General features: G+C 45.4%; 185 protein-coding genes, 1 tRNA gene and 2 pseudogenes (1 of these 188 cut by a window edge). 85 read left to right on the top strand and 103 right to left on the bottom strand.

What is annotated here, in order from left to right; all coding sequences use genetic code 11:
- A protein-coding gene (locus H8K33_RS09965) for a YdeI/OmpD-associated family protein (protein WP_186890861.1) crosses the window boundary here: on the top strand, positions 1 to 311 show its 3' portion. It extends 295 nt beyond the left edge of the window; only the last 311 of its 606 coding nucleotides appear in the window; its start codon lies beyond the left edge, outside the window; it ends in the stop codon at positions 309 to 311.
- A gap of 17 nt (positions 312 to 328) precedes the next feature.
- Here H8K33_RS09965 and H8K33_RS09960 read toward each other — a convergent pair whose 3' ends face one another.
- Positions 329 to 1,060, bottom strand: coding sequence for a hypothetical protein (locus tag H8K33_RS09960; protein ID WP_186890860.1), 732 nt, complete (start codon positions 1,058 to 1,060; stop codon positions 329 to 331).
- Positions 1,061 to 1,152: 92 nt separating this feature from the next.
- Between H8K33_RS09960 and H8K33_RS09955 the strand changes: the two genes are divergently transcribed.
- Positions 1,153 to 1,848 (top strand): GNAT family N-acetyltransferase, encoded by a 696-nt coding sequence (locus tag H8K33_RS09955; protein WP_186890859.1) that lies wholly within the window; start codon positions 1,153 to 1,155, stop codon positions 1,846 to 1,848.
- Between the two features lie 143 nt (positions 1,849 to 1,991).
- Positions 1,992 to 3,467 (top strand): aminoacyl-histidine dipeptidase, encoded by a 1,476-nt coding sequence (locus H8K33_RS09950; protein ID WP_186890858.1) that lies wholly within the window; start codon positions 1,992 to 1,994, stop codon positions 3,465 to 3,467.
- A 5-nt stretch (positions 3,468 to 3,472) separates the two neighbouring features.
- Here the strand turns inward: H8K33_RS09950 and H8K33_RS09945 are convergent.
- The 8 genes and pseudogenes from H8K33_RS09945 to H8K33_RS09915 form a co-directional block, all read right to left on the bottom strand.
- Positions 3,473 to 3,730: pseudogene (locus H8K33_RS09945) on the bottom strand (hypothetical protein); the annotation flags it as partial.
- A 31-nt stretch (positions 3,731 to 3,761) separates the two neighbouring features.
- A pseudogene (locus H8K33_RS19875) lies at positions 3,762 to 4,039 on the bottom strand (PHP domain-containing protein); the annotation flags it as partial.
- Between the two features lie 24 nt (positions 4,040 to 4,063).
- Positions 4,064 to 4,516, bottom strand: coding sequence for a hemerythrin domain-containing protein (locus H8K33_RS09940; protein WP_186890856.1), 453 nt, complete (start codon positions 4,514 to 4,516; stop codon positions 4,064 to 4,066).
- A 95-nt stretch (positions 4,517 to 4,611) separates the two neighbouring features.
- Complete coding sequence (locus tag H8K33_RS09935) at positions 4,612 to 5,355, bottom strand: peptidylprolyl isomerase (protein WP_186890855.1); 744 nt, start codon at positions 5,353 to 5,355, stop codon at positions 4,612 to 4,614.
- Positions 5,356 to 5,558: 203 nt separating this feature from the next.
- Positions 5,559 to 6,242: a respiratory nitrate reductase subunit gamma gene (gene narI, locus H8K33_RS09930; RefSeq protein WP_186890854.1), complete on the bottom strand. Its 684-nt coding sequence runs from the start codon at positions 6,240 to 6,242 to the stop codon at positions 5,559 to 5,561.
- Between the two features lie 223 nt (positions 6,243 to 6,465).
- On the bottom strand, positions 6,466 to 7,152 hold the full coding sequence (narJ, locus tag H8K33_RS09925; protein ID WP_186890853.1) for a nitrate reductase molybdenum cofactor assembly chaperone: 687 nt from the start codon (positions 7,150 to 7,152) through the stop codon (positions 6,466 to 6,468).
- Positions 7,153 to 7,344: 192 nt separating this feature from the next.
- Entirely contained in the window at positions 7,345 to 8,898 is a 1,554-nt protein-coding gene (gene narH, locus H8K33_RS09920) for a nitrate reductase subunit beta (protein WP_186890852.1), read from the bottom strand.
- Positions 8,895 to 12,629 (bottom strand): nitrate reductase subunit alpha, encoded by a 3,735-nt coding sequence (locus H8K33_RS09915; protein WP_186890851.1) that lies wholly within the window; start codon positions 12,627 to 12,629, stop codon positions 8,895 to 8,897. Before H8K33_RS09915 ends, narH begins: the two co-directional genes overlap by 4 nt.
- Positions 12,630 to 12,980: 351 nt before the next feature.
- On the opposite strand from H8K33_RS09915, the gene H8K33_RS09910 reads away from it, so the two are divergent.
- The 3 genes from H8K33_RS09910 (at position 12,981) to H8K33_RS09900 (ending at position 15,259) form a co-directional block, all read left to right on the top strand.
- Entirely contained in the window at positions 12,981 to 14,240 is a 1,260-nt protein-coding gene (locus H8K33_RS09910) for an STAS-like domain-containing protein (protein ID WP_186890850.1), read from the top strand.
- Positions 14,241 to 14,431: 191 nt separating this feature from the next.
- The gene (locus H8K33_RS09905; RefSeq protein ID WP_186890849.1) at positions 14,432 to 14,629 is read left to right on the top strand and encodes a hypothetical protein; all 198 of its coding nucleotides are present in this window, start codon (positions 14,432 to 14,434) and stop codon (positions 14,627 to 14,629) included.
- A 30-nt stretch (positions 14,630 to 14,659) separates the two neighbouring features.
- Entirely contained in the window at positions 14,660 to 15,259 is a 600-nt protein-coding gene (locus tag H8K33_RS09900) for a hypothetical protein (protein WP_222613367.1), read from the top strand.
- A gap of 56 nt (positions 15,260 to 15,315) precedes the next feature.
- On the opposite strand, the gene H8K33_RS09895 is transcribed toward H8K33_RS09900, so the two are convergent.
- Together H8K33_RS09895 and H8K33_RS09890 are read right to left on the bottom strand one after the other, a co-directional pair.
- A complete protein-coding gene (locus H8K33_RS09895; protein WP_186890848.1) occupies positions 15,316 to 15,849 on the bottom strand; it encodes a HipA domain-containing protein in 534 nt (177 codons plus the stop codon).
- Positions 15,850 to 16,151: 302 nt separating this feature from the next.
- Positions 16,152 to 17,837 (bottom strand): formate--tetrahydrofolate ligase, encoded by a 1,686-nt coding sequence (locus tag H8K33_RS09890; RefSeq protein ID WP_186890847.1) that lies wholly within the window; start codon positions 17,835 to 17,837, stop codon positions 16,152 to 16,154.
- Positions 17,838 to 18,042: 205 nt separating this feature from the next.
- Here H8K33_RS09890 and H8K33_RS09885 point away from each other — a divergent pair, with 205 nt between their 5' ends.
- Positions 18,043 to 19,209, top strand: coding sequence for a tetratricopeptide repeat protein (locus H8K33_RS09885; RefSeq protein WP_186890846.1), 1,167 nt, complete (start codon positions 18,043 to 18,045; stop codon positions 19,207 to 19,209).
- Between the two features lie 75 nt (positions 19,210 to 19,284).
- Here the strand turns inward: H8K33_RS09885 and H8K33_RS09880 are convergent, their stop codons facing one another.
- Both H8K33_RS09880 and H8K33_RS09875 read right to left on the bottom strand, forming a co-directional pair.
- A complete protein-coding gene (locus H8K33_RS09880) occupies positions 19,285 to 20,559 on the bottom strand; it encodes a metal-dependent hydrolase family protein (protein ID WP_186890845.1) in 1,275 nt (424 codons plus the stop codon).
- Between the two features lie 90 nt (positions 20,560 to 20,649).
- Entirely contained in the window at positions 20,650 to 21,027 is a 378-nt protein-coding gene (locus H8K33_RS09875; protein WP_186890844.1) for a GFA family protein, read from the bottom strand.
- A 237-nt stretch (positions 21,028 to 21,264) separates the two neighbouring features.
- Here H8K33_RS09875 and H8K33_RS09870 point away from each other — a divergent pair, with 237 nt between their 5' ends.
- Positions 21,265 to 22,845 carry a FimV C-terminal domain-containing protein gene (locus H8K33_RS09870; protein ID WP_186890843.1) on the top strand — a complete coding sequence of 527 codons (1,581 nt, stop codon included), beginning with the start codon at positions 21,265 to 21,267 and terminating at the stop codon, positions 22,843 to 22,845.
- Between the two features lie 80 nt (positions 22,846 to 22,925).
- On the opposite strand, the gene H8K33_RS09865 is transcribed toward H8K33_RS09870, so the two are convergent.
- The 6 genes from H8K33_RS09865 to H8K33_RS09840 all read right to left on the bottom strand — a co-directional run bounded on the left by H8K33_RS09865 (position 22,926) and on the right by H8K33_RS09840 (position 30,254).
- Complete coding sequence (locus H8K33_RS09865) at positions 22,926 to 24,230, bottom strand: serine hydrolase domain-containing protein (RefSeq protein ID WP_246443477.1); 1,305 nt, start codon at positions 24,228 to 24,230, stop codon at positions 22,926 to 22,928.
- A 133-nt stretch (positions 24,231 to 24,363) separates the two neighbouring features.
- Positions 24,364 to 24,807, bottom strand: a complete 444-nt coding sequence (locus H8K33_RS09860) for a hypothetical protein (protein WP_186890842.1) — start codon at positions 24,805 to 24,807, stop codon at positions 24,364 to 24,366.
- Entirely contained in the window at positions 24,785 to 25,294 is a 510-nt protein-coding gene (locus H8K33_RS09855) for a hypothetical protein (protein WP_186890841.1), read from the bottom strand. The genes H8K33_RS09860 and H8K33_RS09855 overlap by 23 nt, the downstream gene beginning before the upstream one ends.
- 49 nt (positions 25,295 to 25,343) lie before the next feature.
- The gene (locus H8K33_RS09850) at positions 25,344 to 28,475 is read right to left on the bottom strand and encodes an efflux RND transporter permease subunit (protein ID WP_186890840.1); all 3,132 of its coding nucleotides are present in this window, start codon (positions 28,473 to 28,475) and stop codon (positions 25,344 to 25,346) included.
- A 12-nt stretch (positions 28,476 to 28,487) separates the two neighbouring features.
- On the bottom strand, positions 28,488 to 29,693 hold the full coding sequence (locus H8K33_RS09845) for an efflux RND transporter periplasmic adaptor subunit (RefSeq protein ID WP_186890839.1): 1,206 nt from the start codon (positions 29,691 to 29,693) through the stop codon (positions 28,488 to 28,490).
- A 3-nt stretch (positions 29,694 to 29,696) separates the two neighbouring features.
- Positions 29,697 to 30,254, bottom strand: coding sequence for a hypothetical protein (locus H8K33_RS09840; protein ID WP_186890838.1), 558 nt, complete (start codon positions 30,252 to 30,254; stop codon positions 29,697 to 29,699).
- Positions 30,255 to 30,510: 256 nt separating this feature from the next.
- Between H8K33_RS09840 and H8K33_RS09835 the strand changes: the two genes are divergently transcribed.
- The gene (locus H8K33_RS09835; protein WP_186890837.1) at positions 30,511 to 31,191 is read left to right on the top strand and encodes a heavy metal response regulator transcription factor; all 681 of its coding nucleotides are present in this window, start codon (positions 30,511 to 30,513) and stop codon (positions 31,189 to 31,191) included.
- Positions 31,191 to 32,606, top strand: a complete 1,416-nt coding sequence (locus H8K33_RS09830) for a heavy metal sensor histidine kinase (protein ID WP_186890836.1) — start codon at positions 31,191 to 31,193, stop codon at positions 32,604 to 32,606. The genes H8K33_RS09835 and H8K33_RS09830 overlap by 1 nt, the downstream gene beginning before the upstream one ends.
- Positions 32,607 to 32,663: 57 nt before the next feature.
- On the opposite strand, the gene H8K33_RS09825 is transcribed toward H8K33_RS09830, so the two are convergent.
- From H8K33_RS09825 to H8K33_RS09815, 3 genes are all read right to left on the bottom strand, one after another.
- Positions 32,664 to 34,097: a M20/M25/M40 family metallo-hydrolase gene (locus H8K33_RS09825; RefSeq protein WP_186890835.1), complete on the bottom strand. Its 1,434-nt coding sequence runs from the start codon at positions 34,095 to 34,097 to the stop codon at positions 32,664 to 32,666.
- Between the two features lie 165 nt (positions 34,098 to 34,262).
- A complete protein-coding gene (locus H8K33_RS09820; protein ID WP_246443475.1) occupies positions 34,263 to 35,654 on the bottom strand; it encodes an ATP-binding protein in 1,392 nt (463 codons plus the stop codon).
- A 24-nt stretch (positions 35,655 to 35,678) separates the two neighbouring features.
- On the bottom strand, positions 35,679 to 36,338 hold the full coding sequence (locus H8K33_RS09815) for a response regulator (RefSeq protein WP_186890834.1): 660 nt from the start codon (positions 36,336 to 36,338) through the stop codon (positions 35,679 to 35,681).
- A gap of 165 nt (positions 36,339 to 36,503) precedes the next feature.
- Here H8K33_RS09815 and H8K33_RS09810 point away from each other — a divergent pair, with 165 nt between their 5' ends.
- Genes H8K33_RS09810 through H8K33_RS09795 form a run of 4 tightly spaced genes read left to right on the top strand, consistent with a single transcriptional unit; the run spans position 36,504 to position 42,478 of the window.
- A complete protein-coding gene (locus H8K33_RS09810) occupies positions 36,504 to 37,772 on the top strand; it encodes an efflux RND transporter periplasmic adaptor subunit (RefSeq protein ID WP_186890833.1) in 1,269 nt (422 codons plus the stop codon).
- Entirely contained in the window at positions 37,772 to 40,894 is a 3,123-nt protein-coding gene (locus tag H8K33_RS09805; protein WP_186890832.1) for an efflux RND transporter permease subunit, read from the top strand. Before H8K33_RS09810 ends, H8K33_RS09805 begins: the two co-directional genes overlap by 1 nt.
- Positions 40,887 to 41,213 carry a DUF3240 family protein gene (locus H8K33_RS09800; protein ID WP_186890831.1) on the top strand — a complete coding sequence of 109 codons (327 nt, stop codon included), beginning with the start codon at positions 40,887 to 40,889 and terminating at the stop codon, positions 41,211 to 41,213. Before H8K33_RS09805 ends, H8K33_RS09800 begins: the two co-directional genes overlap by 8 nt.
- Positions 41,213 to 42,478: a TolC family protein gene (locus tag H8K33_RS09795; RefSeq protein ID WP_186890830.1), complete on the top strand. Its 1,266-nt coding sequence runs from the start codon at positions 41,213 to 41,215 to the stop codon at positions 42,476 to 42,478. Before H8K33_RS09800 ends, H8K33_RS09795 begins: the two co-directional genes overlap by 1 nt.
- A 150-nt stretch (positions 42,479 to 42,628) precedes the next feature.
- Here the strand turns inward: H8K33_RS09795 and H8K33_RS09790 are convergent, their stop codons facing one another.
- Positions 42,629 to 43,903 (bottom strand): MFS transporter, encoded by a 1,275-nt coding sequence (locus tag H8K33_RS09790; protein ID WP_186890829.1) that lies wholly within the window; start codon positions 43,901 to 43,903, stop codon positions 42,629 to 42,631.
- Positions 43,904 to 44,427: 524 nt separating this feature from the next.
- On the opposite strand from H8K33_RS09790, the gene H8K33_RS09785 reads away from it, so the two are divergent.
- Positions 44,428 to 45,036 (top strand): NUDIX hydrolase, encoded by a 609-nt coding sequence (locus H8K33_RS09785; protein WP_186890828.1) that lies wholly within the window; start codon positions 44,428 to 44,430, stop codon positions 45,034 to 45,036.
- Positions 45,037 to 45,214: 178 nt separating this feature from the next.
- Entirely contained in the window at positions 45,215 to 45,595 is a 381-nt protein-coding gene (locus H8K33_RS09780; protein WP_186890827.1) for a hypothetical protein, read from the top strand.
- Here the strand turns inward: H8K33_RS09780 and lnt are convergent.
- Entirely contained in the window at positions 45,592 to 47,094 is a 1,503-nt protein-coding gene (gene lnt, locus H8K33_RS09775) for an apolipoprotein N-acyltransferase (RefSeq protein ID WP_343043806.1), read from the bottom strand. The two genes, H8K33_RS09780 and lnt, sit on opposite strands and share 4 nt — an antisense overlap.
- 60 nt (positions 47,095 to 47,154) lie before the next feature.
- On the bottom strand, positions 47,155 to 48,036 hold the full coding sequence (locus H8K33_RS09770; RefSeq protein ID WP_186890825.1) for an HlyC/CorC family transporter: 882 nt from the start codon (positions 48,034 to 48,036) through the stop codon (positions 47,155 to 47,157).
- Between the two features lie 331 nt (positions 48,037 to 48,367).
- Here H8K33_RS09770 and H8K33_RS09765 point away from each other — a divergent pair, with 331 nt between their 5' ends.
- Positions 48,368 to 48,658, top strand: a complete 291-nt coding sequence (locus tag H8K33_RS09765; RefSeq protein WP_186890824.1) for a DUF1294 domain-containing protein — start codon at positions 48,368 to 48,370, stop codon at positions 48,656 to 48,658.
- A gap of 50 nt (positions 48,659 to 48,708) precedes the next feature.
- On the opposite strand, the gene H8K33_RS09760 is transcribed toward H8K33_RS09765, so the two are convergent.
- The 3 genes from H8K33_RS09760 to H8K33_RS09750 all read right to left on the bottom strand — a co-directional run bounded on the left by H8K33_RS09760 (position 48,709) and on the right by H8K33_RS09750 (position 51,656).
- Entirely contained in the window at positions 48,709 to 49,191 is a 483-nt protein-coding gene (locus tag H8K33_RS09760) for a histidine phosphatase family protein (protein WP_186890823.1), read from the bottom strand.
- A 76-nt stretch (positions 49,192 to 49,267) separates the two neighbouring features.
- Entirely contained in the window at positions 49,268 to 49,912 is a 645-nt protein-coding gene (locus tag H8K33_RS09755; RefSeq protein WP_390319329.1) for a lytic transglycosylase domain-containing protein, read from the bottom strand.
- 7 nt (positions 49,913 to 49,919) lie between these two features.
- The gene (locus tag H8K33_RS09750; protein ID WP_186890996.1) at positions 49,920 to 51,656 is read right to left on the bottom strand and encodes a proline--tRNA ligase; all 1,737 of its coding nucleotides are present in this window, start codon (positions 51,654 to 51,656) and stop codon (positions 49,920 to 49,922) included.
- A gap of 501 nt (positions 51,657 to 52,157) precedes the next feature.
- On the opposite strand from H8K33_RS09750, the gene H8K33_RS09745 reads away from it, so the two are divergent.
- Positions 52,158 to 52,814 (top strand): RNA pyrophosphohydrolase, encoded by a 657-nt coding sequence (locus tag H8K33_RS09745; RefSeq protein ID WP_186890822.1) that lies wholly within the window; start codon positions 52,158 to 52,160, stop codon positions 52,812 to 52,814.
- Positions 52,815 to 52,816: 2 nt separating this feature from the next.
- Positions 52,817 to 53,374 carry a CNP1-like family protein gene (locus tag H8K33_RS09740; RefSeq protein ID WP_186890821.1) on the top strand — a complete coding sequence of 186 codons (558 nt, stop codon included), beginning with the start codon at positions 52,817 to 52,819 and terminating at the stop codon, positions 53,372 to 53,374.
- 95 nt (positions 53,375 to 53,469) lie between these two features.
- Here H8K33_RS09740 and H8K33_RS09735 read toward each other — a convergent pair whose 3' ends face one another.
- Complete coding sequence (locus H8K33_RS09735; protein ID WP_186890820.1) at positions 53,470 to 54,054, bottom strand: YceI family protein; 585 nt, start codon at positions 54,052 to 54,054, stop codon at positions 53,470 to 53,472.
- A gap of 209 nt (positions 54,055 to 54,263) precedes the next feature.
- Here H8K33_RS09735 and H8K33_RS09730 point away from each other — a divergent pair, with 209 nt between their 5' ends.
- Both H8K33_RS09730 and H8K33_RS09725 read left to right on the top strand, forming a co-directional pair.
- Positions 54,264 to 54,635 (top strand): DUF5329 family protein, encoded by a 372-nt coding sequence (locus H8K33_RS09730; protein ID WP_186890819.1) that lies wholly within the window; start codon positions 54,264 to 54,266, stop codon positions 54,633 to 54,635.
- An 89-nt stretch (positions 54,636 to 54,724) separates the two neighbouring features.
- The gene (locus H8K33_RS09725; RefSeq protein ID WP_186890818.1) at positions 54,725 to 55,048 is read left to right on the top strand and encodes a low molecular weight protein tyrosine phosphatase family protein; all 324 of its coding nucleotides are present in this window, start codon (positions 54,725 to 54,727) and stop codon (positions 55,046 to 55,048) included.
- Between the two features lie 118 nt (positions 55,049 to 55,166).
- Here H8K33_RS09725 and H8K33_RS09720 read toward each other — a convergent pair.
- From H8K33_RS09720 to H8K33_RS09705, 4 genes are all read right to left on the bottom strand, one after another.
- A protein-coding gene (locus H8K33_RS09720; protein WP_222613366.1) for an IS3 family transposase occupies positions 55,167 to 56,347 on the bottom strand; the annotation gives its coding sequence in 2 pieces (ribosomal slippage) (positions 55,167 to 56,080 and positions 56,080 to 56,347; 1,182 coding nt in all).
- Positions 56,348 to 56,602: 255 nt separating this feature from the next.
- Positions 56,603 to 59,104 (bottom strand): DEAD/DEAH box helicase, encoded by a 2,502-nt coding sequence (locus H8K33_RS09715; protein WP_186890817.1) that lies wholly within the window; start codon positions 59,102 to 59,104, stop codon positions 56,603 to 56,605.
- A 1,158-nt stretch (positions 59,105 to 60,262) separates the two neighbouring features.
- On the bottom strand, positions 60,263 to 62,275 hold the full coding sequence (locus tag H8K33_RS09710; RefSeq protein ID WP_186890816.1) for a flavin monoamine oxidase family protein: 2,013 nt from the start codon (positions 62,273 to 62,275) through the stop codon (positions 60,263 to 60,265).
- Between the two features lie 50 nt (positions 62,276 to 62,325).
- Positions 62,326 to 64,053, bottom strand: coding sequence for an alpha-keto acid decarboxylase family protein (locus H8K33_RS09705; protein ID WP_186890815.1), 1,728 nt, complete (start codon positions 64,051 to 64,053; stop codon positions 62,326 to 62,328).
- 520 nt (positions 64,054 to 64,573) lie between these two features.
- Here H8K33_RS09705 and H8K33_RS09700 point away from each other — a divergent pair.
- On the top strand, positions 64,574 to 65,566 hold the full coding sequence (locus H8K33_RS09700; RefSeq protein ID WP_186890814.1) for a hypothetical protein: 993 nt from the start codon (positions 64,574 to 64,576) through the stop codon (positions 65,564 to 65,566).
- 133 nt (positions 65,567 to 65,699) lie between these two features.
- Positions 65,700 to 67,142 (top strand): M28 family metallopeptidase, encoded by a 1,443-nt coding sequence (locus H8K33_RS09695; protein WP_186890813.1) that lies wholly within the window; start codon positions 65,700 to 65,702, stop codon positions 67,140 to 67,142.
- Positions 67,143 to 67,169: 27 nt separating this feature from the next.
- On the opposite strand, the gene H8K33_RS09690 is transcribed toward H8K33_RS09695, so the two are convergent.
- From H8K33_RS09690 to pepN, 3 genes are all read right to left on the bottom strand, one after another.
- Positions 67,170 to 67,499, bottom strand: coding sequence for a rhodanese-like domain-containing protein (locus H8K33_RS09690; protein ID WP_186890812.1), 330 nt, complete (start codon positions 67,497 to 67,499; stop codon positions 67,170 to 67,172).
- 30 nt (positions 67,500 to 67,529) lie between these two features.
- Complete coding sequence (locus H8K33_RS09685) at positions 67,530 to 68,534, bottom strand: class 1 fructose-bisphosphatase (RefSeq protein WP_186890811.1); 1,005 nt, start codon at positions 68,532 to 68,534, stop codon at positions 67,530 to 67,532.
- Between the two features lie 130 nt (positions 68,535 to 68,664).
- Complete coding sequence (pepN, locus tag H8K33_RS09680) at positions 68,665 to 71,334, bottom strand: aminopeptidase N (protein WP_186890995.1); 2,670 nt, start codon at positions 71,332 to 71,334, stop codon at positions 68,665 to 68,667.
- A gap of 395 nt (positions 71,335 to 71,729) precedes the next feature.
- Between pepN and H8K33_RS09675 the strand changes: the two genes are divergently transcribed.
- Positions 71,730 to 72,437: a DUF4136 domain-containing protein gene (locus H8K33_RS09675; protein WP_186890810.1), complete on the top strand. Its 708-nt coding sequence runs from the start codon at positions 71,730 to 71,732 to the stop codon at positions 72,435 to 72,437.
- 105 nt (positions 72,438 to 72,542) lie between these two features.
- Here the strand turns inward: H8K33_RS09675 and H8K33_RS09670 are convergent, their stop codons facing one another.
- From H8K33_RS09670 to H8K33_RS09655, 4 genes are all read right to left on the bottom strand, one after another.
- Entirely contained in the window at positions 72,543 to 74,765 is a 2,223-nt protein-coding gene (locus tag H8K33_RS09670) for a DUF1631 family protein (RefSeq protein ID WP_186890809.1), read from the bottom strand.
- 40 nt (positions 74,766 to 74,805) lie between these two features.
- Positions 74,806 to 74,955, bottom strand: a complete 150-nt coding sequence (locus tag H8K33_RS09665) for a hypothetical protein (RefSeq protein ID WP_186890808.1) — start codon at positions 74,953 to 74,955, stop codon at positions 74,806 to 74,808.
- A gap of 200 nt (positions 74,956 to 75,155) precedes the next feature.
- A complete protein-coding gene (locus H8K33_RS09660; protein ID WP_222613365.1) occupies positions 75,156 to 76,052 on the bottom strand; it encodes a DMT family transporter in 897 nt (298 codons plus the stop codon).
- A 122-nt stretch (positions 76,053 to 76,174) separates the two neighbouring features.
- On the bottom strand, positions 76,175 to 77,494 hold the full coding sequence (locus H8K33_RS09655) for an ATP-binding protein (protein ID WP_186890807.1): 1,320 nt from the start codon (positions 77,492 to 77,494) through the stop codon (positions 76,175 to 76,177).
- A gap of 288 nt (positions 77,495 to 77,782) precedes the next feature.
- Between H8K33_RS09655 and H8K33_RS09650 the strand changes: the two genes are divergently transcribed.
- The 3 genes from H8K33_RS09650 to H8K33_RS09640 all read left to right on the top strand — a co-directional run bounded on the left by H8K33_RS09650 (position 77,783) and on the right by H8K33_RS09640 (position 80,776).
- Positions 77,783 to 78,988, top strand: a complete 1,206-nt coding sequence (locus tag H8K33_RS09650) for a protease complex subunit PrcB family protein (RefSeq protein WP_186890806.1) — start codon at positions 77,783 to 77,785, stop codon at positions 78,986 to 78,988.
- A gap of 120 nt (positions 78,989 to 79,108) precedes the next feature.
- The gene (locus tag H8K33_RS09645) at positions 79,109 to 79,969 is read left to right on the top strand and encodes a MipA/OmpV family protein (protein ID WP_186890805.1); all 861 of its coding nucleotides are present in this window, start codon (positions 79,109 to 79,111) and stop codon (positions 79,967 to 79,969) included.
- 51 nt (positions 79,970 to 80,020) lie between these two features.
- Complete coding sequence (locus H8K33_RS09640; RefSeq protein WP_186890804.1) at positions 80,021 to 80,776, top strand: hypothetical protein; 756 nt, start codon at positions 80,021 to 80,023, stop codon at positions 80,774 to 80,776.
- A 23-nt stretch (positions 80,777 to 80,799) separates the two neighbouring features.
- On the opposite strand, the gene H8K33_RS09635 is transcribed toward H8K33_RS09640, so the two are convergent.
- From H8K33_RS09635 to pstS, 8 genes are all read right to left on the bottom strand, one after another.
- Positions 80,800 to 81,498, bottom strand: coding sequence for a response regulator (locus tag H8K33_RS09635; RefSeq protein ID WP_246443473.1), 699 nt, complete (start codon positions 81,496 to 81,498; stop codon positions 80,800 to 80,802).
- Between the two features lie 200 nt (positions 81,499 to 81,698).
- Positions 81,699 to 82,997 (bottom strand): phosphate regulon sensor histidine kinase PhoR, encoded by a 1,299-nt coding sequence (phoR, locus tag H8K33_RS09630; protein WP_186890803.1) that lies wholly within the window; start codon positions 82,995 to 82,997, stop codon positions 81,699 to 81,701.
- Between the two features lie 87 nt (positions 82,998 to 83,084).
- Positions 83,085 to 83,774: a phosphate regulon transcriptional regulator PhoB gene (gene phoB, locus H8K33_RS09625; RefSeq protein WP_186890802.1), complete on the bottom strand. Its 690-nt coding sequence runs from the start codon at positions 83,772 to 83,774 to the stop codon at positions 83,085 to 83,087.
- 134 nt (positions 83,775 to 83,908) lie between these two features.
- Positions 83,909 to 84,643, bottom strand: coding sequence for a phosphate signaling complex protein PhoU (gene phoU, locus H8K33_RS09620; RefSeq protein WP_186890801.1), 735 nt, complete (start codon positions 84,641 to 84,643; stop codon positions 83,909 to 83,911).
- 56 nt (positions 84,644 to 84,699) lie between these two features.
- Entirely contained in the window at positions 84,700 to 85,485 is a 786-nt protein-coding gene (pstB, locus tag H8K33_RS09615; RefSeq protein WP_186890800.1) for a phosphate ABC transporter ATP-binding protein PstB, read from the bottom strand.
- Between the two features lie 16 nt (positions 85,486 to 85,501).
- The gene (gene pstA, locus H8K33_RS09610) at positions 85,502 to 86,362 is read right to left on the bottom strand and encodes a phosphate ABC transporter permease PstA (protein WP_186890799.1); all 861 of its coding nucleotides are present in this window, start codon (positions 86,360 to 86,362) and stop codon (positions 85,502 to 85,504) included.
- A complete protein-coding gene (pstC, locus tag H8K33_RS09605; RefSeq protein WP_186890798.1) occupies positions 86,359 to 87,336 on the bottom strand; it encodes a phosphate ABC transporter permease subunit PstC in 978 nt (325 codons plus the stop codon). Before pstC ends, pstA begins: the two co-directional genes overlap by 4 nt.
- Positions 87,337 to 87,489: 153 nt before the next feature.
- On the bottom strand, positions 87,490 to 88,533 hold the full coding sequence (gene pstS, locus H8K33_RS09600) for a phosphate ABC transporter substrate-binding protein PstS (RefSeq protein ID WP_186890797.1): 1,044 nt from the start codon (positions 88,531 to 88,533) through the stop codon (positions 87,490 to 87,492).
- A gap of 413 nt (positions 88,534 to 88,946) precedes the next feature.
- Here pstS and ppk1 point away from each other — a divergent pair, with 413 nt between their 5' ends.
- Together ppk1 and H8K33_RS09590 are read left to right on the top strand one after the other, a co-directional pair.
- Positions 88,947 to 91,031, top strand: coding sequence for a polyphosphate kinase 1 (gene ppk1 / locus H8K33_RS09595; RefSeq protein ID WP_186890992.1), 2,085 nt, complete (start codon positions 88,947 to 88,949; stop codon positions 91,029 to 91,031).
- 40 nt (positions 91,032 to 91,071) lie between these two features.
- Complete coding sequence (locus tag H8K33_RS09590; RefSeq protein WP_186890796.1) at positions 91,072 to 91,551, top strand: SixA phosphatase family protein; 480 nt, start codon at positions 91,072 to 91,074, stop codon at positions 91,549 to 91,551.
- A gap of 62 nt (positions 91,552 to 91,613) precedes the next feature.
- Here H8K33_RS09590 and H8K33_RS09585 read toward each other — a convergent pair whose 3' ends face one another.
- Both H8K33_RS09585 and H8K33_RS09580 read right to left on the bottom strand, forming a co-directional pair.
- Positions 91,614 to 92,447, bottom strand: coding sequence for a UDP-2,3-diacylglucosamine diphosphatase (locus H8K33_RS09585; protein ID WP_246443472.1), 834 nt, complete (start codon positions 92,445 to 92,447; stop codon positions 91,614 to 91,616).
- Between the two features lie 29 nt (positions 92,448 to 92,476).
- Positions 92,477 to 93,244 carry a GNAT family N-acetyltransferase gene (locus H8K33_RS09580; protein WP_186890794.1) on the bottom strand — a complete coding sequence of 256 codons (768 nt, stop codon included), beginning with the start codon at positions 93,242 to 93,244 and terminating at the stop codon, positions 92,477 to 92,479.
- A gap of 211 nt (positions 93,245 to 93,455) precedes the next feature.
- Here H8K33_RS09580 and H8K33_RS09575 point away from each other — a divergent pair, with 211 nt between their 5' ends.
- The gene (locus H8K33_RS09575; RefSeq protein WP_186890793.1) at positions 93,456 to 94,139 is read left to right on the top strand and encodes a MarC family protein; all 684 of its coding nucleotides are present in this window, start codon (positions 93,456 to 93,458) and stop codon (positions 94,137 to 94,139) included.
- A gap of 112 nt (positions 94,140 to 94,251) precedes the next feature.
- On the opposite strand, the gene H8K33_RS09570 is transcribed toward H8K33_RS09575, so the two are convergent.
- Positions 94,252 to 94,566, bottom strand: coding sequence for a hypothetical protein (locus H8K33_RS09570; RefSeq protein ID WP_186890792.1), 315 nt, complete (start codon positions 94,564 to 94,566; stop codon positions 94,252 to 94,254).
- A gap of 234 nt (positions 94,567 to 94,800) precedes the next feature.
- Between H8K33_RS09570 and H8K33_RS09565 the strand changes: the two genes are divergently transcribed.
- Both H8K33_RS09565 and tsaD read left to right on the top strand, forming a co-directional pair.
- On the top strand, positions 94,801 to 96,930 hold the full coding sequence (locus H8K33_RS09565; protein WP_186890791.1) for an EAL domain-containing protein: 2,130 nt from the start codon (positions 94,801 to 94,803) through the stop codon (positions 96,928 to 96,930).
- 78 nt (positions 96,931 to 97,008) lie between these two features.
- Entirely contained in the window at positions 97,009 to 98,049 is a 1,041-nt protein-coding gene (gene tsaD, locus H8K33_RS09560; RefSeq protein ID WP_186890790.1) for a tRNA (adenosine(37)-N6)-threonylcarbamoyltransferase complex transferase subunit TsaD, read from the top strand.
- Positions 98,050 to 98,145: 96 nt separating this feature from the next.
- Here the strand turns inward: tsaD and plsY are convergent, their stop codons facing one another.
- From plsY to H8K33_RS09525, 7 genes are all read right to left on the bottom strand, one after another.
- Complete coding sequence (gene plsY / locus H8K33_RS09555) at positions 98,146 to 98,751, bottom strand: glycerol-3-phosphate 1-O-acyltransferase PlsY (protein WP_186890789.1); 606 nt, start codon at positions 98,749 to 98,751, stop codon at positions 98,146 to 98,148.
- 123 nt (positions 98,752 to 98,874) lie between these two features.
- Positions 98,875 to 99,363 carry a YbaK/EbsC family protein gene (locus tag H8K33_RS09550; RefSeq protein ID WP_186890991.1) on the bottom strand — a complete coding sequence of 163 codons (489 nt, stop codon included), beginning with the start codon at positions 99,361 to 99,363 and terminating at the stop codon, positions 98,875 to 98,877.
- A 32-nt stretch (positions 99,364 to 99,395) separates the two neighbouring features.
- Complete coding sequence (xerD, locus tag H8K33_RS09545) at positions 99,396 to 100,328, bottom strand: site-specific tyrosine recombinase XerD (protein WP_343043802.1); 933 nt, start codon at positions 100,326 to 100,328, stop codon at positions 99,396 to 99,398.
- Positions 100,322 to 100,867 carry a methylated-DNA--[protein]-cysteine S-methyltransferase gene (locus H8K33_RS09540; protein WP_186890788.1) on the bottom strand — a complete coding sequence of 182 codons (546 nt, stop codon included), beginning with the start codon at positions 100,865 to 100,867 and terminating at the stop codon, positions 100,322 to 100,324. The genes xerD and H8K33_RS09540 overlap by 7 nt, the downstream gene beginning before the upstream one ends.
- A gap of 574 nt (positions 100,868 to 101,441) precedes the next feature.
- On the bottom strand, positions 101,442 to 102,722 hold the full coding sequence (locus H8K33_RS09535) for a TRAP transporter large permease (RefSeq protein WP_186890787.1): 1,281 nt from the start codon (positions 102,720 to 102,722) through the stop codon (positions 101,442 to 101,444).
- On the bottom strand, positions 102,719 to 103,270 hold the full coding sequence (locus H8K33_RS09530; protein WP_186890786.1) for a TRAP transporter small permease: 552 nt from the start codon (positions 103,268 to 103,270) through the stop codon (positions 102,719 to 102,721). The genes H8K33_RS09535 and H8K33_RS09530 overlap by 4 nt, the downstream gene beginning before the upstream one ends.
- A 95-nt stretch (positions 103,271 to 103,365) precedes the next feature.
- Entirely contained in the window at positions 103,366 to 104,310 is a 945-nt protein-coding gene (locus H8K33_RS09525; RefSeq protein WP_246443507.1) for a TRAP transporter substrate-binding protein, read from the bottom strand.
- A 255-nt stretch (positions 104,311 to 104,565) separates the two neighbouring features.
- On the opposite strand from H8K33_RS09525, the gene H8K33_RS09520 reads away from it, so the two are divergent.
- Together H8K33_RS09520 and H8K33_RS09515 are read left to right on the top strand one after the other, a co-directional pair.
- Positions 104,566 to 106,584: a two-component system sensor histidine kinase NtrB gene (locus tag H8K33_RS09520; protein ID WP_186890784.1), complete on the top strand. Its 2,019-nt coding sequence runs from the start codon at positions 104,566 to 104,568 to the stop codon at positions 106,582 to 106,584.
- 3 nt (positions 106,585 to 106,587) lie between these two features.
- Positions 106,588 to 107,196 carry a response regulator transcription factor gene (locus H8K33_RS09515; protein ID WP_186890783.1) on the top strand — a complete coding sequence of 203 codons (609 nt, stop codon included), beginning with the start codon at positions 106,588 to 106,590 and terminating at the stop codon, positions 107,194 to 107,196.
- A gap of 1 nt (position 107,197) precedes the next feature.
- On the opposite strand, the gene queG is transcribed toward H8K33_RS09515, so the two are convergent.
- Positions 107,198 to 108,268 carry a tRNA epoxyqueuosine(34) reductase QueG gene (gene queG / locus H8K33_RS09510; RefSeq protein ID WP_186890782.1) on the bottom strand — a complete coding sequence of 357 codons (1,071 nt, stop codon included), beginning with the start codon at positions 108,266 to 108,268 and terminating at the stop codon, positions 107,198 to 107,200.
- A 44-nt stretch (positions 108,269 to 108,312) separates the two neighbouring features.
- On the opposite strand from queG, the gene tsaE reads away from it, so the two are divergent.
- The gene (tsaE, locus tag H8K33_RS09505; RefSeq protein ID WP_186890781.1) at positions 108,313 to 108,798 is read left to right on the top strand and encodes a tRNA (adenosine(37)-N6)-threonylcarbamoyltransferase complex ATPase subunit type 1 TsaE; all 486 of its coding nucleotides are present in this window, start codon (positions 108,313 to 108,315) and stop codon (positions 108,796 to 108,798) included.
- 13 nt (positions 108,799 to 108,811) lie between these two features.
- The gene (locus H8K33_RS09500; protein WP_186890780.1) at positions 108,812 to 110,125 is read left to right on the top strand and encodes an N-acetylmuramoyl-L-alanine amidase; all 1,314 of its coding nucleotides are present in this window, start codon (positions 108,812 to 108,814) and stop codon (positions 110,123 to 110,125) included.
- Positions 110,126 to 110,572: 447 nt separating this feature from the next.
- Here H8K33_RS09500 and H8K33_RS09495 read toward each other — a convergent pair whose 3' ends face one another.
- The 3 genes from H8K33_RS09495 to H8K33_RS09485 all read right to left on the bottom strand — a co-directional run bounded on the left by H8K33_RS09495 (position 110,573) and on the right by H8K33_RS09485 (position 113,344).
- Positions 110,573 to 111,379 carry a MetQ/NlpA family ABC transporter substrate-binding protein gene (locus H8K33_RS09495; RefSeq protein WP_186890779.1) on the bottom strand — a complete coding sequence of 269 codons (807 nt, stop codon included), beginning with the start codon at positions 111,377 to 111,379 and terminating at the stop codon, positions 110,573 to 110,575.
- A 227-nt stretch (positions 111,380 to 111,606) separates the two neighbouring features.
- Positions 111,607 to 112,266: a methionine ABC transporter permease gene (locus H8K33_RS09490; protein ID WP_186890778.1), complete on the bottom strand. Its 660-nt coding sequence runs from the start codon at positions 112,264 to 112,266 to the stop codon at positions 111,607 to 111,609.
- Between the two features lies 1 nt (position 112,267).
- Positions 112,268 to 113,344, bottom strand: a complete 1,077-nt coding sequence (locus H8K33_RS09485; RefSeq protein WP_186890777.1) for an ATP-binding cassette domain-containing protein — start codon at positions 113,342 to 113,344, stop codon at positions 112,268 to 112,270.
- Positions 113,345 to 113,606: 262 nt separating this feature from the next.
- Here H8K33_RS09485 and H8K33_RS19730 point away from each other — a divergent pair, with 262 nt between their 5' ends.
- Positions 113,607 to 113,774 (top strand): hypothetical protein, encoded by a 168-nt coding sequence (locus tag H8K33_RS19730; RefSeq protein WP_222613363.1) that lies wholly within the window; start codon positions 113,607 to 113,609, stop codon positions 113,772 to 113,774.
- A gap of 67 nt (positions 113,775 to 113,841) precedes the next feature.
- Here H8K33_RS19730 and H8K33_RS09475 read toward each other — a convergent pair whose 3' ends face one another.
- The gene (locus H8K33_RS09475) at positions 113,842 to 114,492 is read right to left on the bottom strand and encodes a VTT domain-containing protein (RefSeq protein ID WP_186890775.1); all 651 of its coding nucleotides are present in this window, start codon (positions 114,490 to 114,492) and stop codon (positions 113,842 to 113,844) included.
- A 113-nt stretch (positions 114,493 to 114,605) separates the two neighbouring features.
- On the opposite strand from H8K33_RS09475, the gene mutL reads away from it, so the two are divergent.
- The 10 genes from mutL to H8K33_RS09425 all read left to right on the top strand — a co-directional run bounded on the left by mutL (position 114,606) and on the right by H8K33_RS09425 (position 131,914).
- On the top strand, positions 114,606 to 116,501 hold the full coding sequence (gene mutL, locus H8K33_RS09470; RefSeq protein WP_186890774.1) for a DNA mismatch repair endonuclease MutL: 1,896 nt from the start codon (positions 114,606 to 114,608) through the stop codon (positions 116,499 to 116,501).
- A gap of 149 nt (positions 116,502 to 116,650) precedes the next feature.
- Positions 116,651 to 117,589: a tRNA (adenosine(37)-N6)-dimethylallyltransferase MiaA gene (miaA, locus tag H8K33_RS09465; protein ID WP_186890773.1), complete on the top strand. Its 939-nt coding sequence runs from the start codon at positions 116,651 to 116,653 to the stop codon at positions 117,587 to 117,589.
- Positions 117,590 to 117,691: 102 nt separating this feature from the next.
- A tRNA-Met gene (locus H8K33_RS09460) sits at positions 117,692 to 117,768 on the top strand.
- Between the two features lie 144 nt (positions 117,769 to 117,912).
- Positions 117,913 to 118,536, top strand: a complete 624-nt coding sequence (locus tag H8K33_RS09455) for a GIY-YIG nuclease family protein (RefSeq protein ID WP_186890772.1) — start codon at positions 117,913 to 117,915, stop codon at positions 118,534 to 118,536.
- Positions 118,537 to 118,603: 67 nt separating this feature from the next.
- Positions 118,604 to 120,310: a class I SAM-dependent DNA methyltransferase gene (locus H8K33_RS09450; RefSeq protein ID WP_186890771.1), complete on the top strand. Its 1,707-nt coding sequence runs from the start codon at positions 118,604 to 118,606 to the stop codon at positions 120,308 to 120,310.
- A complete protein-coding gene (locus tag H8K33_RS09445) occupies positions 120,300 to 121,682 on the top strand; it encodes a restriction endonuclease subunit S (RefSeq protein WP_186890770.1) in 1,383 nt (460 codons plus the stop codon). Before H8K33_RS09450 ends, H8K33_RS09445 begins: the two co-directional genes overlap by 11 nt.
- Positions 121,672 to 122,835, top strand: coding sequence for an SIR2 family protein (locus H8K33_RS09440; RefSeq protein ID WP_186890769.1), 1,164 nt, complete (start codon positions 121,672 to 121,674; stop codon positions 122,833 to 122,835). The genes H8K33_RS09445 and H8K33_RS09440 overlap by 11 nt, the downstream gene beginning before the upstream one ends.
- A 23-nt stretch (positions 122,836 to 122,858) precedes the next feature.
- Positions 122,859 to 124,778, top strand: coding sequence for an RNA-binding domain-containing protein (locus H8K33_RS09435; RefSeq protein ID WP_186890768.1), 1,920 nt, complete (start codon positions 122,859 to 122,861; stop codon positions 124,776 to 124,778).
- Positions 124,768 to 127,950, top strand: a complete 3,183-nt coding sequence (locus tag H8K33_RS09430; protein ID WP_186890767.1) for a type I restriction endonuclease subunit R — start codon at positions 124,768 to 124,770, stop codon at positions 127,948 to 127,950. The genes H8K33_RS09435 and H8K33_RS09430 overlap by 11 nt, the downstream gene beginning before the upstream one ends.
- Before the next feature lie 826 nt (positions 127,951 to 128,776).
- A complete protein-coding gene (locus H8K33_RS09425; protein WP_186890766.1) occupies positions 128,777 to 131,914 on the top strand; it encodes a bifunctional diguanylate cyclase/phosphodiesterase in 3,138 nt (1,045 codons plus the stop codon).
- 165 nt (positions 131,915 to 132,079) lie between these two features.
- Here the strand turns inward: H8K33_RS09425 and H8K33_RS20090 are convergent, their stop codons facing one another.
- From H8K33_RS20090 to H8K33_RS09405, 4 genes are all read right to left on the bottom strand, one after another.
- The gene (locus tag H8K33_RS20090) at positions 132,080 to 133,504 is read right to left on the bottom strand and encodes a methyl-accepting chemotaxis protein (RefSeq protein WP_186890765.1); all 1,425 of its coding nucleotides are present in this window, start codon (positions 133,502 to 133,504) and stop codon (positions 132,080 to 132,082) included.
- Positions 133,505 to 134,043: 539 nt separating this feature from the next.
- Positions 134,044 to 134,316: a hypothetical protein gene (locus H8K33_RS09415; RefSeq protein ID WP_186890764.1), complete on the bottom strand. Its 273-nt coding sequence runs from the start codon at positions 134,314 to 134,316 to the stop codon at positions 134,044 to 134,046.
- Positions 134,317 to 134,998: 682 nt separating this feature from the next.
- Positions 134,999 to 135,262 (bottom strand): hypothetical protein, encoded by a 264-nt coding sequence (locus H8K33_RS09410; protein ID WP_186890763.1) that lies wholly within the window; start codon positions 135,260 to 135,262, stop codon positions 134,999 to 135,001.
- Between the two features lie 335 nt (positions 135,263 to 135,597).
- The gene (locus H8K33_RS09405; protein ID WP_186890762.1) at positions 135,598 to 137,544 is read right to left on the bottom strand and encodes a glucokinase; all 1,947 of its coding nucleotides are present in this window, start codon (positions 137,542 to 137,544) and stop codon (positions 135,598 to 135,600) included.
- A gap of 627 nt (positions 137,545 to 138,171) precedes the next feature.
- Between H8K33_RS09405 and glk the strand changes: the two genes are divergently transcribed.
- From glk to H8K33_RS09385, 4 genes are all read left to right on the top strand, one after another.
- A complete protein-coding gene (gene glk / locus H8K33_RS09400) occupies positions 138,172 to 139,182 on the top strand; it encodes a glucokinase (RefSeq protein ID WP_186890761.1) in 1,011 nt (336 codons plus the stop codon).
- Between the two features lie 200 nt (positions 139,183 to 139,382).
- Positions 139,383 to 141,185, top strand: a complete 1,803-nt coding sequence (locus H8K33_RS09395) for a glycoside hydrolase family 13 protein (protein WP_186890760.1) — start codon at positions 139,383 to 139,385, stop codon at positions 141,183 to 141,185.
- A 48-nt stretch (positions 141,186 to 141,233) separates the two neighbouring features.
- Positions 141,234 to 142,580 (top strand): alpha-amylase family glycosyl hydrolase, encoded by a 1,347-nt coding sequence (locus H8K33_RS09390; protein WP_186890759.1) that lies wholly within the window; start codon positions 141,234 to 141,236, stop codon positions 142,578 to 142,580.
- A 479-nt stretch (positions 142,581 to 143,059) separates the two neighbouring features.
- Positions 143,060 to 143,671 (top strand): OmpW/AlkL family protein, encoded by a 612-nt coding sequence (locus H8K33_RS09385; protein WP_186890758.1) that lies wholly within the window; start codon positions 143,060 to 143,062, stop codon positions 143,669 to 143,671.
- 89 nt (positions 143,672 to 143,760) lie between these two features.
- On the opposite strand, the gene glcF is transcribed toward H8K33_RS09385, so the two are convergent.
- From glcF to rplM, 9 genes are all read right to left on the bottom strand, one after another.
- On the bottom strand, positions 143,761 to 145,242 hold the full coding sequence (gene glcF / locus H8K33_RS09380) for a glycolate oxidase subunit GlcF (protein WP_186890757.1): 1,482 nt from the start codon (positions 145,240 to 145,242) through the stop codon (positions 143,761 to 143,763).
- Between the two features lie 48 nt (positions 145,243 to 145,290).
- Positions 145,291 to 146,361 carry a glycolate oxidase subunit GlcE gene (gene glcE, locus H8K33_RS09375; RefSeq protein ID WP_343043801.1) on the bottom strand — a complete coding sequence of 357 codons (1,071 nt, stop codon included), beginning with the start codon at positions 146,359 to 146,361 and terminating at the stop codon, positions 145,291 to 145,293.
- A 24-nt stretch (positions 146,362 to 146,385) separates the two neighbouring features.
- On the bottom strand, positions 146,386 to 147,852 hold the full coding sequence (locus H8K33_RS09370) for an FAD-linked oxidase C-terminal domain-containing protein (RefSeq protein ID WP_186890755.1): 1,467 nt from the start codon (positions 147,850 to 147,852) through the stop codon (positions 146,386 to 146,388).
- A gap of 138 nt (positions 147,853 to 147,990) precedes the next feature.
- Positions 147,991 to 148,341, bottom strand: a complete 351-nt coding sequence (erpA, locus tag H8K33_RS09365) for an iron-sulfur cluster insertion protein ErpA (protein WP_186890754.1) — start codon at positions 148,339 to 148,341, stop codon at positions 147,991 to 147,993.
- Between the two features lie 78 nt (positions 148,342 to 148,419).
- Positions 148,420 to 148,806, bottom strand: a complete 387-nt coding sequence (locus tag H8K33_RS09360; RefSeq protein ID WP_186890753.1) for a bactofilin family protein — start codon at positions 148,804 to 148,806, stop codon at positions 148,420 to 148,422.
- Positions 148,807 to 148,889: 83 nt separating this feature from the next.
- Positions 148,890 to 149,615: a DUF6776 family protein gene (locus H8K33_RS09355; RefSeq protein ID WP_186890752.1), complete on the bottom strand. Its 726-nt coding sequence runs from the start codon at positions 149,613 to 149,615 to the stop codon at positions 148,890 to 148,892.
- A 20-nt stretch (positions 149,616 to 149,635) separates the two neighbouring features.
- A complete protein-coding gene (gene argC, locus H8K33_RS09350) occupies positions 149,636 to 150,673 on the bottom strand; it encodes an N-acetyl-gamma-glutamyl-phosphate reductase (RefSeq protein WP_186890751.1) in 1,038 nt (345 codons plus the stop codon).
- A gap of 378 nt (positions 150,674 to 151,051) precedes the next feature.
- Positions 151,052 to 151,444 carry a 30S ribosomal protein S9 gene (gene rpsI, locus H8K33_RS09345; protein ID WP_186890750.1) on the bottom strand — a complete coding sequence of 131 codons (393 nt, stop codon included), beginning with the start codon at positions 151,442 to 151,444 and terminating at the stop codon, positions 151,052 to 151,054.
- 9 nt (positions 151,445 to 151,453) lie between these two features.
- Positions 151,454 to 151,882: a 50S ribosomal protein L13 gene (rplM, locus tag H8K33_RS09340; RefSeq protein ID WP_186890749.1), complete on the bottom strand. Its 429-nt coding sequence runs from the start codon at positions 151,880 to 151,882 to the stop codon at positions 151,454 to 151,456.
- Positions 151,883 to 152,441: 559 nt separating this feature from the next.
- On the opposite strand from rplM, the gene H8K33_RS09335 reads away from it, so the two are divergent.
- Complete coding sequence (locus tag H8K33_RS09335) at positions 152,442 to 152,900, top strand: OsmC family protein (RefSeq protein ID WP_186890748.1); 459 nt, start codon at positions 152,442 to 152,444, stop codon at positions 152,898 to 152,900.
- A gap of 108 nt (positions 152,901 to 153,008) precedes the next feature.
- On the opposite strand, the gene H8K33_RS09330 is transcribed toward H8K33_RS09335, so the two are convergent.
- The 8 genes from H8K33_RS09330 to H8K33_RS09295 all read right to left on the bottom strand — a co-directional run bounded on the left by H8K33_RS09330 (position 153,009) and on the right by H8K33_RS09295 (position 159,886).
- The gene (locus H8K33_RS09330; protein ID WP_186890747.1) at positions 153,009 to 153,752 is read right to left on the bottom strand and encodes a BPSS1780 family membrane protein; all 744 of its coding nucleotides are present in this window, start codon (positions 153,750 to 153,752) and stop codon (positions 153,009 to 153,011) included.
- 54 nt (positions 153,753 to 153,806) lie between these two features.
- Positions 153,807 to 154,769 carry a homoserine kinase gene (locus H8K33_RS09325; RefSeq protein WP_186890746.1) on the bottom strand — a complete coding sequence of 321 codons (963 nt, stop codon included), beginning with the start codon at positions 154,767 to 154,769 and terminating at the stop codon, positions 153,807 to 153,809.
- A gap of 155 nt (positions 154,770 to 154,924) precedes the next feature.
- Complete coding sequence (locus tag H8K33_RS09320; RefSeq protein ID WP_186890745.1) at positions 154,925 to 155,443, bottom strand: hypothetical protein; 519 nt, start codon at positions 155,441 to 155,443, stop codon at positions 154,925 to 154,927.
- 169 nt (positions 155,444 to 155,612) lie between these two features.
- Entirely contained in the window at positions 155,613 to 156,428 is an 816-nt protein-coding gene (gene phnE, locus H8K33_RS09315) for a phosphonate ABC transporter, permease protein PhnE (RefSeq protein ID WP_390319269.1), read from the bottom strand.
- Positions 156,425 to 157,312 carry a PhnE/PtxC family ABC transporter permease gene (locus H8K33_RS09310; RefSeq protein WP_186890744.1) on the bottom strand — a complete coding sequence of 296 codons (888 nt, stop codon included), beginning with the start codon at positions 157,310 to 157,312 and terminating at the stop codon, positions 156,425 to 156,427. The genes phnE and H8K33_RS09310 overlap by 4 nt, the downstream gene beginning before the upstream one ends.
- Entirely contained in the window at positions 157,312 to 158,169 is an 858-nt protein-coding gene (locus H8K33_RS09305; protein ID WP_186890743.1) for a phosphonate ABC transporter ATP-binding protein, read from the bottom strand. Before H8K33_RS09305 ends, H8K33_RS09310 begins: the two co-directional genes overlap by 1 nt.
- Positions 158,169 to 159,035 carry a putative selenate ABC transporter substrate-binding protein gene (locus H8K33_RS09300; RefSeq protein ID WP_186890742.1) on the bottom strand — a complete coding sequence of 289 codons (867 nt, stop codon included), beginning with the start codon at positions 159,033 to 159,035 and terminating at the stop codon, positions 158,169 to 158,171. The genes H8K33_RS09305 and H8K33_RS09300 overlap by 1 nt, the downstream gene beginning before the upstream one ends.
- A 113-nt stretch (positions 159,036 to 159,148) precedes the next feature.
- Positions 159,149 to 159,886: an LOG family protein gene (locus H8K33_RS09295; protein WP_186890741.1), complete on the bottom strand. Its 738-nt coding sequence runs from the start codon at positions 159,884 to 159,886 to the stop codon at positions 159,149 to 159,151.
- 13 nt (positions 159,887 to 159,899) lie between these two features.
- On the opposite strand from H8K33_RS09295, the gene polA reads away from it, so the two are divergent.
- The 9 genes from polA to paeA all read left to right on the top strand — a co-directional run bounded on the left by polA (position 159,900) and on the right by paeA (position 173,552).
- Positions 159,900 to 162,686, top strand: a complete 2,787-nt coding sequence (gene polA / locus H8K33_RS09290; RefSeq protein ID WP_186890740.1) for a DNA polymerase I — start codon at positions 159,900 to 159,902, stop codon at positions 162,684 to 162,686.
- 264 nt (positions 162,687 to 162,950) lie between these two features.
- Positions 162,951 to 163,808, top strand: coding sequence for a DUF2971 domain-containing protein (locus H8K33_RS09285; RefSeq protein ID WP_186890739.1), 858 nt, complete (start codon positions 162,951 to 162,953; stop codon positions 163,806 to 163,808).
- Between the two features lie 995 nt (positions 163,809 to 164,803).
- Positions 164,804 to 165,862: a hypothetical protein gene (locus H8K33_RS09275; protein ID WP_186890737.1), complete on the top strand. Its 1,059-nt coding sequence runs from the start codon at positions 164,804 to 164,806 to the stop codon at positions 165,860 to 165,862.
- A 156-nt stretch (positions 165,863 to 166,018) separates the two neighbouring features.
- Entirely contained in the window at positions 166,019 to 166,840 is an 822-nt protein-coding gene (gene bla / locus H8K33_RS09270) for a subclass B3 metallo-beta-lactamase (protein WP_186890736.1), read from the top strand.
- 243 nt (positions 166,841 to 167,083) lie between these two features.
- On the top strand, positions 167,084 to 167,644 hold the full coding sequence (locus tag H8K33_RS09265; RefSeq protein WP_186890735.1) for a hypothetical protein: 561 nt from the start codon (positions 167,084 to 167,086) through the stop codon (positions 167,642 to 167,644).
- 478 nt (positions 167,645 to 168,122) lie between these two features.
- On the top strand, positions 168,123 to 169,778 hold the full coding sequence (locus H8K33_RS09260; protein WP_186890734.1) for a methyl-accepting chemotaxis protein: 1,656 nt from the start codon (positions 168,123 to 168,125) through the stop codon (positions 169,776 to 169,778).
- Positions 169,779 to 170,165: 387 nt separating this feature from the next.
- Entirely contained in the window at positions 170,166 to 171,488 is a 1,323-nt protein-coding gene (locus H8K33_RS09255) for a M28 family metallopeptidase (RefSeq protein WP_186890733.1), read from the top strand.
- 203 nt (positions 171,489 to 171,691) lie between these two features.
- On the top strand, positions 171,692 to 172,108 hold the full coding sequence (locus H8K33_RS09250) for a hypothetical protein (protein WP_186890732.1): 417 nt from the start codon (positions 171,692 to 171,694) through the stop codon (positions 172,106 to 172,108).
- A 139-nt stretch (positions 172,109 to 172,247) separates the two neighbouring features.
- A complete protein-coding gene (paeA, locus tag H8K33_RS09245; protein ID WP_186890731.1) occupies positions 172,248 to 173,552 on the top strand; it encodes a polyamine export protein PaeA in 1,305 nt (434 codons plus the stop codon).
- Between the two features lie 81 nt (positions 173,553 to 173,633).
- Here the strand turns inward: paeA and H8K33_RS09240 are convergent, their stop codons facing one another.
- Entirely contained in the window at positions 173,634 to 175,346 is a 1,713-nt protein-coding gene (locus tag H8K33_RS09240; RefSeq protein ID WP_246443469.1) for a serine hydrolase, read from the bottom strand.
- Between the two features lie 311 nt (positions 175,347 to 175,657).
- On the opposite strand from H8K33_RS09240, the gene H8K33_RS09235 reads away from it, so the two are divergent.
- Positions 175,658 to 176,356 (top strand): response regulator transcription factor, encoded by a 699-nt coding sequence (locus H8K33_RS09235; protein ID WP_186890730.1) that lies wholly within the window; start codon positions 175,658 to 175,660, stop codon positions 176,354 to 176,356.
- The gene (locus tag H8K33_RS09230; RefSeq protein ID WP_186890729.1) at positions 176,337 to 177,596 is read left to right on the top strand and encodes a sensor histidine kinase; all 1,260 of its coding nucleotides are present in this window, start codon (positions 176,337 to 176,339) and stop codon (positions 177,594 to 177,596) included. The genes H8K33_RS09235 and H8K33_RS09230 overlap by 20 nt, the downstream gene beginning before the upstream one ends.
- A 132-nt stretch (positions 177,597 to 177,728) precedes the next feature.
- Here the strand turns inward: H8K33_RS09230 and H8K33_RS09225 are convergent, their stop codons facing one another.
- On the bottom strand, positions 177,729 to 180,839 hold the full coding sequence (locus H8K33_RS09225; protein WP_186890728.1) for a COR domain-containing protein: 3,111 nt from the start codon (positions 180,837 to 180,839) through the stop codon (positions 177,729 to 177,731).
- A 343-nt stretch (positions 180,840 to 181,182) separates the two neighbouring features.
- Between H8K33_RS09225 and H8K33_RS09220 the strand changes: the two genes are divergently transcribed.
- On the top strand, positions 181,183 to 182,118 hold the full coding sequence (locus tag H8K33_RS09220; RefSeq protein ID WP_186890727.1) for a CE1 family esterase: 936 nt from the start codon (positions 181,183 to 181,185) through the stop codon (positions 182,116 to 182,118).
- 4 nt (positions 182,119 to 182,122) lie between these two features.
- Here H8K33_RS09220 and H8K33_RS09215 read toward each other — a convergent pair whose 3' ends face one another.
- From H8K33_RS09215 to H8K33_RS09205, 3 genes are read right to left on the bottom strand one after another with little or no spacing between them, the layout of a single operon-like run.
- Positions 182,123 to 182,947, bottom strand: coding sequence for a LytR/AlgR family response regulator transcription factor (locus tag H8K33_RS09215; protein ID WP_186890726.1), 825 nt, complete (start codon positions 182,945 to 182,947; stop codon positions 182,123 to 182,125).
- On the bottom strand, positions 182,944 to 184,059 hold the full coding sequence (locus H8K33_RS09210) for a sensor histidine kinase (RefSeq protein ID WP_186890725.1): 1,116 nt from the start codon (positions 184,057 to 184,059) through the stop codon (positions 182,944 to 182,946). The genes H8K33_RS09215 and H8K33_RS09210 overlap by 4 nt, the downstream gene beginning before the upstream one ends.
- Positions 184,060 to 184,083: 24 nt before the next feature.
- Positions 184,084 to 184,629, bottom strand: coding sequence for an ester cyclase (locus H8K33_RS09205; RefSeq protein WP_186890724.1), 546 nt, complete (start codon positions 184,627 to 184,629; stop codon positions 184,084 to 184,086).
- 299 nt (positions 184,630 to 184,928) lie between these two features.
- Between H8K33_RS09205 and H8K33_RS09200 the strand changes: the two genes are divergently transcribed.
- From H8K33_RS09200 to H8K33_RS09180, 5 genes are all read left to right on the top strand, one after another.
- A complete protein-coding gene (locus H8K33_RS09200; RefSeq protein ID WP_222613362.1) occupies positions 184,929 to 186,185 on the top strand; it encodes a metallophosphoesterase in 1,257 nt (418 codons plus the stop codon).
- A 234-nt stretch (positions 186,186 to 186,419) separates the two neighbouring features.
- On the top strand, positions 186,420 to 186,986 hold the full coding sequence (locus H8K33_RS09195) for a DUF3455 domain-containing protein (protein ID WP_186890722.1): 567 nt from the start codon (positions 186,420 to 186,422) through the stop codon (positions 186,984 to 186,986).
- Positions 186,987 to 187,233: 247 nt separating this feature from the next.
- Positions 187,234 to 187,887 (top strand): glutathione S-transferase family protein, encoded by a 654-nt coding sequence (locus H8K33_RS09190; RefSeq protein WP_186890721.1) that lies wholly within the window; start codon positions 187,234 to 187,236, stop codon positions 187,885 to 187,887.
- A 402-nt stretch (positions 187,888 to 188,289) separates the two neighbouring features.
- Positions 188,290 to 189,177 (top strand): hypothetical protein, encoded by an 888-nt coding sequence (locus tag H8K33_RS09185; protein ID WP_186890720.1) that lies wholly within the window; start codon positions 188,290 to 188,292, stop codon positions 189,175 to 189,177.
- Between the two features lie 134 nt (positions 189,178 to 189,311).
- Positions 189,312 to 190,652, top strand: a complete 1,341-nt coding sequence (locus tag H8K33_RS09180; RefSeq protein ID WP_186890719.1) for a choice-of-anchor X domain-containing protein — start codon at positions 189,312 to 189,314, stop codon at positions 190,650 to 190,652.
- Between the two features lie 47 nt (positions 190,653 to 190,699).
- On the opposite strand, the gene H8K33_RS09175 is transcribed toward H8K33_RS09180, so the two are convergent.
- The 11 genes from H8K33_RS09175 to H8K33_RS09125 all read right to left on the bottom strand — a co-directional run bounded on the left by H8K33_RS09175 (position 190,700) and on the right by H8K33_RS09125 (position 205,361).
- Positions 190,700 to 191,638, bottom strand: coding sequence for an exopolyphosphatase (locus H8K33_RS09175; protein ID WP_186890718.1), 939 nt, complete (start codon positions 191,636 to 191,638; stop codon positions 190,700 to 190,702).
- Positions 191,639 to 191,849: 211 nt separating this feature from the next.
- Positions 191,850 to 193,292: a DUF4139 domain-containing protein gene (locus H8K33_RS09170; RefSeq protein ID WP_222613361.1), complete on the bottom strand. Its 1,443-nt coding sequence runs from the start codon at positions 193,290 to 193,292 to the stop codon at positions 191,850 to 191,852.
- Positions 193,293 to 193,356: 64 nt separating this feature from the next.
- Positions 193,357 to 193,911 (bottom strand): YggT family protein, encoded by a 555-nt coding sequence (locus H8K33_RS09165; RefSeq protein WP_186890716.1) that lies wholly within the window; start codon positions 193,909 to 193,911, stop codon positions 193,357 to 193,359.
- 87 nt (positions 193,912 to 193,998) lie between these two features.
- Positions 193,999 to 194,844 (bottom strand): hypothetical protein, encoded by an 846-nt coding sequence (locus H8K33_RS09160; RefSeq protein ID WP_186890715.1) that lies wholly within the window; start codon positions 194,842 to 194,844, stop codon positions 193,999 to 194,001.
- Between the two features lie 518 nt (positions 194,845 to 195,362).
- On the bottom strand, positions 195,363 to 196,559 hold the full coding sequence (locus tag H8K33_RS09155) for a ribonucleotide-diphosphate reductase subunit beta (RefSeq protein WP_186890714.1): 1,197 nt from the start codon (positions 196,557 to 196,559) through the stop codon (positions 195,363 to 195,365).
- Between the two features lie 154 nt (positions 196,560 to 196,713).
- Positions 196,714 to 199,644, bottom strand: a complete 2,931-nt coding sequence (locus H8K33_RS09150; RefSeq protein ID WP_186890713.1) for a ribonucleoside-diphosphate reductase subunit alpha — start codon at positions 199,642 to 199,644, stop codon at positions 196,714 to 196,716.
- A 776-nt stretch (positions 199,645 to 200,420) separates the two neighbouring features.
- Entirely contained in the window at positions 200,421 to 201,029 is a 609-nt protein-coding gene (ampD, locus tag H8K33_RS09145) for a 1,6-anhydro-N-acetylmuramyl-L-alanine amidase AmpD (RefSeq protein WP_222613360.1), read from the bottom strand.
- Positions 201,010 to 202,497 carry a sigma-54-dependent transcriptional regulator gene (locus tag H8K33_RS09140; RefSeq protein ID WP_186890712.1) on the bottom strand — a complete coding sequence of 496 codons (1,488 nt, stop codon included), beginning with the start codon at positions 202,495 to 202,497 and terminating at the stop codon, positions 201,010 to 201,012. Before H8K33_RS09140 ends, ampD begins: the two co-directional genes overlap by 20 nt.
- Positions 202,484 to 204,232, bottom strand: coding sequence for a two-component system sensor histidine kinase NtrB (locus tag H8K33_RS09135; protein WP_186890711.1), 1,749 nt, complete (start codon positions 204,230 to 204,232; stop codon positions 202,484 to 202,486). The genes H8K33_RS09140 and H8K33_RS09135 overlap by 14 nt, the downstream gene beginning before the upstream one ends.
- A gap of 35 nt (positions 204,233 to 204,267) precedes the next feature.
- Entirely contained in the window at positions 204,268 to 204,555 is a 288-nt protein-coding gene (locus H8K33_RS09130) for a PP0621 family protein (RefSeq protein ID WP_186890710.1), read from the bottom strand.
- On the bottom strand, positions 204,552 to 205,361 hold the full coding sequence (locus H8K33_RS09125) for a cytochrome C assembly family protein (RefSeq protein ID WP_186890709.1): 810 nt from the start codon (positions 205,359 to 205,361) through the stop codon (positions 204,552 to 204,554). Before H8K33_RS09125 ends, H8K33_RS09130 begins: the two co-directional genes overlap by 4 nt.
- Before the next feature lie 445 nt (positions 205,362 to 205,806).
- On the opposite strand from H8K33_RS09125, the gene H8K33_RS09120 reads away from it, so the two are divergent.
- From H8K33_RS09120 to rlmF, 4 genes are all read left to right on the top strand, one after another.
- Positions 205,807 to 207,969 carry a S46 family peptidase gene (locus tag H8K33_RS09120; protein WP_186890708.1) on the top strand — a complete coding sequence of 721 codons (2,163 nt, stop codon included), beginning with the start codon at positions 205,807 to 205,809 and terminating at the stop codon, positions 207,967 to 207,969.
- A gap of 255 nt (positions 207,970 to 208,224) precedes the next feature.
- Positions 208,225 to 209,583 carry a signal recognition particle protein gene (ffh, locus tag H8K33_RS09115; RefSeq protein WP_186890707.1) on the top strand — a complete coding sequence of 453 codons (1,359 nt, stop codon included), beginning with the start codon at positions 208,225 to 208,227 and terminating at the stop codon, positions 209,581 to 209,583.
- An 821-nt stretch (positions 209,584 to 210,404) separates the two neighbouring features.
- The gene (locus tag H8K33_RS09110; protein WP_186890706.1) at positions 210,405 to 210,770 is read left to right on the top strand and encodes an SWIB/MDM2 domain-containing protein; all 366 of its coding nucleotides are present in this window, start codon (positions 210,405 to 210,407) and stop codon (positions 210,768 to 210,770) included.
- A gap of 150 nt (positions 210,771 to 210,920) precedes the next feature.
- Positions 210,921 to 211,943 carry a 23S rRNA (adenine(1618)-N(6))-methyltransferase RlmF gene (rlmF, locus tag H8K33_RS09105; protein ID WP_186890705.1) on the top strand — a complete coding sequence of 341 codons (1,023 nt, stop codon included), beginning with the start codon at positions 210,921 to 210,923 and terminating at the stop codon, positions 211,941 to 211,943.
- A gap of 104 nt (positions 211,944 to 212,047) precedes the next feature.
- Here rlmF and H8K33_RS09100 read toward each other — a convergent pair whose 3' ends face one another.
- Positions 212,048 to 212,788, bottom strand: coding sequence for a hypothetical protein (locus tag H8K33_RS09100; protein ID WP_186890704.1), 741 nt, complete (start codon positions 212,786 to 212,788; stop codon positions 212,048 to 212,050).
- Positions 212,789 to 213,176: 388 nt separating this feature from the next.
- On the opposite strand from H8K33_RS09100, the gene H8K33_RS09095 reads away from it, so the two are divergent.
- From H8K33_RS09095 to H8K33_RS09040, 12 genes are all read left to right on the top strand, one after another.
- Entirely contained in the window at positions 213,177 to 213,602 is a 426-nt protein-coding gene (locus tag H8K33_RS09095) for a c-type cytochrome (protein ID WP_186890703.1), read from the top strand.
- 36 nt (positions 213,603 to 213,638) lie between these two features.
- Positions 213,639 to 215,027 carry a cbb3-type cytochrome c oxidase subunit I gene (locus H8K33_RS09090; RefSeq protein ID WP_186890702.1) on the top strand — a complete coding sequence of 463 codons (1,389 nt, stop codon included), beginning with the start codon at positions 213,639 to 213,641 and terminating at the stop codon, positions 215,025 to 215,027.
- Between the two features lie 209 nt (positions 215,028 to 215,236).
- Positions 215,237 to 216,088 carry a CbbQ/NirQ/NorQ/GpvN family protein gene (locus H8K33_RS09085; RefSeq protein WP_186890701.1) on the top strand — a complete coding sequence of 284 codons (852 nt, stop codon included), beginning with the start codon at positions 215,237 to 215,239 and terminating at the stop codon, positions 216,086 to 216,088.
- The gene (locus H8K33_RS09080; RefSeq protein ID WP_186890700.1) at positions 216,085 to 216,492 is read left to right on the top strand and encodes a hypothetical protein; all 408 of its coding nucleotides are present in this window, start codon (positions 216,085 to 216,087) and stop codon (positions 216,490 to 216,492) included. The genes H8K33_RS09085 and H8K33_RS09080 overlap by 4 nt, the downstream gene beginning before the upstream one ends.
- A gap of 12 nt (positions 216,493 to 216,504) precedes the next feature.
- A complete protein-coding gene (locus H8K33_RS09075) occupies positions 216,505 to 217,530 on the top strand; it encodes a 4Fe-4S binding protein (RefSeq protein ID WP_186890699.1) in 1,026 nt (341 codons plus the stop codon).
- Positions 217,531 to 217,679: 149 nt separating this feature from the next.
- Positions 217,680 to 219,545, top strand: coding sequence for a nitric oxide reductase activation protein NorD (locus H8K33_RS09070; protein ID WP_186890698.1), 1,866 nt, complete (start codon positions 217,680 to 217,682; stop codon positions 219,543 to 219,545).
- 246 nt (positions 219,546 to 219,791) lie between these two features.
- The gene (locus H8K33_RS09065; protein WP_186890697.1) at positions 219,792 to 220,298 is read left to right on the top strand and encodes a hypothetical protein; all 507 of its coding nucleotides are present in this window, start codon (positions 219,792 to 219,794) and stop codon (positions 220,296 to 220,298) included.
- A 444-nt stretch (positions 220,299 to 220,742) separates the two neighbouring features.
- On the top strand, positions 220,743 to 222,464 hold the full coding sequence (locus tag H8K33_RS09060; protein WP_449364197.1) for a cytochrome D1 domain-containing protein: 1,722 nt from the start codon (positions 220,743 to 220,745) through the stop codon (positions 222,462 to 222,464).
- 10 nt (positions 222,465 to 222,474) lie between these two features.
- Positions 222,475 to 222,795: a c-type cytochrome gene (locus H8K33_RS09055; RefSeq protein WP_186890696.1), complete on the top strand. Its 321-nt coding sequence runs from the start codon at positions 222,475 to 222,477 to the stop codon at positions 222,793 to 222,795.
- Between the two features lie 230 nt (positions 222,796 to 223,025).
- Positions 223,026 to 223,694: a TetR/AcrR family transcriptional regulator gene (locus H8K33_RS09050; protein WP_186890695.1), complete on the top strand. Its 669-nt coding sequence runs from the start codon at positions 223,026 to 223,028 to the stop codon at positions 223,692 to 223,694.
- Positions 223,691 to 226,399, top strand: a complete 2,709-nt coding sequence (locus H8K33_RS09045; protein ID WP_186890694.1) for a PEP/pyruvate-binding domain-containing protein — start codon at positions 223,691 to 223,693, stop codon at positions 226,397 to 226,399. Before H8K33_RS09050 ends, H8K33_RS09045 begins: the two co-directional genes overlap by 4 nt.
- A 36-nt stretch (positions 226,400 to 226,435) precedes the next feature.
- Positions 226,436 to 227,125: a hypothetical protein gene (locus H8K33_RS09040; protein WP_222613359.1), complete on the top strand. Its 690-nt coding sequence runs from the start codon at positions 226,436 to 226,438 to the stop codon at positions 227,123 to 227,125.
- A gap of 153 nt (positions 227,126 to 227,278) precedes the next feature.
- Here H8K33_RS09040 and H8K33_RS09035 read toward each other — a convergent pair whose 3' ends face one another.
- Complete coding sequence (locus tag H8K33_RS09035; RefSeq protein ID WP_186890692.1) at positions 227,279 to 229,594, bottom strand: TonB-dependent hemoglobin/transferrin/lactoferrin family receptor; 2,316 nt, start codon at positions 229,592 to 229,594, stop codon at positions 227,279 to 227,281.
- Positions 229,595 to 229,970: 376 nt separating this feature from the next.
- Complete coding sequence (locus H8K33_RS09030) at positions 229,971 to 230,681, bottom strand: LytR/AlgR family response regulator transcription factor (RefSeq protein ID WP_186890691.1); 711 nt, start codon at positions 230,679 to 230,681, stop codon at positions 229,971 to 229,973.
- Between the last annotated feature and the right edge of the window lie 5 nt (positions 230,682 to 230,686).

Here is a 230,686-nt window from a genome sequence, read left to right as displayed (position 1 = left end):
ACGAAAAAGCCTTCGTTCAGCTTTTAAAAGAGGCGATGAAGTTACACGATGCGGGTGCCAAACTGCCTTCGCGCAACAAAGAAAAAAGTGAAAAGAAAGAGCTTCAAATTCCCTCTGATTTTTTAAACGAGTTAGAAAGAAATTCTGCGGCTTTGGCGACTTTTGAGGCTTTTCCTTATTCGCAGAAAAAAGAATATGTCGCGTGGTACACCGAAGCGAAAACCGAAGCCACTCGAACTAAACGATTACAGCAAGCGATAGCATGGATGGCGGAAGGAAAACGTCGTAATTGGAAATATGAAAAGTGTTAAGCCCTGCTGTATTCAGGCTAAGATGAAAATCGTTTTTTTGCGTAGAGTTCTATCATTTTCATAGAACGCCCATAATGAAATTGCATTTGTTCATCGGTGTAACGATGATCGCTGCCAACCGGACACGCGCGTCGAGCCAAACAAGTATTCTTGCATAGGGAATCTGCTTGCAGACGATACGCTAAGCAAGCTTCTAAATTAAACTGACCATCATCTAAAGCACGTGGTGGACAAGCACTGATGCATGGTGTGCTCTCGCAACTGATACATGGTGAAGCACTCTCTTTCATTGGTGTGACGGCTAAATCTGTATTTGCCAACACCAAAGCACGATAAGCAAACCATGATCCAAATTCTGTATTCACACCCACCATAAACGGTGATGCATGATGCCAGCCGGCGAGTTTGCCTAGTTCTTGCAGACTCACGGTATAAGCACCGGGATACACGACTTCATAGCTAGCCGATGGATGTTCTGACTGTAAATATTGCTGGACTACCGATACCGTGAAAGTATCAATCGGATGTGCCTGATTATCGACGTCTTTAACGCGTTCATTGAAGGATTGCCAAAATTGTGTGCCTGCATGACCGATCAAAATTAGTTGCTGATAATTTTTCGCCTGCGGACAACGTTCAAACAGAATTGCTTTGACATCCGCAGACAGATTCGCGATTGCAAATACGGCATGGCAATTTAAACCCGCGTCGTTCAACACGGCTGAATTTAGCGTCTGAAAAGGATTCATCTATTTTAATAAATACAAAAAAGTCGGAGTTGCGATTGTAACGAGCAATGCACGTCTATCTGCTAGACTTACAAAAAATAATTTCAAAATCAATGATGACACATCCTCTCGATAATATTTTTTGGCATAGTTTATCTGACGCGCAATCTTGTTTTGCCGCAGGTGAAGGTGATGCGCGTCGCTATGCAAAAGGCTTCTCTCCTATTCTCGGTTTTGCGAATGCGTTGCAGCCTGATTTTGATGCGATCAACGCGTATTGCGAACCTGGCGAACTGTTTTACTGTGCTGGTTGGATTGGCACGATACCTTCCGGCTGGACGCTTGAAGTCGAGAGCACGATGTATCGAATGCTGTGGGATGGTGTAATGCCGCCAGAAGATGCGACTTTTCAAGCTAGACGTTTAAATCCTGATAATGTAAAGGACACACAAGACGCGGTGAGCTTGGCGCAGTTAACTAATCCAGGTCCATTTGGTATGCGCACAATCGCCTTAGGCGAATATCTAGGATGCTTTGACAAGGATGATCGTTTAATCGCGATGGCAGGTGAGCGTAGTTATGCACCGCCCTATCGCGAGGTCAGCGGCGTTTGTACGCACCCAGATTTTCAAGGTAAGGGGTTAGCGAAACGCTTAATGCATCGTCTTATTCGACGCCAATTACTCGCTGATGAAATTCCTTTTTTACATGTCATGTATAGCAATAGTGCAGCACATGAGCTGTATTTACGCATGGGTTTTCGCGACTATTGTCAAACTGCGGTGCGTGTCATTCGTCGCATTGAATAAGGAGAGACGCTGCAATTACATGTTGACTCTCGTCAAACCACGGTGCTTGCTGGCATCAAGCAAGCGCAACACACTGGTATGGTAAACTCTCGGCTCTTCAATTTGATGCCGCATAGCTTTTATAGCAATGCCGAGATACCGAGATGACAACGCCAACTACCCAATCTGAACTCAATCAATTATTTCCTCAGCCACTCTGGCAATGGTTTGAACAAATCTGTGCTATCCCCCACCCTTCCAAGCATGAAGCCGCGTTAAGCGCGCATATCCAAGCTTGGGCGAAAGAGCGTGGCTTACCAGTGATTGTCGATCAAGTAGGTAACTTAATTATTCGCAAAGCAGCGACTGCCGGCATGGAAGACCGTAAAACCGTCGTCATTCAAGCACACCTCGACATGGTGCCGCAAAAAAATGCCGATAAAGTTCATGATTTTTTGACTGATCCAATTGAAGCTTGGGTCGATGGTGAATGGGTCAAAGCACGTGGTACCACTTTAGGGTCAGATAATGGCATAGGCATGTCATCAGCACTGGCTATTTTGGGGGCATCCGATATCAAACATGGTCCGCTAGAAGTGTTGCTCACTGTCGACGAAGAAGCAGGTATGTCAGGCGCATTTGGCTTACAGCCAGGTATTTTAGAAGCAGAAATTTTAATCAATACCGATTCTGAACAAGAAGGCGAAATCTATATGGGTTGCGCTGGTGGTGTCGATGCAAAAATCCAATTGCCTGTGCAATGGCAAGATGCTGATCTTGCGCACTTAGCTTATACCCTGAGTATCGCAGGCTTAAAAGGGGGTCATTCTGGCGTCAACATTCATCTAGGACGCGGCAATGCAAATAAATTATTAGCGCGTTTTTTTGCCGGACATGCGAGTGAATTAGGCATCGCGATTAGTCAAGCGCTAGGCGGATCGTTACGCAATGCCATTCCACGTGAAGCACAATTCAGCTTTACTTTACCAGTTGAAAAACTCGATTTATTGCAGCAACGTGTCGCGCAATATCAAGCGATCTTGCAATCAGAATTGGCTGCAACAGAACCGAACCTACGATTAAACATCAGCGACTGCACAGCTCCAGAAAAAGTATTACAAAGCAATTCGCAACAACAGTTAATTCATCTAATCAATGCCTGCCCAAATGGCGTGATGCGCATGAGCGATGAAGTTGCTGGCGTGGTAGAAAGTTCGCTGAATGTTGGTGTGGTAAGTACCGAAGCCAACCATATCAGCATTATTTGCATGGTGCGTTCTTTGATCGATAGCGGCCGCGCGTATATCGAAAGCCACCTGCAGTCTTTATGTGATCTGGCCGGTGCTAGTGTGCAATTTGAAGGACGCTATCCAGGCTGGAAGCCTGATAACAACTCCCCTGTGATGGCGATTGTCAAAGAGACTTACGAAAGCATCTATCACCGCGAACCTGAAATTATGGTGATCCACGCTGGTTTGGAATGTGGTTTATTCAAAAAACCCTACCCGCATTTGGACATGGTTTCTATCGGCCCGACTATACGCTTTCCGCATGGTCCAGATGAAATGGTGAACATCAAAACAGTGGGTCAATATTGGACTTTGCTATTGGCCGTTTTAGAGCGTATTCCAGCTAAATAAATGCGCTAACAAAAGTCACGACTCGCTGCAATAAAATTGCCCAGTAAGTGACTCATATCGACCAAGCGTTTGGCAACCAGATGGTGTACTTTTCCATCGGTCTGCCAAATGCCATAGACGCCCAATAATTTGGCTTCCCAATCGCTATGCGTAACATCAATGGGTTGTATCACAATTTTGTGACGCTTAGCATCTTGCGATAACTAGGATGGCGAATAAAATCCCATCAATTGAGAATTGAGTAATGCACATAAAAACACGGCGGATATTCGATTTTATTTTTGTCTCTGCGCTGATGCCGTGCGGATAACGCTGTTGCGCACCTGTGTACACCTCTTGACATAGAAATGAAGCCGGCGTTTGTCCTTGTAACACCAACTCATATCGATATTCATAGCGCAGCTCAATGCAAAGTTACATAAACTAGCAATGCGCAAAGTTTCTTGTATCTCTGACTCAGGATAAATATTACCTAATCGTAGACGTGAACGCAGATGTTGTTCTGCATTCGGTGCTAAATCGTAAGCACAATCAGCAATCGCCTTACCTAGACGTATAGCGCTGAAAGTATCTACGTCCACCACCAAAACAGTATCTTACGCCGCGCAAGAACATGCGCCACCACACCCGCCCATACCGAGCACGGACATCAGATTCGGTACACTGCCACCGCACATAGGGTAAAGAATATTTTCTTCTTTCACATTATGCTGTTGGATCAACACATTCAAGGTATCTATCGTCGCCAAGGCGGATTCAACTTGCCCTTGCTCGATCTCTTCCATCGCTTGATCACGTAATTGACGGATTTCTGCATGTTCACCACGCATCACCACTGTAGGGCCGTTGATCATGCCCGTAGCTTTTTCGAACGCAGGAAACAAGCGTTCTTCTTCCAGACGGAAATGGTGTTCTAACTGCTCGTCGAACAAGCGGAAATTTCTACCAGCTGAAGCCAGATCCGCTTTATGCAAAGCCGCTTCGACGCGATTTAACTGATCGTCACATTCTTGGTGCTGTTTCACCAAACTCATCATTGCTTGCGACATGATTAACCCTCAATTTTATTCAATAGGGTGCGCCATGCGCACCACTTTTTGATATGTTCCAACGGTGCGCACGGCGCACCCTACTTTATTGACATTTACTGCACCAAAGGCGTATCCGCGCCTTCGAGTTCTATGCCGCTGATCTTGGCTTGTCCAACCATCAATTGCAGATACTGACGCATCGCGTGATCGTGGCTAGCTCTTTGCATAGCATCAGCGATCTTGCTTTCTACCTGTTCGAACGGCAGCAATTTCCCTGCCAGTTTGCGACCAAGCTGCACGATATGCAGACCAAAACGGGTCTCAACTAAACGTGGCACGATCTTGTGTTCTTCGGCTGAGAAAATCACTTTTTCAAATTCGGGAACCGTGTCGCCGCGTGTCAGTTGCCCGAGATTGCCGCCGACTTCACTCGATGGGCAATTCGAATTCGCCTTCGCCATCGCGGCAAAATTCGCTGGATTATCCAACAAATCCTGCAACACTATTTCCGCATGTTTACGCAGATTATCTAAATCCAAGGCTGCGGTAACTTGAAACAAAATATGATTCGCTTCGACCAATTCACCCACCGTAAAACGCTGCGGATGCGCCTGATAATGACGCAGGCATTCTTCTGAACTTGGCTTAGGCACAAGCACTTCGCGTACCAACAAGGCTTCGATTTTGTCTTCATCCTCACCTTGTAAACCCAACTCGTTTGCCTTATCCAACAAAACACGACGCAAGACCAAAGCGGTCATCGCACTCTTCATCGGATCAGCTGCACCTTGATGCTCTGGCAGTTCTTTTTCCATCTCAGCATCGCTGAGTTCGTAACCATTAACTATGACGGGCATGATTGCCTCCTAAAAATTTATTGCTGGCAATTTGATTCATTGTCGCTCCTGCGCAGGCAGGAGCCCAGTGTCTTTCGTTGATCACCTGACGTCACGGGATTCCTGCTATCGCTATGGGAATCAACGCATGCATGCGTTGATCGTTCCGTAGGCGAGCAGCATGCTGCTCGTATTCCCTACTTCACCATTCGCAGGAATGACGATCAGCGTGGACGTACCAACTGCCACGCACGACTTAAATAACCAACCGATGCAAAACCGCTCCACACGTGAACCAAACGAGTGAATGGGAAGATCACGAACAAGCTCAAGCCCATAAACAAGTGTGCCTTGAACAAGAATGGTGCGGTCACGATGTAATTGGCAGCATCACCTTTAAAAGTCACGATGTGCTGTGCCCACGTCATCAACAAGACCATCATGTGGCCATCTCTATGATGCAAAGATTCAAAGATGGTAGACAAGCCTAAGCCCAAGGTGATGAAAATCCACAATAACAAGATTTTGTCGCCAGTTTTCGTCACTGCGGAGATACGCGCATCGGTAAAACGACGGTGCATCAAGATCAGCAAACCGACCATGCACAAAGTGCCAAATACGCCACCCATGACAATCGCGATCATTTGCTTAAAGCCGTGTGAAATTCCCAAGCTATCCCACACAATCACCGGCGTCAGCAAACCGACCATGTGACCGAAGAACAAACCGAGCACGCCGATGTGGAACAAGATATTGCCAACACGCAGATTACCGGCATGCAGCATTTGCGAAGAATCACTCTTCCACGTATATTGTTCGCGTTCAAATCGTGCCAAGCTGCCGAACAAGAAAATCGCCAGAGCGATGTAGGGATAGATCCCATAGATAAATTGATGTAAGTAGTCCATGATGTTTCCTCTTATTTACTTTGCATTCCAAAATTCACGCGTAGATGAAATTGACTTACTGTATTCCCTCCCCTTCCAAGGGGAGGGTTAGGGTGGGGATGGGTCTTGGTTGATTAATGAATGTATCCTTTTCCAACTACAACCCATCCCCATCCCGACCTTCCCCTTGAAGGGGAAGGAGCAACACATACAAATTAATCAGCGCCTCGTCCCCAATCGACAGTTAGCCCCGCAATTCAGAACCAGCAGCATTGGGTTGGCGTGGATAAAAATTAATCGCCTGCGCACCGCCAGATGCTCCGCTGGATGAGCAAGACAAACCCGGCTTCAATAATGGCTCAACACCATCCGCGCCCGGACCAAAGGTTTCCATCGCATCATCCATATCCCGCACTGGTGGCTCGCCTTGTTCTTGTGGTACCACATCGGTAAATGAAGTCAGTAATAAAAACGCATTCGCATACGGACTGTCTTTGCGTTGCAAGCGGATACCAATTGCCGCTAATACGTGGATGGCTTCACCCAAGAGTTTTTCTGCGGTTTCTGCATCAACTAGGCTCAAGAACTCCAAGAACAGTGGCACATAATCCGGTAATTCGCTCGCTTCTGGCTCAAAACCATAACGACGATATTCCGAAATCAAATCCACCATCGCCTGACCACGATCACGGCTTTCACCATGGATGTGTTCAAACAAATGCAAGGCAACTGATGGCGTACGATCAAAGGTACCCACATAGTTTTCTTGCACGCTGATCAAATTGTTTTCTTGCAAATAATTGAGCAATGGCTGCACTGCTTCCAGAGTTTCTGGATCGGCGGCTAACTCCGCACGAATTTCTGGCAAAGCAGCGATCAGGTCGGGCTGCGGGTAACTGAGTAGTGCGGATAAAATGCGATAAATTTGCATACGATTTCCTTTATTATTTGTGACATTTATGGTGTCGTTTCATGCTTGAACATTCCCTCTCCCGCAAGCGGGAGAGGGTTAGGGTGAGGGGCGTTGAGTCATTCGAAATGCTTGATGTATCCCGACAAATCATTTCACTCGCGACCAACCGCCCTCATCCCCCGCCCTTCTCCCGCTTGCGGGAGAAGGGAGCTATTCCGTTGTCGACAACTTTTTCCGCGACTTAGGCATATCCACAAAAATCACACTACCCTGCGGTTTCTTGCCAAACAAGGCACCATCAGAAGTACCACCCGAGCAACCATTACCAAAAGTAAATCCACAACTACCTTTTTCGTTGAAGCTGTCTTCCACCATTTCTTTGTGTGAAGATGGAATCACGAAACGGTCTTCGTAGTTCGCGATCGCCATGGTTTGATACATGTCTTCGACTTGCGCTGCCGTCAAATCAACTTGTTTCAAGACCTCATGATCGAGTTCACCATGCACGACTTCCGAACGCTTGTAAGCACGCATGGCTAACATACGCTCTAAAGCTTTCAAGACTGGCTCTTCTTTACCAGCGGTCAGCAAGTTCGCCAAGTAACGCACAGGAATTCGCAAAGATTTCACATCAGGAATAATGCCGTTCATGCCCATGTGGCCTGCTTCTGCCGCTTTTTGAATTGGTGACAGAGGTGGTACATACCACACCATAGGCAGCGTGCGATATTCTGGATGCAGTGGGAACGCAATCTTCCATTCCATCGCCATTTTGTAGACTGGCGACTTCTTCGCAGACTCAATCCAGCTTTCTGGAATGCCATGTTTGCGCGCTTCGGCGATCACTTCTGGATCATGCGGATCTAAGAAGCAATCTAACTGCGCTTGATACAAATCTTGCTCGTTCGGAGTCGATGCCGCTGCTTCGATTTTATCGGCGTCATACAGCAACACGCCGAGGTAACGGATACGGCCTACGCAAGTTTCGGAACAAACGGTTGGCTGACCTGCTTCGATACGTGGATAGCAGAATGTGCATTTCTCTGCTTTGCCTGAACTCCAGTTGTAGTAAATCTTTTTGTAAGGGCAACCAGAGATACACATACGCCAGCCGCGGCACTTGTCTTGATCAACTAAAACGATACCGTCATCTTCACGTTTGTAGATCGAGCCAGATGGGCAAGAAGCTACGCAGGCTGGATTCAAGCAGTGTTCGCACAGGCGTGGCAAGTACATCATGAAGGTCGATTCGAAAGTGCTGTACATTTCTTTCTGCACGCCTTCAAATAACTGATCACGACTACGTGAGCTAAATTCACCACCTAAGTCATCTTCCCAGTTCGGGCCCCAAACGATCTTGTCCATTTTTTTGCCAGTGATGACTGAAATAGGACGTGCGGTTGGTGGCGTCTGTGACAATGGCGCATTTTGCAAGCGCTCATAGTCAAAGGTAAATGGCTCATAGTAATCGTCGATCGATGGCAAATTGGGATTCGCAAAAATATTCGCCAAGATGCGCAATTTTCCACCTTGTTTTGGCTCTAATTTGCCTGCCTCATTACGATGCCAGCCGCCCTTCCACTTCGCCTGATTTTCCCATTCTTTAGGATAACCAATACCAGGCTTGGTTTCGACGTTATTGAACCAGGCATACTCAACACCATCACGACTAGTCCAGACGTTTTTACAGGTCACGGAACAGGTGTGGCAACCGATACATTTATCCAGGTTCAACACCATGCCTACTTGTGCGCGAATTTTCATGACGTTGCTCCTTCTGATTCTTCCAACTTACCTTCCAACCAATCCACTTTTTTCATCTTACGCAAGACGATAAATTCATCACGGTTACTACCAACCGTGCCGTAATAATTGAAGCCATACGCCAACTGCGCATAACCACCAATCATGTGTGTCGGTTTCAATACCGCACGCGTCACCGAGTTATGAATACCGCCGCGCTTACCAGAGAGTTCTGCGCCCGGTGTATTGATAATTTTTTCCTGTGCGTGATACATCAAGCACATACCTTTTGGCACACGTTGGCTAACCACCACACGCGCTGTCAAAGTACCGTTACTGTTAAACACTTCGACCCAATCGTTATCCACCAAGCCCGCTTCTTTGGCTTCGATTTCCGACACCCACACATGCGGGCCACCACGGCTCAACGTCAACATACGCAAATTGTCAGAATAGGTTGAGTGAATACCCCATTTCTGATGTGGCGTGATGAAATTGAGGACGATTTCTTTTTCACCATTCGGTGATTTGTTCAACATCGGCGCAACGGTCTTGGTATCAATCGCTGGTTTATAGACGCACAAACCTTCACCGAAATCGAGCATCCAGCGGTGATCCTGGTAGAACTGTTGACGACCAGTCAGTGTGCGCCATGGGATCAGTTCATGCACATTGGTGTAACCGGCGTTGTAGCTGACTTCTTCCGATTCCAAACCAGACCAGGTCGGTGCAGAAATAATCTTGCGTGGTTGTGCCTGTACATCACGGAAACGGATCTTGTCATGTTCACGACCGACTGCCAGATGCGTATGATCGCGGCCAGTAATTTTGCCGAGGGCTTCCCATGCTTTGACTGAGACGTGACCATTGGTTTCTGGTGCAAATGTCAAAATCATTTCGCAAGCATCAATCGCCGTTTCCAGGCGTGGGCGACCTTTTGATACGCCCTCTTCTGTCACCACTTTGGTAATGCCACCGATTTCATGCACTTCATGTTCGGTGTTCCAGTTAATACCTTTACCGCCGTTACCAAGCTTGTCTAACAAAGGTCCAATCGATGTGAACTTTTTGTAGATTTCTTTGTAGTTACGTTCTACGACAATAAAGCTAGGTGCAGTCTTACCTGGGACCAAATCGCACTCGCCTTTTTTCCAGTCTTTAGGCTCGAAGGCTTGACCGAGTTCACCCGGTGTATCGTGCATCAATGGTTGCAAGACGATGTCTTTGCGTGTACCCAGATACTCGCCACCGATTTCGGTAAATTTCTTGGCGATACCTTTGTAGATTTCCCAGTCGGTTTTGCTTTCCCACAAAGGCTGCACAGCTTCACTCAATGGGTGAATGAAGGGATGCATATCAGAGGTATTCAAATCGTCTTTTTCATACCAAGTTGCAGTTGGCAACACAATGTCGCCGTACAAGCAAGTCGTACTCATACGGAAATCAAGTACGGTCAATAAATCTAATTTTCCTTCGGCGGCTTCTTCACGGAACTTCACTTCCGATGGCTTCACCGCTTCATCTGGATCATCGAACAAGGCATTTTGTGTGCCGAGTAAATACTTCAAGAAGTACTCATGACCTTTACCTGAGCTACCGAGAATATTCGAACGCCATACAAACATATTGCGTGGGAAATTCTTAGGATTATCTGGATCATCGCAGCTCATATTCACGGCGCCAGATTTCAAGCTTTGTTTCAGATATTCTGCTGGTTCCAAACCTGCTGCTGCCGCTGCATCACAGACGTCGAGTGGATTGGTTTCTAACTGCGGTGCCGATGGCAACCAACCGAGACGTTCCGACTTGGCATTCATATCAATCATGCTCATGTGACTGACTTTGGATTTATCCGCAGTCGGCGCGAGGATTTCATCGATATGCAATTTCTCATGACGCCACTGGCTCGTGTGCGCATAGAAGAAGCTGGTACCATTCATTTGACGTGGTGGACGGGTCCAATCAGACGCAAACGCGAGTGGAGCCCAACCGAATTGTGGACGCAGTTTTTCTTGACCAACGTAATGCGCCCAACCGCCACCAGATTGACCTACGCAACCGCACATCATCAACATATTGATAATGCCGCGATAAATCATATCGTTGTGGTACCAGTGATTCAAAGCCGCACCAACGATGACCATGCTCTTACCATGTGTATCGTGTGCATTCTGCGCAAATTCACGGGCAACTTGAATGACCAAGTCACGTTTCACGCTCGTGTGTTTTTCTTGCCATGCTGGTGTATAAGGTACGTCGTCATCATACGATGTCGCAACCGCGCCACCCAAACCTTGATCCACGCCGTAGTTGGCCATCGAGAGGTCATATACTGTCGCGACTAAAATCTCAGAGCCATCTGCCAATTGCACTTTACGCGCTGGCACATTGCGCAAGACCATATCGTTGGCATCGGCACCACCGAAGTAGTTAAAGCCTACGCTGACCACTTCGTCATGTTTCGCTACCAAACTCAATTGTGGATCAATCTCACGACCTGAGCCGCCATCTTTTGGTTCCAAATTCCAGCGACCAACTTTTTCGCCGTCATTGACTTTACCTTCGCCCCAACGATAACCGATGGAGCCATTTGGAGAAACGATCTCGCCTGTGCTTTCATCAATCGCGAGTGTCTTCCAATCACCATTATTGGCTTCATCCAAACCGCCTGGCAATTGCGATGCGCGCAGCATTTGATCTGGTACGAAGCAGCCATTGCGCTCTACCAAACGTACCAACATCGGCATGTCGGTATATTGTTTAACATAACTACGGAAATAATCAGATTTACCTTCGAGATGGAATTCTTTGAGAATCACATGACCCATCGCCATCGCCAAAGCCGCATCCGTACCTTGCTTAGGTGCCATCCAGATATCACCAAATTTCACCATCTCACCGAAGTCAGATGAGACAGCAACGGTCTTCGTACCTTTGTAACGCACTTCTGTGTAGAAGTGGGCATCTGGTGTACGTGTTTGCGGTACGTTAGAGCCCCATACCATCAGGTACGTCGAGTTATACCAATCGGCAGATTCTGGTACGTCAGTCTGTTCACCCCATACTTGCGGGCTGGCTGGTGGCAAATCGCAGTACCAGTCGTAGAAAGACAAACAAGCGCCACCGATCAAAGACAGGTAACGTGCACCAGCAGCGTAAGACACCATGGACATCGCAGGAATTGGTGAGAAACCAATCACGCGGTCTGGACCGAATTTTTTCACTGTGAAGGCATTCGCCGCAGCAATGATTTCTTGTGCCGTATCCCAATCAGCACGTACAAAGCCACCGAGGCCACGTACCGATTTATAACGCTTGGCTTTGACTGGATCTTGGCTAATGGATTCCCATGCTGCAATCGGGCCCATGGTCTTACGCGCCTCTTGCCACATTTCCATCAAGCGACCGCGGATCATAGGGTATTTCACCCGCTGCGCAGAGTACACATACCAGCTATACGAAGCACCACGTGGGCAACCACGCGGCTCATGATTTGGCAAATCAGGACGGGTACGTGGGTAATCGGTTTGTTGGGTTTCCCAAGTAATCAAACCGTTCTTGACATACACCTTCCACGAACAAGAACCGGTACAGTTCACACCATGGGTAGAACGCACGATCTTGTCATGCTGCCAGCGGCTGCGATACGCATTCTCCCACTGTCTATCCTCATCCACCACCGCACCATGTCCGTCAGAATAGGTGGATTTCACCTTAGACATGAACTTCAATCTATCCAGAAAATGACTCATCTCACACTCCTTGTTGTTTGAGATGAAGTGAACCTGATGTTCACTCCACTTTGACATGATCAAATTTTAGAGAGTTGGGACAGAGTCGCCCATTCTTCAGAGCGGTGTCTGAGGGCAAGCATTGGCACTAGGGTGGGATAGTTCTTTGGAACTAGAAAGATGAGGAGTTATCGACTGCCTGTAGATTATTTTTTACACTTTCATGCTAAGGTACAATCTAAAAATAATAATTCACAAGTGCAATTTACCTACACAAAAATCAAGAAATAGATGAAGTACAAATTTTCGTTCGCAATTTTCTATATTGTTACATTAGCAAAATCCCATCCCTTTCAATTCGAGTGAGAAAAAATGACTATCGCACAACAATTTGCGTTACAGCGCACTGAGAATAAAATAGCTTTTTTAGGTTCACTTGGGATAAAAGATTTTCGAAAAGTACTGGCTTCAATTCACAAAATAGTAAACGATCTTAAATACCAAGAATTAATACTCGATTTTACTAGCTGCACTGCGGCATTTTCCGGAGCAATGCTTCCAATTTGTAGTTATGTAATGTCACTTAGAGAATCAAGAATTGAAGTGTCAATTATTTTGCCAGAAGCGGAAAAACTTAGCCGTTTATTTGTTAATACTAATTGGGCACATTATATTGAACCTCGTAGATTTGAACTATCAAAAAGACTAAGCACTACACAAGTTCCGGTTTTATCTTTCAAATCTAGTGAAGAGCAAAATGAATGTGTAAATCGCTTGATTGATTGCATGTTGAAATCTGTCGCTGGTTTAAGCCGAACGGATTTTGCCGCAGTCGAGTGGGCACTGAACGAAATCACAGATAATGTGTTAAATCACGCTGACTCTAAAATAGGTGGATTAGTGCAGATGTCCGTTTTTGAAAGAACAAAACGTGGTGTTGAATTCACAGTCTGCGATGCTGGAATTGGAATTCCAAAGAGTTTACGATCTGCGAAACCTGAACTACTAACTGATATGGAAGCACTTGAAGCAGCAATTAAAGAAGGTGTCACGCGAAATACTAGTACGAATCAAGGTAATGGTCTTTACGGTTCATATGAAATTTCACGTATATGCGATGGAACATTTGACATTCATTCTGGGAATGCGTTGCTCAGTTTATATAAAAAAGAACTCTCTCTAAAATCCGAGAAAATACCCTTTGACGGAACTTTGGTTGATGCACGTATTGACTTTTCAAACCCTGGCTTACTACAAGAAGCACTCAAATTCGGAGGAAAGAAACATCGCCCCCTCGATTTTATTGAAAGTCGCTATGAGCAAGACAATTTACAAAAGATAGATTTTGTCATGTCGCAAGAATCGCGTTCATTTGGTTCGAGACTAGCAGCTCGCCCTGTAAAAGTTAAAATCGCTAACTTAATTGAAATGTGCGAAGGTCAAAAAATAAAAATTGACTTTAGTGGAGTTCCTGTCATTTCTAGTAGTTTCGCAGATGAAGTATTTGGGCATCTTTTCGTTGAACTTGGGCCAATGCGTTTCATGAACGCACTTGATTTTGTGCACTCATCGGAAACGATCATAAGTCTAATCGACCGTGCAATTAAACAAAGAGCCGCGTTAAGAAATTAGTCAACTTCGTGTCTTACCTAAACTTGTTTCAACTAGCTCAAGGTTAGCTGATTCCATATTCAAAACACATAAAACGTAAAATCATATTACCATCTGTAGGTAGGTATCAAAATCAACACAATTTGATCGGCATTTCATGCACGGTTTTGCGCTATAATCGCTCACATAGCTATCAATTAATGAGGTCATTTATGTCTAAGCTAAGCACCACACCTCGCTCTTCAATTTCAGGAAAATATTTAAGCAAACCTTCTGCCAGCGCAGAGCTTGAGGTTTTTCGCAGCGTTGTATCTGGATTAAAAAAAGATCATGATCGCTTGCGTAGAATTACCATTAATGCTGGCATCTCTACTTCAACCGGAAAACTCAAAAAAGCGTACGCGGGGTAGAAAATTAATACCGGCTCAAGATATGAACTGTTGCCAAGCTTTCTTCTTTGCTTCCATGGCACAGATGTAAAAACTGCAGAAGCAATTTTTGCAGGAAAAGCTCATCTTAAACCAAGTGAAAATGACTATGATTGGCTAGGTCACGGGATTTATTTTTGGGAATATAGTCCTCAACGAGCCTATCAATTTGCACAAGAAAAATTTAAATGGCAGAAGAAAAAAGATAAAGTTGCAGTTGTTGGTGCCATTATTGATCCCGGCCTTTGCTTTAATCTATTAGATGCCTCATCTCTTGGTTTTTTAGAATATGGGTATGAGGCACTATTAGAAGATAGAGGTAGTATTGACCTTCTTCCGAAAAATGGAGATGGGAAAGAACTCTGGAAAAGACAGCTCGATTGTGCTGTCATTAATATGGTTCATCAGATTCGAACCGAAACTCAAAGTGAAGACTGGGTTAAGAAAAACCCAAGAAAACCCTCACTCGCGTCCTACGATACAGTTCGCGGTGCATTCTGGGAAGGTGGTCCGATTTACAATGGCGCGCGGATAGAAAAGAAAAATCACGTTCAAATCTGCGTAAGAAATCTAGACGCAATCAAGGGTTATTTCAGACCAATTGAAGACTAATTCGATTGTTGTCGCGAATTAGTCCTACTCTACTTTTATCACACTTCCGTTTCAATTCAACGACCCTGTCCAATCACCAAACGGTCGCTCAATTCAGCATTCCCTTTAGCAATCTGCCGAAACGCGGAACTAATACGTTCATCACCTTCAACACGACGCAAGAATACAACAGCCGCCTTGGCAGCACGCATCCAACTTTCGCGTTCATTTGGCAAAGGCAAAGCAGGATTCAATTTCCGTTCAATCAATTCCGCCCCACGCTGCGGCGCATACATCATCGGCAGCATGTCATAGGCTGGCGCCAAGCGCATATCGAGTAAGAAAGCTAGATTACCGTCGTGCATATCTGTGTTGCTTATCATGCGACCAAAATGCGCCAACAGTTTTATTTGTGGTGCAGTTTCTTCTGAAATGTAATTCACATGCGAGGGCGCATCTGCGCCGTCTGACCAATTGCCTGTTCCACCAAATAGCGCCGCATTCAATTCATGCAAACTGCAAACACAAAAGCGTCCAAATTCACCATGCCGATCAATACGATCGACCTCATAGAATGTACGTCCTGCAAATTGGTAGCTGCGGCTAGTCATGTAACGATTATTAAATCATTGATAAATGAAATTTTCATACATAAAAACATCTCATTTTACATTTTAGATGTAACGATTTATGTAACGATTCATATAACGATTTAAATGTGTAATTTGACTGACATCGTAGCCACTCAAATGGAACGCCGTAAAAATAGCGTTTGGCCTAGATTAAATCCCTCTTGGCCTTATCCCGGCAGAAACAGGAATCCAGTGACTTTGTGCTTTTACGCCACTGGATTCCCGCATTCGCGGGAATGACGATACCTAGTGCAAGGTTTAACTGAACAGATTATTTCTAATCAGGACAGACCGCTAATCACGCCATTATCATCAATATCAATATGCAGTGCGGCAGGCACAGCAGGCAAGCCCGGCAAGCGCATAATTGCGCCCGTTATTGGCACTACGAAGCCCGCGCCTGCCGCGATTTCAAATTCACGTACCGTCAGTTCAAAGCCGCTTGGTCGTCCTATCAATGCTTCGTTATCCGAAAAAGACTTTTGTGTCTTGGCGATACAAATCGGTAAATGACCTAGGCCTAAACCTTCTATGTGTTTAATATCCGCCAAGGCCTTAGCTTGGAATACGACGGAACCTGCGCCGTAGATTTTTTTCGCGACGGTTTCCACCTTGGTTTTGATGTCGCTATTCCAATCGTAGAGCGGGGTATAGCGACCGTTGAAGCTTTCTACTGTCTCAACGACTGCGCGAGCGAGTTGTGTGGTGCCTTCTCCGCCTAGTGCCCAGCCCTCGGATAAGGCAACGCGCGCGCCTAGTTCTTTGCAGCGCGTTTTTAAGAATGCTAGTTCTTCATCGCTATCGCTGCTGAAGCGGTTAATCGACACCACCGCTGGCAAACCAAATTGGGCGATGTTTTCTAAGTGTTTTTCGAGGTTCGCAAAACCGACTTTGAGCGCATCGAGATTGGGTGTGGTCAAGGTTTTTAGATCTTGTCCGCCGTGATATTTCAAGGCACGCACGGTGGCGACGATCACCACTGCGGATGGACTTAAACCCGAGTAGCCGCATTTGATATCGAGGAATTTTTCTGCACCCAGATCCGCACCAAAGCCCGCTTCTGTGACCACGTAATCCGATAAAGACAAGCCTAGTTTGGTTGCCAATACTGAGTTGGTTCCCTGCGCGATATTCGCGAATGGGCCGCCGTGGATAATGGCTGGATTACCCTCTAAGGTTTGCACTAAATTCGGTTTAATCGCATCTTTTAACAAAGCCGCCATCGCGCCTTGTGCTTTCAGGTCTCGGCAATAAATTGGTTTATTGTCGTAAGTGTCGCCCAAGTAAATATTACCTAACTTGGTCTTTAAATCTTGAAAGGATTCTGCCAAACAAAGAATCGCCATGATCTCGGATGCCGCGGTGATATTAAAGCCAGCTTCACGTGGATTGCCACCCGGACGACCGCCTAAACCCGTAATAATGCTGCGCAGGGATCGATCATTCATATCCATCACGCGCTTCCATTTCACCGTGCGCGGATCGATGCCCAAGCTCTCTTTTTGGAAATAGATATTATTGTCGATCAAAGCTGCCAATAAATTATTCGCTTTTTCAATCGCAGAAAAGTCGCCAGTGAAATGGAGGTTGATATCTTCCATCGGCACGACCTGTGAATAGCCACCACCTGCCGCTCCGCCTTTGATGCCAAACACAGGTCCAAGTGAAGGCTCACGCAGCACGACGGTGGTCTTTTTACCGATGCGATTGAGGCCTTCAGTGAGGCCAATAGAAGTAGTGGTCTTTCCTTCGCCCGGTGGTGTAGGCGTGATCGCTGTGACCAAGATCAATTTATTCTTTTTGATTTTTTCTGGATCGATCAAGCTCAAAGGCAACTTCGCTTTGTATTTGCCGTAATGTTCTAGGTCATCAACATCCACGCCTAATACTTTGGCAATCTCGTTGATATGCTTAAGTTGTGCACTCTGGGCGATTTCTAAATCGCTTTTGACTTCTTGGTTTGCCATATTAATTTCTCTCGTGAATAAACAAAGGCGTACTAAAAATAAATTCCGTCTCTTTTGAATTGGAACTTTGGGCAAGCACAATATACATAAATTCACGAGAAAACTCTTATTATTTCTCAGGAATTAACTGTAAATATGAATAAAAAAAGCGTAAAGTACCAAGAAAAATATTAATAAAAATCGCGAAAAAATCAATGGAGGCCGTATGCGCAGCATCATTCTTTCAGTTATCGTGCTAGGACTTAGTGCATGTGCAACGCCACAAGTTGCTGAAATGTCGCAATCACCCCAAATGACAATCGCCCCCAAGCAAATCACTTGGCACGATGGACATTTTCAAGCTGATGAGACGGTGCTTATCGTCCCCAAAGAAGAGGTTTTTGCATTAAGTGATGCGTTAAAAGAACAATTAATGCGAGAAGAAATTCAAGCGCTTTCCAACATTTCAAAAACACGCTACTTACTAGATTTGGTTTACACCAAAGACTCGGCCGCGTTCGCCTATAACTATAAAGAAACTACTACGGCCAAAACGACTTGGGAAAACAAACGTGGTAACTGTATTTCTTTAACCATTTTGGCCTATTCGATTGGCCGTGCACTTAAGCTGCCGATCGTGATGCAAGAAGTTGACATACCAGTGCAATTCGATCGTCGTGGTAATTTAGATTTTTTGAGTTCGCATGTGAATGCGATGATCATGCAAAAAGATTTCTGGTTTGAACGCGAAGGAGAAAATCGCGGCTATCTCATCGTTGATTTTGAGCCGCAAACGATGATTTTGCACCGAGGACGCGCGTTAAGCGATGAGGAAATTTTATCGCGCTTCTATAACAATATTGGCGCAGAATATCTGGCAAAACAGCAGAAAAATGCGGCCTATGCCTATTTCAAAGCAGCTATCTTGCGTGCGCCGAATAATTCACTTGCCTATAGCAACTTGGCGGAACTATATCTGCAAACGGGTTTATATCATCAGGCCGAAGAGATAATTACCCATGCCTTGAACATCAATAAAAATGATGTCATCGTGATGCGCAATATGCAAAAACTTTTGCAATCACAAAATCGTCTTACCGAAGCCGCAACTTTCACTCAAAGAATAGAAGCTAGCAATGCGGAAAATCCACATTATTGGTTAGGTTTGGGAATACAAGCAGTCAAAAATCAAGAATATACAAGCGCAATCAAATATCTGGAGAGAGCCAGAAAAATGGCGATAGGTTTCGCCGACATCCATAGATATCTCGCAGAGGCGTATCTAAAAACCGGAAACATGACAGGCGCGAAAAGTGAAATTAGCCAATTAATCGACCTCGTTCCCGACCACCCCAAATCGATCTTATTGCGCAATAAATTTGCCGTCCGTTGAAGCGAGAATCCATACACTGCGCCAGCAATACGTGCATGGCGCAGTCATTTGAGTCGATTACGTCGATCAAGTCGTTTAGTTCGTCACGACCTTCCCATCTTTCATCACAAATTTTACTAAACGTACGCGTTTGATTTCTTGACTAGGATCGCCTTCGACTGCGATCAAATCCGCTAACAAACCGCCACGCACGCTTCCGATTTTATCAGCATAACCAAATGCTTTTGCATTAATCGAAGTGGCTGAGCGTAAGACGTCGATGGCTGCCATGCCATAGTCCACCATCAATTCCATCTCACGTGCGTTGTCACCGTGCGCATACACGCCGACGTCGCCACCCATGCACATATTCACACCAGATTTCAGCGCAAGTGCAAAGCTTTGGCGTTTTGCTAGTAGTCTCGCTGGTTCAGGGTCGAACCCTTTTTTCCAGCCGCGATATTGTTCAATGGCGTCGCCTGCCGCCAAGGTCGGACACAAAGTCACGCCTTTTTCTTTCATGCGTTTAAAGACTTCTGCCGTGCCATTGTCGCCATGTTCTATGGTAGACGCGCCAGCCTCAATCGCGCGCAACATGCCGGCTGGTGTCGAGGCATGCGCCACTAACTGACGCTTGCCACTGTTCGCGATATCTGCCATTACCGCCATCTCCGCTACGGAAAAAATCGGCACCGCCTCGCCATCCCGTCCGGCCCGATAATCAGCATAAACTTTGATCAGATCAGCGCCCTTACCAATTTGGCTGCGTACTTCCTGCGAGATTTGTTCAAGGCCAGAAACTTCGGCGGCACCTTGTGGTAAATCCAGATTGGGATTTTGGCTCTTCGGCCCATACGCTCCCTTTGCTACCAAGGCTTTGGTGGCAATGATCATCCGTGGCCCGGCGATCACGCCTTTTTCTATGGCTTTCTTCAAGCCCACGTCGTCGTATTCTGCCCCCTCGGTTCCAAGATCACGTACGGTCGTAAAACCAGCCGCTAATGTCGCCTTCGCATGGTTCACCGCACGCACCACACGCTCGGCACGGCTTTCCTTTAAAACTTGGTCATCCCAACTGACTTCATTGTATGGATGCAGCAATAAGTGAGAATGCCCCTCGATTAAACCGGGCAACAAAGTTAATCCTTTGAGCTCAATTACGCGGGTATCTGCTGGTAATTTAAAGCGCATCGGACCAGCTTCCAGGATCTTATTATTCTTCACCAGCACGACCCAATCTTGCTGCATTTGCTGGCCATCGAACACCCGATCGGGCTTGAGTAAAATCATCGTATCGGCTGCGACAGCAGGTGTTGGGGACAAAAACATCGCACTGCCAATCACACTTGCTCTGAGTATCGTTTTAAACATGGTTCACCTTTTATTGGAGCTTTAAACCGGAATCTCCCTTGCCTGTTTGTGATGCGTTGGCGACCTATCCATCAACAAATAAACAAGGATTTATACACTTTTTGCAGCGAGACTGGCACCATGCCGCTCCCAATTTTGCCCATCAAAACCGACAATACGCACTTTTGATGGCTGCGTCTTTAAACATCGTAAATTCACATCCATACCATCGGGATTGGAACGTGCAACATAGAAAGGTTTGATTCCGCAGATGCGACAAAACTGGTGTTCGGCGACACGCGTGTTAAAGCGATAGGTCGTCAATTGCTCAGCACCAGATAACAAACGAAATGCGCGCAGTGGCACAATCAAATGCAAAAAACCTGTCATACGACAGATTGAACAATTGCAGTCTTCTACCTCGACTTCATCTGGTGCATCCACTTCAAACTGTATCGCGCCACAATGGCAACACCCTTGATAAATCATTCGACTACTCCCGTTTTCGTTTCAAATTCTAATAACTGCCAATCCACTCACAACAGCAATAGTAGCAATAAGCGTTGCCATAAAGCATGCTTGTTTCTGTGCTTCAACAGAAGTAAAAGCGATAGTGTGTGATTTATGCAAACTTCTTTAAATAATCGCGGTTTATCTGAGCTTGATCGGATTTATCAAACAATCTAACTTAAAATTCATTCCAATTATTTTAAGAACTGGTGTGCTATGGCGACTTCTCAAATATCTTCCAACAAACTGCGATTTTGCTTTGTCAATTTTATCTTGGGTTTGTTATTCAGTATGGTGATAGGCGGCCAGGCAACGGCACAAGAAACGCGACCGCTACCAATCATTGAAAAAGAAATTGCCACTGATCCCAACATTGAACATCAAGTGCAATTGCAACAAGAGCTCACTAAACTGTTGGCAGAAAACGCACGTATCAATAAAGAAAAAATTGAGTACCTCGAAGCACAATCTCAAAAAGTATTTTGGACGCAATGTCTGATTGGTTTCTTAGTGCTCATGATGCTAGTTTCCCTCTTTTCTTTCTGGCGCTTGCATGTGCAACATAAGTTCCAAGATGGTATCGACGCGTTAACGACATCCATCAAAAATTTTCAAGATTCTTTGTTTTCATTATCATTTATCGACACATCACAACTGAGTACAATTGGTAGTGTGTCGTCTTTTCACACCACGGATATTGATGCGGCTAACACACAACAAGGAAGTCATAGTGGTTTTAGAAGAACCTTGAATCCAAACACCGGCAGCCATGGAACAAATGGCCCCAATAATGATGAGTTTTCTGATATTCGCGGCTTTTTCGACGCCTGGCTCAATGTGTATAAACCTGGTGATCCTCGCTATGAAGAAGCATTAGCAGCGGCAACGAAACCAAATTCGCCAAAACCTTGGCTACAGGCTCTCGATAGCTCTCGCCAAAATAAAGATCAATCTGGCTTTGAATCGATTAGCAAGGAATTGAAAAAATTCTTTAATATTAAATTGCTGCCTTGGCAGAACTCTGACAATGCAACAAAAAAACAGTTAAGCGAGTATCCGCATGTCGTCAGCAAAATTATTGAATTCTGGCCAAAAGATGAGATCGTGATTTATCTCGAACGCTTGTTAAACAATTCAAGGATGAGTCCGCGTGAAGGTTTTGATCTGAATATTTTTCAACAATTAGAAAGCTTATTGGAACTAGCACAGCGTGAAGACCGCCCACGTCAAATCCAACAACTCAGAGAAATGGGTATCGCTGATTTCTTGTTTTCGACTCCATCCGCGGCGACCAAATCTGCTGCAATATTATCAAGCGCGAATCTTGCACCTGATTCTGTCAGCAGACCAAATAGAGTGACGCCACCTGTCGCCATTCAAACGTCGGCCAACACAGAGCAAACAGCATTATCAACAGTGCACAGCGAGCCTGCGGTGCATACGCGTTTATCTGCTTTATCTACTACAGCAGCAACAAACTTAGCAGCATCGTCGATCACGACATTTGCCGCCACGAAGGAAACCGTTTTAACGAATAATAGTGCTAGCATCGGCGTCAATACCAGTGTCAATACAGTTGCAGATCCCGTCAATGTAGCGGGCGCGCATGAAGTTAGATTACAACTAGCACAGGCTTATCTCGAGATGGCAGACACAGAAGGTGCTTGTTTATTATTGGAAGAAGTCATTCGAGATGCAGCACCAGCGCAGCAAGCACATGCTAAACGCCTACTCGCTGACATAGAAAAGAAACGTGCAAACTTAGATGGCGGGAATAACAAAAGTTACTTCCATTAATTTGGCGAGGAATGGCGTGTACATGGACTTGTCTTAGTCACTTGCACGCCAATTAAAACTCTTCAGCAGAAATCTCTCCATCATTTGGTCAATTTGTTTTCTGCAAGCTGCGCGCTGACTGCAGCAAAAAACGCTTGATCATCCACAACCGCCGAGCCTGTTGGTTTGACCTGCGCGCCCCAGACCACGATCACCAAATTATTGCGCGGATTCAAGTACAAATACTGACCATGAATCCCAACTGCGGTATAAGCACCATCTTGAAATCCCTGCTGACTATTGACTGGCCACCACAAATAGCCATATGGAATAAAATCGCCCTGACGCAGGCGCTTGGGCGTTCCGGCTTCATAAGTCCAGGCAGTTGGTAAAATGAGTTCTTTCGCCGCCAAACCACCGCCCAACATAAACAAGCCAAAGCGACCATAATCACGCAAAGTAGCACTAAAGCCACTGCCACCAATTTCCACACCATTTGGCGAATCTAGCCACCAAGTAGCATCTGCTTCCATCCCATATTTTGACCATATACGCTCCTGCAAATACGCCGACAGCGGCATGCCAATTGCATTACACAATAACTGGGCAGCGATTTGCGTTTCGCCGGTGCTGTAATTAAACCGACTACCCGGCACAGATGCTTGTGACAAACTTGCCATCACGCGCATCGCAGATCCCGGCACTTGAGCGATTTGTGCTTCTAATAGCTTACGCCGATCAGATCGCGGATCCGTATAAGCTTCATTCCAACGCAGGCCTGAACTCATGGTCAAGACATCACGCACGGTGACCTGTTGATAAGCACTCTCTTTAAGCTCAGGAATGTACTTGATCACCGGGTCATCTATATGGCGGATCTTGCCTTGTTTAATGGCCGCGCCAATTAAAGTTGAAGTAATCGATTTGGCGATCGACATTGACATCCAGCGTGTCTGCGCTGAGTTTCCATAACGATATTTCTCTAGTTGGATCTGTCCATCTTTGAGTATCAGTAATCCGGCAACTTGGTTCCATTCCAAATACTGGTCTAATGAGATCTTCTGACCTCTATCGTTAAAATACAACTGACTGAGCTGTTTTGCAGCCACAGGCAAAGCTTTAGGTTTTACAGACTTAACGATACGATTACTAGGGAACAAACGATCAATATTACGGAAAGTATTGACCGCTATCGCAGGCGATAATTTTCCATCATAGATTTCACGCACACTCCCGATCGCTTCCATCGCATGCGGATACATGTTTTTATGCTGTGCAGACGACGATTTCTGTGTTTGTTCTTGCACCCGCGACTGCACCTGGGCTTGCGCAAGTGCATTTTCTAGACTGACCAAGACAAGCAAATTCAGGTTAAGAAAAATTAACAGATGCCGGATATGCGTCATAGAGCCTCGATCCCAAAATAAAAAAGCGTAAAAAATGTCGGAATATTATCCCTTATTTTTTACGCTTTTTTTCTACTGACTTGTAGAACCTAGTTGGCTCCGTATTTGTACCGTATTTTCGCTCGCAATTCGCTTACTTCTGAACCTGACTTAAACTCAGATCGACGCTAATGGCTTCTTTACTTTTATTCGACCACATCCAGCAATAGTCTTGACTTTGCTTGGCCTCAAATTGCTCAGCGGCGGTATCACGTGCCAGATATTTCACTGGCAAAGTCACTTTCTTACCTTCGTGAAAATGAATATTGAAGTCCAAAGGCTTCGCGCTTTGATACTGCCAATCAATCTTTAAGCCTGCTGACAATTTTCCGCAGACCTCAAGTATGCCACCAGCTTTAATTTTACCGCGATGCTGAAAGCGCCCGTGCTCATCCCACTTCAAGTCAACCAGACTTGCATTTGCTAAATTCGGCAAACCCAAGCCTGCAGACATCAGCAGAAATGCCGCAAAAATGCGCTTGCTGAAAATACTGATGTTTTTACCTGCGTCCATACTAATGCTTGTGTTCGTGCGCATGTTCTGCTTCCTTAGTGTTTCCCTTATCTGCTGGCTTTGTACTGGCTTTTTTCACCATCGCAAATGGCGTAAAACGCGCTTGCTCTGCTGGTTTACCCGCCATCGTCACAGTTAACGCACCTTTTAAATTGGCATTCGATGCATAAGTCGCTTTACCAACAAAACGATTCTCGCCTTCTGGCACCAATTCAACAGTCGATTTTTTCGCGCCCTGTACCAAAGTCAAAGTCGCTGTTGCACCTTTCGTCGCAATACCTTTATTGGCATGATCAGTCACATACACGGTTACCGGATTTTCTTTCGCGGTTTTACTGTCCGGCGCTAACACCAGTTCAAAATGATACACGCCCGCCATACGGGTTTGACCACCGTTGGGCGATTTGATCGAATCAAAATATTTATCATCATGCGCATACGCGCCACCAATGCTGGCGGCACTGATTGCAACACTTGCTAATGCTGTAAAAACAAACTTTGAGAGTTTCATATTATTTCCTTTTTAAAAAAATATACCGAATGACGATTTCAATTAAAAATCAAAATACTTCTTGCTGATCATCATTTTGCTTAGCCGCTAACAAATTCAATAAAGGCTTTTCCCCCCAACGCCAGAACATCAGCGGCGTTAACACGGTGTCGAGCAAAGTTGAGCTAATCAGTCCACCAAAAATCACCACGGCGACCGGATGCAAAATTTCTTTACCTGGTGCGTCAGCCGAAACTAATAGTGGCAATAAAGCAAACGCAGCAACTAAGGCTGTCATTAAGACTGGCGTTAAACGCTCTAGTGAACCACGAATAATCATCTCTTTGCCAAATTTTTCGCCTTCAAACGCACATAAATTAATATAGTGACTAATTTTCAAAATACCATTGCGGGTTGAGATACCCGCTAGAGTAATGAAGCCGACCAAAGCCGCGACCGATAAGGTCTGTCCTGCTAACCACAAGGCAAGCACCGCGCCGACTAATGCCAATGGAATATTCCCCATAATCATCATGGTCAAGGCAATCGAACGATAGCGACTGTACAGCACTAAGAACATCAAAGACAAAGACACCAAAGACAACAAGGCGATCAGATTCGAGGCTTTTTCTTGTGCCTGAAATTGTCCTTCGAGCGAAGTCGAATAACCAACCGGTAAAGCCTTTGCCGCTAGTTCTTCACGTATATCTTGTATCACTTGTGTCATATCGCGACCATCGGTATTTGCCGACAAGACGATACGACGACGTGAATTTTCACGATTGATTTGATTCGGGCCGTCGCTTTCTTCGACCTTAGCCAATTGCGATAAAGGTATGTGACCTCGTGGCGTTTCTATCAGTAATTGTTGCAAGGCTTGTAGGTCACGACCATTTTCAGGCAGGCGCAATAACATGTCGAAGCGGCGATTTCCTTCGATGATCTGCGTAATTTTTTCGCCTTCAATTTGTTGTTGCAAGCTGCGCAATAAAACGCCTGGCGCGATGCCATAGCGTGCAGCTTGTTCATAATCCACATGAATTTTAATCTGCGGAATCAAGACTTGTTTTTCAATTTGCAAATCAGTGATCCCCGGCACGCGACCTAAACGCTCACGCAAATCATTGGCGATATTGCGCAAAGTATCGAGATCATCACCAACCACCTTCAAAGCAATTTGCGCACGCACACCAGACAACAAGTGATCTAGGCGATGTGAGATCGGTTGACCAACATTACTATTCGCGGGCAAGACTTTCAGACGTTCACGAATGTCGTGAATAATCTCTTCACGACTGCGTGTTGATTTCTTCAAATCCACATCCATCTCGCTGTAATGCACACCTTCGGCATGTTCATCCAATTCCGCACGACCAGTACGACGACCAACTTGCGTGACTTCCGGCACGGCCAACATTAATTGCTCTGCCAAGCTGCCTAGGCGATTGGATTCTTCCAAAGATGTACCCGGATTAAGTACCAGATTGACCGTCAAGGTACCTTCATTAAATGCTGGCAGAAAAGCACGCGGAAAAAATGGCACAGCAACCGCAGCCAAAATCACTGCGCCGATGGCAACAGCGAACAAGCTACGCACATGTTGAAACGACCAGTTTAAGAGTCGTGTGTCCCACTTCTTCAACCACACCACGAGCGCACTATCGCCATGGGCAAGTTGCTTCATCTTTGGCAACAAGAAGTAGCAGAGAACGGGGGTGACCGTCATCGCTACCGCCATACTCGCGAGGATGGAGACGACATACGCAATGCCGAGCGGCGTGAACAAACTACCTTCAATGCCGGGCAAGGCGAATAAAGGAACGAAGACCAAGACCACAATCACCGTCGCATACACAATCCCACTACGAACTTCACCAGAAGCATGCGCGATCACCTGCAAACTTGGCAAAGGATTGGCTAACAAACTATTTTCTTTGAGACGTCGCAAGACATTTTCCACATCCACGACCGCATCATCGACTAACTCACCAATCGCGATTGCCAGACCGCCAAGTGTCATCGTATTGATCGACAAATCCAGATAGCGGAAGACCAATATCGTCGCCAACAAAGACAAAGGAATCGCGACTAGTGAAATAATTGTTGTGCGGATATTCAGTAAGAATAAGAACAATAAGATCGCGACCATGATGGCGCCATCACGTAAGGCATCATTCACGTTATCCAAGGAATTCTTAATAAAATCCGCTTGGCGGAACAAGAATTGCGGCTGCTCTACGCCTTGCGGCAGATTTTTACTCAGCTCCGCAATCGCTCTTTCAACTTCACGTGTGAGCTTGACGCTATCGGCGGTCGGTTGTTTTTGTACTGACAAAATTACAGCAGGTTTACCTTTATACCCACCATCGCCGCGTTTAAACGCGGGTGCAATCGTGACGTTTGCGACTTGTTTCAGCAAAATCGCTTGCCCTTGTTTCATCGCGACCACGACGTTTTGCAAGTCTTCGATGCGACTGGTGCGACCGATTTGTCGAATCAAATATTCACGCCCATTCGCTTCGGCGAAACCGCCGCTGGTATTCGCACCGAAGTCTTTGAGCGCGGCTTCGACTTTGTCGAGTTCTATGCCCAAAGATTGTAACTGCGCAGGCTTGATTTCAACCCGATACTGACGAACTTCACCGCCAATCGGCGTGACTTGCGCCACACCGGGGATATTTAACAAACGCGGACGCATCACCCAATCGGCGTACTCACGCACCTGCATTGCCGAGGTGCTAGTCGCAGTGTTCGCATCCGCACTAATCGGTAAAGCGATCAATAAGATCTCGCCCATGATGGAAGAAATTGGGCCCATCTGCGGCGTGACTCCAGCCGGTAACTGTTCACGCACTAGGCTTAGACGTTCTGCAATCTGTTGACGATTGCGGTAGATATCCGTACCCCAATCGAACTCCACATAGATAATCGACAAGCCCACGCCTGACACCGAACGCACGCGCGTCACGCCGGGCATTCCGTTCATGGTGGACTCTAAAGGAAAGCTGACCAATTGCTCAACTTCTTCCGGCGCCATGCCTCCGGCTTCGGTCATCAAAGTGACGGTGGGTTTATTCAAATCGGGAAAGACATCGACGGGCATCTGTCGCATGCTGATCAAACCGTACACGATCAGCAAGATAGACGCAGCGAGAACGATCAGCCTTTGGCGTAAGCTGGTATTAATAATGAATTGGAACATGGGCTGCCTTCTTTACTTCACTTGCGCTAATAAACTAGCACCAGAGGTCACGACACGTTCATCTTCTTTCAAACCAGAGACGATAGAAATCCGTTCGCCATCCAGACTATGCGCCACTACTTTACGCTGTACAAAACGTTCCGCTTCGGTATGTACCCAGACGACTGATTCGCCGCCAGTCAATTTGATCACCGAAGAATTCGGCACAGCGTATCCCGTCGTCAGACGTTTGGTTTGAATAATGACTTTGATCGCCTGCCCAACTGCGACCGCAGTCGATCTACCCGACACACGAAATAATAAAGGAATCGCTTGTTCACGCATTTGCTGCCCGCCACCGACAAAGCTCAGCGATAAACTAGGCGTAAGATTATTTGATGCGGATGCTTGCGATGAATTCCAAGTTGCAGTCGCATTGGCGATATCGGTGGTCAGAATGGGATCATAGGCCAAAGCTTCCACCATCAAGCGATTCGGATCAATGATTTCAAACAGCGTTTCTTTCGCATCAAACACTTGCCCCGTGACCGCGTTGGCAACACTGATAATGCCCGATACAGGCGCAATTAAAGCTTCACTTTTGGAGAGACTAGCCTCGACTGCGGCCTTACGTTTCTTCAAGGCTTCGTAATCAAAACGCGCCGCCTCCACCGTGGCTTTTGGTAAAGCATCGGATAGTTGTTCAAAGCGATGCACCTTACGTTCAGCAATCGATAATTGGGAGTCGATATCTGCCAGAATCGATTGGCTATTGCCACGATCTAGACTCGTCATCACAGGGCGTAAATAGGCCAATACTTGTCCCTTAGTCACGCGCTGTCCCAAACTAGGCAAACCAGATGGGCCGGCCTCAAGACGCCCAGCCTGGCTCGCCTGCACCCGTCCGCCTGCATTTGGATCCGCCATGATTTTGCCATTCAGTTCTATGGTATTTGGCAACTCAGCTTGCTCAGTCAATAGCGTGCGCAATGCTAATTGTCTTTGTACGATTTTGGGAACAAATAAACTCCCGTCGGATAAACGCTGGGCGGCAGTGGCATCTAAGATGCTTGGTTTTGCGTTTGCCGCTGCGCTAGATTTGGTCGCGGGTTTAGCTGGTTTTTTACTATGATCTTCGTCGCCGTGCGCTTTTGCCAGATTGAATTGGGCAACTAACACAAGGGGAAGAATGACAGCAGAAAATTTCATCGTTGATTTGAACATGGTAAATAATTTCATGACTTAAGCTCCCCAAGCAGAACGGCGCTGACGACGCTTCAGTAAGATGGTGCCACTCACGATTAAAATGATGATGACCAAACCGCCCAAGGCGATCCACCACCATGGTTTGCCCTCTTCAGGATGATCGTGCGCTTCTTCGCTGAGATCGGGAATTTCTAAACTCGCGGTCATGACATCACCTAATTCACCGGCCTGGACCGAAATCGATAAAGGATATTTCCCGACTTTTTCCATCACGCCTTTACTCAATTCGATCACATACACACCCGGCGCAGTTTGCTTGGCGATGGCTTTCAAGACACTGCCGCTTTCCACTTCAATCTGCGCATCAGCGACCAAGCTATTATCAGCAAATCGGTCAAGATAAATAATCAGCGAACGGCCTTGCAACACCGCGACTAATTCGAAGTCTTCCGTTTGAGCACTGGCGCGCGGCGCTACTTGCATCGTCGGTGCCGCAGGCGCGGCATGTTCATGGTCATCATTGCCATGCGCGTTCGCCGTTCCGGCTATCTGCAGACTAAGCAACAATGCAATCAGGGTAAAAAGAGACTTCAAAACACACTCCTTACTAGTGTCAATACCGTGCAATACGAAAAATAGCCGCTATTATCGCTTTCACATCACTACAGCTAGCTGACTGGCAGATTACAAATCTGTAATCTTGGTGGAATGAATCGGTGTAAATGGGGTTTTAGTGGAATTTGGTGGAGTAAGTTGGAATTTCGCGGGTAAAATTGGTAAAAATTGGCTAGTCACAGCCAACTACGACCGTTTCCTCCCATCGCAATTTCACCAAAAAGCTAAACCTTGAATGAAAATTCTGATCGTCGAAGATGAACAAAAAACAGGTGATTACCTGAAACAAGGTTTAACCGAATTCGGCTTTAGCGTCGATCTTGCACGCAATGGTCTAGATGGATTGCATTTGGCAAAATCAGGAGAATACGATTTGCTAATTCTCGATGTGATGCTACCCGAGCTCAATGGTTGGCAGGTCTTAGAAGCGCTACGTCGTCAAGGTCTGCAAACACCTGTTTTGTTTTTAACTGCAAAAGATCAAGTCGAAGATCGCGTCAAAGGTCTAGAACTCGGTGCCGACGACTATTTGGTCAAGCCATTTGCCTTTTCTGAATTGGTCGCACGCGTCAGAACTTTACTGCGCCGAGGCAAAAATCAAATCGAATCAACCAGTTTGCGGGTCGCCGATCTTGAATTAGATCTCCTCAAACATCGCGTGACACGCAACGGACAACGTATCGAACTAACCGCAAAAGAATTCTCACTACTTGAACTCTTCATGCGTCGCCAAGGCGAAGTCTTAACGCGCTCACTGATCGCCTCACAAGTATGGGACATGAATTTTGATAGCGACACCAACGTGATTGAAGTCGCCATGCGTCGCCTACGTAGCAAAATCGATGACCACTTTGAACCCAAGTTAATTCATACACTACGCGGCATGGGTTATGTGCTTGAAGTGAAAGAAGTCTGATGCCTAGCCTCTCGCAACTCTCGCTCACCGCACGTTTAACACTCTTCTTCACCAGCTTGTCTTGTGTGGTCTTGCTTAGCTTGGGCTGGCTGATTGGTGCGTCGATTGACGAGCATTTTAAAGAGCAAGATCATCATGCCTTGAGTGGTAAATTGGAGCTCGCGCAGCACATTATTGAACGTGTGAATAGCGAGCAAGACGTGCGTAATTTGGCGGATCAGCTCGGTGATGCTTTGGTTGGTCATCATGATTTGGCAATCACGATCTTAGATAACCAAAACAAGGTGATTTTGGCTTCTGATGTGGTGGAGTTTCCAGCGCAATACTTACAACAGGCAAGAACACAAAGTCGTTCTACCCTGTTTTCTTGGGAAGCGAAAGGTGATCATTATCGTGGTCTAGTGAGTGTATTTAATACCAAAGATCAGCGATATGCGCCCATCACTGTGGCGATCGCGACGGATATCGCGCACCATCAAGAATTCATGGCGAGTTTTCGCAAGACTTTATGGCTGTTCGTCTTTGTTGCCGCTTTGTTGACTGGCGTATTAGCCTGGTTCGCTGCGAGTCGTGGCTTGCGTCCATTACGCATCATGCGAGAGCGTGCTGCTAAAGTCACTGCGAGTAAATTGAATCAACGTCTATCAATCGAAGCCGTGCCACCAGAGTTGGCGGATTTGGCGCACAGCTTGAATCAAATGCTAGCAAGACTGGAAGAAGCCTTTCAACGTTTATCGGATTTTTCTTCTGATCTCGCGCATGAACTACGTACACCAATCAGCAACTTAATGACGCAAACCCAAGTGTCCTTATCGCAAGCCCGCGATGCACAAAGTTATCGTGAAATTTTAGAATCGAATGCCGAGGAATACAGCCGTTTGGCGCGCATGATCGCAGATATGTTATTCCTTGCGAAAGCAGAAAATGGCTTGAGCTTAGTGAATGTTGAACAAGTCGATGTGGTGCGTGAACTCAAAGATTTATTTGAATTTTACGAGGCACTCGCGGATGAAAGAAAAATCCACTTTGATCTGCAAATTGATCAATCAAATGATGCAGGAGTATTGATACAAGGTGATCGGTTAATGTTACGTCGAGCACTCAGCAACATTTTATCGAATGCCTTGCGCTACACACCTGAAGGCGCAAACATAGGGATACATCTGCAACAACAGTCCGCATGTTTGGAAATCAAAATCTGCAATCCCGGTACCACAATTCCTGCGCATCATCTGAGCCGCATCTTTGAACGTTTTTACCGCGCCGATCATGCACGTCAACATGCTGATGGTGAAGGTTCAGGTTTGGGCTTGGCGATTGTCAAAGCGATTATTGATGGTCATCGTGGGCAAATCACGGCATCTTCTGACAATCAACTAACTTGTTTCACGATTCATCTGCCGCAATCGAATTAAAAAAAGCGCCTTGCGTACACACGACAAGGCGCTTCATGCAGTGACATCAAGCTAGTTTTACTGACTTAGGCGTTTCGCCAAAGCGTACAAAAATTGCTGACCTTCATACAAGGATTTCACTGGTAAGCGTTCATTCAAACCATGCGCGTTAGAGCCTTCCGGATAATGAAACATCCCACTAACACCATACGTCCAGATACCTGCATTATTCAAAAAACGACCATCAGTCCCGCCTGGTGACATCGTCGGCACCACCGGAATACCCGGCCACATTTGATTGGTGAGATCGGTCACTGCCTTCATCAATTCGGGATGTAATGGTTGTGCTGGTGAGGCGGTAGCGACACCAACCGGCGTAATCTTTATGGCACCGTCGGCCAATACCGTTTGTATTGTTGCTTGGGTCTGTTCTACCGTTTCACCCGGCAAGATACGGCAATTCACATTCGCCTGTGCGCGTTGTGGCAAGGCATTGCTCGCATGTCCAGCATTCACCATCGTGGCGACACAAGTCGTACGCAGACTAGCGTTATAAAATGGCGTGCTCGCACTTAAACGGGCTAAGGCTTCGGTATCGACTGGTTCACGCAAGATCGCTTTCATATCCGCTGCGAGCTGCCCACTTTCCAAAGTCGCCATGGTGTCAAAAAAGCCTCGCGTGGTTGGCGTCAGGCGGAACGGAAAATCAAACTTGCCCAGACGCGATAAGCCATCGGATAATTGATAAATCGCATTGTCTTTACGTGGCACCGAACTATGTCCACCAGTATTCGTCACTTCCAAACTAAAACTTTGGAATATTTTTTCACCCGCTTGGATACCATGTCGTACCGGCTTGCCATTTTTATCTAAACTGCCGCTACCACCTTCATTCAAAGCGAGTTCGGCGTCGATCAAATCACGATGATGTTTGAGTAAGTATTCAACACCATTGTGTTTGGCGGGCACCAATTCTTCATCGCAGGTGAGCGCCAAAATCAAGTCGCGGTTGGTCGTCAATTTTTCTTTTTTATAGCGCATCATATTGGCAACGAAGATCGCCGCCATTGCTTTGTCATCCGAGGCACCGCGCGCGTAGAAAAAACCATCCTCTTCGATCAATTTAAACGGATCGCGTATCCAATCTTCACGCTTTGCTTCTACCACATCAATGTGTGCCAACATCAGTAATGGTTTTTTACCATTGGCTTTATCGCTAGACGTCGCTTTCAATCTAGCGATGAGATTGCCTTTTTTGGGCGCATCGGGCGGCACGACGATGTGCATATCAGCATCGCTATAGCCAGCCTTTTTCAAATGCTTCGCCATCGCTTTCGATGCCGCGGTGCAGCTACCAACCGAATTGGTGGTATTAATTTCGACCAATTCTTGATAAATGGCGCGTAGTTGTTTTTGTTCGGGATTTAAGTTCTGCGCGTTAGCAAAGCTTGCGCCGCTACTAAATGCGATGGCGATCAGTGCGCTGGTGATTTTGATGCGAGATTGAGGCATAGCATATTCCTAAAATAGATATCGACGTAAGAAAATCGTGTTGAAAGCATTATGAATACATATTGATTCGGAATGTATCATCATAGTTCCACGCAAAGATGCGATTACCCAGATTAACAACAAACGTCGGCATTTTTACGAAGATTAAAATATTAATTTTGGATACTAAGACGCTAACCAAACGGTCACGATCAAGCCCTGTCCCGCCGCTTCACCGAGTTCTAATTGGGCATCATGACTACGCACAATACTTTTCACGATCGATAGTCCTAAACCACTACCAGAAGCACTGGCACTTGGCAAACGGAAGAAGCGTTCAAACACCTTTTCTCGCATCTCAGCTGGAATACCAGGTCCACTATCACTCACACGCAAAAAAGCACGCCCATCGACACTACCGCAAGCAAGTTCAATTTGACCACCAGCTGGTGTGTAACGCACGGCATTATCGATTAAATTACGAAGCATGATGGCCAAAGTATCTGGATTCATCAAACAGGATGCGGCTTGTAAGTCGCTTAGTAGGTGTAACTGTTTTTTTTCCGCGATACTGGTAAATTCCGCCACTTGTTTCGCCAAGAACTGCTGCAAATCATAAGTCTGTAATGCGGGATCACGCGCGTCTTGCGGATCGAGTTTCGATAAAGTCATGAGCTGTCCGACTAAACGCGTCGCCCTATCCACACTAATCAGCAAACCCGCAGCGGCCTCGTCGCGTTCCTGATCATTACGAGCGCGTTGGATCACTTGCAAATTCGCTTTAATCGCTGCCAGTGGCGTCCGCAATTCATGCGAGGCATTGGCAGTAAATCGCTGTTCCTGCTCCATCGCATGACTAACACGTTCAAACAAATGATTTAAGGCAGTCAGCAATGAGTGCAATTCCACCGGCGCGCCAGCCAGATCGACTTTTTCTAAATCATTTGGTGTACGTTGACTGACTTGGTCGGCAGAATGTTGTAAAGCGCGGAACAAACGATTGATCATCCACCAGATTGCACCCGCCATCAGCGGCAACACCAAGACCGCAAAGAGTAACAATTTATAAGCGAATCGTCCGCTGATATCTTTACGGTGACTGATAGGTTCGGCAATTTGAATTTGCAAACGATGCGGGGCATTCCAGATCGAGTAAGTACGCCACGGTTGTCCGTTCAATTGCGTCCAACCAAAGCCGCTAGTCGTATCGGTGGTGAGTGGTGTTTCTGGCGCTGCATTATTTCGATACAGCAGGCGTTTTTGTGTATCCCAAATTTGCAATAACAAATACTGGCTGTGTTTTTCGACATTGGACTCAGTCAAAGTGTCAGCCGTCGAAGCCAAACGTTCCTCGGCTTCATGATCCGCCAAAGTCAGCAGTAGATGCGCAGTTTCAGCCAGCGATTGATCGAACAATTCTTGGCTTTCTTGATCAGCTTCGATATACACCACGATGCCACTAAAGCCCCAGATCGACACAGTGATCGCCAAGACAATCGCTAAAATTGAGCGACGCAGTGACCAGCCTTCGCCTTCTTTCATCGCTAAATTCTTTAGTTCAATCTTTCGCAATTCCATATTTGCTTTACTCGCTGTCGCAATTTATTCTTTATCAATCACATAACCCACCGCATGCAAGGTGCGAATCAATTCTTTACCCAGCTTCTTGCGCAAATGATGGATATGCACTTGTATGGTATTACTTTCGATTTCATCACCCCAGCTATACAGTGCTTGCTCCAGCTGATCTTTGCTAATAATTTGTCCGATTTGTTCAAATAAAATCTGCAGAATATTGAACTCGCGCGTCGTCAAGCTAATCGAATCACCATGCAATTTGACTTGTCTGGCGGCGGTATCAATTTCCACACCTCGATGGCTCAATACTTCACGACTACGACCTGCCAAACGACGCCGGACTGAGCGGATTCTGGCAGCTAGTTCATCCAAGTCATAGGGTTTAACAATGAAATCATCCGCACCACTATCTAGACCCATGATGCGATCAGGCACTTGATCTCTGGCGGTCAAAATCAAAATTGATTCATCAAATCCTGAGGCACGTAATTTTTTTAGCAAAGACATCCCATCCTGTCGCGGCAATCCTAGATCAAGAAGCAAGCATTGATAGTGATGTAGTTTGATCGAGATTTCTGCATCTTCTGCTGATTGCACCCAATCGACCGCATAGCCAGATTGATCCAATCCCAGCTGAGTGGCGCGCCCTAGTTGGGGATCATCTTCTACCAACAATATACGCATCTTTTTCCTCGGTATTTTTTTGCCAATAAGGACAGACTTTAATTTTAACGATCTACAACAAACTACAACAAATGTGATTATTCACGCATAGTAAGCCTGACATGTTAAGGAGTTCTTAAGAACCCACAACTAGAATGGCCTCATCCTTTCCTCAATGAGACTATTATGCTTACTTTAATTCATCAAGAAAAACAATTTAGCAAGCTTCTACTCCTTAGTGCACTTGGTTTCTTCAGTGTTGTGCCCAACAGTGGTGCACAAACAAATTCTCAGATTCATATCAGTCAGCAGCAAATCACTCGCTCAGGAATTCGCATTGAAGCGGCAATACCCGCCTCGAACGGTGGCTTAGCCGCAAATGCGAACCTCGCTGACAAAGGTTTGCGATTATCAGGCACGGTTGTCGCCGCGACTTCCGCAACACAGTTACTGAGCGCTGTTGTGAGCGGTGTAATTCAAACGATTCACGTCAATCCTTTGCAAGAAGTCAAAGCAGGAACGCCGATTGCGACTATCTTTAGCCAACAATTGATGGAAATGCAAAGAGAATATTTGCAATTAGCCACGCAAGCGCAATTGGCACAAGACAAAGTCAATCGCGATGAGAACTTATTTAAAGAAGGCATTGTGTCACAGAGCCGACTACAAGAAAGCCGCGCGCAAGCGATGCAAACGGAAGTTGCAGCAAGCGAGCGTCGGCAGAGTTTGAAGGCGGCAGGCCTAAGTGATAAGGCCTTAAAGCAATTGCTCAAAACCCGAAGTTTAGTAACGACTACCGCGATTTATGCCAAATCGAAAGGGACAGTGCTGGATTTGCAGGCTCAGCTTGGACAACGAATCGAAGCAGGTATGCCGATCGCTAAACTCAGTGGCGATGCGCCATTTTGGATAGAATTCCAAGCCTCAAAAATTCAGGCAGCACAAATTCGTATCGGTGACATGTTGCAAATCAAAGACTGCGGCAACGCTAAAGTCATGGCGATTTCACCGCAAATTGATGCGGGCAATCAAAGCATTATTATTCGTGCGCAAGAAGTTAATCAGGCGAAACAAGCCTCATGCTTGCGCTTGAACCAATTTGTCGAAGCTAGCCATATTGGCCATCAAGTCGTCAAAAACAGTTATGGTGTGCCAGCAAATGCCTTGGTACGTAGCGGCAATCAACAATATGTGTTCGTAAAAAACAATCACGGTTTTGAGGCACTCGAAGTCAAAATCGTTTCAGGCTCCCCCGATAAGATTTGGCTGACCGGCAATTTCGGCAGCAATCCACAAATCGCCACGCAAGGTTTAGTCGTACTCAAAGGTGCATGGTTGGGATTAGGTGCAGAAGGTGAGGAAGCACCTGCACCGACGCCAGCCCCTGCTCCGGCCACCAAAGCAGCGAACAAGGGTGGCAATCAGAATGCAGCTTCAGCAAGTGAGAAGAAATAATGTTAGCGCGCCTTATCGCCTTTTCTTTAGCTCAACGACTATTGGTTCTCGTCGTGACAGTGGTCTTGATCGCAGCTGGCTTTCAAGCTTTTCATAATCTGCCGATTGATGCCTTTCCTGATGTATCGAGTACGCAAGTAAAACTCATCATGAAGGCGCCTGGCATGACGCCAGAAGAAGTTGAAACCCGTATCGTCGCCCCGATAGAACAAGAACTACTCGGCATTCCACACCAAGTGATTTTGCGCTCGCAATCCAAATATGCGCTGGCCGATATTACTTTGGATTTTGAAGATGGTACCGACGTCTATTGGGCGCGCCAGCAAGTCAATGAGCGCTTAAATGGTGTGTTGAAAGATTTACCAGCTTCGGTCAGTGGCGGTCTGGCACCAATTACGACACCGCTTGGTGAAATCTTCATGTTCACCATCGAAGGCCCCCTGTCTTTAATGGAAAAGCGCACTTTACTAGATTGGACGATACGCCCACAGCTACGTAATATCGCAGGTGTTGCCGATGTCAATACATTAGGCGGCCTAGTCAAAAGCTTCGAAGTCATTCCCAATCCAGTTGCCTTAGCGGCGCGCAAGGTATCTCTACAACAATTACAAGATGCGCTCGAAAGTAATAATCGCAATGATGGTGCAGGTCGTTTGAATAGCGGCGAAGAATCCTTGCTGGTACGCAGCGACGGAAGCATTCGCAGTATCGATGATGTACGTGCGATTACGATAGATCAACGCGGTGGTGTTGCGGTAAGAATTGGTGATGTCGCCACGGTGACGATAGGTCAATTAACTCGTTACGGCAGTGTTACCAAAGATGGCAAAAGTGAAGCGGTTCAAGGTTTGATTTTGGGAATGCGTGGCGCCAATGCACAAAAGGTAGTTGAACAGGTTAACCACCGTCTCAAACTCATAGAAAAAACGCTGCCACAAGGTACGACTATCAAGCCCTTTTATGATCGTGGTAATTTGGTCGAACGCGCAGTGAATACCGTCACCAAAGCATTAGCGGAAGCGACGATCTTAGTAGTGATTTTGCTTTATCTATTTTTGGGGAATGTGCGTTCCGCCTTAGTGGTTGCGTGCATCCTGCCACTCGCCGCGCTCGGCACCTTTTTATTGATGCGACAATTTGGATTGAGCGCCAACTTAATGTCATTGGGTGGTCTCGCCATAGCCATTGGTATGTTGGTAGACGCCGCTGTGGTCGTGGTCGAAAACATTGAGGCACATAGCGCTGATAAAGAGCGCCCCAATTTTTCTAAACTACATATTATTTATCGTGCCGTACGCGAGGTCGCTGTGCCAGTAACCGCTGGTATGGTGGTCATCATGATCGTATTCTTACCGCTATTATCGCTACAAGGTTTAGAAGGAAAATTGTTTGCACCTGTGGCGATGACCATTACTTTTGCGATCGCTGCATCTTTAATTTTATCGCTCACAGTGATCCCTGTATTAGCCTCATTCATGATGGGACAAGCACATCATGAACCGCCATGGTTAGTGCGTAAGCTAGAGGCAGTGTATAAAAGATTGCTAACACAAGCGCTGCAAAACGCAAAAAAAGTGATGCTAGCATCGGTGGTCGCTTTAATCGTCACCGCCGCCCTATTCCCTTTCATCGGCAAGTCTTTTATGCCGAGTTTGGATGAAGGCGACATCATTATGCAGATTGAAAAGCTCCCTTCGGTGAATTTGGATGAATCCACAAAATTAGACATGGCAATTCAAAAGCGCATCTTGGAAACCGTGCCAGATGTGCTGAATGTGATCGCTCGCGTTGGTTCTGATGAATTAGGTCTTGATCCAATGGGTCTGAATGAGACCGATACTTTCTTGGTGTTGAAACCGCATGATGAATGGAAGAGTAAGAGCAAAGAAGCCTTAATCGATCAATTACGCGCCGTCACGGCGGAATTCCCTGGCGTTAATTTTAGCTTCACACAGCCTATCGAAATGCGCACCTCAGAAATGTTATCTGGTGTGCGTGGCGATCTAGCGATTAAGATTTATGGCAGCAATAACCAGACACTAGCGAAACTTGCTGACAGCGTCGTTAAAACAGTGGAAGGCATACAAGGCAGCGAAGATGTTCTAACGATCAAAAACAGTGGCGTGCAATATTTACAGGTCGATATCAACCAAGATGCCGCTGGACGGCTTGGTTTAAGCGTTGACCAGATTCAGCACGATTTACGCACCATGGTTGAAGGACGCCAATCTGGCATCGTGATTGAAGATGGTCGTCGCATTCCTTTATTACTGCGCGGTAGCTCGTATTTGCAGATGTCGGCCGATCTATTTCAACAAATTCGCTTACCCATCGCAGATGGTACTTCGGTCGCCTTAAGTCAAGTTGCCGAATTGAAAATGGTTGATGGGCCAGTCAAAATTGAACGCGAGAATTCTTCACGCGTGGTGGTAATACGTGCCAACGTGCGTGGTCGTGATTTGGTTGGCTTTGTTGATGAAGCCAAAGCCAAAGTCGCTGCGCAGATCAAATTGCCGGAAGGATATCGCCTTTCTTGGGGTGGTCAATTTGAAAATCAGCAACGTGCGGCAGCGCGTCTTGGTGTGGTTGTACCGATTGCTCTGTCTTTGATTTTCTTCTTACTATTCGCCACACTCGGTACCGTCCGTCAATCCGTCTTGGTGTTTGTGAACATTCCATTCGCGATGTTAGGTGGCGTGATTGCATTGGCAGTGACCGGCGAATATTTATCAGTACCGGCATCGGTCGGCTTTATCGCACTCATGGGTATTGCGGTCTTGAATGGCTTGGTGATGATTACCTATTTCAACCAATTAGTCGCGCGTGGTGTACCGATTGATGAGGTGGTATCAGAAGGTGCTTTACGCCGCTTCCGCCCTGTCATGATGACTGCCAGCATCACCGCATTCGGCTTAATTCCTTTATTACTCGCAACCGGACCAGGTTCAGAAATTCAACGACCACTCGCGATTGTTGTCATCGGTGGCTTGTTATCGGCAACGAGTTTGACACTCATCTTGTTGCCTATTTTATTTAAACGCTTTGGTATTGCGCCGTCAGAACCAGTGCAAGCGAATACCAATGCCAACACAGAATCAACTGCAGGTGATCAGCATGACTAATACTTCTACACATCATAATATGGACAGTATGTTGACTCTAGCGATTCCGCTCAGTCTTACTGAAGAAATCTGTGATTTTCTTTTACTCAATCCGCAATGGGCTAGCGGCTTTTCGATTGTCGATGCACAAGGTATGGGGCAAGGTGCGGCGCTCCTTACTGCGATTGAAAAAGTGCAAGGCCGTAGCAAGCGCAAACTCATCATGGTAGTTGGCGAACAAACACAATTAATGCAATTAGTCACAGCACTCGGTGAAAAAATTAAGAATAGCGATGTCGCCTATTGGGTCACGCCAGTCAATAGTTTCGGGAGATTTTGATGTTTAAGATAAAAGTAAAATCAGTGGCTCGTGTGTGCTTGGTCGCGACTGGACTGCTGGCTCTGCCCGTTCTAGCAAATGACGATCCACTATCCATTTTGCCGCCTGACGCCATGGTCAGAAAGAGTTTTGAAAAGGTGCCGCAACTTCGTGCTGGCAGTATGGGAATCAATCTAGCAGGAAATCAAAAATCTCGTCTAGAAGCTGGACATTATGAATGGACCGCCAAAGTCGGTATCAGTCGTCGCACCGACCAGCTAGGTGAGCGTTTTCGTGAGCAAGAATTCGCACTAGAACGCCCTGTACGTTGGTTTGGCAAAGCGGATAAAGATCGCGCCATCGGCGATAAAGGGATTGAGATAGCAAAAGCGAGTTATGCCGATCAATGGCATGAGACCAGCCGCGCTTTACTGAAAGATTGGTTTGAAGTCATACGGGAAGATTTCACACAAAGACAATTACACCAACAACTTGAGATCGCAGAACAACTCAGCGTCATCGCGGCAAAACGTGTGAAGGCAGGTGACGCTGCAAAGTTCGAACAATTGTTTGCCGAAACCGAATTGCAACGTGTGCGTGCGCTAGTACAGCAAGCAGCGCAAAGATTGGAATTGGCGACCCAAGTATTGCAAGCGAACTACCCCGACTTACCGCTACCAAGCGCAAGTAGTTTGCCACAACCGGTCAATATGCATGCACAAGATGCAAAAAGCACCGAGCACTGGCTAGAAAAAATTTTGGAAGACAATCACGAATTAGAATTGGCACAAACCGAGGCTGAATACGTCGGTCTACAAGCAGCGCGTATCGATCAGGATAAAATGCCAGATCCAAGCTTCGGCATACGTTCAAGTCGTGAACGTGATGGCCAAGAGCGTGTCGTCGGCTTTAGTATTTCTATGCCATTTCCAGGTGCAGCTCGTAGCAGTGAACGAAGCGCAGCACTGACAAAGACGCAAATCGCTAATGAGAAATTACAGCAAGTGCAAACCAAGGTAAAGCTGATGGCAAGACAAGCAATTACCGATAGTCAACGTACTTACTCAACTTGGAAGACACTGGAAAATCTAAAGCAGCAAAGTTTACAACAAGCCAATCTAATGCAAACCGCGTATCGGCTTGGCGAAGTGGGGATTACAGAAGCACTCAACACCCGAAAAATGGCGTTAGATTCGGCGATTGCTGCCGACACTGCACAAATCGAAGCACTCGCCGCTTATGCCCGTCTACATTTAGATGCGCATTTAATTTGGGCTTTAGATTAATCTTTCCAGGTGATCACACAAATAAAAATGCTCCAAGAGTTTTATTCAACTCTGGGAGCATTTCTATTTTCACCAACTAACTGAATCGTTTTAGATACGACGCGACGAAGTCAATCTTTCGAGCTACGCAATATTTCAACACTCAGTATGTCAGGCATGAGCGGTATTTGTAGTATTTAAGGCCGTCTGCGCGGATTGCATAATCTCTTTACGGAATTGGAAGTGCATCCACACCAAAGACACGCACACGGTGCCGTACAAGAGCATGAAGCAAGAACTACGCACACCAGTCAAATCAACCATCGCACCAAACATGATTGGCAATACAAACCCACCAAGACCACCAGCCAGACCAACGACGCCTGATACCGCACCGATATTGTGGGTGTATTCATCTGAGATAAATTTGAACACGGATGCTTTACCGACCGCCATCGCGATACCGACAACAAATAATAAACTAGTAAAAATGATAGGCGTCAATGCGATGTTAAATGCCTGTGGCCCTGTCACTGTTTTGATCGTGAATTCAGTCTGAGGATAAGACAACAAGAAGAACGACACCCAACATACCCACATAACCCACCAAGTGACTTTATACGCACCGTATTTATCAGACAACCAACCGCCGAAAGCACGCAACACACCACCTGGCAAAGAGAAACAAGCAGCCAATAATGCAGCGTCCTTCATATCAAAATCGTATTCGGTCACATAATATTTCACCATCCACAAACTCAGGCCAACATAGCCACCGAACACCACGGAATAATACTGACAATAGCGCCAAACTTTAGGATCTTTGAGCATCTTCAATTGCTCACCAAAACTCGCGGTGGATTTTACATTGTGACTAGGATCGGTAGATGAAAACGCCCAGAAAATCAGTGCTGCAGCCAACATCATCACGGCATATACTTTCGGGACCATCACCCAACCAGCTGAAGCAATAATCGCTGGCGCAATAAATTTATTCACTGCAGCACCCGAGTTACCAGCACCAAAGATACCCATCGCTAAGCCCTGACGGTCTTTTTTAAACCAGCGCGCAACATACGGTGTGCCGACAGAGAAAGAACCACCAGCCAAACCGACGAACAAACCCAGCACCAGAAAGTGCCAATAAGCAGTCGCATAGCTGATCAGATAAATCGGAATCACGGTGCTAATCATTAACAGGAATAAAACGATACGCCCACCGAAACGGTCCGTCCAAATTCCAAGTGGAACACGGATCAATGAACCAGTTAACACCGGCATCGCGGTCAACAAGCCAAACTGCGTTTCGTTCAACCCCAAGGTCTTTTTAATCGGAATGCCGATCACACCAAACATCATCCAAATTGTGAAACAGATGGTGAAAGCCAGCGTACTGGCACCCAGCACCGAATTAGCTTTTCCTGAACTATTTACCTGCGTAGTCATTATTTGCTCCCTTAACATTTTTCAGTACTGTCAGCTTAGGGGAGTTTCACAAAATGTTAAATTCGCCTGAAGTAGGCAAGGAACTAGGCTGATCAGGCTAGGGATACGCCAAAAGAACTAGGCTAGATATGTAGGACTCACGCAAAACAGGCACTCACATTGATGTGTTCGCGTCGTAGTGCACATAATCACAGGCTGTGGGTTTAACTCGCTATAAAGGTCAGTAAAGTTTTTTAGAAATAGGAATAAATTTCCCCGAACACCTCCAGCTACACTCCGAATATATAAAACAGGAAGCCGGAAATATCATTTCAGGATGGAATCAACACCGACTTTGGCTATAGTTCACTTTCATTATTAACGAATGAAAGCTCATTTGATGTCTGCTACAACTACCTCACTTTATCTCTCGTCCGCATGATAGTACGACCATCTATTTGATGCTGTGACATGTTTTCCCTCACTTTTGTCACTGCCTAGCATTTGCGATAAACCCAATTTGCCATCTCAACCCCGGAATGAAAATGAATAAATTTTTCCTGTCGATCTTCTTGTTATTACACCGCATTCGCGACATTAAAGCTGCTATTAAAAAAACATTTCTACTATTTATTTTATTGGTTTCGTCACCGCTCTTTGCCCAACAAACAGCCAATATTTCCACCTTTCATCGACTCTTAATTTTTAATGACAAGAGCGAGTTGATGCTCGTTCGCATCAAAGATTCAGATCGCTGGGTCACACCAGGCTGGTATCAGGACGAGCAACTGACCATAAAGCAAGGCTTAGAACAAGTGGCTGGATCTTACGGAGTGAAAATTTCCCCTCCAGTGCTGAGAGGCGTCTTTACGCTCAAAGATGGACAAAGCCGTGTGATTTCAACACGACTTATTTATTCGACCAAGATAATCAGTGGAACACCCGAAGCGCCGCCAATCATTGGAGAGATTAAATGGCTGCCCGTGCACGAGGCGGCCAAAATAGTCACCTACCCGCATATCTCCATGCAATTTATGCAAATAACTAAGTATCCCAATATCGTATGGGGTGGCACGCAATACATGCCCCAAGATAGCAGCACCAATAAATCTGAAATTGATGCGTTTTATCCGCTAGTGAATATGTCAAAGTAAGGTGGACGACGCAGTGTAACAATTGAACTAAATTACCTCCGGCAAAGCCGGAGGTTGAGTATTAGTAAGCGAAGAACAAAATGGTCTTAAAAAAAAGCATCTGCCATCATCACAAATCCTAATAGAAGATCTGAGTTAAACTATCGCCTGCGAAACAGTTCTTCATAAGAAAATCACAATGAATCAAAATCTCAGCATCGACGAATATGATGCACTGGAACAAATTACCAAATTACCTAGAGGCGCTCGCCCAAGTGCCTGCATTTCACGCAACTCCAAGCGCTTAGTCGGCATCAAATTAATTGCGCATAAGCGTGATGGTAGTTTTGAATTAACCGACTCTGGCAAGCAAGTCTTATTTATCAAGCAATGTATCGATGGATTGCGCGCGATTGCGGCGAATCCAGACTTCATTTTGAGTGGTCCTGTCGCGACTTTCTTAGGGAAAAAAGCGCATATTGAAGTTGATGCCGCCAGCGGTAAAAACGTGATCACCGCACGTGGTCTTGAATGTCTGGCCGATATCGAAGCGACCAGCGTACCAGCAAAACAATATTAAGTTGTTGCCTTCACCGCTTGGCGTTGACCGAAGAAGTAAGCGCCAAGCAAAGCCAATCCCGCTAGTAGCACCCACAGCCAATTTCCAAAACGAATATACGGCGTCAAACCGCGCATGCCCTGCACTTCGCCCGCTAAGGTGCCACGTGTCAGTGTATCCAAACGCGCGACGACCTGACCGCGTGCATCAATGATGGCGGTGGCGCCAGTATTAGTTGATCGCAACATAGGACGCCCAGTTTCCAGACTACGCATTTGGGAAATTTGTAAGTGCTGAGGGATCGCTGTCGAATCACCATACCAGGCAAGATTCGAGACATTCAATAAAATATTGGCTGCACCTTGTTGTGTGGCCGACTGCGCACGCAATTGTTGAGCGATCTCTTCCCCAAACAAATCTTCATAACAAATATTCGGCATTACCCATTGATCTTTCACCGCCATCGGTGCTTGCAACACGCCAGGATTTTGATACTCACCAAGTGGAATATGCATCATATCGACGAACCAACGGAAGCCAAATGGAACGTATTCGCCAAAAGGCACCAGATGGTGTTTATCGTATCGGTAAGGCTCCGCACCTAAACCAATCACGCTATTCGAATACTGATCATTGCCGTCGTCACTGACCACACCGATCATCAAACGACTATTCGTTCGCTGGGCAAAATCTTGTAATCGTGGCAGATATGTCGGTGGTAAGCTGGTCACCAATATCGGCAAAGCAGTCTCCGGTACCGCGATCAAATCGGCTGCTTGTGCCGTCATTAAATCGGCGTACATTGCTAAAGTCTCTTCCAGAAAACTAGCATCGAATTTCACACCCTGATCGATATTCCCTTGCGCCAAACGTACGCTAATCGGCTTGCCTTTGGCCTCAGTCCAATTAATTTGCTGCAAAGCCAAGCCACTACCCACAAGCAATAGCAAACTCAGGCTGGCATGGATGCGCGCAGATTGATGCATGATCAACAGCGCGATGCACGCAGCCACCAGCATTGCGACGCCAGCTAAGCCATAGACTCCCAATACCGGTGCATAGCCCGCCAGCGGACTGACATTGTGCGCATAGCCGACCGACAACCAAGGAAAACCGGTAAACAGATGTCCACGTAAAAATTCTGTCGCGGCCCAGGCAACAGGGAATAGCAGCAATACGCTGAGCGCATCGCTAGCCTTCCATTTTTTACGCAGAAATTGCACCAGAACAAAACAGAATGCAGGAAAAATCGCCATAAAGGCGGCCAAGAGCGATAGCGCGATGATACTCAAAGCGAGTGGCATACCACCGTAGCGCGACATGGCGACCACTAACCAACAGACACCAATCACAAAGCTGCCGAAGCCATAACTCCACCCCAGCACCGCCGCCTGCTTCTTATTCCACTCAGGATGCGATATCAACATCGATATCATCACAGCAGCGCTGATTAATTGAATAGGCCAAATGAAAAAAGGCGCGAATGATAAAACATTCATCGCCCCTAATAGCAATGCCACGAGACTGGCCCGTGGCACTGAGAGTTTTTGCAACCAAGAATTCACAGCCAACATGCCAGCTTAATCTTCCGAACTATAGTTAGCACTGCGCTTTTCAACCAATACAATTTGAACCTGACGCGCATCCGCACGCAAAACTTCAAAATGCAATTGACCAATACTGAACTCATCGGCTTTGTGTGGCACACGTTGTAAGTGATTCGTAATAAAGCCACCCACAGTATCGGCATCAGCATCAGTCAATTCGGTACCAATGACTTCGTTAAATTGTTCGATTTCAGTCAAACCTTTTACTCGCCAACGTTTACCGTTGCCCTGATTTTCCAACACGATGATGTTATCTTCCTCTTCATCGAAATCATATTCATCTTCGATATCACCGACGATTTGTTCCAATACGTCTTCAATCGTAATCAAGCCAGCGACCGCACCATATTCATCGACCACCATCGCCATATGATTACGATTAGCACGGAAATCACGCAATAAAATATTAAGACGTTTTGATTCGGGAATATAAACAACCGGGCGCAGCATCTTGTGTACGTCAAAACTCTCTTCCGCGTAATAACGCAGCAGATCTTTTGCCAGCAAAATACCAACAACTTTGTCACGATCACCATCGACGGCTGGGAAGCGGGAATGTGCAGTTTCCAGCACTTCTGGCATCCATTCAGCAATTGGCTTGGACACATCGACCACGTCCATTTGCGAACGCGGCACCATGATGTCACGGGCAGATAAATCGGAGACTTGGAAAACCCCTTCAATCATTGCCAAGGCATCGGCATCGATCAAATTACGTTCTTGCGCGTCGTGCAGAACTTCTAACAGCTCTTCGCGGTTTTCGGGTTCAGGAGAAATTAAGGCGGTCAATCGTTCAAATAATGACCTATGTGGTTTAAGGTCAGATGGTCTGACCTTACTAGAGTGCTCTTGCATAATGGGCTTAACGCCGTTGTTTCAATCCTACAGGATACAACATCTGCGCGGTTTTCCCAAATTTTGCGGGGATTTTATCTGGAAAACCACGTCAGCAAACAGCGCGATTGGTCAAAGAAACTTGGTTTACATCGCGAGCGACATCAACAAAAAAGTAAAAATAAGTGAAAATAACTAAGCAATCAATAAGAATTGAAAACGGATTCAAACACTTAGCGCAAAAATCTCAAGCAAAATCGATCATTTTATTTCTATTCACGATAAGCTATCAGCATACGTATTCTTTAGTGCTCTTCGTCCGCACTGAAGTTGGTAACCTGATGGGATTTGGATGTACGCTGTTTTTTATTACTTGCTAGTGAACCTGATTTGTTTTGCACTTTTTACATGGGACAAAGTGGCGGCGCGACGTCATCAATCAAGAATTGCAGAAACCATTCTACATCTTTGGACCATCCTTGGTGGCGCTGTTGGTGCCTTATGTGCACGTCAGATTTTCAGGCATAAAACCCAAAAAGCGCTATTCACGCTGATCATCTGGGTGAGCTTGATATTGCATAGCTTAGTCATCATCGCGATTTACACACCGTTTTTCGACACTTCACCGTATTTTCGATATTAATCAGTCGCCAATAGATGCTGATCCACTCAGCTAGTTTCGGCTAATCTCGGCTAATAACGCAACACAGTATAAGTAGGCGCAGCATTTTTATTGAGATGAACAACAATTAATCGATCGTATTCGTCGTCCGCGACGTTTTTTGCGGTATGCACACCTAAGCCTTGCAAAATATCGATCAAGGTATTGGAATGACCAACCACCAGTGCATTGCTGTCAGTCGCGCTGAGTTGATTAGCTAAGCTTCTCGATTCTTTTGCTGCATAAGGCGTCAAACTTAATTGACGCGCCTCGGCCAAGGGCGCAGCGGTCATTTGAGTGCGCTGAAATTCAGTTACATAAATGCGCTTCACATCGGCATCACGCAATATGTTCGCCAAATTCATCGCACGGTTCTTTCCTTGCGCACTCAGCAAGGGATCGCGACTTTCATCGACCTTCTCGCCGTGACGAACAATAAAAATTGTCTGGAACGACCACGCCTGTGTGCTCAAAGTACTTAATACAATGCAAGCAGCCAAATAGATCTTCTTCATCGCGACATCCTTTTTAAGTTCATCTTCAAAGTCGGGCTTAAACGATATGCTCGTGCTAAGCCAGCATGTGCCTATGCTACTCGTTAAATTCCCATTTTTTCCAATTCGCTAAAACCGCATTCGGATATTCTGCACGACCACGACTGCCGTTATAACGACCTAATGCCAAATATAAATTGCCGCCCTCCATATCGATATACATACGTAGAATCGAGCAGCCATAACGCAAATTGGTTTGCATCTGGAAAAGTTTTTTAGGATCGCCATCACCTATCACACGTGACCAAAACGGCATCACTTGCATATAGCCACGCGCACCGACAATCGATACTGCGTATTTTTTAAAACCAGATTCGACCTGCATCAATCCCAATACTAAGCCAGTGTCCAAACCCGCCCGCTTAGACTCATACCAAACCGTTTCGAGAAATTCGATACGCGTTTGCTTGTCTGGCATACGCCGTTTCAACCTATCGGACATTTCACCTAGCCAATGCAGGTATTTGATGCGGTCTTCAATTTTTTCAAAAGTTGGCTTAGGTGGGCGTGGATCTGCCACCAGTTTGGCGAGCGCCAATCGGACAGAATCAGCGATTGCCTCTTCCTTCTGATTTCCCGCCACAGCACATTGCGACAAGCCAAATAGCAAGACAAAAAAACAAACGCGAGTTTGTTTCTTGAATAAACAAACTCGCGTCATTACTGCATTGAACAAATTCATGCGCTATTTACTTTGTCTGCAATTTAGTCGTCAGGAAATTGAACATCTCAGCCACCGCGACATTACTAGCCTCCGCATCACGGCGTCCTTTGTATTCCAAATTACCTTCTTTCAAGCCACGATCACCGATCACCACGCGATGTGGCACACCGATCAACTCCCAATCAGCAAACATTGAACCCGGACGCAAATCACGGTCATCTAACAAAACATCAACGCCTGCGGCCAATAATTCGGCATACAGTTTCTCTGCTTGCTCTTTCACTGCTGAACTCTTCTCCATGCCCATAGGACAAATCACCACTTCAAACGGCGCAATCGCGGTTGGCCAGATAATGCCCTTGTCGTCAAAGTTTTGCTCAATCGCGGCGCCCAAAATACGCGTGATACCAATACCGTAACAGCCCATTTGCAATAACTGCGGCTTGCCGTTTTCATCGAGGAAAGTCGCTTTCATGGATTCAGAATAGCTAGTGCCGAGTTGGAATACGTGACCAACTTCGATACCGCGTTGAATTGCTAATACGCCTTTGCCGTCAGGTGAAGGATCGCCAGCAACCACATTGCGCAGATCAGCCACCAGTGGTTCTGGCAAATCACGACCCCAGTTCGCACCCGTGAAGTGAAAATCTTCCTCGTTCGCACCGCACACAAAATCGCCCATCATCGCAACAGTACGATCTGCCACCACTTTAACCGGCAATTTCGTATTTACTGGCCCGAGATAACCTGGCTTAGTGCCAAAGTGTTCGACGATTTCTTCTTCTGTCGCGAAACGGTAGTTTGCTAAGCCCGGAACTTTGCTGGCTTTGATTTCATTTAATTCATGATCACCGCGTATCAGCAATAACCAGACTTGCTTAGTGACTTTGTCTTTCTCTTCGGTTTCGACGGTCAACACTATCGACTTCACTGTGTTTTGCAAAGGAATATTCAAGAGCTCGGCAACGTCTTCACACTTAGCTTTGCCTGGCGTTGCTGTTTTCGTCAATGCTTGTGTTGCTGCCTGACGTGCATCGAACAAAGATAAGGCCTCCGCAGCTTCCATATTCGCCGCGTAATCTGAAGTCGGGCAATACACTAAAGCGTCTTCCCCTGTTTCGGCGATCACGTGGAATTCATGCGAACCTGTACCACCAATCGCACCGTTGTCCGCCGCCACTGCACGGAATTGCAAACCGAAGCGGTTAAAAATGCGGACGTAAGCGTCATACATATTTTGGTAAGACTTTTTCAAACCATCCAAATCACGATCAAAAGAGTAGGCATCTTTCATCGTGAATTCACGACCACGCATCAGACCAAAACGTGGGCGACGTTCGTCGCGGAACTTGGTTTGAATATGGTAAAAATTCAGCGGCAACTGGCGATAAGATTTGATTTCTTGACGCGCAACGTCGGTAATCGCTTCTTCTGAAGTCGGCTGGATAATGAAATCGCGACCATGACGATCTTTTACGCGCATCAATTCCGCACCGTATTTTTGCCAGCGACCGGTTTCTTGCCATAACTCGGCTGGTTGCACGACCGGCATCAACATTTCTATCGCACCAGAGCGATCCATCTCTTCACGTACAATTTTTTCAACTTTACGAATGATGCGTAAGCCCATAGGCATGTAGTTATAAATACCAGAGCCGAGACGTTTGATCATCCCGGCGCGCATCATTAATTTATGGCTGACGATTTCGGCGTCGGCTGGAGCTTCTTTTAAAGTGGAAATGAAAAAACGTGTTGCGCGCATGACTAATTTCTTTTCAATAATGGAGGTTTGGAATGACATCAAAATGTTGCCCGCATTGTGCCGCAAAATTCCGGCATAACTCAGGTAATGAGTGCCATGATTTCTGAAACAACAATACTTGAACTTTTTTGTTGAAGTCCTAGGTTATAATCAACTCAATTTTAAAGGATATGCTGGCTCATGCGCTCACTCTTTGCATTTTTGATGATGGTTTCGACTGCTTAATTGCATTTTTTACGCCCAAACTCGGATTTTCATCGGTATTTTTCAGAAGATTCCAGATTTTCAAGCTTAAAAACTTCGCCCATCAAAATAATGAATGAGCCCTGACCACGTTTGGGAATACTTAACAATTCGTTTAGGGACACATAAAATCTCGCCGATTTATTTCCGTGCGGGCTTTTTTTGTGAGCAAGGATTTTGCAAAATGCTCAATACCAAATGCGCAATCCACCCTAATCGAGTGTTAATTAATTCCCAAGAAATAATTGGGGTTATACCATGTTGGATCGTGAAGGCTTCAGGCCTAACGTAGGCATTATTATGCTGAACGCCAATAATGAAGTCTGGTGGGGCAAACGGGTGCGCGAGCATTCTTGGCAGTTTCCACAAGGCGGCATTAAATACGGCGAATCGCCGGAACAAGCCATGTTCCGCGAACTCGAAGAAGAGACTGGCTTGCTCCCCGAGCATGTCAAGGTTTTAGGTCGCACCCGTGACTGGTTGCGCTACGAGGTCCCCGACCATTTCATTAAACGTGAAATTCGTGGACACTATCGTGGTCAAAAACAAATCTGGTTTTTATTGCGCATGATAGGTCGTGATTGTGATGTGAACTTACGAGCCAGTACACATCCAGAATTTGACGCTTGGCGTTGGCATGATTATTGGGTACCGCTAGATACTGTGATTGAATTTAAGCGTGGCGTTTATCAAATGGCGCTACAAGAACTATCTCGCTTCATTCATCGTCAAGATAGTCAGCGCAAGCCCTATCATCAGAAACGTCGTCATCCAGATAACAAAACCGATGCGGCAAATCAAATGACGGTAGAAGCAGCAATTGAAACCAAGATAGAAGTGCAGATGGAAATTCAAATCACCACTGAAACTGCGACTCCAGGCACGGCGAACGACTCACCAAAAACAGAAAGCTGATTATGTACTCGCGCACAAACACCAAACTCTCACAGCTTAGCTTGCAACAGGTATTGCGTTTGTGCTGTTTGTGCGGCTTGTCTGCGTACATGCTGTTGCCGGCACTCGGACATGCACAAGACGAAGAGGATAAGGCTGCCAAAGTATGGGTTGATAGCCCAGTAAGCTTGCCAGCAGCACCTGTGACAGAAAATTTGTTACGCTTCTATAGCAATGCCAATCAAGTTTTTTTCATTGATACTAAATCGATTAGCATTGTCGCCGACGGCAGCCTGCGTTTCACACTGGTTTCTAGCAGCCAAGCTGGGGCAAAGAACGTCAGTTATGAAGGCTTACGTTGCGACGGCAATCAAAAACGTTTGTTCGCTTTTGGTCGTGCAGATGGCAGTTGGTCAAGCTCACGTCGCAATGAATGGGATACGTTTTCCAACAAAGGCGTGAATCAACATCACAGTAGCTTAGCTTGGGACTTCATTTGCGAAGGTGGTAGCATCTCGGGCAATCTTGACAAGATTATTCAACGCATTCGTCTCAATCAATCTCTACGTCAATTCCATTAATTTTGTCTCTGCACAAAAATTCAGCAATGTAATTTGCATGTAGCGATCTGGTACTTGCTAGATCAAAAGCAAAGACATCGAAGTAAGCGATCAGTTTATTCCCTGATAGCCTCAATCGCAAAACGCAAAGTGACTTCATCGCTGACAAATGGCACATAACGCCCCATTTCAAAATCACTGCGCAAAATTTTTGCAAAACCATTGGCACCGCAGGCAGTTTTAAAATACAGCGGCATAAAACGGCAATGAAAATGCGTCAATTCAAACCGCACTTTTTTTTTAATGTTCTTGATACTCAAATCGCCTTCAATCGCAATCACCTTGCCCGCGTCATCAAAGACCAAACTATCTGATTTAAAATTAATTTGCGGATAAGCATCCACATCAAAGAAACTCGCCGAGCGCATGGCAGTGTCGAACAAACTGTTGCCAGTACTAACAGAAGCCGCGTCGATCACCAACTGTACTTTGCCTGTTCGCTTATCCGCATCAAATTCTATCGAACCAGAATTCTTATCAAAGCGGCCTTGTTGCAGCGATAAACCCCAATGCAGGTATTCAAACACCGAATAGGTGTGTGTGCTATCAATCACATATCGGTCTCTGGCCCAAGCAGAACTAATTGCGCCGAAAACGCAATAAACACCTAGCAAATAGTGCAGCAATTTTTTAGAGAACACAGCATAGCCTCACTTCATCATCATTTTTTACGATGCACTTTCTTACGCGTCGCATCAAAGCAAACCAAACGACACAGACAATACGAAGAAATTTAACACAGATTAGAGATTACCTATCATAGCGAAGCTTGCTTGCCTATTGAGCATCGACGTGTTAACGTCTTTCGCTAACATCTAGTCAACCAAGCATATAGCAGAATCATCCAAACATGTATCCAATTCACCTTCTTCTCGCGCTATTCCTAATCGCCACAACAAGCAGCGTTAAGGCGACGCAAATTCCTGCATCTACACGAACGGAAATTAGTGCGCTCTTCAAAAAACTAATTGACTCAGGTTGTCAATTCAATCGCAACGGTCATTGGTATTCAGGCACAGAGGCACAATCGCATTTGACTAAAAAACTCGATTATCTGGAAAGAAAAAGTATGCTTAAGACCACCGAAGATTTCATCAAGCTGGCAGCTTCAGCGAGTAGCTATAGCCGCAAAGCTTATTTGGTTAAATGTGGCTCCACACAGGCGATCGAAAGCAAGATCTGGTTAAGCGATCAATTAAAAATTTTGCGCGAATCCAAATAACTGCCCACAAGAGAAAAAATTTTACGAAACACAAGCTTAGCAAAATAACGACATCAATCACCCGTATCAAAAATTTGATCTAAAGAAAAATGAAACGAGCGCTCTTTATCTGCACACAAAACCGATTACGCAGCCTAACCGCAGAGCAAATATTTGCATCGTGGCCTAATGTAGAAACTGACTCCGCAGGATTAGGCAACGATGCCACCACGCCACTCTCTTCCGAGCAGATTGATTGGGCAACCATCATCTTCGTCATGGAGAAAACGCATCGCAGTAAGTTGTCGCAGAAATTTAGACGCTATCTCAGTAATAAGCGGATTATTTGTTTGGATATTCCGGATGAGTATGAGTTTATGGATCCGGTGTTGATTGCTGTTTTGAAGGCTAAGGTTGGAAAGTTTTTGATGTAAATTTGTGCGTGTTTATGATCGTTCAGATTCGACCTTTTCGTTTTCTCAACTTTCTGTTGATCGGGTGTGGCCCGACCTACAGACCATAGATCAACCACAAAAACAAATACTGTAGCGGTCAAGTTATTTCGGGCACCAAGATAAGTTTTTTCTCTGCCATTTGTTGTTCATAAAGATTTGGTGGCAAATTTCCCAAAGTTAAATGCAAGCGGACATTGTTGTAGAAGGCAACAATATAGTCCGCAACATCATTCATGGCCTCTCTATGGTTAGCGTATTCTTGACGCCATACTCGCTCCATTTTTAAATTCAAAAAGAAACGCTCCATAACAGCATTGTCCCAGCAATTACCTTTACGACTCATGCTGCAAGCAAAACCGTGTTTCGTTAATAATTGTTGGTACTTGGCACTCGCATATTGACTGCCACGATCTGAATGAACAATTAAACCTGCACTAGGATTGCGTTGAACAATCGCCATCTGCAATGCTTCACACACAAGCTCTGATTGCATATGGGGTGCCATTGCCCAACCGACGGCTTTGCGTGAATTTAAATCCAATACCACTGCCAGATATAACCAACCGCTGCGTGTACGAATATACGTAATATCTGAGACCCACGCGGTGTTCGGTTTAGCTTGTTCGAATTGACGATTCAATTTATTGTCGGCAATCGGCAGATCATGTTTGCTATCAGTCGTATGGATAAACTTGCGCTTCCACACTGGGCGAATGTCATACTGTTTCATAAGCTTGCGCACACGATAACGACCTGCTATTACTCCTTGTTGCCGCAGGCTTGTTTGCAAACGGCGACTGCCATAAGTGTGGCCACTAGCGGCAAACGCCGCTTGTAAATGCACACTAATACAACAAATTATTGCAGGTCGCTTTTGACGCTGTTGTGATGCGTAATAACCCGACCGTGAAACTTCGAGAACGCGACATGCGTGTACTGCCGGTATGGCCTCCTTTTGCAACTGCTGAACCAATTGGTAGTTCATTTCAGTTCCCTTGCAAAGAAGGCCGACGCTTTTTTTAAAATATCGCTATCCATTCTCAGTTGCCGATTCTGCGCTTCTAATTCACGGATACGAATCTGATCTGACGTTAAAGGCTTACCTATGCCAATTTGCCCATGTAGCTCAACATCGACTTGATCGAGCCAACGACGAACCGCCGTCTCGCCCAAATTCATGTCTTTGCATACTTGCCTTACACTTAAGCCTTGCTCGGTTATCATTCGTACTACCTGCAGCTTAAAGTCAGCGTCAAATGTTCTACGTTTCGTTTTCATGTTCTTCCCTCAATACGTGAATTATCCACCTATCTTGGTGTCCGTTATTATTAGACCACTACATTCAGGCACCCTTGAGATCACACAAGAGAGACGCACAGCCTCGTGGCGCAGACACAACCCGCGCCGTCAGAATTTTCAAGATGTCAGGATGGTAAATTGAAGCGAGAAAAATATTTGAACGATTAAACGTTCAATGTGATTTACAGCGCGGGTTGCACCTGCCCTACATACCGTCAAGTCAAAAACCAGTCGTTACATTCCCAGAGGCTGCAACAGAGCCTGCAAATCCTCAATATTAAACTTCGCAGAAAACGCAGCATCACTACCAAGTACACCTTCAGCCAATGCTGCTTTACGTTCTTGCAAACCTAATATGCGCTCTTCTATGCTGCCCTCGACTACCAGCTTATACACGAACACATTCTTATCCTGACCAATACGGTGCGCACGTGAAGTAGCTTGCTCTTCGACTGCGGGATTCCACCACGGATCCATGTGAATCACCGTATCGGCAGCCGTTAAATTCAAACCTACACCGCCAGCTTTCAAACTGATCAACATGATAGGCGGCGCATTGTCATCAGCTTGATTTTGAAACCGCGCTACCACCGCGCCTCGTTGTGCTACGAGTGTTTTTCCGGTCAAACTCAGAAACGGTAAAGTCAATTTCTCAAGCTGCAATGCAATCAAATCTAGCATTTCAGTGAACTGAGAAAATACCAAAATACGTCGCCCTTCGGCTACCAAGCTGGGTAACATATCGCTGAGCATTTCTAGCTTTGCGCGTTCCATCGTTTCGGGTGTTTTCGCGCCTTTTAAAAGATAAGGGTCACAGCAAACCTGACGTAGTTTTAAGAGTGCATCGAGTATCGTAATCTGACTGCCAGAGAATCCTTTGTTCTTTAGAATTTTTCTAATTTTTTCATCGGCTGCGACACGCACACTTTCATACAATTCACGCTGCTGCCCCTGCAATTGCAATCGTTTAATCACCTCGGTCTTGGCGGGCAACTCACTCGCCACTTCATCTTTACGTCGCCGCAAAATGAAGGGGCGCACACACCGTGCTAATAATTGCGCACGCAGCGTTTCACCATTGACTTCGATAGGTTTACACCAGAGCCTTGTGAAGCTGCGCATATCACCCAAAAAGCCTGGCATCAAAAAATCAAACTGCGTCCACAATTCACCCAGATTATTTTCCAGCGGCGTGCCCGTAATACACAGTCGATGCCGCGCACGCAAACGACGTACCGCATCAGCACCGCGACTGGAGGCATTCTTTACCGTTTGTGCTTCATCCAAAATGAGGAGGTGAAATGTTTGTTGTTCCAAAACGGCTAAATCGCGCCACAACAAAGGATAAGTCGTCAACACGATATCGACCTCAGCCATCTGGGAAAAATTCTCAGCACGTTGCGCACCCTGTAATGCCAATACGCGCAAACTTGGCGCCATGCGCTGTGCTTCTGCCTGCCAGTTAAACACCAGTGAAGTCGGTAGCACAATTAAAGCAGGCCTATCCAAACGCCCCGCTTGCTTCTCTATCAAAATATGCGCCAAGGCCTGTGCCGTTTTACCCAAGCCCATGTCGTCGGCCAAAATGCCAGCAAGATGATGCTCACGCAGATACTGCAACCACGCGACACCGTGCAATTGATAAGGCCGCAAAGTGATACCCAAACCTGCTGGCGCAGAGACAGGCCTTAATTCACCCACCATTTGCAAGCGTTGCGCCAATTCACGTAACCCCATATCGCCACGCAATTGCCAGCCACCATGCACACCAGCGCGCGCGGCCTGACTATCGAGCAAAGACTGACGCAAAGCCTCAAGTCGATAGCCATCCCAAGCCGAAAGTTGCAAAGGCCCCGTCAGTTTGTCTTGCAAGCGCTGCTCATCTGTCAGCAACTCCAACATATGAATGACGATGGCTTTTAAAGGCGCGGCCAAAGCATCAATACGCTTACCACCAGGCGCACGCAATTGTATGACCGCCAGATCATCAATCGCCGCCACCTGCTTCGCATCCAACCACCGCGCATCCCGCCGCAACAGATTCGCCAACATGGGCACCAGATCCACGATCTGCCCGTCAATTTCCACACCCAGACTCAACAACCAAGAACCTTCACGCGCCGGCAAGCCCAAAGGCACGATAGTCGGCGCATAACCACGCATAGGCACGGCGACCTCTTTACCGATCACTTCACCACTAACAGGGTCAAGTATCAAATGCCAGGCATCCACAGTCACGCTCTCATGCGCAAAACCCGGACGCACCACCACCCGCCAACCTAGTGCCTGCAAACGCGGTAATTCTTCCGCCCAAAAATCCGCAAAAAAATCTTCTTGCTGTAAACTCCACAGCGGACCAAATTGCAAAGCGGCATCTTCACTGCGCCATTGCAAACTGCTTGCTGGCACAGGCTGCAAATTCAAATCCCAAACTTTGTCGAGCGCATCCGCTTCTGCGCCGAGATCGCGAACCAACACGACCGGCTGACCTTGTGCGTCTTCCATTAAATGGGTGGAGTGAGGTCGGCGGTTTAATAGTGTGATTGGTGCTGGTGTTGTCCAGCTCAAACCTTGGTCTGTGGTGTAAAGCCAGTCAATTTGGACTACCGTGACACTGCCGCCACGCGGGCCGAATGTGCCTGTGGGTTTCATGCCTAGTAAGCCGTCACCTCGGTGTAGGGTTTGCAGGGTGATGCGGGGTTGGAAGTGGGCGTGGTGGCTGGTTGGGGGTGGCATTTGGGTATCAATACTGTCTTCAGTTTGAAAGAAGTATACCGTGCTTCTTTGATCTGCATTTTTTTTGCGTAGGTGTTAGCGTGAACACGACCTATCGTTCGTCGCTTGTTTTACCTATATCGAGAACTCAGTCGTCACCAAATAAGTCACGGGATTTTTGCATTACTATTTTGTTTTCTCGTTTGCTGATCTTTCACAGGTCGGGTGTGGCCCGACAGCCAATTACCTTTTTTGCTTCGCCAAAAAAGGTAATCCAAAAAAGGCGACCGTAGACTCGCCCCTTCGGGGTGCTTACGCTTCGCTTCAGCATAATTTGTGCGTCACAAAAAATGGGAAAGTGTTGAAACTCGCTTCGCTCAAACAACAACACTTTCTTATCCATTTTCTGTGACGCACAAATTACATCGTCTCAAACGGGGGTAGGTCAAAAACAACTACAACATCAAAACAATCAGTCTCGACGGACATGCTTTTCCTACTGCCAGCAGTAGGTCGTTGCTTTTGACTTTGCTTTTGACTTTGCTTTTGACTTTGCTTTTGACTTTGCTTTTGACTTTGCTTTTGACTTTGCTTTTGACTTTGCTTTTGACTTTGACTTTGATTTTGACCTTCACCCACTTCTGACACTGCCAATTGTGCTAGGCAGAAATGGGAAAAAGAGAGTCAGATGTTTGAGCGTAGCGAGTTTCTGACTCTCCCCATTTTTGTCTTGCACAATTGGGCACCCGAAGGGCAGTGGCAGCGTGGTCGCCTTTCTTTTGCTGCCTTTTCTTTGGCGAAGCAAAGAAAAGGTAGTAGCTGTCGGTCTACCACCGACCAGAGGTCAATGAAATTAGCTGAGAACTACATATCGGATGAGTCAAACGAAATTATCCATATCGACAAACATCAAATTTCATCAACGAACGCCACTGGACTCCTGCCTTCGCAGGAGTGACGAGATGGGTAGCTCGTCGGCCTACCACCGACCAAAGGTCCAAGAAATTAGCTAAGAATTACATATCGGACGAGTCGGACGAAACCATCCATATCGACAAACATCAAATTTCATCAACGAAAGCCATTAGACCCCTGCCTTCGCAGGAGTGACGAGACTAATGGTAATTTGAAAGGTCTTCCCTTAAAGAAAAGACCGAAATCAAATTCAAAACCCCTCCCCTACTTCGCCGAACAAATAAACGGATACTCCCGATTATCAATAATCGGCTCCACCCCAAAGAAATCATTCAACACCGATTCCGCCGTGCAATAAGCTCCCTCCACCCAAGCCTGATCATTCGAGTATGCTTCACCAACGATGAAAATATTTACATCCGTCTTGTCCATCAACTGCGATGGCTTGCGGATTTTTTGTTGCACGTCTCCGATATTAAAATGCGAGGCCCAGGCATGATAGCCAGCGTTGAATGGTGGCAATGACCAATCCATATAGGCTGCTTCGACAGGTGCAGGTACCATGCTGTAATCCGAATTGGGGCCGAAGTGAATCTCTGCCAATTGCTTGCGCAGCATTTTAACCATGCGAGCTGGCACTTTTTTCGGGCCTTGTAAAGTCTGTACATTTTCATTCGTTGGAATATGCTGTTCCTGATCTGGCTCTAGTTCCATCTCTTTCCAGAACGTGGTGTAAGCCTCATCGTCATAACTAGCTAGCAAACCGTAGATAGGTTTGGCTGTTACGTCGCTGGCATTATTACCGAAATACACGACTTGACGAATTGGTGTGTCTGTAACACTGGGGCCAATCGTGTTATTCAGCGTCACTTGCAGCAAGTCATTTTCGTGTTTGAGACTCATGCGTTCTTCAGTGATCGCTTCGACAGCACTAATCAAATCCGCTGCACTTGAATACGGCGTGCCGACTAAACTACTCAGGGCTTTTAAAGTCGTCTTCGATAAGCCCATTGCTTTCAATTGCACGACCGCGCGTTGTGTGACTTCGTAGCCAGTTAATTGCGGTATATAGGTTGGTGGGTTGTCTGCATCGTCAGTCCACCAAGGCGTATCAAAAAACATCCCGACTTTGTACGATGGCTGCATGATGGCGGCTTCCAAATACAATTGGACTTTGCGGTGATTGAGGACATCGATCACACCAGCATCAGCGTCGAAGCGCGAACCTTGCGCCACTTGTTCAATCGCATGACGCGGCATCGCTAACCACGCGGCATCGGTGGTTTTGCTGCCAGCTTTCTTCCATGGATTTTCACGTGTCGCGTAACTGTAATGAATGACTTTGTCTTTGGCGACGATAGCTTGCAGGCGCGTGTTGGGGTGATAGTTAAAGATCACGCCCTGCGCTTTGGCGAGTTTCACGATTTGATCGAATAAGGCATTAAACATACCGGAATAACCGATGTTAATGGTCTTGTATTGATTGCCCGGCGTGAATTCATTATTCGCTTGAAACGCGTATGCGGAGTTCCAATTAATCACGTTGGAACTGTAGCCATTACCATCTGCCGCGTAGCAATATCCCTCACTACCTAATTGGTCGTACATCAAATTCCAATAACCGATATCTTTCAATTTATCGCCTTTTTGATAAACCGAGGCATCACCGGTTTCCACCTTAATCACCCCATCACGATAAAAAGTGTCCCATTGACGACGCGTCAGATTTTTATTCACAGACAGTTTTTCTAAGGTAGAGAAACCGTTATCGGGCGCGCCATCTGCGCCATAATGATCGACGTGATAAGGCGCAGGAGTTTGTGAAGTAATTTGATTTAAGAAAAAGTTCTTGCTGCGTAAATAGTAAAGTGGATTGGTGGATTCATTAAACGGCACCGCATATTTATCCAAACCTAATTGCTTAATCACGGTCGTGACCACGCGATGTCCAGGTGCTGTGCCGTTATTGGCATCTTTGGCATTCATATCCCAATCCGAATAGCGCATGCCGCCTAGTTCCAAGTAGGCCTGCGTCTTATCGTTTTTGTAGTGCCAAGTGCAAATACGGGCGCCTGCTGCACGGGTGCCGGGATGTGCTTTAGAGAAGTCATATCGTCCCCAGTCATAAAGTTCTAGCGTGTCGCCTTTGGCGAGTTTTTTACTCTTGTCTCTGCTATTTTTAACTTCGCCGTTCAGTAAACGCCAAGCCGTGTATAAACCTGCAGCACCAGCGCCGAAGATGGAATAGGTTTTTGTATGTGAATTTGCTTTCGCCATGAGAATCTCCTAATAAATGATAGATAGCTTACTGATAAATAGACGCATGCTTACACCGGTAAAGTTTCGTTACCCAAACGTGCCATTTGCTGTGGTAAATCTTTTTCTGGAATACAGACTTCCACCAAAATAGGCTGCGACTTGATTTTCTTAATCAGTGGTAGAACGCGCTGTAATTCCTCTACCGTTTCAACTTTAAAACCTTTAGCACCAAAGGCTTGCGCCAGTGCCATGTAATCCCATTTCGGCAAGATATCGAAGCTATCAAATTTGTGTTGCGGGCCAGCTTCAAAAGCGCTCATATCGACATACACTTGTTCAATCGCATAAACGCCATTACTCATGACGAAGATCACTGAATTCAACTTATTGCGTGCCAATGTCGACAGCGATTGACAGACCATCATAAAACCGCCGTCGCCAGCTATCGTCAAGGCACGTTTGCCACTGCCCAATTGCGCGCCCGATGCTGCACCGGTTTCAAAACCTATACATTGCCAGGCGGCGGAGCTGATATAGCTACCTTGCTTCATTCCTATCGCATTACTTGCTACGTACATCGCACTACTGACGCCATACACCATAACGATGTCGTCCATCATCTTTTGATCCTGCAAGAACTTCATGGTGTGTTGGAAGAAACGGTTGTAGGTGATGACTTCGGGTTTGTCATTCCAACGTGCGTCCGAGTTTGAAACCCAAGGCTCAGGGTAAATTGGTTTTACAGGCGCTTTGACTCTTAAAGGATAGGCTTTGGATTTCTGAAAGCGTTTTAACAAAGCCTCCATAAAATCTTGCATCATCACGCCTTCGTATTGAAAGTAACCTACTCGCATTTGCCCTATTGAGCTTTGTATCATTTGCGGATATTTGTTTTCCATCAGCCACAGATAATCGTCGGTGAGTATGGTTCCGAGTGAAATGATACAGTCGGCCTCTTCCACCGTGGTGATGACGCTAGCAATCGATGCCTGATCGGCATAGGTGCCAATAAATTGTTCACCCACTTCGTCGACCACGGTTTTTCCTAAAGTTGTCGTGGTGTAGAGCATGCCGCTGGCATCGATGATTTTTTGTAAGAGCTTACTCAATCCAAATCGTAATACCTCAACACCGGCAAAGATCAAAGGTTTTTTCGCCGCAGTGATCTGCGACCATGCCAGCTCTACCGCATTTTCTAAAGCTAATGCTTCGCTGTGGATGCTCTGTGCTTTTAATGGCGTTGTCGATGGACGTGGACAAGCTTCACCCCAAACCTCTTTATAACAAGCGATGTACACAGGACGTTGATGAGTTAGTGCGGCGGTCAACAAGGCATCAATTTTTTCTGCGGCACCGACCGAAGTACTCAGTGTTTCAGACGCTACGGTGACATTTTCAAATACATTCTGATCAGCCGCCAAATTACCCGTGGAATGGTGAAAAATCATGCCATACATATTGGTCTGATTGCGCATATCCGCGCCTGGGCAAGCGCTAATCACGACGATAGGGCTACGTTCTACATAAGCACCTGCGACAGCATTTAAAGCGCTAAATGTACTCACGCCATATTGCAAAGACACTGCGGCTAAGCCCCTAGTGCGTGCATACGCATCGGCAGCGTAAGTCGCATCAAGCTCATTGACTGCACCGATGGTTTTGATGCCATCGAACACTTCCAAAGCTTGCGTGAAGTGTTTGACATAGTCACCGGGAATTTGAAAAACATCGGTGACATTCAATTGCAATAAACGGGTTAACAGGTAATCAGCTACGGTAAAGACTTGACGGCTCATGGTATTTTCCTCGGCTTGTTGTCGACTTATTGTCGGCTTATTGTCGACACGTGATTGATTTATGATCCGCATGTTGAATCGACTCATTTCATCCATGGAAGAGAGGTTTCAACATACTGAACAATGCATTTCAATATTTAAAACTTAGCAATTTGCATGCCAAGCGATGCAAGCACTGAAAAGTGCATGATCCATCTTGAATAAAAACGATGTAAATAGAGATGAATGGATACCGAGCATTTGAGCTGTGGGCAACTCAAGCTAAATCCTGCCCCTCAGATTTAACGCGTTAAACGCCTACTTACACGTAAGAAGCTGGCCTGAAGTGCGCCATCAACATTGGTCAACTGAGCTACTTTTCAAATTTCACCGTTTATCCGAGTTATTGCCCGCTTAAGCCATGTATTCGAGCTTTGGTCTGAATTCGCTAGTTAATCGATTGCACATCCGTAGAATCTGCAACTCTTCGCACGCGCATATCACAATCTCGACACATTTACCTCTCGATCAGGAACACGCCATGCCTATCTTAAAAACTCCATACAAAATAATCGCAAGCTTGCTAATTCTTAACGGTGTCAGTTTTCTTGGTATCGCTAACGCGCAATCGAATACAAATGCGAATACAAGCACAAACACGAATACGCCATTGCTCGGTCTATGGAATTTTCAAACGGTAATCGGAACAGAAAACGAGAAAGACGTTATGGGCTATGGCGTCATGAAGATCGCTCCCAAGAACAAAGCGGCACCGCAACAATTGACTGCGAATATAGTCTGGCTAGACGATAAAGGCATAGGACGCAGCACACGAGAAATGCAAGGAGAGCTGCAAAATGCGCAAGCCGTATTCGCGCATAGCACCATACGCACACACACGACTGGCAAAGGCAAAGCTGTCGATACCGAAGTCAAAGTCATCTGGACACTGAATGCAGAAACCAATACGCTGATTGGCACTCGACAGGTGCGTCGAGCCGATGGCGGAACGGATGACGATGATACGACCAAGCCTGTGAATGGCACACGCTCCGCGGCTACCAGTCTACCCGCAGTCATTCCTGTCGTCGCACCACAAGAACGTGGCCCATCCACCGCCGAAGAGCGTGCGCATGCCGTCAAAATTGCAGTCGATGCTGAGAAAAATTTACAGCTCGTATTTGAGCAAAACAATGTCTGGTTAGATCAATGGATTGCTGATATTCCCGATCTTACTTTCAACACGGGTGCGGTCGCTAATTGGTTAAAAACGGCAGCGCCAACAGAATTACGTGCGCAACTCTATTTCCAATTTTGTGCCAGTGCGATTGCCTTTCAAATCAATAATCCTACACTAGCCGAAAAACAAGCTGCCTATGATCTCGCTGGATTGGAAGGCGTGCTGCGTGCATATGAAAAATTAGTGAGTACGAATCCTATTCTGCGCTCGGCTAAATTAACAAAAGCAATTACGGCAAGAGATAAGGGTGAGTTGCCTGCTTTCGTTCAAACGCTGTCCGGTCGGGATCAGTAATTTTTTCAAGTTGAGAATGCAAAATTGTAGGGCGGGTGCAACCCGCGCCGCCAAGTCATCGAGCACCTAAGCAGCGCGGGTTGCACCCGCCCTACGAGATCGCTTAAATAGTAGACACACATCAAATAAAACCATGACAAAATTCCTGTTTACAATCTTCATCGGCATTAGCTTCTACAGCACCTCGAGTCAAGCGCAAGATGCCACCGCCCAGCGCATTATCGCTATCGGAAAAACCGATCCACAAGTGATGCAGCATCTGGATATTTTGTCGAACCGCTTCGGCGGGCGCACTACTGGTAGCGATGCGTATACCCACGCAGCAGCGTGGGCGGCAAATCAATTGAATCACTGGGGTAAGCAAGTTGGCATGAAGGCAGAGTTAGAAGTTGCCGGGCAAATGCCGCTAGGCTTTAATCGCGGCCCCTGGTTTGGCCAAATATTGGGTGCTTCGCCACAAACACTGAATTTTGCGACGCCATCATATTCATCAGGAACCAAAGGCATACAAACTGGTATCGCGATGATAGCCCCACCTAACAATATCGAATTAGAACAGCGCCTGAAAGAATTTAAAGGCGCTTGGGTATTGATACCCGGCGAAAGCGCTGGCGGACGCGACGGCGAGTTAATTTACAAAGCGAAAATCCTGACACAAAAATTAATCGAGGCTGGTGCATTAGGCACGATACAGTCCGCCGAAGAGCCTATGCACATTTCGACCAGTGCCCCGACTAGCTGGGAAAATTTACCGGCGCTACCCGATATCAAACTCGCCGCTAGTCAATATCAAGCGATTCAAAAACGCATCCAACAGGGCGAAAAAGTCATCTTAGAATTTGATATCCGCAATTGGTTTTATCCCGGACCAGTCAACTATCATAATGTCGTCGCCATACTCCCCGGCTCTGACAAAGCAGATGAAATCATCGTGCTCGGTGCACATCTCGATAGCTTTGATGGTGGCACAGGCGCGGCAGATAATGGCGCAGGTTTTGCCACAGTAATGGAAGCGATGCGCCTATTGGCACAAGCCGGCGTCAAACCCCGTCGCAGCATCGTCATGCTAGGATTTGCGGGCGAGGAATTAGGTTTGAAAGGTGCATATGCCTATGTGGAATCGCACGCCAAAGACTTACCCAAAATTCTGATGATGCTCAATCGTGATAGCGCACCTGGGGCGATCACGGGTATCACTATTCCTAGTATGTGGAAAAGTAGTTTTGAGCGCGTGAGCCTAGATTTGCAAGGCGTACATCCCATCTTTGAATTTGAAGCAGTGATTAACGACAAAGCGCGCGATAGCACCGCAGCTTTTCGTGGCAATCGTGGTAGTGACGATGCCGCCTTTACGCAAAAACGAGTACCTACACCACGCTTAATCAGCAGCACTGATTTTGATTACCCGCAAGTACATCACACTGTGCTCGATACCTATGAAAAAGTGCTGCCATTTCGCACTGCGCAACAATATTCAGCCATCGTGATGGCCTTGATAGCATATGAAATTGCGAATGCGCCGGAGGAGTTGAATACTCAAGGCTATTACTTGCCGATAGCGGAAAAAAAACCTTGAGTTTTAACAAGAAAATTGATGAGATAGCTACTTCTTGATGACATCCCGATTCAACAAGCGAACTTGCGCCTCTTCAAGTCCGCCATAATTTTCAAGATTTTCAAAGCCTAATTTTTTGAGCGTTTCCAGAGCGATGCCGGAGCGACGCCCAGAACGACAATACAAAATAATCTTGTCTTCTTTCGCCAACTTCAGTTTCTGAATCTCCGTCGCGATGACCGAATGATCAATATTAATCGCGCCGGAAATATGTTTTTCCGCATATTCTGAGGGGGTACGTACATCAATGACGACTGCCTGCGCAAAACTCTGTATCGAAAAGAACATAGCCACAAAAAACAATAGTATGGTCTTCATACACCCTCCGATTAAATTCCAAAATTAAGCTTACGCTTCTGAATGATAACGCGTCACCAATTCCACTTCATTTTTAGAACCCAAGAACACTGGCACACGTTGGTGCAAAGCAGTCGGTTGAATATCGAGCATGCGTTGTTTGCCGTCGGTCGATGCACCACCTGCTTGTTCAACGATCATCGACATAGGATTCGCTTCATACATCAAGCGCAATTTGCCAGCCTTGTCCGGTTCACGCTTGTCGGCTGGGTACATGAAGATGCCGCCGCGATGCAAGATACGATGCACGTCGGCGACCATCGAGGCGATCCAGCGCATATTGTAGTTTTTGTTAAGTGGGCCTGTTTTACCTGCCAACATCTCGTCAACATAACGCGTGACTGGTGGATACCAATGGCGCACGTTGGACATATTGATGGCGAATTCTTGGGTGTCTGCTGGGATTTGGATATTCCGTTCTGTCAGCACCCATGAACCCATTTCACGATCCAAGGTAAAGCAATTAACGCCATTTCCCGTGGTGAATATCAACATGGTTTGCGGGCCATAAATTGCATAACCAGCGGCGACTTGTTGACTGCCCTTTTGCAAGAAGTCTTGCTCGGTCGGTGCCCCCATACCTTCAGGTGCTTTCAAGACCGAGAAAATCGTACCGATGGATACGTTGACATCGATATTACTAGAACCATCGAGTGGATCGAACAAGAGCATGTATTCGCCTTGCGGATAACGGTTTGGAATTGGATGGATGGTTTCCATTTCTTCCGATGCCATCGCCGCTAAATGACCGCCCCATTCATTGGCTTCTAACAGAATTTCGTTCGACAAAATATCAAGTTTCTTTTGCACTTCGCCTTGCACGTTTTCTGAATGTGCCGTGCCTAAGACTTCACCGAGTGCGCCTTTACCAACAGCATGGCTAATCGTTTTACACGCGCGTGCAACGACTTCAATTAAGAGGCGCAATTCAGCTGGGATACTATTATTGAGCCTTTGCTCTTCGACCAGAAAACGGGTCAGACTAATGCGTTTCATATTTTTCCTTCTTAAAAATAAATCTTATAAAAATTTGTAATTTGCAGACAATTGAGCCGAGACTCGTATTACTGATTCGGATTTCATGATGTTTTGGTGCGCACTGCGCACCCTACACAGATCCAGATACTTATGCCGCTAAAGCTTTCGTAATCACTTCCAATACATCCTTCGATAAATTCTTCGTCGCAGCGACTTTTTGCAAAGCGGCTTTCATCAATGCCTGATTCGCTTTTGGATATTTCGTCCATCGATCCATACTACGCGCCAAACGTGCCGCGACTTGTGGATTGAGTTTATTTAATGCGACTACACAATCAGCCCACAAGCTATAACCGCTGCCATCAGCTGCATGGAAACGCGCTGGATTGGCATTGCAGAATGCGAAAATCAAACTACGCGCACGATTCGGGTTACTCATACTAAAGGCTTTGTGTTGCATCAGAACTCGTACTTGTTCGACATCGGCTGTTGGCGCAGTAGCTTGCAAAGTGAACCATTTATCGATAACCAAGGCTTCGCTTTCAAACTCTTGATAGAAATGCGCCAAGACTTGTTTACGGGTTTTGCTGTGTGCTTTGTCGAGAGCCGATGAACAATGCAACATCGCGTTTAAAGCAGCGATACGATCAGTCATATTTTCTGCTTCTTGATACTGCGTGTGAGCCAGGGCATACGTCGCCGTATCTGGCCATTCCACCAAATACGCCAAGGCGCAATTTTTCAAAGCGCGCTTACCAGCGGATAGTGCATCCGGACTGTATTTGCCTGGCGTTAAATTATCTTGATAGGCTTGCAGTAAATCGGCCTTTAAATGCTGTGCTAAAGTCGCCCGCACAAATTGGCGCGCTGCGTGAATACTCTGGGGATCAGCAATTGCCATCTCTTCGGCGATCATGATTTCGGACGGCAAGGTCAAGACCAATTCACGGAACGCAGGATCGAGACTTTGATCGTTTAAAGTCTTGCGCAAAGCATTGATGAACAAATCATCTAAGCGTAAAGACTCCCCTTGCTGAACCGAATTAACTAGCTTTAGCAAACGACGCATCGCTAAACGCTGTCCTGCTTCCCAGCGACAAAATGGATCATTATCATGCGCCAGCAAATGCGCCAATTGCTCATCGCTGTATTCGAATTCCAAAATCACAGGCGCAGAGAAATTGCGCAGGATGGATGGCGTGACTTCACGATCAATATTCGCAAACACGAAACTCTGCTGCGCTTCTTTCAATTCCAAGACCTTGGTCGTACTGCTCGCAGAGTCTCCTTGCAATTGCAAGGCCACATCGTTTCCTTCAGCATCAATCAAACCAAGCGCCACCGGAATATGGAAAGGCAGTTTCTTTACCTGTCCCGCTGTCTTAGGACAAGTTTGGCTCAGCGTCAAAGTATAGGTTTTGGCAGCTGCATCGTAATTTGCTTGCGCCTTAACGCGTGGTGTACCGGCCTGGCTATACCAACGTTCAAATTGCTTCAAATCACGTCCATTCGCATCCGCCATCGCGGCACGAAAATCATCACAAGTCACCGCCTGTCCATCATGTCGCTGAAAGTACAAATCCATGCCTTTGCGGAAGCCATCATGACCCAGTAGTGTGTAATACATACGCACAACTTCTGAGCCTTTTTCATACACGGTCACCGTGTAGAAATTATTGATTTCAACAAAAGAATCGGGGCGCACAGGATGTGCCATCGGACCTGCATCTTCAGGGAATTGTAATTGACGTAGCACACGCACATCTTCAATGCGTTTAACAGCGCGACCTGTCTCGTTACCAACCAAATCACCTGAAAATTCTTGATCACGAAATACCGTCAAACCTTCTTTCAAAGACAATTGAAACCAGTCGCGGCAAGTCACGCGATTACCAGTCCAGTTGTGAAAGTATTCATGTCCAACCACCGATTCAATGCCAGCGTAATCAGTGTCGGTAGCAACACGAGAATTCGCCAACACATACTTGGTGTTGAAAATATTCAAGCCCTTGTTTTCCATCGCGCCCATATTGAAATCGCTGGTGGCAACGATCATGAAGCGATCAAGATCGAGTTCCAAACCAAAGCGCTCTTCATCCCAGCGTATACTATTTTTGAGTGAATCCATCGCATGCTGAGTTTTGTCGAGATTGCCCTCTTCCACCCACACTTGCAGCAAAACCTTACGGCCGGATTTGAGTTTGTATTTTTCTTCCTGGCACACCAACTTACCGGCGACTAAGGCGAATAAATATGACGGCTTTTTGAATGGATCTTCCCACTTCGCATAATGACGTCCATCACCAAGATCACCTTGCTCAACCAAATTACCATTCGACAGCAATACCGGATACAGCTTTTTATCACCGCGTAACATCACGGTATAACTCGCCATCACATCAGGACGATCTGGGAAGTAAGTAATCTTACGGAAACCTTCAGCTTCACATTGTGTAAAGAAATTGCCGTTGGAAACGTAGAGGCCAGACATCGTGGTATTTTTGTCGGCGGCGATCGCTGTTTCAATTTCCAGCGTGACTTGGTCTGGCGCATTACTGATGACCAAGCGCTCTTTACTCAAAGTGTAAGCCGATTTTTTCAGATTCACGCCATTCATACGCAATTGCAGCAGCTTGATATCTTCGCCGAACAAAACCAAATCTTTTTCCGCACTGTCATGATTGCGGCGCATCGTAATGCGCGTTGCGACATGGGTACGTTGTGGATGCAAGTCGAAACCCATTTCTACAGTATCGACCCAAAAGCCAGGAGCGATGTAATCTTTACGATAGATGGTAACTGGTGTGCCTACTGGCATGTCTTGCGCTGGTTTTCGCATAAATTTTACCCAAATCAATAGAAACAACTGCCGAAAGTGGTGTTATTCGCCAGATTAAGAATTGTAAGTCGCTATTTTACCAAGCACAGACACTGATAGGCTGTTAATGCAAAAATTTGCTGCTTATTATTCATCGTTAGCGACAGTATTCGGCGTTAAAACATGGGCTTAAATAAAAGCTGAAGCAAAGATTCAAAACAGAACAATTTCTTAGACAGATTCATTATCTCAAAGTGGTATGCAAACCGTTTCAATAATACCTGCGTTAACTGATCATGCAGACTTTCATGTGAATCCAGATCATGATAGAGTCATAACAATAAACATAGTCCACTCAGTTCTAGTATCATCAAGCAATACCGGAGGCAATCATCATGAAAAAATTTACAGCGGGCTTACTATTATTGAGTGCTTTTTTGCTCACAGGATGTGCGAGCACTTTTACCAGCCACATCAAAACAGTTAACCAACTGCCTGAAGCCCTTCAGGATAAATCCTATACCTTGACTGAACACCCAGAACAAGCAAAAGAACCCGAGTATCTACACGCTACCGAAGACATCAAGGCACGTCTGCAGGAATTAGGCTTTAGTGAGGTTGCATCCGAAAAGGCAACACTAAAAATCAGCCTACAATTAATATCGATTCCAGGGAACGTACATGTTTCTTCTTTGTATGGACCCGTAAGCTATATTGTCACGCCGTCTGGAATGGTAATTCCTATGGGTGGTTTTAATACACGTCTCTTATATTCCGGCTTTCTGCGTTATCCTTATCCTATGGGAGTACGCTCCGTATTTTATCCACGTTACATTCGACCATTCTATTCACCTTTCGCATTTGGTCGCTTGAACGATCCTTTTTATGGCTCCCAATTAGAAGCACGCCAATATTTTGATCACGGAATAGAAGTCCGTATCAATGACGCAAAAACCGGGAAACTACTTTATGCCGTCACCGCAAAAACCAATCAGGCAGATGAAAACATCGATCCATATATTGCACTACTTGTAGAAAGTGCTTTACGCGAGTTTCCAAATAAAACTGGTGAAAGCAAGGTCGAGATTGAATTAGAAAAGTAAATCACCTTAATCAAATAAATAAGCCCCAAACTTCACAGATTGGGGCCTATTTATATCTTCAACATTTCCGACATCTCCGACGAGATCAGTAGAATCACATCAACATCACACCGCCAAGTCCTTCAGCGCAAAACTCAGAGCACGATCAACGAGGGAATTGGCTAAAATAGTACTGACAGCACCAGCACGATATTTCGCTTCCAAGTCTGCCAAAGAAATAGAAAAAGCCTGATCACCTTGACGGCTAGCAAAAATAAAACTACTCCGCTTTGGACTAATCCATGCCAGTTTGTAACGTGTAACCTGTTCTGCATCTTCATTAAATGCTAACCACATCCCACGTTCCAAAGCTGCGACTTCTTTGTTTGCCTCATCTTCTTCTTGCGTATTTTTTCCATGAACAAAACGTTCTAAACGACGATTACTCGCACGTTGCGCAATATTGACAGCAATCTCCAATTGTCGACGTGGTGACAATTCCAACGGCGCTCTTGCCATTGCAGCATGGCGTTCAGCCAGCTTAGAGAAAAACAAGACACGATCGGGTTCATCCCAACGAATCGCATTTAACCACGCATTTAACAAAGTCAACATCGCGGGCAGTTTCGCAATCAACTCTTTACGTTCGTCAGGACTATTTTTCGGTTTAAGACTCCAGATCAAATCATCCATGGTCTTTAAGGCATTTTCTAGGGCATGCGGCTTTTCTTCTTTCACACTATGCGCGATGGTCAATATGCGTATCCATTGCTCTTCCAGAAAAACTTCTAAGAAGCCTGCCACTTCGCCGGTCTCAACCCGAATCGCCACATCGTGCTCAGCAAATTCCCTAGCAACACGCATTTTTTCTTCGCTCAACGCAGTTTGTACAGGTTGACTGATTGCTGCCTGCGCTTTAGATTCTTCTTCTTTCAAATAAGACTCTAAATCAGAAACAACATCAGAAAACAGATCTATATGTTCATCAAATTCGGACTGGACGCGCTCGATTACATCGCCAATCACCCCCAGCAAAGGATCAGAACCACTCGATTCCGAATCCATTAACATCCCTGAGTTACCCAAAATATCTAACAAAGTACGCGCCGGATGTGATTCTCTAAAAAAGAAATCGCGGTCAGACAATGCTACCCGGACAATCGGAATTTGCAATTGTGCGATCATATTTTTCACATCATTGCCTAAACTCTGATCAGCAAAAATATAATCAAAAATACGCGCTAATAATTCGATAGTATTACGTTCAAGTAAACTCAATTTTTGCGCAGATGGTGAATGCAATACCTTGTGCAAGCGTGATTTTAATTGTGTTGTACTGATTTCTTGCTGCGCATAACGGACTTGCATTTCACGCAAATCTTCAAAGAATTGTTGGTCAATCGTCGCTTTGTCCGCGTGATCTTCCTCTGCGTCATGATCTAGTTGATTCGTTAGCGTGTCACTCACCATCGCCAGACTGCTCAATCCATGATCAGGATCGGTATAAGGCAATTCAATTTGCCCAGAAAAAACGCGTTTTAATTTATCTTGTAAATAAGGATCAAGACTAAAAAATTTCTGTACTGGTAAATAAGTGGCACTGCCGGTGGATGCATCTGAAGCATCATCGCCATCTGGACGAATTCCACGCGCCATCAGCTCTTGATTAATCTCGTCTAAAATCGGATTTAATTGCAAGAAAACTGCTGGTTGCAACAAGCGTAAAATTAACAAATGCGAGGCTGGATTTGGATCCAATTCCATCCATGCTTGATGCACGGCTTTAACAAAAATCTCAGGTCGAAAAGGATTTTGTGACACATCAATTGGCATGCGATACAAAATTCGTCCAATCAAAGTGTTGAGCATTACCAAAGGCTCGGCATTCAAAACTTCTAGCGCGTGACTAGCATTGCGCAGCAAAATTTTGCCTTCCATCTCCTCGTAAGTTTGCGCAGTATTGTCTAAATACTGTTGATCCTTCTTCACACGTTTTCTGGTGTTAAAGACACTAACCTCTTTAGTTAAAGCGGCATTAATCTGACCAGCGACCAAGCGATAAAATGTCGTGCTATTGCGCTTGATTAATTGATGCGCCTCTAAACTCAGCTTTGCCTCTTCAGGTCGTACTGCTTGATCCGACAGTTTAAATAATTGATCGGCCAATCGATTGGATAAGGCTTCCAACTGCGAGGACACAAGATTGGTCGCTAAAGGCACCATACTTTGTAAAATCAACAAGCGCGAGGCACTCGATGATTCCGCTTTTCTCCCTTCGGGCGTAAGCACACTTGCCGCACTACTTTTGGCTGAACTTGCAACAACAGGGCTGAGTGGAATGTTATCCATGGCTTCATTAAATTAGTAAATCGGAGACGACAATCCTGCACTAGGCTGTATGGTAAGCCTCGGTCGCGAAGGTGATAGCAACGATAAGCGCAACCGCAAATAAGAGTATCAACAATAAGCGACCAAACTTAGGACTGCCGTCATCTTCTGTCCGTTGATCATTATTTTCTGTCGGAATTTCTTGTGTCATAAACTTTCTTTACTTTCTAGAAACACATAAGCAGCGATATGTCGAATGCTTGAGTATATGTTGTTTTCAATCAATTCGACTAGTCGTTGCCGCTTTTCATCAGAAGAAAATCATGGTTTCTTCAGTTCTATTGATTCAGCATGATACTTAGATTGTTTTACAAAAGCGCCAACACAAACAAGTAGTCAATTTACATTAGTCTATTTGCGACTCAATAAATACATGCCAAAAATCACCAAGCTGGCACCAGCAAACTGCCAGATAGTAATCACTTCATTTAAAAAAATATAGCCCAATATTAAAGTGGAAACTGGACCTATCATGCCAGCTTGCGATGCTTTTGGTGCTCCAATCTTTTGCACTGCAAACATCGTCAAAAACACCGGAAACACAGTACATGCGATCGCATTCACAAGCGATAAAGACAGTACGGGCCAAGCTTGTATCAACAAATCAACTGGTCGCAGCAACAAAAACTGCAAAATACAAGCTGCGCTAGAAATACACATAGCATACGAAACTAAACGCAAGGAGCCAATCCGCGCAACCATTTCACCTGACTGAATCAAATAACTAGCATAGGCAATCGCAGAGCCAAGTACTAAACCAGCGCCGAGCACTACTTGCTGCCCATGAAAAGACAAATCATGCATAAACACCAGCACAATGCCTGCATAAGCAATGCCGAGTGAAAGATATTCGATGGGGCGAATCTGACGCTTAAACCACCACACATGAATCAACAAAACAAAGGATGGCGTCAGGAATAAAATCAATCGCTCAAGTCCGGCCGAAATGTATTGCAATCCTAGAAAATCCAGAAAACTAGATAGGTAATATCCAACTAAACCTAAGCCAAACAAACGCCAGCGATCAGGCGCCGAAAGCAGCGGATGCTTGCGGCTTTGCCACCAAGCGATTGCAGCAAAAATTGGCAGGGAAAATAACATCCTAAAGGCAATTACCGTGACAGCATCTAGACGATAACCATACAAAAGTTTTGCGACAATCGCTTTTGCAGAGAAGAGAATGGCTCCGGCAATTGCTAAACTGAGACCGATCAGCTGATTATTTCTATCGAGATGGACTGACTGCAAAAGTATGCTCCTGAAATTTACTACGAGTTGCCATTACCATTAAGCTTAAGAAAACTACGGCAGCGCAGACAAAGTAAAACGATAACGCGAATAAAAATGATGTTGACAGCGATGAACACTAGCTAAATTGGCAGAAGAATTTCAAACTGTGCACCACCAATTTCTGACTGCGCAATAGTAATGCTACCGCCGTGCAAAATCACGATTTGCTTAACGATCGATAAGCCGAGGCCAAATCCACCAGTAGCCCGGTCGCGGCTGCGGTCTAAACGATAAAACGGTTCAAAAATCTTTTCTCTGTCTGCTTCGGGAATGCCGGCACCATCATCTTCAATCAAGATAACAAATACATTGGATCTCTGCAGCATGGTGAATCTGATTTTCCGTTCAGCATACTTAAACGCATTCTTCAATAAATTTTGAATTGCGCGTATCAACAAACGTTGATCTGCGTGAATCTGCGCACTATTCACATTGAACACTTGCTGCAAGTCTATATTGTCTGGCATAGGCGGCAAATGTTGCAAACAACTGTCCATTAGTTCTTTGGGATCGAGCGGAATTTTATTCAGCTGCCCCTGCGCATCAAGCTTGGCCATATTTAATAGCTCAGAAACTAAGGTGTTAAGTTCACCTAAATCAGATTGCATAGCCTGTATTCTGAGTCGGTGTTTTTCTCTTTCAGAATGCATTTCTGCACTATCTTGCAATATTTCTAGCGCAAATTCTAAACGGGCAATTGGCGTTCTGATTTCATGCGAAACCGAATGCAAAAGATTTTTTTGAGAATTAATCAATTGTTCGATGCGACCCGCCATCTGATTAATTTGTTGCGCCAAAGGATAAATACTGGCTTTGCTTGAAGTATCAGCGCGTACCGACAACTCGCCTTCGCCAATCGCAGTTGTCACTTGTGATAATGCCTGAATATCACGCCAATGCGCTCTCGACCAAAATGCAATTGGAATCAACAACACGAAAGCAACAATCACAAACCGAACAATCTCTAGCTGAATGTTAAACCAGTAATCGATCGGCAAATTCTGTACATATAAAACATCTTCATCACTGCCGATATATCGTTCACCGTCCAAATCAACTCGTCGAAACAATGCACGGTTTGCGGCATCAATTACGACTCTGCCATTTTGCAATTTCTTAATTTGACCACGATCTACTTTTTCAAGCGCTTGAGCCAATGGGATCAATTCAAAATGAACCTGGGAGACTTCCCTTACTTTGTTTAAGCGAGCCAGCCACTCGTCCGTCGCGGCCTTATCGATGTATTGCTCGATCAAGAAGATCTGCGGCGCAGCCTGACGCTCTGCATTTTTTTCAATTGGATCACCAAACATCCAAGTAATCGCGGCATACACCAACACCGTGGAGAATGCGATAGAAAGTAAAACCGGAATTAAAAATCGCAAGAAGAGACGATTCACGAATGGCCTCGATGACGATGATCAAATCTAATTTTATTGCAAAAATACCACATAATTTTTCTCCTCGCTGACTATTTTATAAGAATGCATAGATCAAATACGAGGTTTTTACAGAAATTCCTTGGTTTTGCGCACATTTCCATACTTTGTACAAATTGACGACAAATTAAACTTAATTCAAGGAAGACTTGAATTTGAATCAATTTTAAGATGTGAACACTGAGCATAAAAATTTTAAAACTGCCTGCATCGGCATCTATCCAACCCATTTGGTACAAAGGAATTCGTATGTCTGCCTTAATTTCTCGTCTCTGTGCAATATCGTTAATCGCCAGCCTAAGCGCCTGTGGCGGTGATGGTAGCGTTAAACAACAAGATTCGGCAAAAATTGCACCACCGATTGCGAACAACGAATTTTTGAATTTGGTCAAAGACGCAAGCTGTGCGAATTTCAGGAATCGTCTATTCATCGTCGATCAAAAATACGTATTGTGGGATAAAGCGGGAAGCTGCGCAGATGCTTCTTACGCACAAAGTTTATATGGCAATACCGTACAATCGCTACTCTGCACTCATGCCGATTCGATCGCTGGCCCACGCACTAGTTGCACTGATAGCTCAGCAGAAAGTTTATTTAAAACGATGATTCAAAATCTCGATAAAGCAGATCTTGGTTTGGGTACTGGACATCAGGTGCAAAGTTTGACCATTCCTAACTCAGCATCAAATGTCATCGCAATTAAAGGATTGCCTTCACCGCTTTATCGGGGTAGCAATCCCCAAAACACAGTGATTAAAGACCAACAAAGCTGGAATAACTTCTTAACGGCAGCCAATTTCTCACAAGGTATCAGTTTATTGACACCCGATTTCAACTCGAAAATGGTCTTGGTCAATTTCTTTAAAGCAGCAAACAACTGCAGCATTACACGCTTCTTAAAACTGAGTTCAGATGGCCAAAAACTGATTGCTAATTACTTTCAAGAAGAAAGAATTGCGATTGCCAACTGCGATCCGGGGAGCCAGACAGCAAGTACTCCTATGCACATGGTTGAAGCACCTAAGATTAGCTTACCTGTAGAGTTCATCGATGTCAGTAAATCTCTTGTGATCCCACAAAAGAGTATCACTGGCGTTAACTCTGGCATTCAAGATGCCCGCACACTGGTCATAAAAGATCAGGCGACTTGGAACAATATTTGGCAAGCACATAACCGTGAAAGCGACGCATCACAAGCACAAGTTGATTTCTCTAAAAAAATGCTAGTTGCTGTGTTTCTCGGCACACGTGGATCAGGTTGCTACAGAATTGCCAATTTACGCATATGGCGTAACGCTGGCAAATTAGCCGCCACCTATTATGAGACCGAACCCGGTCCACAAGATGTATGCACCACCATGATCACAACGCCCTACTACATCGTTGAAGTTGACCTGAGTAATGAACCGGTGGAATTTAACTCAGTTAAGGCACCTGTGGACTTATTATTCTAAACAAAAAAAGCTTAATCTCATTTTTCTATGATTCAGAATTGAAATTCAACCCTGAAATTATTTCTCAATTGTAAAATGCTGAAGGGTATAAATCATTTTTTGCAATTTTGAAAATTCACGATGAAGAAAATAACCAGCTTTCTAATCGCTGCATGTACTTTTAGCCATGCAGCATACGCGCAAAGCCCAGCACAAAATCTGATGCCAGATGGCAGCCATGATATGTATTTGGGCTTAGGTGTCTTATCGCGTCCTTTGTATGAGGGTGCTGCTAGCTCAAAACGCGTTGCAGTACCCGTCTTACAAATGCAATGGAGCAATGGACTTTTTGTGGCAGGAATGAGTGCAGGCTTGCATATGTCAAATCAGTATGGGCATGAGTTCGGTCCTATCATCATGCTTGAACCTAGCCGAACTCCTGATGGCACATCCAATACGATACAGTCGCCAGCATATGGTCAGTCCAGTGTGGTTGGACCTGGCTTAGAACAAAAATATCTCAAACAAAGTAACCGTTTAATAGGTATGGAAAATATCCATACACGATTATTAGCGGGAGGGTTTTACAACTTTCATGTTAGTAACAACTTGTGCAATACCAATACGCTGGTATTTGGTGCTGGCAATAATCGCCAAGGAATAAGGCTGAGTTCTGATCTTCGATACCACTTCAAAGACATTGCTCGTCATCACCAGCTGATCGTTGGTGTCGGCTTGAATCTAGTTAACAAAGCATATGCAGATAGTTATTTTGGCGTCAGCGAAGTTGAAGCTGGACGAAGCATTAATTCACCATTTGAATCGCGTGCCGGTATCAAAAATATTCACGCGGAAGCTTTTTGGAATTGGAATCTAAATGCATCTTGGTTAATTACCTCAAAGCTCAGTTTAAGCCAATTAGTAGGAAGCGCTAGTAAGAGCCCGTTAGTAGAACGTAAGACTAACGTCTATGTATCAACTGCACTGGCTTATCGTTTTTAGATTAAAAGAATAGTTTTCCATCTCAACCACTTATAAGCACACTAGCACATCGTGAAACTCCGTAACGCACTCTTCGCTCTTCTCACACTGACTTTTGCACACCATGCATTAGCGCAGTCTGCTGGCGAAGCAATACGTACAAAAGATGCTGAATGGATGAGCTATCGGGATGCCTATAAAACGATGCTTTGGTTTGAAAAATATAGCAAAGCAAAAAATCTCATTCAACTCCAATTACAAGTTGTACCAACGGATAAGTCGCTTTCAATTGATCAGCTCAAATTACACATTCTAGGAAAAACGACTCACCTTGACTTACCACTTGATGCACTCGGGCGTGCTTCCCTGCCTTTATTAAAAGCCGCTTATGATGACAACGCAGAGCTCGTCATTAATCAAAAAGAAGGACAGGCAGGATTTCGTTTTAGAACTAGTATTAATCTAAGAGCAGATGGCATTTATGAACTAGCAGATCTTCGCGCCGCCTGTGAGCAAACTTTAGGCTATCAAGCGTATATTGATCCCTCGGCGTATCGTGGAAAACGTTGCATTGGTGTGCGATTCGCGTTTGCTAAAAAAGATGCAGCCGCCACAGTAGAATTTAAATACTTAACGCAAAGTACCAATCTGGCTTTGACGGAAAATTCAGGTTTATGGCCAGATAGCCCACATCATTTCAAAACCAGTAATGTGATCTTTGGTGCCCCCGGTAATGTTCCTGCATTTACCCAAACAAGTCCAAAAATAGAAAAAGGGCAGATACACACACGTACCAGCCCTTTAGCGATCATCGCGCTGATCGAATAAACGATCAGCGCAACTCTTGAGACTTACTCCCATGCAGAGGGAGAAAACAAATAGCCCTCACCCCATACTGTTTTAATTTTCTCAGAATTTTGATCATCGAAACGACGGCGCAAACGTGAAATCAAGTTGTCGATACTACGATCTAGTCCATCAAATTCAATACCTCGCATTTTCTTCAAGATATCATCACGCGATAATACTTTGCCGGGTGATTCAACCAACACCATCAATAATTTAAACTCGGTGTTAGAAAGATCAACGACTTGCTGACGCCAATGTACCAGACGATCACTACGGGAAATCGATAATGCGCCGAATTGCAATGTATCAATATCTGCAGCATTACTGACATTAGCGGCACCTGGAATACGTCGAACCAGCGCTCGCAAGCGCGCCAGCAAAATTCTTGGTTGTACTGGCTTACTGACAAAATCATCAGCACCTTGCTCAAGTGCAGAAACCTCATCATATGAGTCTTCACGAGCGGTCAGGATTAAGATCGGCGCACGGCTAATTTCACGAATCTGACGGCATACCACCATGCCATCTAAACCCGGCAACATCAAATCTAACACGACCATGTCTGGCGAGGTCGATTGGAAATGTGCCAAAGCCAAATCCCCGCGTGACACCAAATCCACGGCGAATTCATAGGCTTGTAAATATTCGATAATTAAACTGGCGAGGCGTTCATCGTCCTCAACTAACATGACACGAAACATAGGCGTTCTCCTTCACCGCATTGTATAAGGACTAAACGCCAACGGCAATCCTCTGAGAGAAAAGAAGTCGCTGAAAGAACTACATTAGGAGAGAAAAGAAAGTGTCGCTTTAATATGAATTTGGTCTAGCTGAGCAATAGCAGAACTAAAAAACCAGTTACCAATATTATCAAGCCCATCGAAGACGAAGGCCATCAAAATTAAGCAGCAATTGCTACGGCTCGCGCTGGAAATTGTACGCAGAACTTACTACCAACATTGACGCTGGATTCAATCATCAATTGCGCGTCATGACGAATCAGCACATGTTTCACAATCGCCAATCCTAGACCTGTACCTTGTGTCTCTCGAGAACGACTTTTATCGACGCGATAAAAGCGTTCGGTTAAACGTGAAATGTGTTCTTGACTAATGCCAATTCCATTGTCTTGCACCACACACTTTGGTCCTTGTGGCGTGTTTTTCCAGATTAACTTAATTTCGCCATGCTCTGGCGTATAACGTACCGCGTTCGTCACCAAGTTGCTGATCGCGCTACGGATTTCATCACTGCTTCCCTGGATATCGGGACCGTCGAATTCCAAGCTAATTTGATGTCTGCCAGCAGACAAAGCCTGTGCTTCTTGGCAAATGTGGCGCAACATTAAATGCATATCGATATGTTCTGTACGGACTTTAAATTCCGTGGACTCAAGGCGACTTAAGGTCAGCATATCTTCCACCAATCGTTGCATACGCTCGCCCTGCTCTATCATCAACTTGACATGCGAAGATCGAATGGATACTTCCATATCTGGCTGCATAGACGCGATCTCAAGAAAACCATTAATTACGGTTAATGGTGTGCGCAACTCATGCGAAGCATTTGCAATAAAATCGCGACGCATCATATCAATCCGCTCTGATTCGGTAATGTCATGCGTGACCAAAATTTGACGGCGATTTTCAAAAGGAATCACATGCACAATCAATTTTCTATCGCGCAATGATAATGTGAGTGGTGTCTCATAGCGACCAAGAATAATATAATCAATAAACTCAGGCGTACGAACTAAATTCGTTACACGCATTCCTTTATCTCGCGACAAATCCAAGCCCAAGTGATGTTCAGCGATGGGATTACACCATTCCAAAAACATCACGTCATCCATAATCACCAAACCATCTGGCAACAAGGTCATCGCTTGTCGAAAACGTGCCAGCCATTCAGCCAATTCAGATTGATTCTTTTCATCGCCACGGCGAAGCTTATATAGGCGTGAAAAAATTTCTGTCCACGCCCCCCAACCATCAGGCAAGCGCGCGCTATTTGGATTATCCAGCCAGTCGGACAAGTTAAGTAGGTATTGCAATTGCACGACGATCAAAGCGATCATACTAAATAGCGCTAATACCAAGCCTGTCACCACGCCAAAAAAATAAGTAGCGACGGCAGACAAGGCCAGAATGATTGTCATACGGACAGCGGCTGAAATCCAAAAAACAAGATGTGGGCGCATTATGGAGTGATTCAAAATGAGTGACTGAGAAAGAATATCTCAGTCATGATAAGACAAGCGGTAACAAAACTATAGAATTAATAGCGATTACTTTTCTGACAGCATGTAACCAACACTACGGATCGTTTTGATTAATCCTTCCGCATTCTTCAGAACCTTGCGTAAACGAAGCACATGTACGTCAACAGTACGTTCTTCAATCACTACGTGGTCACCCCAAACTTTATCCAGTAATTGACTACGTGAGAATACCCGTTCAGGGTGTGCCATGAAGAATTTCAATAACTTGTACTCTGCATGTCCAATCTCAATTTTCTTATCATCAATTTTGACTGTGCAACTGACCGGGTCTAAATGCACATTGGCGATCACTAAGCTGGTTTGCGCGTGTTCTGGACTCTTACGACGCAACATCGCTTTGATACGCGCCGTCAATTCACGCGGTGAGAATGGCTTGGTGATGTAATCATCAGCGCCATGATCAAGACCTGAAATCTTATCTTCTTCCATGCTTTTTGCAGTCAACATAATGACTGGCATTTCATTGAAGTTACGATCAGAGCGGATTCTAGATAGCAGGCGCAGACCGCTTTGATCTGGCAACATCCAGTCGAGCAAAATTAATTGTGGCGTGCGATGCTGTAAAAATTCCCAAGCTTCTGCCGTATTTCCAACGGCGACGGTATTCCAACCTGCTGCACGCAAAGTAAAACTAATCAACTCACTAATCGCAGGCTCATCTTCTACGATCAATATCGTGGTTTTATCAACTGACATAGGGCTTTATTATTTTATTTGTTTCATTAATCGAGATTGTACGCGGTGCGCCTAAGAATCTCGCAACGCTCGCACTCGCATGAGTTCCAATAAACTGGGCCGCATGCGAGTCTGAGAATAAGCCTCAACCTAAATTAAGCTTGAGGTAAATTTTTCTCTTGCGAATTTTTCTCTTGCTTGCTGGCGACGTAGTCGGAGTGACGGATATCGCGTCCTTCAACGATGTAGATCGTGTGTTCAGCAATATTTTTTGCATGGTCACCAATCCGTTCAATCGCTTTTGCTACCCATAAAGCATCAAGTGCAAAAGAAATCGTGCCTGGATCTTCCATCATAAACGTAATCAAATTACGCATGATCGAGCGGAAATCGCTGTCAATGATTTCATCAAATGCGATTAATTGCACAGCTTTAGCATCGTCATGACGCGCGAATGCATCCAAAGATTGATGCAACATCTGCCCAACGCTATTGGCCAAAACGCGTACAGTTTCATAACCACTGAACATTGCATTACTACGATTTTTATTCATCATCTCTTGCGCAATGCGCGCAATTTTTGTTGATTCATCGCCAATGCGTTCCAAGTCGGTAATCACTTTACCGGTTGCCATCACAGTGCGTAAATCGTTAGCCGCTGGTTGACGTTTGACGATTAAGTGACTACACATATCGTCCAGCATCACTTCTAAACGATTGACTTCTTCGTCCGATTTAACAACCGCTGCTGCGTGTTCGCTATTGCCGGTGCGATAGCAAGACATCGCATCCTGAAAATGATTTTCAACTAAACCGCCCATTAATAACACTTGGGAACGGATTGCTTCTAAATCGTGATTGTACTGACTCGATGAATGTTCGCCTGTCATAGTAGCTCCTGAATTCTGATTGATCGTCAATGGTATCTGCAAAGTGTTCGCTACAATTAGCCAAAACGCCCGGTAATGTAATCTTGGGTTTCTTTGCGCACTGGGTTCATAAAGATATTATCTGTCTCACCAAATTCGACCAACTCGCCCAAATACATATAGGCGGTGTAATCGGAACAACGTGCCGCTTGTTGCATATTGTGCGTCACGATAGCGATGGTGTAGTCTTCTTTCAGCTCATTAATCAACTCTTCAATCTTCACTGTCGAGATGGGATCAAGCGCGGAAGTTGGTTCATCCAGCAGCAATACTTCTGGCTTAACCGCAACACCACGTGCGATACACAAACGCTGCTGCTGACCACCAGACAAACTTAAACCGCTGCTACTCAATTTGTCTTTTACTTCGTTCCACAAAGCGGCTTTTTTCAATGACCATTCGACACGTTCATCCATCTCGCCTTTAGACAGATTTTCGTACAAGCGAACACCAAACGCGATGTTGTCATAGACTGACATCGGGAACGGTGTTGGCTTTTGAAAGACCATACCAACTTTGGCGCGCAACATATTGATATCTTGACCTGGCAACAAAATGTTTTGACCGTTATAAATAATTTCACCAACAGCCTTTTGACCTGGGTACAAGTCATACATACGATTAAAAGTACGTAACAAAGTCGATTTACCACAGCCAGAAGGGCCGATAAACGCAGTCACTTTTTTATCATAAACTTTCAAATTCACATCTTGCAGACTACGATTACTTCCATAATAGAAATTCAAATTCTTCGTTTCTATGCAAGCTTTTTGCTCTACTACAGGTTTTGTATTTGGAATCATGATGTTCAGCTCTAAATTATTTATGCACTTTTTGTGCGAATACAGTACGTGACAGAATATTCAACGCTAAGACACTAAAGGTCACCAGCAAGGCACCCGTCCATGCAAGGCCGCGCCAATTATCGTAAGGGCTCATAGCGAACTGATAGATGACCACTGGTAAATTAGCCATCGGCTTATTCATGTCCGTATTAATAAATTGATTGTTCAAGGCAGTAAAAAGCAGAGGTGCTGTTTCACCAGAAATACGTGCCACGGCCAGCAATACACCAGTCAAAATACCTGCTTTCACTGCCTTCACACGAATGAATAAAGCGACTTTCCAACGTGGAGCGCCGAGTGCAAATGCCGCTTCACGCAAGCTTGTCGGCACTAATGCCAACATATTGTCAGTAGTACGCACCACCACCGGTATCGCAATCAAAGAAATTGCTAATGTACCTGCCCAACCGGAGAAGTGTTTAATGTGAGCGACATAGATTGCATATACAAATAAACCAATCACCACAGAAGGTGCAGACAACATAATGTCCGTGACGAAACGGGTCAAATCACTGAACCAATTTTTCTCACCATATTCTGCCAAATAGATACCTGCAAGTATGCCGATCGGCGTACTGATCAAGGTCGCGAAACCCACCATCATTAAACTACCCAGTAAGGCGTTCGCTAAACCACCACCTTCCTCACCTGGTGCAGGCGTTGCCGTTGTAATTGCTTCCCAACTCAATGAGCCTAAACCTTTTGTGACCAAAGTCAGCAGAATCCACATCAAGAAAAACACACCCAATGCCATCGCAGCGGTCGAGAAGAAAATACCAATTTTATGTTTGCGCAAACGCGACTTATAAACAGAATTCACAGCAGCTTGGGTCATTTCACACCTTCTTTTCTTTTCATGCCAAGTAACAGCAATTTTGCAGATGCCAACACCACAAATGTAATGACAAATAAGATTAAGCCTAATAAGAATAATGAGGCGACATGCAACTCAGATTCGGCTTCTGCAAATTCATTCGCTAAGCTAGAGGCAATACTATTTCCGCCTGCGAAAAGTGACCAATGTAATTTATGCGCATTACCAATGACAAAGGTAATTGCCATCGTCTCACCAAGGGCACGCCCTAAGCCCAACATCACACCACCAATAACGCCTGCTTTGGTGTAAGGCAAAACAATTTTGCGCACCACTTCCCAACGAGTGCAACCTAATCCATAAGCAGACTCTTTCAACACAGGCGGGACAATTTCGAACACATCACGCATCACAGAAGCGATGAAAGGAATAATCATAATTCCGAGAATGATGCCTGCGGTTAACACACCAATACCGATCATTGAGCCAGAAAAAAGCACGCCCACTACGGGCAACTTACCCAGAGTACTAGCCAGAAGCGGTTGGCCCCATGCACTAAAAAATGGCGCAAAAATAAATAGCCCCCACATGCCATAAATAATACTAGGAACACCTGCCAACAATTCCACAGCTGTACCGAGCGGGCGCTTCAGCCAAACTGGGCAAATCTCAGTCAAAAACAATGCGATGCCGAAGCTAATAGGAAAAGCGATTAATAATGCAATACCTGAAGTTACTAAGGTACCGACGATAGCAATCATGCCACCGTATTTATCATTGATTGGATCCCACTCTACTGTGGTAATAAAGGCGAATCCGAATTCTTTCATCGCCGGCAATGCGCCGTAAAACAAAGATACAACGATACCGACCAAGACTAATAAAACCATCAGCGCAAAGCTAAAGGTCAATTTATGAAACAGAAAATCTTGCAATTTCTGTTTTCGCATAGTCGAACTATGCGCAATTGTTTGAGTTGTTTGAGTGCTTGTCATCACTTGACTATCTTCCTGTATTTCATCCCTGACTAACGAAGATGAAGAGTTCTAAGCTGGAGTAGATATTTTTTTACTTTTTATATGCAAACATCCCAACCAAGAGTCGGGATGTTTGACGTCATTTACTTCACAATAATCAACACAAACTGATTAATACAAAGCCTTACCAGATGCATCTTTCAAACTTGCTTTCCAGCTCGCTTGAATCAATTTAACGACATCCGCTGGCAATGGAACATATTCCAATTCAGTTGCCATTACAGAACCATTTGCAAACGCCCAGTCAAAGAACTTAACAACTTCTTGTGTGTTCGCTGCATTCGCTGGCACTTTATGTAACAAGATGAAAGTTGCACCACTGATAGGCCAAGTTGCTTTACCAGCTTGATTCGTCAAGATCACACCCATACCTGGTGTTTTCGCCCAATCAGCACCAGAAGCAGCTGCTTTAAAGTTCGCATCATCTGGCTGTACAAATTGACCATCCAGATTTTTCACTTGTGTATGGATCATTTTGTTACGCTTAACATAAGCATACTCAACATAACCGATAGAACCCTTGATACGTTGTACGTTTGCGGCAACGCCTTCATTACCTTTACCGCCCAAGCCTACTGGCCACTTAACCGCAGTGCCAGAACTAACTGTGGATTTAAATTCTGGGCTTACTTTAGACAAATAGTCAGTCCAGATAAATGTCGTACCAGAACCATCAGAACGGTGCACAACAGTAATGTCTTCTGCTGGCAATTTCACACCTGGATTAATCGCAGCGATTTCTGCAGCATTCCATTTAGTGACCGTACCCATATAAATCTTCGCCAACACTTCACCAGTCATCTTCAATTGACCTGGAGCGATACCTTCCAAATTAATCACTGGTACCACACCACCGATAACCGCAGGGAACTGCATCATGCCGTCTGCGTTTAAGTCTTCTATCTTCAACGGCATATCTGTCGCGCCGAAGTCAACTGTCTTAGCCTTGATCTGTTTAATACCGCCACCAGAACCGATGGATTGATAATTAATAGTATTTCCCGTTGCTTTTTTGTAAGCATCTGCCCACTTAGCATAGATTGGGTAAGGGAAAGTCGCGCCAGCGCCAGTGACTTCAGCAGCGTGCACAGACGAAAAAGCCAATGCAGCACCAGCCGCCATGACTAAAGACTTAACAATACGATTAAATTGCATATTGACCTCATGTAATTGGGAAAACAAATCTATAAATCTATCTATAAACCGATATGTAACTTCAAGAATTAAGCATGTTGCTTGTGCACTGAAATAACATGAGGCGAACTTTACTAGCCCATTATTACAAGAATATGACAGACTTTATTGATCTATGAAATATTTGATTTAATGAAATAATTCTGTCACAAACTTGTCACAATAGATAACTACAATCTTTGCAAAGTTTAGTACGCCCCCGTGCCAAACACCGTCTTTACCATTAGATCAAAATCAAAATCGCAATGATGAATCCTGATGTCACAAATAATGTCATTGACACGACAGAAGCAATCGAGGTTAATGCAAGTTCCTCTATTCCAACAGGCGGTACCGTGAGCCATAAAGCGACAAGTGATAGTGAATCAGCATTAATGGCAGCTTGGGGATTATCACGTTCCGCCATTTATTTAGACAGAGAAACCTCACAGATCGCTTTTAATTGGCGTGTATTGGCGCAAGCAGAAGACAAAAGTATTCCTTTGTTAGAGCGTCTAAAGTATTTGTGTATTGTTGGTAGTAATTTGGATGAGTTCTTTGAAGTTAGAGTAGCGAGCTTGTTGGCGCAAAATACCATCGATGGTCAGCTTGCCCAACACGCCGCATTCACTAGCATGATGGGACGCATAGACAAAGAATGCCATGCGCTGGAAATCCGGCAATATGAAGTCTTAAATCAAGATATCTTGCCAGCGCTATCACGCAAAGGCATACATTTATTACGCCACACCGAAAGAACCGAAGCCCAACGCGCTTGGGTTAAATCCTATTTCGACCGCGAAGTACGCCCCTTATTAACACCGATAGGCTTAGATCCAGCGCATCCGTTTCCACAAGTCGTCAACAAAAGTCTGAACTTTATTGTTTCACTGGCTGGCAAAGACGCCTTTGGGCGAGGTACCGCCATCGCGATTGTGAAAGCGCCACGGGTGTTACCACGAGTTATTAAGATTCCCGATGAGCTCACCGAAAAAGGTCAAGCCTTCTGCTTACTCTCTTCAGTCATCCACGCGCACATTGGTGATTTGTTTAATGATCGTGAAGTGCTCGCCTATTCACAATTTCGTGTTACCCGCGATAGCGATTTGTGGGTAGATGAAGATGAAGTAAAAAATTTGCGCCAAGCCTTACAAGGCGAATTACAAGGTCGTCAATTTGGTATGGCCGTGCGGCTGGAAGTTGCAAAAAACTGCCCAGAAGCTTTGTCACAATTCTTACTCGAACAATTTTCGCTCAGTAAAGATCGTCTGTATGCCGTCGATGGTCCGGTCAACATGGTGCGACTGTCAGAATTAATCGATCATGTGAATCAGGCCAATCTGCGCTTCCCTGCTTTTTCTGCTAAGCCGGATACCAAACTGGCGCAAAAAAATATTTTCGATGTCTTAAACAAACAAGATATTTTATTGCACCATCCATTTCAGCCCTTCCAAACGGTCATCGATTTTATCCGCACGGCTTCACTCGATCCTAACGTGCTGGCGATTAAGCAGACGATTTATCGCACGGGTATGAATTCTGATTTAATGGAATCCTTAATCACTGCCGCTCGCATGGGTAAGGAAGTCACGGTGGTGGTGGAATTGATGGCGCGCTTTGATGAAGAAGCCAATATCAATTGGGCTGATCGCTTACAAAGAGCGGGGGCGCAAGTTGTGTACGGCGTGGTTGGTTTAAAAACCCACGCCAAATTGGCTTTGGTGATTCGACGTGAAGAAGGTGGCGGTCTTCGTCACTATGCGCACTTAGGTACTGGCAATTATCATCCATCAACCACACGCTTTTACACCGACTTTGGTTTATTGACCGCGCATCCGAAAAAAGCAGCGGAAGTGAATGAAGTTTTTATTCATCTCACTGGCTTAACCAAACCGAAGAAACTTGAGCACCTGTGGTTAGCACCATTTTTCTTACAACCAAAGATCATCAAAGCCATTCGCAATGAAGCCCGCATTGCGCGGGAAGGTCGTCCTGGTCGCATCATTGCCAAGATGAATGCCTTGGTTGATGAGTCGGTGATCCGTGCTTTATATGCAGCTTCTGCTGATGGCGTTAAAATTGATCTGATCGTACGCGGTGCTTGCACCTTGCGTCCTGGTGTGCCTGGCCTGTCTGAGAATATTACTGTGCGCTCTATCATCGGACGTTTTTTAGAGCATTCACGTATCTATTACTTCCGTAATGATCTGGAACACGATGTTTATCTTGCGAGCGCGGACTGGATGAGTCGCAATCTGTTCCGTCGCATCGAAGTGGCGTTCCCAGTCTTAGAAAAAAATCTCAAAAAACGCATCATCACTGAGGGCTTAGATCCCTATTTAAAAGACAATCAAAATTCTTGGGTACTGGCCTCCGATGGCAGTTATGAGCGTAAAAAAGTGCGCGGCAAGCAAAAACCGTTTAGCGCACAACAATACCTGATGCAGACTTTGGGTTCACCAGAATCCGAAGATGAATGAGGACACGCTAAGGCAACAAAAAGAAACTGAAGGAAAAGAGATGGACTTAATTCTCTGGCGTCATGCTGAAGCTGAACCAGGTAGTGAAGAACTAGCCGATGCTTTGCGCCGCCTTACGCCTAAAGGTCAAAAACAAGCGCAGAAAATGGCTTACTGGCTAGATAGTGTTTTGCCTGACAATTGCAGAATTTTAGTCAGCCCTGCAATTCGCACCCGAGAAACCATGGCCGCCCTTTCTAAACTGAATCGTAAATTCAAAATTGCGCCAGAAATTGGAACTGAGGCAAGTGCGAACGATTTACTGAAAGCGGCAAATTGGCCAGATTCACGCGAATCTGTACTCTTGATTGGACATCAACCCAGTCTAGGAGAAGTCGCCGCACAATTAATTACGCCACAACAAAATGAATGCGCTGTGCGTAAAGGCAATGTCTGGTGGATCACACAAAAGGAACGTGATGGTGAAGGTTTGAGGACTTATTTGAAAGCGATCATGTCACCAGACTTGATCATCAAATAAAAGAAAGCAAAGTTTCAGGGGCAACTTGCAATCAATGTTTTACGCCCAACAACATTTTCCATTCATGCTGGCAAAGCGACTTGATGCAGCTCTGTATTTTGTTCTTGATGTACGACATCATGCCAAGTAACTAATCGAAGCTCTCCGTCAGCCTCCTCAATTAAGGCCGATAAACTCTCCACCCAATCACCATCATTGCAATAAATGATGCCATCAATATGACGAATTTCAGGCTTGTGGATATGGCCGCAAATCACACCATCAAGACCACGCTTACGCGCTTCGTCCGCTAATGCATCTTCAAATTTGGTGATATAACTTACAGCATTTTTGACCTTTGATTTCAAATATTGCGATAGCGACCAATAGGGTAAACCTGCGCGGGCGCGCCACTGATTAAAGACTTGATTGACTTTCAAAATCACGGTGTACATGCTGTCACCTAAATAAGCTAACCACTTAGCACAAGCAATCACGCCGTCAAAGCGATCACCATGCAACACCAACATGCGCTTACCATCCGCTGTCGTATGCACTAATTCATCACGTACTTGTATGCCACCAAAGTCGAGCTCAATGAATTGACGTGCAGCTTCGTCGTGATTGCCGGGAACAAAAATCACATTCGTTCCCTTCTTGGCTTTTTTCAACACAGTTTGCACGATATTGTTATGGGTTTGATCCCAGTACCAACGTCGCTTTAACTGCCAGCCGTCGATGATGTCACCGACCAGATATAAAGTTTCAGATTCGGTTGCTTTCAAAAACTCGAGCAAACGTTTGGCCTGGCATCCGGGAGTTCCAAGATGCAGATCAGAAATCCAGATAGTTCGAAAATGTTTAATATTTTTTTTAGGCGATTTAGGCAATTTTGGATGCTTTAAAAGCTTTTGCATTTTCTTCTCGAGGAACTGATCTGCTGGCATCATTTGGCGATATCCTCAGTGCCGTAATGCTTGGCGTAACGATTATCTAAGTTGGCTAGCGGCAGCATCACAAACAAATCTGCGCTATGGAAATCAGGATCCCACGCCGGTTCGCCACAAATCCAGGCTCCCGCGCGCAAATAGCCTTTCAACAGCGGCGGAATACGCGCCTCGTGTCCATCATCCATACTATCTAAAGGAAAAGGCAGATGCGGCGTTACACGATAATCTAAAGGAGCGAACGCTTCCTCGTTGAAACCACGATAAATTGCTGCAGCATTATGGCCGCCATCAGCAAGACTAATACTGGCGCAGCCAATCAAAAACTCGCAACGTTCCTTACGCATATATGCGGCTAAGCCGGCCCACAGCAACATGATCACCGCACCACTGCGATAGTCAGGGTGAATACATGCGCGCCCTGCTTCTGCAATGCTGCCGCGAATATTTTGCAGGCGAGACAAATCAAATTCACCTTCAGAATAATAGCGTCCGATTTGACGTGCTGCATTCGGACTCAAAATGCGATACGTGCCAACCACTTTCAAAGATTTAGTATCGCGCACAATTAGATGATCGCAATATTCGTCGAATTCATCTTTGTCTAAGCAATCATCGTTGGCCAAAGCCGTTAAGCCCATCGCCTCAATAAAAACTTTATAGCGCAAACGCTGGACTTCTTTGACTTCCTTTTTGGTACTGGCAAGACTGAGACTTAGTTTGGAAAAATTTGGACTGGCATCGCCCGGTATCGTCAACACTCTCATGCGCTGGTCTCCTTTATTCAAATCAGCATTTAGCGTGCAGAATAAAGAGCGAATACTTCAAGACTGTGACAATTACATGTCCGTTTTGTGACAATGTAAAAGTACAACAAAGCTGACCTGCTTCATCAGGTTCATGCGCCAGTCATGAAATACCCCACCAAACAAAAGAAATATTGCATAATCACAATTATTCTAAAACTCAGGAGGTCCAATGAGCATCGCACTCACTGTTTTCGTCAAGGCGCTCATCGTAGTACCCGTAACCCTGTTACCAATTCTTAATCCCATCGCAGTTGCCCCTATCTTCTTGTCAATGACAGGACCAATGGATCAAGTCATGGCAAACCGATTGGCCAAGCGAATCGCGATTAATTGTTTCTTCTTATTAATGGGTGCGGTCTTTGTCGGTTCTTACGTACTTGACTTCTTTGGCATCTCATTACCAATCGTTCGCGTTGCTGGTGGCATTGTGGTTGGCATGGCGGGTTGGAAATTACTCAATGACCAAGGCCAAGATAAACTGCGCACTTCAGTCGCTGCCTCAGCCGACAAATGGACCAAAGAAGAATTGCGTCGCCACAGTTTTTATCCATTTAGTTTCCCGCTCACGGTTGGACCCGGCGCGATTGCCGCATCCATCACTTTAGGGGCGCAGTTACCAAATAAGCCTGTTGACTGGTTAATTACGGGTTTAGCCGCGACGATTGGTGTTTTTCTGACCACGATCGCGATATTTTTGTCCTACCGCTTTGCACGTAACTTAGAAAGCTTCTTAGGCGACGTTGGCGCAACCGTCTTGATGCGTTTATCTGCATTCATCTTGCTGTGTATTGGTATCGAAATTGGCTGGTCTGGCTTCTCTGAATTATTAGAAGATTTGAAGATGCGTCGATAAAGACTTAGCCACTTGCTGTCAGCAATGAAAATGGCTTGTTGATCCCCGTAATGCCGATTACAAGGATCAACAAGCCATTATGTTTTAAGCCACTGGGCTAAGGTGTTTTTACCTAAGCAGCCTCTGTGTCAGTTGCATTCACATCTTGTAACATTAATGCATGTTCAACTTGTGTAGACTCATCGCCGACACGACTTTTCCATGCTTTCATAAAGTAAATTCTTTCCAGCTCAGTTGGTGCCTCGTGCCAAAGCACCATCAGCGTACCTTTGTGATCATGTAACTTCGCTAGCTTAATAATGCATTGCTCATTTCCATCTGCATCTGCCAAAGCGATCGCATAGCCATATACCCGATTTAATCGCTCGATCCGATCTGGTTCGGTCTCACTGTGCGTGGCTGAGATTTTGGCGTGATCTAAAAACATAGCATTCTCCTGAAATTCTTAGCATATGAAGTTTTTCATTTTAGCCCATCACTTACCAACCCGGTATGTTTTAAGCAAAATCAGCGGGATGTCGCCAAATAATCAACTCGTGCTTACAACGATTCCAGGCAAGAAACAAAGTTTTACTTTCCAGCAGGCGGACAATTTGCTTTAATAGTCTGGATCATCACTCTCCATGTCAGGCAAACTCCGCATGTTCATCGCAAGGGAATTATGAAAAATGCCTATCTCTATTTTATCGAACGTATTCTGCCTAGCAGGATTAGCTACCGCTTAGCCCTCAGTTACTTATTAATTCTCTGCTTATTTATTATTGTTGTCGTTCGCAGCGTAACGCAAGTGCAGGACGTATCACGCCGCAGCCAAGAGTTTGCCAGCCAAGATTTACAAAAATTACTACAAGTACAAAATCTAGCGCTCGACATTGAGGGTTCGACCAGTGCCTTAGTCTTGATTTTCAACGCGACGCAAGAGAAACGCAAACCAGCTTATGACGCGATTGATGCCAAGAAAAAACACATCGACGAATTAATTCAAAAACTCAGCGCAGAATCTGACGATGAAGTCCAGCTCATCTGTTTGCAAAGATTGGCGGTAACACATCAAGAATATCGCCAGTCGTATTTGAATTTATTTGATGAGATTGAACTTGATAATCCAGATGGTGCAAAACAAGTCTTCGAAACTCAAGTTGCTCCCGCACGCCAAGCATTTTTAAGTGAAAGCAATGTGTTATTGGATCTCGCCAAACAACGCATACAGCAAAGGCAAGAAGAAGAACAAGAAGATCTGGAAAGACTCAAACTCCAAATTCTTGCTATATCTGTCCTTGCTGTGTTGTCAGGGATCGTACTCGCATTCATCACCCAAAGCAGCGTAGTGCAACCATTAAGTATGTTGGAGCAAAGTGCCTTGAGAATTGCCGCTGGAGATTACGGCAGTAAAGTGCCGCCTACCCGCACCACCGAGGTGGCGCAAGTAAGCCATGCACTCAATATCATGACGGATGCGATCGCTAGTCGCGAAGCAGAAATCGAACAGCTAGCGTATTACGATAGCTTAAGTAATTTGCCCAATCGGACACGCTTACTGAGAAAATTTGAACAGCAAGATTTGCAACATCATGCCATGATCTTGATGGATGTTGCGCGTCTAAAAATCGTCAATGAAACTTTGGGTTTCGGTACCGGCGATACCTTAATTGTTGAAACCAGCCAGCGTCTGCAGCGCGCACTAAGTCATCATACCGATACGATGACTTTCTTAGCAAAATTTTCTGGTGGGCAGTTCGCCCTATTTTGTGCCGCCAAACCAGATTCAGAGTCAAACACCAAGCGTTTAGTCGAACAAATCATCAATGATATTAAGCTGGAACTCAACGTCCCTGTTCAATGCGGTAACTACAGCGTAGATGTGAATCTGGTATTTGGTATTGCCTTGGCAAATTCTGAAACCAAGAATTTAGCCACGTTAATTCGTAACGCTGAAGTTGCGTTATATGCGGCGAAAGAACATAGTGAAACTAGTGCTTGGTATTCTGATGCGCAAGAAGCATCGCGCTTAGGCCACCTAAGTCTGTTATCAGATCTGCGTTCTGCGATTCAAAATAATGAATTGCAAATGTGGTTGCAACCGAAGATCCACTTACATGATCTGCGTTGTTATGGCTTTGAGGCACTGGTACGTTGGCAGCATCCACAACGTGGTTTTATATCACCCATTGAATTTATTCCTTTCGCGGAACGTGCTGGCTATATCAGCCATGTGACTAATTGGATGCTACAACAGGCAGCACAAACCTTGGCTAGCTGGCAAAGCCGGTATCCACATCTAAGCATTGCAGTCAATGTCAGCACCAATGATTTACGCGATCAACAATTTCCTGAACGGGTCAGGCATTTAATTCAGCAATATCAGCTTAGACCAGAAAATCTACAGCTAGAATTGACTGAAAGTGGCATCATGGAAAATCCCGATAATGCGATTCCCTTGCTACAGACCTTAAGAGCCACCGGAATTGGCCTATCGATTGATGATTTCGGTACAGGCCATTCCTCACTGGCTTATCTACAAAAGCTTCCGGTATCCGAATTAAAGATAGATCGCAGTTTTGTGATTGATATCGACCAACAGGATTCAACGCAAAAGTTGGTGAGAACCATCGTCGAGATGGGGCATGGTTTGGATCTACATGTGATTGCTGAAGGCATAGAAACACAAGCAGAACGCGACACCTTAATCAAGCTAGGTTGCGATTCTATTCAAGGTTATTTCGCTAGCAAGCCACTACACGGTAACGCTCTGGAACAGTGGCTACAATCATTGCCAACTGACCGAGCCTGAGTGTCGGCTATCGATCTAAGTCTATGCTTTATAATGGCGGATAAATTTCCCCCTATCGCATTTTCTTAGAATTTAATTATGATCGTTCTTGGTATCGAATCTTCTTGTGACGAAACCGGCATTGCTTTGTACGATACCCATCGCGGATTGCTATCCCATGCCCTACACTCACAAATCGCCATGCATCAAGAATATGGCGGCGTGGTACCTGAACTGGCTTCCCGCGATCACGTCAAACGTGCCCTGCCTTTATTACAAGAGACTTTGGACAAAGCGCAAATGAATCTGGCCGATATTGACGCCATCGCCTATACACAAGGCCCGGGGTTAGCTGGCGCTTTGCTGGTCGGTGCTTCTGTTGCATGTGGCTTAGGTTTAGCTTTAGACAAGCCGCTCATCGGCATTCATCATTTAGAGGGGCACTTACTGTCACCCTTACTCGCCAGCCAGCCACCTGAATTCCCATTTGTCGCGTTGCTGGTTTCTGGTGGACACACCCAATTAATGCGTGTTGATGGAGTCGGAAAATATAGTTTATTAGGCGAGACGCTCGACGATGCTGCAGGAGAGGCATTTGATAAATCAGCCAAATTACTTGGGCTCGATTATCCAGGTGGACCGGCAATCTCAAAACTGGCACTGACCGGAGATCCGCTGGTGCATCAATTTCCTCGCCCGATGTTGCATTCTAAAGATTTAAATTTCAGTTTCTCTGGGCTTAAAACTGCCGTACTCACCGCAGTAAAAAAATACCCGGAAGCTTTAACGGACAATGATAAAGCCAATGTCGCACGCGGTTTTGTCGATGCCATTATTGATGTGTTGGTCGCCAAGTGCCAAACCGCAATGAAGCAAACTGGCTTAAAGCGCTTGGTAATTGCTGGCGGTGTCGGTGCCAATCAACAATTGCGCGCGGCATTGAATGCTGCTGCCAATTCGTCCAATCCGAAAAAACGTTTCCAAGTCTATTATCCAGAACTAGAATTTTGCACAGACAATGGCGCAATGATCGCCTTCGCAGGTGCGATGCGCTTACAAGCTTATCCTGAGCTAGCAAGCAAAAACTATAGCTTCAATGTACGCCCGCGCTGGCCCTTACACGAATTAGTTTCGGCATAAAAAAAATCCCTCGTACCAACAGGCCGAGGGATATTTTTGTCTTCGATTTTTCATCAAGAAATTTGGCTAGTTTGGTGCTCCATGCCTAACAACAGATTACTTCTTCTTACTACCAATACGACTTTCTTTACCACTCATCAGGTTCGCAATATTTGACGCATGACGATAAATTAATAAAGCACTCATTACCGCGACAGCCAATAATGTGAAATTCGGGCCGAATAACAGACCATAATAAAATGGCGCGAACAATGATGCGATGAGTGCTGCGAGTGATGAGTATCGGAATGCATAAGCAACGATCAACCATGTCGCCAACGTTGCCAAACCTAGCCAAATATTAATCGCCAGTAGAACGCCCAAAGCAGTTGCCACGCCTTTGCCGCCAACAAATTTGAAGAACACTGGCCACAAGTGGCCGACAAAAACTGCTAAACCAACCGCCGCGATGGTCGTGCTGGTTAAAGCAAACTGTTCCTGAAAAACCATTGCCAGCCAAACCGCCAACCAACCTTTAAAACCATCGCCAATCAGTGTCAATACTGCAGCGGCTTTATTCCCCGAACGCAGAACATTGGTGGCGCCAGGATTTTTAGAACCATACGTGCGCGGATCGGATAAACCAAATAAACGACTTACCACCACGGCAAACGAAATTGAACCGATTAAATATGCCGCAACAATTGCGATCACTGCATTCATCTATTACTCCATCCTATTATTTTAAATTTAGTTTTGAATATTTTTTAGCAGAACAAGCAGACAAGCGCCACATTCTTACACATCAGTGTATGAAACTCTAGTGGATTTAGGGGAATGCCTTCTCTACAAAGCGCAATTGACGGGCTTGGCGGATAATAATTCCAACAGCAATGTTGGCGCGATGCCTATCAAATAACCGCGACGACCACCGTTCAAGTATATTTTTTCCAAATCTAAAATCGATGCCTCGACATAAACTGGCATTGCTTTCTTAGTGCCAAATGGTGAGGTGCCGCCGATCATATAACCAGAATGTCGCTGCGCCACTTCTGGCTTACAGGGTTCCACCGACTTACAAGCAATTTGGCGTGCCAGATTTTTGGTCGATACTGTTTTATCGCCATGCATCAACACAATCAAGGGCTTGGCATGCTCATCTTGCATGACTAAGGTTTTTACCACGACATGCTCTTCCACACCAAGCTCACGCGATGACACTGAAGTGCCGCCGTGCTCTTCGTAAGCATATGGATGCTCAGTAAATGTAGCGGCTTTTTTTCGCAGTAATTGGGTCGCAGGAGTTTCTGATACGTGTTCTTTTTTTGCCAAGATACTTCTCACAAGGTCTTTAAATATCAACTATTTTAACCGCGCGGATGATGCTGTGCATGCAGTTGTTTTAATCGTTCTCGCGCCACGTGTGTGTATATCTGTGTAGTCGAAATATCTGCATGCCCAAGTAGCAATTGCACGACACGCAAATCCGCACCATGATTCAGTAAATGTGTTGCAAACGCATGACGTAGTGTGTGCGGTGACAATGGTGAAGTGATCCCAGCACTCGCTGCGCATTTTTTAATCACCACCCAAAACATCTGACGTGTCATTGCACCGCCACGCGCGGTTACAAATAGAGCATCATCAATCTGCCCATCCAAAATTGCAGGTCTGCCCTCACTCAAGTAACGCTGCAACCACATCCGCGCCACTTCACCGAACGGTACTAAGCGAGTCTTGCTGCCCTTACCTGTAACTCGCAAAACGCCATCATTCAAACTTACTTCAAACGATTTCAAAGACACCAATTCCGTCACACGCAAGCCGCAAGCATATAAGAGTTCTAACATGGTACGGTCACGCAAACCCAGCGGTGTCTGATCGTCTGGTGCTTGCAATAGCGATTCAACTTGCGCTTCACTCAATGTTTTTGGCAAGCGATCGGGCTGTTTCGCCGATTTCAATTTGGTACAAGGATTAACGGCAATCTGATTTAGCCGAAACGCTTGCTGGTAATAGCGCTTCAACACCGACATACGACGATTCACCGAAGTCGCTTTAGAACTACTGTGCTTCGCCGCGACATAAGAAAATAGTTCTAACTCAGTTACCTGCAACAAATGTTTTTGATGCGTATGGTGCAACCATTCCGCAAACAAACGTAAATCGCGCCGATACGCCTCTAAAGAATTTTTCGCCAAGCCATCTTCTAACCATAAGCTATCGCAAAATTGGTCAATTTGCGCTTGCACCTGTGCTGGTAATTCTGTCGCGACTTTTTGCTCTACAAGCTTTACCACATAGACTCCTGATGCTGAGTTGGTTCGGTCTTACTGTACTCAGGCACACACTCTAAACGTAAAAGATAACGTTTGACACCTAAATGAAATCCGGTTTCGTCATCATGATGCGCAAAGCCACCAAGACCGCCAGACGCAGTCACACGATGACATGGAATCACCAGTGGGAACCAATTCGCACCGCAGGCCTGACCAACTGCACGTGGCGCTGACGCGATATGCTTTGCAATTTGTCCGTAAGTGCGTACTTGACCACGCGGGATACTGGAAATTGTCTGCCAAACTTTGTGCTGAAAAGTTGTTCCGACTGGCTTCAATGGTAGCGTAAATTGAAAATCAGGATCAGCAAAATAGCGATCGATCTGTTCAGCGGCAACTTGCGCGACCGCATCCGCTGGCGACTTTTCTTGAAAGCGCGGTGGTAGATAAACCAGTTCACTCACATGTGCATATTCGGTACGCACGCCGATGTAACCAAAGGGAGTGGGCACAATTGCGGAAAAAATTGCCGCTTCAATGATTGATTCGGGAGTTGCCATCACATATCCATTTAAAAGATTTACGTGATTGTCCTACAGAAACGCGCAAGAAAAAAGGCGCATCCAATGGATGCGCCTTCTAAAATTTTTCACGTTCGGGCTGTTTAGTCTCTTTGAACAGGACTCAGCTTATCTTGAAACGTGAATCTCCCCCCCTTTTGACTGCGCCCTACAAGGCACTATTATTGCACTTCCGTATTTCGTGTTTGCCGCTAATTTCCAATGATTTTTCGACTATCAGCATTTAATTTTGTATTGCACCTGAATCTACATTTCCTCTACATTCGCGATCATTTAATCTAGCAAATGATTAAGGTGTGCGAAATATAGCATGGCTTCTTAGCAAAGCGATCAAGGCATTTCATTAAAAAAAAAGCTTTGTTGCATTTGTGCTTCTGCAGCAGAGAAAGATCGCAAATCTCAAAAAAAATGTGCTAAATCAAAAATGATTTATCTTATTTTCCGAGTGGAAATGTTTTAGGCTAATTGACACACCATAAAAAATGCCACGAGCAAAGTCGTGGCATTCAAACTGACACTAAAACCTTAATTGATCTCCGCTTAGTTAGCAGTCTTAGCTGTAAATCAGGCGCGGCAACCAAGTTGAAATGATCGGCACATAAGTAATCAACATCAAAAAGGCGATCATCGTCATCAGCCAAGGTAACACTGCGACTGTCAATTCGGTGATACCCATTTTAGCGATGCCAGTAGCCACATAAAGATTCAAGCCAACTGGTGGATGACACATACCTACTTCCATATTCACCACCATAATAATGCCGAAATGCACAGGGTCGATACCTAACTTCATCGCTACCGGGAACAAGATAGGCGCCATGATTAACACGATAGAAGATGGCTCCATCACATTGCCTGCCAACAGCAATAAAATATTCACCACCAACAAGAAACTAATCATGCCAAAACCGCTATCAAGTATCCATGCAGCCATCGCTTGCGGAATATTTTCACTCGTCATTAAGAAGGAAAATAAAACGGCATTCGTGATGATATACAAGAGCATCGCCGACATCGCAGCAGAATCAATCAAAACTTTGGGCACTTGTTTTAGGCTCATATCTTTGTACACAAAGACCGCGACAATAAACGCATACACTGCGGATACTGCAGCCGCTTCTGTCGGCGTGAACATACCGGAATAAATACCACCCATTACAATCACGATCAGCAATAAGCCCCAAGCACTTTTACGGAAAGCGACAAATCGGTCTCCCCAAGTTGCTTTGACCATGCGCGGATAGTTATGCTTGCGCGCTAAATACCACGTCGTCAAACCGAGGAAAAATGCCAGCATTAAGCCGGGGATCACACCAGCCATAAACAGTTGGCCAACAGAGGTATTAGTCGATACCGAATACATCACCATCACGATCGAAGGTGGAATCAAAATGCCTAGAGCACCAGATGTCGTTATCACACCGGCACCAAATCCTTTTGGATAACCTTGTCTCACCATCGCTGGCATGATGATAGAGCCAATCGCCACCACGGTCGCAGGTGAGGAACCCGACACTGCTGCAAACAAAGCACAAGCCATCACACCAGCAATTGCTAAACCGCCATGCCAATGTCCAACCATTGAAGTGGCAAAATTAATCATGCGCCTGGCAACCCCGCCATGCGTCAAGAAATTACCTGCCAGAATAAAGAAGGGAATCGCCATGATTTCAAACTTTTCGATACCAGTAAAAAGCTTCAAGGCAACCGACTCAATTGGTACCGTCGTCATCGTGAACAAGAAGGTCAACACAGTTAAACCGAGCGCGATAGAAATCGGCATGCCGGTTAACATGAGCAACAATAACAGACTAAAAATAATCAGCGCGTTCATGCTTGTACCTCTTTATCCAGACCTTCAACATGCGAATGATCATGCTTAGGCAATTCGCCGCTACGAATGAAATGCCAAGCCACCTGCAAGAAGCGGAAAGACATCAAAAAAGATCCAAGTGGAATCGCCATATACACCCACCACATCGGGATTTCCATATCCGGTGAAGTTTGATCAGTCTGCGCGATGCCATATACAAAAAACGAGCCTAAACTACCGATGATCGCTGTGAACAAAGCGCCAGAACCAAGGCTGATCAAGGTGAACAGTTTCCGATTCTTTTCATTCATACGATTAACCAGCACATCAACCCCCACATGAATGCCAGAACGCACACCATAAGCGGCACCAAATTTCGCCATCCAGACGAATAAATAAATCGTCAATTCTTGTGCCCAACTCGTATTGAGGCTGATCAAATAATCCTGCACCACAGGAATATCAAAGCCCGACATATAGCGATGTACAACCGCGATAAAGGTAATCAAAGTCGCCGTTGCCATCAGCAAGGCGATCAAATACTCTTCCAAGTGATCAAGCAATTTCATGCCAGCTCCCGGTAAGAAAAAAAATAGATTGTTAGGAGTCAATCCAGCTGTCTTTTGCTGGATTGACGAGAGAGGAGAACTATTGCAAGCCGACTTTATTTCAAGCCCAATGCTTGCGCTTCTTTATGCACGCTTTGAATCAGGTCTTTACCGATACGCCCTTCCATGGAACGTTGAACTGGCATCAAGGCTTTGACCCATTCAGCACGTTCTTTATCAGTAGGAACATAAACCGTTGTTTTGCCCGATTTCTTCACTGCTTCTAAGGCATTATCGTTTTCGATTTGCGCAATCGCATTTGCGTATTGGCTTGCCGATTTCATCGCCTTATTTAATTCTGTACGAATGTCAGCTGGCAAGCCATCCCAGAATTTTTTGTTCACAATGACTGCATAGCCAAGGTAACCATGATTCGTCATGGTTACGTGTTTTTGCACTTCGTGCATTTTCTGCGTGTATAAATTCGATGGCGGATTTTCTGTACCATCCACAACACCTGTTTGCAGCGCCTGATAGACCTCAGAGAAAGCCATCACCTGTGGATTTGCACCAAGTGCTCGCATTTGGGCATCAAGCACTTTAGACGATTGTATACGCAGCTTCTTGCCTTTTAAATCGGTCGGTACTCGCATAGGAATATTCGATGACATGACTTTAAAACCATTATCCCAAAATCCCAAACCAGTAATACCTTTTGACTCTAATTTAGCTAATAAGCTTGCACCAACCGGACCTTCCGTCACGCGATGCAAAACATCACGATTTTGAAAGATATAAGGCAAGTCAAACACCTCAAATTCTTTTACACCCAGCGGGCCAAACTTCGCCAACGACGGTGCCAACATTTGCACCGCACCGAGCTGCAGCGCTTCTAACTCTTCTTTGTCTTTGTACAAGGTACTGTTTGGATAGAGTTCGACCTTGACTCGACCTTTGGTTGCTTTCTCAGCGAGCTCTTTAAATCGTTCAGCTGCTTTACCTTTTGGCGTGTCGTTCGCAACCACATGACTAAATTTGATCACAATCGGATTTTGCGCCATAGCTGTGCCACTCAAACCTAAGCCTGCTGCAAGTAAGGAAGTCGCCCCAATTGCGCTGAGCAAATAACGCAGGGTATGACGTTTTTGCTGATGAATATCTTGATGTTTCATAAAAGTCTCCTAGTTTAATAATTGTGCAAACATTATTAGCCGTTCACAGACAATTACACAACTGTGGTTAACCACAATGTCGCCATATAGTGACAAAAGCTTGTTAAAGTGCGCTTTGACCAAGAGTTCAGCTACACTTTTGATATGAAAATCAAGACCTTACCTAGTCAGCTATTCCCAAGCTCTTTACCTTGGTTGCTGCCTATTGTTTTGGTGCTGCTATTCGTCGCGGTGTTGATCTGGCTACCTTGGCAAGCGCAAAGGATGGAAACCAACGAGCGTCAAGAACAATTAATCGCCGATACTTTGTGGGTGGAACAAGCCTTGCAATTTCAGCTGAATCGTCATCAGGAGAGCTTAGCGAATATTGCCGAGGATTTCGCTAGCGGCAAAGTCAGCAATGATGTGCTTAGCGCACGTTTGCGTTTATATGCGACGAATAATCATGAAATTGCCGATCTCGCTCTGTGGGACGCGCAAGACAAGATGGTAGCGAGTAATATTGAAATCCATCCAAATTCGCCGCCCGATTCTTTTACAGAGGCGTTGAACGCTAACGCGAACTTCACCCAGCGATTACACAAACCTTCTTGCGTGAAGAGTCAACAACAAGCCGCCAGTCTAGTCACGCTATATTGCCGCTTTCCTTTATTTCGAGACAAAAGTTATCTCGCCAGCGTGACGGTTAGCTATCGACTACAAACTCTATTAGATGAAACTGTACCTTGGTGGTTTGCGCAAGAAAATGAAATTTCTTTATATGATCAAGACGAAAAACTTCTGGCGAAACGTGCAGCTGGCGGCCCTGGGAAAAACGTCTATACACATAATCGCGCACTTGAGTTTCCGCAACTCAGTTTAAATCTGCATACCAATAGCACGAAAGCAGAACCAAAACTACTGTCGAATTTATTGGTCGTATCTGTAGTGTTACTGTCGCTAGGTCTGGTATGGAGTTTGATTGCACTATGGCGCGACATCAACCGGCGCTTGCAAGCAGAGGGCGCATTACGCAAAGAAGCCGCTTTCAGAGCTGCGATGGAAAACTCGTTAATCACCGGTCTGCGCGCACGGGATATGGAAGGCAGGCTCACTTACGTCAATCCCTCCTTCTGCAAAATGTTAGGTTTCCCAGCTGAAGAACTCGTTGGAAAACTTCCACCTATGCCGTACTGGGCACCAGAAGAAATCACCGAATACGAAAATCGTTTCGCGCAAATCTTGACGGGCACCGTACAACCTGAAGGCTTTGAAACCATCTACCAACGCGCCAATGGCGAACGATTTCCAGTCTTGATTTATGAATCCCCCTTAGTCGATGACAACGGCAAACAGACTGGCTGGATGAGTTCGATCTTGGATGTCTCTGAGTTAAAACGTGCGCAAGAACTCAGTCGCCAACAAGAGGAGAAATTGCATCAAAACGCGCGTTTGGCGACCATGGGTGAAATGGCGTCGATGCTCGCACATGAACTCAATCAACCTCTTGCCGCCATCTCAAGTTATGCAACTGGAGCCTTAAATATTCTCAAGCAAGAACAGCAAATTGACCAGCAATCCCTAAGCGAAGCTTTAGAAAAAACCACGCAACAAGCGCAACGCGCAGCGCAAGTCATACGCAGCGTGCATCAATTCGTCAAAAAGCGCGAAGCGAGTCGTGCTTTGTTTCCAATTTCTACCTTGCTGCAAAGTGTGATGCCTTTGATCGCACTACAAGCGCAAAGTGCGCATATCCACGTGCAATATCAAATCGACCCCGATTTACCAGAAGTCTTAGGCGATCAAGTGTTGATAGAACAAGTTATCTTGAATTTGACCCGTAATGCGATCGAAGCGATGCACAATGTCGCCTATGCAAAAAGACAGATGCAAATACACGCACACGTGATTGCTGACCCACATCTACCGCACAGTCAGTTGCTGCTAATCCAAATTATCGATCAAGGACATGGCGTCACGGCAGAAGTCGCCGAACAATTATTCTCGCCTTTTTTCTCTACCAAAGCGGCTGGTATGGGCATGGGTTTAAACATTTGCCGGACTGCGATAGAGTTTCATGGCGGCAGCTTAAAATATCGCGCTAATCCTGCGGGTGGCACGGTGTTCGAATTCACACTCCCTTGCAACGCCAACAAAGATGAATCAAACATGGAGCAAGCCTAAGCGATGTTACATATTGTTGATGATGAAGAAGTGGTACGAGACGCCCTGCTGTGGCTAGCACGCTCACGCCAGATCGAGGCAAAAACTTACGCCAATGGTGAAACATTTTTAGCTGCTATTGATGAAGCAGCCACATCAGGAACTGGCTTAAGTTTTTCCCCCAAAGGAGATTGTCTGTTACTCGACGTCAGGATGGCGGAACTCAGCGGTACCGCCTTATTCGATATCTTAAGCGCTCGTCAATTAACCCAAAGATTACCCGTGATTTTTCTCACTGGGCATGGTGATGTACCGATGGCGGTGGATAGTTTGAAACGCGGGGCCTTCGATTTCTTTGAGAAACCGTTTAATGACAATGCCCTAATGGATAGAGTTGAACAAGCCTTACAACAATCCATTAAAGCTGGTGAAGCCCATCAAGTGCAATTACGTTTGCAAAGCTTGTCGCAACGAGAACATGAAGTGCTTGAGCTGATTTTACAAGGCAAGATGAATAAGAACATCGCTGACGAACTCGGCATCAGCATGCGCACCGTGGAAGTGCATCGCGCCCATATTTTTGACAAAATGCAGATCAAGTCTGCGGTGGAGCTAGCGGGCTTATTGAAATAATCTAGGCTAGATGTTGCGCTAAAGCCCACTGCACATGCTCGCGCACAAGCTCCGAACTATCGTCCAAACGCGCCTGCAAGGCTTGTACAATATCCGCTCTGCCTTTGAATTCACTTGCGGCATTCCCCAACCCCACGGCGAGATTACGCAACCACTTCTCATAGCCTATGCGCCGGATTGGACTGCCCTCCATTCTGCGTAAAAAATCGGCTTCGCTCCAAGCAAATAGGTCGAGCATCGTGCGCTGATCCAAGCCATGGCGCACCTCGAAATCATTCACCGTGGCAGTTTGCGCAAATTTATTCCAAGGACAATACAGCTGGCAATCATCACAGCCATACACGCGATTACCAATCAGGGGACGCAATTCAACAGGAATCGCGCCATGTAGTTCTATCGTCAAATAAGAAATACATCGCCGCGCATCTAGTTGATATGGCGCGACTATCGCCTGCGTCGGACAAACATCAATACAGGAACGGCATTGACCGCAATGATTACTGGTCGGCGGATCAACCGGCAAAGGAATATCGACAAGAATCTCACCTAAGAAGAACAAAGACCCCGCTTCACGGGTCAGCAATAAAGTATGCTTACCACGCCAACCTAGGCCAGCTTTCTCTGCCAATGCCACTTCCATCACGGGCGCAGAATCGGTGAACACACGATAACCAAAATCACCAACTTTCGCGGCAATCGCCTCAGCCAAATGTTGCAAACGTTGGCGCAAGACTTTGTGATAGTCCCGCCCTCGCGCATAAATCGAAATTACGGCTTGATCCGCCGCACGCGATTTTTCGACTTCGCGCCAGTCATCTGGCGTATCGCTGGGAAGGTAATCCATACGTGCCGTGATCACCCGCACTGTTCCGAGCACCAACTCATCGGGTCGGTAGCGTTTGCTGCCATGGCTTTCCATATACGCCATCTCACCATGAAAGCCAGCGGCAATCCAAGCTTGATAGCCATCCACCACATGCGACAAATCCACATCGCTAATCCGCACATCGGCAAACCCAACTTGCTTGCCGAGTTCTTTGATTTCTTGCGCAAGTTGGACGTAATCAGTCATGTTATGGTATGTTTTGAGCCTTCTAAGGCAGCAAAGAATTCAGAATGCAACATTATAAGACAAGCTTGGTGGATGAAGCGGCAACACAAGCCCTAGGCAAAAGTTTAGCGCACTGCTTACAGGTGGGCATCGTGATTAATTTACATGGCGATTTGGGCGCAGGTAAAACCGCCCTAACCCGCGCCATCTTACACGCTGCGGGTCATCAAGGCACGGTCAAAAGTCCAACCTATACTCTTGCGGAACCGTATGAAATCCTAGTGCAAGGACAAGTCACCAAATTAATGCACTTTGACCTTTATCGCATGCGTAGCCCTGATGAGTTTATCGAAGCGGGCTTTCGTGATGAAATGAATGAACAAACCATTTGCATCATCGAATGGCCTGAGAAAGCCGATGGCATTTTACCTTTACCCGATTTAGAAATACATTTTGCTATTATTGATGTCGGGCGCGAGGTAGAATTGCGCGCCTTGTCAGAAAAAGGCAAGGTCTGTTTAAGCCAATTGCACTTTGCACCAAATCTTTAAGTTTGAATTGATTATGTCTAGCCGCCCTCCTGCTCCACGCCGTATCTTCCTCAAAGCAGGCGCTACTCTGGTTCTATCCGTGCTCGCGCCTGCGGCAGCAAACGCGATGCAAATTTTGGCGGTGCGGGTTTGGCCCGCGGCTGACTATACGCGCGTTACTTTAGAAAATGATGCGGAGCTTAAGGCCACGCATTTTCTGGTCAAAGATCCGAATCGCATGGTGGTAGAAATTGAAGGTTTGACTTTAAATTCCACTTTAAAAGACCTCGTCGCTAAAATTCAAACCAATGACCCTTACATCAAGCAAGTGAGGGTAGGACAAAATCGCCCGAACGTCGTGCGTCTGGTATTTGATTTAAAAGAAGAAATTAATCCGCAAGTTTTTAGCTTAAAACCGATTGGTGATTATCAACATCGCTTGGTGTTTGATTTATATCCTGCCAATCCAGTTGACCCAATCACTGCCTTAATTGAAAAAGGCGAATGGCAAAAAGACGATGCGCTTACGGCTGCCATGTCTGGCAATGGCAAGGCCTATAGCACAAGTAGTAAGAATGAAAATAAAGTCGACGGCAAGACGGAACAAAAAACTGACAAACCGGTCGGCAATCAGCAAATTCGCATGATTACCATTGCTCTAGACCCCGGTCATGGTGGTGAAGATCCCGGCGCAATCGGTCGCGCTGGCAGTCGTGAAAAGGACGTGGTCTTGGCCATTGCCAAACGTCTCAAACAAAAGCTAGAACAAGAAGACAATATGCGCGTGATGTTGACGCGTGATGGCGATTTTTTTGTGCCGCTGCAAACCCGCGTAAAGAAAGCGCGTGGCGTACAAGCTGATTTGTTTGTCTCCATCCATGCCGACGCGTTTATCGAGCCAAGAGCACGCGGCTCTTCGGTATTCGTTTTATCGGAAAAAGGTGCAAGCTCGACCGCGGCTCGCTGGCTGGCAAAAAAAGAAAATGACGCTGATTTGATCGGCGGCATCAATCTTAAAGATCAAGACAAGCAGTTAGCTGGTGTCTTACTCGATCTTTCCACCACAGCACAAATCAACGATAGTATGAAAGTGGGCAAGGTGGTTTTAAAGGAAATTTCAGGGGTAAATCGCTTGCATAAACCGGCTGTAGAACAGGCCGGATTTGCGGTCTTAAAAGCACCGGATATTCCTAGTATTTTGATTGAATCCGCCTTCATCTCCAATCCCGAAGAAGAAGCGCGCTTAAGCGATGAAGCCTATCAGGATGAATTAGCGGAAGCGATTGTCAGAGGAATTAAGAAATACTTTGCCAAAAATCCGCCATTGAATCGTGGGAAGATTGCTTGATACTTGCTGTTTGTTGTCACTCCTGCGTAGGCAGGGATCCAGCGGCGTTGGCTAAACAATTGAAGACACTGGATTCCTGCTAAAGGCACGCAGGAATGACGAACAAGTCTATTCCGAAATTTTCTTCACCTCGCAAATGAACGAAGCACTTAAAACGAAGGAACATGTAGGGCGGGTGAAACCCGCGCCGCCAGTCTATCGAGCACATAAGCAGCCCATAAGCAGCGCGGGTATCACCCGCCCTACGAATTCTGCACTGCCACAAGAAATTCAATGAAAGTGTGCAACTAAGAGAACAATAAAGTTGAGGCTCACTTCGTCATTCCTGCATGCTCTTAGCAAGAATCCAGCGGCGTTAGTTGAACACTCAAAGACGCTGGACTTCTGCCTACGCAGGAGTGACGACCAATTGGAGAATTTTTCCAATGTCTAGCAACTAAACTCCCATCAAAACGCCGGCACCACAGCCCCTTTATACCGCTCTTGAATAAACTTCTTCACTTCCGGTGAATTCAAGGCCGCAGCCAATTTCTTAAATGCTGGGCTGTTCTTATTATCTTCACGCGCGACCAATAAGTTTGCATACGGCGAATTCGCATCTTCGATAAATAAGGAATCTTTTAAAGGATTCAATTTCGCCTCAATAGCATAATTAGTGTTAATCAAAGCCAGATCAACTTGACCCAAAATACGCGGCAAAGTGGCGGCTTCTAACTCTTTGAACTTCAAATTTTTAGGATTCTCGATAATGTCTTTTTTGGTGGCGGAGATATTATTCATATCCTTTAATTTCAACAGTCCCTGCTTCGCTAATAAAATCAAAGCGCGCCCAGAATTGGCTGGATCATTTGGAATCGCAATCGTCGCGCCAATGGGCAAATCGCTGAGTTTTTTATACTTACTAGAATAGCCAGCAAATGGTTCTACATGCACTTTCACCAGCGGCACTTGCAGATCATTTTTATGGCTTTTCTTAAATTCGTTCAAGTAAGGTTGCGTCAAGTAATAATTACCATCCAAACGCTTTTCATTGACCTGTACGCCGGGCTGAATGTAGTCGGTAAATACCTTGATTTTCAGCGTCACACCTTGTTTAGCAAGCTGAGGTTTAACGAATTCCAAAATCTCTGCATGTGGGACAGGATTAGCTGCAATGGTTAAAGTGTCTTGCGCTTGCGCCATACTCGTGCACAAGAACAAACTCAAACCAGTAAGGGTAAAAATACGACGACTTTGTTGGAATAAAACGGACATAGCAACTCTCTGTATTGTGATGAATTTTTTGTGACAATTTTCTTAGTGCGACGAAATGATTTTCACTCCTTCCCCCTATCAATTATGTAGGGGAAGGCTGGGATGGGGATGGGTTGGGTTCTATCAAAATGCACAGCCTTGCCAACTAAAACCCATCCCCACCCTAGCCCTCCCCTTGAAAGGGAGGGAACTTTTAGTAATGCACAAACTTGTGTGGTGAATGATGATTACTTACGCGTAAACTTAGCGACTAACAAATCGCCCCACCATTGAAACAACTGAACCAAGATCACCAAGATCGCCACCGTCACGATCATGACTTCAGTTTGAAAACGTTGATAACCATAACGCAAAGCCAGATCACCCAAACCGCCACCACCAATCACGCCCGACATCGCGGAATAAGACACGAGAGCAATCGTCGTCACCGTCGCCGCTGCCAATAATCCCGGCAAGGCTTCTGGCAGCAATGCTTGCAAAATGATTTGGTGCGTTTTAGCACCCATCGCCTGACAAGCTTCGATGATGCCTTTATCGACTTCACGCAAGACGTTTTCGACCAAGCGTGCAAAGAATGGCGTCGTACCGATCACCAAAGGTGGAATTGTTCCTGCCACGCCCAAAGAAGTGCCGACCAAAATCAAAGTCAAGGGAATCAAGACAATCAACAAAATAATAAAAGGCACAGAACGAAGCATGTTGACCACGAACGACAAAAGCGCATAAACGCCGCGTTGTTCCAACAATTGTTTTTTACCGGTCAAAAATAACAGTACACCCAAAGGCAAGCCTAACAAAATAGTGAATACCAAAGAAACGCCTGTCATCGTTAGCGTATCAAGCGTCGCTTGTAAAATATCTTCCCAATCAATCACTGAAAAATCCATCTTAGTTCTCCTGCGTTTGATCTGCGGTGGGATTAATGGAACTCTGAACCAAGTGATTCAACACATCAACGCGAATATTTGCTTGTCCTAATAGCTTTAAGACTTTATCAATTTCAGATTCTGATCCCAATACTTCGACAATCAACTGACCGTAAGGTGTATTTTTGATTCGGGCAATCACACCTTGCAAAATCGTGATTTCTGCACTGGTCTGCGCAGTGATGCGGCTCAGTATGGGTTCATGCGTTGCGTTACCAACATAGGTTAAACGCAATAGATAACTATGTTCTGCAAGATTGCCTCGCTGGGCTAACTCTTGCAGCAAACTCAAATCCAAGGCTTGATTTTCTGCGACCAAACTTTGTGTAACCGCATGACGTGGATGCAAAAACACTTCGACCACATTGCCAGTTTCGACAATTTCACCACTATCAATCACTGCGACGCGATCACAAATACTGCGTATGACTTGCATTTCGTGCGTAATCAAGACGATCGTCAATCCCAGCTTTTGATTAATGTCGAGCAGCAGCCGCAAAATCTGTTGTGTCGTTTCGGGATCAAGTGCCGAGGTCGCTTCATCACATAACAATAAGTGCGGATAGTTAGCTAACGCACGAGCGATGCCAACTCTTTGCTTTTGACCACCAGACAATTGGGCTGGATATTTATTCGCATGCTCTTGCAAGCACACCAATTCGATCAATTCGGCGACCCGTTTTGCACGCTCTTCAGCGGTATATTTTCCGGTCAACTTAAGTGGAAATTCAATATTTTGCGCAACGGTTTTCGCGCTCAATAAATTGAAATGTTGGAACACCATACCAATACGTTGACGCAGATTCTGCAACTGAGTCGTATCGAATTGGGTGATGTCTTCACCCTCAAAAATCACCTTGCCACGACTTGGGCGTTCTAATAAATTCAATGCTCGCAGCAAGGTACTTTTGCCAGCGCCAGAGCGACCAATGATGCCAAACACTTCGCCTTGTGCGATGTGCAAATTGATATTACGCAGCGCAGAGACTTGTCGTCCCTGCACCAAATAATCTTTTTCTAACTGCACGATTTCTATCACGGAGGAATTCCCTTTTGGTTGTTCGCGATTGAGCAAGGCTGGATAAAGCCGAACCAACAATCAAGACATTCTATAGAACTCGCCTAGCACTTTCCAATCTTTTAAAAAGCTTAGCTTATAAGTCCAAAGAATTTAGAGCCTTATGCAGAAATGTCCGCATCAACTTCTACCGTAGAATCGCATGCCACATCCGCTGCAATCGAGCGACGAACCCAATATCGTAATATAGGTTCTAAAAAAACAGGCAGAACAGACAAGTAATGTGCAGGGCGCAGCAGCATACCGCATCGATATTGTCGTGCTTGGGCATGCCATTCAAGAGCACGACAACTGCCGCGCCACTGCCAAAGAAAAAGTCGAGAAACGGGACAAGGACTGGCTGCACAACAAACGCCACAGCCATTACAGCATTGTCCCGCTTTCGGTTTGAGTGGTGCCTCTGACTGCAACCAAATTACTTCATGCTGAACGCCAGAGGGTTTCATCGACGAGAAAAATTAAGAAGTTTTCTTAGCAAATAACTTACGACCAAACTTCCATGCCAAACCCAAAATAATCGGCACAATGGCTGCACCAACACCGATCATCACAATGATAGAAAGATTATTTTTAATCAGAGGAATATGGCCAAAATAATATCCAGCCAAAATCAAAGAGACTATCCAAAGAATAGCGCCAAGCACATTGTAGAACTGAAAATTACGATGACTCATTTCAGAAAAGCCCGCGACAAATGGGGCAAAGGTACGCACGATCGGTGTAAAACGCGCTAAGACGATGGTTTTACCGCCATGCTTTTCATAGAAAGCATGGGTCTTTTCCAGCGCACCTTTATCAATCCAACGTGAATTGCCCGCCATCACCCTGTGACCAATCGTGCTTCCTATCCAGTAATTAATCGAGTTACCTGAGATCGAAGCAAATAACAGAATCGCAATTAGAAACCATGGATCCATGGCACCAGCGGCGCAGAAAGTTCCAGCGATAAACAACAGGGAATCACCAGGCAGAAACGGAAAAACAACGAAGGCGGTTTCACAAAATATGATCGCAAACAGCACCACGTAAATCAAGGTGCCATATTGTTCTATCAGTTGCCCCATCTTATCGACATGCAACACCATATCCAAAAACTGCATAAAATCCATAATGCTCAACTTTCAGTGAGGGCAAATTCTATTGATTAAATTGAATAAAAAAGTCACGAGAGATCGACTCGCGGCGACATCATACACTAAGCGAACACAGTTATAATGCCAGCATGACGACAACATTATCTCCCCGCCCCATTCAGGCGCTGCCTGATCATTTAATTTCTCAAATTGCTGCTGGCGAAGTGGTGGAACGACCCTCCGCCGTAGTAAAAGAATTACTCGAAAATGCATTGGATGCCGGTGCTACGAGTATCACCGTACGCTTGGAAGAAGGCGGTGTTAAACGCATCGCCATTATCGATAATGGGCGCGGCATCCCTGCCGATCAGTTACCACTGGCGGTGCAACGCCATGCAACTTCCAAAATCAGTTCCTTAGAAGAATTAGAAAATGTTGCGACCCTAGGTTTTCGTGGTGAAGCATTAGCGTCAATTTCCTCGGTCGCGATTTTGACTTTGACCACCCGCACTGCCGAAGCACCGCACGCTTGGCAAATTGAAAGTGGCAAAATCACGCCGGCATCTGGTGCGCAAGGCACTACGGTGGATGTACAAGATTTGTATTACAACACGCCAGCTCGCCGTAAGTTTTTAAAATCGGAACAAACGGAATTTGGTCATTGCGCCGAGGTCGTGCGTCGTATCGCATTAGCACGACCTGATGTTTCGTTTTCTTTATCGCATAATGGTAAAACCGTTGATCACTGGAATGTCAGTGCGATCGACAAACGTAGTGCAACGATTTTGGGCGATGGCTTTGCCAATGCGCGCTTAGCCGTTGACGAATGCGCAGGACCTTTGCGTTTGCATGGTTTCATCGGCTTACCAACTGCTTCCAAAGGCCGCGCCGACGCGCAATATTTTTATGTGAATGGCCGCTTTGTACGCGACAAACTATTGACGCATGCAGTCCGTGCCGCCTATCAAGATGTCTTGCATGGTGATCGTTATCCGTCCTACGTCATCGCGCTCGACCTCGATCCCGCACTGGTCGATGTCAATGTGCATCCGTCCAAGATCGAAGTACGTTTCCGCGATAGCCGTGCCGTGCATCAATTTGTCTTCCATGCGGTCAATCGTGCGTTGGCACAAACCTCGGCGACTGCTTTCGGAACCGTGCCAGCACCAGCAACAGCAGGCTTAGGCGAAGCGACAAGCAATAATGGACGCATGCCGTGGATAAGTGGCGAGCAAACCAGCTTTTCAGCGCAATTTGCATCGCCGGCTTTTGGCATCAAAGACAGTGATCTAAACCAAAGTGGCAGCTACGGTGGCAATGCAGGTAATAGTGCTGGCTACGATTACAGTTTCATGCAACAACGTGCGCAGGGCGCAGGCGTGGCTCAATCCGCAGAAAGTTACGGCGCATTTTTTGGTGGCAAGACAGCACAAGCCGGTGAATCCAATCTACCAAACGACGATCATCCACTCGGCTTCGCACTCGCCCAATTACATGGCATCTATGTACTAGCACAAAACAGTAAGGGCTTAGTTCTAGTCGATATGCATGCAGCACACGAACGCATTTTGTACGAGCAACTCAAAAATGCTTTGGACGAAAATGCCATGCCTGTGCAATCATTATTAATTCCCATGACCTTCCACGCCGATGGCATCGAAGTCGGCACCGCAGAAGAAAATCAAGATATTTTAAAATCACTGGGCTTTGATATCGCGGCTATCTCACCGACTACATTAGCCGTGCGTGCGGTACCTGCTTTATTGAAAAACGCCGACGCCCAATCTTTAGCGCGCGATGTCTTACGCGAAGTTCGCGAATTTGGCGGCTCACGTGTGCTAATCGATAGACGCAACGAATTACTCGGCACCCTCGCCTGCCACACCGCCGTGCGCGCCAATCGCAGCTTGACGATTGTTGAGATGAACGCGTTGTTACGCCAAATGGAACAAACTGAACGTGCCGATCAATGCAATCATGGACGACCAACTTGGGTGCAACTGGGATTGAATGACCTAGATAGGATGTTTATGCGTGGGCAGTAATGTCATCAAACACCTTATTCGGGCGCATCGCGTTGTTGCACTTACTCGCAATACCGACGTATTGCTCCGTCCAGCGCCTAGCACTGCATCCCGACTAAGACGTTTTCTGACATTACTAGAACTCTAAGGTCTCTAACAATTTTAAAAACATGCACCAACAAAAAATCATCGCCATCATGGGCCCCACCGCTTCCGGAAAAACCGCAGCGGCCTTGGCGATTGCGCGTGAAGTTCCTGCCGAAATCATTTCTGTCGATTCGGCGCTCGTCTATCGCGACATGAATATAGGCACAGCAAAACCCAACGCCGAAGAGCTCGCCGCCGCCCCGCATCATTTGATCGACATTATCGATCCAAGCGAAGCCTATTCCGTCGCCCAATTCTTAAACGACAGCGCACGATTGGTCAAAGAGATACGCGAGCGCGGCAAGCTCCCGATTTTGGTTGGCGGCACCATGATGTACTACAAAGCCTTGATCAACGGCATCGACGATCTACCACCAGCCGATCCCGCCATCCGCGCGCAACTCGACGCTGACATGGTAGAAATTGGCGCACCAGGCTTACACGCACGGCTAGCGCAAGTCGATCCGATCACAGCAGCGCGCTTGCAGCCCAACGATAGCCAACGCATACAACGCGCTTTAGAAATCTATCAGCTCACAGGGCAAGCGATGTCCTCGCTCATCGCCCAGCAACCAAGAGCGGCAGCGCCTTTCGACTTATTGCCGATATCTCTAGAACCAAGCGAGCGCAGCTTCCTACACGAGCGTATCGCCAAACGCTTTGGCATCATGTTGGAACAAGGATTCATTGACGAAGTGCGCCAACTCAAGCAAAGACCCGATTTGAATGCAGATTTGCCATCCATACGCTGCGTAGGCTATCGCCAAGCTTGGGAATATTTAGATGGCAGCATAAGCTACCAAGAAATGCGCGAGCGCGGCATCATCGCCACCCGCCAGCTAGCCAAGCGCCAACTAACTTGGTGTCGCTCAATTCCAGAACGCGTGATCGTTGATTGCACCAAAGACAATATTAACGAACAGGTTTTACAGCACAGCCTCGCCACCATCGCAAAGAATTAATAGGTTTTTAAGCGATGTTAAGCTATTTTAACGAGATCACGGTAGCAATCCAGATTAATTCTTGACGCACCACACATCCACTGGCATAATCTTGGGCTTCTTGGTGATATAGCTCAGTTGGTTAGAGCACAGCACTCATAATGCTGGGGTCGGTGGTTCAAATCCACCTATCACCACCAGAACACAAAGCCCTGTTAGCAATAACAGGGCTTTTTTGTTTTTGTTGTAGAAAGAAATAAACATATCATTCTGCCTTCTAGATTCCCCGCAAACTCACTTACAATGCTTGCGAGCAAATCAATCCGTGACTAAGGACTAGCACAATGGGCGACATAGTTTACGTAATGACCAATGAAGCGATGCCAGGCATCATCAAAATTGGTTACACCGACAATATAGAAAATCGCATCAAAACTTTAGATCGCACGTCTCTCCCCCTTCCGTTTGAATGCCACTACGCAGCCCGCGTTGCAAACGCGTTCGAGATTGAACGCATTTTGCATACCCTGTTTGCGGAACAACGCATACGACCCAATCGTGAATTCTTTCGTTTATCGCCAGAAAAAGTGGTTACGGCATTGCGCTTAACGCCGCATCAAGATGTCACGCCACGCATCGGGATATTCGAAGACGCAGAAGAGCAACGTGCTGTTACAGAAACACGCGCAAGACGTGATCGCATTAATCTGCGCGCAATTAATGTGCCTGTCGGTGCAGAACTAGTTTTTTCTCGCGATACCGACATCAAATGCACAGTGCTCAATGAAACCCAAATCGACTACCAAGGAACAGTCACCAGTCTATCACGCTCAGCACTCAACATTCTGCAAGCCAAAGGTTATAGCATAGGCAGCGTCAGTGGCTCGGTCTTTTGGATGTATGAAGGTGAAACACTGGACGAACGCCGCCAACGCATTGAGAGCGAACAATTTGAAAGTGCACCGTAGCTCAGCATGAACAACTCATGCGTTGCAAAGATTTATCCAACAAAAACACAAAAAAACTAAGAACAATATGACCGACCAAAACGAACAAGAATTCCTCAACAATCTAGAGAAAAAACTCTGGACCAGTGCCAACAAACTTCTGCCCTCACTCGACGCCTCGCAATACAAGCACGTCATGCTGGGGCTGGTGTTTTTAAAATATGTGTCCGATGCGTTTGATATTCGCCGTGACGAACTCAAGGCGCAATTCACAAATCCTAAACACGACTATTTTATTGATCCCGCCGATTTTGATGACGATGCCGACTACCAAACCGACATCGCAGCAGAACTTGAAGGACGCGATTACTATCTAGAGACCAATACCTTCTGGGTGCCGCCCGTCGCGCGCTGGCAATTTTTACGTGACAAAAACAAAGTCGTTATTGGCGGCGCAGAATTATCTATTCAAGTCAAAAACAGAACCAAGAAGATTAAAATCAGTTCGGTTGGTCATTTAATTGATTCCGCCTTAGAAGCGATTGAACTCGATAATGAGAAAAAACTCAAAGGCGTACTCAATAAACGTTATACCCAACTGCAAATCGACCAAGCCAAACTCTGTGAATTGATTGATTTGATTTCCACCATTCCGTTTAGGCACAAATCCTTATCAAGCAAAGATATACTCGGCCACGTCTACGAGTATTTTCTAGGGCAATTCGCATTAGCCGAAGGCAAAAAAGGCGGCCAGTTTTATACACCCAAAGCCATCGTCAGTCTCATCGTGCAAATGCTAGAGCCCTACAAAGGCCGCGTGTACGATCCAGCGATGGGCTCGGGTGGTTTCTTTGTACAGTCGGAACAATTCATTCGTGAACATCAAGATCGAAAGACGAAACAATCAAGCGGGAATCTTGAAATCTCGATTTACGGCCAAGAATACAACCACACCACCTGGCAACTTGCCGCCATGAACATGGCAATACGCGGTATTGATTTTAATTTCGGCAAAGAACCAGCCAACACCTACACCAACGACCAACACCCTGACCTGCGCGCCGACTTTGTGATGGCGAACCCGCCTTTCAATATGAAAGAGTGGGACACTGGTGTTGATGACAATGACCCGCGCTGGGTCTATGGTCGCCCACCATCAGGCAATGCCAATTTTGCGTGGTTGCAGCACATGCTCTACCACCTGGCGCCAAATGGCAGCATGGGCTTATTGCTGGCCAATGGTTCCATGAGCTCTAACACTAGCGGCGAAGGTGATATTCGCAAAGCGTTGATCGAAAATGATTTAGTCGAATGCATGGTTGCCCTGCCGGGGCAACTCTTCACCAACACCCAAATCCCCGCTTGCATCTGGTTCCTGACCAAAAACAAAAACGCACGCACGGCGGCAAGTGGTCGTCAACTGATAGACCGCAGAAACAAAGTGCTGTTCATCGATGCGCGTAATCTCGGCTATATGAAAGACCGCGTGTTACGCGACTTTACGCAAAATGACCTTAACAAGATATGCGATGTGTATCACGCATGGCAAACGGGTAAAGATTATGAAGATCAAAAAGGCTTTTGTTCTAGCGCGAATTTGACTGAGATCCAAAAACACGATTACGTACTGACACCAGGTCGCTATGTGGGAGCCGAAGATGTGATAGATGATGGAGAAGCTTTTGTCGACAAAATGGCACGTTTGACTGCGCAATTGAAAACGCAGTTTGAAGAAAATGATCGATTGGAAGCGAAGATTAAGAAGAACTTGGTGGGGTTGGGCTATGAAATTTAAGGAGTACTCGTTCCGTAGTCTATTGTCAGAGATTATTGATAATCGAGGGAAAACAGTGCCAACCGCTGAGGAAGGCATTCCATTAATTGCGACAAACTGCATTAAAAACGAAACTTTGTATCCTTCGTACGACAAAGCAAGGTATGTGTCTGAAAACACATATAAGACTTGGTTTCGTGGGCATCCGAAGCCTGGAGATATGGTTTTCACGTGCAAAGGCTCACCTGGGAGAGTTTGTTGGGTACCTGATCCGATAGATTTTTGCATAGCGCAAGACATGGTGGGCATTCGTGCAAATGAAAAAATTGTTTACCCTAAATATCTTTTTGCATTACTCAGATCAGAAGAAACCCAAAATAAAATCTTGAACATGCACGTTGGGAGTTTGATTCCTCATTTTAAAAAAGGCGATTTCGGAAATCTCTATTTCGATATCCCTTTGGACATGGAGTACCAAAGAAAAGTTGGCGACACTTATTTCGATTTTTGCCTAAAGATTGAGTCGAACCGCCAAACCAACCAAACCCTAGAACAAATCGCACAAGCCCTATTCAAGAGTTGGTTTGTCGATTTCGAACCCACACACGCCAAGATCGCCGCCAAAGAAGCTGGCGCATCGCCTGAAGAAATCGAACACGCCGCCATGTGCGCCATCAGCGGCAAAACCCCAGACCAACTAGCCCAAAACCACCCAAAAACAATAACGAAACTAAAAGCCACCGCAGCCCTATTCCCAGGTGTTTTGGTGGATTCGACGTTGGGAAAGATACCGGAGGGGTGGGTAGTGAACAACTTAAAGTCCGTCACAACTGAAATACGACGAGGCATTTCCCCAGCATACGTGGATGAAAATGGCGTCTGCGTCATTAATCAAAAATGCATTCGAAATCACAAAATAGATTTTTCATTTTCTAGACTCAATGACCCAATCAAAAAGAAAGTTGAGGATCGCCTGCTTCAAGTCGGCGATGTACTAGTTAACTCGACTGGCGTTGGTACACTCGGTCGTCTTGCGCCGATCAGATATTTGGCCGTACCCACAGCTCACGACAGCCATGTAACAGTCGTCCGAGCAAACACTAGTGAAATATCGAGGTCATTTCTAATAGGCTTAATGCTTGAAAATGAGACGTTTATCAAGGCTAGCGGGATTGGCAGTACTGGACAAACTGAACTTAATCGGCAAGTCTTAGAAAATATATCCTTTGCAAAGCCAACACTGGCTTTAAGTCTATTTTTTGAGTCAATCGTCGAACCTATGAATCATCAAATTGCAATCTTTGAGCAACAAGAAAGCTCACTCTCCAAAACAAGGGACAATTTATTACCAAAACTGCTCTCCAATGAATTGGAGGCCGGGAATGTCAATTGAAAAAGTAAAAAAGAGCACCGAGTTAATTGAAACGGTCGAACGTTTCTTACAAACAGGTTACGAGGCGAATCATCAGTTCAATGAAGCAATTGATGGCGAAGAGCCACTTATAGTCAGAAGCATTAAGGAACCTGACAATGAATATCGCTACGACGCCAGCGAAATTCTTTATTGGGTTGATCGAAATGCATATTGGGATGAATTCGATAGTTGGAATGGCGAGCAAATCAAAGACAAGTATTCTGCCTGTATTAATTTCATTCAAGATACTGACCAATCCGCAGTTTTTCTAGATCTTGTCGCACTTATTCGTAAGAAAAAAATTGCGCCATTTTTGGGGGCAGGCGTTTCTCGCGCGGCGGGATACCCAATATGGGGCGAAGCCTTGCAATCCCTTAGCAAAAAAATCGCCAGTTTTGACGCGACTGCTTTTCAAGAACTACTTCAGGACAATAAATATTTAGAGGCAGCACAAACCATCGCGGATGCCTCACAGGTTCAGTTAAATAACTATGTCCAAACTACGTTTCGTACTAAGTTTGAAAACGAAGAGGATCGCGAGCAAATTCCACGAATATTTAAACACCTTTACAGACTCGCTAACGGCTGCATCATTACCACCAATTTTGATCCGCTTATAGAAGAGACGTTTAAATTGAAAGGTGCTCCGTTGACCGACGCATATATGTATGGTCTGCAAGCGGGCAATAATTTTGTCCAACGATTGCTCAAGGGTGATCGCTGCATCTTGAAGTTACATGGTGATGCGAGCCAATCTTCGTCTTATGTATTCACCGCAGAACAGTATCAAAACGCTTACGGCGATCCTATCGATTTTAGCAAGCAACTGCCCCGAGCATTGCGCCAAATCTATATTTCAAATTCATTGCTTTTTCTAGGTTGCTCCTTGAATCAAGATAAGACACTTGAGCTATTTCAGCAGGTAAAAACGAGTGCAGAGTTTGATATACCTGAGCATTTCGCCTTCTTACCTGAGACTAGTAACCCGTCCGAAAGACAAGCTACAGAGGAACGTTTGTTGATATTGAATATTCGTCCGATCTGGTACTCTAGTGAAAATTACCATGAAATGCTTCCGTTGCTTATTGAGTTAGCGATTGATATCTCTGAGCATCGTCTGAACCTCAAATAATCAGAATTAAGAAATCGAACGTTATGCTTGAACTTAACTCCTTAACCGATATTGCCGCATTGCGTGAAAGCGTGGACATCGAATGCAAACTCGCCCAAGGCCGCGATGGCAAAGGCGGTTTGCCGAATGATCTCTGGGAAACCTACAGCGCATTTGCGAATACGTCTGGCGGCGACATTTTCTTGGGTTTAAAGGAAAATAAAGATCTTAGTTTTGATTTGCGCGGTGTAGAAAATGCAGAAAAGGTCTTAGAAGATTTTTGGAATAATCTAAACAATCCTCAAAAAGTAAGCTTTAACCTGTTACGTGACTCCATGGTCACGGTGATCACGATTGAAGGAATGCGCCTGATACACATTCACGTGCCACAAGCGAGTCGGCAGCAGAAACCCGTTTTCGTCAATAATAATCCTCTGACAGGAACATTTAAGCGCTTAGGTAGTGGTGATATGAAATTGCAGCGCGATGCTGTAAGTCGTCTTTTGGCGGAACAGAGTGAAGAGAGCCGCGACGCAGAGATTTTGGTGGGCTATTCGATTGAGGATCTTGATCTCGATAGTTTGCGCGTCTACCGAAATATGTACAGTACTCGTGCGCCTGATCACCCTTGGAACAAGGTCGACAATCAGGAATTCTTAATACAAATCGGCGCCTGGCGTCGCGATCGTGTTTCTGGCGTTAGTGGATTGACGAGAGCTGGTTTGCTCATGTTTGGACAATATCGTCCAATTATGGACGCTTTTCCAAACTACATGGTTGATTATCAGGAAAGGCCTGAAGCCAAGACCGAAGCTCGGTGGATCGATCGGATCGTGCCAGATGGCACTTGGTCTGGGAATGTTTTTGATTTCTACCAAAAGGTTATTCGTAAACTTACCGCCGATTTAAAAGTCCCCTTCACAATGCAAGGAGATCAGCGACAGGACGATACCTTAGTACATAAAGCGCTTCGAGAAGCGTTGGTCAATACTTTGATTCATGCCGATTATTCAGGGCACGCTTCTATTCTTGTGGTCAAACGCCCTGACATGTTTGGTTTTAGGAATCCAGGCCTGATGCGTGTTGCCATTGAGAGTGCCGTGCAAGGAAGTGAAAGTGATTGTCGCAATCGTATTCTGCAAAACCTATTTCGATTTGTAGGCCTAGGAGAAAATGCAGGTTCAGGTTTGCCTAAGATTTTTGATGGTTGGAAGAGTCAACACTGGCGACAACCACTACTCAAAGAGAAAGCCGTACCGAACGACCAGACGCTTTTAGAGTTACACGCATTAAGTTTGGTACCGGAGAAAACAATTCACTTTTTACGAGAGTCGATTGGTTCAAAGGAATTCGACTGTTTGAATGAAACTGAGCGTCTTATTTTAGCCACGGCTCATATTGAAGGTACAGTCGATCACCGACGATTGATGCAGGTACTTGATATTCATCCGAAAGATCTATCCGCCACCTTTAGTGGACTGATTGAGCGAAGTTTACTCTTACAAGAAGGTGCTGGAAGAGGAACCATCTATTTTCTTGCCCAAGCTCGGCTAAGTGATGACATTAAGGAAATTTTTGGAGATGATTTTTTCGACGACTCAAAGAAAGTTGTGGACTTCAATACATTGACTGATAGCTCTGGGGGTTTGAGCGGAAGGTCTGGGGGTTTCAACAATAGCTCTGGGGGTTTGAGCGAACTTCAATTATTAGCTGAGCCTGTCGCATCCAAAAAGAAAGTTTCAAAAGAAGTTGTCGTAAAGACCATTCTCGAGTTATGCCAAGACAAGGCCTGCACATTGGGAGAATTAGCCTCATTACTTAAAAGATCAACAAATGTAATCCGAAAAGACTATCTCCAGCCAATGTTAAAAGCAAAACAATTGTTCTACAAGTATCCGACCAAACCAAATCATCCTGAGCAAGCTTATCGATCCGCTAAAGAAGAGTTAGAAAATGATCACTGAAGACCAACTAGAACAACTCTGCCTCACTTGGTTTGCTGAAATTGGTTATAGCTATGTCTGCGGCTATGATATTGCGCCAGACGGAAACAGTCCCGAACGGAGTGATTATCGTCAGATCATTTTGCCAGCACGTTTATTGTCGGCTCTGCAAAAGATTAATCCCCATATCCCCGCCGCCACCTTAGAACAAGTCGCGCTACAAATCGCTAAGCCAGAAACACCGATACTGATCAAAAATAACAAAGCCTTTCATCAGCTTTTGCTGGAAGGCGTGAAGGTGGAATTTAAATCGCAGGAAGTCGATGCCAACGGCAATGCTGAGAGCAAGATCGATTATGTGCAGTTGATTGATTTTGCTAACACTGGCAACAATGAATTTTTGGTCGTCAATCAATATTCTTTGGCGGGCAGCAAAGGTAATCGCCGCCCTGATGTGCTGGTGTTTATTAATGGCATTCCGCTCACGGTGTTGGAACTGAAAAATCCTGCCGATCAAAACGCCGATATTTGGCAAGCGTTTCAGCAGATACAAACCTATAAAGAAGAAATTCCTGATCTGTTTATTTTTAATGAAGCGGTCGTGGTGAGCGATGGTTTAATTGCGCGTGTGGGTTCGCTCACTTCCAACAAAGAGCGCTTCTTGCCGTGGCGCACGGTGGCGAATGAACATGATAAGCCGCTGTTTGAGTTTCATTTAGAGACTTTGGTGAAGGGATTTTTTAAGCCCGATTTATTCCTTGATTACATACGCTATTTCATTTTGTTTGAACTAGATGGCGACAACATCATTAAGAAAATCGCGGGTTATCATCAATTTCATGCTGTGCGTGAGGCGGTGCGTGCGACGGTGATTGCGGCACAACGTCCCGATGGACGCAGCATTGCCCAGCCTCGTGCCAATTATGCCAACGAAGTTGTAGCAGGCTCAGGTAAAGCGGGCGTGGTATGGCATACGCAAGGTTCGGGTAAATCGATTTCTATGCTGTGCTATGCGGCGAAACTGCTGGCGCAGCCTGAGATGAACAATCCGACCATCGTCGTGGTGACAGATAGAAATGATCTGGACGGTCAACTCTACAATACCTTTTGCATGGCCCAAGAAGCGCTCAAGCAAACTCCGGTACAAGCGGATGATAGAGATGATTTACGTGAATTACTCAGCTCACGTCAGGCAGGTGGCATTATTTTTACGACGGTGCAAAAGTTTGCTTTGTTGGGTGAGGAAGCTAGTCACCCTATTCTCTCGACGCGCCACAATATCGTGGTGATTAGCGATGAAGCGCATCGTAGTCAATATGGCGACAAGGCCAAATTCAATACCAAGACTGGGCAATACACGTTTGGCTATTCCAAGCACATGCGCGATGCGTTGCCGGAGGCATCGTTCATCGGCTTTACAGGTACACCGATTGATTCTGCCGACAAAGACACCAAGGCAGTGTTTGGTGACTATGTTTCTATCTACGATATTCAAGATGCGGTGGACGATGGCGCGACCGTGCCTATCTATTACGAATCACGTTTGGCAAAACTCGACATCAATCAGAATGAGATAGAAACCCTGAATGAAGAAGTCGATGAAGTCATCGAAGATGAAGAAGATGTTGCTAGCCGTGAAAGCACCAAATCACAATGGGCGGCTTTAGAAAAACTGGTCGGCAGCGAACCGCGCATGCAACAAGTCGGCAAAGACTTAGTCGCGCACTTTGAAAACCGCATCGCCAGCATGCCGGGCAAAGGCATGATCGTGTGCATGAGCCGCGAAATTTGCGTCGATATGTATGACGCGATTGTGGCGATCAAACCTGAATGGCACGATGCAGATCCGACCAAGGGCGCGATTAAGATAGTGATGACAGGTTCGGCTTCGGATAAATCCAAACTGCAGCCGCACATCTACAACAAAGACACCAAAAAGCTGTTTGAAAAGCGCTTTAAAGATGTGAACGATCCTCTGCAATTAGTGATCGTGCGTGATATGTGGCTGACGGGTTTTGATGCGCCGAATTGTCACACCATGTATATCGACAAGCCCATGAAAGGCCATAACCTGATGCAAGCGATTGCGCGGGTGAATAGGGTTTTCAAAGATAAACCGGGCGGTTTGGTGGTGGACTATATTGGCATCGCCAGCGAGTTAAAAAAGGCACTGCACACTTACACAGGCTCACAAGGCAAAGGCCAACCCACCCACGATACACGTGAAGCCTATGCGATTTTGTTGGAGAAAATGGATATCGTGCATGCGATGTTTCATGGCTTTGATTACAGCGAGTTTGAGACCAAGGCCTTGCAGCTATTGCCTAGGGCGATGAATCACTTGTTGGGAATGAAAGGTGCTAGCGGCGAGCTCGATGGGAAGAAGCGTTTTCTCGACGTAATGGCGGCACTCAATAAAGCCTATACGCTGTGTAGCACCATGAGTGAAGTTGAACCTTTGAAAAAAGAGATCGCGTTCTTAAGTGCGGTGAAGCACGCGATCACCAAGTTCACGACCATTGATAAACGCCGCACCGACGAAGAGAAAAATAGTGCGCTCAAACAAATCATCGATAACGCGATTATTGCCGATGGTGTGGATGATATTTTTAAAATGGTGGGCTTAGACAAACCAAATATCGGTCTGCTCTCCCCTGAATTTATGGAAGACGTGGCGCGCATGCCGCACAAAAATTTGGCGGTAGAACTGCTGGAAAAATTACTGCGTGACGAAGTCAAAGCGCGCATGAAAACGGATGTCGTGTCTGAGAAAAAATATTCAGATCGTATTTTAGAAACGCTACGCAAGTACCATAACCGCGCTATCGAAACCGCTCAAGTGATCGAAGAATTGATCAATATGGCGAAGGAGATGGCAGCCGATGCCGAGCAAGCCGCCAAACTGGGACTCAATTCCGACGAGATCGCCTTCTATCGCGCTTTGATCCAAAACGAATCTGCAGTGAAAGAACTGGGCGACAATAATCTGCGGGAACTGGCTAAATACGTTACCGAGCAATTACGTTCGTCAACCACGGTCGATTGGCAGGTGCGTGACAGTGTGCGTGCCAAATTGCGTAATTTAGTACGCCGCGCTTTGAAAAAGTGGAAATATCCACCAGATAAAACGGATGAAGCGATTGATTTGTGTTTAAAGCAAGCTGAGGTCTTGAGCCAGAGCTGGTCAAACTAGCCAAATAATGCGATTTAAAAAATGTTTCTATTTAAAGTCAGTGTTTTGACAATAAACGCCTATCACTCACTCAAGCGACAGATATATTTCATTTGCAATACAATAAATCTGGCAGTGCATTCAGCTTCAATGTCCAGTCTGAACTTAGCCATGTCATTAAAAATTGCAACAACCAAAGCGAACAAAACATCAATTAATACGCCGCCTTAGCTGTTGTCACAATATGACCATTTATCGAATAGCGGCATGCTTTCTCTAAAAAGAATACGCGAAATCTGACTGACCAAATCATCAAACTAATGCCTGTACATCGCCCCCTACGATTCAAGCTGGATAAGTGCCAACATATATTGCAGGAACAATAAAATAATCGACTCGTGCTGGAGGCACTAAATCGAATTACCCCACACGATGTGGCGCTCGCAGTCTTTGCTCTGGGAACACTTGCCCCCCTCTCGCATCACCAGCACATCAACATCTGCGATATCCGTTTATTTTAGTAATGCGATCTTTTGCCTCTACTGGATCCATCCTAATAAGAAAACCAGTAAAACTAGGACGAGCTTTATTTTGCGCAAACGACAGAAGCAAAAAATATCTTTAATGAAAAAATAAGGCCTAGATTCTTACCATACATTAAAGTGCTACATAGACAGATCCGTGTATCAAAAAATAAGCTTGTCGTTTAATTTGCAGTACAAAAAAATTCTACTGGATAAATTCATGATTTTCCTTGAAGATTGATAAAACTTTAAAGCAACGCCTATGAGAGTTAGTCATACAGTTCGAGCCAAACTTTTCGTTTTCATCAATCAAAGTTCTCTCTATGAATAACAAAATAAAAACCGACTTAGATAAAACAACTGCTGGCAATAAGCGACGGTTTCTCTATATCGGCATTTGCTTTGTTATTCTATTTTTCATCGTCGCTTCCATCATCACTCTGCTATACCTGAGGCAAGAAGCGAACGCCCGCGTGCAACGTTCGACTGAAAATTTAGCCAGTTCACTACAGCAAACATTTGACGGCATCATTGATACGATAGACGTTGCTTTGCTGTCGGCAGTCGATGAAATCAGTCGGCAACAAACGATCAATAAAGTGGACATCGATAGCATTAATCACTTGTTGCTGCGTCAAGCTCGGCGTGTGCCACACCTGGCATTTATTCGTAGTACGGATCAATTTGGCAAAGTCATCTATGGTGTCGAGAACGGCAGCAAAACAGCGTATTTAGACGATCGAGAATTCTTTAAACGATTACGCGATGACCCCAATGCTGGTTTGGTCATCAGTCAGCCAGTGTTTGCGAAAATCGCTCAAAAATGGGTGTGGGCTTTTGCACGCCGCCTCAACCACGCTGATGGCTCATTTGCAGGCATGGTATATGCGTCTATTTATACAGATGAAATCGAAAAACTCTTTAGCCAAATTCATATGGAGGCAGGTGGATCCATTGCAATTCGTCATCAGAACATTAATCTAATTGCCCGCACCACATTTGAAAGAAGCAACCCAATTCCGACTGGAAGTACCACGATTTCTCAGCCGTTTAAAGATGCACTCAAAGCGAATCCTCAATCGGGCAGTTACACCAGCGATGCCAGCAGCACAGATCCGATCACCCGCATCTATTCTTATCAACGCAGTAGTAAATACCACTACCTGATCAACGTTGGCTTAGCAACCGAAGTGGCACTCTCTGGCTGGAGAAATCAGCTTACTGCGGTAAGTCTAATCATCACACTATTCACTTTATGCCTGCTCTACCTTGCTCGCAAGATTGACCTAGCATGGCAGCAATATGATCGTGCTATCGTGACTTTAAAGCACAGTGCAGAGCAATTAACAATAAAACACCAGACACTCATCAATTCAGAAAATCAACATCGCTCTCTACTCGAAAAATTACACACCGCGATTGTGGTACATGCACCTGATACCAGCATTATTTTCAGCAACTCACGCGCCGCCGCGCTATTAGGTTTAAATGAAGACCAGATGCATGGAAAAGTAGCGATGGATCCAGCATGGAGTTTTGTCGATGAAACTGGTAAAAAATTAGATCCCGATGCCTATCCAGTGAGGCGAGCGCTGCTATCGCAACGATCATTTACCGAAATGGTCATGGGAGTCCGACTCCCCAATATTCATGGTATTCGATGGATGCAAGTTAGTGCGTTTTTAGAAAATGATGAACACGATCAACTCAAACAGATCGTCGTCAATTTTAATGACATTACACAACAAAAAGAAGCCGAGTTACGTTGGCAGTTCGCACTTGATGGCGCTGGTGATGGTGTGTGGGATATTGACTTGGTCAATGGTAAAGGCAATTTTTCTCAGCGTTATTTAGAGATGCTCGGTTATCCGACAGGAGCATTTGCTGAAGACTATCGAGAGCTGTTAGATCTCATTCATCCAGAAGACAAAAACCTCTTGCTGAACGAGATGCAGAAACATTTAAGTCATCAAACTCGACAATTCTCCGCTGAGTATCGCATGCTCTGTAGTGATGGTAGTTACAAATGGATTTATGGTCGCGGCATGGTTGTGAGTACCGATGAATTCGGCAAGTCTCTCCGCATGGTCGGCACACATACCGATATCTCGGCGATGAAAAATGCGGAAGAAAAAATCTGGATCGAAGCTAACTACGATGCATTAACCAAACTGCCGAATCGTCGCTTATTCTATGATCGCATCGAAGAAAATATGAAGAAGGCAAAAAGAGGAAAAGAAAGTATCGCTTTACTCTTTATTGATCTGGATCGCTTTAAAGAAGTGAATGACACACTGGGACATGATGTTGGAGATCAGCTATTAATTCAGGCGGCAACACGCATCAAGGAGTCAGTGCGCGTCTATGACACCGTCGCGCGTTTAGGTGGAGATGAGTTCACTGTCGTTTTAACGGATATACACGATAGTGCTGATGTCGCACATCTCGCAGAAAAAATTATTCAATACTTGTCACAGCCATTTGTGATCCATGGGGTGGAATCTTATGTGTCAGCAAGCATTGGTATCGCCTTATATCCCGACGATGCCAGCACGGTGATTGAACTGACAAAGAATGCCGACCAAGCCATGTATTCTGCCAAAGACAGTGGCAGACAATGTTTCCGATTTTTCACCAAGACCATGCAAGAAGATGCAACGCAGCGGATGCGTCTAGCCAACGATATGCGTCATGCACTCAAACAAAATCAATTTCTGGTCTACTACCAACCCATCATTGATTTACAGAATGGCGAGATCTACAAGGCCGAGGCTTTAATACGTTGGCAGCATCCTGACTTGGGATTCATTTCTCCCGCCAGTTTTATTCCTATTGCAGAAGACACTGGCACAATCCATCCAATTGGCGATTGGGTGTTTTCTCAAGCACTGCAACAAGTGCAAGCTTGCCAGACACTGCTAGGTAGAAAATTCCAGATCAGTGTCAACAAATCTCCGGTGCAATTTCTGGTTGAGCGTAGCGATCAGCATAACTGGTTAGATCAACTAGCCGCCTCGTCTATTGATGGTGACAGTATCGTGATAGAAATCACCGAAGGTGTGCTGATCAACAACGATGTCCGTGTAACGCAAAGTTTATTGCAATATCGAGATGCAAAAATCCAAGTAGCGATTGATGATTTTGGTACTGGCTATTCGTCTTTATCTTATCTGAAAAAATTCGATGTTGATTACTTAAAGATTGATCAATCATTTACACAAAATCTTACGATCGATTCCTCTGAATATGCGCTGTGTGAGGCGATTATTGTGATGGCACATAAACTTGGCATTAAGGTGATTGCCGAAGGGGTTGAGACAGAACAGCAAGATCAACTATTGAAGCAAATGGGCTGTGATTTTGGCCAAGGTTATCTATACGCCAGACCATTGCCTGCTCCACAGCTAATCGATTTTTTACGCCACCAAGCCAGCTCTAAGCTCGGTGAATTTATCGAATAAAAATCCATCGAATAAAATCAATCAATTGACTGTCAAAAATAAAAAAGCACTGAATTAATAAACGCAGTGCTTTTCTACTGGAAGGCTTCAATGTTGAGTAAAGCGATAAACGTTTTTTACATCTTAAGCCTTACATCTTAGTCTTTACATATTAAGTCTTACATCTTAGCCTTTACGAATTACAAAATGTTCGACTACATCCCGCAAATTCGCAGCTTGTTCAATCAAACTTTCTGAAGCCGCCGTTGCTTGTTCAACCAATGCTGCATTTTGCTGCGTCATGCTATCGATATCATTGACTGCCGCATTAATTTGTTGAATGCCTGCATTTTGCGCTTCACTGGCGGCGGCGATTTCCGCCATGATGTCAGCTACATGTTTAACGCTGCTAACAATTGCCTCCATCGTCTGTCCCGCCTCATCCACCAAGCGGCTACCCTGATCGACTTTTTGAGTCGAATTACCGATTAATTCTTTAATCTCTTTTGCCGCACTCGCGCTACGCTGTGCCAAACTGCGAACCTCAGAGGCCACCACAGCAAAACCACGTCCCTGCTCACCCGCTCGTGCAGCCTCAACTGCTGCATTCAACGCCAAAATATTCGTCTGAAAAGCGATACCATCAATCACACCGATGATATCAACAATTTGTTTTGAGCTATCTTTAATCGATCCCATCGTTTGTACAACTTCACTCACCACCTCGCCGCCCTTACGCGCAATATCCGAAGCTGCCAGCACCAATTTATTCGCTTGGACGGCATGTTCCGTATTCTGCTTTACAGTCACCGTCAACTTGTCCATCGTGGCGGAAGTTTGATCCAAAGAATTAGCCTGCGCTTCGGTTCTGTGTGACAAATCAGCATTTCCATCCGCCATTTCGCGTGAAGCATCGATGATGGCATCGACCCCTTGCTTTACCTGACTGACAGAATTGTGCAGCATTTCAATCACATACACCAAAGCCTTGCCAGAGTCGCTAGCCGGATGCATTTCATGATCGCGCAAATTAATCACACCATTTTGTCCATCCAACTCGGATGTGTAATTCATTAGCTCAATTTCCTGCACACGATCACGGCGAATTTGAACAGCGATATAAGACAGCACCGCAGCTTCGACCACTACATAAGCTGCGTGCGTGAGAAAAATAGCAAAACTGGGTTTAGTAAAACAAATTACACCGAAACCCAATTCCTGTAGATAGCCAAAACTTGCGTGATGCACGGCAATCGTTAAGGCAGCGACCAAGATCACACGCCAATCCGCGTAAATCAGCAGGAATGCCAAAAATGCAAAGATACCAAAATGCAGTTCGGTCATGCCTAAGGCTTGTTGTATATGCAGGGCGCAAAAAGACATTAAGGCGAATGCATTCACCAAACGCGTCACTAATTGACCTGGAAATACATACATTAAATATGCAGGAACCAATAACAAAGGCAAACCAGCAAAGAACGCCATCTTCCAAGTGTCATGCCAATTCGCCAGCGCAAATGCAAATACCTGCATACCGACTAAGATGGCAAAAATCAATTTATCTGATTTTGCATACGAAGCATCCATTTTGGATAGTAATTGATTTGACATGCAGAACTCCTGAAAGGCAGAACATCATCTTGAATAGATGACCGAGATTTTTTTGCTACGCTTAGTTTACTCCACTCCGCAACCATAAGCATCAAGCCTGATGCGAAAGCACACAAATTCAATTAAACCAATATTCATCAACGGCACTTAAACTAGCGGTTTGCGGAGTGGTGAAATTATGTGGCGGAATGATGTGGTGAAATGGGAGAAGACAGTGTGACGCAATCACGGTAATGGGTGAACTGCTAGCAATTGAGCTGCTAACAAATAAGTCCTACCCACGAATTGCAAGAGATAACCGAAGCGCCATGATTACCACCAAACTGTGACACACAAGTTTTGGTGGCAGCGCAATGCGCTTATTGGTACAAAGAACTACGAGATTGGATGCATGAAAAACGCCTCAACAATCTTAATAAACGACACAAGCTAAATCGCTTAGAACAACATACAAATTAAACTAAAACCTAATTCAGACTCAAACTCACGCTCACACTAAAATAAAAATAATAGCCTCGTGATCTTGATAGCGTTCAATTTTATTCTGCTGTCATCTTGGCTTTTTCAGCAGCAGTCAAACGTTTCGCGCGAATCTCAACTACCTGCGTCACGGTCATTTGTGCCATTTCTAAATCATAAGCCAATTTATCTTCGTCACTCATACGTTTCGCACTCACAGTCACCGATTGAATCGGTGCAACAGAAGCTTCAACATCAGCGCTTGTCGCCACGTTCACGATACCGACAAAAATCAAAGATGTTAAGCAAGCAGAAGCAGCGGAAACGATGGCAGTTGCAGTTAATGTTTTCATGATAGTTCTCCAAAATAAGTTTTAAAAAATGATGCGAAATCTAAGTATTTTTCGCTTCCTACATTATCGATTTGCACTTCGTTTTGCATTTCGATGTGTGTACTATATCCAAGCCAAAAATCAAGTACCAGGGCTATGCGACGAAATGCATAATTGCGGGATTCAAGTACTAAAAATGAGGAATTAATGTTTGTGATCAACGATCTGATCTAATAAAAATGCAGTGCTACCTACATCATCTCTGACGCAAAAAATCTCTTAATAGATTTAGTTTCAAATGCAGTTTCAAATACCAATATTCAGCGCAAACATTGAACGATATTTTTGCTCTAGTAAGATTCATGAACGACAAAAAATATGCGGACAACTGATATTCAGTTTCAACGAAATGATGAGAGTAGATCTGGAAGTAAATCAGGGAATAAACAAAGAAATAAGACATGAGTGCCTGAAGAGAAGCAATAACACTTAACTCTCTTCATCGCCGTGCTGAGAATAGCAACGGGCGGATTCACTGTAACAAATAAGAGTCGGCACTCGAACTCTTTTGAATTATCTGCTTGCGCTCAATCTTGCGGCAAACATCGATAATGAACTGATCTGCAAGCTAGTCTACGAAAGGCTCTACAAACAGTTTCACAAACCACGTAATAAACTACTCAAGTACAACGAACTGTTTTTCTTACTCTGCAGACATTGCCGCTTTTTGCTCTGGCGTTAAACGCTTTGCGCTGATCACGACTGTTTGCATCATGGATGTTTCTTGATCATAAGCGAGTTTTTCTGCTTCTGTCATACGAGCGTGACGTACTGTAACAGTTTGTATCGGTGCTGGTGATGCTTCAACTTGGGTCGTAGTTGCGACGTTGACGATACCCACAAAAATTAAAGAAGTTACGCAAGCAGAAGCTGCAGAAACGATGGCGGTTGCGGTCAATGTTTTCATGATATTTCTCCTAAAGATGTCGTTAAATGATGTCAAAGTTTTGCTTGGTTTTTGTATCGAACCGTGATTCGATGGGTGTACTGTAATCAAGCTTTCAGTCAAGTGCTATCGACATGCGACGAAATGCAAAAAGGGCGGGATTAAGCTACAAAATCGGCACTTAAACGACAAATGAAAGAGCGGTACCGCAGCACCAGTTCAGTGAGAATAGAGATGAAAATGTCAATTAAGCCATCTATTGAAGTGCCATAACGCAAGTGCAGAGACGCTCTGGAGAAAATCTGCAACAGATCTCTCATGCAATGACGCTTGGCTTAGCGTCATTGCGAGACAGGCTATCGACTATGTGAGGTCAGTTTTGCCAAGGGCGAAGCCAAGCTAACGCCCGGTGCCTGATTGCGCGCAGCCGGCTTTTTGGAAACGGGTGTGGCTTCATCAAGACGCTCATCCGCTTCACCCGACATTAATCCTGCGGTGCCGGGATTGCGCCCCATTGCTACGCCAACAGCCAACATATCAATCACCAACAAATGTAAGATCCGGCTAACCATAGGCAAATGCGTTGTGACGTCTTCGACATGGTCAACAATCAAGGCAACGTCGGCTTTACGAATTAAAGGCGAATGACTAGCGGCAATCGCAATGATTTTCGCACCACGTTCACGCACTTTTTCAGCGACTTCTAACAACTCAGGTAGGCGGCCGCTACTACTGCTAATAACAACCACGTCTTTATCACTTAAAACGCTCGCAGACAACAGTTGTAAACGCGAATCGGTGTGCGCAATACTTGGAATGCCTAGTCGTAAAAATTTAAATTGTGCATCTTGGGCTACCACGCCATAGTGACCAATGGCGTAAAACTCTAACTTGTTCGCTCTGCTAATCAATTGAATTGCACGCTCTATCATGTCGCGATTTAATTGACTGCGTACCTGCAAGATAGACGATGCGGTATTTCCCAACACCTTTGCGCCAAGCTCTAAAGCAGAATCATCATCGGTGACCTGGATATGTGTGACAGGCACCGTGCCAGTCAAGCCCGATGCCAAGCGCAATTTAAAATCGGACAAACCTTCACAACCAAGTGAGCGACAGAATCGAATCACCGTCGGTTGGCTGACATCTGCGGCACGGGCAATCTCGGCGATAGGATCATTCACCACGGCTCTGGCGTGTGCCAAGACATGATCAGCGACGCGTAATTCAGCGGGTGACAGGTCAGCACGAATACGCCTGATTTGCCCTAAGATTGCTGAGCCTGGCTCTGTCTTTAAAGTACGTAGCTGCGCATCCAAAATTGCCGCCGCCCCCATAAAAGTGGCATGTTCAGCCGTGATCACAAATGTAGGGATCGCCGCAACATAACGGCTAAATCGCCCTTTTTCCTCAAATCGTGGTCGAAAACTTGATGCTGCAAAATACTCACCCAAACGCGGCACAATACCGCCACCAATATAGATACCTCCCATCGCACCCAAAGTCACAGCGAGATTTGCCGCAGCGGTTCCCAACAGAGCACAGAACACGTCAAGCGCCTCAATACATTGCGCATCATGTTGATCAAGTGCATGTTGGGTAATCTCTGGCGCAGTCAATTCTTTAGGTTTAACTTGCGCATGTTCAGACAAGGCTTGATAAATCAACTCTAAGCCCGGGCCAGATACCAAGCGCTCAAAAGAGACGTGTGCAAAGTGTTTCCAAACATATCGCAAGATCACGATTTCACGTTCATCTCGCGGCGCGAAACTGGTGTGACCACCTTCAGAGCCAAGCGAGATCCAGCCATCACCAGCAGGAATTAAACCCGAGGTTCCTAAGCCGCTACCTGGGCCAAGTAAACCAATCACGCTTTGTTTGCGCGCCTCGCCGCCACCAATTTGCTGCACATCATTTGCCCCAAGTCTAGGCAAGGCCATTGCCAAGGCAGTGAAATCGTTCACGATCAATAAGGTATCAAAACCTAACTTTTGCCGCATTTCCTCAATCGAAAATTGCCAGTGATAGTTAGTCATACTGACTTGATCACCATCGACCGGATTAGCAATCGCCACCGCAGCATGTTCGATATGCAGATCAGGCAAACTTTGCAAATACGCTTTTACGGCAGAATAAAAGTCTGCGTAATCCGCACACAACAAAGAATGCGTATATTGAAAATCACCTTTTCCCATTTCGAGCGTAAATCGTGCATAGGTTCCGCCAATATCCGCCAGTAAATGTGGCGTCGGATGCTGGGCACTTTGCGCAGATGAAGTACGGGCAACTTGATTGGCTTGCATAGGTATCCAAAAAAATAAGGCTTTACTGCCTAAATCAGGCGACGAGAATGAAAAAGCAACTTACTCGCTGCAAATTCTGCGATAAAACGAACAGACATGCGAGTGAAAAAACAAGAAAACACATTGTAGTCTGACTAGACTGGATTTGGATATATCAGTCCACTTGATGCCTTTTTAAGTAGTTCAGATTCCAAATAACAAATTTCTTGTAACTAGACTACAGATCAAGCACGTAGTCAGACGAGTAATTATCCTAGTCAAATTGATATTAATCAATTTTCACTAGCGACTTCCTTAACTCATTTTTAGTCTAAAGCACCAAAAAATCAACCACTTATATAAGGGGCATCTCAACTAAACATCGATGCATTATCGTATGCAGGCTGATTCTCAGACTACAACTTGTTCTTTCAAAAAGAATTCTTTCGCTGAAAACCACACTTTCAAAGAAATTCTCAAATCATCGAACAAAATCATTGCAGCATTTATGTAGTTTTGCTACATTCATTCAAAATATTTCCGTAAATACCGATTTACCCGGACTCGCAAGCAATAAAAGGCACACTGCCCCATCACGGCAATGTCGACCGAAACAGAATGCGATTTACGCTACAGGATTAACCCGCAATGACAACAGCCTCTAATTTGCCGGCAACAATAACAGCGCCCTACCCTTGGCTGATCGCCGATATCGGCGGCAGCAATGCTCGCTTTGGTTGGGTCGCTGCCGCTGGTGCGGACATTACACAAGTAAGAACTTTGGCGGTGGCTGACTTCGCCACGCCAATTGCCGCTAGTGAAAAATATCTGCAGCAATTACAACAAGAATTAGGCGATCAATATCAAGCTCCAAGATGCGCTGCTTTTGCAGTCGCGACTGCTGTCGGGCAAGAGCAAATTCAATTCACCAACAGCCATTGGCAATTTTCACGTGCTGAGGTGAAAGCTGCTTTGCAATTAGATCGATTTATTGCCCTCAATGATTTTGAAGCTTTGGCCTTATCTCTTCCCCGTTTGAAGGCTGAACAGATACGTGCGCACGGCGCGCTACCACAACATTCAGGAACACTGGCGGTAGTTGGCCCGGGTACAGGCTTAGGCGTGGGATCGGTCATAGAAACTCGACATGGCTGGATCGCGATACCGGGAGAAGGCGGCCATGCAACCTTGGCAGCGACAGATGATTTTGAGGCCAGCGTGCTCACCCACGCGCGCGCGGAATTTAATCATATCTCTGCCGAACGATTGTTGTCGGGGATCGGTATGCCCGTTTTATATCGTTCTGTCGCGCGTAGCATGCAAGTCGAACCACAAGAGTTAAGCACAGAACAAATCGTCGAACGTGGCTTGCAAGGTCAAGATGCCATTTGCGCCAAAACGCTGGACTGTTTCTGTGCATTGCTTGGTAGCTTCTGCGGCAATATTGCGCTCACGGTTGGTGCACGTAGTGGTGTGTATATCGGTGGCGGCATCGTACCGCGTCTTGGCGACTACTTTTTTCAATCGCGATTCCGCGCAAAGTTTGAAGCGAAAGGTCGCTTCCAATCTTACTTACAACAAATTCCAACGGCGCTCATTACCGATACCTTGGCAGCACTTAGTGGTGCGGCCTTTGCTATTGAACAAAGTGAAGATTAAGCCCTATGCAGCGCTGCGCATTTCCTCTGATGATCTCCCAAGTCGCCAAACTGCCCCCACTCAGTAAGGCGTTTAGCAGCGCTGCATTTTTTCTTTCGTCACCTTCATTCACATCAAGGCTTTTCGTAGCTTGCTCCAAATTACTATTAATCCTGCTTGCGTCACTGCTCATCATCTCAGCCAGCCCAATTGGCAATGCGATGGCGCAACAAACAAATGATCAGATTCAACGCATCGAACCTGCTTCTTGGTGGATAGGGATGAAAAATCCAGAAGTACAACTGATGGTGCACGGGAAAAATATTGCGGAACTCAGTCCTCAAATTCAGCATCCGAGCGTCAGCATCAAGCAAGTGCATCGTAGTGACAATCCTAATTATCTGTTCATCGATCTAAACATTACTAGCAGCACGAAACCCGGCGTATTGGTGATCAATTTTCTGCACGCTCAAAAAGCGATGGGTAGCATTGATTTCCATTTACAAACAAGACGCACAAATTCTGCACAACGTGCAGGTTTCTCGCCACGCGATGCGATTTACTTGTTAATGCCAGACCGCTTCGCCAATGGCGATAAGGGCAATGATAATCAAAAGAATTACACCGATCGTCTTGCCCGCGATGTACCAGGTGGACGCCATGGCGGTGATATTCAAGGCATGCGCCAACATCTCGATTACATCGCCAAACTTGGCTTCACCATGCTCTGGCCAACACCCTTGATGGAAAATGCACAAGCAATCAACTCCTATCATGGTTATGCCGCGAGCGATTTCTATCGCATCGATCCGCGCTTTGGCAGCAATGTGGATTATCAACAGTTCGTCAAAGAAGCGAAGAGCAAAAATATCGGGGTCATTCAAGATGTGGTACTCAATCATATAGGCTCTCAACATTGGTGGATGCAAGATTTACCGAGTAAGGATTGGCTGAATTTCCCCCTGCAATATACTGAGACGAATCATATCCGCAGCACTTTACAAGACACGCACGCTGCACAAATCGACAAACAAAAATTTGCTGATGGATGGTTCGTGAAAACCATGCCGGATCTCAATCAACGCAATCCATTCTTAGCCAAGTATTTAATTCAGAACAGTCTATGGTGGATAGAATTTGCTGATTTATCCGGTCTGCGCACCGATACGTATTCTTACTCTGACAAAGATTTTCTGGCGCGCTGGTCTCAAGCTGTGATGGAGGAATATCCCAATCTGAATATCGTTGGCGAAGAATGGAGCATGAATCCGAATATCGTCGCCTATTGGCAGCGCGGTAAACAGAATCACGATGGCTATCGCTCATTCGTTCCAAGCTTGATGGATTTTTCTGTCTATCAAGCTTTGCACGCAAGTCTGGTTGGTGGCTATGGTAAAGATGCTGACATGATGACGATGTATGAAGCGATTGCGAATGATTTCATTTACGCCGATCCAGATAATCTAACAATCTTTGAAGGCAATCACGACACGCCACGTATTTTTTCTGCGCTGAATGAAGATATCGCCTTAAACAGGCTCGCCTTCGCGATGTTAGCAACGCTGCGCGGAATTCCGCAAATGTTTTACGGCGCCGAGATCTTGATGACCAGTCCAAAACAACGCGATGATGGCAAGGTTCGTGGTGATTTCCCGGGTGGTTGGGAAGGTGATCACGTCAATGCCTTTACCGGAAAAAATCTGAGTGTCGCACAACAAGAAATGCAAAATTTCGTCACGCGCTTATTCAATTGGCGTAAATCTACGACTGCAATCCACCAAGGAAAATTGTTGCACTTTATTCCTGAGAATAATTGCTATGTGTATTTCCGCATACACGACAAACAGAAGATCATGATCATCATCAATCGTAACGAAAAATCACTCCAGCTCGATTTAACGCGGTTTAACGAAGTGCTACAAAAACCCCATCAAGCACGCGAAATTATCAGCAATCAAAATCTTGTTTTAGAAAAAATGCTCAAGGTCGACGCCAAGACCGCGATGATTTTAGAACTGCACTAAGCCAAGTAACAAGCCAATAAGGCAAATCCCCCCCAACGAGGTCACATCATGAAAAATTTACTTTTCTCACTCTTACTCAGCATAGGCGCATTGAGTGCATTACCAGTTACAGCGCAAACTCGAAGCGAAGTCGTGCATCCAGCATGGACAAAAAATGCCACTATTTATGAAGCGAATATTCGTCAGCACTCAAAAGAAGGCAGCTTCCAGAAGTTTGAAGAATATCTGCCTGAACTCAAAAAAATGGGCGTGAAAGTCATCTGGCTAATGCCGATCAATCCTATCGGTGAGAAAAATCGCAAAGGCCCTTTAGGTAGCTACTATGCTGTGCGTGATTACCAAGGTGTCAATCCAGAATTTGGCACACCTGCCGACTTCAAAAAACTGGTGAAATCCATTCATGCACAAGGCATGTATGTGATTATCGATTGGGTGCCAAATCACACGGCCTGGGATCATCCTTGGTCTGAAAAGCATCCTGAGTTCTACAAAAAAGATAAAGACGGCAAATTTGTTCCACCCGTACCAGATTGGGCAGACGTGATTGCACTTGATTATAGTAATCAACAATTGCGCAAAGAAATGTTGGAAGCGATGCGCTTCTGGCTCACAGAATACAACATCGATGGTTTCCGCTGCGACGTTGCTGCGATGGTGCCGACAGATTTCTGGAACGATACTCGCAAAGAATTAGACAAGACCAAAAAAGTTTTCATGCTAGCAGAAGCGCATGAGTTCGAATTGCACGAAAAAGCCTTTGATATGACGTATGGCTGGCAATACAAAGACTTGTTTAATGAAATCGCTCAAGGCAAAAAATCGGTCAAAGATTTAGACGCGTATTTAAATGGCGAAGAAAAACATTATCATCCTGATGCGTATCGCATGTTGCACATCACCAATCATGATTTGAACAGCTGGGAAGGCACGGAGTTTGTTCGACTCGGTGATGCGGTAGAAACCTTTCTGGTGCTATCCAACATCATGAAAGGCATGCCTCTGATCTATAGCGGACAAGAAGCCGGTAATAACAAGGCATTGAATTTCTTTGAGCGCGATCCTATCGAATGGAAGGCTCATCCATTCAAACAGCTCTATACCAAACTGTTTCAATTGAAAAAAACGAATAAGGCTTTATGGAATGGTTTAGCGGGTGGCGAAATGCAGCGTATTCACACTGGCGCCGATGAGCATGTGTTTGCATTTACACGCGAAAAAGAGGGCAACAAGATAGTTGCGATCTTTAACTTGTCGAATAAAGCACAAACAGCCGATATTCAATCCGCACTGGCTAAAGGTAAATTACGTGATATCAATAGTGGCGCAAAAGCCCCACAAGGCGCTAACGTCAAATTTAATCTCAAGCCTTGGGAATATAAAGTGTTTGCGCAATAGTCAAAATGCAGTATTATGCGTATCAAATTCATGCCAATGTCATAGCGCAGAGTCGTAATACCAGTTTGTAGTAGAGGTAGTAGGAAGAGACGAAGTAGCACCAAGAAAATTAAACTATAAAAAGAACGCCAGCGTTTAACATTAAACGCTGGCGTTTTTTATTGTCTGATCGATTGGTATTTGCTGGTTAGCAGCATTTAGAGTTAATGCACCGCACACCAGCATCAGAAACAAGCACCAACCTTACCCCCTCAGTAAAGTAGAGAGCCACCTTTTTCATATTTTTTGTCTGCCGATCAGCAAATTTGATCTAGCTCAAGACGCATGTTGCGGTGCGCAACTACACTGTTTCCATCAGGTTCAGGAAAAAAACGCTCAAGCAAAAGAGTCATCAGAATCCACAAAATCAACATCCGTATTCATAATTTACATTGATAATTTATAGTGATAATTTAGTTTAATAACCAAGGAAAATGAAAATGAAAAAGCTCGTTCTCGCACTCTCTTTAGCATCAGTTGGTTTCATCAGCGCAGAAGCAATTGCACAAGATAGCCCATGGTTGGTTCGTGCACGTGTTGTGAATATCGACACCGCAAATAAATCTGATCAAGTTGGTGGTGTTGGCGCGGAAGACCGTATTACTGTGGGCAAGAAAACTATTCCAGAAATCGATATTTCTTATTTCTTCACACCAAATGTTTCTGCTGAATTGATTTTGACTTATCCGCAAAAACACGATGTGTACTTGGACGGTAACAATATCGGTACATTCAAACATTTGCCACCAACATTGTCTGCACAATACCACTTCGCGCCAAACGCTAGCATCAACCCTTACCTCGGCGTTGGTGTGAACTACACCAATATCTCTAAAGTGAATTTGTTAGGCGGCAAAGGTAGTTTAGAAAGCAGCAGCTTTGGCTTGTCTTTCCAAGCTGGTGTTGATTTCGCGATCGACAAAAATTGGTCTTTGAATTTGGATGTGAAAAAAGTACAGATTCGTAGCGATGTCAAAATTGCTGGCGCAAAAGCAAGTGCTGTTAAAGTTGATCCATTGTTGATCGGTGTTGGCGTAGGCTACCGTTTCTAATTTGGGTTTAAGCTAGTCGTACTTAAGTCCACAAAGTCGCCGCGCTGACAGCCCGGCGACTTTTGTATTTATCAGACCGATATTAAAGCTTAGGGCGCTTTTGCTTTCTTCGATTTGCCTGCATTGTTGGATTTCTTCTTGCTCGGATTTTTCTTCACAGGATTCGTCTTGTGATGCAATTCCGATGTCTTCACGTTGGTAGAACTGGTAGCTGTGGTTACCAGCGCAGCAGTTTCTATACTTGTGCCTGAATCTGCGCTTGGCGATACGGTCACGTCAACTTCTGCCGCTAAGTTTTTCTTATCCTGTTCGTCAGCCAGCGCAGGCAATTTCGCCATCGCCATATCGAGTACTTCTATCCAATGCATGACAGGTGTTTTTGTTCCAGATTGCAAATGCTGCTGGCACGCCATATTGGCACTGATAATGGCATCGGGATGAGTTCGCTCCAATGCGGCAATTTTATTGTCACGTAATTGCTTTGCCAAAGTCGGCTGTAAAATCGAATAGGTGCCTGCAGAACCACAACACAGATGACTATTCTCACAGCCACGCACATCGACACCAAGACTACCCAAGATCGCTTCGACCTTGCCTTTTACTTGCTGTCCGTGCTGCAAACTACATGGTGAATGCCAAACCAGTCGCTGAGAGATTTCTCCGCCAATCAAAGCGATCAATTCTGTCGTCAAATTTACCAAATATTCACTCAGATCCACAGTCAGCGCGCTAATCTGCTTTGCCTTTTCTGCATATTCAGGATCATGCGCGAGCAAGATTGCATAATCTTTGACTGTCACGCCACATCCAGACGCGGTCATTACAATCGACACATCGGATTGACTGGCCTCTGAAGTCTGATTGATCAATGGCCACCACGCATCAATATTTTGACGCGCTGCTGCCTTTGCGCCAGCCTCATCACTCAAATGCAAACGCACAGCACCGCAACAAGTTGCTTGGCTTGCCACAACTGCCTGTATTTGCAAACGATCCAACACCCGCTTGGTTGCGGCGTTGATATTCGGCGCCAAACTAGCTTGCACGCAGCCTTCCAATAAAATCACCTTGCGACTGTGCTGGCTGAACGGAATCTCGCTGGGCGCGGCCATCGCCGGAATTTTTTCCTGTAGTTGCTGCGGCAGTATGGGCTTCAATCGGCGCCCCCAGCGTAAAGCATGTTGAAATAAGCGTGGATTACTCAAACCATTTTTCAAGGCTGTACGGAGTAATCTTTGCGACCAGGATCGCCCAACTTGTTTTTCTACGATATCTCTTCCTATTTCCAACAAGCGCGCATAGTCAACACCAGAAGGACAAGTCGTTTCGCAACTGCGGCAGGTCAGGCATCGATCTAAATGGGTTTGTGTTTTTTGTGTTGCTTGCTGCCCCTCCAACACTTGTTTAATGAGATAAATCCGTCCACGCGGACCATCTAGTTCATCGCCCAATAATTGATAGGTCGGACAAGTCGCATTACACATGCCGCAATGCACGCACTGGCGCAGAATCTGTTCAGCCTCTTGCCCCTCAGTTGTGTGACTAAAAGTGTCGCTGATTTTGGTTTGCATACGTTTAGACCATCATTTTAAATAATTCAATTAAGCACTAAAAACACACTAAGAAAACAAGCGGCCGCGATTAAAAATAGACGCGGAATCAAATGTTTTCTTCAAATGCTGATGAATCTTCAGTAGTGGCACGCTCAAGGGCGTAAAGATGGGCTGTGCAGGATCTGCGTAGCGAAATTGCGTTAAGTGCCCACCCATTGCCTGCACCTGCTCGCGCAATGAATGCATTGACTCATGCGTCCATAACCACCGTTGCGAGCCGCCCCACTCGATTAAAGACTTGGATCGAATTTTTAGTGCAGGTGCCGTCGAAGGTAAGGAAAGGCGCAATAAAGCCAAACCATCTTCCGGTATAAAAAAATGATGTTCATGATCACATAATTTCGCCCAATACGAATGTATCTGTTCAAGTTCTTGCCCGCCTAGCTTTTGCTTTGCCAAACGTAAGGCGGATTCCGAACCTGATAAACGAATCAGCAATCGACCTGCGTGATAGCAACTTGCTGATATCGGCAAAGCCTGTCCCGCCCAAATATTCAAGACATGTAATGCATCTTGTTCGGACATCGCAAATGCCAGACTGGTTTCACATGCCGGGCGAGGCATCACTTTAAGCGTGATATCCAGTAATAAACCCAAGCTTCCCATGGAACCCGCCATCAATCGTGAAACATCATAGCCAGCGACATTCTTCATCACTTGCCCACCAAAACGTAAGAACTCGCCCTTGCCATTCATCATCGATACACCCAGCACATAATCACGCAGCGCACCATGCGTTGCGCGCCTGGGTCCAGATAAACCTGCTGCAACCATGCCGCCCAAAGTAGCGGTCTCACCGAAATGCGGCGGCTCAAACGCCAACATCTGACCATGTTGCGCTAACAAGTTTTCTATTTCTTGCAAAGGAGTTCCCGCGCGCGCTGTGATATACAACTCGGTCGGTTCATATTGAATGACGCCGCTATAAGTTCGTGTATCTAGTATGTCGCCAGCCACAGACTCGCCGTACCAAGATTTGCTCGCGCCGCCTTGTATACAAATTGCAGAGCCTGTTGCGCTTGCAGCCAGAATCTGTTGACGAAACTGCTGCAACAATTCCTGATGTGTGTCACTCATCATCAAACTCAATCATCTTTCAGATTAAAAGCGAGATAAATCAGGAAAACCTATTTTCCCCTGACTTACATGCATACGCCCAAATTCAGCGCATCGGTTTAAGGTTGGAATTGCTTTACTTGGATTGAGCAGATTGATCGGGTCGAATGCACGTTTCACACAAAAAAAACTAAGCAATTCTTCGGCATTAAATTGCACACACATCGAATTCAATTTCTCTATTCCTACGCCATGCTCGCCAGTAATGGTTCCACCAAGTTTGACGCACAGCGCTAAAACCTCGGCACCAAATGCTTCCGCTTTTTCAAATGCGCCAACATGGTTCGCATCAAACAAAATCAATGGATGTAAATTACCATCGCCAGCATGAAACACATTGGCACACACCATCTCATAACGCTGTTCCATTTGACGAATCGCATTCAAGACTTGCGCCAGATGTTTGCGTGGAATTGTGCCATCTACACAGTAATAATCAGGTGATATTCTGCCTGCCGCAGGGAACGCATTTTTGCGACCAGACCACAGTTTCAAACGTTCAGCTTCGCTAAATGACACAGTCAAATGACTTGCTCCAGCAGCATTCAAGATTGCACTCATGCGTATCACCTCTTCTGCTACCTCTTCCGCATTTCCATCTGACTCGCACAAGAGAATTGCAGCAGCACTGATATCGTAACCAGCATGCACAAAAGGTTCGACCATCCTGATTGAAGTTTGATCCATCATTTCGAGTCCCGCTGGAATAATGCCTTCCGCGATGATTTGTGCAACTGCGTGTCCAGCTTGTTCCACTTCACTAAATGAAGCCACAATCACTTGTGCAGTCTGCGCTTTCGGAATCAATTTCACAGTGACTTCGGTAACGATACCGAGCATTCCTTCCGAACCAATGAACACAGCAAGCAAGTCCAAGCCAGGTGAGTCAAGTGCCTCGCTCCCCAACTCAAGAATGTCACCATCCATCGTGATGATTTTTACGCGCAGCACATTGTGGTTAGTTAAACCATATTTCAAACAATGTACACCACCAGCATTTTCTGCAACATTGCCGCCTATGGTGCAAGCTAACTGTGACGAGGGATCGGGTGCGTAATACAAACCAGCATCGGCAACGGCGTCTGAGATGGCGAGATTGCGCACACCTGGTTGTACTTTGGCCGTTCGCGCATAGGCATTGAGTTCCAAGATTTTATTGAGCTTAGCGGTCGATAAAACGATACCGTTTTCGATTGGTGTTGCGCCGCCAGACAAGCCAGTACCCGCACCGCGCGGTACGACTGGTAATTGAAAATCACGACAAATTTTGAGTATCGCGACGATTTGCGTCTCGTTGTCAGGCAATACAACGATCAGTGGCAATTGCTTGTAGGTGCTTAATGCATCACATTCATACGGACGCGTATCTTCCGCATCGGACAAAATACTATGCGCGGGCATTATTTTGCGCAAGGCTGCTACGATAGCGGCTCGTGTCTTTGCACTATTCATCCAAACACCTCATGGTTTCACTGATATCAGCGATCACGATGAGTGTAGCCTGTAGCGAAGAATTTGTGAGTAGGAAATAATTATTAGATAAAAAAAAGACGCCGCAGCGTCTTTTTTTGTATGCAGCCGACAATTAGCTTATGCAGAAAACGAAGATCCGCAACCACAAGTCGATTGCGCATTCGGATTTTTAATCACGAACTGAGCACCTTCTAAATCATCTTTATAATCGATTTCAGCACCGACTAAATACTGGTAGCTCATCGCATCAACCAGCAATTGCACACCATTTTTATCCATAATGGTGTCGTCTTCATTGGTCACTTCATCAAATGTAAATCCGTATTGGAAACCTGAGCACCCGCCACCTTGCACGAACACACGTAATTTCAAATCTGGATTACCTTCTTCTTCAATCAATTGTGCGACTTTAGCAGCCGCACTATCGGTGAAAATAATTGGGGTTGGCATATCAGTAACAGCATTCATCATTTTCTCCTGCTTGTTGGCTCAAATTAGCACAAATTAGTTCAAATCAGATAGCTATTATAGACCTTATTTCGCAAGCTAGTTAGATGCCGCTAACTTCAAGACCGGCTCGGCATTTTGATCATGCGCAAGCTTTCCTGAAACTAAGGCGCCGTTCATCATTTCCAGTGCTTTGTAATGCACATCGCCCGAAATTTTTGCCTTGCTTTGCAATTCAATCAATTCAGTAGAAATCACTGGTCCATTAATCACACCGTTCACAACCACATGTCCGGCGCGAACCTCGCCATCAATGACGGCTTGCTCTGAAATCACCAAAATACTTGCCGTACCTGATTCAGCAATCACATTGCCTTTTACGTGCCCATCAATGCGTAATCCACCTTTAAAGTGAATGTCGCCCTCGATACTGGTACTTGAGCCGATTAGGCTATCAATGGTGCTTTTATTTTTACGATTAAACATGCAAACTCCTCTATCTTTTTAGAATATTGACAGTGTTTAATAAAAAGATCGCCGCTTATTAAGCTAGGCAATACACGACGAACTTACAAACTAAGCGATTGCTTAGCGCGTAACTCACCTTTTTCGAGAACTGTCATCTGTGCTGATTTTACGGTAACACCTTCTGGCAAAGCAATTTGTCCCTCTAATCTTTGGTAATGCTTAAACGAGAGTTTTAACTTTGCCGCCTCACCTGATTTAGGATCAGGAAATTCCATCATAACAGGTTTACCATCTTGAATTAGTGTCAAGCTGATATGCATTTCACCACTAAATTCACGAACCGTCTTACCACCTTGCATCACCAAGGCACGATAACGTAACTGGTTGGGAGCTGCCAATTCCATCTTTGCTTTTTGCAAAGTAATGCCCTGTGGACGATTAGCAGAAGGCATTAAACTCTCAAAAAATGCGAGATCGTCTTTGATTTTATTATTTTCGGCTGTCAAGGCATTGATTTGATCGGTCAATTGCTTTTGTATCGACTTCTCAATATTTTGCTGACTTTCTATGGTGGCCGCCACTGCTTGCAATTTGTCACGCTCCACAGTCAAGCTGCTAACTTTATCTTGCAAAGCAGTCATCTGCTCTGGCGAGAACTTAGGGCCAAAGGCAAAACTACGCCCCATGTCGTAAGTCCACATCGCGATTGCACCACCTAATCCAATTACCACTGCAAACAAGGCAAACTTAATCGGCCAAGGCAAATGCTGATTGATCGTCATCTTTGACGCTGTCATGCGACGACGAAAAAATTTAGAAATTGGCATAGTCAGGCTCAGATATCAGCTTAAGGATTGACTGGCACATGCTGCAAGCCAGTGCTTTCATCCAAACCGAACATGATATTCATGCACTGCACTGCCTGACCAGAAGCGCCTTTGACCAAATTATCCTGCACCACCAAAATCACAACATGTTTGCCATTGCCTGGACGGTGCAAAGCGATACGCAGCATATTCGAAGCACGGGTTGAGCGCGTCTCTGGGTGAGATCCAAATGGCATGACGTCAACAAAAGTTTCGTCTTTGTAGGCATCTTCAAACAAGGCTTGCAAAGCCTCATTGCTGATCTCTTTGGTTAATTGTGCGTATAAAGTGGAATGCATGCCGCGTATCATAGGCACCAGATGCGGGGTAAACAAAAGTTCGACTTTATCTTGAGTCAGACGCTGCAATTGCTCGATGGTTTCAGGTGTATGGCGGTGTCCGGCCACACCATAGGCTTTAAAACTGTCACTAGATTCAGAGAATAAAATCCCGATTTCTGCTTTACGACCTGCACCTGAAACACCTGATTTGCAATCAGCGATCAGATTACCTGCATCAATCACGCCAGCTTTCAATAAAGGCGCGAAGCCCAGTTGCATGGTCGTTGGATAGCAACCAGGATTACCGATCAAACGTGCGCTCTTAATTTTGTCACGATTGAGTTCAGGCAAACCATACACAGCTTCGGGCAATAAATCTTTGCAGCTATGTTCCATGCCATACCATTTTTCAAACTGCGCCACGTCTTGCATACGGAAATCCGCGGCCAGATCGATCACCTTCACGCCATTCGCCAAAAGTTCTGGTGCCTGCGCCATCGCCACGCCATGCGGGGTCGCAAAGAACACCACATCACACTCATTTAAGTTTGCTTTATCGGGCGAAGAAAACGCCAGATCAACACGGCCACGCAAGGAAGGATACATTTGCGCCACTGGTACGCCATCTTCCTTACGCGAAGTAATGGCAGTCAATTGCGCTTGTGGATGGGTCGCTAAAATTCTGAGCAACTCCACACCTGTATAACCTGTTCCACCTACGATACCGATCTTGATCATTTTTACTGTCCTAAACTGAAGCTGATGCCGTTAAGAAATTATGCGTGCATTCTAGCAGCCGAAACCTGAATTCCCAATAGACGATTGTTTCTGTTTGCCTTATCAAAAGGCATTTAAAGCTTTTTGCCGCAGAAGCGCAGAGGACGCAGAGGTTTTCTGGTGCAAGTCATTAATTCATGGCTTGTCATTCCCGCGTAGGCGGGAATCTAGTGACTCCAACTGGGCAAGCGAAAATGCTTCATCGAAATCAAAGCAAAAAACTCTGCGCCCTCTGCGCCTCTGCATCGAAAAAAATCCTAAATTACCAAAATTAAGGCGAAAAAAAACCGCCAAAATTTGGCGGTTTTTTGTTCCAGCAAAGAATCTGCAATAAGCAAATTAACGCTTGGAGAATTGTTTTGCGCGACGTGCTTTGCGCAAACCAACTTTTTTACGTTCAACTTCACGAGCATCACGAGTAACGAAGCCAGCTTTGGACAATTCAGATTTCAAAGTTGCATCGTAGTCGATCAAAGCACGTGTGATACCGTGACGAACCGCGCCGTATTGGCCAGATTCACCACCACCGTGTACATTGATCATGATGTCGAATGTTTCGAGGTGATTAGTCAACTCGAGTGGTTGACGGATAACCATCAAGCCAGTTTTACGAGAGAAATATTCGTCAGCTGGTTTGCCGTTGACAACAATCTTGCCGCTACCTGTTTTCAGGAATACGCGAGCAACTGCGCTCTTGCGACGGCCAGTTCCGTAGTTGTAATTACCGATCATGGCTATTCCTTAGATGTCGAGTACTTGTGGTTGCTGAGCTGCATGCGGATGCGTTGCATCTGCGTACACTTTCAACTTCTTGATCATTGCGTAACCGAGTGGGCCTTTAGGCAACATGCCTTTAACAGCCTTCTCTAACGCACGGCCTGGGAAGCGAGCTTGCATTTTTTGGAAGTTCGTTTCGTAGATACCACCTGGGTATCCAGTATGACGATAGTAAATCTTGTTCAGAGCTTTAGTACCAGTCACGCGCAGTTTAGCTGCATTAACTACGACGATGAAATCGCCCGTGTCGACGTGTGGAGTAAATTCTGGTTTATGCTTGCCGCGTAAACGGAGTGCCACTTCGCTGGCAACACGTCCGAGAACTTTGTCTGTCGCGTCAATCACGAACCAGTCGCGCTGAACCTCATGGCCCTTAGCGGAAAAGGTTTTCATGTTGAATCCTAAATAAAAAGATAAAAAACACCCTGATTTCGGTGGTTCTGCCATTGCTACTAAGCAGACGCTCCCTTGTTAAATTCTCTCCTGGGCGAACAGAGAGTCGGAAATTATAGTATTTTCAAAGACTTAGCGCAAGTACTCTTTACGCACTGTTTAAGTTTTAGGCAGTTTTGCAGATAATCTTCTAGACGGCTTGTCGTCAACAGGCATCAAACCTAGCTATGCGATGATAAAAAATGCAAAAAAAACCCGAAGACTTGGCTTCGGGAATAAGTCACTTGGTGTGACAGAGGAGATGCGTGAAGAGATTAATGACAAACTCACACGAAATCTGATTTGCATAGTAGGCGAATCAACTCAGTTATGCGAGAGAAACTTAATACCATCTAGAAAGTATCGAAATTCGCCACCCGAAGTAGCAGATTTCGTGCTTTTCTAGAGCATTAAGCAGCAGAAATTCATCTAAAGCACTGTGATTTGACATCAAAACAAGATCTGTCACGACTCAGTTACAATAGAGAAGTTTGTATAAATGCCCACACGGAGGAAGAAAATGGAAGTCAATGTAGCCTGGGCCGGAACTTCCGGCATGAGTTTTTTGGCAAAGACTGGATCTGGTCATGCGGTATTAATGGATGGCGCAGTTGAAGGTGGCGGCCATAATCTGGCGCCTCGCCCAATGGAAATGGTCTTACTCGGCACAGGAGGTTGTTCTGCCTATGACGTGGTATTAATTTTACGCAAGGGAAAACAGGACGTACGCGGCTGTGAAGTGAAGCTCAGCGCAGATCGCGCCGAAACCGAGCCTAAAGTTTTCACGAAGATTCATTTCCATTTCATCGTCACAGGTCGCAATCTCAAACCCAACTTGGTAGAGCGTGCGATTGCACTTTCGCATGAAAAATACTGTTCCGCATCGATCATGCTCGGTAAAACGGCAGAAATGTCACACAGCTATGAAATTATTGAAGACCTGACACTTGCCTCTGAACACGAGAAGACGGAATTGTAAAATGAAGCCTAAACATCAACGAGCATTTTCGTGAGTTCATGAAGGTAGTTTAGCGAATAAAAATGCCGGATCATTTCCGGCATTTTTTATCAATTGTGATCCAACAGTCTAAACGACTTCATCACGACTAAACATCGCTGTATAGCTAAAATAAAAAGTGCAATACATCACCAAAGAGATCGTTAGCATCACGGGCAACAACAGTACGCCGAGTACACCGCCACTTAAGCTCACCAACAAGGCGACGAAACTCAAAATGCCACACCAAGCCAGCAAATAAACCATAAATGCTTTACGTGCGCGCCAGACTGCGAAGAAGCTATAAAAAATCGCTTTTGCAACACCCATACCATGCCACATAACCAGTGGTGCGCCATACCAAAATCCCATCGCCGCAGGTGTATAAACCGCAAAGAAAGTCAACATGCCCCAGCCGATATCCGATTTCACCAAGGCTTTTTGATCGGCTTTCGATGGATCCGTTAAGTAATTCCACAAGGCACCATCATCAACAGGTATCGAACAAGCAAGTGAGCCGACCAAAGCCATGGTGTACAAACAACCTAACAGTAATAACGGCTTTAACGCTGGTGAACGAAACACAATGAGCAGCGAGCCAGTTGCAATCGGCTTACCTTGATCCACATCTCTGCATGCGTGCATGATGCCCATGCCCAACACGGGTCCGAACACAAAGGGCAAGAAACTGCCCAGATAAGGAATCAGGCTCAGACCCAAATTAAAAAAGATCAAGCCAAAAAACATAAACAGCAGTTCAAATGGATGTTTTTTGAATGTCTGAAAACCTTGCTGTATCCATTGCAAGCCCGCTTTGGGGATCGGTGTATTCATTTGTTTAGTCTGTTTTTTCTATTTAATCGACATTCGGATTTCAAATGTCGAACTTCAATTCTGCGGCAAAGCTGGAACTGGTTGTGAAATACGTAAGCGTAAGATGCGTTCAAAATGGGTAGGGTCATGCGGCGTCAACATTTCGGCATCACGAGGTTTGTAAAAATCATAGACCCGAGATAGCCAAAAACGGAAAGCTGCCGCACGCAACATCGGCTGCCAAGATACAGCCTCTTCCGCGGTAAATGGACGCACTGCGTGATACGCGCTTAACATCGCATTCACGCGCGCCAGATCCAATTCGCCAGTTGTTAAATCAATACACCAATCATTGATCGTCACAGCGACATCAAACAACCAAGTATCGCAACCAGCAAAATAAAAATCAAAAAAACCCGTCAAGCGCTCGCCATCAAACATCACATTATTGCGAAACAAATCAGCATGCACCGGACCTTGCGCCAAAGCCTGATAAGTTGATGTCAATGCAAATGCTGATTGGAACGCGATCTCTTCTTGCATCAACTGGCGATTGCTGTCCGATAAAAATTCCAATACTTTAGGTACAGTGATTTGCCACCAATCTAAGGAGCGTAAATTAGGCTGTTGAATCGCGAAATCACGTCCCGCCAAATGCATACGTGCCAGCATCGTGCCGACTTCTGCACAATGTACAGGCTGCGGTTCCATTTGCGAACTACCATTCAATTTACTAACGATGGCAGCAGGTTTGCCGTGCAAGGCAACACATAATTCACCATCTGCATTAGCAATCGGTGCAGGAACTAAAACCCCACGATCAGCTAAATGACGCATCAGTTTTAAGTAAAACGGCAATTGCTCGAAATTCAAATTTTCGAATATCGTCAGAACATATTCCCCCTGCTCTGTATCGATAAAAAAATTACTATTTTCAATGCCTGAAGCAATACCTCGAATATTCAGTGCCTGACCGAGCGGGAACTGCTTCATCCAGGGGGCAAGGTCTTCCAATGTTACCGATGTAAATACAGCCATATCTATCCACTATGAATGATAGGTAACTCTCACAATTCAAAATTCTAAGCTAGGCGCTAGAAAAGATTTTAGCTCGCCGCCTATGCTTGATAAGACAGGGATAAAAAATTCCACAACTAGGCATCGCTTCGAAATTTGAATGATAGGAGTTACCCTTATTTTTTCTCTGCCGGCATCGAGGCCGACGCTGCGCTTGCTGCAGTTGCAGAAGCAGGGGTCGATGCAGCTTTCGCTGCAGGAGGCGCGACTGATTTGGTAGAACCAGTCTTTGAAGTGGAATAAGGGCCTGGTGATAACACTGGCAAAGATTCGACTTCCTTCGTCTCTTTCTTACCGCCAAACTCCATCACTTTCCATTGCGCTGCGCGATTAGCATCACCTTCTGGGGTACCTTTCGGCGCATTATTTGGTTTCACCGTATAGGTGCTTTTGCCAGTACGAACCTGGACTTCTGTTACTTTACCGTTGTCTTTACGTTCAACGGTTTTTAACTTATTGCTCTCTGGCTTAATTAATTTAATATCAGAATCTGGACCTTCTTCTAGTTTTTCCAGTTTTGGTGGCGGTGGTGCCGTCTTTTCTTGAGCGATAGCCGCAGTGGATGCCGAAATTGCAAAACAGGTAGTCACTATCGTCGTGGCTAAACTAGTCAATAAGGTCAATGAGCTTTTCATGATTTTCACTTTAGATTCAATAGAAATACGAATAATTGCCCAGCATTGTAACAAAGCCCGAGCGTCCTTAGCAGGAAAGTATGTCGACTTGCCCTAGCGCTGAATCGCTTTTTTAATAGAGCAAACGACGACGCGAAAGAAAATAGCGTCAATGATAAGAATAGGACAACTATCGGACTAGCCAACGACGCAATGAAAAACTCAGGGCATCAACAGCGGCGACCAACAACAGCATGGCCAATATCACCGTCGCCGCACTCGACATCTGAAATAAGGACAAATGGTATTTCATCATTTGCCCAAGACCACCTGCACCAACCACGCCCAAAATGGCGGCAGCACGGATATTATTTTCCCAACGATACAAGGTGTAAGACAACATCTGCGGAAAGGCTTGTGGTAAGCGACTGTAAAGAAATGCCTGTGTGGCAGATGCGCCATTGATTCGCAGACTGGCTTCAATTTCAGGAGGACTATTGTCTAAGCTTTCAGCGAACAAACGCCCAAATACACCCGTGGTATGCGCAGCTAAAGCGATGGTGCCAGCAAACGGCCCTAAGCCGGCGGCAATCAACATCATTGATGCCCACACTAACTCAGGAATAGAACGCGCCACATTCAAGAATAATCCTGTGGTCACTTCTAAGCTCTTTCCAAAGCGCCCACTCGCTGGCAAAGCGAGCAACAAACCTAGCACTGCCGCAATCAAGGTACCTAAAGCTGACATCGACAAAGTCTCTAGTGCCGCATGTCCAACTTTGACTAACATCGGTGCGCTCAAATCTGGCGATGCAAATCCACTTAAGAATTCTCCCGCATTACTAAGCGCATCTTGCGTCAGCAAAGCGCGCCATTCCAATTGCAAACTCCAAAAGCTGGTGGCGACCAACAACAATACACCGGTAAGAACCAGTGCACGCGTCATCGTCCACACGGGCGGCGCGACTGGCATCGCGGTTTGCGAATAGCTTGACCGTAATCTCATCGATTCAAACTCTTTCTCGCGACATGGCTGAGCAAATCGGCTGCGGCAACCAACACAACAAATACGCACAAGATAGTCGAGACCTCTGCGCCTGCCAGCATTTTCAAGGATTCATCCATGCGCTGCCCCAAACCACCAGCACCGACAAAGCCCATTACCACCGAACCACGAATCGCACATTCCCATCGATAAATTGTGTACGACGTTAGTTCCGGCAAGGCATTCGGCAAAGACCCGAATAAGAAAGCGGATAAACGACTACTACCATTGCGTAATAAAGTATCGCTGGCATGGGCATCACTGCTTTCCAAAATTTCTGCATAGACCTTACCCAGCATGCCTGCATAGGTCAGTGCGATCGCGAATACACCTGCAGTTGCTCCCAAACCCACAATACGAACAAACAACAGGGCCCACACCAACTCGGGCACGCTACGCAGAATCACCAAGATCCAACGCACGATTTGCCGAATTAGTTGAGATGAGATACGCATCTGCAAACGCCCAATGCGCGAGATCGATAAGTGTTCAGAAATAATAAAGGCCGCGGGTATCGCGAGCAGCAATGCCAAGACCAGGCCAGCCGTGGCGATGGCAATCGTCTGCCAAGTCGCGACAAGCACAATCTGTAAAAAATCGGCGGAGAGTTCGGGCGGAAAAAAGTTTAAGATAAAACGCCAGCCTGCTTGCAAACTCTGTTGATCAAGCAGTATCCAAGGTTTAAATTCTGAATACACCAACATCGGCCATAGCAAGATCAAACCAAGAATCGTCCATGTAATACGGCCTCGCCAAGCTGGGTCGCTTGGAACATCAAGTCGAACTCCATCGGTTTTGGATAAAGTTGATTGAGAAAGTTGTGAAGATGAAGAAAGTAGCGGCATCAAAAACACCGTACATGCTCAATGGTAGTCGCATCCTTGCTCGTGATGTCCACAACTTGTTTGCTAGATTCCGCATTTTCATATAATGCCGCAATCATCGCATCAGTGACTGGCTTGCCATCAATCGTGTCAAACATGATTTTTCCATCACGTAAGCCGATAATGCGCTGAAAATGTGCGCGCGCCAATTCCACTTGATGCAGACTGCAAATCAAGGTCGCGTTCGCTTGTTGCGCCTCTTGCTGTAGTACCTGCAAAGTCTGTAGCGCCAAGCTAGGATCTAAAGCCGACAATGGTTCATCAACGATCAACAAACTTGCTTCGGACACCAACAAGCGTGCCAAGGCACAACGTTGGCGCTCACCACCGGACAAGCGATCAACCCGCGCATACAGTTTATCTTGTAATTGAAAACGCGATAAAGCCTGCCATGCCAAAGCAGGATCGACAGGCTTAATGAGATTGCGAAACGCTTGCCATAAATTCCAATGCGGCAGGCGCCCCGCCAGCACCGACGTGACGACACGTTGACGACTAGGCAAAGGTGGCGTTTGTGGCGCTAAAAATAAATGGCGACGCAAGATATGTCGCTCGCGATGTGACAAGCTCCACATGCGCTGCCCCATGAAATAAAGCGCACCTTCGCATGGCTGTATCGCGGCTGCCATCGTATGCAACAAAGTGGTTTTGCCAGCACCAGATGGACCAATAATCGCGATCTGTTCACCCGCACTTACCTGCAAATGAATCGACTGCAAAGCTGGCACCGCATCGCGTGCGGATGCCAAATGACGCACCGACACATTTTCTAATTGCAGTAGGTAAGATGTATTTTCTGGCGACACCAAATCCGACATTATTTCAACAACCCAGCCTGCTGCGCAGCGACTTCAATCGCTTTGTAATTGTCAGCTTTTGTAGGAATAAAACGCAAAGTTCTTTGCAGATCCAAAATCTCTTTATCTTTCGGATTATTACTATCCAAACTTAAAAAAGCATCGCTGATTTTTTTACGCAACTCAGCAGGCATATCGCTGCGCACAGTCCAGTTGTAATCAAAATAGCCGGGAGTTGTGTAGAACACACGAACCTGTTTAACATCGACTTTATTTTGACTCACTAACTTTTCCCACACTGAAATATTCAAAGCACCAGCATCGACTTTACCACCCGCCACTGCCGCTACCGTCGCATCATGCGCACCTGAAAAGGCGATGCGTTTCATATCCGTATCGGGATTCACTTTGGCATTTAATAAAAATGAACGCGGCATTAAATGTCCGGAAGTGGAAGATTCTGAACCGAAGCTAAAGGTTTTGCCTTTTAAGTCTTCTAATTTATTGATCGATGGGTTAGTAGTAATGAATACCGATTTAAACTTCTCATCTTCTTCACGCTGCACCAAAGGAATCACTTGGTCTTTGCTGCGAATTTTTGCCTGCACAAAAGTAAAGCCACCAAACCACACCATATCGAGTTTGCCTTTAGTGAGGCCTTCAACCGATGCAGCGTAGTCCGTGACTGGTGTGAACTCCACTTTCATTCCCAATTTCTTCTCTAAATATTCACCCAATGGCTTAAATTTGCGTTGCAATTCCGTTGGCGCTTCATCAGGAATCGCCGATACACGCAAAACCTGCTGGGCATGCACGTTGCCAACGCCAAAACAAGTCAGCGACAATAATAAGGCGAGAGAAAAACGACGTGAGTTTGAGATTTTCATGATTTTTGGCAATCGAAGAGAATGAAGAAGAAGCCCGCATTCTAAGCGAAAAGCGGGCTAAACGAAGGATGAAGCGCGATCTTTTGTGGGTCAGTACAAAGCCTCAAAAACATTTACAAATACAACATACGCTGACGCTCTTCGTCTGAAGGTTCAATATCGTGCGCTTCATAGAAGGCAAAAATCGCATCAACAATATTTGCAGGTTCATCAATCACTTGTACCAAATTGAGATCGTTATCTTCAATCAAACCCATATCTGCCATCTGTAATCGGATCCAATCTAAAAATCCTTGCCAGAAATTAGTGCCAACCAAAATCACTGGAATACGCTTGCTTTTACCAGTCTGCATCAGCGTCAACACCTCCATCAGTTCATCCATAGTCCCAAATCCTCCTGGGAAAATGATATAGGCATCAGCGTATTTAACAAACGACACTTTGCGTGCAAAGAAATGCCGAAAATTCAAAGAAATATTCTGCCAAGGATTGGTTTTTTGCTCGTGTGGCAATTCAATATTCAAACCCACCGACGCCGAAACGCCCTCATAGGCACCGCGATTGGCGGCCTCCATAATCCCGGGGCCACCACCAGAAATCACCGCAAAACCCTCATCGGATAGGCGTTTTGCCACATCAACGCATTGCTGATAATACGGATTTTCTGGCTTAATTCTGGCAGAACCAAAGATTGTGACCGCTGGCCCTAAGGCCGACAGACGTTCGGTAGATTCGATAAACTCTGCCATAATCGTGAACATATGCCACGACTCACGGGCTTTTAAGGCAGTCGCCTTATCTTTGTCTGTGATCTGGCGCAGTTTCAAAATTCTTTTTCCGCTGTCATTCATACCTAAAATCCTTATGCAAAAAACTCTGTTATTAGTCGACGGCTCTAGCTATTTATACCGCGCTTTCCACGCCCTGCCCGACTTGCGCAATATGCGCGGCGAACCGACAGGTGCGATTCACGGCATGGTCAATATGATGCGCAAGCTGCGCCAAGATTATCCCGCAGCTTACATGGCTTGTGTGTTTGATGCCAAGGGCAAGACCTTTCGCGACGATCTCTATCCAGAATATAAAGCACAGCGCGCGCCTATGCCAGACGATTTACGCTTACAAATCGAACCTATTCATCAGGCCGTCGCAGCGATGGGTTGGCCTATCTTGATGGTCGAAGGCGTAGAAGCGGATGACGTGATTGGCACGCTCGCGGTTGAAGCCACTGCACGCGGCATGAACACCATCGTCTCCACGGGCGATAAAGATCTGGCGCAATTGGTCAATGCCAACGTGACTTTGATCAACACCATGAGCAATGAAAAACTCGACGAAGCGGGCGTACTCGCCAAGTTTGGCGTACCGCCAAATCGCATCATCGACTATTTAACCCTGATCGGCGACACCGTCGATAACGTCCCTGGTGTGACCAAGTGCGGCCCCAAAACTGCGGTCAAATGGCTGACCGAATACGATAGTCTAGACGGCGTGATCGCCAATGCCGACAAGATCAAAGGTGTGGTTGGTGACAATCTGCGCGCGGCTTTAGACTGGTTGCCACAAGGCCGAGTCTTAATCACCGTAAAGACCGATTGCGATCTCGCTGGCCATCATATTTCTATCGACGAATCACTCAAAGCGAAAGAAGAAAATCGTGAGGAAATGATCGCCTTCTTGCAGCATCAAGGCTTCAAGAGTTTATTGCGCGAGTTTGGCGTTGATCCGGTAGCAGGCTCAGCACCAAGCAAAGCGGCACCAGCGCAAGGTGGTTTGTTTGGCGACGACGCTACTAACAATGCTGTCGCAAGCACTACGCCCGCAACAATCCCAGCCGCGCCCGCCGTCACACATTACGAAATGATTTTGACCGAAGCCCAGCTCGATACTTGGCTAGATAAAATCAATCAAGCCGCCCTCACCTCGGTCGATACTGAAACCACGTCGCTAGAACCGATGAACGCGCAAATGGTCGGCATTTCTTTATGCTGCGAGGCTGGCATAGCCGCTTACATTCCACTGGCACACAATTATCCGGGCGCACCAGAACAATTGAATCGTGAATTTGTGCTCAGCAAAATGAAGGCGTGGTTAGAAGACGCGAGCAAGGCCAAGGTCGGACAAAATCTCAAATACGACAGCCACATTTTTGCCAATCACGGCGTGCATCTGCGTGGCATTTTGCATGACACTTTGCTGCAATCCTATGTCTTCGAATCACACAAATCGCACGACATGGATAGTTTGGCGATGCGTCATTTAGAGCGTAAAACCATCAGCTTTGAAGAAGTCTGCGGCAAAGGCGCTTCGCAAATTGGCTTCGACCAAGTCGATCTGGAACGCGCCACTGCTTACGCGGCAGAAGATGCCGACATCACTCTACAACTCCATCAAGCAATGTGGCCGCAAGTTGAACCTTACGATAAATTACGTTTCATCTACGACAAAATTGAATTACCAACGTCCGTCGTTTTACAAAAGATAGAACGCAATGGCGTGTTGATTAATCGTGATTTACTCGCCACGCAATCACATGAAATCGGCAATCGTTTATTAGAGCTGGAACAAAAGGCATACGAACTGGCTGAGCAGCCATTCAACTTAAATTCACCCAAACAACTCGGTGAAATTTTCTTCGGTAAACTTGGTCTACCCGTCGTCAAAAAAACGCCGTCTGGCGCGCCATCCACCGACGAAGAAGTTTTACAAAAACTAGCAGAAGATTATCCGCTGCCAAAAGTCTTATTGGAATACCGCGGCCTCGCCAAACTCAAATCGACCTACACCGATAAATTGCCGAAGATGGTCAACAGCGATACCGGTCGCGTACATACCAACTACGCACAAGCCGTTGCCGTCACAGGTCGCCTCGCATCCAACGATCCGAATCTGCAAAACATTCCGGTACGAACTGCCGAAGGTCGCCGCATCCGTGAAGCCTTTGTCGCCGCACCGGGCAATAGCATCGTCTCCGCCGACTATTCACAAATCGAATTACGCATCATGGCGCACATCTCTGGCGACACGAGTTTACTCAAAGCCTTTGCAGACGGCGAAGACGTACACCGCGCCACCGCCTCCGAAATTTTTGGCGTCACATTAGCGGAAGTCACCAGCGAACAAAGACGTTACGCCAAAGTGATTAACTTCGGCCTGATCTACGGCATGAGCGCGTTCGGCTTAGCGGGCAACCTCGGCATAGAACGTAGCGCAGCGCAAAGCTACATTGACAAATATTTTCTACGCTACCCAGGCGTCGCGCACTACATGGCCGACACCAGACTCCAAGCCAAAGCCCACGGCTATGTAGAAACCGTCTTCGGCCGCCGCCTCTGGCTACCAGAAATCAACAGCCCCAACGGCCCACGCCGCCAAGGCGCAGAACGCGCTGCGATCAATGCGCCTATGCAGGGTACGGCTGCAGACTTGATAAAACTGGCGATGATTGCGGTGCAGAATTGGTTGGAGACCGATGGCTTGCAATCCAAAATGATTATGCAGGTGCATGATGAATTGGTGCTGGAAGTCGTGGCTGAAGAGTTGGAATTAGTGAAGCGTAAGTTGCCAGAGTTGATGGCTGGGGTGGCTGAGTTGAAAGTGCCTTTGTTGGCTGAGGTGGGCGTGGGGTTGAATTGGGAAGAGGCGCATTAATTCACCGCCATAAATCCCATTCTCGGGCGCCGCGCGTTGTTGCTTGTCCTCGCAATACAAATGTATTGCTCCGGGAAGCGCCTAGCGCTGCATCCCGATAATGGAATTTCTGGGGGCGAATTGAATTGTGTTTGGTGGGTACAGTGAGCTGTGAGTATCTTTGACACTGAAGTGGATAGGCACTGATTTATTTAATATGAAGTGAAGAATTAGTATGAATCACTTATTTTATTAACTATTTGATGATTAAAATTAAAAGCCACTATGAACACTTTCTCTGAATTTGAAGAATCACGTAATCAAAGATTGTTGACATCAAAAGCCTATTACCGTTACCAGCCGAAAGATACTGCTGACGATTCACGATTGAAAAATCTCTCATCTGAAAAAATATGGTTTTCAGCTGCGAATTCTTTTAATGACCCAATGGATATTCGGCTAAAAATAAAGAACCATACTTATCGTGGACCATTTCCAAATGAGGACAGCTTACGTGCAGCGATGAAATGTTTATTACAATTAAATCCGAATGCACGAGACCATTGGTTCTATGATGATGAACTTTTTAATAAAATCAAGAAATGGTCTGAAACAGAATGTCTAACTCTTAGGAATATAGGATTAACTAGCAGCATACTACGTCGTTTTAACCAGTTCGGTATCGCTTGCTTTTCACCGATATGGGATAACCAACTAATGTGGGCTCATTATGCAAGCTCACATCAAGGATTTTGTATTGAATACAGCGTTAAACCAATGAAAACTGCGTTAGAAAATCAAGGTGACTTTTCTCAATTTCATGTCCAGTACTCAAGCGAGCTACCAGAATTATGCGTCTCTGAAGCCTTGTTTTGTCCACACACCACATTAGAGCGGTTACTCGCTACAAAGCATACTGATTGGGCTTACGAAAATGAATGGCGACTAGTACATTACAGCAAACAAAATCAGTATATTGATATACCAGCAGGTATGGAAATTTCTGCGTTAATTGCAGGTCTTAAAACTGATCCATCATATTGGAAACAAATAAAAGAAAAAGCCGATTTATTCAAAATCCCAGCATTACGAATAAAAAAGAGGGATTATTCATATGAGTTAGAAATGGTGCCAATAACGTAGCTAATTAACTCTGTAAGACGTAATCTTTTCGTAAGGCGTCAATAATTGCGCCGTATGAACCTTGATTATGGCGATCCATCGTTTTCTTTGGTACATTGGATTTGCAGATAAATTGCTTCCCCGTTTTTCACATTACCATCGGACTGTGTAATACGGCTTTGCCTATTACACCCCGCGCACTAAATATCAATCTAATATTGCAATTTATTACACATTGACAGATCATTACGGTTTATTTTTACGACTACAAACCGATGCAAGCAACGACAAATTCCTCGCAAAAGAATAAACCCATAAGATTCAAATATAAGCCGAAATTTTTACGGCTCTTCTTTCTAATTCTTGTCTTAGCGCTTCTTAGCTATCTCGCAATAAATGACGCTATACATAATGAGCGTGGTTTAATCATCAACAATATCTTCCATTTCTCACGCCGCGGCGCGACCGTCTTCTATTCAATTATCGGCCTTTTCCTCTCTGTCGCTCTTTTCATTTTGATCGCACTTTTCTACACAAATATCACAACAAAAAAAGAGATTTTTATTTTCGATTCTCAAATTAATTTACCCAAAAGTGCATTCAGCAGTGAAATGATTTCGGTCAAATATAAACATATCCTTAGTCTGAAATTAAGGACTATAAAAAAACAAAGATCAATACTGATAGAACATAGAAACGGCACCACCGTCATTGGCGAGGAGATGTTAGAAAATAAGGCAGCTTTCGAGAGCTTAATGCAACACTTAGCTTTTTATAACAACATATAAAAAGTAAGGTGCAATCTTTTCGTAAGGCGTCAATAGTCGCAGGCGTATTGCGCCGTATGAACCTTGATTATGGTGAACCATCGTTTTCTTTGGTACCTTGGATTTGCAGATAAATTGCTTATAGATTGGCCGTACTCAACTTTTCATTCATTAGTTCAAAACGGTTTGTATACAGAAAACTGGGCTAGTAGTAAAAGCGATTTACCAGATTATGATGATTGAGATCCCATGAACTTTAAAGTAGCGACTTTTTCTTTCTCTTTTCTTTGCATGTTGACGCAGGCTTATCCGTCGATTGCTGACGACGCATCGGTTCGAAATTCTTGGATCGCATGTGAGAAAAAAATAGGTTCATCGCAATGCTGGAAACCTATCGAACAACATTTTCAAACGCTGACGAAACCAACAAATCAAAGACGCTTTGATGAATATTTACTCCAATATTTTTTTCTGGCGAAAATGGCACATATGGCTGGCGATTTAGCAGATGCAGAGCGCCTATTACAAACCGTTGAGCAACTAGAAATTGAACGCAAAACTTTTGCACCATCTACCAATCCTAGCCTGACTCCGGTGATCGAATATGATCGCGGACTACTTCATCTAAGCCGCCACTCTTACGAACTCGCTTTGCAGGCATTTGATAATGCAGAAAAATCGACGTCCAGTATCAATCAAGATAGGGAATTTAAACTAGAAATCTCGATTGCAAGAGCATCAGCATTGATTGGATTATCGCAATGGTCGGCCTTGGAGATTGAGTTAGCAAAAATCATCAGCTCACTTAATTTTAAGGAGAATTCTCCAGCCATCGTGTGGCCAATTGGGCCGCAGTTGACTGGACCTTACGCCAAAGCGAGGAGAGTCGCTGCCGCTTATGTCCGTTTGAATCAACTTGATCTTGCCTTGTCCATCCTCGATCAAGCTGAGCGCGAAAGACGACAAGCAATGTCCATCAAAACTGCCGAAGTGCCAAAAATTATACGACTAGACAAGCCGTGGGCAGACCTCTGTCGTCCTATCGACTTGATGATGGATAAAAGCGAAATTCTCATTCGGCAAGGAAAGCTTCAAGAGGCAGAAGCTCTATTAAACGAGGCATCACAACAAGAGCACAAGCAAGATCCAGCCGATCAGAAACGCCTACTACTCAAACGTTCCAATATCGCTGCATTGAAAGGCGACATAAAACTGAAAGCACACTACCTAAACGAGGCTGCGGCTATCATTGACAGTAATCAAGAAAAATTTGATCCCACGATTAACACCTTCAACTTCCTCAACTAACAACGCAATTAATCAACCAAGACTTGAGCTATGCACACAATAAACATCTTCAAAAAACCCGTTCTTAATACCAAACTCCGCCCTCTCCTGCTCATCACTAGCATCGCAATTCTAGGCCTCACGCAAAGTGCGAACGCAACCAGAGTTGGAATTAGCATGCCAAGCGCGCCAACACCAGCATCGCCACAAACTGCCTGCAAATCCCTCGATGATTGGAATGAACCTACGCATCCACGTCGCATTTATGGCAATACTTGGTATGTCGGTACTTGCGGGATCAGCGTCGTCTTAATCGCGACGCCACAAGGTCATGTGTTGATTGATAGCGCACCAGAAAAAGCAGCTGCAGCTGTGCGTCAGAATATTCTATCTTTGGGTGTCAGACTCAGCGACATTAAAACGATTTTGCTGACCCACGAGCACCATGATCACATGGGTGGTGTGGCTAGCATGCAAAAAGCCACGGGGGCAAAAGTTTTAAGCCGTAGTAATGTTGTTGATGTACTCAAGACTGGTAAAAACGATCGTCGCGACCCGCAATTTAATGAGCTAACTGGCTTCAATCCGATTACCAATGTTCATGGATTCGAGGACAGTAGCACCATCAAAATGGGCAATACACAGATTCAACATATTCCCATGTCAGGCCATGCGCTAGGCGGTTCGGGTTGGGCTTGGCTGGAATGCGAAAAATCAATTTGCAAAAATCTGGTATTTGCAGATAGCTTAGGATCGATCTCTGACGATACTTACCGCTACTCCGCACCAAACTCTTTAGGAGTTGCGCTCAAAGAAAGTAGCGAACGCCTTGCGAAAGCTACTTGCGACATTTTGATCACTGGCCATGGAACCGCTAGTGACTTGTTGGCGCGTTTGGATGGTAAAAAACCACTAATAGACGAGAAAGCTTGCGCCAATTATGCCCAAGCTGGAGCACTTCGTTTGGAAACAAGACTGCAGCAAGAGAAGAACAAGTAAGGCGACAATTGACCAACTTGCTTTACCGTTTTTTACTGTAGAGCCATCGTCAGACAATGCAATGCCTATTTTGTGATTGCATTGTCGTCGTATCTGCTGGGTTTCTTGGATGATGACTGTTGCTAATCCAGCACTGTCGTGCATTTTGAAAATCACATTCTCATCAGCATCGCGTATATTGCTAATACGCCTATGATTTCTTCCAAAGGCGCTTATTGAATTCAAACGTTGAAGGGAGACAAGATGAATTTACTACAATTATGGTTACCAATTCTCGTCACTGCGATAGGCGTATTTGTTGCCAGCAGTTTGATCCACATGGTTTTTAAATGGCATAACTCAGAATATCGACCACTGCCAAACGAAGAGGATGTACGTAAAGTATTAGGTGCCGCCAAACTAGATGCGGGTCTGTATTCCACACCACATTGCACGGATATGAAAGAAATAGAAAGCGAGGCAATGCAACAAAAATTTCGTGAAGGCCCCGTCGCTTTTATTACGATACGTGCAGCTGGCGTACCCGCGATGGGCAAATATCTATTGCAATGGTTCATACTAAATGTCGTGATTGCCGGACTAGGTGGCCTGTTAGCGTTACAAGCCTATGGATTACATGCCAACCCTGCGGTTGCGGGACACTTCGTCGGAATTTTTTCTCTGATCGCCTATGGCTGCGGTACGGTACAAGAATCGATCTGGATGGGCAGGCCTTGGTCATCCAGCCTCAAAAATTTGCTCGACTCGTTGATCTATGGCACCGTCAGCGCGGTCGCGTTTTGGCAGTTGTGGCCAACATCATAAGCCGGGCATATCAAGTTCAAACAAAGGTGTAATTGCTTGAGCAATTGCACCTTGGGTTTATCAGCAACTCAATAATTCTTGCACAATCAATGGTGCTTTATTGTCAGATTAAATTCTTAGATTAAATTCTCAGATTGACATCGCACAAAAGCATTCACGCATTCTTTCTTACAACAAGATCAACTGAATCTGTTCTACGTTTGGTAGTCAAAGCCTCAGTTGAACCACATGGCAACACGGCGCTACATAAACACATCAAAAAATCAAATTAAATCATCAATTCAACGTACACAAAAAGACACAAACAAAACGATAAATCGCTGTTGAAAATAAGTCTGCAGGTGTATTCTGATTCTTAATATTATTGCGATATTCAATTACATCATATACGCAAAAAAATAAGTGAAAACATAGCCGTTTTGGCGCCACGTGTTACCGGCCTGTTTTCCTCATAACGAGATAATAAAGGAGACTTGACATGTTTAACTTTGATCGTCTGCACAATATTAATATCGCCAAACGCCTTGGATTGCTTATTTTCAGTGCCATACTGGGCATCGTCGTTCTTACGACGGTTTTCCTTTTTTCTGAACGCGCATTGATACTTGAAGAAAGACAGAACAGTGTCAAACAAACTGTGGAAGTCGCACATACTTTAGTAGCGCACTATCACGAACTGGCAAAGCAATCAAAAATGAGCGAATCAGATGCCAAGCTTGCTGCGATTGCGGCGGTGAAAAGCATACGCTATGGCGATGGCGACTACATCTGGATTAATGACATGCGGCCTTACATGGTAATGCATCCGATCAAACCCGCAATGGATGGCACTGACTTATCAACAAACAAAGATCCCACTGGAAAATTCCTATTTAATGAATTTGTCAAAGTGGTCAAAGCCCAAGGTTCAGGCTATGTGTTTTATATGTGGGCAAAACCAGGTCATGAAGAACCAGTACAAAAGGTCTCATTTGTCAAAGGTTTCGATGCTTGGGGATGGGTTGTCGGTTCTGGTGTTTACATCGATACCGTCGATGCCACAATTTATAAACAGTTAGTGAATGTGGCGGCAGGCTCAATTTTATTAGGGCTGATTTTATTTGCTTTTGGCTTTATTGTCGCACGCGGTTTACTCAAACAGTTAGGCGGCGAACCAAACTATGCTGCGGACATTACCAGTCATATTGCGGGTGGTGACCTGACAGTTGACATCGACCTAGATAAAAACGACAAAAACAGTCTTCTGCATTCGATTCAGACTATGCGCGATAGCATCAGTCAAATTATTAGCCAAGTACGCCACAGCACGGATGCCATTTTGGTTTCCTCTAGAGAGATTGCCTCTGGCAATATGGACCTATCCTCGCGTACAGAATCGCAGGCAAGTTCACTGGAGGAAACGGCAGCATCAATGGTAGAACTTACCAGTACAGTCAAACAAAATGCCGACAATGCACAACAAGCGAATCAACTAGCAATGTCTGCATCGGACATCGCGATTAGAGGCGGTACAGTAGTCTCTGAAGTAGTCGCCACCATGGGAACCATCAATGCCTCTTCTCAAAAAATTGTTGATATTATTTCAGTGATCGATGGCATCGCATTTCAAACCAATATTTTGGCGCTCAATGCAGCGGTAGAAGCCGCACGCGCAGGCGAACAAGGTCGAGGATTTGCGGTAGTTGCATCAGAAGTCCGAAGCTTAGCGCAACGTTCGGCCAGCGCAGCAAAAGAGATCAAAGAACTCATCAATAATTCAGTAGAAAATGTAAGGCATGGTTCTTCGCTGGTCGATCAAGCAGGTGACACGATGAAAGAAATCGTCGAGAGTATTCATAACGTCACTAGTATCATGGCCGAAATTACCGCTGCATCTGACGAGCAAACTACTGGCATTGAACAAGTCAATCAAGCCATCGCCGAGATGGATAATGTCACCCAACAAAATGCAGCACTAGTTGAACAAGCCGCAGCTGCAGCCGCAGCCATGCAAGAACAGGCAGATCATTTAACACAACTGGTCAGCGTGTTTAAGATCAATGATGATGTGACTCTTACGAAAGCCCCGAAAAAAGCCCCGAAAAGAGGACAATCCAACAAGACAACAAAACAGCTTAGTATTTCTAAAACCTAAGCAGAATTGAGCTATTTGCACATGCTAAGCAACGACAGCGCAATCATTTATTGCGCTGTTTTTTTAAGTTAGAACTTACGCAAAATTACGTTAACTAGGCGCGGCATCGAAGAAAGTACAAATTATAGGGCGAGGCGATGGTAACAACACTAGCGCCTGTTTTGCGTGAGTCTTGGTAAGTTCTATATGTCAGAAGCGTGACATCTACTCCGCTCGCATCATCACATGAATCCGTCTGCTTTTAGACAGTGAATGGTACATAGTGCTTTATCTACAGTTAATTCCATTGATCAATTCAGGCATCGCGTCATACACTTGCGGCTTGGTTCTTGACTCTTGATTCTTGATTCTTGACTCTATACGCATGCCTATCACTTGGAGACACCTATGAATTTTCCGCAACATCTTAAACGCAATTGCTTGATCGCTGCTTTATGTGGGACTAGTTTGCTGGGAATTGCACAAGCACAATCGCTAGATATTTTGCAAGCTAGCGCACTCAAGCAAGATGATTTTGTGGTGACAATGGTGCGTCAATTGGAGTTGGAAAAATATAAGGCGACGATTAAGTCCTTGACTGAGTTTGGTGATCGTCGTCAGGGTACCGAGCGTAATCGTCGTGCTTTAGATTGGATAGAAGCACAGCTAAAGTCCTATGGCTGCACCAACACCGAGCGTATGCAATTCGATTATACGCAAGCACCACCGGCAACTCCGGGAGCCGCGCCAGCGCCACGTCGCAATGTGATTCCTAGCGGTGGCTTAGGTGGTGCACCTGGTCAAGGTGGTAGTACTTTATTTGGTAAGCGTGCGAAAACTGGTGTGAATACTGATCCACTTTTGCAAGCCGATGAAAAATTACGTGCCTTAAATGCTGAACAAACTCCGGTTGGCACTTCGCAGCGCGAGAACGTTTACTGCACCAAGATAGGTAAAACCAATCCCGATGAAATGTATATCGTCGGCGCGCACTTTGATGGTATTGGCTTTGGTGAAGCGGCGAACGACAATGGATCGGGAACCGCATTGGTGATGGAGCTAGCAAGAATTTTTAGCGCACCCGGAATCGAAACCGATAAATCGATACGCTTTGTGTTTTGGAATAACGAAGAAAGTGGCTTGAACGGCGCATATGCCTATGTCGCGCAACGCAAAGATTTGCAGGGCATAGAATCGCCAAAAGGCTCAGGTAAATACCCGGAGCCAAAATGGCTGGGCATGATACAACATGACATGATGCTGTGGGATCACGGTATGCCAACGGTAAAACTCGATGCACAAGGCAAGCCTGTAATGGGAACTGATGGCAAACCGATCTATGTTTCACCGAAAGAACAGAGAGCCGAAGCCGATGTGAATATTGAATTCCAATCCACTGCAAAACAAGCCGAAGGCGCAGCGAAGTTGGCGTGGTTCTTCCGCGCGGCGAATGATAAATATGCGACTAACTACCCAGCGGCTGTCGGCTTTCATATGACCAATACCGATTCAGTACCATTTATGGATTTAGTCCCTGCCATCTCCTTACGCGAAAATGAGCGCGGTATGCATATTGGCGCCGGTTGGAATCCAAACTGGCATCAACCTAGCGATGTGTTCACGACTTATTCTGATAAAGATTTTATGTTGGGATTAAATGCGGCGCAGACAACTTTATCTGCAGTGGCGATTTTATCTGGGGCGAAACCCATCACGACCAAGAAACAGTAAAGACAATCTATACCGATAAACCTGATTGGCAGGCCAGTTCAGATCTGGCCAGCCCATCATCTTGTTTCCACATCCCGGTAATTTAACGAAATTTATCGTTTATCCATGATGCCTTCCTCCCTCTTGCGCTTATAATTCTGGCATTTGTCATTAAAATATCAATCGTCATGCTGGTTCGTTTGGAATTAGCGCTTAGGATTTGCATGAATGCTATATTTCGCCCCCACGGCAGATTTAAGGTTTGGACAGAGGGACAACTTTTGATCACCGAATTAACCGGTCCATGGAATCGTGAGCTGGTGGAATACTGGGCGGCGCAAGCCTTTCAACTAGCTAGCACGTTTTCTGCAGAACGTCCTTATATCGGCATTACGATCGTGCATGATTCCATCTTATGTCCCGGCGATGCGATTGATCGCATTGCGCGTGCAATCGAAGTTAGTCAGACTAAACTCCACTGCATAGAAAACGTGATTGTTGCAGCAGATGATGTCGATGGAAAAGAGTTGGTCAAATCAACCTACCATCGCATTGGATTGCGTCATTTCTTTCCTGATTTTGACAGTGCCAAGATGTGGGCTGAACAGACAATCACGAAACGTACCACGCAATCTACTTAAGCACTTTAAGGGCATTTTGCCACTTTCCGCATAGAGAAACCAAGTTCCACCGCGATAAGCTCTGCCTCACCACACTAGAACTATTTCCAGTTTCGCCCCAAGCTCGGCTATGATGTTCACTATCATTGATGGAGGCAACATGGCATTATTTGATCATCTCTTAGTTATCTTGCTGCTCGTAGCAATCAGTGGCTTTTTTTCTATGTCCGAGATCGCTCTGGCAGCAGCTCGCAAAGTCAAACTACAAATTCTGGAAACCGATGGCGATCCGCGCGCCAGCAAGGTCTTGGCGCTACAACAGGAGCCTGGGCATTTTTTCACCGTGGTGCAAATCGCACTGAATGCGATTGCGATTCTGGGTGGTATTTTGGGTGAGCAATCTTTGACACCCTACTTCGCCAAAATATTTCATTCGGTGTTTGGTGATGCGAGCTGGATTGATACTTTAAGCTTTCTGAGTTCTTTTATCTTCGTCACCTCAGTATTCATCTTGTTTGCAGACCTGATGCCAAAGAAACTGGCAATGGTTGCACCGGAGAGTGTGGCGATGTTTGTCGTTGCACCGATGATGCTGTGCGTTAAATTGTTTAAACCTTTGGTGTGGATATTTAACGGCTTGTCGAATTTGATTTTTACGACCTTCAAATTACCCACTGAACGCGATGATCAAATCACCTCTGATGAAATTCATGCAGTAGTCAATGCTGGCGCAGAAGCCGGTATTTTGCAAACCCGCGAACACGGCATGATAGGCAATGTGTTTGAACTGGAAAGCCGCACTGTTCCCTCCGCGATGTCTCAGCGTGACAGTATCGTGTACTTAAGCCTGCAAGATAACGAGGAAAGCATACGACAAAAAATCGCCGAACATCCGCACACCAAATTCTTAGTCTGCGATGGGCAAATCGATAAAGTGGTTGGCTATGTCGAATCCAAAGATATTCTCAAACGCATCTTAACCAATCAAGCTTTTTCTAAAGTACAAGAACTCTCATTACGCACTGCTTTAGTCGTTCCTGATTCGCTGACGTTGTCTGAGATGCTGGAGCAATTCAAAGCCACGCGGGAAGACTTCGCGGTGATCTTGAATGAATACGCCTTAGTGGTTGGCATCATCACCTTGAACGATGTTTTAAGCACCTTAATGGATGGTATGGTGCATCCTTACTTGGAAGATCAAATCGTACGCCGCGATGATAACTCTTGGTTGATTGATGGTGCGACCACCATAGAAGATGTATGCCGTGCCTTAGATATCGACGATTTACCAGAAAGCGGCAATTACGAAACCATTGCAGGTTTCATGATGACGATGCTGAGAAAAATTCCCAAGCGTACCGACTTTGTGATGGTTGGTGATTACAAATTTGAGGTGGTTGATATTGACCAGTTTAGGATAGATCAATTATTGGTAGTGAAGACAAATAGGAGCGAGACTGGTTAAAAAATTCTGACATATTTTTTTCTGTATTCACTCCCTTCCCCCGCAAGCGAGAGAAGGGACATTCAAACAAAAGTAAGGAGCCTATTTGATTTTCTTCGCTGGCGTATTACGTCCACCTTGCGTCAAAATCAATTGCGTGACTTTGCCATCCGCATCTTTTTCGAACTTCAACTGTCCGCCAACATCAGGCGCATTAAAAGTGTCTGCGCTGATTGGCATGATATCCACAGGTCCTTGCCCAGTCGCTTGTGTGACATAGCGATTACCTTCACGACGCACGTTCAAGACAAAGTTAGGTTGGATCTGATAATCACCTGCGAATTCTGCAAACTGTTCGACAGACATAGCAAAGGCTTTTGGTGCTTCTGGCAAAGCTTCATTTAATTTTGGATGTACCACTGCATTGCCATTTTGGTGTACCACCACATCGCTAACTTCTCCCTTGGCATTGCGATTAAATTCGACACGCAATAAAGAATTTTGATCTTTAAAAAAACCATTTTGCGAATAGGCTTGCATTTCTGTTCGTGGGCCGTCGGTGCGCGTCATGACTAATTTATTTCCTTCGCGCACAACGATACGACGATTCTTCTCATCAATACGATAAACACCCACATATTGATTCAAAGTTTTTTCATCAAGCATAACGGTTTTAAACTCAGGAATAGGTTTGCCGATTACCGCTGCTGCCAAGCGCGATGCGATCATTTCTGGTTGCGGTAAACCACGATCTGCATTGTGCAAGACTGCGACATACACTTGATCTTTTGGCAGACGTAAGGCGTAAGTTGAAAATCCAGGAATACCACCGCCATGCGAAATCATAGGCTGGCCTTCAAACTGTCCGACGCCCCAGCCATAGGCATAATTGGTGTCCTGACCATTCTTTAATTTATAGGAAGTAAAGGCACGTTTCCAGCTATCGGCTTTCAGTAATTTACCGGCCGTGATCGCGGCATCCCACTTCGCCAAATCATCCACGGTCGAAGTAAGAGAACCAGCAGCATAGGGCTGTGTCATGCTGATCTTCATACTAGGATCAAAACCTTCACCGCGTTGCGAATAGCCTTGCGCACGCGCTTGCTGACTACGTTCGTGACCTTCGTGCGCGGTGTTATTCATACCCAAAGGTGTGAAGATACGCTTGGCAACATAATTTGCATAAGTCTCGCCGCTGACCTTTTCTATGATTGCACCGAGCAAAAAGTAGCCAGAATTATTGTATTTATAGGACGTGCCAGGCTCAAATTCCAAGGCATCATTTTTAAAACTATCGACCATTTCACTGACACTGATATCTTTGACCGACTTCGCCACAAATCCTGGTTTACCGGTGTAGCTTGGAATGCCTGAGGTGTGCGTCAATAAGTGTTCGATGGTGACCGTTTTACCAGTTTCAGGATAATCAGGGAAAAATTTTGTGACAGGATCATTCAAGGCAATTTTGCCTTCTTCCACCAATTGCAGAATCGCGACCGCAGTGAACTGTTTGGTGATCGAACCTAAGCGCATGACGTGATCCGCTTGCAGTGCTTCTTTATTGCGGAGATTGGCTAAACCATACGCCTTACGCAGCAAGGTTTTGCCATCCTTCATCACGATCACTGTGGCACCTGGCTGATCTGCTTTATAGTAGCCAGCACCAATCTGATCTAGTTGCTGTGTTAGTGTTGTCGCACTGGCGGCTGAGGGCTTCATCTTTGCCGCATCTTGTGCATAAGTAATCGGGGATTGCAGGAGCAATAAAGTAGCGAAGGCGATAGGTGTTAAAGCGATAGCGTTTAATTTGGACATGAGATTTCCCTTCAAAAGGTCATTCAATATTCGTAGTGCTTATGCAAAACCAGCGTTGTTGTTAGCACCCAGCGGCGACAGTTTTGCATAAGTTCTGATGAGATACGTAAATCGTACAACAAGGATATTTCTAATTATTCAATTGCATGGACTCATCTTAACCGTAGCAAACCCGGCTTTTAAAGGTATTCCGATAAAACGCAAAAAACACAGCACCAACGGCATTTGTCCGGTCATGAACAAAAATCCAAATGTGAGTTTAGGCATTTGGATTACAATAAAAAAGACTCAACCAAGCTATTTCCTCGATTTTGAAACCACTCAAGTTATTAATTGTTGAAGATAATCCGCATATTGCCAAGCAGCTTGGTGATTTCTTGTCTGGTCTACGCTGGCAAGTTGATTTTGCCAGCGAAGGAAAACACGCTGTGCAACTTGCCAGTGCCGAACACTTTGATGTGGTGTTACTGGATTTAAATTTACCAGACATTGACGGCTTTCAAGTCTGCCAACAGATCAAAGCGCAAGCGCCGAGCAATGTGCCTATCTTAATGTTGACTGCACGTGATGCGTTTGAAGATAAAGCACAGGGCTTCGCGACAGGTGCGGATGATTATTTGACCAAACCATTTGATTTTCGTGAAGTGGCTTTACGTTGCGAGGCTTTAAGTCGTCGTCAACAATTGCATGTGAAGCAGGAAATACAGATCGGCGCTTTACGTTTATTTGTCAGAGAGATGCGTGCTGATTATGCGGACCAGAGCATTCCGCTGACCCAAGTGGGCTTTAAGATTCTGCTCTTACTGGCGCAAAAATATCCCGACGCTGTCAGTCGTTCACAAATTTTGCATGACATCTGGGGTGACGCACCACCGCAGAGCGATGCTTTGAAATCGCATATTTATAGCTTGCGCAAACAGCTAGAAAGTGTGGCTGGATATGACTTGGTGCACACGGTGCATAATCTTGGTTATCAATTAGTGATGCACGATGATGTTCGCCCGATTTAAAACTAGTATCAAGCGACAACTCTTTGTGACGCTGGCCAGCTTCACGCTATTTTTATGTGTCAGTTATACCGGTGTAGCGGTCTTGGTCGCCTATGTTACCGAAGATGCCGTGCTGGAAAGCATCTTAAGTTACGAAGCAAAAACCCTACGCGACCAATATGCGAAAACTAGCCTATGGCAACCACCGCGCAGCAATTATCTGCAACTGATACCAAACTTTGCGCAGTTGCCAGAGGCCGTCCGAGCAGACGTGCAGGCTGCCAATCTTGAAGGCAGAAGCAAAGCTGAAGTATTCACAAAACTGCGCTTACATTATCACGTACTACGCCTGACCGACGATCAACAAGGCGCGTATCTAGTCGCTGAGGTCAGTCCATTTTTAGTCGTCAATAATTTGTCTAAAAATTTGGCTGACTTCATGTTGGTAATCGCCCTATTAATGACAGGTAGCGCTTTGCTATTGGCCTATCGTTTAGCGCGACATATTGCTGCTCCGCTTTTGCAATTGAATGATGAACTCAGATTAAGTGTTAAAGATCAACAAGCACCAACATTCTCTGCATCAGATCGTGCTGACGAAATTGGATTTTTGGCGAAAACATTAGCGCATAATTTGCAGTCATTACAAGAGGCACTAAAACGCGAAAGCTTGTTCACGCGTGATGTCAGCCATGAGCTTAGAACACCCGTAACCATCATTAAGAATTTACTACATCGCGACGCTAATGCTGCATTGACTCAAGAAGATCGCCAACTCTTGACCTCGTCCATGACAGAGATCGATCAGACCTTAGAGATATTATTAGCTCTGGCGCGTGCAGAGAATTTGGCACTACAAGAAACCGATTTACTGGCACATCTAGAGCATGCCATTTTAAATCTAGAAAAGACTGCACAAGCGCATCAACACCACTTCACGCTCGACTTGGATGAAGCTGTGTTTGACAAAAAAACGACGGCGATGGCGAATCCACATTTGCTGACATTGTTGTTCAATAATTTGTTAAACAACGCCTTATTTCACGGTGGCGATCAAGTCATCATCAAAATCAATATCGACACCGATCATATCGTCATCGGCAATGCTATTGCACCGCCTATGCCATCGCATACGAGCGGCTTTACCCATGGTAAAAATCTACTGACACGTATCGTTCACGCACTCGATTGGCAAATCGATTTTCAACACCGTAACAATTATTTCGAGGTCAGCATCAAGCTGAGCCCTAGGGAAAAATAAGCCAATCATTTCACTTAAATTTCAACTCTAAATTCCAATATCAAGGTTCAATTCTTCAACAAATTAATTAAAGAAAAACATTAAATCCAAACGCACTTCCTTCTGCAGAAATGTAAAATCACTTAACAAAGTTCATTTCAGCATGCCTTTATCGGTCATTTTCTGTAATTGCTGCTTAAACCGCAGAAGTAGATCCTGAGTATTATCGTAAGCAGTGTGAAAGTGACCAAGTTTGGCTAGTTTATCTTTCATGTCCCAAAGCGATTGAATATCCTCACGCCGTAAACTACCAGTTGTAATTGACTCGTCCTTGAAAAAAGTAAGGATCTTCGGCAAGCCCTTGAGCTTAAATTGGCTATAGGCTATTTCAAATTCTTCTGCAGTATATTTGCCCGCCTTGGTCGAAAATAAACTAACAAAAACATCGCAATCGTTGATTACATCATTATAATCATCCTGCTTTCGAGTGCTTGATACAGAATCAAGAAAATTTTCCCATCGAATGATTTCCAAATATTGCCCAGTCGCTTGATAGCGATCATTTTCGCGCCGAAAATGCAATTCAAATGAATCTCGATCAGCCAATAGTTCATTGGATGATGCTAAAAAAATCTTTACTGTCCGGGGTGTCGATAGTTTGCTATTTTTAGCCCAATCTGGCTGATCTGCTGTTTCGCCTGCATGAACGCCATCCAACAACATACGTACGTCAACTTTTTCAAGACTGCATTCGCACTCAACTTGCGATACGTTTTTCTCAATCCGCCGAAGTAAATTGCGCTCTTCAAACATAAAAGGTTGCACTGCATCGCTACAATCTTTACATATGCACGGAATACGCTTCGCAACTCTGTCATGAAGACCAGGAAATTTCTGATTAATCGCCTCCAATTCAGTTGCCAGCACATTCAACAATACTTTGCGCTCTGGACCCCGTGCACGCAACTCAATTTCATCTCCGGAGGGCAGAAGTTCTGAAGTAGCGCTACTATTATTATGATGAAAAAGTACGCAAGTCAGACAGGCATCAGTTGGGTCCCCCGTTAGTCGATGCTGCCGCACCATTAACCGGCTGACAATGCCCTTCGGCATAAATTCATACCGAAAACGTACAACCAGATCGCCCATTTGTGGCCAGCCAATGAGTGCCTGCGGTTTATCTGGCATCAATAACTGTGGTGCAAACCACGTTGGCGTTCTACTATGTGGTAAAAGATAGCACAGTTCAAAGCGCTGCATCAACGCCAACAGCTCCGGATGCATATCAACATACTCACTGTCTCGCCAAATACGGACACAATCGTCGCGATCAAAAAGTCCATGACGTGCCTTCACAATTTCATCATCAAGCACTCGATAAACGGCATGCGTCGCCCACGTGTTCTGAAGAATGACAGTTCGCGCAAGTAACGGATCATCTTGAAAGTGCAAAAACACGCCGAGGTCATGAAAATAGCGCGACAAATGCAGAGCTTTAACGCGGTCAAACGACAAATGACGTCCATAAATTGCAAAGTATTCTTGCTGGCTGATGTGTGCCACTTGCTGCGCACGTTCTTCAATTTCAGTGCGCACTTTGATCCATTTAGCTGGCAATTCTTCACCTATATGTGGCAGATTGGCAGCGTAGTCAGCAATTGCTTGCCGCAACAAATCGGCTGCATACGCATTTTCTAAATTCCCCTTAAAACAATCCTTCACCAATGGATATCGGGCCGTAATTCCATCCATGCCAATCGCCTTGCTACGTCCAGATTTTTCATTTTGAAAAATAAGTGCCGGACTATTATCGCCAAACATCTCTATCAAATCTAGCCAATCTTTGAAGCCAGGATCAGATACCGATTTATGATCCTTACGAGTATCATCTAATAGTAGATATAATGATCGGCGCGTAAGAAAAAATTGATGAGTTGCATGATAAATCTCTTGTCCGCCAAAGTCCCAAACATTTAAGCGAAAAATGCGTCCATTTTCTAATGGAAAATCATGCCTATAAATGTCAATTCCCTTAGTACTTTCTTGCTCAGCAGGTAAAGACTCACTTGGCTGATAAAGGCGGCGTAGCAGGCTAGTTTTTCCTGCACCACCTTCGCCAAGAATCAACATCTTTGCTTCGTAAAGATGATCAACTTCACCTGCTTCACGCTCACGGAAATAGCTGAGGATTGCTTCATTGCCCTGGAAAACTATTTCGATCGGCGGAATGGTGAGTGGACAATTTGCAACAGTAATATCGCCCTGAATATTTGTAAAGACTCCACTACCACGCTCTAACATTTTACGCAAAGGAGAAAGGTCGTTCACGAAAGTATTGTCAAGATTAAGGCTTCGTAAGGAGCTTAATTCAGATAGTGGAGACAGATCTCGAACTCTGGTCGAGTCCAACCGAATTGTTCGCAATTCACTCAAACTCGACAAGGGAGAGAGATCGGTAACTCTAGTCGAATTTATCGAAAGGTGCAGCAGAGCAGTTAAGTATGATAAAGGAATTAAATCACTAACTTTTGTAAAACTAACTCGAAGTGCTCTTAACTTACTTAAACTCGATAAAGGAGAAAGATCATCTATATTCGTAAAATTAACACTTAGCTGTTGCAATTCTCTTAAATTGTGTAGTGAAGCGAGGTTATTTACCCGAGTCGAATCTAATACTATTAATTCCAATGCATCTAAAGTCGACAAAGGAGAAAGACTACGCACTTTAGTCGAATTCAGGTTAAGTTTTCTCAACCCAATTGAATTTGACAACGGCGAAATATCAACAATTTGAGTTGATGAAAGATCTACGACGACTAGCCCTCTGAGATTGGACAATGGGGTGATGTTGTCAATTAATTTCGAGTCGCAATACAAAACCTGTAACTTTTTACTTTTACTTAATGCATCCAAATCACTTGGTGCGCAACCCATCACATTTAGATTACGTAAATTACGCAATCCAGCAATTGGATCTAAACCTGAGACACCTGTGAAATTTAATCCAATATTTTGAAGCATTGGTAGACTAGCCAGTAAAGAAATGTCATTTAGAACATTATGCCCCCCAGCATTTTGTATTCGGTGCCTTACGAATCTATCTGATTCCCAATCCTTCCAACCCGCTCCCAAATTCAGTGTTTCCAGCCAAACTAGTTCTTTCAATTCTTCCGGCAACACTGTCAACCCACAATTTCCCAAATCAAGCAATTTTGCTCGACTTTGTTTGTTTTCATAAATTAGCTTTAAAGCAAGTTCGGACATGGTATTTTTCTTTTCTGGCAATTTTTGAGTTGAGATATTTAAGGCAATAATCGCGACAATAAAACAAAGGCTAATAATTATAAAAATTAAAGTATTCCATATTTTCAGAATACTCGTCAGTTTTTTTACCCATACTTTCTACTCAAGAGATGAGTTAGAACATATCGTCATATCCATCATTCACAAGAATGCTTTATTGGGGTGAAATGATATTATTTAATCAATTATTGAACTTTCGATTATGAATAATTGTCGAGAAACTTCACCAAAATTTCACCCTCATCTCCTTAAACTAAGCCCACTTTTCATAGCATTGGCTATGTAATCTTAGTAAAGAAAATGTATGAAATCACTTCGGCTATTTTTGAGCACTGTCTTGTCTCTCAGTTTACTGGCAACTGCATCTTTGTATGTCGAAAACGTACAAGCGCAAGAAAAAGGGCTCACCCACAAAGAAGAAAAACGTCGCTACATCGTTTACACACCAAAATCCTATGCCAGCAATCCTGATAAACGATATCCGCTGGTATTGAATTTTCATGGTGGTGGAATGACAGCGCGCGAACAGATGTTGTACACGCAGATGAACAAAGCCGCCGATCAATTTGATTTCATCGTGGTCTATCCGCAAGGCCTCGGTAATGTCGGGAAACAAGATTGGAATGTGGGCTTTGGCACTTCTTACCAAGACGGTACCGACGATGTCGGCTTCACTGATAGTTTATTGAATCAGCTGGAAAAGAATTTCCGCATTGATAGTTCAAGAATCTATGCAACAGGTTTATCACGTGGTGGCTTCTTTGCGCAAAGATTGGCAGCAGAGCTCTCACATAGAATCGCCGCGATTGCTTCTGTCGGTGCCAGCCTTCCTGTGCCTGTCGAACAAAACCAAGTTCCACGTGGCGAGAAAAAACCTGTAGGCGTGATGATTGCCATGGGTACTGCGGATCAAGTGGTGCTTTATGCTGGCAAACCAGATGGCTATTTGTCGGCACTGGCAGGTTATGAGTATTGGATACAACAGAATACTGGCAAAGTCAGAGATGCAACAATGGAAAATAAACAGAGCTTCAATCGTGATCCCAACGATGGTACGGATGTCGACATAATCGAAAACAAGGTCGGGCAATATCAAGCTAGCTTGGTGACTATCAATAATGGCGGCCATACTTGGGCGGGCGCTGATCCTTTCAATATTGGTTTACCGATTGGAAAGACTTCTAACGATATCAATCTCAATGACATCATTTGGCAGTTCTTTCAAAAGCATCGTCGATAAGCATTTAGTTCAACAAGACATCCAAAGCCTCGCGGTAACGGCGGCTACCATTCACTTTGCTGCCATTTTTTAATACCGCGACAAAGTCGCCATTGAACATATTTTGTAGCTCTTGTACTGAATTGATGTTGACGATAGATGAGCGGGCGATACGGGCAAATTGTGCTGGATCCAATCTTTGCTCCAGACTGCTCAAGCTTTCACGCAAGAGATATGATTTATTGCCTTCTGATCTGCGCACTTCTATCTCTACATAATTACCAGCAGCCTCGATCTTATCGACATCATTGATGTCGATAAGGATCACGCGCCCATTATGCTTAATCGCCAATCGCTTACACCAACGCTGAGGCTCCACCCATCCCAATTCTTGCAATACGTTTTGTATTTGCGCCCTTAGCATGGTTGGCATGCTATTAGATGTTTTTGCTTCAGACTCTGGCTGTTGCGGCACATGTCTGTTCTGCATCTGCCGCCTCGCCTGCTGTAGTGCTTGTTGCAAACGCTGCGGATCAACTGGCTTGAGTACATAGTCAAGTGCATGCACCTCAAACGCACGTATCGCATAGGCGTCATAGGCTGTCACAAAAATCACCATAGGCATGCATTCAAGGCCTATCCCTGCAATTACATCAAAGCCACTTAGCTCTGGCATTTGTATATCTAAAAATACCAAATCAGGCTGTAACTCCGCAATGCTGGCAATCGCCGCGGCGCCGTCTGCGCATTGTCCAACAATTTCAATATCGTCTTCGGTCTGTAAAAGCTGTTGCAAGCCACGCAAAGCAATCGGTTCATCATCGACTAATAAGGTGCGTATGCTTCTCATGATGTTCCTTCTTTTTCTGCGAAAAAATGCGGTATAAGTATCGTGACCAAAGTACCGCCTTGCGGCAGGCTTTGAATGTCAAAATGCGCACGATCTCCATATAACAGCGCAAGACGCGCTTTGGTATTCGATAAACCGATTCCCTCTGGATTCAACATGGATGGGTTCGACAATGGCAAACCTTTGCCATTGTCTTGTATGCTCAGGCGCAAGCCCTCCCCTTCCAATTGCGCGGCAATAATGATGTGACCTTGCGTTTGACGTTCTGCCAAACCGTGGCGCACAGCGTTTTCTACTAAAGTTTGTAATAAAAAACTAGGAACCTGTGCCGCGCCTACATCATCTGCGATTTCAATCTGATAATGCAATCGTTCTTGAAATCGAATTTTTTCCAAAGCCAGATAAATCTCTAAAAAAGCGACTTCTTCACTTAAACTGATGAGCTGACCGGAGGTGTTTTCTAAAGCACGACGTAACAGACGGCTCAGTTGTAACAAAACTTGATGCGCCAAATTCACATCTTCGCGCATCAGCACGGCAATGGTATTGAGAGCATTAAACAAAAAGTGCGGCTGCAATTGCGCTTTCAATGCTTGCAAACTTAATTCACTCAATTGCGCTCTTAATTCAGCCTCACGCCGCTCGCGTTCACGATGCAGCGCTATCATGTTTATTGCCTGCGCGATGGCAATAATCAGCCAATACACGGGTAGATTCAGTAAGATCGTCGTACCAAATAATTGTGAGAAGGTTGCCCACCAATTGATACCGACACTCATCGCACCAACGTAGGGCGCGACGACTGCATAGGCGGCCAGATCGAGAATAGCAATCACAATACTGGCAAGCAGATGAATCATGAGATGCGTGCTAATGCGCGGCTTACTGAATGGAAAGCGTCGCAACAAGTTCAAGGCCACAGGAGTGAATAGCGCCCACAGATACGACCAAGCTAACCAGATCGCCAGTGTATGCAACAAGGCTATGGGTTCGCCACGTACTGCGCGGGCGACCCATGCTTGCGTGCCTAGCAAAAGTCCCACCAAGGTCCATGCCAGACCAATGATGACGAGTGGAGATTGGAAGAACTTTACTTTGCTCTGCGTTTCCATAGGCTTATGTTACAAAGACTCATTTTATTTTGCTGCATTACTGCCAGAACTAGCATTAGGCGCAGGTAACAAACCTAACTGCTTCATCAAACCTAAAGCATCACCAGCAGTCCATTCTTCTGCAATCGCACCATCTACAAAACGAAATACCGTGGTACCACTGGTTTGCACATATTTCCCAGTAGCCGGTATGCCATTACCCGTGCCGCTGTTAGTGCCGCGCGCAGTCCAACGCACAGAGACCAAATCCCCTTCAGCAACGACTAAATCAACATTCACTTTCAAATCAGGAAAAGCCTGACGCCAGCCCTTTGCTTCTTTGATGCCATCGGCATGCGTGAATGTTGCTGTACCACCGCCACGACCAAGGAAATCCTTGGTGTACGCGACTTCGAATTTACCCTGACTCAAGCCTTCTTCATACACTTTTATCGCGGCAGCTTTGTTCTTAGCCAATTGCCGCTCACTCACCGCCGGTCTGTCAAGTAAGTTACTAGCGTGCGCAAACTGTGTCCCTGGCAAAGCACAGCCTGCCAAAATAGCGACTAACATGAGTGTAATGATTTTCATATTCCTATCTCCAAAAGTAAAGAGCAAAACGCTCTGAGATAGCAATCTAATCCTCGTGTTTTTTAATTCGTAGAAATTTGTGGTGAGTGGTGAAGTTACTGTGCTATCCGGTATTTTTTTCGTGATCAAAATCGACCTTAGATTGCCCCCTCGATTCAATATGTGCCTTGATTCAACTTTCACTGAACAAGATTTATCTGAACTATTTACTCTCAATGCACTCTCAAAGTACTCTCACGCATCGCTAAAAAATTCAAGGGAAAACCAGACACATGTTGAAACGCTACGCAAAAAGACTCATGAAATGGAGCGTCATCATTCTTGGCGGCTACTATCTACTCACTACCTTGATTTTCGGTGATGAAAGTTTGAATGAGCGAACCGGTGTTTATAACTACCAATGGTCTGGTCTCGATGCACTATTTAATCAAGAAGACTTCGCATTTAATGTAAATCATATCGCGCCAGCTAACTTGAATGGCATTGATGGCCCCTACATTGTTGCCGATCAAAAATATACAGTGAATGCCAAATCAGAGCTAATAACTGAAACCATGTTGCGTGATCAAAGCTTCGTTGTCGAAGTTGGAAATGCGGATCAGGATCAATTTAATGTTCAATTGCAGAGCGCTTATTCAACTGAAACAGATCACTATGCCCTGCCTGCAAAGATCCTAGCAATCTCAGACATTGAAGGTAATTTCGATGCTTTTCACAGCTTCTTGATTGCGAACAAAGTCATCGATAAAAATTACGATTGGATTTTCGGTGATGGACATCTCGTATTGAATGGCGACTTCGTTGACCGTGGCAATCAAGTCACTGCCGTGCTATGGCTGATTTATTCTTTGGAAGAGAAAGCCAAACGGCATGGTGGCAAAGTGCATTTCATTCTCGGCAATCACGAGATTATGAATATGTATGGCAATGTCACGCATGCAGAACGTCGTTACATTGGCATTGCACAACGCCTCAGTGGCGAAAAACATTGGGAGCAAGCTGGTAAATGGCTGTATTCAGACAAGTCAGAAATCGGTCGCTGGTTACGCAGTAAAAATGTTGCTGAAAAAATTGGTGGCTATATTTTTGTGCACGGTGGCTTGCGCAGCGAGCACCAACAAGCGCAATTGCAGATCGCCGATATCAATCGCATTGCTCGCCAATTTTATGGACTTAGCCCAGATAACTACCCAAATACACCAACAGAAAAACTCGTACTCGGCTCTTACCACAGTCCTTATTGGGATAGAAGTTTGTCGATGTCCTTTTTATTACGCGCTACATTTTTAGCCTATGACCCACTCAATGCCGAGATACATCAACCTGATCAAGAAGAAGTCGAAAAAATTCTTCATCATTTTGGCGCCGAAAAGATCGTCATTGGACACAGCGTCGTCAGCGATGTGCGCATCGACTACGCCGGCAAAGTCATTAAAATCGATGTCAAGCATGGTCAGGCAAAAAATCTGGCAAGTACACAAGGTCTGTTCATCGAACATGGGAAAGAATTTTTGGTGAATGCACAAGGCCTGCGTCAATCATTTCAATCACAGTAAGATGTAATTGACATGACAACATGCTCACATAAACTCACATCAAATAAACGTTTCTCTATGGACTTCTCCTCAAAGATAGATCGTCACCTTTCATAGCATGAACAGTTTAATTCTTCTATTTTCACCAATTCTTGAATCCGATTCGTTTGCGACAACGTATATAGCTAGGTATCGCAAACCCGCGTCACTTGCAAAAAGTGGCGCACTTTTCGTTTTTATTTTTTGGAGATAGCCATGAAACAAACAATTCGCCTCGCACGTATTGCACGTATTGCACGTATTACCGCAGCAGCATCCATTTTGGTTTCATTAACAGCATGCGGCTCCACCTTAATTGCACCTGAAACACCTGCTGCGATCAGCGTTCCAGCGGGAAACCAGTTAGTCATGATCGCTGTGGGTAGTGGCGATTTAACTTATGAGTGTCGTGTTAAAGCGAATAGCACAGTTGCCTACGAATGGGTGTTTGCGGGACCGAACGCAGTGCTAAGTGACAAAAATGGCATGGTAGTCGGTAAATATTACGGTGGTCCAACATGGGAATCGAACGACGGCAGCAAAGTCACGGGTAAGCAAATCGCAATTGCACCTGCCTCTGCAACAGCAATTCCTCTGCAATTGGTCAAAGCGAACGCAGTTCCTAATGCGCCTGCCATGGGCGCGATGACAGATATAAGCTATATTCAACGCCTAAACACCATGGGCGGCATCGCACCAACAGATAGCTGCTCCATCGATAAATTGGGTGCGAAAAAATTGATCAAATATCAGGCAGATTATTTTTTCTACAAAGCGAGCTAAGCTGAATCATTCCTTATAAGTCATGAGTCATGAGTCATGCATGATCTGTCAGACCATGAGAATAATCATGTACCGCTTTATTCTCATGGATGATATGTAGATTGATTTTTTTGTCTTTGTCTCGCTTCTGGGTACAAACCCTGCGGCTTTCTACTTCATCAAACAGAAAATACCTGCCTTGTTTATGCGAAAATATCCTTACTTGGTTTTTTCGTAAGTAATTTCTCATTTCAAGGAAGATGATTTTATGATCCAGCTCTTTTATTCGCCCGGTACTGCTTGCCTTGCACCGCATTTTCTTTTGGAAGAATTAGGAATAGCTTACGAGTTGGTTTTAATCGACACCGCCAAACAACAACATCAAGAAGCGACTTACTTAAAACTTAACCCCAAAGGCAAGATACCGTTTTTGATTGACGGAGACCTGCACCTCAGTGAGAGCGCTGCGATTTGTTTGTACTTGGCTGAAAAGTACGCGGATGCAAAACAATCGTCACATTTTAATCCTGCAGTTGGCACGACTGAACGGGCACGTTTATATCAATGGATGTTTTACTTGTCCAATACCTTACAAGCGGAATTACTCAGCTACTTTTATCCCGAACGTTTAAGTAACGACGAGGCTACCGCTGTGCAAGTAAAAGCACACGCGGAGCAACGCGTCGCCGAAATGTTGCGCTATATCGATACGCAACTCAATATAACGCCCGGTACTTACTTGCTCGGTCAAGAACTCTCTTGTGCTGATCTATTTTTATTCATGCTATGTCGCTGGACGCGTGGCATGACGAAACCTGCTCGCGAATACCCGCATTTAAAACCTTACCTGCAAAAGCTATTTGATCGGCCATCGATACGAAACAGTTTGGCGCAAGAAGGAATTAGCGCGCCTTACTATTAACCCCAGATTTTCCATCGGTGAGAAGTGTCAAACTTCTCACCTTAAGATTGCTAGCAAGCATTCCAGGGTGCCTGACCACTTGTTCTGAATTCCCAACACTTTCGCAGCTGAAAATCCGTTTAGAGACTAATCTCTAATTGCGACAAATCTGCTATTTCTCATAGCTAAACAAGTTCTTTCTCAAGCTTTCTTGCGCATTTTCTGCATGCTTTTTTGTTGCAACGCAAATTGACCCTGCTTGATCTGATTTTGATAATCCGTGCAGACCACTTGAATTCAAATCGACGAAGTTCAGATTACGTCACAACAATAACAAGCGGTCATCTACTCACTAGGCGATATAAAAAACCATCCGCATAGTGTGCTCGTTTTTTCATCCAAGTTGGTCTCAATGGGAGTCGCATGATGAAGTTCAAACGTTTACTGATCTCTTTAGTTTTACTCGCAAGTGCAATCGTTTCAAATATCGCCAGCGCAGAAAATTACACTTTATGGGTCAATGGTCGCGGTGGTGGCGGCGTGGTTGGCAACTACGGCAGCTTTACTTATTGGGGACCAGCGTCGACCGCTGCTGGTGTCAATAAGAAAGCCGTGAATTGGGATGGCTATAACAGCATCGCATCGCAAAATGGCAAAATCCGCGACGCACTGGATTGCTTCTGCACGGGGAACAACTGGTGCTATATCGCAACGCATAGTGCTGGTGACTTAATGATGGGTTACACGCTGGCGAATTATGGTAGCTCTTCACGCATGAAGAAAAATGCAGTCGCCAATTCAGGTGGGCAATGCAGTAACTCAGACGGCACCGCGCAAACAGGCTGGAACATCAAATGGGTGCGTGCGGCATCTGGTGCCGGTGGTGGATCAGAATTATCTGATGCAGGTTCATGGGCATTGACCGAACCTTTGGTAAAGGATTTGAAGACTACCACGGCTCGAGCCATGTACAACCACAACAACACCGCAAATGTTTGGTTCTATATGTACGCTGGTGCAAAAGGTACGGTCTATTCTGGCATCTTACCTGGACAAGATGACGAGGCAGTTTCCTATCACAGCACAGGTGGTGTTGCTGGTAGTTCAGGGCGCTCTTTGTGTAATCCTAGCGATTGGTTATGCAATGATTTAACGATGGGAACTGCTGCCAATGAAGGCGGTTCGACCAAATGGTCCTATCACTCGGTCGTGTTCCGCGATGACAACGAGGCCTACAATCACTATGCGAGCGGGAATTGGCTAGGAATTATTTCGGTAGTTCGAACGGCGGTCGTCAATAGCGCACTTTAGTTGTTGCCAACTACGACAGGATGCAAGCCGACATGCGCTTTGCGTCCTGTTGTTAGTTTGGTGGCTCAACTAAGTCCATCAGCTAAATCCATCAACGAATTTGAATCAAATCAAGTTCATCAAATAAAGTCTCCGTGAAATCAACGCCTTCAAAATCTGGAAATTCCGGAAAAAATACCAATCCATCTCAAGCCTATCCGCAACACTGGTTCAGGTCAAAAATAGCAATCACGCTTGGTAGCATCGTGGTGGCGAGCCTTGCTTTTCTTACTTGGAAAAGTTTAATTCCGTCAGACGATAATCCATTGCCAGCCAATCAGCACATCAATAGCCAACAACAAACTGAACCGGCCGCAGCAGTACAAGCAAGCACATTACCTATCGCAATGGCCAGCCGAGAGGAATTGCAGAAAAAACTCATCAGCCAACTTGAAGAAGTCGATCACACATTATGTAGTTACCGCGAAGCGAGTAAGTATCCGATGAACTCACGTCCTATCAGTGAACATCCTGATCAGATTTATCCAAATCAAGCCATTACAGAAAATCATGCGATGCGAAAACCTGATGGCAAAACCGACGCATCGATACAAATTAGTTCAAGTCAATCACGTGTGTATCTTGCTGCCAATGAGGACGTGCGCTTTAGCCTGCAAGCCAAAGATGCCAATCAACAAAGTGTGCCGCTGTTTGTGACGCGAGCATTTTCTAACACACTCAGTTTCAACGCTGATCGCCCTATTGCCCAAGTTCCCCTAGCGTTTGCCGACAATGGTCGCGATGGTGACGCGCAAGCCAACGATGGTATTTCTAGTGCGATTTTGCATCCAGCGAATAGTAGCTTTTCGACTTTCAATGGAACCATACGCACCCAGATCGAGTACACAGTGAATGGTCAAGCTGGCCGCATGTTTTTTGATGTCATCTATTCGCCCGAACTGCCCGCGACATGGGCGGGCAAGATCCGCGATGTCATCGAAAATGGTGCCTTAGTTTTTTACTTGCCAATTGAAGTCAGACAAGCAGGTCGCTACATCATCAATGCACGACTGGACGATGCAAAGGGTCAAGCATTTGCATTACTAAATTTTAATGAGTTGCTGCCACAAGGCCGGACTGAAATTAAATTGACTGCAGCTGGGAATTTATTACGCGATCAGGAGGCCAACTTTCCTATGAGCCTGCGCGACGTCGATGGCTATTTACTCAAGGAAAATGTCGATCCAGACCGCGCACTCATTCCGCGAATCGAAGCGGTCGCTCATAAAACCAAAAATTATTCGCTGAAAGGATTCTCCGATGCGGAACCAGACACGGAAGAGAGAAGACGACATTTGAAAGAATTTAACAAGGATGTTGAGCTGGCCAAAGCAGCGTTGCTGGCATTTGACCCGGCACAAGCGCTTCGCCCATATCCACAAAGCGCCTGTAGCTTGAAACGTCAAACTCTCGCCACAGGACTTAGCGCAAAATAACATCCACGCAAATGATGCAGTCTGATGCAAGCTAAAAGAATTAAGCTTTAACCATCAAGATTAATGCGGCTGATCAATTGCGCAAGCACAGCCTCAGCTTGATCATTCTCTACTTGGCATGTCCCGGCATTTTCATGGCCACCGCCACCATATTCGAGCATCAAAGCGCCAATATTAGTTTTCGAGGTTCGGTTCAGAATTGACTTACCGGTCGCAAACACCGTATTTTGCTGTTTCAATCCCCAAAGTACATGAATGGAAATATTAATCTCCGGATACATCGCGTAAATCACAAAGCGATTTCCAGCAAAAATCGTTTCTTCATTTCGCAAATCCAAGACGACCAAGTTACGAAATACCTTTGCACAACGACTAATCTGTTCTTTGCACTTTGCCGCGTGTTCTTGATAAATCTCTACCCGCTCCTTAACGTCAGGTAATTCCATGATTTCTTCGATCCGATGATTACGACAATAGTCGATCAAATCCATCATCAGGTTGTAATTAGAAATCCGAAATTCGCGGAAACGCCCCAAACCAGTACGAGCGTCCATTAAAAAATTCAGCAAATCCCACTTCTCTGGATTCAAGACTTCTTCGCGGTTAAATTGCGCAGCATCGCCTTTATCGACCGCGGCCATCATGTCGTCCCAGTCGGCAGGAAAAACTTTAGCGCCACCATAGTGATCATAGACCACACGCGCAGCCGATGGGGCTTCAGGGTGAATCACATGATTCGTGCGTTCACCTGGATTACGTAGGGTCTCAGATAAATGGTGATCGAATGCGAGGTGTACGCCTGGTACAAAAGGTAGGTTGGTTGTGATATCTCTATCATTCACCTCCACTTTGCCGTCTTGCATGTCTTTAGGATGAACGAATTTAATTTCATCAATTAACGCTAAGTGCTTGAGTAAAACCGCACAAACCAAGCCGTCAAAATCACTGCGCGTAATCAAGCGATACTTTGGGGAAGTTGCAGACATGAGCCACCTCTCGATAAGAAGGAAGTTCTAGTCTACTCCAAAGGCTTGGTGATTTCGAGAAATATTGCGGGGAAAGTCTTGGCTGTTGTGTTTCGATTCACGCGGTATGATCTTCGCCCAATTCAGCTTCCAAAACTTAGATTCCAAATAAAAAAACCTCCATCTGAACGATGGAGGTTTAGTCTGAACCTAAGTCAGTTTTATTTCAATTTCAGTAACGTACCTGCGCACGATAAACTAGTTTACTACTGCTTTCCGCTGGAACAGTGACTTTCCAAACTGCAGTGTTACTACTCGCCTTCGTATGTGGATGATTGCTACTCAAAATCTGCCAATCACCAGGCATGGGTTCCTGAACCGTCACCGTCACTGGTTCTTTTTTTGCATTTTTCAAAACGATCTCGTAGCCGCTTTCAAAAATATAGTTGTACTTCGATGTACCGGCGATCTTCTTAAAGTCTGTTTGCTTTTTATCTGCGGTCACATCAAATGCGTCACCCAGTTTCAAACGTACTTTTTCATTTTTTGGCGTATGGTCTACACTATCCTCACCGATGAATTGTGCATTGCCATTACTGTCCTTCTTATACACACGAATCACCCCCTTCGGTAAGGGCATGCCAAGTTGTGCACTTTCTTTATTGTCGAATTCAATGAAGGCGCCAATCTTCATTTTTTGTCCTAAATCACCATATGCAGACTGGTAATAATAGTCACTGCCTTGCAACAAAAACTCTTTACGAGCAGGAACGCCAGAAGCGCTTAATAGTGCTACTTGCTTAGTTTGCTTCTCGGCGATCGTCGTTAGACGATTTAGTGTGTAGAGATGATATTCAAACAAAGACTCTTCCTGCATATCCGCAACTTTAGCAACCGGAGCGGCTGCCATCGTCATAGCCCGACTACCTGACACAACAACTCTCTCTTTTACTTGATTCACATCGCCTGCCACCAGCTGCAACTTCGCATTACGGTAGCTGGCGCCACTGGTGTTAGTTAAAGTCACCCAACCAGACATATCTAATTTGTCTTCGTTAACATTCAGTTCGACCACATAGTCGGCTTTCCATGCTAAACCGCCAGTCAGGTAACTTAACTCCATATCTTGCGGCGCATTACTTGTATTATTCAAAGACATCACAAGCGTTGGACGATCACGCAAATTTGCGGGGACGTCATCGTAAACAATACGACCTGGAATGCCAGTCTCAATCCGGTTACCAATCTTCAATACCACACCTTCATTCGCCGCCAAGACTTGCGCTACTTCACTCGTTTCCACCCCTGTCGTTGGGTGAGTACGCAATATGGTCACTGTTTGACCAACATACTTTTCCAATAATTTTCGCGGAGTTAGCAAATCAAAATCAAAGTTTTGTTCAGTGACGGATAAGCTGCCCGGTGCAGAAACACTTCTGAGTAATGCGGTTTCTGGACGCATTTTGGCGCTGACGTCACGAAAAGCTAATGCCGTCGCACCACGCTTCAAGTTCACTTTTCGCAAATCTTTTACCAGTGCCAGATTCTCGTTATAAATAGTCACAGCGACTTCACGCTGATCGTTCAAGGTACTGCGTTGCTCGGTATCTTGCGCATAAACATTCGCTGAACATGCTAATAAGAGTGAAACGCAACTGAGTGGATAACGCATCATTATTCCTTCCTTCAAATAAACAAACTGAACCAAACGAAGATTCACAGCCCTCATCAATCCATTGTTACACCAAATAAAAATAGAGTTGCGGGATGGCGGACATTAACACGCGACTGACTATTTGCAAAACAATTAATGCAACTAATACTGAGAAATCGATACCACCCATCGCCGGCAAAACACGGCGAATTGGCTTCAACAGAGGCTCATTTAAAGCACGAATAATCGGCGCTAAAGGGGCATAGGGATTCACAAAACTTAAAATCGCCTCTAACACGAGCAAGGCCATCAAACCGTAAATTATCCACTGCAATAATCGAAGCAAAGAAGCCAGTAATAAGACTGGAAAACTAAACTGACTGGCAAATAAGGATTCAAGTAGGATGGACACTAGTGCGACCAGAAAGGCTGCAATCAAACTCGCCCAATCAAGTCCACCAAAGCCCGGCACCACTCTGCGTATCGGTTTAACCAACCAATCGGTTATTTGATAAATCGCCTGCCCGAGAGAACTTGGCGGGCGTAGGCGTAGTGCCTGCATCCAAAACCTTAACAACAAAAAACCAGCGAAAATACCCGCAAGGATTTCTATGACAAATCCGAACAATTCATAAAACATGGATGCTTCCTCAAAAAAAAACCCACTGGGTGATTAACACACAGTGGGTATTGTGCCTGAATAAAACCAGGCGTCCAAGTAAGAAAATTACGCTGGACGTGTACCAGTTGGGAAAGGCCAAGCTGCCGTTGGACTGACAACTGTCTTTGCTTCTGCTGGTGCTGCTGCAACGGCTGCAGCTGGCTTTGCGGCAGGTTTAGCTGCTGCTTTTTTCGCTGCTGGTTTTGCTGCGGCCTTTTTTGCGGCTGGCTTAGCCGCCGCTTTTTTTGCTGCTGGCTTCGCTGCAGGTTTTGCCGCTGGCTTAGCTGCTGGTTTAGCTGCCGCTTTTTTCGCTGCTGGCTTTGCCGCTGGCTTAGCTGCTGCTTTTTTCGCTGCTGGCTTTGCCGCTGGTTTAGCTGCTGCTTTTTTCGCTGCTGGCTTTGCCGCTGGCTTAGCTGCTGCTTTTTTCGCTGCTGGCTTTGCCGCTGGTTTAGCTGCTACTTTTTTCGCTGCTGGCTTTGCCGCTGGTTTAGCTGCTGCCTTTTTCGCTGCTGGCTTTGCCGCTGGTTTAGCTGCTGCCTTTTTCGCTGCTGGCTTTGCCGCTGGCTTAGCTGCTGCCTTTTTCGCTGCTGGCTTTGCCGCTGGTTTAGCTGCTACTTTTTTCGCTGCTGGCTTTGCCGCTGGTTTAGCTGCTGCTTTTTTCGCTGCTGGCTTTGCCGCTGGTTTAGCTGCTACTTTTTTCGCTGCTGGCTTTGCCGCTGGCTTAGCTGCTGCTTTTTTCGCTGCTGGCTTAGCTGCTGGCTTAGCTGCTACTTTTGCCGCTGGTTTAGCTGCTGCTTTTGCTGCTGGTTTAGCTGCTACTTTTTTCGCCGCAGGTTTTGCTGCTGCTTTCTTTGCCGCCGGTTTCGCCGCAGGCTTAGCTGCTGCTTTCTTGGCTTCTGGTGCTGTTGCCATTTTGTTTCTCCTTCACGTTAGTCGGAAAAAATCAGATTAAAGTTAAAATCCGCTCGCTTTCTGGTAAGCGGATTATTCATCGGCACAAACATGACTTCTGGTTGCGCTAATGAATTCGGCACCGACCTCTTATCAACTCCTGCAGGTAAATAAGATGGTCATATGGCTTTGTCGTTTGCCCCTTTTTATTCTTAATAACAGGCAGACCTTAACGATTGATGACAACAGCCAAAACGCTACTTGTAAAAACTAGCGTCGGAATTCTCTACTATGTAATTCTTACATCAGCCTTCACATGATAATTAGTTTGAAAATCACCCAGATGAATTTCCAAACACAAAAGCGCAACACCCAGCCTCGCCGGGGTCGCGCTATTTTTATTTACCACATCGAATGAGTCTAAAAAGTTCATTCAGTTTTGTGAAGCCTTTCTTGTTCAATTACTTTGGTCGCATTTTACTGTCTTTACGATTTCTTGTCTTGAACACTTTCGACTACAAAAAATTATTCCCACTTATTTATTCCCAATTGAGTGCACCACCTGTTTGATATTCGATGACACGGGTCTCAAAGAAGTTACGCTCTTTTTTCAGATCGATCATTTCGCTCATCCACGGAAAAGGATTTTCTTCTTGTGGGAACAAAACATCGAGACCGATTTGTTGCGCGCGACGATTTGCGATGAATCGTAAATAGCCTTTAAACATTGGCGCATTCAAGCCTAGTACTCCTCGCGGCATTGTATCCTCTGCGTAACGATATTCCAACTCTACCGCACGTAAAAACAACGCTTTAATTTCCTCGCGAAATTCTGCGGTCCACAAATGTGGATTTTCCATTTTGATGGTGTTGATCAAATCGATTCCGAAATTACAGTGCATCGATTCATCACGCAAGATGTACTGGTATTGTTCAGCGGCACCCATCATTTTATTCTGACGACCAAGCGCAAGGATTTGTGTGAAGCCAACGTAGAAGAAAAGTCCTTCCATCAAACACGCAAAAACGATCAGCGAGCGCAATAGCGTTTGATCTGTTTCCGTAGTGCCTGTCTTGAATTCTGGGTTAGTCAGTGCATCAATAAATGGAATCAGAAATTGATCTTTATCGCGAATTGATTCGACTTCATTATAAGCATTAAAAATTTCCGCTTCATCTAAACCGAGTGATTCAACGATGTACTGGTATGCATGCGTATGAATCGCTTCTTCAAACGCCTGACGCAATAAATATTGACGGCATTCCGGTGCTGTGATGTGACGATAGGTGCCGAGCACAATATTATTTGCAGCCAAAGAATCAGCAGTGACAAAAAATCCGAGGTTACGTTTGACTAAACGACGCTCATCTTCAGTCAAGCCATTTGGATTTTTCCACAGCTCGATATCGCGCTGCATATTGATTTCTTGCGGCATCCAATGATTCGCACAACCCGCCAAATATTTATCCCAAGCCCATTTATATTTAAACGGAACTAATTGATTCACATCGGTCTGGCCATTGATGATGCGCTTATCAGCGGCATTCACGCGACGACCGAGTTCTTCAGGCGTGACCGCTTCTGGCTTAGTCACCAAAGCGGGATTCAACGCGACATCTTGTGTTTGCAAGCGCGTTTGATATTGATCAAATGCCGTTGGTGCTTGTGCACCTGGTTGTGCGGCCGAGCGTGGCGCCGGTGCCGCTGGAGCTACTTCATCATCCCATGAAAGCATGTGATTTTCCTTACGATGTACTGTTGATGATTTGGCGCTTCATCGTGTAAGCATTTTCAGCGTTCAATCGCTTAGCGCCAAGACATGGTTAAATCTTGTCAATGCTATCGATGTGGCCTCTGCACAATACATGCACAGAGACCAAACAACGCATTTATTGGCAGGCTTCGCACTCTTCAAAACCTTGATCACCTGGACGCAAATAGCATGCTGCGCCATCTGCTTCATCGGCTTGTGCCGCTGACGCTGCCGCAACTTCCGCGCTAGCCGTGTAGCCGCCGTTACCGCCGTCAACCGCTACCGCATTCAATGCACCAGTTTTACTAGTCGATTTCTCGGTATGCGTTGCACCGATCGTACGCAAATAATAAGTCGTCTTCAGGCCACGCAACCAAGCCAATTTATAGGTCTCATCCAATTTCTTGCCTGATGCACCAGCCATATAAATATTCAGTGATTGCGCCTGATCTATCCACTTCTGACGACGGGAAGCGGCTTCGACCAACCAAGTCGGGCTAACTTCAAATGCAGTTGAATACAATTCACGCAGATCTTCCGGAATACGATCTATCTTCGCTAAGCTACCGTCAAAGTATTTCAAATCAGAGATCATCACGTCGTCCCACAAGCCGTAATCTTTCAAATCACGTACTAAGTGTTCATTAATCTCGGTGAACTCACCAGACAAGTTCGATTTCACGTACAGATTTTGGTAAGTTGGCTCGATACAAGCAGACACACCAATAATGTTCGAGATTGTCGCGGTCGGCGCAATCGCTACGCAGTTTGAATTACGCATACCGTATTGCTTAATATGCTCACGCACGATAGACCAATCCAAAGTTTCAGAGCTATCCACTTCCAGATAACCACCGCGCTCTTCTGCCAACAATTTCACAGAATCTTGCGGCAAGATGCCACGATCCCACAATGAACCAGTATAAGAACTGTAACGACCACGCTCTTTAGCCAATTCACTTGATGCCAAATAAGCGTAGTAACACACCGCTTCCATCGAAGTATCAGCAAATTGCACAGCATCCATGGTGGCGTAAGGAATGCGCATCATGTGCAAGCAATCCTGGAAGCCCATGATCCCCAAGCCAACCGGACGGTGGCGCAAATTCGAATCACGTGCTTTTTTCACCGCATAGTAGTTAATATCAATCACGTTATCGAGCATGCGCATCGCGGTTGTGATGGTGCGCTTGAGTTTTTCATGATCCAGTTTGCCGTCTTTCAAATGCGCAGGCATATTCACAGAACCCAAATTACACACCGCGATTTCGCTGTCATTGGTATTCAAAGTGATTTCTGTACACAAATTAGAGCTGTGCACCACGCCGACGTGTTGTTGTGGCGAACGAATATTGCAAGGATCTTTGAAGGTAATCCATGGATGACCTGTTTCGAACAGCATCGACAACATCTTGCGCCATAAATCTAAAGCGGCGATTTTCTTCGACAACTTAATTTCACCGCTAGCTGCTTTCGCTTCATAGGCGGTGTAGGCTTCTTCAAAAGATTTACCGAACTTGTCGTGCAAATCAGGTACGTCAGATGGTGAGAACAAAGTCCAGTCACCCTTTTCCATCACGCGCTTCATGAACAAGTCTGGAATCCAGTTCGAGGTATTCATGTCATGCGTACGGCGACGATCATCACCGGTGTTTTTACGCAACTCCAAGAATTCTTCTACGTCCATATGCCAAGTTTCAAGGTAAGCACAAACTGCGCCTTTACGTTTACCACCTTGATTCACCGCAACCGCAGTATCGTTGACGACTTTCAAGAATGGCACCACACCTTGTGATTTACCATTCGTGCCTTTGATATGCGCACCCAAAGAACGCACTGGTGTCCAGTCATTACCTAAGCCGCCTGCGTATTTCGCTAGCAAGGCATTTTCTTTGATCGCCTCGTAAATACCATCGAGATCATCTGCGACTGTCGTCAAATAGCATGAAGACAATTGTGAGCGCTGCGTACCACTATTAAATAGTGTCGGCGTAGAACTCATGAAATCAAATGAGGACAACAAATTATAAAATTCAACAGCGCGCGCTTCGCGATCAATTTCATTCAAAGCCAAGCCCATCGCCACGCGCATATAGAAAGCCTGTGGCATTTCGATACGGATATCGCGAATGTGCAAGAAATAACGGTCGTACAAAGTTTGCAAACCGATGTAACCAAATTGCAAATCACGGTCGGCTACCAGCGCGTTGGCCATTTTCTTCAAATCAAACTGACCCAACTTGGCATCTAATAAACCAGCTTCGATACCTTTTTTGATAAATTTAGGGAAATACTCAAGGTATTCTTCAGCAGCATCTTTTTGCGCGACTTCTTTACCGAATACTTCTTTACGTACTGTATGCAGCAGCAAACGCGCTGTCACTTGACTGTAGGCAGGCTCTTTTTCCATCATCGCACGAGCCGCCAAAATAGCAGACTTATGCAATTCTTCGACCGGCACACCATCATACAAATTCTTCAAAGTTTCGATCAGAATCGCTTCTGCATCCACTAACTTTTCTAAACCCACGCAAGCGGCTCTGATTAAAGCGCGCACTTGTCCGATTTCCAAAACTTGCGGACGACCATCGACGATCACATGAATTTGTGGCACTGCAGCGCTTGGTTTACCTGCCGCTTGCGCTTCCAATTGTTGACGACGCTCTTCCATGCGTTTGGCGCGATACAAAACATAAGCACGCGCGACATCATGTTCACCGGAACGCATCAAGGCTAGTTCAACCTGATCTTGAATATCTTCGATATGAAAGGTGCCACCATTTGGCTGACGACGCATCAATGCATTCACTACAGTTGAAGTCAACTGTTCCACCAACTCACGGATTCTTGCAGATGCGGCACCTTGCCCACCGTTCACAGCCAAAAATGCTTTGGTTACTGCGATCGCAATTTTGGATGGTTCAAAACCAACGACAGCGCCATTACGACGAATAATCCGATAGTCGCTAAAACTGGCAGTTGGTGCGGACGAGCGCATTTCTAAACTTGCTTGTGCAGCTGCTGCATCAAATGATTGGGATGGTGATATTTCTAGTGAAGAGTGCATTTCGCCTCCAGGTTCAGGGTCTTATTAAGTATTAAATTTGAGGTCAGACTAACTAAAGTGAATATCTGCTTATGTACTGCGAGATCTACTAAAATGCTGTGCTGCAAGAGGTCAACAGATGATCGACCTCAATTCAAATTGGCTCATACATGTCTTGAATTTCCCCCTCAATCCATCCGCCTGAGCTTACGAAAAAACGAATGTGGTTGATGAAGAGCGTTCTTGTAATCGAAACCAATACTGGCTAAATTTCGACTCAATTCAATCAAGACAGCTTAAAAAAATAATTTTGGGAAACATTCCAAAAAACACTAGATCTAGTGCGTTTATTTTTATTTGCACTAATTCTAGTGTCTCAGTCGCAAGAGCGCAACCGCTTTTTTTCACAATCACCCGATATATTTCAAGCAAAGTACCTGCTTCTGTTTGACATTGAAAAACCCACAAAATTATGCGGACTACGACGTGAGTGATCACTAACATCGAATGCTGAAATCTTGTGCAAGAGAAGAGAGAATCTCAATCAAGCGAGGTGAGCAGCGCACATCTAGATGTCTAAATGCGACAAGAAAAAATCACAAAAAAACCACAATTGTTTTCAGTGGCTCATGATTTTTCTATTTTGCGCCGCCACTTTATGTGGGCACAAGTAGTTAGCCCTAGAAATGGGTTCGCGATTCTAGCGAAGGGAGACTCATAGAAGCAACTGAGAAGATGCATGCAGATTGAATTGGCGTCCCGCTTTAGTACGGAAGCAAGAAAAAACCTAGAAAAAACTAGTGCTCTACAGCCCATCCGGACAAGCTCTGCTGATATCTAACCCATTCAAAGAACGGCCCCGGATCGGTTTTCCGACCAGGTGCAATATCTTGATGGCCCGCAATGTATTGAATAGGAAAATGTCGCAGCAAGCAATGCGTCAATTGTTCGAGACTGTGATATTGCGCATCGCTAAACGGACTGGTGTCACACCCCTCCAACTCAATACCAATTGAGTAATCGTTGCACCCATCTTGCCCATGAAAACTCGATATACCGGCATGCCAGGCGCGCGCCAAGCCCGACACGAATTGAAATAATTGTCCATCACGCCGGATCAAAAAATGACTAGAAACCTGCAAGCCACGCAAATCAGAAAAACTCGGATGCGCATCGCAATCAAGCTGATTTTGAAACAAATCGAGCACATAATTCCCGCCAAATTCTGCCAGCGGCAAGCTGATATTATGAATCACTAGCAAATCAATCTTGGCACTTTCAGGACGTGGTCCGAAATTGGGCGACACCAAAATCTGTGCCTGCTGGCACCACCCTTGTGCATCCATCTGCCAATCGCTAGCAGCTGGTATCTCGCCTTGAAAAGGATTAATCCGCTTCAGTATCATGGATCTTTAACTTCTGTATCGAGTAACGCAGTTGTCGGAAGCTGACACCTAATAATTCAGCCGCCTGCGTGCGATTATTACGTGTCTTTAATAAGGCGGCACGTATCACTTCTCGCTCAATTGTCTCTAAATATTCTGGCAGTACACATGGCAAATCAGGCTTAGTAAATACCGATAGATGTTGAATTTTAGTGTCATCTTGCACAGTTTCTGCAACTGGACTCTGATCTGAAAATGGTAAAACTGAAGCTGGTGCAGCTTGCACTTCCGTTGGCGTCGCAGCACGGAAGCTCGAACGCAATCCAAGATCAATCACATCGATACAGCCGTCATTGGCAAATGCGGCAGCTCGCTCCAGAATATTTTCTAGCTCACGGACATTGCCCGGAAAATCATAGGACAGCAAGGCCGTTAATGCCGCTTGATTTAAACTGATGGGGTATCCTGGCGTAGCCAATTTCAACAGTATGCCAGTCGCCAGCTCATTCACATCGCTTAAACGTTGACGAAGTGGTGGCAACATCAGCTCAATCACATTTAAGCGATAATACAAATCCTGCCGAAACTTCCCTGCCGTGACGCAGGCCTCAAGATTTTGATGCGTCGCACTTAGAATCCGCACATCAACGGCTTCTTCCGCCGTTGCGCCAAGTTTTCTCACGCGACGCTCCTGAATCGCTCGCAACAACTTGACTTGCATTGCCAAGGGCAAATCGGCAACTTCATCTAACATCAGGGTGCCGCCATTGGCCGCCTGGAAAAATCCATCGCGATCTTCATTCGCTCCAGTAAACGCACCTTTGCGATAGCCGAAGAATTCCGCCTCCATCAAATTTTCTGGAATCGCGCCGCAATTGACCGCAATAAAGGGCTTATCTGCTCGCGCGCTATTTCGATGAATCTCACGTGCTGCCAATTCTTTACCACTACCAGATTCTCCAGTAATAATCACTGGCGCCATACTGCGAGCAAGTCGACTAATTTGCGAACGCACATGCTGTATGCCTGGCGATTGTCCAATTAAGAAGGACGGGCTTGAGGGCTTTGCCGCAACAATAGCGACTTCTTCAGCAGGTTTCACTTCCTGCATTTGTAAAGCAGATCGAACTAATTTTCGCAACTGGTCCAAAGCAACTGGTTTGGAAACATAATCAAAAGCCCCGGCCTTTAATGCAATAACCGCATTATCAGTGCTGCCAAACGCCGTGATCACGGCAATCGGTGTCGACTTATAGTTAGCACTAACTTCTTCCACCATTTCCAAACCGGTGCCATCAGGCAGACGCATGTCCGTCAACACCAGAGAGTATTCGTGTTTGCCTAACAGTCGTCGGGCAACCTCCAATGTCTCTGCCGTATCGACATCTAAGCCCATCTTAATTAGTGTGATTTCTAATAGTTCGCGCAAATGGGCTTCATCATCAATCACCAGAATGCGTGCTGTGTTCGTCAACTCATTTGGATTCATGATTTTCATTCGAAGAGAAATTAATAACGAAGCGGCCACCCGGCTCTATACCGTAGGTGTGAGTATCATCGTTTCTGTATTCGTAATCGAGTACAGCATGATTATTCAAACATAATTCGCGTGCCATATACAGTCCCAAACCAGTACCTTTGCTGGAGGTTGTATAAAATGGTTCAAATAAATGTGACCTGACGATCGACGAAATTCCAGGACCATCATCTTGGATATGCAATTCACGACGACTACCTGACGATATTTTAATGATTAGACGAATACAGCCTGGTTTGCCGCTTGCATATCGCACCGCATTGGAGAGCAAATTTGTCACGACTTCATGCAAATGTCCCGGATCAAATACCACATGAAAATGTCCAGAGTCACTGAGATGAATCATATTTTCAGCGATTCCACGTGTCTCAACAAACTCTTGCACGATGCTTCTGACTTCATCCATTAACAGAATCGGAGCGAGATTCATCTGGGCTTTACGCGACAATTTCAAAATATCTTCAATCAATTGATTCAGTCGCGCCACGTTATCTTCCACAATTTTCAGCAAACGACGTGCTTGTACTTCATTGTGCACATCCTCACCCAGCAACGAAGCCGCATAAGAAATCGATGATAAAGGATTCCGTACTTCATGCGCGATGCTTGCGGTTAGTCGCCCCATCGATGCTAATTTCAACTGTTGTGCCTGATTTTCCAGCTCCGACACGTTTTGCATAAAAATGATCGTGCAAGGCGTTAAGCGCAATCCCAGATGATCGAAATCTCCCTCATCAATTCGTACAAATCGCAGTTTTAAATGGGTAGCTGCTTCATGCGGCGCCTCTGCGGATGAGATATTCGGCAGTGTTGCCCGCGTCTCGACAAAATGACGAATCGTGACAAAAGACGCACCTTCGTTACGCAGCCAGGTTGTGGTATCCGGGCGCTGACCATCTGCCCATTTATCTAAGGCCTGAGCTATCGGCTCAAGACTAGTTATTTGACTTAATCGTCGTTTTTGATCAGCCGAATAACGCGCAGTTGCAATCCCTAACATGCGCTCCGCGGCAGGATTCGATTCAAACAAATAGCCATCTTGATCAATCACCAAAATGCCATCGTCCATATCTGCAATGACGGTGCGATTAATCGCTTGCTGCAAAGCTAATTCAAATCCACGCTGATTGGCTAATTCTTCTTGTCCAATCAAATTTTTGGCCAGGCGATTTAAAACATATACCACCGCAAAATAGGCGGCACCATACAAACCAGCTTGCGAAATAATATTGCTATCTTCGTTCTGTAGCACCTGATAGGTATTGACCAACAACAGAAATAAAGAAACCGCTGAGACAAAAGACAGTGCCAACAACATTGGCGCCAAAATACCTAGTCCCGCTAAAGGGAATAAATACAAAATCACCAAGCCACTTTTACTACCACCAGCACCTGCATACAACATAGAAATCACTACAACATCCAGCGCAACCTGCGTCACCAGTTGCAACAAGAAGCGCTGCTGCCATTTCCATTTCAACAGTACAAAACCAAAAGAAGCGAGCAAATAAATTGCCGCTATGATGCGTAAAAATGTCGGTTCAAATACCCAATAGTCAGTGAATGACTTGAAACTCAGCGAAAGTAATAATGCAAGTGCGACCAATACCCGCGACATATTGAGCGTCTGCAAAGAGCGCCACAAAGTCGCGTTAACATCAACGTATTTGGTATCGTGTTTGATCATTGCACAGTTGACGTGTTATCAGAATTTATGAGGTTTTATGGCGCTTTTGAAGCAGCATCGGCATGCTCAGCACTGCAATAATTAAGTTCGCCTCGCACCACCACTTCTGAGGCAGGGAAATACACCTGGCAGTGAGCGCAACTGAGCATTGTTTCAGCCTCCTTTGCGTTGGTACTCGAAGTGAACTGTTCATCCGCCCATTGATTGCTATTGGGTCGTGCAGATTCGCTAGGGCGATTCGCCGGCGGAATATTCGAACGAAAATTTTTTCGTAAGGCCAGATAAACTAATACCGCCAATCCTAGCCACAAGAGTAACTTCATAATATGCCCCGATGTAACACAACTTCCATCACGAAGCGACTACCGACATACGCAAGTAACAGGCTTAAAAAGCCAAACAAGGTAATCCGCAACACTGCTTTGCCACGCCACCCTCGCCATTGACGTCCCACTAACAAAACCGCAAACAGCAACCAGGACAGTAGCGACAAGACTGTTTTGTGATCCCATTTAAATGCCACGCCAAGAAATTGTTCAGAAAAAATCACTCCGGAAAGCACAGTCAAGCTGAGCAAAATAAAGCCCAAAGTTACCAGCAGAAATAAGATATGTTCCATTTTCAATAGCGCGGGTAAACGATCAAGCGCCTTTTCCAACCAAGATTGCACAGGCTTACCACGCATACGATGAAGGTGCAGATCTTGAACATACATAATCAATGCATGGAAAGCAGCGATAGTTAAGGTGCTATAGGCTAACAAAGCGACCCCGACATGCCAGGGAAACATCGAAGGCTTGTTCCCTAAATGAACCAAGCTACCAGGAAATAGAAGTGGTAATAATGCGGTAATCGCTGCCTGTGGCAAAATCAGAACACGCAAACCATCTAAAGAAAAATTCCGATTCTCGACTAAATAAACTAAGATCGAGACCCAAATTGCCGCAGACCACATAATGGCAAAGCCGATTCGTAAAGCATTTTCGGCATAGATACTCATACCCAAAGCTAAACCATGCACACACCAGGCTAGTACGGTTAAGGACATCGCCAACGCTTTACGACGATCGGGAATAAATGGGCAGATCACATATAAGAGCGCTGCCGCGATAGATAAATAAATTAGCATGACTGAAGTTTACACTATGTTGAGCTTATTTTTTTCCTGATTGCTAAGGCACATTCTTCGCTTTTCCCGTTTGGCAGCTTGGTGTCTGATGAACTAGCGAGTTTGTCGCAATGACGATCTTCGACTTTGCGCCATCGCAAAGAGTTCATCAAACCTGCTTCAAGCCACCTAAATCAAATTAAATCAAACCAATTACCGCAATGATTAACGCAAATAAGTACCAAACGTCTTCAAGCATAAAGGCTAAAACATCCTTTACGGAAACTATATCAGCTGCAATTACAACATGCTTGGTTCTAACTGCAAAAAGCTTGTCGGATTCACTTGACTAAGAAAGATCGCTTCTAGATACTGCGAAGCACTCAAGAACCGGGCTGTAAAGTAAAGATAGCCTTGGATATAATGGGTAGTTTAAAAACATGTAGCCTTTTTTGCAGGAATTAAAATGAAAAAATCACTTTTCGCTTTAGCCGCACTCACTCTCACCGGCGGCTTTGCGCAAGCCGATGAAGGTATGTGGATGCCGCAACAGTTACCACAAATAACTAAACAACTCAAAGCAGCGGGTCTTAAATTAGATCCAAAATCCTTAACTAAGTTGACCGAATTCCCTATGGGTGCGATTGTCAGCTTGGGTGGTTGCTCTGCTTCATTTGTTTCCCCTCAAGGCTTGGTTGCAACCAATCACCACTGCGTCTATGACAGCGTGGCACGCAATTCAACACCAGAACGTGACTTGCTGGCGAATGGTTTCCTTGCAAAAACTTTGGCAGAAGAATTACCAGCTGGTCCAGGCTCACGCATTTTCGTCACGACAGAAGTGACCAATGTTAGCGATAAAGTGATCACCGCAGACGTCGCCAAACTGGTTGGCAAAGCACGCGTTGACGCGATTGAAAAAAATCAAAAAACCATGGTCGCTGCTTGTGAAAAAGAAGCTGGCTATCGTTGCAGCATTCCTACTTTTTACGGTGGCTTGGAATTCTATCTGATTAAACAGATGGAAATTAAAGACGTACGTTTGGTACACGCACCAGCCGAAGGCGTTGGTAAATTTGGTGGTGACACCGATAACTGGATGTGGCCACGTCACACTGGTGATTACGGCTTCTACCGCGCTTACGTCAGCAAAGACGGCAAGCCAGCAGAATTTAGCAAAGACAATGTCCCTTACGTTCCTAAGCACGTATTGAAATTAGCAAAAGATGGCTTGAAAGAAGGCGATTTCGTCATGGTATTGGGCTATCCTGGCCGTACTAATCGTCATCGTTTGCCAACAGAAATTTCTTACACTTTTGATTTCGAATATCCCAATTTCGTCAAAAATTCTGCGGAAACATTAGCGATTATCGCTGCGGAAACCAAAGACAATAAAGACGCAAGCCTGAAATATGCAGGCATGGTTGCAGGCATCAATAACTATTACAAAAACCGTCAAGGTATGTTGGATAGCTATGCAGGTAGCGATATTTTGGAACGCAAAACCAAAGAACACGCTGATTTGAAAGCTTGGGTCAATTCCAATCCTAAGACCAAAGCAGAATATGCAGCCGATATCGAGAAGATTGAAGAAATCTACGCAAAACGCGATGCGACAGCGAAGAAAGAATCTTATTTAGCGTCTTCCTCTCCTCGCTTCTTATCCACTGCACGTACTTTGTATCGCTTGGCGCATGAAAAAACCAAACCAGATGCAGAACGTCGTGCTGGTTTCCAAAATCGTGATCTGCCACGCTTCAAAGCCACGGTTGATGGCGTAGAACGTAGCTACGATGAGAAAGTCGATAAAGCTTTGGTGTTAAACAGCTTAGTCAAGTACGCAGCAGCACCAGCGGCTGAGCGCAATGCCAACTTTGATAATGCGATGGGCATTAAAGACGGCATGAGCAAAGATCAATTAAAAGCCTTGCTGGATCAAATCTATGCTGGTAGCCAATTTGGTGACAAAGCGGTTCGCTCAGCTTGGTTGAATAAATCTGTTGACGAATTCAAAGCAAGCAACGATAGCTTCATCAAGGCAGCTGTAGCGATGTACGACGAGAGCATGAAGCGTGAAGCAGCTGATTTGGAATCCGCGGGTAATTCTCAAAAAGCCTACGCTAGCTACATGAAAGCAAAAATCGCTTACATGAATAGCAAAGGCCAAGCGGTTTATCCAGATGCCAACAGCACTTTGCGTGTGACGTTCGGTAAAGTCGCAAGCCGTCCATTTGGTGCGGATGGCACGACTTGGACTGCATTTACGACAGTCAAAGGTATCACAGCAAAAGCAACTGGCACTGGCGAATTCAATGCGCCAGCCAATCAGTTAGCAGCAATCAAGGCCAAAGACTTCGGTAAATATGTTGACCCGATGTTGAAGACAGTTCCAGTCAATTACTTAGCGACTTTGGATATCACTGGCGGCAATTCAGGTTCAGCGGCTTTGAACTCCAAAGGCGAATTCATTGGCTTGGCATTTGACGGCACTTTAGATTCCATCATTGCTGACTGGGATTACAACAAAGCGTCTAGCCGCTCTATTCAAGTCGATTTGCGCTACATGTTGTGGCAGATGAAACATGTTGATAAAGCAGATAACTTGTTGAAAGAAATGGGCGCGGAATAAGCTGCTCAAATTTAATCAGTAAATTAGCCACGTTGATTAAGTTCAACGTGGCTTTTTTATTTACACAAACACCATGAATGCCGAGGATATACCCATAAAACCCGCTAGACATCTAAGGAAATGCCCTCGTTTCGAGTAAAATACGGGCTGATCTAAATCGGTGTAGCACTTGCTAATCCGGTTGCAAAAAATTCCATGGTGCCGCAACTCTGCATCACTGTTGTTATCAAGTAGAAGACAAATAGAAGGTTTACTATGCTCGACAATCTGACCCAGCGTCTCGCCAAAGTCGTTAAGACCATGCGCGGCGAAGCGCGTTTAACTGAATCGAATACCGCCGAAATGCTGCGCGAAGTACGTATGGCTTTATTAGAAGCCGACGTTGCCTTGCCTGCCGTGCGTGAATTGATCGCCCGCGTCAAAGAAAAAGCGATGGGTGAAGATGTCATCGGTTCTTTAACCCCAGGACAAGCCTTGGTCGGTGTCGTACAAAAAGAACTGGCATCACTGATTGGTGCAGATCTAGGTGAAGGCGCTTCTGAACTGAATTTTGCCACCCAACCGCCAGCAATTATTTTGATGGCAGGCCTGCAAGGTGCGGGTAAAACCACGACCGTTGGTAAGCTCGCTTTATATCTGCGCGAAAAGAAAAAGAAAAAAGTCTTAACCGTCTCCGCCGACGTCTATCGTCCAGCGGCGATTGGTCAGTTAGAAACTGTCACTGCACAAGCAGGTGCCGATTTCTTCCCGACCACCATCAATGACAAACCCGTCGATATCGCTTTAGCTGCGCTCGATTGGGCGAAGAAACATCATCATGAAGTCTTGATTATCGATACCGCAGGTCGTCTCGGTATCGATGAAGCCATGATGCAAGAAATCGCTGCCGTGCATGCAGCGGTGAAACCTATCGAAACCTTGTTCGTGGTCGATGCGATGCTGGGTCAAGATGCGGTCAACACAGCAAAAGCTTTTAACGATGCACTGCCTTTAACCGGTGTAGTTCTTACTAAACTCGATGGTGACTCACGCGGCGGTGCGGCATTGTCCGTGCGTCATGTGACTGGTAAGCCGATTAAGTTTGCCGGTGTTTCTGAAAAGCTGGACGGACTCGAAGCCTTCGACGCCACCCGCATGGCAAATCGTATTCTCGGCATGGGCGATATTCTGGCCTTGGTCGAATCCGCCCAAAAAGGTATGGATGTCGAAGCGGCCAAAGGCCTGGCAGAGAAGATCAAGGTCGGCGGTAAGTTCGACATGAATGACTTCAAAATGCAATTAGGCCAAATGAAGAACATGGGTAGCTTATCGAGTTTAATGGATAAATTACCAGCGCAATTCCAACAAGCCGCCAGTGGCGCCAATATGGATAACGCGGAAAAACAAATGCGTCGCATGGAAGGCATTATCAATTCCATGACACCATTAGAACGCGCAAAACCAGATCTGATCAAAGCCTCACGCAAACGCCGTATCGCCACTGGTGCTGGCGTGCAGATACAAGAAGTCAATCGTATGCTGGCGCAGTTTGACCAAATGCAAAGCATGATGAAAAAACTCAAGGGTGGTGGCATGATGAAAATGATGCGGGGCTTAAAAGGCATGATGCGATAGGCGCCATATAAATCCAATTCTGGGGCGCATTGCGGCGTTGCGCCTCCTCGCAATACTTATGTATTGCTTGCGGGCCGCGCCTTGCACTGCATCCCCATAATTGAATTTCTAAAGCCGCCTATTTACCCCTGATTCCCAATCAACTTATCGACATCCTCGCAATACCAATGTATTGCTGTGCTTGGCGCCTAGCGCGACATCCCTATAATTGAATTTCTGCAAGCAAATCGCTTTGCTTTTTTTTGAATAAAACCAAACCAGCTTTGTTGGGTTTTCCAGAATCGTAGGTTGGTGCGGAACGAAGTGAAGCGCAACATCGCTTAAATAACTTAAGCACTTCAGTAGGGTGCACCGTGCGCACCGCACACATAATCCGAAACTTTGGTACGCTCGGCACACCGTACAAAAAATACGCAGTATGCGTCAGCATAGGTTTTACGTAAGCCCTTCCCCACCATTAAAATTCTGCAAGCAAATCACCCTCGACTTCCATTTCCATCTCCAAATTCCGCTTTAAACACCAGCGCATTTCCCACCTAAATCCCCCTCCTGTTTTTCCTCAATATCTCAATGTCTCTACGTTGAGAAGTTTTGATTTTAGGTTTTTCAAGACCCATTTTCATCCACAACAAACCCATCATTTGCCCCACTCTGCAGAGGAAAAACGACATTTTTCCCTCTGAAAACCACGTCTCGCATGATTTCTCACACTTTTTTCGCAAAAAGCAAAAAAAAACACTTGCATCGCTCTGTAATCGGCACCACTATAAGCACTGCGTGAAATGGCGCATTTTCCAAGACAATTGTGAAGGAGCCTCAATATGGCAACAGCACCAAAAAAAGCAGCAGCTAAGCCTGCCGCGAAAGCAGCAGCGAAACCAGCAGCAGCAAAAAAACCAGTAGCAAAAGCAGCAGCTAAGCCAGCGGCAGCACCACGTAAGCCAAATGCAGCTTTCATGAAGCCTATGACTTTGTCTCCAGTATTGGCAGCCGTAATTGGCGCAGCACCAATGCCACGTACTGAAGTAACAAAAAAAATCTGGGAATACATCAAGAAGCACAAGCTGCAAGACGAAGCAAACAAACGCAATATCAATGCGGATGACAAATTGAAAGCCGTTTTCGGTGGCAAGAAACAAGTCTCCATGTTTGAAATGACGAAACTCATTTCTGGTCATCTGTCCTAATCGGATCTGATTTCCATATTGCTTTGGGCAATGCTTGGGTCGTAAATCTTACTACCCAAATCCCAAACAAAAACGCCCGCATCGCGCGGGCGTTTTTGTTTTTATTAAAGTCACTTGCCGCTTCGCTTTATCGTCCTATGAGAATTCGCCATGACTTCCCGTTCTAGCCAAAATAAATCTGTGCAGAAACCACCATCAAAGAAGAGCGCTGAACTTAGCTCGTCTTCGACAAGCTCGCCATTTCATCCACGCAACCTGCATCAAGGCAAATACGATTTTGAAAAATTAGTTCAAGCCGACAAGACTCCTCAAGAAGAAAATCTGGCGCGCTTTATTCGCGCCAATACGTTTGGGGAAATAAGCATAGACTTTGCTGACGAGAAAGCAGTCAAAGCCTTGAATCGTGCACTGCTTCAACTTCAATATGCTGTCAATTCCTGGAATATCCCCGATGACTATCTATGTCCACCAGTGCCAGGTCGTGCTGATTATATTCATAATCTGGCTGACTTATTAGCCAGCAGCAATCATGGAAAAATGCCTAAAAAGGCCAATATACAAGCGCTTGATATTGGCACTGGAGCGAATGGTATTTATCCCTTAATCGGTGCCGCAAGTTATCAATGGCGATTTATTGCAAGCGATATTAATCCAAATGCCATCGCTAACCTCGATCAGATTTTGCTCGCTAATCCACAGCTAAGCGACAAGATCCAAACACGTTTACAAACAGACCGCAGCGCTTACTTTCGCAACGTGCTTCTCGATGACGAGTGGTTTGATTTCAGTATGTGTAACCCACCCTTTCATCACTCTCTTGCCGATGCTCAGGAAGGTACGCAAAGAAAGTGGAGTAATCTCGGACAATCACAACAATTGAATAAGCTCAATTTTGGTGGGCAAGATGCCGAATTATGGTGCGATGGAGGAGAACTCTCCTTTATTCAAAATATGATTAAAGAGAGCGAGGCATTTTCAAGCCGCTGTTTTTGGTTTACTAGCCTAGTATCAAAAGCGAGTAACTTACCAGCGATCAAGACTGCATTAAAGCAGGCAAAAGTTCAAGCAAGCAAAACGATAGACATGCAACAAGGCCAAAAACAAAGCCGCTTTGTTGCCTGGACTTTTCTCAATCCAGTACAACAAGCGGCTTGGGCAAAATTACGTTGGTAAGCGCATCTCAAATTTCAGCAGGATTTATGAATACTTCATGGAACCTGCGTTTTTTATTCATCGATATCTTTGCTTACGATCTTCTTACCTACTCAGTGAATGTATCACTCGGACTTATTCGCTGCAAACAGTAAAGGTATCCACGCGGTGACCTGCGCTTTGATCCAGTGAATATCTTCATCGGAATTGAATCTTGCATAAGAGAAGAAGTAAATAACCTTGCCCTTGACCATTGTGCTCGTCATACCCAAGGCCATAGGAATCTGTTTGATTTCGCCATTCACCGTTGCCTGCACCAAGGTTTTTGCGACCAAGGAAACATAGCGATCATCACTCAATACTTCAAGAACCTTCATCTCTCCTAATTTCAAATTAAGATCTGTTGCCTGATTAGTTTTACCATCTTTTGTTATACGATCAACTGCGCGATTAATCTCTGACTGCATCAGTGCGGCATGGTCGTCGAACAATTTCTTGTATTGATTCTTCAACTGATCTCGCACCACAGAAAATTCTTGCGCAGTCATGAGGGTATCTTCGGTGGCTCGCAAAGTTTGCACCATGAAGTAGCGGTGCAATTGCGGCGCGGTTTGTGCCAGTAAAGCCTTAACATCGTCATCACTCATAAAAAAACCAAGCAGTCGATTTGTCGAAGCCGTCATGTTCTCGCCAAACTTGCGCACACTCGGGATCATCGGCGAGGGATCTGAATAATTCTTTGGCTCAGGGATAGCAATACGTGTACCGCCGACATTCGCTTCAATATTTTTATCAACGGCATACGCATTGCCGATAGAAAGAACGAGCGTCAACAGTGTCATCAAACGCGCTAAATAGATCGCCATAAAGTATCCCTTATAAAAATCAACATTATAAATTCATTACAGAAGTGCTACTGATAAATTTCAAAGCCCTTGAAAGAACAAATAGTTTGCATCATTTGTCCGCTTCTTCAATCACGGGCTATTCATCAATATCCTTGAAAAAAATGTGCTTATCCATAAATCTTTATCAGCTTTGATGCGCCTCAAAGCATGCTTGAAAACACAGCGTTTATTCACCGCGATTCTGTTGCCATCTTTCCAAAATTGACCGCAGTCAAGGAAAGCAAATCCTTAGCCACCTACACTCAGTGACGTGGGGAAATAACATCCACAACATCAATTAGCAATGACAAATCCCTCAGAAAAGTCAGCGCTTTTTATGATTTACATTCACTAGGGGTTAAACGACATGAACTCATCGTTCACCAAGTCAACCGCCAGAAATATTTTTTATGGCGGCTCTGTATTTTTCTTCCTGTTATTTCTCGGACTCACATTCGATACGATGAATACGCTACCCAAGCGTGATAACAGTGCCAACCTGACTGAATCTGCCATACGTGGCAAGAAGATTTGGGAAACCCGTAACTGCATCGGTTGCCACACTTTGCTTGGCGAAGGTGCGTATTTTGCGCCTGAACTCGGCAATGTTTACAAACGCCGCGGTCCAGAATTTATTAAAGCTTGGATGGCAGCACAGCCAACTGGCGCACCTGGTCGTCGTCAGATGCCGCAGTTCAATTTGAATGAAAAAGAAATGAACGATCTGGTCGAGTTTCTGAAATATAGCTCAGAGATCAATACCAATAACTGGCCGCCAAATATCGAAGGCTAAGAGCGCGACACCTTTCAACGATTCGTGGAGAATTTTATGCAATACAAATCACAGGCCGTCGCGAAGCCCTACTTTATCGCGGCAATTGCCCTGTTCGTTGGCCAAATTCTGTTTGGTCTGATCATGGGTTTGCAATATCTGATTGGTGACTTCTTGTTTCCTCTCATTCCATTTAATGTGGCAAGGATGGTGCATACCAACTTGCTGATCGTTTGGTTACTGTTTGGATTTATGGGCGCAGCGTATTACCTGATCCCTGAAGAATCAGAACGTGAACTACACAGCCCAAAACTGGCAATGTTGATGTTCTGGGTATTTCTGGTCGCAGGTGCTTTGACTGTCGTTGGTTATCTGGCGGTACCTTACGCATCACTCGCCCGATTGACCGGCAATGACCTACTCGAAACCATGGGACGTGAATTCCTCGAGCAACCTTTACCGACCAAAGTTGGCATCGTGATTGTCGCGCTGGTGTTCTTATTTAATATTTCTATGACCGTTTTACGCGGTCGCAAAACTAGTATTAGTCTAGTGATGCTGGCTGGTTTGTGGGGCTTGGCGATTTTCTTCTTATTCTCTTTCTACAATCCTAGCAATCTGGTGAAAGATAAATTCTACTGGTGGTGGGTTGTGCATTTGTGGGTAGAAGGCGTTTGGGAATTGATCCTTGGCGCGATGTTGGCTTTTGTCTTGATTAAAGTTACTGGCGTTGATCGTGAAGTGATCGAAAAATGGTTGTACTCGATTATTGCGATGTCTTTAATCACTGGCATTATCGGTACGGGTCACCATTATTTCTGGATTGGTGCACCTGAATACTGGCAATGGTGGGGTAGTATTTTCTCCGCCTTAGAACCGATTCCATTTTTCATGATGACGGTATTTGCATTCAATATGGTGAATCGTCGCCGTCGTGATCATCCAAACCGTGCCGCAGTATTGTGGGCTTTAGGTACAGGCGTGATGGCTTTCTTGGGTGCAGGTGTTTGGGGCTTCTTACATACTTTGTCGCCAGTGAATTACTACACGCACGGTACGCAAATTACCGCAGCACATGGCCACATGGCTTTCTACGGTGCATATGCGATGGTGGTCATGACGATGATCAGCTACACCATGCCGCTGATGCACGGACGTCAAGCCAATAGCAATAAGGCGCAAGTCGTTGAGATGTGGTCGTTCTGGCTGATGACGGTTTCCATGGTATTTATTACCTTGTTCTTGACCGCTGCCGGGGTCTTGCAAGTTTGGCTGCAACGCGTTGCAACGGCGCCGCTCAGTTTCATGGCAACACAAGATCAGATCGCGATTTTCTATTGGTTGCGCTTAGCTTCTGGCGTCGTGTTTATGATTGGATTGGGTTTATATATCTTTAGCTTCTTTGTTAGTGGAGATAAAGCCGAGAATCCATCTCAGGCTTCATAAGCAGAACAACGCCCGACAAAACATCGTCGGGCGTTTTTAGTTTTGAGCATCGATGTTATTAGGACTTACGCAAAATTGCGCTAGCTAGAGCCTGCCCTCGAATGCCATAGTCGGGGGCGTGTCGCCGAAGACAGTACGACTGTACGGCGAGGCGACAACAACGACGCTAGCGTCTGTTTTGCGTAAGTCCTATATTAGGAAAGTTTTTCATGAACGATTTAAGTCATCAGACATTTCTCGCACCCACTCCAGCGCAAACGGAAATACCGTTTTATCAACCGATTGCGAATGAGTGCGCCTTGTTTGAACTCGCTTATCAACGCCAATTACCATTGTTGATCAAAGGCCCGACGGGCTGTGGCAAGACTCGATTCGTCGCCCACATGGCAGCGAAATTGGCACGCCCTTTAATTACCGTCGCTTGTCATGATGATCTGACTGCAGCGGATCTGGTTGGTCGTCATTTAATTGGTGATGGTGAAACTCTGTGGTCAGATGGCCCACTCACGCGTGCCGTGCGTCAGGGCGGCATTTGCTATCTGGATGAAATCGTCGAAGCGCGCAAAGACACCACCGTGGTATTGCATCCACTCACCGATGACCGACGCATTCTGCCGATTGAACGCACAGGCGAAGAACTCGCTGCCCCGAATGAATTTATGTTGGTCGTGTCGTATAACCCTGGCTATCAAAATTTATTGAAGAATCTCAAACCATCAACCCGTCAACGCTTTTTGGCAATACAGTTTGATTATCCCAATGCCGAATTAGAACAAAGCATTTTGATGAAAGAGGCAGGCATCGATTTGGCATTGGCAACCCGCTTGGTCGATATTGCACGGCGTTTCCGTCAGCTTAAGCAACATGATTTAGATGAAGCCGCCTCAACCCGCTTACTGGTCTATGCCGCGAATTTAATTGCCGCTGGCTGCCCGGTGGTAGAAGCCTGCGCCGCCGCACTGGTCGAGCCTTTGACTGACGATCTTGACACGATCGCAGCTTTAATGGAAGTCGTTAAATTGCACTTCAGTAGTAGCAAATCATCAGGCAAAACGCCATGAAAATTCTAGAACCCACGAAGGAAGAAATTCAAATCGCAAGCACCGCAGCAACACTATATTTGTTGAACATTTTGCTGCTGCCGTTTGCCGCCTTCGTATTGCTGCTGGTACTTTATCAAAAGCAGCGGCACAACGTCTCGACGCTGGTGCAATGCCATCTAATCCAAGCGATGCGCGCCAGTATTTGTGCTGGTTTTATGCTGATCTTAGTCAGCGCTGGCATTTTGCTTTTTGGCGATTGGCAGCATGTGGGTACGTGGATGATTTTAATTTTATACGTCTTATGTGTGCATTCAGTCTTCATCTTGTTCGGGGTCTTTGCGCTAACCAAGGCATTGTCTGGCAAATTGTATTTCTATCCGCTGATAGGACGATCTGCGAGTCAAGGCGGAGAAATAGCTTAAACGAGCTTCAGCATGCAAGTAAAAACACACTCAGGTTTATGGGGCGTACCCGTCCAACAATGGCGGCGCTTGACACAAGTCGGCTTCTTTTTGCTATTCGTCATTGCGCCGATATTTGACATCTTTCGGTTAGATCTCAATCTCAAGCACTTCATCATCTTCGGCATGGATTGGACTTTAGGTCTGAACGATTTTGTTGCTGGCAAAGATACCGCAGGACAAGCCGCCAAAGCCATTTTTCTGCACGCGATCTTGCCCTTAATTCTGGTCGCAGCAACGGTGATTTATGTCGCCTGGAAATGGGGGCGGATTTATTGTGGCTGGCTGTGCCCGCATTTTTCTATTGTCGAAACCATCAATCAAACTTTGCGCCGCGCCATCGGCAAGCAAAGTTTATGGGATAAAGAAGCTCTGCCAACCCGTAATCCTGATGGCAGCGAAACCAAACTCGATGCCATCTGGTGGTTCGGCGTGATCCCACTTGTCATCATTTGCGCGATCACTTGGGCGACCGTGTTGCTGACGTATCTACTACCACCAGCAGAAATCTACGGCAATATCTGGCACGGTACTTTAACGCGCAATCAAAGCATATTTCTGATCGCGGGCAGCATCGCTTTCTTTGTCGAATTTATGTTTGCGCGCCACCTGTTTTGCCGCTATGCCTGTGCCCTCGGTCTATTCCAAAGCTTGGCTTGGATGTCGAATGACAAGGCGATGGTGATCGGATTTCAGCGAGAACGCGCCAAAGACTGTTCGACCTGCTACTCGGCCTGCGATCACGTTTGCCCTATGCGTCTCAATCCGCGCAATGTGAAACGCATGATGTTCGCATGTGTGCAATGTGGTCAATGCACCGATGCCTGTACGCAAACACAAAGCGACAATCCGCAAGGCAATTTACTCGAATGGGTGAATCAAGCCTATGCAGAATCGGAAGCGGCATTAAACGGCAGCACGGCACGTGTTATTCAAATTAAGTTGGAAAAGAATAATTCAATACCGATCCATAATACGAAGAACAAAATTCAATCCTAGTCCACAGCAACGCGGACAATACATTGCATTTGTAGGGCGGATGCAACCCGCGCCGCCAAGCCGTCGAACAACCAAGTCCGACCTATGAGCCGCGCGGGTTGCACCCGCCCTACAAAAGGTGAAAGATCTTCAAATAAGAAAGTAGCAAAATGGAAGAATACATAGGCGGCCTATGGGATAGATTGATCACTCGAGTCGCATATCAAGGTTACCCAGAAGCCCGGGTGGAATTAGCGCAGATGAAAAACATTGCTGCGACCTTTTTCCGTGCACTTGGCGGTGATCCCGGCATCAATTTGCAATCGGGTTCTGCCAGCACGCACGGTGCCCGTCGTCGTTGGTTAGAACGGATTGCCGGTATCGGCGAAAAAACCGAATTGACCTGGGCAGATGAAACGACTTTGCACCTGCCTGCCTACATCGATTATTTCCCTGAAAGCGAACTCAATCGTGAATTGTATTTATGGCTGCTGGCCTTAGTCGCGCATGATGTCAATCCCGATGCTCCCTACTTACAACGCAATCAATCCGCAACCCTGGCACTACTAAACGCTTTCCCCTCTTTGCAAGAACGCTATGCCCGTTTGGTGCAAGCGACACTCGCACGTCGCCCTGATCCAACAACATTGAAAAAGCAAGAAGCGGAAAACGAATTACGCATTCGCCAAGCCTTGTTAGAACCAGGAAGTGTACCAAACGAATTAAAAAAGGTCGGGCGCAAAGAATTCAGCGTCGTTCCAGTCGCACTATGGTTACATCCGCGCGCCAACGCCAACAACAAAAGCAGCAAACCCGCCAGCAAGCTCACGCCGGAACAAGCGCAAGGCAGCGCAGCACAAAGCGACACCGAGCAACGCAAGCGCATGGCAGAGCGCACTGACATGCCCGACAATCCTAGCCCGTTCATGTTGCTATTCCGAGCCGAGAGTCTGTTTTCCTGGGCAGAATATGTGAAAGTGAATCGCCCCTTGGATGAAGACGACAATCCCGATGCGCAAAGAGCAGCGAATGATTTTGACGTTTTAAGCGTGGCAAATGATGGCAAAAGCACTGCCAGCCGCGTACGCTTCGATCTCGATTTACCTGCCGAAGCCGATGATGATCTATTACTCGCCGATGGCATCTTGTACCCAGAATGGCATTACAAAAAGCAGCAGCTCTTAGAAAACCATGCGTGCATACAAATGCTGTTAGCACGCGATGCCGTAGCACAAGTCCTACCCGTCCATCTACGTGCTACCGCCAAGCGATTACGTCAGCAATTTCAAAGTTTGACACCAGAGCGCCAACGCCTGCGTGGACAATTAAGTGGCGATGATATTGATATCGATGCTTGCGTACGCTTTAGTGCGGAACGGGCTGGTGCAAACAATCACGGACTAGCGGTTGCCAGCCCCGGCTTGTACCTGGACAATCGTCAGCAAAGCCGTGATCTGGCTTGTCTCTTACTCGCAGATTTATCCGTGTCCACCGACACCTGGGTGAATAATCAAGCACGCGTGATTGACGTGATACGTGATAGTTTGTATTTGCTGTGTGAAGCCTTGGCCGCCACCCGTGACCGTTTCGCCTTATACGGTTTTTCTTCGGTACGACGTGACAATGTACGCTTTCATATCCTCAAAGGCTTTGACGAACAATATAGCGATCAAATACGCGGGCGCTTGGCGGAAATTAAACCCGGTTTCTACACGCGCATGGGTGCCGCGATTCGGCACGCGTCGGCTATTTTGCAACAACAAAAAAATGCCCGTCGCTTACTCTTAATCCTCACCGATGGCAAACCCAACGACCTCGATCAGTATGAAGGTCGTTATGGCATCGAAGACACGCGCGTTGCTGTCCACGCAGCGCGACAATTAGGATTGATTCCCTTTTGCGTCACGATCGATGAAAAGGCCGAAGATTACTTGCCGCATTTATTCGGCGCAAAGGGCTATATCGTCGTCAAAGATGCGGCGGAACTACCGCAATTATTGCCGCGTTTGTATGCGCAACTGACACAGCAAAGCTAATGCAAATCATTTGACACCAGAGAAAGAATCGCTCTACAATCCGCGCCAGGGTGCGAAGGGGCGCCCTCCCGCACAAGACGCGTTCACCCTCAATCCTTCTTTTGATGTGATTTCACCATTTCGTTTGACGTCAGCGGGCCGTCAATAAACGAGACGGAGATTGATCATGTCATTTTCAATTTTATTTACAAGCTTATTTATACCTAGTCCCACATTAAGCGCCTTCCCATTCATGGGAGAACGTTCATGAATATCGTATTAAACGAACTCAAAATCAGGGCATCTTTTTTACACAAAAAACTGAATCTTGCCGATCCCGCTAGTTTGGCTTTAGTAGAGAAGTTAAGCCGTAAACGTCAATGGACCATTCCAGCTCAATGGCAACATAAGCATTGCTTGAACTTGGTCGCAGCACAAGTTGGTTTCCATGATTGGCAGCACGTCCATCACGTGTTTTCGGGCGCAGCTATACCTGATGATGATTTCGGTGATTTTTGGCATCAGGATATGGGTTTCACGAATCACTGGTTTGCCGATTATCAAGAGGCATGCGACTACCTTACCAAGCATCCCCAGAGTTTTTTATTACCCTATCGTCGTCAATATTTTGTTGTAGAACGAGAATATCTTGAGGTGCTACATTTGCAAGCAACTCATCCGGGCTGGCACCAATACGCACGTAATTTGTGTCTCAGTTATGGTAGCGAATTTTGGCTATCACTTGCCATACACCGTTTACGTCAACTAAATTAAAGCTCATCTTCTTGTACTGCCATGGCCGACTGGCCATGGCGCAATTTGAAAACTTGATGCTGACGACGGATGAAACAAGCGTAGTAAAGACATCCCACTCCATTCAGAAACTACTATCTCAATTCTTCAATGTGATACGTCGGCACGATAAATCCGCGTTGTTTTTTACCTCTCTTTTTTCTAAAAATTTCCACAAATCTCATCCCACGTTTGATCTATCGCAGACTTTCCTCGTTTCAAATTCTTTCTTGATGACGATCAATGATTTACGAAAAGCAGGGGCGTAGCCTGACATTGTCCGCACTGCACAAAAGTGCAACGAGCTCAGTGAAAAGAATGAATACGCAACATTGATACAGCAATAAATTTTCATCGAAATGCAATCGTAATTTCATTAAAAGAAGAGGACCTAAAATGAAGTCAATCACTTTACTCAAACACAGAATGCCTATGTTGCGTCCTTTGGTCGCAGCGATTGCGTGTTTGCCACTCACTTTCGGCTTCGCTTATGCGCAAGAGAAGAAAGATGAAAAAACCCATGCCGCTGCAGAATTGAAATATCAGGCAGGTGGATCGCCGTTAGCTAGCGAAGCCATGCACCAAAACATCAATCCCAAAGCACCGGCGATGACACAAGCCGAGTTTGAAGCTGGCAAACAAATCTATTTCCAACGCTGTGCTGGTTGCCACGGCGTATTGCGCAAAGGTGCGACAGGTAAGGCTTTAACACCAGACATTACTTTGGACAAAGGTACAGATTATCTAAAAATCTTTATCGCGTATGGCTCACCTGCCGGTATGCCTAACTGGGGTACTTCCGGTGATCTGACGGATAAAGAAGTCGATCTGATGGCACGCTATATTCAACAAGAACCACCAACTCCACCAGAGTTCGGTATGAAAGAAATGTTGGCGACCTGGAAGGACATCATCCCACCTGCTAAGCGCCCAACTAAGAAGATGAATAAGTACAACATCGCCAATATCTTCTCAACGACGTTGCGTGATTCTGGTGAAGTAGCGCTGATCGATGGCGATACCAAGAAGATCATCAACATCGTTAAAACTGGTTATGCCGTACATATTTCCCGCATCTCGGCATCTGGTCGTTATCTGTACGTGATCGGTCGCGATGCGCGTTTGAATTTGATCGACTTGTGGATGGAAAAACCAGATAACGTCGCTGAAATCAAAGTCGGTCTGGAGGCGCGTTCAGTTGAAACTTCCAAGTTCAAAGGTTATGAAGATAAGTTTGCGGTAGCAGGTTCTTATTGGCCGCCACAATATGTGATGATGGAAGGCGATTCATTGAAACCATTGAAAATCGTCTCTACACGTGGAATGGCAGTCGACAACGAATATCATCCAGAACCACGCGTCGCGTCGATTGTCGCATCACACTATCATCCTGAATTTGTGATCACCGCGAAAGAAACTGGCAAGATTATGATGGTCAATTATTCTGACTTGAACAATCTGAAAGTCACGACTTTGGATGCGGCGAAGTTCTTGCATGACGGTGGCTTTGATTCGACTGGTCGTTACTTCTTAGTCGCGGCGAATGCCTCGAATAAGATCGCGGTCGTTGATACCAAAGAAGACAAGATGGCAGCGATTGTTGATGTGGGCAAAACACCGCATCCAGGCCGTGGTGCTAACTTCGTCCATCCTAAGTTTGGACCAGTGTGGGCAACTAGCCATCTTGGTGACGAAAGCATCTCCATGATTGGTACCGATCCAATTAAACACAAGGGCCAAGCTTGGAAAGTAGTTGATACGATTAAAGGACAAGGTGGTGGTTCTTTGTTTATCAAAACCCATCCAAAATCCAAAAACCTGTGGGTTGATACGCCTTTGCACCCAGATACAAAAATCAGCCAGTCTGTCGCGGTATTTGATATCAATAATTTCGGCAAAGGCTTTGAAGTATTGCCGATTGGTGAGTGGTCCGGATTAGGCGAAGGTGCGAAACGTATCGTGCAACCTGAGTACAATCAAGCTGGTGATGAAGTCTGGTTCTCTGTCTGGAGCGCCAAAGACAAAGAATCCGCCATTGTGATCGTTGACGACAAAACTCGTAAATTGAAAAAAGTCATACGTGATCCAAAACTGATTACGCCAACGGGTAAGTTCAACGTCAACAATACTCAACACGATGTGTATTAAGGAGAAAACGATGAAACTCACTCTTTCAACTATGTTAGCGACATGTACATTGGCCTTAGCAAGCTTGCCTGCGATGGCCGATACGGGCGCTGACCTCACCAAGAAAAACAATTGTATGAGTTGTCATGGCGTCGATAAAAAAATCATCGGCCCTGCTTTTAAAGATGTAGCGAAAAAGTACAAAGGCAATGCCGATGCGGTTGCCCTGTTATCGAAAAAAGTCAAAGACGGTGGCAGCGGTGTCTGGGGCCCTATCCCTATGTCACCGAATAAAGCAGTCAGCGATGCCGATATCAAGGTGATGGTGGAATACGTATTGGCGCTGAATTAGCGACCGTAAAAACCCTAAATAAAAGCGTACAGATTAAAAGTCTGTACGCTTTTTTTATCGATAAAACAAAAAACCATCTTTGCCAATTTTTTTGATGATACTTCTGATGATATTTTTAACGCCGTTCATCATTGACTAAAAAGCGACTTCCAATATAAAATTGAACGACGTTCAAATATATACATCGTTCAAATACATGCATCATCTACATATTGATAAGCTCGATTTTCATGAATAAGCCAATTCAAACGACACGCCCTATCCCTGCACATGAGCCATCAGAAGATCGTCGGCAACGCAAATTGGAACAAAGCCTGGAAAGAATTACCGCTGTCGCGTGGGCACTATTTGAAGAACATGGCTACGAGAACGTCACAATGGAGACAATTAGCCTACAAGCCGATATCGCTAAAGCGACGCTCTACAAATACTTCCCAGTCAAAGAAGCATTACTAGAACATCGCTTCAAAAGCGAAATGCAGTCACGCAAGGAGCTGATCGTCACACAATTGATGCAACGCCACAGTTTACGTGAACGCCTCGCTTACTTATTTCACATCGAGGCAGAATATCTAGACGATAAACGAAGCTATCTTGCTCCTTTACTGCGTTATCGCATGCAGCATGCAAGCTGGATGCAATACACCTCCGGTCAACATCATCAAAACAAACAAAGCAATATGATGCAAGCGATGTGCTGGATCATTTCTGCAGCCCAACAGCAAGGTGAAATTACACATCAACATTCACCAGAACGTCTTGCCTCATATCTCTACGCCATGCGCTCTATGGATCTGATTGCGTGGCTGACAGACCCACAAGAATCATTAGGAAAACGCCACGAACAAATGCTAGAGATTTTTTTACATGGAGTAAGCATGACAGGAGTAAGCGCATGAATTTCTCGACATTGAATACAAGGGATTGTTTCGTCGATTGTCGCCAAGTTACACCTGACAACAGTATTGAACTTGGCGGAAAAGGCGCCCAACTAGCACTATTAAGTCGTTATGGTTTACCCGTCCCTGCTAGTTTTGTCATTCCGTCCACCATTTGCCGCGCGCTCATTCCTGAACAACTATGGGAGGCTGCCTGCACGCTCTGCACGCAATACAGCAGCGATACGGAAAGCGTCGGACAAGCATTGCAAATCTTGCGGCAACAAATGATGGACATACGCCTGCGGGCAGATTTTCGGGACACACTTCACAGCTTCTTGTCCACGCAAAACTGGCAACAACAGGCACTTGCAGTGCGCTCATCAGCGATTGGTGAAGACGGACAACAACATTCTTTTGCTGGCATTCATCACAGCGAACTCAATGTTATTGGTAGCGATGCTCTAGAAATAGCCATCTTGCAAGTCATCACTTCCTTATGGACGCCGCAAGCTTGCGCCTATCGAGAAAAAATTCAATACCCGCATATTGACGCAAATATGGCGGTGGTCATCATGCCCATGGTGCACAGCGTTGCCGCTGGCGTTATATTCACTTGCGATCCCCGTGATGGGCGCGAAGATCGGTTACTGATCAGCAGTGTGCACGGTTTAGCCAATGATTTAGTTGCAGGAAAAGTCAATGGTGAAGACATCCTTGTGCAACATGATTGGTCGTATCAAGACTGGCACATCGCTGGTAGACGCGCCGCCCACGCAACAACCATGGAGATGTTCGACTCCTCTCCAAAAAAAACTCAGTCTATTGACAAGACTGGTCAAGCACAAGTTCTGTCGGATGCGGCGGCGATTCAACTTGCGCAATTGGCGACAGATACCGCCAAGGCTTTTGATTACGGACAACCGTTTTTAGATATCGAATGGGTGTTCGACGGCCAAGAATTTTTTCTGGTGCAAGCAAGACCAGTCAGCGCCCGTGGCTTGCACACCTATCCTTCGCTCCAGCAGCAAGGCACAATGTGGACCAATGGAAATACCAAAGAAATCCTGCCATATGCGATCAAAATAAGTGAACGCGATCCTATGTTAGTGGCAGTCAATCATATGCTCACACTGGCACAGCAAATCGTTGGCATAAAGCCTACCGAAGGCATACAACGCGCCGCACTATTTAATGGACATGTCTATTTGAATGCTTCCATCATTCAATGGGAAATCTACCAACACTTTAATTTGCATCCTGACGAAGTCAATTTTATTTTCGGAGGACATCAGGCGACCATACAAATTCCGCAACGCCGCTGGTATGACTATGGAAAAATCGCTGCTAATTTTTTCAAAGCAATGACACGTTTCCCTCAGTATCGCCGTCGTGGTTTACAGGAAGCTAACCAGATCGCCGCACTCAGTCGTCAATGGCGACAACAAGATTTACGCCAAGTCGACACCACCGAATTATTAAGTGAACTTCGTGAACGCGCGCGCAACACTTACCTCAAACATCAAGGCCTGTGTCTGATGCAAGGGGCAAGTGGAACTTTGATGCAATTGCAAAAAATGCTGGATAAACTCTGCGGTCAGGAAGCGAAGTCAGTTGTCGCGGCTTTGATGAGTGAAGGTGAAATTAGCGTCAGCGCACAACAAGCTTATGATTTAATGCGACTAGCAAAGCTAGCCGCCGAAGACCCAGCTGCCTTATATTTTTTAGATAGTCACTCCACAAAAACTATCAATTTCAAAGACTGTACGTCTGCATTCAAAACCGCCTATACCGATTTTCTTGATCAATACGGACATCGTGGTAATTACGAGTCCTATATATCACGCCCCAGTTGGCGTGAACAAGCTGAGCCCCTACACCTAGCTATTTTAAATTTGACAGAAGTTGATACTCTAGCGCTGCAACAAAGACAGGCGCAACAAATCGCCTGGGCCTGGGAGGTGTTACGAAAACGCTGCGGTATCGCACAACGCAGCATCATCAAATTCATGCAGAAACAAGCCAAAATGGAATGCAATCAACGTGAATTTGCGCGTAGTCATTTCGGATTGATTTTGGAGCGCTCACGAGCCTTAATGCTAGAAATTGGACGTCGCCTACATCAGCAACAAACTATCCTCGACAGCACCGATATTTTTCATCTCGACTATAGCGAAATCGATGCCGCTTGCACTGGCAACCTATCTAACAATTTCTCTGGCAGTTTATCTGCACAAAGCTTGCGTCACCGCATCGCTGATCGCAAACTGCAAATCGCACAATGGGACGCAATGAGCATGTGCGATGTGGTGCTGCAAACGGCGCAAGGCATCTTCACGACGCCGCAAGCAGACAATTATCAAGCTGCCGCGCCACATGTCACTCCGACAGGTGCCACACAAGAATGGCAAGGGATCGCGGTCAGTATGGCGAGTTACCGCGGCAAAGCGTGTCTGATTGATTCTCCAGCAGACATCGCCAAATTGAAGCAAGGCGATGTCGCGGTTGCACTCAGCACCGATCCAAGTTGGTTACCAATTTTTTTAAAAGCTGGTGGCATGATCGTCGAAACTGGAGGCTATTTATCGCACAGCGCAATCGTTGCGCGCGAGTTGGGCATACCCACCATCGTCAATCTACCGGGCATTACTACGCAACTGCGGGATGGAGATGAAGTTTTTATTGATGGTCCAGCTGGCCGTTTATTGCGCTTATGTAGCACTTAAGCAGAACAAACCACAACGAATAACTCAGGAACAAACGTGCATCGCCTAACTTCTTTTCTCTTTTTGTTTATAAGCTGCGTTTGTCTATTCAATGCATCAACAAAAACGCGGGCACAAGATATCCATACTACTCAATTGCGATTTGAAACCGAGCGATATCAATTAAGCGAAGATCCGACAAAACATCAACTTAGTATTATCGACCGTTCCACACAACAATCTCTACGCACGCTCACTTTGCAAGATAAGCAGAGAAAACCATCTAGACTAAGCGCTGTCTTGCACCATGCAAGACGCCAAAGTTTTATTCTGGTTTTACCTGATATCGCTGAGCTATGGGAACTCAGCTATGACCCGAAAGCGGAGCCAGTGTATCAAGGATGGGTACATGACTATCAAATGGGCGAAGGCATCGCCGATACGCAACTATTTGCACCACGCAAAACTCTGCTGACGACCTCACTAGATTGCTTCATCCTCGATCCACAACGCCCTTACCTTGCTGGAGCTGATACACATGGAAAATTTCAAATCATCAATCTCGATATACGTCGCAAGATTATTGAAACCCAGTTTGATCATCCGGTGTTCCCCTGTGAGAGTGTCATTGAGGATATGGGATCCACTTCTATACTACATTTGAAAATGCAGCATTCAGCAACAACAGGAGCCGACCACCCCATCTTAATGATCAACATGAAAACAGGTCAGCAAGTCAAACGTTAGCTAGCATTCCTGTAAAATTTTTTGAGTGAGAACCCGCATTTTCAGTAGGGTGCGCCGCGCGCACCTCCGGCAATTTTACGACGCTAACAATCCCGCACGTACGGTGCGCATGGCACACCCTACGCTAAAACACCTTTACTTCAAAAAAATAGTTTAAAGCCCTACTACCAAAGAAGCATGATAGTAGCGCCCTGGCTGCGTATAAGCATCGACCACCAGTGAGTTCGCAGCCAAACCTTGCACATCAGTCCAGTTCCAATATTTCTTATTCGTCATATTATCAACGCCTAGATTGATGCGCCAATTTTTCTGCACACGCCATTGAACTTGCATATCCATTGTGGTGGCAGCAGGTACTAAGAACTGCCGTATTCTTGGAGGAACGGCAGGCTTGGGCAAATACGGACTACTCAATTCAGCTTCTTCTTTACCGGCCTGATGACGCGCATTCAATTGCCAATCCCAATGATCTGTGGTGTAACGCAAGCCTGCAAATAATTTTGCTGGATTAATCGAACTGAGTGGCGCGTGCGATACTTCATCTGTGCCTTTGGTCTGGCCATAGGCGAATGGTGAACTTAATTCACCACCTGCGATTTTCATCCATTGGACCTGCCCACGTATTTCAAAACCAGAAATTTTCGCTTTGTCGACATTCACAGTTTGAAAGATAGCGGGATCACCCGCAACACCGCGACCACCTAAAGGCTTTTTATCGTAAATTAAATCTTGATAACGTCCACTAAAAACCGCCAGATCGATATTCACATCTTGGAATAAAGCCCTCAGCCCCAACTCGATATGTTGACTCTTTTCAGGTTTCAAATTTGGATTTGCTAATAATACAGCTGGCACGGTACTGCTTTCAAATACACCGTTAATTTGCTGCGCGTTTGGCGCTCTGAATCCACCGGCAAAACTGGCATACGCATTCCAGTTTGGATTAAATTTATACAGCATCCCCAATTTGGGTACGACCGCAGAATCAGATAGTGAGGTCGCGGCGAGCTTGGATGGCGGGAAAAATCCAGACTGTGTTTTGACTTTAAGATCAAATCGATCGTATCGAATACCCGGCGTAATAATCCATTTCCCCAAAAAAATTTCATCTTGCAAATACACTGCATTACTTACATCACGCGTATCTGGGAAATATTTACGTGGCGTGAAATCTGCATTTCCTGGATCAACCCCGTCGAAAAAATTACTGACATCTATACGCGAATAATCGAAACCATAGCTCAGGCGTTGCGCCCAATTTCCTGGCATCTTAAATAATTTATCGGCCTGCAAACTAAATTGCCACGCTTTCTCTGCATACGATACTTTACGTACGCGATCTGCCAAAGTATTTCTATGCGTCACACCATCATCTTGTGCGCTACTGTCTTGATAACTGAGATGGCTTTGCAGATGATCTATCCAATCGTTCTTCAATTCATAACGACTGATCAAGCTAAGGTGATCGCGTTGGAAATCTTTATGTACACTTTCACCTTTAACAGCCGCTGCGGTTGTCATTGGTAACTTCGCGCGACTCGATAAAAGTTCAAAGTCCGAAGTTTTTCCTACGTGCTCTAAACTCAAGCTATGCTTTTGGCCTGCCTCAGGCTGATACTGCAATTTTGCCAGCACTGATTGTGATTGGTCATCCTGCGGATTTGGACGTGTACGATCAATATTTGGTGCATCGTTGACGCCCTTATTTTCCAGTCCTCTTGCTTTGCCAGTGTTAACACTCAACAGCCAACTCCATTGCGGATTCAAGCGCCCTGCTAAGCTCGCATTGAGATGACGGCTGTGATCATCTCCACTCCAAGCGGCGACCACTTTGCCACCAAATTCCTTGGGTGCGGCATTTTTCTCCTGTAAAAAATCTTGTGGCTCCAAACTCATAAAATTGACTAAACCTGCTAAGCCATCAGAGCCATAAAGAACAGAAGCTGGGCCACGTACGATCTCGACTTGACGTACCAGATTCATCGCAATTGAATCGCGGCCAAATGCATTGCTGCCATTGATATAACTACGCGGCAAGCGCATGCCATCGATCAACATCAACACGCGATTGCCATCTTGTCCGCGAATACTAAAGCCAGCATTTCCATCCCTTCCGGTGGCATTACCGACACCCGTCACCGTGAACCGAGCAGGCGCTCGCTTGACCTCAATATTCGACAAATTTTTTGCCAGATCGCGAATATCAACAATCCCCAAACGTTCCAATTCTTTTTGTTCAATGACGTCAATCGACAAGGGCAAGTTCTCAACAAATTGCTCATAGCGCGTGCCACTGATCACGACGATTTGCGGTGCCTTATCCACCAGAAGCACGCTGCCAGTCTGAGTCTGCGCATACAACGCAGTCGTTGCAAGGGAACAGATACAAGTCAGTCCGACGGCAATTGCCATCTTACGCAAGGGCTTACGCGTCAACGATTTTTTATGCAGACTTGCAGAGGTTTTCATACGAACTCCAGAAAGTGGATACAACTCCACAGTCTAGATATCGCTGCAACTAGGTCAATCAGCTACTTGATCAAACACCTAGTTATAAAGAACTAGTTTTGCGTGAAAAACAGATCCAGACAGCTACAAGCAACACAGAATTTGCGCTAGAACAAACCACGCAACAACATCGAAAACAAGTTTATCGTCATATTTCATTCGAAGCGACAACGACACAGGAGCGGTGTATAAAAAGAGTTACTGGCCTCGCCAACAATCAAGCTAGCACTTAGCAGTGGAAAAAGTGCAAATCTTGGTGCTTATCGCTTTAAAAACCAAAGCATTAGTCATTTGAGTACAAGCATAAATAAGCGTGTTATGAACTTGTTGGGTACAGCTATTTTATCCAGTCACTGAGCATTTTTTTATAGCTCTGTCCAATTGGAATAGTTTTGTTCGCTAGCAGCAAATTCGCTGCTTCAATGGCCTGCACCTTTGCCTTAGCGACGATAAAGGATTTGTGGATACGAATAAATTGATCGCTGGGAAGCTGCTTTTCAAATCCTGATAAGGTCTGTTGAGTGATTAATTTGCCCTCTTTAAAATGCAAAATGCTGTAATTACCGCAGGCTTCGATATACACGATATCGGCTAGAAAAACTTGATGCTGTTTCTTGTCACCTTTGACAAAGATGGATAGCAGCTCAATATTTTCCGGTTTTGCAGATGGTACTGATTGCTTGATTGCGCTAGCGAATGGCGTAGGTACTTTATTGATTGCCATCATAAACCGCGCCAGACTAAAAGGCTTGAGTAAGTAGTCGCATACGTCAAATTCATAACCCGTAATCGCGTACTCCTGATGGGCCGAGGTAACGATGACAGGTGGTGCCTGTTTTAAAGTACGCAAAAACTCAAAACCTTTGAGTTTGGGCATATTAATATCAAGGAAAATTAAATCGACGGTATGGCTGTTGAGATATTCCAGCGCGGCCAAGGCGTTGTAGCTATTATTGACTAACGCCAAGTTGGAAATTTCGGCACAATAATCCTCAATGATGCGGTGTGCGATGGGTTCGTCATCGACGATCATATAACGAATTGGCATACTCC

The organism is Affinundibacterium amnicola (genome assembly GCF_014284275.1).
GTDB classification, from domain to species: Bacteria; Pseudomonadota; Gammaproteobacteria; order Burkholderiales; family Burkholderiaceae_D; genus Undibacterium; species Undibacterium amnicola.
This window is presented reverse-complemented; position numbering and strand designations above follow the sequence as displayed.

Excerpts from the sequence above, each read along its gene's own strand:
- queG (WP_186890782.1), bottom strand. The coding sequence starts at position 108,268 with ATGACTGATTACGTCCAACTTGCGCAAGAAATCAAAGAACTCGGCAAG.
- H8K33_RS09685 (WP_186890811.1), bottom strand. The coding sequence starts at position 68,534 with ATGAAACGCATTAGTCTGACCCGTTTTCTGGTCGAAGAGCAAAGGCTC.
- H8K33_RS09150 (WP_186890713.1), bottom strand. The coding sequence starts at position 199,644 with ATGCACTCTTCACTAGAAATATCACCATCCCAATCATTTGATGCAGCA.
- H8K33_RS09750 (WP_186890996.1), bottom strand. The coding sequence starts at position 51,656 with ATGCGCGCAACACGTTTTTTCATTTCCACTTTAAAAGAAGCTCCAGCC.
- H8K33_RS09880 (WP_186890845.1), bottom strand. The coding sequence starts at position 20,559 with ATGTTTAAAACGATACTCAGAGCAAGTGTGATTGGCAGTGCGATGTTT.
- H8K33_RS09755 (WP_390319329.1), bottom strand. The coding sequence starts at position 49,912 with ATGAATTTGTTCAATGCAGTAATGACGCGAGTTTGTTTATTCAAGAAA.
- H8K33_RS09580 (WP_186890794.1), bottom strand. The coding sequence starts at position 93,244 with ATGAGAGTGTTGACGATACCGGGCGATGCCAGTCCAAATTTTTCCAAA.
- H8K33_RS09885 (WP_186890846.1), top strand. The coding sequence starts at position 18,043 with ATGCGCAGCATCATTCTTTCAGTTATCGTGCTAGGACTTAGTGCATGT.
- H8K33_RS09495 (WP_186890779.1), bottom strand. The coding sequence starts at position 111,379 with ATGTCCGTTTTATTCCAACAAAGTCGTCGTATTTTTACCCTTACTGGT.
- H8K33_RS09140 (WP_186890712.1), bottom strand. The coding sequence starts at position 202,497 with ATGAATCCAAATGAGTTGACGAACACAGCACGCATTCTGGTGATTGAT.
- pstB (WP_186890800.1), bottom strand. The coding sequence starts at position 85,485 with ATGATTCCAAATACAAAACCTGTAGTAGAGCAAAAAGCTTGCATAGAA.
- H8K33_RS09285 (WP_186890739.1), top strand. The coding sequence starts at position 162,951 with ATGAACACTTTCTCTGAATTTGAAGAATCACGTAATCAAAGATTGTTG.
- H8K33_RS09905 (WP_186890849.1), top strand. The coding sequence starts at position 14,432 with ATGTCTAAGCTAAGCACCACACCTCGCTCTTCAATTTCAGGAAAATAT.
- H8K33_RS09230 (WP_186890729.1), top strand. The coding sequence starts at position 176,337 with ATGATGTTCGCCCGATTTAAAACTAGTATCAAGCGACAACTCTTTGTG.
- pstS (WP_186890797.1), bottom strand. The coding sequence starts at position 88,533 with ATGCAATTTAATCGTATTGTTAAGTCTTTAGTCATGGCGGCTGGTGCT.
- H8K33_RS09185 (WP_186890720.1), top strand. The coding sequence starts at position 188,290 with ATGATGAAGTTCAAACGTTTACTGATCTCTTTAGTTTTACTCGCAAGT.
- rpsI (WP_186890750.1), bottom strand. The coding sequence starts at position 151,444 with ATGATCGGTAATTACAACTACGGAACTGGCCGTCGCAAGAGCGCAGTT.
- H8K33_RS09650 (WP_186890806.1), top strand. The coding sequence starts at position 77,783 with ATGTCTGCCTTAATTTCTCGTCTCTGTGCAATATCGTTAATCGCCAGC.
- pstC (WP_186890798.1), bottom strand. The coding sequence starts at position 87,336 with ATGACAAGCACTCAAACAACTCAAACAATTGCGCATAGTTCGACTATG.
- H8K33_RS09125 (WP_186890709.1), bottom strand. The coding sequence starts at position 205,361 with ATGCTAATTTATTTATCTATCGCGGCAGCGCTCTTATATGTGATCTGC.
- erpA (WP_186890754.1), bottom strand. The coding sequence starts at position 148,341 with ATGAATGCTGTTACTGATATGCCAACCCCAATTATTTTCACCGATAGT.
- phoR (WP_186890803.1), bottom strand. The coding sequence starts at position 82,997 with ATGCGCCCACATCTTGTTTTTTGGATTTCAGCCGCTGTCCGTATGACA.
- H8K33_RS09300 (WP_186890742.1), bottom strand. The coding sequence starts at position 159,035 with ATGAAAATCTCAAACTCACGTCGTTTTTCTCTCGCCTTATTATTGTCG.
- plsY (WP_186890789.1), bottom strand. The coding sequence starts at position 98,751 with ATGAATGCAGTGATCGCAATTGTTGCGGCATATTTAATCGGTTCAATT.
- H8K33_RS09355 (WP_186890752.1), bottom strand. The coding sequence starts at position 149,615 with ATGCCAATTTCTAAATTTTTTCGTCGTCGCATGACAGCGTCAAAGATG.
- H8K33_RS09035 (WP_186890692.1), bottom strand. The coding sequence starts at position 229,594 with ATGAAAACCTCTGCAAGTCTGCATAAAAAATCGTTGACGCGTAAGCCC.
- miaA (WP_186890773.1), top strand. The coding sequence starts at position 116,651 with ATGCACCAACAAAAAATCATCGCCATCATGGGCCCCACCGCTTCCGGA.
- H8K33_RS09475 (WP_186890775.1), bottom strand. The coding sequence starts at position 114,492 with ATGGATTTTATGCAGTTTTTGGATATGGTGTTGCATGTCGATAAGATG.
- H8K33_RS09575 (WP_186890793.1), top strand. The coding sequence starts at position 93,456 with ATGAGCATCGCACTCACTGTTTTCGTCAAGGCGCTCATCGTAGTACCC.
- H8K33_RS09845 (WP_186890839.1), bottom strand. The coding sequence starts at position 29,693 with ATGAAATTATTTACCATGTTCAAATCAACGATGAAATTTTCTGCTGTC.
- H8K33_RS09935 (WP_186890855.1), bottom strand. The coding sequence starts at position 5,355 with ATGCCCGTCATAGTTAATGGTTACGAACTCAGCGATGCTGAGATGGAA.
- H8K33_RS09385 (WP_186890758.1), top strand. The coding sequence starts at position 143,060 with ATGAAAAAGCTCGTTCTCGCACTCTCTTTAGCATCAGTTGGTTTCATC.
- mutL (WP_186890774.1), top strand. The coding sequence starts at position 114,606 with ATGACGACAACATTATCTCCCCGCCCCATTCAGGCGCTGCCTGATCAT.
- H8K33_RS09855 (WP_186890841.1), bottom strand. The coding sequence starts at position 25,294 with ATGAAACTCTCAAAGTTTGTTTTTACAGCATTAGCAAGTGTTGCAATC.
- H8K33_RS09810 (WP_186890833.1), top strand. The coding sequence starts at position 36,504 with ATGCTTACTTTAATTCATCAAGAAAAACAATTTAGCAAGCTTCTACTC.
- paeA (WP_186890731.1), top strand. The coding sequence starts at position 172,248 with ATGGCATTATTTGATCATCTCTTAGTTATCTTGCTGCTCGTAGCAATC.
- H8K33_RS09820 (WP_246443475.1), bottom strand. The coding sequence starts at position 35,654 with ATGGAATTGCGAAAGATTGAACTAAAGAATTTAGCGATGAAAGAAGGC.
- H8K33_RS09045 (WP_186890694.1), top strand. The coding sequence starts at position 223,691 with ATGAATTTCTCGACATTGAATACAAGGGATTGTTTCGTCGATTGTCGC.
- H8K33_RS09825 (WP_186890835.1), bottom strand. The coding sequence starts at position 34,097 with ATGCCTCAATCTCGCATCAAAATCACCAGCGCACTGATCGCCATCGCA.
- narJ (WP_186890853.1), bottom strand. The coding sequence starts at position 7,152 with ATGCAAATTTATCGCATTTTATCCGCACTACTCAGTTACCCGCAGCCC.
- H8K33_RS09030 (WP_186890691.1), bottom strand. The coding sequence starts at position 230,681 with ATGCCAATTCGTTATATGATCGTCGATGACGAACCCATCGCACACCGC.
- rlmF (WP_186890705.1), top strand. The coding sequence starts at position 210,921 with ATGACTTCCCGTTCTAGCCAAAATAAATCTGTGCAGAAACCACCATCA.
- H8K33_RS09425 (WP_186890766.1), top strand. The coding sequence starts at position 128,777 with ATGAATAACAAAATAAAAACCGACTTAGATAAAACAACTGCTGGCAAT.
- H8K33_RS09310 (WP_186890744.1), bottom strand. The coding sequence starts at position 157,312 with ATGCCGCTACTTTCTTCATCTTCACAACTTTCTCAATCAACTTTATCC.
- H8K33_RS09070 (WP_186890698.1), top strand. The coding sequence starts at position 217,680 with ATGGAAGAATACATAGGCGGCCTATGGGATAGATTGATCACTCGAGTC.
- polA (WP_186890740.1), top strand. The coding sequence starts at position 159,900 with ATGCAAAAAACTCTGTTATTAGTCGACGGCTCTAGCTATTTATACCGC.
- rplM (WP_186890749.1), bottom strand. The coding sequence starts at position 151,882 with ATGAAAACCTTTTCCGCTAAGGGCCATGAGGTTCAGCGCGACTGGTTC.
- H8K33_RS09695 (WP_186890813.1), top strand. The coding sequence starts at position 65,700 with ATGACAAAATTCCTGTTTACAATCTTCATCGGCATTAGCTTCTACAGC.
- phoU (WP_186890801.1), bottom strand. The coding sequence starts at position 84,643 with ATGACAGGCGAACATTCATCGAGTCAGTACAATCACGATTTAGAAGCA.
- H8K33_RS09255 (WP_186890733.1), top strand. The coding sequence starts at position 170,166 with ATGAATTTTCCGCAACATCTTAAACGCAATTGCTTGATCGCTGCTTTA.
- H8K33_RS09430 (WP_186890767.1), top strand. The coding sequence starts at position 124,768 with ATGATCACTGAAGACCAACTAGAACAACTCTGCCTCACTTGGTTTGCT.
- argC (WP_186890751.1), bottom strand. The coding sequence starts at position 150,673 with ATGATCAAGATCGGTATCGTAGGTGGAACAGGTTATACAGGTGTGGAG.
- H8K33_RS09175 (WP_186890718.1), bottom strand. The coding sequence starts at position 191,638 with ATGTCTGCAACTTCCCCAAAGTATCGCTTGATTACGCGCAGTGATTTT.
- H8K33_RS09730 (WP_186890819.1), top strand. The coding sequence starts at position 54,264 with ATGTATCCAATTCACCTTCTTCTCGCGCTATTCCTAATCGCCACAACA.
- H8K33_RS09835 (WP_186890837.1), top strand. The coding sequence starts at position 30,511 with ATGAAAATTCTGATCGTCGAAGATGAACAAAAAACAGGTGATTACCTG.
- tsaE (WP_186890781.1), top strand. The coding sequence starts at position 108,313 with ATGCAACATTATAAGACAAGCTTGGTGGATGAAGCGGCAACACAAGCC.
- ampD (WP_222613360.1), bottom strand. The coding sequence starts at position 201,029 with ATGATACTGAAGCGGATTAATCCTTTTCAAGGCGAGATACCAGCTGCT.
- H8K33_RS09170 (WP_222613361.1), bottom strand. The coding sequence starts at position 193,292 with ATGATGCGTTATCCACTCAGTTGCGTTTCACTCTTATTAGCATGTTCA.
- pepN (WP_186890995.1), bottom strand. The coding sequence starts at position 71,334 with ATGCCAGTAGGCACACCAGTTACCATCTATCGTAAAGATTACATCGCT.
- H8K33_RS09765 (WP_186890824.1), top strand. The coding sequence starts at position 48,368 with ATGTACGCTGTTTTTTATTACTTGCTAGTGAACCTGATTTGTTTTGCA.
- H8K33_RS09055 (WP_186890696.1), top strand. The coding sequence starts at position 222,475 with ATGAAACTCACTCTTTCAACTATGTTAGCGACATGTACATTGGCCTTA.
- phoB (WP_186890802.1), bottom strand. The coding sequence starts at position 83,774 with ATGTCAGTTGATAAAACCACGATATTGATCGTAGAAGATGAGCCTGCG.
- H8K33_RS09520 (WP_186890784.1), top strand. The coding sequence starts at position 104,566 with ATGAAAATCAAGACCTTACCTAGTCAGCTATTCCCAAGCTCTTTACCT.
- H8K33_RS09445 (WP_186890770.1), top strand. The coding sequence starts at position 120,300 with ATGAAATTTAAGGAGTACTCGTTCCGTAGTCTATTGTCAGAGATTATT.
- H8K33_RS09780 (WP_186890827.1), top strand. The coding sequence starts at position 45,215 with ATGAATCAAAATCTCAGCATCGACGAATATGATGCACTGGAACAAATT.
- H8K33_RS09065 (WP_186890697.1), top strand. The coding sequence starts at position 219,792 with ATGAATATCGTATTAAACGAACTCAAAATCAGGGCATCTTTTTTACAC.
- H8K33_RS09100 (WP_186890704.1), bottom strand. The coding sequence starts at position 212,788 with ATGGCGATCTATTTAGCGCGTTTGATGACACTGTTGACGCTCGTTCTT.
- H8K33_RS09160 (WP_186890715.1), bottom strand. The coding sequence starts at position 194,844 with ATGGCAACAGCACCAGAAGCCAAGAAAGCAGCAGCTAAGCCTGCGGCG.
- H8K33_RS09190 (WP_186890721.1), top strand. The coding sequence starts at position 187,234 with ATGATCCAGCTCTTTTATTCGCCCGGTACTGCTTGCCTTGCACCGCAT.
- H8K33_RS09395 (WP_186890760.1), top strand. The coding sequence starts at position 139,383 with ATGGCGCAACAAACAAATGATCAGATTCAACGCATCGAACCTGCTTCT.
- H8K33_RS09690 (WP_186890812.1), bottom strand. The coding sequence starts at position 67,499 with ATGAAGACCATACTATTGTTTTTTGTGGCTATGTTCTTTTCGATACAG.
- H8K33_RS09210 (WP_186890725.1), bottom strand. The coding sequence starts at position 184,059 with ATGGAAACGCAGAGCAAAGTAAAGTTCTTCCAATCTCCACTCGTCATC.
- H8K33_RS09260 (WP_186890734.1), top strand. The coding sequence starts at position 168,123 with ATGTTTAACTTTGATCGTCTGCACAATATTAATATCGCCAAACGCCTT.
- H8K33_RS09200 (WP_222613362.1), top strand. The coding sequence starts at position 184,929 with ATGAAATGGAGCGTCATCATTCTTGGCGGCTACTATCTACTCACTACC.
- H8K33_RS09715 (WP_186890817.1), bottom strand. The coding sequence starts at position 59,104 with ATGCCACCCCCAACCAGCCACCACGCCCACTTCCAACCCCGCATCACC.
- H8K33_RS09760 (WP_186890823.1), bottom strand. The coding sequence starts at position 49,191 with ATGAAGAAGATCTATTTGGCTGCTTGCATTGTATTAAGTACTTTGAGC.
- H8K33_RS09155 (WP_186890714.1), bottom strand. The coding sequence starts at position 196,559 with ATGCTTTCATGGGATGATGAAGTAGCTCCAGCGGCACCGGCGCCACGC.
- H8K33_RS09320 (WP_186890745.1), bottom strand. The coding sequence starts at position 155,443 with ATGAAAAGCTCATTGACCTTATTGACTAGTTTAGCCACGACGATAGTG.
- H8K33_RS09330 (WP_186890747.1), bottom strand. The coding sequence starts at position 153,752 with ATGAATACACCGATCCCCAAAGCGGGCTTGCAATGGATACAGCAAGGT.
- H8K33_RS09075 (WP_186890699.1), top strand. The coding sequence starts at position 216,505 with ATGCAAGTAAAAACACACTCAGGTTTATGGGGCGTACCCGTCCAACAA.
- H8K33_RS09805 (WP_186890832.1), top strand. The coding sequence starts at position 37,772 with ATGTTAGCGCGCCTTATCGCCTTTTCTTTAGCTCAACGACTATTGGTT.
- H8K33_RS09865 (WP_246443477.1), bottom strand. The coding sequence starts at position 24,230 with ATGACGCATATCCGGCATCTGTTAATTTTTCTTAACCTGAATTTGCTT.
- H8K33_RS09790 (WP_186890829.1), bottom strand. The coding sequence starts at position 43,903 with ATGACTACGCAGGTAAATAGTTCAGGAAAAGCTAATTCGGTGCTGGGT.
- H8K33_RS09895 (WP_186890848.1), bottom strand. The coding sequence starts at position 15,849 with ATGACTAGCCGCAGCTACCAATTTGCAGGACGTACATTCTATGAGGTC.
- H8K33_RS09635 (WP_246443473.1), bottom strand. The coding sequence starts at position 81,498 with ATGTTTCGTGTCATGTTAGTTGAGGACGATGAACGCCTCGCCAGTTTA.
- H8K33_RS09795 (WP_186890830.1), top strand. The coding sequence starts at position 41,213 with ATGTTTAAGATAAAAGTAAAATCAGTGGCTCGTGTGTGCTTGGTCGCG.
- H8K33_RS09665 (WP_186890808.1), bottom strand. The coding sequence starts at position 74,955 with ATGACACAAGAAATTCCGACAGAAAATAATGATCAACGGACAGAAGAT.
- H8K33_RS20090 (WP_186890765.1), bottom strand. The coding sequence starts at position 133,504 with ATGTCAAATCAATTACTATCCAAAATGGATGCTTCGTATGCAAAATCA.
- H8K33_RS09940 (WP_186890856.1), bottom strand. The coding sequence starts at position 4,516 with ATGTCGCAAGCAATGATGAGTTTGGTGAAACAGCACCAAGAATGTGAC.
- H8K33_RS09875 (WP_186890844.1), bottom strand. The coding sequence starts at position 21,027 with ATGATTTATCAAGGGTGTTGCCATTGTGGCGCGATACAGTTTGAAGTG.
- H8K33_RS09540 (WP_186890788.1), bottom strand. The coding sequence starts at position 100,867 with ATGGCAACTCCCGAATCAATCATTGAAGCGGCAATTTTTTCCGCAATT.
- H8K33_RS09740 (WP_186890821.1), top strand. The coding sequence starts at position 52,817 with ATGTACTCGCGCACAAACACCAAACTCTCACAGCTTAGCTTGCAACAG.
- H8K33_RS09490 (WP_186890778.1), bottom strand. The coding sequence starts at position 112,266 with ATGGATTTTTCAGTGATTGATTGGGAAGATATTTTACAAGCGACGCTT.
- H8K33_RS09305 (WP_186890743.1), bottom strand. The coding sequence starts at position 158,169 with ATGTCGGATTTGGTGTCGCCAGAAAATACATCTTACCTACTGCAATTA.
- H8K33_RS09240 (WP_246443469.1), bottom strand. The coding sequence starts at position 175,346 with ATGTCCAAATTAAACGCTATCGCTTTAACACCTATCGCCTTCGCTACT.
- H8K33_RS09120 (WP_186890708.1), top strand. The coding sequence starts at position 205,807 with ATGAAAAAATCACTTTTCGCTTTAGCCGCACTCACTCTCACCGGCGGC.
- H8K33_RS09195 (WP_186890722.1), top strand. The coding sequence starts at position 186,420 with ATGAAACAAACAATTCGCCTCGCACGTATTGCACGTATTGCACGTATT.
- H8K33_RS09080 (WP_186890700.1), top strand. The coding sequence starts at position 216,085 with ATGAAAATTCTAGAACCCACGAAGGAAGAAATTCAAATCGCAAGCACC.
- glcF (WP_186890757.1), bottom strand. The coding sequence starts at position 145,242 with ATGCAAACCAAAATCAGCGACACTTTTAGTCACACAACTGAGGGGCAA.
- H8K33_RS09295 (WP_186890741.1), bottom strand. The coding sequence starts at position 159,886 with ATGAATGACAGCGGAAAAAGAATTTTGAAACTGCGCCAGATCACAGAC.
- H8K33_RS09435 (WP_186890768.1), top strand. The coding sequence starts at position 122,859 with ATGCTTGAACTTAACTCCTTAACCGATATTGCCGCATTGCGTGAAAGC.
- H8K33_RS09390 (WP_186890759.1), top strand. The coding sequence starts at position 141,234 with ATGAAAAATTTACTTTTCTCACTCTTACTCAGCATAGGCGCATTGAGT.
- H8K33_RS09165 (WP_186890716.1), bottom strand. The coding sequence starts at position 193,911 with ATGTTTTATGAATTGTTCGGATTTGTCATAGAAATCCTTGCGGGTATT.
- H8K33_RS09785 (WP_186890828.1), top strand. The coding sequence starts at position 44,428 with ATGAATAAATTTTTCCTGTCGATCTTCTTGTTATTACACCGCATTCGC.
- phnE (WP_390319269.1), bottom strand. The coding sequence starts at position 156,428 with ATGAGATTACGGTCAAGCTATTCGCAAACCGCGATGCCAGTCGCGCCG.
- ppk1 (WP_186890992.1), top strand. The coding sequence starts at position 88,947 with ATGGCAGCTTGGGGATTATCACGTTCCGCCATTTATTTAGACAGAGAA.
- H8K33_RS09535 (WP_186890787.1), bottom strand. The coding sequence starts at position 102,722 with ATGAACGCGCTGATTATTTTTAGTCTGTTATTGTTGCTCATGTTAACC.
- H8K33_RS09645 (WP_186890805.1), top strand. The coding sequence starts at position 79,109 with ATGAAGAAAATAACCAGCTTTCTAATCGCTGCATGTACTTTTAGCCAT.
- H8K33_RS09860 (WP_186890842.1), bottom strand. The coding sequence starts at position 24,807 with ATGCGCACGAACACAAGCATTAGTATGGACGCAGGTAAAAACATCAGT.
- H8K33_RS09950 (WP_186890858.1), top strand. The coding sequence starts at position 1,992 with ATGACAACGCCAACTACCCAATCTGAACTCAATCAATTATTTCCTCAG.
- H8K33_RS09265 (WP_186890735.1), top strand. The coding sequence starts at position 167,084 with ATGAATTTACTACAATTATGGTTACCAATTCTCGTCACTGCGATAGGC.
- H8K33_RS09205 (WP_186890724.1), bottom strand. The coding sequence starts at position 184,629 with ATGAAAATCATTACACTCATGTTAGTCGCTATTTTGGCAGGCTGTGCT.
- H8K33_RS09360 (WP_186890753.1), bottom strand. The coding sequence starts at position 148,806 with ATGTTTAATCGTAAAAATAAAAGCACCATTGATAGCCTAATCGGCTCA.
- H8K33_RS09060 (WP_449364197.1), top strand. The coding sequence starts at position 220,743 with ATGCCTATGTTGCGTCCTTTGGTCGCAGCGATTGCGTGTTTGCCACTC.
- H8K33_RS09585 (WP_246443472.1), bottom strand. The coding sequence starts at position 92,447 with ATGCAAAAGCTTTTAAAGCATCCAAAATTGCCTAAATCGCCTAAAAAA.
- H8K33_RS09915 (WP_186890851.1), bottom strand. The coding sequence starts at position 12,629 with ATGAGTCATTTTCTGGATAGATTGAAGTTCATGTCTAAGGTGAAATCC.
- H8K33_RS09770 (WP_186890825.1), bottom strand. The coding sequence starts at position 48,036 with ATGCAAGAGCACTCTAGTAAGGTCAGACCATCTGACCTTAAACCACAT.
- H8K33_RS09525 (WP_246443507.1), bottom strand. The coding sequence starts at position 104,310 with ATGGCGCAAAATCCGATTGTGATCAAATTTAGTCATGTGGTTGCGAAC.
- H8K33_RS09440 (WP_186890769.1), top strand. The coding sequence starts at position 121,672 with ATGTCAATTGAAAAAGTAAAAAAGAGCACCGAGTTAATTGAAACGGTC.
- H8K33_RS09450 (WP_186890771.1), top strand. The coding sequence starts at position 118,604 with ATGACCGACCAAAACGAACAAGAATTCCTCAACAATCTAGAGAAAAAA.
- H8K33_RS09325 (WP_186890746.1), bottom strand. The coding sequence starts at position 154,769 with ATGGCTGTATTTACATCGGTAACATTGGAAGACCTTGCCCCCTGGATG.
- glk (WP_186890761.1), top strand. The coding sequence starts at position 138,172 with ATGACAACAGCCTCTAATTTGCCGGCAACAATAACAGCGCCCTACCCT.
- H8K33_RS09410 (WP_186890763.1), bottom strand. The coding sequence starts at position 135,262 with ATGAAAACATTGACCGCAACCGCCATCGTTTCTGCAGCTTCTGCTTGC.
- glcE (WP_343043801.1), bottom strand. The coding sequence starts at position 146,361 with ATGAGTGACACACATCAGGAATTGTTGCAGCAGTTTCGTCAACAGATT.
- H8K33_RS09745 (WP_186890822.1), top strand. The coding sequence starts at position 52,158 with ATGTTGGATCGTGAAGGCTTCAGGCCTAACGTAGGCATTATTATGCTG.
- H8K33_RS09250 (WP_186890732.1), top strand. The coding sequence starts at position 171,692 with ATGAATGCTATATTTCGCCCCCACGGCAGATTTAAGGTTTGGACAGAG.
- H8K33_RS09890 (WP_186890847.1), bottom strand. The coding sequence starts at position 17,837 with ATGGCAAACCAAGAAGTCAAAAGCGATTTAGAAATCGCCCAGAGTGCA.
- pstA (WP_186890799.1), bottom strand. The coding sequence starts at position 86,362 with ATGACCCAAGCTGCTGTGAATTCTGTTTATAAGTCGCGTTTGCGCAAA.
- narH (WP_186890852.1), bottom strand. The coding sequence starts at position 8,898 with ATGAAAATTCGCGCACAAGTAGGCATGGTGTTGAACCTGGATAAATGT.
- H8K33_RS09590 (WP_186890796.1), top strand. The coding sequence starts at position 91,072 with ATGGACTTAATTCTCTGGCGTCATGCTGAAGCTGAACCAGGTAGTGAA.
- H8K33_RS09960 (WP_186890860.1), bottom strand. The coding sequence starts at position 1,060 with ATGAATCCTTTTCAGACGCTAAATTCAGCCGTGTTGAACGACGCGGGT.
- H8K33_RS09275 (WP_186890737.1), top strand. The coding sequence starts at position 164,804 with ATGAACTTTAAAGTAGCGACTTTTTCTTTCTCTTTTCTTTGCATGTTG.
- H8K33_RS09705 (WP_186890815.1), bottom strand. The coding sequence starts at position 64,053 with ATGAGCCGTCAAGTCTTTACCGTAGCTGATTACCTGTTAACCCGTTTA.
- H8K33_RS09700 (WP_186890814.1), top strand. The coding sequence starts at position 64,574 with ATGCCTATCTTAAAAACTCCATACAAAATAATCGCAAGCTTGCTAATT.
- H8K33_RS09215 (WP_186890726.1), bottom strand. The coding sequence starts at position 182,947 with ATGAGAAGCATACGCACCTTATTAGTCGATGATGAACCGATTGCTTTG.
- H8K33_RS09415 (WP_186890764.1), bottom strand. The coding sequence starts at position 134,316 with ATGAAAACATTAACTGCAACTGCCATCGTTTCCGCTGCTTCTGCTTGC.
- H8K33_RS09955 (WP_186890859.1), top strand. The coding sequence starts at position 1,153 with ATGATGACACATCCTCTCGATAATATTTTTTGGCATAGTTTATCTGAC.
- bla (WP_186890736.1), top strand. The coding sequence starts at position 166,019 with ATGCCAAGCGCGCCAACACCAGCATCGCCACAAACTGCCTGCAAATCC.
- H8K33_RS09800 (WP_186890831.1), top strand. The coding sequence starts at position 40,887 with ATGACTAATACTTCTACACATCATAATATGGACAGTATGTTGACTCTA.
- H8K33_RS09670 (WP_186890809.1), bottom strand. The coding sequence starts at position 74,765 with ATGGATAACATTCCACTCAGCCCTGTTGTTGCAAGTTCAGCCAAAAGT.
- H8K33_RS09910 (WP_186890850.1), top strand. The coding sequence starts at position 12,981 with ATGACTATCGCACAACAATTTGCGTTACAGCGCACTGAGAATAAAATA.
- H8K33_RS09225 (WP_186890728.1), bottom strand. The coding sequence starts at position 180,839 with ATGTCCGAACTTGCTTTAAAGCTAATTTATGAAAACAAACAAAGTCGA.
- H8K33_RS09830 (WP_186890836.1), top strand. The coding sequence starts at position 31,191 with ATGCCTAGCCTCTCGCAACTCTCGCTCACCGCACGTTTAACACTCTTC.
- H8K33_RS09095 (WP_186890703.1), top strand. The coding sequence starts at position 213,177 with ATGAACTCATCGTTCACCAAGTCAACCGCCAGAAATATTTTTTATGGC.
- H8K33_RS09530 (WP_186890786.1), bottom strand. The coding sequence starts at position 103,270 with ATGAAATTGCTTGATCACTTGGAAGAGTATTTGATCGCCTTGCTGATG.
- H8K33_RS09815 (WP_186890834.1), bottom strand. The coding sequence starts at position 36,338 with ATGCGTATATTGTTGGTAGAAGATGATCCCCAACTAGGGCGCGCCACT.
- H8K33_RS09085 (WP_186890701.1), top strand. The coding sequence starts at position 215,237 with ATGAACGATTTAAGTCATCAGACATTTCTCGCACCCACTCCAGCGCAA.
- H8K33_RS09565 (WP_186890791.1), top strand. The coding sequence starts at position 94,801 with ATGAAAAATGCCTATCTCTATTTTATCGAACGTATTCTGCCTAGCAGG.
- H8K33_RS09455 (WP_186890772.1), top strand. The coding sequence starts at position 117,913 with ATGGGCGACATAGTTTACGTAATGACCAATGAAGCGATGCCAGGCATC.
- H8K33_RS09725 (WP_186890818.1), top strand. The coding sequence starts at position 54,725 with ATGAAACGAGCGCTCTTTATCTGCACACAAAACCGATTACGCAGCCTA.
- H8K33_RS09110 (WP_186890706.1), top strand. The coding sequence starts at position 210,405 with ATGGCAACAGCACCAAAAAAAGCAGCAGCTAAGCCTGCCGCGAAAGCA.
- H8K33_RS09570 (WP_186890792.1), bottom strand. The coding sequence starts at position 94,566 with ATGTTTTTAGATCACGCCAAAATCTCAGCCACGCACAGTGAGACCGAA.
- H8K33_RS09335 (WP_186890748.1), top strand. The coding sequence starts at position 152,442 with ATGGAAGTCAATGTAGCCTGGGCCGGAACTTCCGGCATGAGTTTTTTG.
- H8K33_RS09130 (WP_186890710.1), bottom strand. The coding sequence starts at position 204,555 with ATGAAGTTACTCTTGTGGCTAGGATTGGCGGTATTAGTTTATCTGGCC.
- ffh (WP_186890707.1), top strand. The coding sequence starts at position 208,225 with ATGCTCGACAATCTGACCCAGCGTCTCGCCAAAGTCGTTAAGACCATG.
- narI (WP_186890854.1), bottom strand. The coding sequence starts at position 6,242 with ATGGACTACTTACATCAATTTATCTATGGGATCTATCCCTACATCGCT.
- H8K33_RS09220 (WP_186890727.1), top strand. The coding sequence starts at position 181,183 with ATGAAATCACTTCGGCTATTTTTGAGCACTGTCTTGTCTCTCAGTTTA.
- H8K33_RS09090 (WP_186890702.1), top strand. The coding sequence starts at position 213,639 with ATGCAATACAAATCACAGGCCGTCGCGAAGCCCTACTTTATCGCGGCA.
- tsaD (WP_186890790.1), top strand. The coding sequence starts at position 97,009 with ATGATCGTTCTTGGTATCGAATCTTCTTGTGACGAAACCGGCATTGCT.
- H8K33_RS09870 (WP_186890843.1), top strand. The coding sequence starts at position 21,265 with ATGGCGACTTCTCAAATATCTTCCAACAAACTGCGATTTTGCTTTGTC.
- H8K33_RS09515 (WP_186890783.1), top strand. The coding sequence starts at position 106,588 with ATGTTACATATTGTTGATGATGAAGAAGTGGTACGAGACGCCCTGCTG.
- H8K33_RS09850 (WP_186890840.1), bottom strand. The coding sequence starts at position 28,475 with ATGTTCCAATTCATTATTAATACCAGCTTACGCCAAAGGCTGATCGTT.
- H8K33_RS09370 (WP_186890755.1), bottom strand. The coding sequence starts at position 147,852 with ATGAATAGTGCAAAGACACGAGCCGCTATCGTAGCAGCCTTGCGCAAA.
- H8K33_RS09050 (WP_186890695.1), top strand. The coding sequence starts at position 223,026 with ATGAATAAGCCAATTCAAACGACACGCCCTATCCCTGCACATGAGCCA.
- H8K33_RS09135 (WP_186890711.1), bottom strand. The coding sequence starts at position 204,232 with ATGATCAAACACGATACCAAATACGTTGATGTTAACGCGACTTTGTGG.
- H8K33_RS09675 (WP_186890810.1), top strand. The coding sequence starts at position 71,730 with ATGAAAAAATTTACAGCGGGCTTACTATTATTGAGTGCTTTTTTGCTC.
- H8K33_RS09405 (WP_186890762.1), bottom strand. The coding sequence starts at position 137,544 with ATGCAAGCCAATCAAGTTGCCCGTACTTCATCTGCGCAAAGTGCCCAG.
- H8K33_RS09500 (WP_186890780.1), top strand. The coding sequence starts at position 108,812 with ATGTCTAGCCGCCCTCCTGCTCCACGCCGTATCTTCCTCAAAGCAGGC.
- H8K33_RS09710 (WP_186890816.1), bottom strand. The coding sequence starts at position 62,275 with ATGGCGAAAGCAAATTCACATACAAAAACCTATTCCATCTTCGGCGCT.